Here is a 226035-nt window from a genome sequence, read left to right as displayed (position 1 = left end):
TACGAAGTGCTGGAACCCGGCACGCCGACGGGCTTCAATCCTCTTCAGCTCACCAATACCCCCGGCAATCGCGAATTCCTGCTTCGATTGCTGAAGGTCATGCTGGAGCCTGGTGACGGGGGCGGCTTTTCCCAGGAGGACGAGGACACGCTCGAGCGCGCCATCGGCCGCATCTGCCAGGAGCCGGTCGAGCAACGTACGCTCGCCAATCTCTGCGGCCTTCTCATGGGACGCTCCCGCTCCAACGCCAATGACTTGCAGGCGCGACTTCGGCCCTGGTTCGAGGGCGAGAAGGCTTGGCTCTTCAATGCTCCGCGCGACGCGCTGTCATTTTCCAATCGGCGTCTTTTCGGCTTCGACATGACCCACATCCTCGACAATGCCGAGGTGCGCACCCCGGCGCTGATGTACCTCTATCACCGGCTCGACGAACTGCTGACCGGCGACCCTGTCCTGATCTTCATGGATGAGGGCTGGAAGCTCCTGCAGGATCCAACTTTTTCCAGCTACATCGTCGACAAGATGAAGACGATCCGCAAGTTGAACGGGATCGTCGGCTTCGGCACGCAGTCGGCTGCCGACATCGCCCAATCCCCTCAGTCCCACACCCTGATCGAGCAGTCGTCGACCAACTTGCATTTCCCCAATCCGCGAGCCGACGAGGCGAGCTACATCCATCGTTTCGGCTTGAGCGCCAAGGAGTTCGGCTTCATCCGCAACACACCGCCGGAAAGACGAACATTCCTCATCAAGCACGGCAACGATTCCGTCATTGCAAGGCTGGATCTCTCGGCGATGCCTGACATCGTCAAGGTGCTTTCGGGCCGCAAGGAAACGGTCGAGGTGTGCGCCGCGTTGCGATCCCGTGTCGGCAATGATCCGGCAAAGTGGCTGCCTCTTTTTTGCGATTGGGAGGCTGAGACATGATCAGACGCATTCCGCTGCTCTTGGGCCTGCTTGCATCGCCCGCCTACGCCGACATTCCCACGATCGACGCAACCGTGCTTGATCAGCGTGAGCGGCGCTCCGACGACACTTCCCAGATCGATGCGGTGGATCGCGACCGCTACACCAGCGACCAAAGTGTCACCTGTGCGCTCTATCGGGCCGGTCGCAAGGATGATCCCGTCGCTGCTGCCAATGCCAACCCCGCGATCGCCGGCATGGTGCGCCGGATCGCCGCTGAGGAGGGGGTCGACGAAAACCAGTTTCTCGCCCTGGTCTACCAGGAGAGCCGGTTCAACCCCTGCGCCAGGTCAGGTGCCGGCGCCATGGGCCTGGCGCAACTCATGCCGGGCACTGCCGCCGAGCTCGGCGTCAATCCACACAACATCGAAGAAAACCTTCGCGGTGGCGCGCGCTACTTCAAGCAGCAGCTTCGCCAGTTCAACGGCAACGTCTCGCTGGCTTTGGCTGCCTATAACGCCGGGCCTGGCGCAGTACAGAATTATGGCGGCATCCCGCCGTTTCGCGAGACGCAAGGCTATGTCGCGATCATCACCCAGAAGTGGCTGCCGGCTTTTGGCGGGTCCGACAAATCGGGCATGCCGCTCGGTTTTGGTGGCGGCAGCGCCGGATTCGAGAGTGCTCGCGACAGCGCGCTTAACGCAATGGGCCTTACCGCCGCGATCAGCGATGGATCTGGCGACGTCGCCTCATGGTTCCAGCAACTGGGTGATGCGACGGCTGGAACCGTCCAGGACAGCTGGGACCAGAATGCCGGGGCGCGCAACGCCAACCTCGAGATGCTCAACCGCATGATCCAGCTGGCGACGGCATTCGCCGACCTGACGAATGCCCGCGACACGCTCTCGCTTGGCGACATATCCGGCGCCAATCGCTCCGGCCGTTACGAACCCCCGGACGCTCCTGACGGCGGACCGGTTCCCGATCCCTGCAATGCCCGCGCCGGTCTCGCCCGGAGCGCACAGGCGAATGCCTGCGGACAGAAACCGGACCAGGATGCCGAATTGCTGCTGAACCCACAATGAAGGAGATCGCCATGCGCCGCGCATTTGCCGCCCTTGTCACCACCGCGACCTTGACCACCGTCGCCAGTGCAGACGTACCGGTCATCGACAAGACCAACTATCGGGTCGCCAGGGAGACGGCAGACAAGACCGCCAAGATCCTCGACACCAACAAGGACATTCTGGGCACCGTAGAGAAAACGCTGCGGGCAGTCACCGGTGATCGGGGCAGCGAGGCAGGCCCGTTGAAGGACCTCGCCATCGGCAACGGCTTCAGCGTCTCCAAGGTGCCCAGCTTCGACAAGCTGCTCGAAAGCAGCACGCCGGATTTCGGCGCGCTCGGGCCTGAGGTCGCCAAGGCGGCAACCACATTCATCAACGGCTTGCAGTTGGTCAGGTCGCTTTCGGGCAGGCAGGACAGCTCGCTCGCAAGCGACAAATCCTATGAGGAACTGGTCAAGACCGTGCTTGGCGTGTCGGCGCTGATCACTGGCTCCCAGCAAGCTGTCGAGACAAGGCGGGCGGCGCTTGAAACGGCAGGGAAGGGGATCGGACAGGCCAAGGACGTCAAGGGTTCGATCGATCAGAACACACAGCTCCAGGTCCAGACCGGACTGACGCTCAACGAGATGATCGGCGTCATGAATGGCGCGGTGCAGGCGCTGCAGGCCGACAATCAGCGCAAGCTCACGGACATCTCGAACACCAGAAAAGCGCTTACCTATGATTAGGAGCATTTGCAGCGGGCCGACGCTGTGGGCCGAACTTCGACGCGTCGTGCTGATCTTGTCCATCGCGTCGTCGTTGGGCGGCTGCGGCGCGGCGGCGAAGGAAAAGACAGCGCCTTGCAGGCGGCCGGCCAACCTGGCGGGCTACGCCGCCGATCCGCGCGTCGACTGTGGGCCTATGCTGCTGGTGAACCCAGACGGCCAGGCCGCGCTGAAAGCGATCGGCGAAATTCCAGATCATCCGCAATAGGGCAGGGGACGTGGGCGATTTCATTGGCGAATTGTTGCAGCGCATCGACGCTTCGGGCGAGAATTTTTCCCAGCGCGCCTTCGAGGCGCTCAGTGGCGCGATCGAGCCGCTGCTTCGGCTGCTCTTCATCCTGGCGATCCTCTTCTACGGCGCGCAGCTGATGCTCGGCATGTCACGGCTCAGCACCGCCGAGATAATCGGCAGGCTTGCCCGGGTCGTCGTGATCCTGCTTCTGGTAGGCACTTGGTCGAACTTCAATGAGCTCTTCTATGCTTGGCTGACCAAGGTTCCCGAAGCCGCCGGGCGCGCGGTCCTGAGTGCTTCCGCGACCGGGGTGGGCGAGCCGACCAACGGTCTCTCCCAGATCTGGAAGACGGCCAATGTGGCGGCATCCACCTTTTCCGAGCAGGCTGGCTATTTCTCCGTCCTTCCGGCCTTGATCGGGATGGTCATCATGGTGTTCGCGGGCCTGTTCGTGGCGATCGCCCTTGGCATCCTGGTGCTCGCCAAGGTGATGCTTTGGGTGCTGCTTGGCACGGCACCGATCTTCATCACGTGCGGGTTTTTCAACCCAACGAGAAACTACGCGCTCGGCTGGCTGAACCAGTCCTTGATCTATGCGCTGATACCGCTGTTCGTCTACGTCATCGCGGCTTTCCTGATCGCGGCAATGGCGCCTGAACTCACAAAGATCAACGAGATCTCCGGCAATCGCGAACTCAAGCTCAGCGACTTCACCGCGTTCATCATGTTGTGCATGGCCGGAAGCTTCGTGCTGATCCAGATCCAATCGCTCGCGCAAGGCATAGTCGGCGGCCTGGCAACACCGGTGGGACAACAAGCCAGGCGACTTGCCGGACAAGGAATAGCTCTTGGGCGCTCCACGATCGGAGGCTCCGCCCACCACATGCAGGCCGCCGTTCAGCGCGTGCAGGCCAGGCTTGGCACTTCACCCTCGTCGGCGCGGAGCGCCATGCAGCGCGCGATCGCGGCGAACGGAAGCCCAGGATAGCCAGCGCACCACGGATTGCGAAAGAAGCGAGAGACATGAATGAACGAACCGACGACAGATTGCGCTCCTATTTCCAGGATTGCGAAATCTGGGAGCAGGAGATCTTCAAGCAGGCGCGGCGCTCCACAAGGATCGCCTGGTTCATCTCGACAGTCTTTGGCATTCTCGCGCTCGCCAGCATCTTTGCGGTGCTGCTGATGCTGCCGCTGAAAAGCTTCGAACCCTATGTGATCGAGGTGGACAGGAACACCGGCTATATTGAGGTGAAGTCGGGGCTCACGCGTCCGACAAATCTGACCGAACAGGAAGCCGTCACGCAAGCCAATGTGGTGCGCTACATCCGCAACCGTGAGGGCTACGACCCCTACGCTATCGAAGAGTATTTCGGCATAGCGGCCTTGTTGTCGACCGGGACCGCCGCGCAGGAACTGCAAGCCCAGTTCAGTGCCGCAAATCCAGCCAACCCCGCAAAGGTGTACGGGCGCCTGAAGCGCGTTCTCGTCGATATCAAATCCGTATCGTTCCCGAACGCCAGCACGGCGATCGTGCGTTTCTCGACCACCGAAAAAAGCGACACCGAGTCCGTCGACAGACATTGGATATCCGTGGTGCGCTTTCGCTACACCGAGACGCCCATCAAGAACGAATGGCGCTTCGAGAACCCGCTCGGTTTCCAGGTCTACAGCTATCGTCGCGATCAGGAGACCGTGACTCCGGGTGCGCAATAATGGCGCGCGGCGTCTGCTTGGTTGTCGCGTGCTTCATCAGCGCGATCGTTTCGTCAGCTCAAGCGGCGCAGACGCCGAAGGCGGGGCGTCTCGACAAGCGCGTCGCCAGCGTCACGTACCAGGAAGACAACGTCGTGCAGGTGTTCGCGGCCTACGGCATCTCGACCATGATCATCTTCGACGAGGACGAGAAGTTCCAGACCATTTCACTGGGGGATAGCGAAAGCTGGCAGGTGATCCCGGCGGACAACGGCAACATCGTCTTCGTCAAGCCGATCGCGCGCAACGTGACCACCAACATGAACGTCGTCACCGATAAGCGCATCTATTTCCTTGAGCTTCACGATTTCGAGCCCGGCTCCGACAGGCAGGTCTACGGCATCCGCTTCCTCCACCCGGAGAAGAACCTGAATGCGGCCTTGCGAAAGGAGGCCGAACAGCGGGCCGCATGGCCCAACATCACCGGCATCGACAAGGCCAATGTGAACATCGACTACTCGTTCTCGGGCGACGTCCGATTGAAGCCGTCGATGGTTTTCGATGACGGCCGCAAGACCTTTTTTCGCTTCGGGACCCGCGTTCCGGCGATCTTCGCGGTCAACGCCGACTTCTCGGAGACCCTGAGGAATTTCCGCAAGGAAGGAGAGTTCATCGTTGTCGATGGCGTCTCAGCACAATTCACACTGCGCGATGGCGATCAGTGGATCTGCATCTTCAATCTGCGCAAGCCCGATTTTGGCGCACCCGACCCGGGGATCCTGGGCCCGGTCGAGGACGACACGGCCATGAAACGCCGACGGAGCGGCAACGCATGATGCGTTCTCCTGAACTAGAGGCGCTCGGCAGGTTCGACGAGGCCATGGTCGCGGATCGATCGGTTCGGCGGACCCAGTTGCTCGGCGGCGGCGCGCTCGTTGTCCTGGGAGCGGTGGCCGGCTACTTCGTCCTCGCCAATCCCCGGGCGCCGGCGCCAGACATGCTGCAAGGCGAGGAACAGTTCAGCACCACGACCTTTCGGCCGCCCTCCTTTGTCCGTGAGGGAACGCCTAAGGCAAAACCGGCGACGCCCGAATTGCTCGAGCTTCCACCTCCGCCACCGGCGCCGCCGCCGGCCAAATCGGACACCACGGAATTCAACGTGGCGTCGCCTCCCGTTCCCGGAGGTGACCCCCTACCCAAAGCGGCTGAGCAAGCTGCTATTGAGGAATTCCCGGCACGCTATCGCTCAAAGATGGTTGTCTTCGACAACGACGGCGCCGATGGAAACGCCGGGCAAGCAGGCGGGCAGGATCAAGGCTCCCGGGTGGCGGGACAGGATCGCAACTCCAAGTTCCTCGCTTCGGCCGCGGCGATCGGCGATCGCTCGGCGACAGCGCGCAAGATCGATCGCATCGATGCGCTCGTTCCGGAGGGAACGCTGCTGCCCGGTATCCTGGAGACGGCGATCGTCAGCGATCTCCCTGGGCAGATCCGCGCGATCGTTTCAGAGGATGTCTACTCACTCGACGGTCGCCGCGTGATAATTCCGACCGGCACACGGCTGATTGGCGAGTATCAGTCCGAGATCGTCCGCGGCCAGAAACGCATTTTCGTCATCTGGACCCGCATGCTGCGCGACGACGGCGTCAGCGTCCGGTTGAATTCCATCGGGGCCGACAGTCTCGGTCGCTCCGGCCTCACGGGAGAGGTCGACAACAAGTTCGCCGAACGCTTCAGCGCTGCGATCCTGCTTTCGATCGTCGGCGGCGGCGCAAGCTATCTCACGGGCTATGGAAGCCAGGCCGCCAGTGACGGCAGTGACGATGCGCGCGGTGGCGAGGACATTGCGCGAAGCACGATCGCCAAGACCTTTTCCGACATGGCCAACCAGGTGCTCGGCGACAGTCTCAACATCCCGCCCACGATCAGCGTTCCTCAGGGAGAGCGTATTTTCGTCTATGTGCGCCAGGACCTCGATTTCTCCGCGTTGTACGAGGAACCCGTGGCCGAGCAGTTGAAGGAGATCCGCCATGAACGTGGTCTGGACTGAGTTCGCACGCGAGGAGCGATATTACTTTCTCTACCGCGCGCTCGAGCCGCTGAAGGCATTCCTCGACGATCCACGCGTGGTGGAGATTTCGGTCAATCGGCCGGGGAAGGTCTATACCGAGCGCCTCGGCGCGACGCATATGGATTTTCATGAGATCCCTGACCTCACCGGCGCGGAGATCGTCAACCTAGGAGAACGGGTGGCTGCCGCCACCCACCAGTTCGTCAGCGCCGCCAATCCGGTGTTGAGCGCGGCGCTGCCAACCGGAGAACGCATCCAGATTGTGCTGCCGCCGGCAGCACCTGACGGCGGCGCGATCTCGATCCGCAAGCAGGTCGTGAGCGATTTCACGCTTGAGGACTACCGCGACAAAGGCGCTCTTGATCATGTCGCGGTGGTAATCGACGGCCTCAGCGATTTGGACCGGGCTTTGATAAAATTCCTCCAGCAGGAAGACATCTATGGGTTCATCCGCGCGGCGATTCTGAACCGCGTTTCCATCCTGATCAGCGGCGGCACCTCCAGCGGCAAGACGACGTTCCTCAACGCCTGCCTCAAGTCAGTCGGGGAGAACGACCGCATCATCACCCTGGAAGATACCCGGGAGCTTTTCCCCACGCAGCCGAACGCGGTCCATCTGGTGGCATCGAAAGGCGACCAGGGTACGGCAAATGTGACGATACAGGGCCTTCTCGAAGCATCCCTGCGCATGCGTCCCGATCGATTGTTCGTGGGCGAGGTGAGGGGGGCCGAGGCATTCGCCTTCCTGCGCGCCATCAACACCGGCCATCCTGGGTCGATGTCGACTGTACATGCCGACACGCCGCTTGGCGCCTATGAGCAGCTTGCAATGATGGTGATGCAATCTGGCCTGTCGGCGGCCTACCCCAAGGCCGACCTCATTTCCTACATCAAGAACGTGATCCCGGTCGTCATCCAGCTCCGCCGCGAAGGCGGCCGGCGCGGCGTGTCGGAAATCTATTACACACGCATGGAGCGTGAATGACCGGGTCGATGCGTTTGGCCTATCTGTCCTTTTGCCTGGTAATCGCTGTCGTCGTGTGGCTGCTGACCTATGGCGCAATCTTGGCGCTTGTTTACGGCGATGCCCGCATCCTGAAGCTGACAATAGAGGCCAGTCCGTTGGCTCCCCTACAGCAGCTTGAACACTACAGCGAGGATCCCACTCTGCAGCGGGTCGCCTTTGGCGCGTTGGGGCCTGCTTTGGTGGTCGGCGGCTTACTCGCAATCATCGGTCTGCGTTCTCGCCCGAGCCCATTGGGGGACGCAAGGTTTCAGAATGCGGCGATGCTCGGACGCGGCAAATGGTTCCGAGGGCGGGGGCACATCCTTGGGCGGTTCGGCCGTCGGCTGCTGCGCGTCAACGACGAGCGTCATCATCTGATCATCGGGCCGACGCGTTCGGGCAAAGGTGTCAGCTATGTCATTCCCAATGCGCTGACGCATGAAGGCTCGATGATCGTCACCGACTTGAAGGGCGAAATATTCTCCAACACCGCCGGCTACCGCAAAATCATGGGTAACCAGGTCTTTCTTTTCGCGCCCGGGTCAGAGCGGACACATCGTTACAACCCGCTGGACTTTATCCGGCCGGATCGCGGCGACCGAACCACCGACATCCAGAATATTGCCAGCATTCTCGTCCCCGAAGAAACCGAGTCGGAAAACGCGATCTGGCAGGCGACAGCCCAGCAGGTGATGGCGGGTGCCATCAGCTACGTCCACGAAAGCAGGTTCTATAAGGGCCGGCGCAATCTCGCCGAGGTCACCGCCTTCTTCAACAGCGGCGTCAATCTGCAGGCGATGATGACACGCATCAAGGATCAGGAACCGTATCTGTCGCGTTTCACGCAGGAAAGCTTCAATGCCTATATCGCCTTGTCCGAGCGCGCCGCCGGTTCAGCTTTGCTCGACATACAGAAGGCCTTGCGTCCGTTCCGAAACGAACGGGTCATCGCGGCGACGAGCGTGACGGACATGGATCTGCGTGCGCTTAAGCATCGGCCGATTTCAATCTATCTTGCGCCCAACATCACCGACATCACGCTCTTGAAGCCGCTGCTTGCGCTTTTTGTCCAACAGACGCTGGACACTTTGCTGCTCGACCACGACTCTGGCTCGTTGCCCGTCTACTTCCTGCTCGACGAGTTCCGGCAGCTGAAGAAGATGAACGAGATCACCAGCAAGCTCCCTTACGTTGCCGGCTACAACATCAAGATGGCTTTCGTCATTCAGGACCTGAAGAACCTGGATGAGATCTATGGCGAGACGGCCCGTCACTCCCTGATGGGTAATTGCGGTTATCAACTCATTCTCGGGGCCAACGACCAGATAACCGCCGAAACCGTTTCCAAGGCGCTTGGCAAGCGCACCGTCCGCTACAAGACGGAATCGCGCTCGATCGCCTTGATGGGGCTACATCGGCGCACGAAGGTCGAGCAATTGCGCGAGCGCGATTTGATGATGCCCCAGGAGGTTCGGCAGCTTCCGACTGACAAGATGCTGGTGCTTGCCGAGGGCCAAAGCCCGATCCTTGCCGACAAGCTGCGCTATTTCGCGATCGGATTCTTACGAACCATGCAGGAGTTCTCGGCATCTCATCGGCCAGAAATCCCTGCCAGCGAATTCTTGCCGCAGCTGCCGGTTCCGGTCCTGGTCGAGGCCTACGCCAACACGCAGGCCGGAAGAGAAGTCGCTGAGCCGCTAGTCATCGGCAAAGTGCCACGCCCCTATACGCCCGCGGGTCGGGCTCACCGGACCGAGCCGGAGCGCGATTTCACGCGTAGCGAGACCATCTCTCGTTCAGGTTCCTTGCCGCCGCATACAGGATCACCGAACGAAATGGATTGGACATCCAGCGATACAGAGGTGGCGGAAAGGCATTTGAGCCCTGCGGCGGTCGAAGCAAGGCTTGCGCCGGCCGCCCGGAAGCTGAAATCATTGATTTCCGACAAGGAACGTGTCGCAGGAAACCACCGCAGGGATTGGTCCCGCATCTTTGATGAAACCGTTCCCGATGCCGACTCTGACGAGATCGGGGAGGCGATCTTCTAAGGCCAGGGTTGCCGCGATTGCCGACGTCCGGGGGCTCGGGATCATGCCATTACGGGGGCGATAAGATCGAGCCTCCACACCCCGCTGATTGATCCGCTCCAGCGCTCCAGGAAAATTGGAAGCTTCGTGCTACATATCTTACCGATCTGTAGTGCGAAGCTGCCAAAATGCCTCCTCCACACAACCTTCGGTGCGGTGTGCGCTGCGCAAGCTCGGGGCGGACATCCATGACGCCCGTCGACGCCGACGGCTGCCGATGGCGGTCGTCGGCGTTTGACGCTTTCGCTCCTCCCCTCCCGCCGGACGGGTGACATTCGGCTCCATCGGCGACTCGGCCGGACACCTGGGGCCACCGGCTTCGTCGGTCATCGACCAACTTGGTCGCCACTCCATCGCGAAATTCCCCGAAGGAAACCGACGAGTACAGCATGGAGTCGAACACGAACTGATCAACGTCGCCGGTAAGGCGGTCATGCTGTCGCGACGCTTCGACCGTGAGAGCGCCATCCGCATCCCGTTCTTGTCTGCGATGGCGATGGGCGCCAAGGACGGCCAGCGCGGCAGCTATCCGGAGATCGTCGACCATTAGATGGGGCTTGGCGCTGGAACCGGAAGGGCGCGCGGAGAGCGTAATCAGGCACCGGAATTATCGGTCACGTTCATCATGCTGGTTGTGTTCGGATTCGCGGGTCGAGGGCCGCGATCTTTCCAAATGACCTTGCTCGGAATCGGAGCGCTGCACTTTCTTGGTCCCCTCAACCCCTTCCTTACCTGAGCGCGTCGGCGCGCCGTGTTGTGACGTATGTGTATCTGATAGATGGCCCGGCACGAGCGCCCGTTCTTGCCGCAACATTGGTCCTTCAGCCTCGGTGTTGCCACCAGCATCCCGACCCTCTTCGCGATCATATCGTCCGGAATTGCGAGAACCTGCCTGCTGCTCGACCAGTTGGAGATATTCGCGACGAATGTTGACCACCTCTCGTGCAGCTGCGGCAATTTCGCTGAGGTCTTGCCGGTCCTCGGGACGCACCGATGATTCAAAATCGGCCAGGACAGCCTCGACGCGTTTCTCATAGATCTCAAATTCAGCCCGAGACATGTTCCGCATCGGCATCTCTTCTCCTTCGACGAGCTCGACAACAGCTCTCAAGATGGATTTGTAATTGCCTTTATCTGCGGAAATCGGCCGATTTTCAAAGTCTTTCTTATATTGGCGCGAAACCTCCGCGAGCCGTTCAAGCTGGCGTGCGGCGAAATCCGCCACGGCGCTTCGATCAGCGTCTGCAAGGTCGCGCCAGACCTGCGCGGCTCGCGTGGCATAGACCCTGGTTTTGTCGGAGTTCGCTAGCCGAGCCAGGTTCGAGCGCTTGGCGTCGTAGCGTGCCTGCGCGGCCTGGCTGGTGCCGACATGTTCTGTCCTGCCGGCGTAACCGACCGGGCGGACCTGCTTGCGCGTGTAGGCGGGCGCGGAGGCGGACTCGCGACGATCCGTAAGCTCCATGTCCAATCCCTGGTCTCTTGCGCTCGCGGCCATACGCGAGCGCCAGTCTCTGAAAACTTGCGGGCTGGTCACGATCCGCTCTCCAGCCTCCGAGCGCATGGTCACAATCGCATGCGCATGAATATGCGGACGCTTGCCGCCCTGTCCTGTCTCTCTTGGATCTCGCCCCGGATCATGTAGAGCGAAGATGTAGCGGTAACCCGCGAACTGGGTCCCCAGGAAATCCCGCACCGCGTTTTCGAACGCCGTCGCATCGGTGCCTCGGCGCGCGGAGATCACGAGGTGCATCACGTCCCTGCTCTTGCGGCTATGCAGATCGCGCCGCCATTCCTTCTGGACATGGTCTCCGGCCTGTTGGTGGCTGAGGATCGATAGGCCCCTTTCATCCTTTACCCCTCCCTGGAAGCGCCTGGCCAGGTCCCGAACCCGAGCCGTTCCAAACTCCGCGCCATTGCCATAGCCATGAAAGCGGAAACTCATAGGGAAGCCGCTGGCGACCTCGCTCTCGACTATCCGCTTTTCCACGATCGATGCCGCTTTCGCATCGCCGCTCAGGCGGCTGCCGTCGCGCTGGCGAAGCATCGCCACACCGTGGACGACCGCTTTACCCGCTGACGCCTGGTCAACCGCATAAACGAACCGACGCTCGCCAAGACCCGCACGCAAGATCGCGCGCACTTGGGCGTCATTGAACCGATCGGCCCCGATCGCCTCCATGTCCATGGTTGCCTGAAACACCGCGACATCGCGGCTGGCCGCGCGGTTGGCGAACAGATGTTCCCATTGCGCGATTTCGACGGCGACCGCCGACTTGCCAAGGATGGATTGGCCTCTTTCATTCTCAACGGCAATGGCGCCCTCCCGTGAGACATACCGGCCCATCGCCGCGGTGCGGCGACCGCCACCATACGAGGCGAGTTTCACAACAGCCGGCTGGCTCCCCCGAGCCAAAGCGGTGAAGCGCAAGTGCATCGTCCGATCCGCTGATCGGCCCAGTCTGGCGTTGTGAGACGAGTCCGTTCTGGTGCCCACCCGCCGCGCTTTGCCTGCCCCGCCATTCTCGAGAGCCGCAGAGCCTCGCATTCGCCGAAGCAGCCAGTCAGCGTCGACGTTCCGACCCACTTCCAGGTCGTGCAACAACGCGGCGCGCCGCCGCTCCCAGTCCTGCTCGAACGCTCCGAGGAAGAATTCCATCACATTGCCTCGCCACGACGCCTGGCGGCTTGGCGCTTCAGCATGGCGGCGAGCTCGGCGGCAACCGTGATCACCGCCGCCTGAGCATCCATGACAAGCCTGGCGACGTCTCCGACGTTCGGGCGGCGTCCGGCGTTGATTGCGCGGGCCACAGAATTGAGATCGCTGGACATGGTGGAGATATCATCGCTGAGCAGACGGAAAATGGCGCCGTCGACTTCGCTTAGGAAGGGATCGACGCCCGCACCCTCGAGTGAGAGCAGCCGCAGGAAGCCAGACACGGTGCAGCCTGCCCGATCCGCCGCATCCTTGACCGCCATGAACTCACCCGGCGAGTACCGGATATGCGCCACCTTCACCTTGCGACTCGAGCGACTGGATTCAATTGGTCGCGTTGCTCTCATCGGACCCTTTGCCTCGACGTCCGGCGATGGTTGGCTGATCGAGGGCCTGTCCCTCGATCGTCAGGAAAAATGTATCACATTTTTCCGTATCCTGCCAACCGATATAGCTCAGATTTTCGAACATGAACCGGACATTCACAATTTTTCACAGCCAATATGACTATTCTTCTCTACAGAGCTGTGGTTTCATATTCCTGCAGATGTACGTTCGAAGAGACCAGGATTTCTGTGTCAGTAGAAACCCATTTTCATGGAGGCGGCGCATGCCCACGGTCATTTCCGCGATCAATGGCAAGGGCGGTGCGGGAAAGACCACCACGCTCATGAACATCGCTGGCGAATACGCGCTTCTAGGCAGGCGAGTGGGGATGATCGACATGGATCCGCGCAACAACCTCTTGAAGTGGTGGTCGGACTGCCACGACAAACAGGCGCAGGCCGAGCACATCGACGTCTTCAGCCACAAGACGGCAAGGACGCTCGCGGCCTTCCATGAACAGCATGCAAGCCGGTTCGACGTCCTGCTGGTGGACACTCCCGGGGAGGACACATCCATAATCGACACGGTGATCGAGCGATCCGACTTGGTGATATCGCCGGTTCAACCTTCAAAGCGCGAGGTGCTTGGCGCCATCGACAGTTTCGGGGCCGTCAGGCGCGTCAACACCAATACCGGCCGCAACTGTCGCCACGGCGTGCTGCGCACTCGCATTTCTATCACGGTGCGGCACACCGAGCTGTACCGGAAGATCCGCCCGATCATTGAAGAAAAGGTGGGCACCTATCTGTTCAGGACCGAGGTGTTTGAGCGAAACGTCTACAAGGACATTCACAATGGCGTCGGCACCCTGCAGATGCAGGACGTGACAGAGGCGATCGCCAAGGCACGCCGGGAAACGCGTGCCCTTGTTCAGGAGATCGAAGGATTGGTGGGAGGAGGGGAGCCTGGAGGAGACGCCGCATGACCCGACCGGATCAACTGTCGCTCGACGATTTCGTCACCGCGCCACGAAAGCCCTCGCTCGTCAGCGAGCCGGTGGCTACGATCCCATCGGCAACTCCTGAACCGGAGCAGGCCGGCTCGGCAGGTGGAACCGGAGATGATGGCTGGACGATCGCCGAGACCCGCCGGCAGAAGGCGAGAAAGGCGCTGCGTCAGATGACGCGCGAGCGGAGCAGGGGAGAGAGCCAGTTCGTCAACGTGAAGCTGGATCGAGCCACCAAGCGGCGGCTCAAACTTGCCGCCTTCAACGCCGACACCTCCATGCAGATGATAATGGAAGTGGCAATTCGAACTTACCTCGACGATCACAAGCTGTGATGCAAGCGCCTAGTGCTTGGCTGCCTATATGAATTTGCCTTCGAGAGCGTGATTTAATAAGACTCCGATTTCTTGCGAGCCGCGTCTTTCGGCACGGATATCCGGCTCATTTTGATGCGGATTTTGTGAATACGAACATCAGGACTTAGCCACGCCAATGGCCATCAAGGATGTGCGCGCCTACATCGAGAAGCACGGGCTTGTCGAAACCACCGACGACGAAATTGAAAAGCCCTTCTATCGCAAGCCCGGGTTTGACGGCATTCGAAGCTTTGCGGAGATGGAGCAGATCTTCAGCCAGCTGATCCGCGAAAAGCGCGACAACCATAATCTCAACAGAGCGCAGGCAGCGATGATGGTCGGGCTTCACGAGCAGATCTTTGCTCGCTACGAGCGCGCTTTCTCGAAATTGACGGTCACGCGCTTGATCCATCTGGCGGAGATCCTGGAATTTTCGCCAATCGAACTGATCTATGCCGCGGCACCACATTTGTTCGGTGACACCAAAGAGGAAGCCCGCGACAAGAAGGAACTGGTTTTGCGGATCCTCGACATGCCTGCCTCAACGACGCATTCGCTTCTGCAGTTGATCGTCGGGCTTTCTCCAGCAGAAGATAACAAGCTGTAGTTGCGCCCGCGTGCTTTGAGGATCGACGATGAGCGCAGCGCGAAAGGTGCAACACGCGCGCACTTAACCAGTTCCCGCGCCATCGGAGGCCGCGGCGAGTACCGGATGACTTGTGACTTGTAGGGGCGGCTGAAGCCTTTCCCTGCCTCGCCCGCCTAGGATTCTTCCTGGCGCAAAAGCAGACGCCGCAGCATTGGCTCGATGCGCGAAAGACTGGCGGCGCCATCGGCTCGCTGATCGCGCAGATGCTGCCGGTCAGCGACAATGAGCGCAAGACGCTGCTGGTGGCGGGCGCGGCTGCCGGCATGACGACGGTTTTCGGCACGCCGATCGCCGCAATCATGCTCGCCGTCGAGCTGCTTTTGTTCGAATGGACGCCGCGCAGCTTCATCCCGGTCGCGGTCGCCGCGATCGCCGCGGAAGTCGAGCGCAGCCTGCTGCACATGCCGAGCCCGATCTTTCCGTTCTCAGGCACCATGGAGGCATCGATCGCCGGGCTCGGCGGCTGGGTGCTGGTCGGCATCGCCGCCGGGCTGCTTTCAGGACTGCTGACGCAATTGGTCTATGCCTGCGAGGACGCCTTCCTCAAGCTGCCGATACACTGGATGTGGTGGCCGATGATCGGCGGCCTGGTGGTCGGCATCGGCGGGCTGATCGAACCGCACGCGCTTGGTGTCGGCTACGACAACATCGCCAACATGCTCGACGGCCGTACAGTCGCGGCGGCCGCGCTGCTGCTTCTGGTGGTGAAGGCCGTCATCTGGGCCGTGGCGCTTGGATCCGGAACGTCGGGCGGCGTGCTGGCGCCGCTGCTCATCATGGGCGGTGCGATGGGCGCGGTGCTTTCGGGCATCCTGCCCGAGGCAAGCCCCGGCTTCTGGCCGCTGCTGGCGATGGCGGCTACCATGGGCGGCACCATGCGCGCGCCGCTGACGGCGACCTTCTTCGCCACCGAGCTCACCGGCAACACGCATGTGATGGTGCCGCTGATCGCGGCCTGCGCCACCGCCCATGCGGTCACCGTGCTGTTGATGAAGCGCTCGATCCTGACCGAGAAGGTGGCGCGGCGCGGGCACCATCTGGTTCGCGAATACCGCGTCGATCCGTTCGCCTTGACCAGGGTCAAGGAAGTGATGACGACCAAGGTCGAGAGCGTGCCGGCGACGATGACGCTGCATGGCGCGGCCGCCTTCCTGACCGCGCCGGGCACGCGGCATCCGAGCTTCCCGGTGGTCGATGAAGCGGGGCATGTTCTCGGCCTCATCGATCCGCCGGCGATCCTGCGCTGGCGTCGCAACGGCAAGCACCGCAAGGCGACCCTCGGCGAGTTGCTCGCCGGCAGCAAGATCACGCTCGCTTATCCGGACGAGTATCTGGAGGCGCTGTCCGATAAGCTGCTCACCGCCAATGTCTCGCATCTGCCGGTCGTCTCGCGCGAAGATGCTCATCGGCTATATCGGCTGGAAAGACATGATGCGGGTCAGGTCGAAAAAGCAGGCGGAGGAGCGCGACCGCACCGCCTTGCTCAGTTTCGGCGCGAAGCGCAAGGCGCAGCAAATGGCCAGCGATAGCGCGGCCTAGTGTAGGATAGTGATCAGCGAGTTATGTCTCGGGCGACTCGCTGTCACTGGCTCCGCTGATCGGGTTGGCTTCCGGCCGAAGGAGGACCCTGCCCCAAGTTTTGGGGAAGGGTCCCGTCGCGCTCAGTCCACGCCGCGACGCCCGTTGGGCCGTGACCAGATAAGGCTGAAGCCTTCGCCTTCCTCGTCGTCAAAAAGGTTGGCGTAGATTGGAGCCGTGAAGCTCGGGTCGTCCAGCTTGAGGCCAAGATAGTCCCGGCCTTCTCCGGAGCGCTTGGACCATGCGGCGCCGATCTCGACGCGGCCGACCAGGACCCGGTGGCTGGGGGCGTTCTCGCCGGCGGCGCGCTGGTCTGGCACGATGCGCACGTTCCTGGCCTGGACGCTGAGGGTGACGATTTCACCGGTGAACTCGTTCGTGCCGGTCTTCTTGAAGGTGCCTATGGTCGCCATTTTAAGTCTCCGTTTCTTCGTTCACGAGCCCGCACCATTGCGGCCTCGATGGCGATCGTTTGGCCTGAGGCGATCGACGGCGCACCCCGAAGGGGCTCGACAGCCAAGGAGGGCTTTCTTGTTTCGCGAGGAATGACGGCTTTAGCCGTCAGGGGAAGAAAGTTTGACGCGGCTGTTGCGTCATAGGCGATCGAGGCGCAGCCGGCCTCAGGCCAGATCAGGCCATTGAAGAGGCCCTTTGGAGCGGTCGCATGAAGGTCAGACCCGAGACATGGCCACGCCTCGGCTCCCGCGAGACGACATCGGCACGGAGTTCGCGCCGATGACAGGAAGCCGTTGTCGAGCCGATCACGGCATGCTTGCCCGTCATTCCGCCGGAGACGACCCTGCATTGAGCGGACCGCGGCGATTGCGGGATCCCTGACTCTGCTGCCGCGCCGGAGTTGTTCATTGCTCGCGCTTTGATCGAGCGACCTGCGTTACGGTTTTCGGCAAAAGCCATTTTCCTCATGAGGTGCTCATCCGGGGTGGACTGCGCGTCCTTATGGGCATGTGAGCATGACTGAAGCGTCGAGGGCTCCGTTTCTCCGCCCTGGGTGCTTCAAACGCTCAGGGCTAACAGCCACACAAGAGCGAATTTCAGCGTTCGCGCATCAAACACGGAACCCGGAAAGATGGACAAATCTGCCCCCTGCCAAACGAGAGCCCGATCAACACTCAATGGACAGGCCGCAAGAGGCGGCAGCAAGCCCATCGGGGGCCTCCACTGGGTCTCAGTGTTGATCCTCAGTTGCTCGATTGGAGCGCTCGGAAATGAAAAGGCCCCGACACTGTGTAGTTGCCGAGGCCCTTAGGCATGTACGCAGTACCGGCATGACCGAACATCACATTGCGCTAATGTGGTGAACGAATAGTGAAGCAGCCCCTGGTCACTTGATAAATGCCGTGCCGCATCAACTGCCGCTGCCCTGAAGGCACGCTGGTGCCCAGTAAAGCGGACGACAGGACAGCCCCGCCTCCGAATTTGGAACGCCTAACAAGGCGCGTGATCTGGGTGAGTAGGTTTGTTCGGCAGTCCGATGACAGACCAACGCTGCTGAGCTTCCGTGGTACATTCCCGCCGCGATGTGGACAGCTCCAGAGCACAGTCAGGGGAGCGAGCGCGGAACGACTGGGTCCTTGCGCGGCAGAGATGGACTTTGGCGGCGCCTTATGCGCCGCCAAATCGCCAGACAGGAATGCCAAGCCTCCTGGCTTTGTCGGCGAGATTATCGTGGATGCCAGTGCCTGGGAAGTGCATCACGCCTTTCGGCACGATCTCCAGAATCTCGTCGTTGCGCTTGAAGGGTGCCGCGCGCCCGTGCTTCATCCAATCGGGCGCAAAGCCGATCTGCGGGACATTGCGGTTCTTCGCCCAGAGCGAGGCGATCTTCTCGGCGCCCTTCGGCGATTTGCCATGGATCAGCACCATTTCGGGGTGCTTCTCGTGGACCTGGTCGAGCTTCGCCCAGATCAGTCCATGGTCGTCATAGTCGAGCCCTCCGGTGACGACGATCTTTGGACCCGGCGGCAGGAATACCTCCTGGTCGGCGCGTTTTTTCGCCATCAGGAAGTCGCGGCTGTCGATCATCGCCGAGGTCAGGTTGCGATGATTGACCTTCGATCCGCTGCGCGGCAGCCAAGGCTTGCCGACATGGCGTTCGTAGTGCTCGGCCGCCTGGTCGCGCATCAGCTCGAAGGCGTTCTGCCGCTCAATCAGTGTCATGCCCTCGGCGATCAGGCGCTCCAGTTCGACGGATTTTACCTCGCTGCCGTCCTGTTCGCGCTGCGCGCGTTTCTGGGCCTGCTCGTTGTCGTCCAGCTCCCGGCCGATCCGGTCGGTGGCGCGGTGGAAGAGGTTGACCGTCGACCAGAGGAGATCGTCAAGGTCGGGTTCGAGGCGCGTGTCCTCAAGAGTGCCGATCAGGGCGTCGAAGATGTCGGCGACGGCGCCCGCGACCCGGTTGCCGTCTGGCAGCAGCCGCTGGTCGGGTTCATCGGCGAAGGGTCGGTAGCCGTGGAGCTGGAGTTCATTGAGGACATGGTCGGCGGGTGAGGATTCAGGGGTAGCGTCGTAGTCGTCGTGATCGCGCATGGGATGCTCCGTCGGTTGGACCGCGACCGTCGCGGCCTTCATGGCGACGAAGCCCACGGGCCGGACGGTCGGGCACCCGCAGCGCAAGCGCAGGGCTCGATGGCTAAGGCCGGCTATTTTGCCTCGCGATGGAAAGCGGCCCTTAGGCCGCGCCGGAAAATGGTCGGCCGCCGCCATTGCCCGGCTGGCCGGCTTGTGGGCCGATCGCCCTCTCGAAGGCCGAAGCGCGGCCCCCTCCGATGGATAGGCCCATCCCGCCGAGCACAGGGGACACCCCGCTGGCCTGTTCTCCTGCCGGCTATGCCGCCAAACCCATGAAGCGTGCGGCGTCCTGCGGCGCGACCTGCAGCCGGGCTTGCACGCGCAGTGCGTCCAGGCCGAGGCTGCGCAGATCCTCGTTGAAGTCGCTTAAGCTCGGCGAGATGGCGATCGCCTCGATCCCGGCCGCGTTCGCCCTTTCGGTCAAGCCGTCGCGCGCGCTGTCACCAGCCGGATCGTTGTCGCGCACGATGTAGAGACGCCGCAGCGGGTCGGGGAACAGGATGGCGGCGAGATGGGCGGCGGATAACGCCGCCATCATCGGCATGCCGGGAAGGACCTGCCGAAGCGAGAGGACCGTCTCGATGCCTTCGCCGGCTGCCATCACACCGCCTGCGGTTCCGAAGCGCACGGCGTTGCCGAGAAGAACACCCATTGCCCGCCTGGGCGTGTCGATAGGCGCCTTGTCGTGCCGGCGGGGATCGAGCCAAGTGCGATGCGCCCCAGTGATCCTGCCCTGGAGATCGGTAACGGCGGCAATCATCGCCGGCCAGGTCTCGGTCGGCGAATGCTCGTCAGGACGATAATAGCAGCGCGGATGGAAATGCAGGCTACCGGTTTCGCCGGTGCCTTGTCGATGACGGTCAGGCGCGTATCGATGGTCGTTCCGTGTTTGGCATAGACCGACCCCGCGATCGCCGCGGTGAACACGACGTGGCCGCGCTCTTGCAGCCGGAGGAAGCTGTCCAGCCAGGCCGGCAGCTTGGGCGAGAAATTCGCGCCGGTGATCGTCACCAGCCGACCGCCCGGCGCAAGCCACGCCAGCGCCGAGGCGATGTGGCGATAGGCGGCGTCGGCGACGCGACCGGAGACGTTCGTCATGACGGAGAACGGCGGGTTCATGATGACGACGCTGGGGATGGTGGCGTGATCGAGATGATCGTCGATCTGGGCGGCGTCGAAGCGCGTGACGGGGACGCCCGGAAAGAGAGATGCGAGAAGATCGGCGCGGGTCTCGGCCAGCTCGTTCAGGATGAGATCGGATCGTCGATGTTCACCTTGAGTTCGGAGGCGAAGAGGTCCGCGAAACTGGTGTCGGAAAAATCCAGCACGAAGCCTGGGCCCCGGACGAAGTCGACGAGGTCGTCAATTAGACGCAGGTCAATGGATCGAACCGAATTGATAGATCTTCCTCCCCAAAGCGGACAGCCTTAAGTTAGCTGTTGATCGTTTCTTCAAGCGCGGCAATTCTCGCAAGGATGTCGTCGAACGATGGCGGTGTTTGGTCAAACATCATCGGCGCCATCGCCCGATAATCTGCTTTTAGGTCTTTGACGCGCGCGTCGTCCGGCGTCAGCCGGAGCGTGCCTGGCCGAGCCGTATCGTAGCTCGCCCATCTCGAACGGAAGAAGGTGGCTTTGTGATGCGCGACCTGAGCCAACAAATCGACGTCGGCAACGGCGGCTCGGCCCTCATCCGTGTCGAGGAGCATGGCGAGGTCGTAGTAGTGCCGAGAGAAATACTGCGGCGTCGGCGACTCCGCAGGGCGATGAGCCTCCGCATGGAGCGCGGTCGCCTTTTCCCAGAAGGTACGCCGCGCTGAGAGCACGGTCACGCTGGTGTCGGGATCGGCGAAGAAGTCCGGATAGTCGTCGGCTGCGTAGGGACGGATGACCTTCTCTTCGGTCGGCCAGGGATCGCCGCGCGCGCCGAGTTCGAATTTCACTCGCGGGGTGATGTAGGCCATGCCCTCGTATGTGGCGGCAGGTAGTGTGGTCGGATAGTGGAAGTTGACCGTTTGGGCGTCGCCATCGTCTATCTCCAGCGACCACTCGCCGTTGGTCGGCTCGCCGAGTTGGTCGACGATCGCGGCGCGGAGCGCCGGGAGAAGTTTTTCGGCGATGTGTCGCTCGACGTCGCTGACCAGGTCGTCGATAAGCCGGGCCGCGTGCTTCCGGCTGATCCCTTCCCTTTCGGGATCGCGCTCGCCGGTATATCCGAGTTCGGCTCGATCGAACGATAGGTCGATGTCCTCGGAGAACCGGCGGATGGCATTGAACGCCTTGGACAACGACGTGCCGCCCTTGAAGACGAGGGTGGCCGTGGTGCCCTTTGGGAGACCGAACAGGCGTTTTAGGCTCCAGCAGACCCAAAAGTCCTTTTCGATGATCGTGTCGGCGACGCCCCGGCCGGCGCCGGTCTCCCCGAAGAGAGCTGCGCGTTCGTCGGCGGGGAGACGTGCGACATCATCCATCGATATCGGCCACCGCTGCGTTGGCAATCGAAACGAGCGTGGGCCGCATCCAGGCAGGCGCTTGAAGGGCGGTTGAGGCTAGCGTCTTCTTGTCGTTGGCCAAAAGCTGGCGCGCTGCGATCTGCGCAACGTCAGCCGCCCGAACGGGGCCGACGTGGCGAAGCGCCTGAACCACCGTTCCGGCGGGGCTGCCCGGCGCGATTAGATGCTTGGGCGAAGCATGGCGAAGATCCACGACGCGCTTTCCCAGCACGACGCGCCGTGAGGGGCCATCGGTCAGATAAATGCTTTGGGCCGGGACCTGCGCCGAAAGGCCGAGCGCGTTCGCTGCCCGCGCGCCGGCGATCTGCACCTGGGAGCCGGTCTCCCGCGCAAGAGCATGGGCGACATCGTCCGGCGCAGGCGACAGTGCCCCGAGCTTCGGGTGCAGCTTGGGAAAGTCGTAGAGCCCGCGCGCAAGCCGGCGGAGCTGTCCGCCCTTCACCAGGCGGGAAAGGGCCTGATCGACAGACGGGCGAGCGGCAACGGTGAGGAAGTCGCTGGGCGTGAAGACGCTACCGCGGCCGCTGGCACGGACGCGCTTCATGACACGGTCGGGAACAGAGGCGGTTATCGTTTTCATGCGTCAGAAAATAAGGCATCTTTTTCTGACATTCAAGGGCATCCGATCGGTAAAGGCGCAGGGACGAGGGACCGGGCTCGGACTCAGCCAGGTCTTCGGGTTCGTCAAGCAGTCGAAAGGGCACGTCAAGCTCTACTCCGAGGTCGGGGAGGGCACGACCGCCAAAATATACCTTCCGCGGCTCCTCTCGGAGGCAGCGATTGACGATGCCCAAGAGCTTCTGCCTGTGCCGGAAGCCGCCACGGGCGAAACTATCCTCGTGGTGGAGGATGACTTCGATGTGCGCACCTCCACGGTTGAACCATTGAAGGAGCTCGGCTACCTCGTTCTGGAAGCCCGTGACGGACCGTCCGCTCTGGCGGGGCGTCGAAGATGTCGGCGACGGCGCCCGCGACCCGGTTGCCGTCTGGCAGCAGCCGCTGGTCGGGTTCATCGGCGAAGGGTCGGTAGCCGTGGAGCTGGAGTTCATTGAGGACATGGTCGGCGGGTGAGGATTCAGGGGTAGCGTCGTAGTCGTCGTGATCGCGCATGGGATGCTCCGTCGGTTGGACCGCGACCGTCGCGGCCTTCATGGCGACGAAGCCCACGGGCCGGACGGTCGGGCACCCGCAGCGCAAGCGCAGGGCTCGATGGCTAAGGCCGGCTATTTTGCCTCGCGATGGAAAGCGGCCCTTAGGCCGCGCCGGAAAATGGTCGGCCGCCGCCATTGCCCGGCTGGCCGGCTTGTGGGCCGATCGCCCTCTCGAAGGCCGAAGCGCGGCCCCCTCCGATGGATAGGCCCATCCCGCCGAGCACAGGGGACACCCCGCTGGCCTGTTCTCCTGCCGGCTATGCCGCCAAACCCATGAAGCGTGCGGCGTCCTGCGGCGCGACCTGCAGCCGGGCTTGCACGCGCAGTGCGTCCAGGCCGAGGCTGCGCAGATCCTCGTTGAAGTCGCTTAAGCTCGGCGAGATGGCGATCGCCTCGATCCCGGCCGCGTTCGCCCTTTCGGTCAAGCCGTCGCGCGCGCTGTCACCAGCCGGATCGTTGTCGCGCACGATGTAGAGACGCCGCAGCGGGTCGGGGAACAGGATGGCGGCGAGATGGGCGGCGGATAACGCCGCCATCATCGGCATGCCGGGAAGGACCTGCCGAAGCGAGAGGACCGTCTCGATGCCTTCGCCGGCTGCCATCACACCGCCTGCGGTTCCGAAGCGCACGGCGTTGCCGAGAAGAACACCCATTGCCCGCCTGGGCGTGTCGATAGGCGCCTTGTCGTGCCGGCGGGGATCGAGCCAAGTGCGATGCGCCCCAGTGATCCTGCCCTGGAGATCGGTAACGGCGGCAATCATCGCCGGCCAGGTCTCGGTCGGCGAATGCTCGTCAGGACGATAATAGCAGCGCGGATGGAAATGCAGGCTACCGGTTTCGCGTAGATCCGTAATGCCGCGCCCCCGCAAATACGCCTGTACGAGGGTGCCGAAGATCGGCTGCGAAATGCGAACCAGTCGGCGGGCCGCTTCGAGCGAGCCCTGCGGCGCCAAGCCCTGCTGCTGTGGTTTATGAGGCCTCGGCTCCGGTGGCGGCATGCTAAGGAAGGTGCGGGCTTCCCCAGTGACGTCCTTGAAGTCGATCAGGCTGCAGCTTTCGCGGATCACGTCGAGGAGATCGCCATGCTCGCCGGTGGCGGCGTCGGTCCATTTGCCGGCTGGACCTGTTGGCGTGTCCTCGAGCCGGACATACATCGAGCGGCCCGGCGTGTTGCGCACGTCGCCCACCACCCAGTAGCCGCCCTTGCGGCGGCCGCTGGAGAGATAATGCCGGCACACCGCCTCGGCCTGCCGGCCGAGACGATGCGCGAGGTCGGATGCGTCCTGGCGGGCCATCACGCGGCCTCCCGCTCGCCCTCCAGCGGGACGAATCCAAGCAGCCAATCAGCCGCCTTGCTCGCCTGTGACGCCGCCCGGACGATTGCGCGATTGTCTTCGCGGAGCACCTCCAGCCAAGAACCGATATAGTCGGCATGTCGCACTGTCGGCACTATGCCAAGCGAGGCACAGCAGAAGGCGGCGTTCATCTCGGCCACCAGTTCCTCGAACGCATACTTCTTGGAGCCGAAGCTGCCGGCCATATCCCGCCCAAGGCGCGACCGATGGCCCGTGGCGTGGCCAAGCTCGTGCAGCGCCGTGCGGTGCCAGTTGATCGGCTCGAAGTAGGCATGGGGCGGCGGGACCTGCACGTAGTCGAGCGCCGGGACATAGAAGGCCCGGCTGCCGCCAATGCGGAAGTCGATGCCGGTAGCGCGGATCAGCGCTTCGACCTTGGGCTCGATCAGGCACGCCGGCGATGGCGGCGCGACGATGGCGATGTCGTCGGGCAGGTTTTCGCACTGTGCGGCATTGAACACCGTGAAGCGCTTCAGGAACGGGATCGCCTGGGCCTCGTCTCCTGTCTCACGAGCCCGGCGCCTCTCGTCATCCGGCACGAAGCGGTCGGCGTAGATGACGGTCGTACCGCGTTCGCCCTTGCGGACGTTGCCGCCGAGCGCGAGCGCCTGGCGGAAGGTGAGCCAGCTCTGACCGAGGAAACCGTGTTCGACGACGGCGCCCCACAGGATTAGGACATTGATCCCCGAATAATGGCGGCCGGTAGCGGCGTTGCGCGGCATGGCGAGCGGCGCCTTCGCCGCCGCCGTCCCCCACGGCTGGACCCACGGCACGCGGCCAGCCTCCAGCTCGGCGACGATCTTGTCGGTGATTTCGTCATAGAGGCTCGCCCGGTCCTGGCCGGCGCGAGCGGGTGCGGTTCTTCTGGACATCGCGGATCTCCGCGACGGGCGCCGGAAGCCTCTCTTCCAGCCCTCGACCCGTCATGGCAACCCCGGTCCGCACTCTCACTCTAAGGGGCGGGATCTCCCCACAGGACGGCTGAAATCGATTGGGCTCAGCCGCGGGGGAGGGCTTTCCCACTTTCATTTTTCGGGCGTACGCGCCTACCTTCCCGTCACCGAGATCCAGTCCGCTCTCTCACTTTGGGCGTTCAGGGGAGCCCCCGAGACGTAAGGCTCGGACGCAGGGGAGGGCTTTTTTCCTCCTTTGCCTCAGATCTCGAATCGGGACGCTCACGGGGTTCAGAATTCTTGACTAAGGGTATCAATTAGTCATATATGACTAGTTGTTGGTCATATTCTGTCAAATATGGATGATTGAGATGAGTTCTCCCAAGACGAAACCAGCACTGGAACGACTGGGCCACGATATCCGCAACGCGCGTCTGCGGCGTGGCATCGCGGTGGCTGATCTCGCCGTGCGTGCAGGAACCTCGCCGAGTTCGATCGCCCGTCTTGAACGGGGTGATCCTGGCGTTGCCATCGGAACGCTCGCGAACGTTCTCGTCGTGCTGGGCCTTCTGGAGCGTCTCGCTGACTTGATCGATGTCCGCAAGGACGATCTGGGGTTGGCGCTGGCCGTGGAGCAGGGACCGCGCCGGGGCCGATCCTTCGCAGCAAGGCTGAGAAGGCAGAAGGCTCAGACGGAGGAACAGCAGGATCGGGGGGACGTTGTTGACCCCGACGGGGCTTCTTTCTGATGGCCGATTTCGTCGCCCACGTCGCGCTTGGCGAAGGCCGAACATCGGTGGCCAACTGCGTTTCACCCATGCCGGCCCGCGGCAATTCTCGACCTTCGCCTATGGCGCCGAATGGATCGAAAACCCGCGCGCCTTCGCCATACAGCCCGATTTCCCTCTTGAGGCCGGCCCATTTCATACTTCGGGACAGCCCGGCAACATGCGCGACGCATTGGCCGGCGTTTTCGCCGATGCGGCTCCGGACAGTTGGGGTCGAACGCCACATATGGCAACGGCCTCAACGAATTCGAATATCTTACGCTTTCCGACGATGCCTGCCGCCAAGGCGCGCTGCGGTTTCTTGATGACAAGGGAGAGGTTATTCGCGGCAAGGCAACGGACGCCGTACCGCGTCTCGTCGATCTCGAAACCATCACGGCGATCGCGCGAGCTTATGAGCAAGGCAAGGAATCTCGCCTGAGGATCTGCAGGCCCTGGCTGGCGCCGGAGGCTGCGTAGACACGAGTTCCATAACATATGTTATGCAACTTTTGCGTGTAGGGACTATATAGAGATGCGATACGGCGACATGTCCGCGCCAGTTGTCCCACAGCCCCGCTCCAAACCAATAGTCAAAATGGCGTAACCATCGCTGCTTAAAAGACGGTCCACCGGGCTCGAAGATTAACGAACTAGCTATGTTCCGCGACGAGGGGTTGCCAATCTCGATTGTCGCCGAGAGCCATTGGGTCGGTTTTCTCTAACTTCGTCCGTTGGTTTGGCAGCGTCTCAGCCGAAGCTGAAGCAGTCGCTGAAAAGCGTCCCCGCCGGGCTGGCCATCGCGCTCGTCCTGTTCGTCGGCAGCTATTGGGGTCTTCACCGCGCCTTCTATGGCCCTGAAGGCGCGCCTCGGCACACCGCCGAACGGGCAACGCATTCCTACAACCCCGGACAGCCCGCACGGGCCTGTTGCTCCGGGCGGCATCGGCGCGCCGACCGCCTCCGGCGAACACGCCGGGCACGCCGCCATGCCTGCCGCAACCGACCAGTCCGGAGGGCCTGCCACCCCAGCATCATACGAGGCAACTATGGCGACCATGCATGAACCCATAATGCAGGGCATGCGCCATCCCGATCCGGATGTCGGCAATCAGCGCACGCCGCGCCGCTCCAGCCATTGCCGCATCTGACGGATCTCGGCTTCCTGTTCGGCGATGACATGCTCGGCGAAGGACTTGGTCTCCGGCCCCGTACTGAAGCTGGACCCTGGCCATGTCGATCGCGCCCTGATGGTGGGGGATCATTCCCAGCATGAAGGCGACGCAAAATGCGGCAGCGCGGGTGTCAAACGCCCCCGCTATTGGGTAGTGGGTCAGTCGTCTAATCGCGGACCGAAATGCAAGCGCAAATTTGTATTGAGATGTCGTTTGCCGGGAGCACGGTCGTCTTCGCGGTCGACATGAAGCCGCCGCATGATGGGCTTCGCGGGATGGAGCCTTCCAAGGTTTGAAACGCAATCGCGAGCGTTGTGATGCCAACGATGCAACTGACACAGCGGAATGGCTCGGCCCACGTCCTGGCAGGGACGTCTCGTTACGCCTCGGGTAGGCGCATTCGAACTTCCTTTTGGTCAGGCCACGATGGCTTCTTCCCGGTTGAACAACTCACCGGATTTTAGCATCGCATGCATGATGACAGCGAGCTTGCGGGCGACAGCGACAGCTGCCCGCTTGAAGCCGATCTTCTCACGCAGCTTCAGCCCCCATGTGCGCAGGCTGCTGTCAGCCCGGCTGCGCGTCAGGATCACGACTGCGGCCTCATAGAGAAGCCCTCTCAGATGAGGATCCCCACGCCGCGAGATATGACCATCATAATCGACTTCGCCGGATTGATAGCGTCGGGTTGTCAAACCCAGCCACGCGCCGACGGCGCGCGATGTCTTGAAGTTCGATGGATCCTCGATGGCGCCGATGAATGAAGTCGCAGTGATGGTGCCGACGCCGGGGATCGACATCAACAGCTGGCATGCGTCATTGTGCCGGGCGTTGGCGACGAGTTGCTGTCCAAGTTCAGCAGCGCGGGCGCGTATGCTGAGCCAGGCCTCGAGAAGGGGCAGGACAATCCGGGCAAGCTCTTCCTGACCGGCCAGCAGGCGCCGGACGTCGGCTTCGAACTTGCCGCCCTTGCTTCGCGGAATGATAAGCCCGAACGTCTTCATGAGCCCGCGGATCTGGTTGGAGAGCTCGGTCGTGATCTTGACCAGCCGGCTCCGCGCGGCCACCAACGTGCGGCTCAGCATGCTGTCATAGCCCTTCACCCGCACCTCGCGGTAGAAGCCGACCTCGGCCAGATGCGCCAAGCCGTCGGCATCGTTTGCGTCCGTTTTGTTCGGCGCCATGTCCAGCGCGGCCTTGGCATGCCGGGCGTCGATGCAGATCGCCGGAAGTCCTTCGGCGCTCAAGGCATGATAGAACCACACCGACAAGGGTCCGGTCTCGAACACCACCCGCTTGGCCGCTGGCGCCCGCTTGCGGAGAACGTCCGCGACCAAGCTCGGATCAGACGGACATTTGCCGCGCCAGATCCTTTTGCCGCCACGCCGCACAGAAATCGCCGTCTCTTTCAACGACACGTCAAGACCGATATATTCGCTCATGGTTGTTCTCCGTTCGATGCTTGGGCCCGGCGTCCAGTCGTGAGCCCGTACTTCCATCCTATCGGGGAACAACCACCCGCTCTTCAATATGTGACCGCTTCCGGCTTCAGGGGCGACTCGCTCCGCGATTACCCCATGTTTGAAAATTTAGGGATCACAGACAGCGCATGGCTTCATATCTGTAAGTTCTAGCGCCTTCGCAGCCTTAAACCCTTCTTCCCGCGTTTTGAAAGGCGGGAGCCATCGTCCATTGCGCCCCGAATCGGTGGCGTGCTGACCTAAGCCGTTTTTGCAATGTCCGCATTCTGCTCGATGGATACGTCCGCGGTTCCTAGTCCAGTTTTGATATACGTAAAACACATTGGGCCTCTGATGTTCGGAAGCCCCTATACAATACCGGTCTTTGCAGCCGTCAATGTTAGAAATGTAGTTAGTTTGCGAGATTCTGACGCTTTTTGTATGGGCCACGAACCGCCGGCTTTTCGGCCTCTTTGGCTTCGATCAGCGCAACGATGTCCGCGATCTCCCAGAGCTTGTCAGTCACGCCAGCGGCCATGGCCGGCGTAACCCGGAGCGTCTTATGGATGCGCACGAAGTTGTAATACATGAAGTGCAGGGCCACCGCGTTGGCGTGGGCTTCTACCTTCTTTGAGAAGCCATTGGTCAAGCGGGTGAAGCGGCGCATATGCATCCGCATCGTGAGGTTCTGGCGCTCTGGCCTCGATCTCCCTGCCCGGGTTTCGTGTCGTTCTTCGCCTTCCGCTTCTGGTCCTGGGCGAGGCTTCGCCGACATCCTCGACTTCCTTGAAACGGGCTTCGTCGTCGCGGCGGACATATCGCTTGTCGCCGGGTGTCGCTTCGATCAGTTCGCGCTTGGCTGCCATCGGGTGTCTCCTTCGCTGGTTCCATGTCCAACGGACTTGGATTCCTACTTGTTGCAGATCGCGAAGGCGGACGCTCGTTGAGGCGCGGACCAAGCGCCTAGGTGGCTGGGTTACGACCCGTCGATGATCATCCTGTCGAGCGGGATGTCGTGCCATTGCGGATAGATGGTCGGCAGTTTTGCAAGCGCGTATCCGACACCGAACGTCAGCGGTCTGCTCGGCTTCGCGGCGAGCGTCCGGTCGTAGAACCCGCCGCCGTAGCCGAGCCTGAACCCGGCCTCGTCATAGCCCACCACCGGAGCCACGACGATGTCTGGAAGGGTCGCAACCCCGCCAGTCGGCACCAGGATGTTCCAGACGCCCTTCTCCAGCTTCTCGCCGTGTGACCAAGTCCGGAATTCCAGCGGTTTCCCCTTCTCCAGAACGACAGGAAGAGCAAGTTGTCCCCCGCGTGCCGTCACGCTCGAAGCCCATTCGCGAAGGTCCGGCTCGCCGCGGAACGGCCAGTAGATTCCCACGACGCTGCCCTCGACGGTTCCGATCTCCGCATCGAGCCGGCTGGCGATCCTTTGAGCAGCCTGCGCCCGGACATCGGCCGGGAGGGCCAGGCGTTCCGCCAGCAGTCTTGTTCTCTGGGCTTTCCGCCAGCGCGCGACATCGACGGCGGCCTGGCGTCCGTCTGTTCTGCAGAGAAAGCGGGGTCAAGTTCGTGCATGAAGCACGGCGGGGAAGCGTAGCCGGGATTGTCCTCGTCTCCTGGATGCATGGCAGTCTCCTTTCATTCGTCAGTTTCGTTGCAGCAGGCTGGCTCGGTGACGCAGAACGAAGTGCGTCGCAGACCTACGGCTGTCGTGTGCGTCCATCGTCGGGACAGCCGATACCCCGAGGAAGCATAGGGGATCGGAGGCGCTTTGATCCTGAAAATGCGTCGTCGGCCTGCCGCGTTATGGCAAGTCGCCGCGGACTGGATCGTCAGCTTGACTTTCCTCCCGCAAAGGCCCACGTCTGTGGCATGTGCATGAACGACCGCCACCTTCTGACGTTTTACAGGGTGTGCCCCATCGCGGGCATCTGACCCCCGGCCAGGTCGCGTCGCGCCCCGGCCGCGGGGCATAGGCTGATTTCCGGTTTGCCGGAGCTGCCTTCACTAAAAGCGGCAGACAATTCCAGATCACCGAAGACAAGCGTCACGCCGTGGGTGCGTGCGCGTGTCGCTTACATGAGAGGGCCCGGTGATGGCTCAACCGACCAAGAAGAACCGCAAGCCGGCGATCGCCGTGACGCGCACCGACAGCGAGCGCCTGTGGCGGCTCGCCGAATCCTTTGCCGACCGCAACCCCGCCGTGGCGGAGGAACTGCTCGCGGAGCTCGACCGCGCCAAGGTGGTAGAGGACGGACGGCTCGCGCCGGACGTGGTTCGCATGCGATCGTCCCTGCGCTTCACCAGCGATCTCGGCGAGGACAGGAACGTCACGCTGGTGTTCCCGGGCGAGGCCGACATCGCAGAAGGCAAGGTCTCGGTCCTGACCCCGATCGGCGTCGCGCTTATCGGCCTGTCCGCCGGACAGTCGATCGACTGGACTGCGCGTGACGGTCGCGTTCACCGCCTGACGGTGGAAACCGTCCAGCCTCCGATGTCCGCTGCGCCTTTGGCAAGCGCCTCGCCGGAGCTGCGGACCGCGTCATGACTGAAATCCGGCCGCCGTGCCGCCTCTCGCTCTTCGGAGGCTGCCTCATCGCAGGATAGCTGCCCCTGAGCCGCGCCACGCGGCCAGGGGATTCTCCAATGCGCCAAAACGTAACCGCTCCCAGCAGAGCGATGGAGAACTGCTATGACGAGAGAGACCTGCTTCCTGACGACCAAGGACTTCACGATACTGGAGGTCATGCGCGACCGATGCCTGGGCCGCGACGATCCTCTTGCGCCGATCCTCAAGCGAAAGATCGAGTCCGCGACCGTGATGTTCCGGGACGACATTCCGGTAAACGTGGCCACGCTCAGCAGCCGTGTGACGTTCAGCGTCAACGGCCGCGAGCCGGACAGCCGCATCATTTCGCACGACCGGATGACGTCTCCCATCGGCATGTTTCTCCCGATCACGACAGCGCGCGGGCTTGCGCTTCTCGGTCTCTCCGAGGGCCAGGAGTTCACGGTCGCCAATGCCGACGGCAAGGAAGAGCGGATCCTGCTCCATCAGGTGCTCTACCAGCCAGAGGCGGCAAGGCGGGAGAAGGAAGCGTCGGAGCGGACGTTAGCCCCGACGTCGAGGAAGCCCAACTTGCGGATGATCAGAGGGGCATTCTACGACGAGCCTCGTCTCGTTCCGGTATCCCATGACGGCTTCGACGATCCCGGCCCTTCCGCGGCCTGAGCCAGCGCCGCGGTGCAGGAGTAATGATGTTCGACCATACGATCCTCGCCGCGGCGGCGTTCTTCGCCGGAATGCTGAACACGGTGGCAGGGGGCGGCACGTTCCTGACCTTCCCGGCGCTCGTCTACACGGGCGTGCCGCCGGTCGCCGCGAACGCCACCAGCGCTGTCGCCGTGTTTCCCGGATATCTCGGAGGGGCGCTGGGCTTCCGCCAGGAGATTGCCGCCTTCGACAGGATGCGGCTCGTGAAGATCGTCGCCTTCACCGCCATCGGAGGTCTCGGCGGCTCGCTGCTGCTACTCGTCTTTTCCAACGAGGCCTTCTCCGTCGTCGTCCCCTTCCTTCTCGCGGCGGCCACCCTTGCCTTCGCCTTCGGTCCTCGCATCCAGACATGGGCGTGCCGCCGAAGCGTCGGCAAGCCGGAGGGCGCCCTGGGAACGCTGCTCGTCTCCGTCTACGGCGGCTATTTCAACGGTGGTCTCGGCATCGTGCTGCTGGCGCTGTTCTCGCTGTGGGGCATGCGCGACCTCAACGCGATGAACGGTCTCAAGAACGCGCTGTCCTTCGTGCTGTCCGGGATTTCAGTGGCGACCTTCGCGGCGGCCGGGATAGTTGCGTGGCCTCAGGCTATCCTCATGATGGTCGCTGCCACTGTCGGCGGATATGCGGGCGCACCCGTCGCCAAGGCGCTGCCTGCCTCCCTGGTGCGGACGATCGTCATCGCCGTCGGGGCCTCGATGAGCGTCCTCTTCTTCTGGCGGGCCTTCTCATGAGCCGCCCGCTTCACTCCCGGTCAGGAGCGTTGCTGATCCGGCATTGACCCCGGGGACCAGCTATCCGGCGGTCTCCGGGGTAGCCGGATCAACGCAGGCAGCGTGCGTCGCGTCCGCTCGATGGCGGAGTTTCCGCGCGCCTGACTTACAGCTTTCGGGTAGGCCGCCGACCGCGGCTCAAAGCCCGGCCATTTTCGGAGACTGACATGTCTGATCACAACAATCGTCGTCCCCGGTCGGCTATCGCAACGATGCTCCTACGCGGGCTGGGACGCTGGCAGAGGCGCAAGGCGATGGACCAGCTTCAGGCCCTGGACGACAGGCAACTTAGGGACATTGGCCTCTCACGCAACGACATCCCGCGGGCGGTGGAAGGTCTCTTCCGGGACAAGTAGCCGTGCCTATTCCCCGCAGTCATTGCGCTTATATGGAGCTTGTCAGTTGGACACGACCACCAAGGTCATCATCGCGTGCGGCACTCTTGGGCTGATGCTCATCGCGTTCGCGATTCTCTGACTCTTCAAAAAGGCCTGCACGCGGAGTTGGCAGCCGCGTGCAGGCCTTGCGTTATCGCCGTTTGCCCGGCATCGAAGCTCGCGCCATCAGTTCCGACACGGAACCGATTTCGGTCTTCTTTTCCTTCTGCTGCTTGGGCTTGCGGGCTTCCTTGTTGCCCTTCCGTTTCGCCATGACGGCTTCCTTCCTGACGGCGCCGCGCACGGCTGCATGGCAGTTCGCGGCGCGGTTGATCCACGGTGTGAAAGGAATGTCCCTGGCCCGCCGCCCGAGGCTGCACGAGCCAGGGCTAGATGCCGTTTTTCGGACGCTTCCGGAAAGGAAGCCGCATTTTGGAAAAAGTAATCACGGTCGCATCTTGGCCAGGCCTCGGGCGATGTCAAACCGTGTTTGCTGCGAAGCGCCGCCGGACGGGCGACATAAGGTCGCCTCGCAAAGAGGGTGTTGAACGGCTATATTGGCAAAATGTGCATGGAGACTTTCATCAAGGTTTCGAGGCTTGCCGGGAACGGACGCGTCCGCCCCCGGAGCAGGCTTCCTCACCCTGATTTCCGCACCTGATCCTGCTCCGGGAAATCTCTACGAAACCTGCGGTCTACTCCTGCGGCGCCGAGCGCCGCATCGATGGAGCGTACGATGAGAACTCCCCGTTCACGGCTGGCCTGCCGTCCCTGCAACCGCCATCTCCCCCTTTCCGCCAGCCGATGCCCCTGGTGCCTGACTCCGCCTGCTCGCTCCCCGGGCCCGTTCCGGAGGCCTGCGCTTTCGTTCGCCATGTCGTCGGAGACGGGGGCGCGGCCATGATGCAGTCCAACGGCATCATTGCAGCTCCCGGGGACGTGCTAAAGGAACACGCGGCGCTCCCGTGGCGCATGAACTGCGACGGGAACCTTGAAGTCATGCTCCTTCGGCCGCGGAGGGGCGGAAGCTGGCGCGTTCCGGCCGCCCGCTGTTCCGGCACGAGAACAGGGCTCCAGCCGGCCGACCACGTGGCGTTCCAGGAGGCTGGCATCACGGGAAGGGTCGGTTCCGAGCCGCTCGGCCGATACGTGGCACTGAGGCTTCAGCCATGCGGCAGCCGCAAGGCCGTCGAGGTGACGGTCCATGGGCTTCATGTCCGGGGCAGCCTGGCCAGCTGGCCGAACGACGTAAAGGTACTGCGTCGCTGGATGCCTCCGGCCGAGGCGGCGGTCTCGGTCGAGGAACCCGGCCTCCGCGAGCTGATCGCGTCCCTCGTTTCGGGTTCAGCGCCCCTCCGGTCGCAACTGGCGACACGCAGCCGCGCGGTCGCAGTCCGGTACGTGCCCGTTTCAGGACTTGAATCCCCGGCGACAACAGGTAGGTTCGCCCCATGCTGAAAATGCCAGCCTTCGTGCGCCTCGACGGCGCGCGCCTGCTGAAAGCGGGCAACTAACCCGGACGCGATCTGACCCCCTGGCTCAGCGTCCGGGTCCGCCAGGCTCAAGCAACCTCATTCGATTTTCGCGCCCGCGCTCGCGGGCGGTCGCCTGCGGCGTTCGGCCGTGGCGGGGAGTCTTTCATGGAAATTCTCGGTCTCCTGAATCCGCGGGACATCCTGATGCGCGCATCCGCGCAGGCGAAGCGTCCGCTTCTGGAGGTCTTGGCCCGCGAACTCGCTTCACGGAGCGGACAATCCTTCGTTTCCGTGCTGGCGGCGCTGCTGGACCGGGAGAAGGTGGGGGCGACCTGCATCGGGCAAGGAATCGGCATGCCTCACGCGATGTTGGGGGGACTGCGGGAGCCGGCCGCGGTCCTTGCGGTCCTCGAACATCCGATACCTTACCACACGCCGGACGAGCAGTCGGTGGATGTCGTGCTGGCGATAATCTGGCCCCGGGACGGCTCCTCGGACTTCCTGAACGCGCTGGCGCGCTTCTGCCGACACCTTTCACATCCGCAGGTCTTGAAGAGAGTCAGAGGCGCGACCTCGTCCGAAGAGGTCCTGCAGCATCTCGGCGAGCCGAAAGATGTCGGGTGTCCATCGATCTCCGGGCAGTCGACCTTGGCAACGCCTCGGAACCATGCAGCAGCAAGGGGAGCTTGGCGATGACCGTGATCGCGATGGATCGGCCGTCAACTTGGCCGGCTGGACGGATGTCCGACCTGGACATGGCGGATGCGCTCGGATGCGAAGTCGCGTTCATCAAAGGTGTCACGGGGTCTTGGTCTCGACAGTCCCTTTCGACGGCCACTGCTGAGCGGACGCAGGGCGTGCAGACCTGCATAAGGCTGGCGATAGCCCACGCATTGCACACGACCGGCGCGCTGACGCTGTCCGACGCGGCCGCCGTGGCGGCTGGAAGCTGGCAGGTTTCGGCATCCCTGCTGAAGCTTCTGGAGTTCCGTCCGCGTGGCTGTCGACCCGACGAAGGTGATGCCGAAGCAGACCCGCTGATGCAGTTCGTCCCGCGTGCAGCGGAGGCCATCCCGATCGCTGCTGCCGACGAGTATTTGGATGTGGCAGACGGCAGGCGGGTCTATTGGCGGAAGCCACGGCGCGACGCATACCTGCTCGCCTGCGATCTACACCGCCTGTCACGCGCAAGCCGACGCGAAGACACGCCCGCGCTCCAGGAAGAGTACCTCGAATTGCTCGCCCGGCTGCGGGAGCCCGAGGACCATGTCTGCGAATGGATCGGAACGGTCGCCGACGGCCGCTTCCGTCCCCCTCCCGACAGGTTCGCCGAGCGCTCGCCCGCAATGCGGCAGGGAATTGCCGACGGAAGGGGCCGTTCGTTCGCCGATTCCTACGCGACTAAGGTTTCTGTCAACGTGTCGCTGGCGGCGCGCTCCATGAAGCGGCGCGCGCTTGGCCTCGCCGTGATCGATCCGCTGCGGACGGCGGCTAGCCGGAAAGGCGATGGCAAAGCATGATGAAGACCCCGCACTACCTGATCGACAAGTCGAAGCTGCTCCGCAATCTCGAGCGGATCGAACACCTGCGCGAGAAGTCCGGAGCCAAGGCGCTGCTGGCGCTGAAGTGCTTTGCGGCCTGGAGCGTGTTCGACTTCATGCGTCCCTATATGGACGGCACGACGTCGTCCTCCCTCAACGAGGTCAGGCTGGGAAGCACCCGGTTCGGCGGGGAGACCCACGCCTACAGCGTCGCCTGGGCAGATCACGAAATCGACGAAGCGGCCGGGCTTGCCGACAAGATCATCTTCAATTCGATCGGCCAGCTGGATCGTTTTGGGGCGCGCGCAGGCGGCCTTGCCTGTGGGCTGCGCCTCAACCCGGGCATCAGCGCCTCGCACTTCGACCTCGCCGATCCGGCGCGGCCGTTCAGCCGTCTCGGCGAGACTGACCCAGGCAGGATCGAGTCCGTCCTCGACCGGATCAACGGCTTCATGATCCACAACAACTGCGAGAACGGCGACTTCGCGCTGTTCTCAGGCATGCTTGACCGGATCGAGGAAAAGTACGGCGAGCTTCTCCGCTACGCCGACTGGATCAGCCTGGGAGGCGGCATCCACTTCACGGCCGACAGCTATCCCATCGACGCTCTGTCCGAACGCCTGAGGCGGTTCTCCGAAAAATTCGGCGCGCAGGTCTATCTGGAACCCGGCGAGGCGGCGATCACGGACTGCACGACGCTCGAGGTGACGGTCCTCGACACGCTCGACAACGGGCGGAAGCTGGCGATCGTCGACGCCTCGGTCGAAGCGCACATGCTGGATCTCCTGATCTACAGGCAGGAAGCGAAGATCGCGCCCGACATCGGCTCTTTCGACTACATGGTCTGCGGCAAGTCCTGCCTGGCCGGCGACATCTTCGGCAGCTTCCGCTTCCAGGCCCCGCTCGAAGTCGGCGACTGCATCTCGATCCAGGACGCGGCCGGCTACACGATGGTTAAGAAAAACTGGTTCAACGGCGTGGCCATGCCCGCCATCGCCGTGCGCGAACTCGACGGCTCCGTCCGCACGGTCCGCGAGTTCAGCTACGCCGACTACGAATCCAGCCTCTCTTGAGATTCCCACCCAGCCAGGAAGGAGAAACCTCCCCGAAATGAAGAAGCACGTCCTGATCATCGGCGCTGGAGGCGTCGCGAAGGTCGTCGCGCACAAATGCGCGCAGAACAACGACATCCTCGGCGACATCCACATCGCCTCCCGGACCCTCGAAAAGTGCGAGGCGATCGTTGCGTCGATCCGCGAGAGGAATGCGCTGAACACTGAGGGGCGGCTTGAGGCCCACCAGTTGGACGCGCTCGATATCGCAGCCACCGAAGACCTGATCCAACGGACAGGCGCGCAGATTGTCATCAATGTCAGTTCGGCATTCGTGAATATGTCCGTACTCTCGGCCTGCATCGCTACAGGCGCCGCCTACATCGACACCGCGATCCACGAAGATCCCGCGAAGGTGTGCGAGGCCCCGCCCTGGTACGCCAACTACGAGTGGAAGCGCCGCGAGGAATGCATCGCAGCCAACGTGACAGTCATCCTCGGTGCAGGTTTCGATCCAGGCGTCGTGAACGCCTACGCCCGGCTGGCCAAGGATGACTACTTCGACCGGATCGACTCGCTCGACATCATCGACATCAACGCGGGAAGCCACGGCAGGTACTTCGCCACGAACTTCGACCCGGAGATCAACTTTCGGGAGTTCACCGGGCAGGTCTGGTCGTGGCAGGACGGAATGTGGATTTCCAACCGAATGTTCGAGGTAGGGCAGGAATGGGAGCTTCCGGTTGTCGGGCGGCAGAAGGCATACCTGACGGGGCATGACGAGGTGCATTCCCTTTCGCAGATTCTCGGCATCCCGAACGTCCGCTTCTGGATGGGTTTCGGCGACCACTACATCAACGTCTTCAACGTCCTGAAGAACCTGGGCCTCCTGTCCGAGCAGCCCGTCACCACTGCCGAGGGTTTGGATGTCGTCCCGCTCAAGGTGGTCAAGGCAGTGCTTCCGGACCCGTCGTCACTGGCTGACGGCTACACGGGCAAGACCTGCATCGGCATCCTCGCCAAAGGCGTGACGGATGGACGCGAGCGCGAGATCTTCATCTACAACGTCGCCGATCACGAGGAGGCCTGCGAAGAGGTCGGCAGCCAGGGGATCTCCTATACGGCTGGAGTGCCGGCCGCCGCCGCTGCAATCTTGGTGGCTACCGGGCGATGGGATGTGGGCAGGATGGCCAACGTGGAAGAGCTGCCGCCGCGGCCGTTCCTCGGGCTGCTGGGCAAGCTCGGACTGTCCACTCATCTCAGCGAAGGATGCGACGACCGGATCTTGCTGTACCCTTGATTCCGCAGGCGGGCGCCTCGCCCGACGGCGCGCCCGCCTGTTCCGACATCAGATCGCTCTCTGCCGGGGGCTTCCGGCATGACGGCGGGCCTCCAGCTCGTCGACCATGCGGAGGATGCCGTCCCTGGTCGGCGACCCGGCCGAAAGGGACTGGATCCACGGCAGATGCCCGAGCCGCCTAGCGATCTTGGCGGACAGGGACAGGGACCGCGCAGTCCTGCAGCACTCGGAAATCTCCGCTGACGCGACCAGTCCTGCGAATGCATCCGCTGTTCGAACCGACATGAAAAGCACCGCATCGATCTGTCCTCGTCGCAGCAGGCCGACCGTCTCCTCCGTCAACTGTCGAGCCCGGCTGGTCGCGTAGACTTCCACCCGCCTGCAGCTATAGCCCTTCAACGCCAGCGCCCTGGCAACATCCATCGAGACGTGTCGGCCGCTGGCGTATGCGAGCGGGCCGTCTTCCGCCCGCCATCGATCGCTGATCATCTCCAGAAGTCCGGAAGCCGTGCCCGAGGCTGCCGCGACGTTGAAGAAGCCTGCCGCCTTCGCAGCCGATGCCGTGTCGGGGCCTACCGCGAAAATCCGGACAGCCGGATCCAGACTCTCGAGTGCAGACGCCGCATTGCCGGAGGTGATGATGATCGCCGAGGCCGTTTGAAGGATCCTGTCGTCAAACTGCAGGCGATCCACTCGGAGCAGCGGCGCAAGATGGATGCGATGTCCTCGGCTTCTCAGCGCTTCGGCCATCGCATCGGCCTGAGCCTTCGGGCGAGTAAGCAGCAGGTTCACTCGGCTCTCCGGCGCGGGTACTTCAATCGTCAGCTGGTGAAGAAGCTCTGCGTGCCGTGTGCCTCGATCGCCTCGGCAAGTCGGCCGAGCGCATGGACATAGGCTGCGGTCCGCATGGTCACCTGTTTCTCCCGGCTGACATTCCAGATTTCACGTCCCTCTCGTTCCATGATGGTTTGGAGCCGCTCGTGGATGTCCTCGACGGGCCAGTAGAAACCCTGTCGGTTCTGGACCCACTCGAAGTAGGAAACGGTGACGCCGCCGGCGTTCGCCAGGATGTCCGGAAGGACGACCGCCCCCTGCCCCGCAAGGATTTCGTCCGCCTCCGGAGTGACCGGACCGTTCGCCAGTTCCAGCACGAGCTTCGCTTTGACCGACGCGGCATTGCCTTCGTGGATCATGTTTTCCAGCGCTGCGGGGACGAGCAGGTCACAGTCCACGGCAACGAGGTTATCCGGGCCGATTTTCTCGTGACCGCCCGTCCCTACGGTGCTGCTGACAGGCTTTCCGTTCGCCTTGGCGCCGAGCAGAAGGTCGACATGCAGGCCTGCAGCCGAAAAGACCGCGCCTTCCGAATCCGAGACGGCGACGATCTTGTGGCCGTCCGCGGCGAGAAGGCGCCCGATGTGCTGCCCGGCATTCCCGAAGCCCTGGATCGCCACCCGCATCGTCTGCCCGAAGTTCAGGTCGGATGCGAGATGCCGCACGAGATAATAGCCGCCCCGCGCGGTGGCGTCGCCGCGGCCGAGAGACCCGCCAAGCGAGATCGGCTTGCCCGTAATCACGGCCGGCTCGTGCTGGCCGACGATCTGCGCGTACTCGTCAGCCATCCAGCCCATGATCATGGAGTTCGTGTAGACATCCGGCGCAGGGATGTCCCGGTCCGGGCCGATGATGCGCGCGAACGCCTGGATGTAGGCGCGGGACAGCCTTTCCAGCTCAGCCTTGGAGAGCGTGCGCGGATCCACTTGGACGGCTCCCTATCCCGCCTTTGGTTGGCCCGCGCGTGTCGTCGTACCGACAGCGCCAGGCAAGGAACGACTTCCGCGATCCATCGTCCATGCGGATCATGACTCTGACCTTTGTGGTCTCGCGGGCGTATTTCAGCTTCTCGATGACGTCGGGGTCGATGCTCAGGTGAGCGGCGGCTTCGTCGAGGCGGATCAGGGCGTCGTCAAGCAGGGTATGTTCAGCCATATGTCTCTTTCGTTGGTGGTGCTGGGTTCTGTGGGTTGAGGCGTTGCGCGATCAGGCCGCGAGCGCCGACTGGCGGCGGTAATCCCGGCTGAAGCGGCGGCCGAGCCGCGTCATGATCTCGTAGCCGATGGTGCCCGCGGCGCGGGCAATGTCGTCCACCGTCTGGCGCGCGCAGATTATGTCGACGAACTCGCCTTCGCGTGAAAGGTCAGCACAGTCGGTCGCGTCGACGACGATGCTGTCCATGGACACCCGCCCTGCGAACGGCAGCTCCTGCCCCTTGTAGAAGGCCGAAAGACTGGCCCCTCGCGGCCAGCCGTCGGCATAGCCGATCGACAGCGTCGCGAGCCGAGATCGCCGCTGGACCGTCAGCGCATGGGCGTAGCCGACGCGGGTATGGACGGGAACCTCGCGCAGCTGCAGCACGCGTGCCGACACCGTCACCGCTTGCCGCACCGCGCTCGGCTGTCCGGCGACGGGATTGATCCCGTAGAGAGCGGCTCCGGGTCGCACCAGGTCGAAGTGGTATTCCTTACCCAGCAGGATGCCTGCCGAGTTGGCGAGCGAGGAAGCGGCACGCTTCGGAAGCACCGTCCGCAGCTTGCTGAATTCCCGCAGCTGCGCGCGGTTGGCAGGATGGGGAGCCGCGTCGGCACAGGCCAGATGGCTCATGACCAGCTCGACCGACAGACCGCCGAGGAGCGCCCGATCTGTCGCCAGCATGGCCACGTCGCCGGGCGAAAGGCCGAGGCGCGACATGCCCGTGTCGATTTGGAGCGCGACAGGCATGCTGCGCCCCTTCTCGCTGGCATGCCTGCGCCAGCCGGCGATCTCGCCCATTGTGTTCACGACAGGCATCAGGACCGAACTGAGGAAGTCCCCTTCGGTACCGGGCGGCGTGCCGTTCAGGACGAAGACGCGCGAGCTGAACCCGATCGCTTTCCGCAGTTCGAGGCCTTCCTCGAGGTGGGCGACGAAGAAGGTCCGGCATCCGGCCGCCTGGAGTGCGAAGCCGACCTCGGCCGCGCCAAGTCCGTAGGCATCCGCTTTCACCACGGCTGCGCACTCCGCTTTGCCCGCCAGCTTGGACAGCATTCGCCAGTTGGAGACTACCGCGTCCAGGTCCACCGTCAGGATCGCTCCTGCGCGCTGCATCGCGGCGCTCATGATTGATACCGCCCCGGGCCGAGATCGGTCACGTCGATCTCGGGAGCCTTTCCGGACATGATGTCTGCCAGGACGCGGCCAGAGCCGCAGGCCATCGTCCATCCCAGCGTGCCGTGCCCGGTGTTGACGAGGAGGCCCGGCACGGCGGTTGAGCCCACGATCGGCGGGCCGTCCGGGGTCATGGGACGGAGACCGCACCAGAAGGAAGCCTCGCTGGCGCGGCCTGCTCCCGGGAACAGGTCCGCGACCGAATGCTCGAGCGGCGCGCGGCGCGAGCGTGGCAGGGCGAGGTCGAAGCCGGAGATCTCGGCCGTGCCGCCCACCCGGATCCGGTCGCCGAGCCGCGTGATGGCGATCTTGTATGTCTCGTCCATCACCGTCGAGACGGGCGCGGCAGCCTCGTCCGTCATCGGCATCGTCAGGGAGTAGCCCTTCACGGGGTAGACGGGGACGTGGATCCCGAGAGGTCCCAGCAGGCGCGGCGAGTAGCTCCCGGCAGCAACGACGACGGCATCGGCAGGCAGAAGCCCCTCAGCCGTGCGAACGGCCGAGACCCTGCCACCATCCAGCACGACAGCGTCGACCGACACGCCGTAGCGGAAGTCGACGGCGCCTGATGCGAGAGCCGCGAGCTTCTCGGTGAATACGCGGCAATCGCCTGTCTCGTCACCGGGAAGCCTCAAGCCCCCGACGATCTTGTGGCTCACTCGGGCCAGGGCAGGTTCGGCAGCGACGCAACCCGAAGGCGCGAGGACTGCGAATTCGACGCCGAACTGCTTGAGGACTTCGATGTCGCCGACAACCCCGTCGAGCTGCTTCTGCGTCCGGAACAGCTGTAGCGTGCCTTGGCACCGCTCGTCATATTCGATGCGGGTGGTCGTTCTCAGTTCGCGCAGGCAGTCGCGGCTGTACTCAGCGATCGGAACCATGCGCGCCTTGTTCACCGCATAGCGCGACGACGTGCAGTTCGAGAGCATCTTCAGAAGCCATGACCACATAGCGGGATCGAACCGGGGACGGACGGCGAGCGGCCCGTGCTTCATCAGCAGCCATTTGATCGCCTTGAGCGGTACGCCTGGTCCGGCCCATGGGGAAGCGTATCCCGGGGACACCTCTCCGGCGTTGGCATAGGAGGTTTCAAGCGCGGGGCCGGCCTGGCGGTCCAGCACTGTGACCTCGTGTCCGGCCCGCGCCAGATGCCAGGCCGAGGTCACGCCGATGACCCCGCTGCCTACCACGATGATTCTCATTGCAGTCTCCCCCAGACGAGGGAGATGCTTACCGCGCAGGAGCGGCGACGGATTTCCATTGTCATGATGCGTCTCCACCGGGCCAGCGGTGGCGGACCCGGAAATCAGGACCGAATTTCAGGCTTGGTTGGATTTCCGGCCCCCGGTCGACGGCCTCGCGGCCGCGCCAGGGCTAAATGCACGCGATGAGGCTTCCCGCATGGTTCATGAACCGGATGCGGGTCCTCGAGTTCTTCCGGTCTGTCTGCGGCTTACGGCGCAATCGGTGGCTCGCGGCTTGTTGGCGCGACCACCATAGCACCGTGCCCGGATTGTTCAACTTCAGCGCGGACCAATCAGTTTGGCATGCTCAGCGGCCTCAGCGCCGCCCTATAGATTGGGTCATATGGGTCGAATTGACGCGCGGGAGAGAGCCGGGGGACCGGCTGCCGAAGAAGCAACCGCCCCGGAAATCAGGCGGACTGCCCTTCCAAGCTTGACGCTATATCTTTGAAGATATATCTATCGGTGGATAATGACGTATGAGGTGAAATTCCATCCCGATTTCGTTCCTGAGTGGAAGGAGTTGGAAATGGGGTTGAAGGAGTTGGTCGGCGAGGTTCTGGACCACCTGGAAGACGATGGCCCGTTCTTGGGCCGTCCAGAGGTGGACACGCTCTCGGGTTCCAGCCACGCCAACATGAAAGAGATCAGAGTTTCGTTTGCCAAGAAGGTGTGGCGTTTCGCCTTTGCCTTCGACCCTGCCCAGGCCGCGATCATTCTCTGTGGCGGAGAAAAGCAGGGTAAGAGCCAAAAGCTCTTCTACAAGCAGTTGATAAGCAAAGCCGACGCGCGCTTCGCTTCGTGGGCAAAGGAGCAAAAAAATGAGCAATGACTGGAAAACGCTGCGTTCCGAGCTTCCAGAAGACGTTCGTTTGCGCCTGGACGGGAAACGCGAAGCGCGCCGCTTGGGCAAGGCTCTGGCTGAGTTGCGTAAAGCCATGAATGCGACGCAGCGCGAGGTCGCCGCACGAGCCGCAATGACACAGAATACGGTCTCGAAGATCGAGAGCGCAGACGATGTCCTTCTTTCCTCGATAGTGCGGTACATGCACTCCATCGGAGGCGGTGTCGAACTTGTGTTGAAGACATCCGATGGCAAGGCGAAGCGCGTAGATTTCGACCCTGAGATTAACGTGAAGCAGTACGGGTGAATCCTCGGCCATATCGAGCGGCCCTGATCTCCTTCGCCTTACGGCCCATCGAGCCCAGGGGCTAGGCCGCTGGCTTAGTCCGATGCATTTCAACGAGGGTCGGAACGATGTCCTTGAACGCCTCGACGACGATCGCTCCGGCCTTTCGGAAGGCATCGACCTTGCTTGCGTAGCCGCCGATTCCGTCCCGGATGATCGCGCCGGCGTGGCCGACACTCTGGTCGCCGTTCGCGTATTTGCCGGAGGTGTAGGCGAGCACAGGCTTCGTCATCTGCGAGGCGATCACCGCCGCCGCGTCTTCCTCGTCACGACCGCCAATTTCGCCGAGCAGGACGACGATCCGGGTCTGAGGATCCCTTTCGAAGAGCGGCAGCACATCCGCGTAGCCCACGCCTTTCACCGGGTCGGGCCCCACGGAGACGATCGTGCTCAGCCCAAGGCCTGCGATTTTCATTTCAGACAGGACGCCATAGGCGATCGAGCCGCCCTTCGTGACGATCCCGACTGATCCCGGCATGCATATCTCGTCGGAGAAATAGCCAGCTTTCGATTCGAGCGCGGACAGAACTCCGCTCGAGTTGGGGCCGATCAGGACTGTGCCGGCTCGCAAGGCAGCCTCGCGGATCTCCAACGCATCATGAACGGGTACGAACTCCGTTAGGCAGATAACTGTTTTGATCCCGGCGGCGATCGCTTCCAGAACGGGCTTCTTGACGTCGAGCGGGTCATCGAAAAACAGGGCTACCTCTGCCCCGCCGGAGATCGCAGAACCGAACTCGGGGTAGACCTCTACGTCGCCCCAGGCGCCAACCTGCCTACCGCCGACGACGCCGACAAGTTTTGTGCCGGAGGCCTTCATCTCCAGGCACTGGCGCACGGCCATGGCGCTACCGACGCCGCTAACGACAATGCCCGTTGTTCGCTCGATCAGAATGCTCATGTCAATTACTTCAGATAGCTGAGGGTTGCGCTAATCGCCTCTTTGAGGCTCGTACAGTTGTCGATGCCGGCGTCGCGCAGGAGAGCAGTCGCCCGCGCGCCGCCATTGCCCTGGAGGTGGACGACCATTGGCTTCGAGGAGCTGGCACGCTTTGCACGGAGGGCGGGAAGGAGTTCTTCCGCAATGCGGTCTATGCGGTTGCCGCTCGAGATCATGTTGACGAGAACGACGCGTACGCCCTCGACTGACCCGAAATCGTCGAGCACCGACGCAAGCGTTTCGCAGGCAATCCCGGACGACAGCGATGAGTCCATGTCGATTGCGCCAGCAAGCGACTGGTTCTCGGACGCTATCCAATCCGATACCGTCAAGGCCATGCCGCCGCCCAGCCCCACAAGACCGACAGCCCCGTTTCGGTCGGACCGCCGCAGCATGGAGACCTTCTGAGGTTCGATCCATTCGCGTGTGCCGTGCCGGAGATCCAGCAACTTGCGAATAGCCGGCTGCCGCGAGATGGCAGCATCGTCAATGTCGATCCTGGCATCCAGCGCCAGCAGAGACCCGTCGGACGTTTCGGCCAGCGGATTGATCTCTGCCATGATTGCATCCGTCCCGCGGAGCAGGGCCTCAAGACGGCCGCAGACATCGAAATAGGCGTCCCTGCCCGGCTCCGGAAAGCCAAGGGACTCGAATGCCATCTCTATAGCGTCACGCGTGTCTGCCACGGTTCGGCGCAGCGGTATCCTGGCGACTGAGCTGGGATCCGACAGGGCATGATCCTCAACATCCACCCCACCGTCGCGACCGATCATCAGCCAGACCTCGTTCATGGTGACCGTGAGCGCCACATAGCGCTCCCGGCGTATGGCGGCCTTTCGTTCGACGCGAACGCTGGCGACGGGGTGGCCGCTGACGTGGCTGCCGATCATTGAGGCAACGATAGAGCGCGCCTTGGAGGGCGTGTCCGCGAACATGATCCCGCCGTTCTTGCCGCGCTTGCCGGCAGGTATCTGCGCCTTCAACGCTATCGGAAACTGCAGTTTCGCAAGTGTGACATCCAGTTCGGCTGCGTCCCTCACCGCCGCGCCTTTCGGTGTGACGATGCCGAATTGCCCAAGCAGGAACTTGCCTTCGTCCTCGAGCAGAAGCATGGCTCAGTTCCGGCGAAGTGTCGGCCAGCGGGCACGCATGGGGAACCGTCCGCACGCTGAGCGGCGCGCGTATCTGCGAGGAAACATTTTCTGGCCTGTCTGCTAGTTTTATTGCCCGGTCGCGACGTTGCGTCGGCCTTTGATTATTCCTTGCTTTCTAACAGTTTCGAGAGCCAACTACGATTCAGAAAGATGGCCTTGAGAGTGTAGAAAAACTATGGTGCAGACGGTGCGGCGACTTCCTTCCCTGAATGCGTTGCGGGCGTTCGAGGTCGCAGGCCGCAGCTTGAATTTCAGGACCGCTGCCGAAGAACTGAACGTGACCCATGGGGCTATTGCCCAGCACATCCGGGCGCTTGAGGCTGACATCGGACATCAACTGTTCGAGCGCTTGCCGCGCTCGCTGGCTCTGACGGACGTTGGTCGCTCGTATCTCGTGGAAGTCACCCGGGCGTTCGAACTGCTCACGGAGGCGACCGGGTTGGCGCGCGGCGATCCGCAGCACGTTACGATCAACGTAACGCCTAGCTTCGCCGCACGCTGGCTCATTCCCCACCTCCAGGCGTTTAGGTTCGCCCACCCCGAGATCGAGGTGAACATCCTGGCCACAGGGCATATGCCCGATTTCCGCGCGGCCAACGTTGACTTAGCCATCAGGGACGGCTCCCCGCCCTTCGGAGCGGGCATCAGGTCGGAGTTGCTTTTCGAGCGACGTCTGGTCGCGGTCGCGAGCCCGGCCATGGTTGGTGAATTGGGACTGCCGAGAACTGCCGAGGACTTAAGACGATTTGTGCTTCTGCACGATATGGAAAACGAGTGGCCGGAATTCCTGCTCAAGGTTTTCGGAAAGAAACAGGTGCCCGTCGCCCACAATATTTCCTTCAATCTGGCCACCCTGGCGATTGATGCGGCACTCGGCGGCCAGGGAATCGCAGTCGCAAGCCGCCTTTATGTGCAGCATGATCTCGATACAGGACGGCTGGTGCAGGTGATCGACGTTTCGCTCGCGTCCGGCAGGGACTATCACGTGTTGATGCCTGCCCGCTCCAAGAACCACAAGGCCGCACGGACAGTCTGGGATTGGCTGATCCAGGCGCGCGATGGCGTCCTGGAAGATGGCCGCTCAGTGAGTTAGCATGCTGGCGGCTGCTGAACCTCGCCTCGCCAGTCAATGGCTTGAGCCCGGGACTGTGTCAGCCGATCAAGAATGCCGGCCATATAGCCGGCCTCATGCGGCCGACGCTCGCTGTCAAGCAGCCGGGTTCGTCTGGAACATCACCTTCCAATCGCCATCCTGGCAGACCGTGCCAGCCTGATTTCGAACTTCGACCCAGAAGGTGACTATACCACGATTTGGATTGGAGGTGAGCCGAACCGCTTCGACCCGCTGATAGACGTGGATCGTATCGCCCATCTTGACGGGCGCCTTCAGGTTCCAGGTCATGCCGAGAAACGCTATGGCCGTTCCTTCCTTCAGGCCTAGCCGGAATTCCAGCCCTGTCGCGATCGCAAAAACGGCGGGGCCGTGCAGGATTCGGGTTCCGAAGGGAGTCTGCTTCGCAAACTCTTCGTCCGTATGTACGGGATTGTAGTCGCCGGTAAGCCCGGCGAACATGACGATGTCGGCTTCCGAGATCGTTCGGCGTGGTGTCAGCCAGCTCTGCCCGACTTTGAAATCGTCGAAAAACAATGCGTTCGGCCCAACCGTTATCTTAGGGCCTTCCTGCTTCGTGCGGGCATCCATGGGTCTCTCCTGATTTCGGGTATTTACGTCAACCTAGCGAATGGGCAGGGATTGCCAGACGAAACGCAGGGGCAACTTCCTCGTACTTATATGACTTAATTTTCGACTATTGAGTCAGTTTTGTCAAGCTTGGTTGACATAAAGGCGTTGGTGCTTGGCTACGGCAAGGGAGCTCTGGTTGGGGCTATCGCAGCGAACCGTTGTTGAACTCCATGATCCAGATTTTCGACTTGATCGTCAAATATAAAATCTCGATGGTCAGATGGAGGCTTGAGGCCTTCGGCTGCCGTCGAATCTGCAGTGTTTCAAGAACCGGATGGACTTTTAATTTGACTTGAAAGTATGCGATGGTGGCACGAGCTTGAGCTGATCGCCTTCGCGGAGAGGAGTCTCAGGCAGTGGCAGCGTTCCGGCACCAGACCCTCCCGCAATTTGACAAGAGGCAGTTCCATGCGGACCTATTCCGGGGTCGTCTATCCCGCGCAGACCGATGCGATGGGCCACATGACGGTCCAGTACTATGTCGCTGCGTTCGACCAGGCGATGTGGCACCTGGTTCACGCACTCGGGTATCGACCTGAATGGCAAACGGAGCGCAGGGAGGGCTGGGCCGACGTGCGCCATGACGTGACATTTTCGAAGGAACTTCGCCTCGGAAGCCTCTTTTGGGTCGAGAGCTCCGTCATGGCGGTTGGGACGACATCCCTTTCGACGCGACATCGGCTGTTCGACGCCAACGGCGACCTCTCGTCTACCGACGATATCAAGTCAGTCTACTTCGACCTGCGCGAGAGGAAGGCGCTTCCCCTCCCCGAGCCGATCCGTAACGCTGCAGGCGACCGCATGGAAACGGCTGCCGAACGCTAGTTCGAGGCCGACCGCTCAAACAGGAACATGGCGGTGGCGAGGTCCTCGTGCCCGCCGCCGCCCGATTTGAAGACGGTGATTTCATGGTCAGACCGCCTGCCCGGCTTTCGTCCCTGGGCTAGCTCGAAGAGGTCGGTGATTTCGCCCGGTTCAACCAGGCCCTTCCTCACTGGCTCGATGACATCGCCGGAAACACCGACCGTTGAAGATCTTTCGTCGACAAACAGGCGGCCAGCCTTGCGCATGACGTCGTCGTCAGATTCCCGCAGGTCTGGCCTGTAGCTGCCCACGAGGTCGACGTGAGCGCCTTGCTTCAGCCATTCGCCTTTGAGAATCGGCTCTGTCGAATAGGTGGCGCAACTGACGAGATCGGCTTCCGCCGCAGCTTCAGCAGGGTCCGTTACGGCTTCCACCCTAAAGCCTTGCTTGCTCAGCCTTTCCGCCAGCGCCTTTGCTTTCTCCGTGGTCCGGTTCCAGATCATGACGCGCCGGATCGGGCGAATGGAGGCATGGGCTGCGATAAGATAGGGAGCCAGTGCGCCCGCCCCCATCATCAGCATGGTCGACGCGTCAGGCCGCGCCAGAAAGCGGCTTGCCACCGCGGAGTTGCACGCGGTCTTTACATTGGTTTCTGCAGGCCCGTCGATGCAGCCGAGCAACTCGCCCGTGTTGCCATCGAACAAGACGTAAGCCCCCAGAATGCTCGGAAGCCCGCGCCTGTGGTTGCCGGGGAAGACATTGGCGATCTTGATTCCGAAGGCGCGACCGCGCCGCCAAGCGGGCTGCATGAGGAAGTCGCCTTGGTCGCCGTCCCCTGTCGGCTGCGTCATCATCATCCGATCCACGGCGTCGCAACCAGTGGCGTATATCGCCGCGATGGCATCGATCGCCAAGGGGTAGTCCGCCAGACGATGCACTGCTTCCCGGTCCAGGAACTTCATGGATGGGCACCCCGGTAACTGCACGGACCTACGGGTCGAAACCCGGCAACGGCTGTCAGGTGTTGTACTGGCCAGCGTGCCAGCGGCGCCTCTCGCGCCAGTCTGGCGTGATGTGGCGGAAGCGGTCGAGAGACAGGTGTTCGATCGGCAAGCTGGTAGTCCCCTTCAACGCAAGGTCCGCCATGGCGACACCGACCGCCGGAGCCATGCCGAACCCGTGCCCTGAAGCGGCGACTGTCAGCAATCCCTCGGGGCTGTCGAACAGATGGATGGTCGTCATCTGGTCTGGCGACATGTCGACGATGCCTGCCCACGACCGGAGGAACTGCGCGCCCTTGAGGAGCGGGATCGTCTCGATGGCGCGACGCAGAATGTTGCGCACGATCGGCGTCGTCGGTTTGGGCGATTCCCTTGCGATGTCCAGGTCGATCCACTCGTACGGACCGCCATTCATGTGCAGGTTGCCGCGTTTGGTCTGCCGGATCGAGAGGCCGTTCCCGATGAAGCACTGCTCGAAGAGCGGAGGCATCGGCGTCGTGACGAGCGCTTCGAGTCGCACCGGAGCAAGTGGAAACAGGATGTCAAAAGGACTAAGCAACAGAGTGTTGTGCGCCGCCGCGCATAGCGCCGCGCGAGGTGCGTGGATTTCGCCATATGGCGTCTTGACGCCCTTCACACGGCCACCCGTCGTCAGGACCTCGAGCACGGGGGTGTATTCGCGGATCTCGCCACCGAGGTCCATGAAGGCCCAGGCAAACGCCTGCGACGTCCGCTGCGGGTTGGCGTGTCCGGACCGGGAAGTGTAGATGCCGCCGAGGCAACTTTCCGTGAGGCCCGGTATCATCTTCCGGAGCGCCTGCCCGTCAACGAACTCGAACCCGATATTTGTCTTTTCGAACGACCGGTAGAGTTCTTTCAGTTCGGCGAGCTCCCGCTCGTTGACCGCAGCCCAAATGCGTCCTTTCTGGGTCCACTCGGTCGGGTAACCGAGTTCCTCGTCCAACCCCTCCCACAGCTTCTCCGCGACCTGCGCGAGGGGGCTCTCCTCCGGCGTCTCGCCGCGAAGGCTCAAGTACCCGGTCGCCCGCGAGGATGCCTCGTAGGCTGTCGCGCCTTTGTCGAGGACGACCACGCTGGCACCGGCTTTGCGGGCCTGATAGGCGGTCGCCAGTCCGAGGATGCCGGCTCCGACAACAATGAGATCATAGTTCTGCATGATTTCCACCCAATACGGCTCAATTGGACGTCAGGCGTTGCGGGTTTCGTATGGCCACATCTGCCAGTTCAGCCGGATGTCGTCCGTCTCGTCATCGTCGGCGATGAGGGAAAGGTCGATGGGGCGGAGCGGGAAGCGATAGCTCCCCGGCCGGATATCTTCGGCGCCGACGCCGAAGCGCTGCATCAGCGTGAAAGCGGCTTCATCGCGGCAGCGTTTGCCTTGGCAGTGTCCCATGCCTACCCGCGTCATGCGCTTGACGAGGTCCTGGTTGAGCCGCGGCGCGTCTGGGTTGTCAGTCCTGGAGGTCGGCACCTGGGGAGAGCGCATGCCCTGGCCGAGATACTTGGGCGGCTCGAGATGACAGAATTCGCGCCGCGTCACGCTCTCGCACTGGCACATGACAACGTCCAGGCCGCCTGTCTGGTGGAGCGAAGCGATCCACTGCCGGATATACGCGCTCGCGTCTGTCGAGGCCGATTTGGGTTCCTGCCGCCTGTCGCCCGCGGCGCCCGATATGCTCGCGAGCATGGCTTCGACCAGAGCCTCGTCAGCATTGGAGCCCAGATAGAACACGCCCTCGAGGTTTGTCTCCCCGTGGACTGAAACCTCCGGTACCCAGGACGCGAGGTCTGCCGAGAACCGCATCCGGCATCCCATTGCGGCTGGGAGCTCGACGTTGGGGAGCGTTGCGATCGCCACCGCGATGGAATCGCATACGACCTCCTCGCTTTTCTCGCCGTCGAGCGTAACGAGCCGGGCGCCATCTACGGCGACCTTGCCTTTGGCGGCAGCGATGACCTTGCCGAAATGGACCGGAATGCCTTCGCTCTCGAGCCACGCCGCGGCCTCGGGACCGGCAGCAACGCTGTCGCCGGGTTCGACGACGCCGGCGACGGTGATCTGCTTGGACCTGAGCGATCGCACCAGGCGCATGGCGATATCGGAGGTCCCAAGGATCAGGACGCGCTCGCCTTCGAAAACGCCATAGGAATCGAGAAGGGCAAGGCCCGCCTTCGCGCCAAAAACGCCTGGCAGCTCCCACCCGAGGAACGAGGGCACGAAATCGCGTACGCCGGAGGCAATGACGAGGATGTCGTGATCAAGCAGTTCGTTGCCATCCCGGGAAACGAGCCCCACCTTCGGCGTTCCGATGTGGATCGAATTTTCGTCATTGCGGAAGGCTCCCCAGAGGATAGTCGACAAGCGGACATCAATTCCGCTTTCGAGGCACTTCATCAGTTCGGGGTTCGCCTCCAGAAACGTCTGCCCGATGGCATTGGCGTTGTTGAGGGCCGCGGGCAGCCCGGCACCGTAAAAGTACGGCGCGTCGATGGACATGTCCTTGAGTGCTTGTGGATGCTCGTCGACCAGGATCACCCGATGACCTGCTGCGTTCGCGGCAAGGGCGAAGCGACACCCGATCCCGCTGGCTCCGACGACAGCTATGGTACTTGGAGACATGCTCTCCCCTTCCTTATTTTTCAGTCTTCGTTGAGCTGGGAGAGGCGGCCCATCGCTTCGGCATATTCCAGGATCATGTCGTAGATCACGGTTTTGACCGAGACGGGCTCGTTGACCAGTTCCACGATCTGGCCGGCGGCGTAGGTCATCCAGTCCTTACGGTGAGCCCTCTCCGCGCGGCGGAACGGCTCGCCCGACAGAATCGACTGCATCGGGACTGCCTTCAGCGGCTGCGGGGCATCGGGACGCTTCCAGGCTTCCGTGTACTTGGACCGGATGGCTCGGCAGGGCTTGCCTGTGTAGCCATAAGTGATGACCGCGTCGTCCGCCTTTGCCGCGTAGAGCACGTCCCGCATGTCGGGTCCGAGCTCGCTTTCGACAGTGCCGAGCCAAATCGTCCCGCACCAAACGCCTTCCGCGCCGAGGGCGATAGCGGCGGCCATCTGGCGGCCGCGTCCGATCCCGCCCGCGGCAAGCACAGGCACCGGAGCGACGGCGTCGATGATTTGCGGCCATAGCACGAGCGAAGATATCTCGCCCGTATGCCCGCCCGCCTCGGACCCTTGCGCCACGATGACGTCGACGCCGGCGGCCACCTGCTTCTGTGCCTGCCTTACGCTGCCGACGAGCGCCCCGAACTTTGCGCCGTGGTCGTGGACGCGCTTGATCACGTGGTCGGGCGCGACGCCTAGCGCGCTGACGACAAGCTTTACCGGGTGGCGGAGCGCGACTTCGAGCAATGCTTCGCTCGTCTCGGGGCTGAAAGCCAGGTTTCGGGCGTATTCCGCATACCAGCCCTTCGCGTCCTCTTCCGAGAGCGGCGGCACCCCGTCTTGGTCCATCAGATCGTTGATAAAGCGGCGGTTGTCCACCGGAACCAATTCGCGCGGCGTCTCGCTGAAGTCGATCGCGGTCGCCTTCGAGGAGAAGACCATATCGACGCCGTAGGGCCGGCCCTCGACGTGGTCGTCGATCCATTTCAATTCCTGCTCAAGGTGCTCGGGCGTCATCCAGGCCGCGCCAAGAACGCCGAAGCCGCCAGCTTTCGAAGTCGCGGCCACGACATCGCGACAATGGCTGAAGGCGAATATTGGAGCCTCGATACCGAGGAGTTCCGTCGCGGCCGTTTTCATCGAAGCACACTGACCCTATGCGAAAGAAATCTAGGCTTGGAGCCTCGCCTTAAGGGCTTTCTTATCGAACTTGCCCGTCAAGCCGAGAGGTAGTTCAGCCTCAAAATGGATCGTCCGCGGGACCTTGAAGTCGGACATGATCCGCTCGGCGTAGGAGATCAGTTCTTCCTGCGTGATGCTCGCGCCGTGCCGAACGACCACGAAGGCGACGGGGACCTCGCCGAAGATCCTGTCCGGGCCTCCCACCACGGCGATGTCCTGGACAGCCGGATGGGATGACAGAACCTCCTCGACTTCCGAAGGCGAGATGTTCGCTCCCCCTCGGATGATAATGTCCTTGATGCGTCCGGTGAGGTAGAAATAACCATCGCCGTCGCGGCGGCCGAGGTCCCCCGTGCGGAACAACCCTTCCCGAAACGCGGCATCGGTCTGCTCTGGACTTTTCAGGTAGCGTTTCATCGTCGCGGCGGCGCGGACGAGGACTTCGCCGTCCTCGTCGTTTTCGCAGTCCGTTCCATCGGGACGTATGATGCGAACCTGAAGCCCAGGCGCCGCCCGTCCGACCGCGCCCCTCGGAATTGGCTTCGGATCGTTGGCGAAGGTCCCGAACACGGGCGTGGCCTCGGTCGTGGCGTAGTAGTTTTGGATCGCCTTGCCGAAACGATCGGCGAACCGTTGCTGCATCTCCTCGGGCAGAGGAGCGCCGGCGCAGATGAGCGCGCGCACGCCCGAAAGGTCATATCTCAGGCCGCGCTGCTCGCAATACTCGAGCATCATCGAGTACATCGTTGGCACGCCGTGATAGACGGTCGCGTCGTGTGAGATCAGTCCCTCGAGCACGTCCCTGGGGTGGAAGCGCCGGAGTATGGCCACGGTGCCGCCTGACTGCAGGCCGACGGCCGCGCCTGTCGAAAGCCCATAGAGGTAGCCAAGCGGCAATGCCACCAGCGTCACGTCGCCCTTGGTCAGCCCCCACATCGACGCAAGCGCCGTCGCCGCTCCGACCTGCGCCGCATGGTCGAGCAGGATCGCCTTCGGCACGCCAGTGCTTCCCGATGTGTAGATAATCAGGAAGTCGTCTTCGGCCGTCACGGTTGCCTCTTCAAGCGCCGGAAGGCCGTCCGCTGGCGCCCTCAGGCGCTTCAGGGGATACAGCGAGCCGGCGGGAACGGCCGCCCGGGCGACGTCGCCCACGAAGCCGTCATGGAAAAGTATGGTCGCGCCGGAGTGCTTGAACGCGTATTCGACTTCCGGCGCGGTCAGGTTTGGATTGAGTGGCACGAACACGGCCCCAAGCCGCGCAGCCGCGTAGTACGCGATCATCAGCTCGGTGCAGTTCTGGGCGTAGGCCGAGAACACCGTGTCTTTGGCGACCTGAAGCGCCTGCAAGTTCCGCGCGGCAAGCTCCACGGCCTCTCCGAGCGCGCGATAGGTAAGCGTTTCGGCTTCGAAGCGAAGCGCCACTTTGTCGGCGTCCGCCTCGATCATTGCGGCCAAATGAGCGTATACGGTCTTGGACATGTCTTCGTCTTGGCTGTTGGAGAAGCGAAACGGGCGGTGTCCGTTCCCCTAAGAAGCGCTACAACCGCTTGGCTGCCGGGAAAGACTTGCCCAGGTCGGCGAGGATCTCCCGAGCGGCGTTGTGGCCCGCCACCCCGTTGACGCCGCCTCCGGGATGGCAGGCGGCGCCGCACATGTACATTGCTTTTACGGGTGTCCGATAATCGGCGTAGTGCGCGATGGGCCGGCGGAAGAATACCTGGTCGAGGCTCATCTCGCCGTGATGAACATGGCCGTCGGCCATCGCGAACATCTCCTCAATGTCCTTGGGCGTCAGGATCTGAGCGTGCAGCACTTCCTTGTCGAACCCCGGCGCGTATCGGTTGATCTGCGCCAGGACGATGTCGAGGAGTTCCTTCTTGGTGTCCTCGTTCCACTCTCGGCCGTTGAGCTTGTAAGGCACGTGCCCGCCCATGATTTGGACGATGTGCTTCCCGTCCGGAGCGACGGTGTCGTCGAAGGCGCTCGGGGTCGTGATCCAGAGATAGGGATGCCGCGACATCTCGCCGTTCTGCGCCGACTGGAAAGCGTCCTCGAGCTCGTCGGTGTTCTCGGCGATTGTCACGGAGCCAGGTATCGGTTGGTTGAGCCGTCGCGCTCTGTAGGCGGTCCAATCAGGCAGGGCGTTGCATGCGAGATTTATCTTGAACGCGATCGACTTTGTGCGATGCCGCTCGACCTGGGAAATGACCTCGCCATTCAGGTTCTCGCGACCGATGAGGTCGAAGTATGTCATCTTCGCGCCGGCATTGGAGATGACGACCCGGGATCGGAGCTCGCGCCCGTCATCGAGAACCACTCCCTGCGCCTGGCCGTCTGCGATGGAGACTTTCGTCACCTTGTGTCCGGTGATGATCTCGACGCCGTGCTCAAGGCCGACCTTCTTGAGAGCCTCCGAAATGCTGCCCATGCCGCCGCGGATCAGCCCTCCGGGACCCATGGGGGTCGTGTTGTCGCGCAAATACGGACGGAGGAGCACATAAGCCGACCCCGAGGTCTTCGGACTGAGGAAGCCCGCCGAGCCTGAGGCATAGCTGCCGAAGGCCGTGAGCATCTGGTCGCTCTCGAACCAGCGCTTCAGGTAATCGTAGGCGCTGAGTGTCAGCACGTCCCAGATGTCGAAGAGATGGGGCGCCGCGTCACGCAAACGCCAGGCAAGCCCCATTGCCTTCGCCAGATCCTTGACCTTGCCCGTCGACGGATCGACGGGTGTCTCGAACATGATCCGCCGGATGAAAGGAACGAGCTTCTGCATATGGGCGGAGAACTTGGGGTAGTTGTCAGCGTCATTCTGGGAGAACTTCGCGATCTCCTCGACCATGCGCTTGTCTTCAGGCCAGAAGACCAGGCTTTCGCCGCTCTCGAATGGCTGGAAGGACGGCGGCACCGGGATGACTTCGACCCCGTTCTTCGGCAGATCGAGGTCCATCATGATCTTGGGCTGCAGCATGCTCATCCAGTAGGACGCGACGGAGACCTTGAACCCTGGCCAGACTTCACGCGAGATGGCCGCGCCCCCGACGAACGGCTGCCGCTCGACGACGACGACCTTGAGGCCGGCCTTTGCGAGATAGCAAGCGCATACCAGGCCGTTGTGCCCCGCACCGATTATGACGGCGTCATAGGATTGCATCGAGATCTATCCTGTTCATGGAATGACGGCGATGAGCTCTGCCTCGATGAGCAGCCTGTCATCGTAGAGGCCTGCCTGCACGGCCACGCTTGTCGGCGGACAGGATTGGTTGAGGTAGCGCGCGCGAACGGACCGATACGTGGACATGAAATCGGGGTCGAACGATTTGAGATAGGCTTTGATCTGGACGACGTCTTCGAAGCCGAGGCCTGCGGCTGCCAGCGTCGCCTTGAGGTTCTCGAAAAGCGCGACGACCTGACCTTCTACCGAAGTCGTGACGGGATCGCCTTGAGCGTCAGTTCCAGTATGGCCTGTCGTCAGGAAGAGACCCTTCCCGGTCACGGCCATGCCCATCGATACGCCCGGCCATGCGGCCCCCTCTGGATTTGCTGGAACGAGCGGCATGCACTTCTCCCCTATGGAATTCCTGGTTCCCGCCAGCCGCACGAAGGGATCCGTTCATGCGATGCGGGTCAGCTGTCGGAACATACGAACGAACATACTTGCAAGTCAAATAAATTGTTCAGTCAGTATTTTCGACAGTTGCGTGCGCGATCGTAGCGCTTGGAGTCCGTGACGGCCGGGCCACTTTTGCGGTGGTCCGCCGATCAACGCAAACGGGCGGCGCCTGGCTATGCCGACGCCGCCCGCTGAGCAGCCCGGGTGCTGCCACCCGAGTTTTCAGGCCCAGCCGCAATCCTTCATGTCGCGAGCGAGGTCGCGGTGGTCTTGAGCGCAGTCGGCATTCGTGTCTGGGATGATGCGGTTGACGACGCCCGACTGCAGCTCCTCAGAGATATGGGCGATCAGTCCAGGGAACGTCGACAGTAGCGCGAGGCCTGTCATCTCGGGCGGAGTGAAGCCCATCTGGGTCATGATCGCCGCCAGCATGCCCACATCGTTCAGGACCAGATCCGGCTTGTTCGCCGCGCGCTGGAAAGCGCGATGGACCGCTTCGTAGAATTCCGTCGCCTCCCCCCAAACCCGCTGCCGGATCGCGATCGCCTTCAGCTTTTCCGCGCGCGGATCGATGCCCCGGAAGACCTGATGGCCGAAGCCAGGAATCCGCCGCTTCGTTGCCCGGTAGTCGGCGACGATCCGTTCGGCGGCCGCCTCCATGGGCTCGTCCGACGCCTTCCATCCCTTGATGGCCTCAGCGATGAATCGGCCCGTATCCTCCGGAGAAACGGCGTATTCGCCCGCGCCGAGCATGCCGGCGGCAAGACCTGCGGTCATGCGAGGATTGACCGAGACGATCGACCGGGCAGCGATCGTGCCGGACTTGTGCAGGGCGTAGTCGAGAATGGACGAAAGGATAACGTCCATCATCTTCGCCTGGCCGGGCGTCGGGAGGCTGCCGCGGACCAGGAGGAAGCTGATTGCGGAGAATGGGAGCTCGCCGACCAGCGAACGCATCGGGTAGCCCCGGATGAAAATATCCTCCGAGGTGATTTCGCTGACCCTGGAGACCCAGTGCGATGGGGTGTTCTTCGTCATGGTCGTCCTCTGGTTCGACGGATCGTTGGGCTGCCGAAAATGGCGAAGTCCGCGGTTAGTCTGCGGAACCGGGCTGAAAGGCCTTCTGGAGCGTCGGCCGTGCGGAATGCCAAGCCTCTCGGGTCTTCTGGCTGACCCCGCTGAAGTGCCCATTGTGCGGCTGCATGTAATAGCCGAGGCGAGAGATCCCATAGGCGCCCTTCTGGCGGAGATGGGCTAGCGATTCAGCCATCGTAAGCGCCACCAGGTTCGGATTCAGGATCGGAAACGGCGCTGGTTTCCCGCCGTCCATCAGGTATTTTTGGTAGGAAGCCGCGATAATCGTGCAATTGAGGATAACGGCCTCCGCGCCCGTGCTTGCGATCGACTTGGCAGTGACATCGATAACGTCGCGCGCGACGGCCGCGGTGTCGTTGACCATGTCACGGACGTACCAATTGATAACGTCCAGGCCGAGTACCCGGTCCGAAGCCCCGTACAGCTTGACGTTGTCCTTCATCTGCGAGCCGGCCTTGACGTGATCGGTGACGATAACGGCGGTCCGGCCGTAATATGACAGAAGGTTGAGGCAAGCCTCGAACGGCCCGACGACCGGGATGTCTACGAGTTCGCGCGCGACCATAACCGCGGGGTCATAGCAGCACCCGCTGATGACGGCGTCGTATCCCTCTTCCTCGGCCTGCTTGATGGCGTCCAGCAGCGAGGCTTCGACGATGTGCTTCGGGTAGAAGTAATCCATGTCGGCCGGACACGCATCGAGGTGGGTGACGTCGAGCTTGGTCCCCTCCATTGCGTAGTGCGACAGGGTTTCCTGGATAAGGGCGTCGTACGCGGTGGTGCCGAACGGGTTGATGAAATTGATCCTGCGGACCATTCCGGCGTCCTTCCATAGAACGTAGACGGTGAACGAACGGCCATGCCCGGCGATCTTCCGGTCGGCCAAATTTGTCGAATGAGTAGTCTAAAAAGTCTACTGCGTCAACGACAAGGCACCTGGTCCACTCCTCTGAAGCCGAGGCAAATTTCCCTCCCGCCGGGTCTTGCGTCCTCCCGATATCTGATTAATTATACCCGCTGTTCATTTTTGCGTACCTTTTGGTACAAGCGAGCAGCGAATTGAAGGAGCGGAGCAAATGTCCGGACTCAGCGGCCAGTCTATCGTAATTACAGGCGGAGAGACTGGCATTGGCCGTGCGACCGTGCGGCAACTCGCTTCCGAAGGCGCTCATGTGCTCATCGGCGGTATCCTCGACGAAGAGGCGGACGCCACCCTGAGCGCTGCAGCAGGGCTTCCCGGATCGGTAGGCTTTCAAAGGACGGATGTCCGCGATGTGGCACAGGTCGATGCGCTGATCGATGCGGCGGTCGAGAAGCAAGGCCGCATTGACGGACTGGTTTGCAACGCGGGCATTTTCGATGGCTTCGCGAGCGGAATCGACACCTCTGACCGTCTCTGGGACCAGATAATGGACGTGAACGCGCGCGGGACGTTTTTCGCGTGCCGGGCGGCTTTGCGCCACATGGTGCCAGCTGGGCGCGGCAAGATCGTCAACATCGCCTCGATCGGCGGCCTCGTAGGCATGGCGGACGGCGCGTCCTACACGGCCTCGAAGCACGCTGTGATCGGCCTGACCAGGCACCTCGGCTGCAGCTACGCCAAGGACGGAATCGCCGTCAACGCGGTCTGCCCCGGCGCGATCGACACGCCGATCCGCAGCAACTCGCTCAAGATCCTTGGCGACGACGCCCCTCCGATGGGCGGAGTCGGGGCCGATCCGGACTGGCTGAAGCGGGCCGTGCCGCAGCAGCGCAAGGGAACAGTCGACGAGATCGCGAACATGATCCTGTTCCTGCTCTCCGACAAGGCGACCTATTCGACAGGGCATGAGTTTGTAGTGGACGGCGGGTGGACCGCCAAATGACGGACGACCAATTCACGCCGGAAGAGAGCGAGATCGTCGGGACGGTCGCTCGCTTCGTGAACGAGCGGGTCAGGCCTCTCGTCCAGCAGCTGGAACGCGAGGGCAAATACCCCCAGCATCTCGTCCAGGAGATGATGGAGCTCGGGCTGTTTGGGCTGGCGGTCCCCGAGAGCTATGGCGGACTTGGCGCGCGCGTTCCGGTGACCGCAGCCATCCTGGAAGCGCTCGGCAGCGGATGGGCGACGCTGGCCGCCTATGTGAACAGCCACAGCACGGTGGCCTACGCGATCGCCACGCATGGCACCGAAGAGCAAAGGAAGCGCTACCTTGCGGGACTGGCCAGCGGCGAGCACCGCGGCGCCCTTTGCCTGACTGAGCCCGGTTGCGGATCCGACCTCCAGGCGATCAAGGCGCTGGCGAGGGACGCCGGAGACAACTATGACCTCACCGCAAGCAAGACCTATGTCACGAACGGGGCAAAGGCCACATTGCTTCTGACGTTGGTCAAGCATCCTCCCCTGGCGGGGGAGACGAAACCCAAGATCAGCCTTGTGATCGTTGAGAAGGCATATCCGAAGGTTTCGGTGACCTCCACGTTTGAGAAGACGGCGTTTCATCTCGTGGACACGGTTCAGATCGAGATGGACGGCGTTGCGGTTCCGAAGTCGCAACTGCTGGGTTCTGTCGAAGGGATTGGGTTTCGCCAACTCATGGACTCGCTTGAGATCGGCCGGGTCGCGATCGCGGCCAGCGCCGTGGGGGTTGCGGCGAACGCGCTTTCCGAAGCGAAGCGGTATGCCTCCGAGCGCGTCACGTTCGGGGTCACGATCGACCAGCACCAGGCCATTCAAATAAAGCTTGCCGATATGGCGACAAAGCTCGTCGCGGCGCGGCTGATGACGATGGAGGCGGCAGCGGCGAAAGAGCGCGGCGGACGCTGCGACATGATCACCGCAATGGCCAAGACGTTCGCGAGCGACTGCGCCCTCGAGATCGCCCATCAGGCCGTCGTCGTCCATGGCGGCGCAGGCTACATCCGCGACAGCGTGGTCGAACGGCTGCACCGCGAGGCGCTGCTCTACACAATCGGCGAAGGCACGAACGACATCAACCGGATCGTCATCTCCCGGCGCATGAAGGGCGAGGAAGAGATGCAGTATCTTGGCCTTCTGCCATGACCAGCGTTTGCCTGACGTTCGATTTCGACGCCGTTTCGCTCTGGGTGAGCACCTTCAAGCAAACGACCGCTACGCCCATTTCGCGCGGCGAATTCGGTGCGAACGGCGGGGTCGGTCGCGTCCTCGGCCTCTTGCGCGAAAAGGACGTCAAAGCGACCTTCTTCGTGCCGGCGCATACCGCCGTGTCATTCCCGTTGCAGACTGGCCGCATCATCGAGGAAGGCCACGAGATCGGCGTGCACGGCTACTGCCACGAGACGCCGATCGGCTACACGCGAGAGGCCGAGGCGGACCTTCTTGATCGGTCGGTCGCCAAGCTGCGTACGGTGCTTGGCAACGATTTCACGCCTGCCGGCTACCGTTCGCCCGCGTGGGACCTTTCCCCCCACAGCGTCGAATTGCTCGTCGAGCGAGGCTTCCTTTACGACAGCAGCATGATGGCGGACGACTTCACGCCCTATCGAGCCCGCCGCGGTGACAGTGTCGACGAAGAGGCGTTCGTCCCGGGAGAGATGACGAGGCTGGTCGAGATGCCTGTCGCCTGGGAGCTGGACGATTTCCCCTATTTCACCTTCGTCAACAAACCCCTCTTCGGCGCCCTGCGCACGCCCCAGGACGTCTATGACTGCTGGCGCGGCGAATTCGACTATTGCCACAGCGCGATCGACGACGGCGTCTTCACCTTGACGATGCATCCCCAGATCATCGGACGTGGCCCTCGCATCGAGATGCTGCGACGGTTGATCGACCATATGCAGTCGCGGTCGAACGTGAGATTTGCCACGCTTCGGGAGGAGGCAACGCGTCGCGACGGGCTATTGCCGGGTGTCGCCTGAAAAACTGCGGACAGGCCGCCGTTCACCGAAGCTGACCGCCTACAGGACTTGGAAAGGCGAAATCGAGTGCGGACCACGGAATACGAAAAGCTTGATGGCCTGTCGCTGGCGAAGCTGGCGCACGCGGGGCAAGTCGGCCCGGCTGAACTGATGGACTGCGCAATCTCCCTGGCCGAGGATCGGGGCCAGGCGATCAACGCCCTCTGCAACCAGGACTACGATCTAGGACGCAAGCTGGCAGCCGAAGCCGAACTCAAGGGCACGTTCGGGGCCCTTCCCTTTCTCCTGAAGGATTCGGGGTTGGCATCGACACAGCTTGCCTCCGGCGTAGGATCGCGCGTGTTCGCTGGCCTCAAGGCGAAGGTCGATTCAACTCTGAACACGCGGTTCGTGGCGGACGGCTTCCTCTCATTCGCGCGGACGACAGTGCCTGAGTTCTGCATGGCGCCGACTACGGAAGCCGTGCAGAATGGCGGCCCTACCCTCAATCCCTGGGACCGGGCCCGTTCGTCCGGCGGATCCAGCGGCGGCGCGGCCGCAGCTGTCGCCCTGGGGATTGTTCCCATCGCGCACGGAAGCGACGGCGGCGGCTCCATCCGAATTCCCGCGTCCTGTTGCGGCGTCTTCGGGCTGAAGCCGTCTCGTGGCCTCGTGCCGCACGGCCCGGCGCGGGGCGAAGGATGGGGCGGCCTGGCTGTCGACGGTGTTCTGTCCCGCACGGTTCGCGACACCGCAGCGGCGCTCGACGGAATCGCCGGGATGGAGCTCGGTCAGCCTTACGCGGCGCCGGCGCGCCCCAAATCCTACCTGGAATACATAGAGGGCAAATTCGATCGGCCGCTCAGAATCGCGAAGTGGACGCAGGCGTGGAACGACATCGATGTCGCGCCTGAATGCCTGGAGGCCGTGGCCGCTGCTGAGCGCCACCTGACTGCGCTCGGCCACGAGGTGACTTCGGCACCGCTTCCCCCACTGAAGTACGACGCGTTCGTGGACGCAATCATCGACGTGATGGCGACAAGCGTGACCATGACCGTCAACGCGTATATTCGGCAGGTAGGCGCGAAGGACCTGCCGTCTCTCCTCGAGCCGGCAATTCTTGATGCCTACCGCCTCGGCGAGGCAATGCACGCCGAGACATATGCGCTTGCAATCAATCGCTTCCACTCGGTCGCCCGGCTGATGGAGACGTATCTTGTCGACTACGACCTAGTCCTGACCCCGACGCTTACGAAGCCGCCGGTGAAGCTCGGAGAGATTTCGATGGACGATGACTTCAGGTCGTTCCGCAAGAAGGCCGGCCGCTACACGACGTTCCTCGCCGTCATCAACGCGTCCGGCCAACCAGCGGCAAGCGTGCCGCTTCACTGGAGTCAGAGCAATCTGCCGATCGGGATTCAGCTGGTCGGTCGGTTCGGCGCGGAGGCGACGCTGCTGCGGCTGTCCGCCCAGCTCGAGGGCGTCGCGCCCTGGCGGGATCGACGGCCGCCCGCGTTCGAGAAAGCGGGCTAGCAGCGCTCAATCACGCGCGACAACCTTCCAGCACCAGGTTCGCGTAGTAGTCGGCGATACTGTCCGGAGTCAGCGGGCCGCCCGGTTTGTACCAAGCGTGTGTGGAGTTGCAGATCCCAATGATGCTGTTCACGACGAGCGTCGTTGGGATGTCCTGGAAAATGCCTTCCTCGACACCCCTCTGGTAGACTTGCTTGAACAGCTGGTCATATTCCTTCTTGCGCTTGGTGATGACCTTCTGCTGCGCGTCAGTCAATTCGCCTTGGTCCCGGAAATAGATCGCCGACCATGCCGCGCGATCCAAAACGTTGAGAGCGTGCTTCCGGATCATGGACGCGAGCACCTTATCCGGCGGATTGTCGGTCTTGACCAAGGATTCCATGTCCGCCCACCAGGCATCATGGATCTTGGTGAAGATTTCCCACAGCACCTGGTTCTTGTTCTTGAAATAATAATAGACGACCGACTTGGTGTAGCCGAGGCTTGAGGCGATGTCGTCCATTGTAACGCCTCGAATGCCTCCATCAGAAAAAAGCTTCGCCGCGGTGGCAAGGATTTCGTCCTGTACGTAGGCCTGCTTTTTCGCTTTTAGCTCTTCCCGAAGCGTCATGTTCATAAAGCTCACCATTCCATTCATCGCGCCGGCCCATCGCTCGCTTGAGCGGCGCCGCGTGACGCACATTCAAGACTTATAGAAATTTCGACCAACGCGTCAATAGATTCCTGCCAACAGTCGAAAAAACCGGAAGCTCGATGAGATCCGTCGGCACGTCGGGTGGCAGGCGCTCGCGAGTGTCAAACTCCTCCGGGTGCCGGGACTGCGATGACAGCCGCGGGAACGCCAAATGCAGGGCTTTGCTTGGCCTACCCCGGGATGTGGGCCTCGCGCGGCCCTCGGGTGACGACGGCGGAGCGGTGCCGGAACGGGTCTCTCCCCCGACGATTGCAGCCGCACATGATTCAACAATGAGACTGTTGACTGACGGGAATTTTTTACATACTCTCCGGTCAAATAAGATGTCCGAAGGATATCAAGTCTCCCATGATGAACCTCGACCCAGACACCCTTAAGCTGCCGCAAAGGGAGCTGATCGGACAACCCGACAAGCCCATCCTGCGGCTTGAGGGGATTGGCAAAGAGTATGGAAAACACGTTGTCCTCGACGACGTGAACCTCACCCTCAAGTCGGGAGAGGTGGTCGCTATCATCGGGCCGAGCGGTTCCGGCAAGAGCACCCTTCTCCGCTGCATCAACATGCTCGGCCCCGCCACCCGTGGTCGCGTCATCGTTGGCGATCTCGCGATCGACGAGTCAGTGCCACCGACCGCCCAGCAGCTGACCTTGCTGCGGCGCTCGGTCGGCATGGTCTTTCAGTCCTTCAACCTCTTCCCTCACATGTCGGTTCTGCGGAACGTGAGCCTCCCCCAGGAGCGTGTCCTCCGCCGTTCCCGCAAGGAAGCCAACAAACGATCCCTGGAACTGCTGGCCCGCGTCGGATTGGAGGGAAAGGCGGATCAGTATCCCGCCAAGTGCTCCGGTGGTCAGCAGCAGCGCATTGCGATCGCTCGCGCTCTCGCCCTTGAGCCGCAGATCATGCTTTTCGACGAGCCAACCTCGGCGCTCGACCCGGAGCTGGGCCTGGAAGTGCTCGCCGTGATGCAGGAACTGGCCCGCTCGGGCATGACCATGCTCGTCGTCACCCATGAGATGAATTTCGCGGAAACGGTTTCCGACCGCGTGATCATCATGGCCGACGGCAAGATCCTCGAGGAAGGTCCCAGCAAGGAGGTCATGCGGAACCCGCAGACGGAGCGGGCGAAGCGCTTCCTGAAAGCGGTAAAAGACAGATGACCGCGGACATGTTCTTCGGCGTGGCAATGGGCGTCCCCTGGACCCTTGCCGTCACTGCGGCTGCCTTCGTCCTGGGCGCCGCGCTCGGAATGCCACTGTGCGCGATGCGCCTGTCCAAGTTCGGCCTTTTGCGCGCGATAGCGCTGCTCTACATCATCCTCTTCAGGTCCGTCCCGCCGCTCCTCTGGGTCTTCGTCTTCTTCTTCGGACTGGGATCGGGCTACCTGCCCATGTCGGCCTTCGAGGGCGTGGTCCTCGGGCTGGGTCTGATCACAGCCGCGAACATGGCGGAAATATACCGGGGCGCCCTCAGCGCAATTCATGGCGGGCAGTGGGAGGCGTCCCAGGCCCTGGCCTTGCCATCCTACAGCACGTACCTGGATATCGTCGCGCCCCAGCTGCTGAGGGTTTCCCTCCCGTCCTCCGCAAGCTACGCCGTCGGTTTGCTCAAGGACTCTGCGATCGCTTCGACGATCGGCGTGACCGACATATCGTTCAACGCAAACTACATCGCGAAAGCGACCTATCAGGGGCTCCCTGTATTCGCGATCGCAGCTCTGTTCTACATAATGATCAGCTTGCCCGTGGCCGCTCTGGCTCGCGCCGCCGATCAAAGGCTTCGAGCGAGGGTCGCGCTATGAACGACCTTCTCGGTTTCTGGCTCGACAGCCTCCCCGATCTGCTCGACGGTCTCATCGTCAGCCTGCAGGTCACCGGCGCCGCGCTGGCCATAGGTTTTCCGCTCGGGCTGCTCCTCGCGCTCGGCGTGCAGTCAAAGCCCCGCCTGATCAATCTGGCATCCCTCTGCGTCGTCGAGATCGGCCGCGGCGCGCCCGCCCTCGTCGTGCTGCAGTTCGCCTATTTCGGCCTTCCTCAAGGCGGGTTGACACTCTCGTCTTTCGCGGCGGCGGTGGTAGCCCTGGCCTGGAACACCGGCGCCTACACCAGCGAAATCATCCGGGCTGGTCTGGAGTCAGTGCCCTTTGGCGAAATCGAGGCCTCGTCGGCGATGGGCATGATGCGGGTAGACACCTTGCGATTTGTGATCATCCCGCAGGGACTCAGGGTCGCGGCACCTGCCCTTCTCGGCTTCGCAGCGGCCATGCTGCAGGCCTCGTCGCTATGCTTCGCGATCGCGCTGCCCGAACTCGCAAGCAACGCGTACGTCATCGGAACGAATACTTTCCGCTACATGGAAATCTTGTCTCTCGCAGGAATTCTCTATGCCGCCATCTGCGTGCCAGCAACGATCGCGGTTGGAGTACTTGAGCAACGGCTCGGGCAACACACCCGATGACCGGGCAATACCAAAAAGAACCACAACACAAAGCCAAAGAGGAGAATTGGCAATGTCTACACTCAAGGAAATTGTTGGGGGCGTCGCGATCCTGGTGGCCGCATCGACGGCATCATACGCCGACACTTGCAAGCCTGCGCACGAAGTCAAAACCGTGACGCCTGGCAAGCTGACGGTTGCAATTTATAACTACCCCCCCTTCTCGATGGTGACGAGCGACAACAAGATCTCGGGCATCGACACGAAAATGGTTGAGGAGACCGCCAAGGCGAACTGCCTGGAAGTGGTTCCGCTCAATCTCGCTCCGGCAGCAGTGGTCCAGTCGGTCGTCTCAGGAAAGGCCGACGTGGCTGTGGGAGCGTGGTACCGCTCGGAGGCTCGCACGAAGGTCGTCGGCCTCACGGAGCCGACCTACATCGATCCGATGACCTCGATCTCGAAGGACGGCGTGGACACGGTCGACGGCATGATGGGTAAGACGATCGGCACGGTCACAGGCTATACTTGGAATGCTACGCTTCAGAAGGTCTTCGGCGCGAAGCTGAAGCAGTATCCAGACGGTCTCGCCATGTACACTGACCTCGAGGCCGGCCGCGTGGACGTAGCCCTCGACGGGTCCGTGGCTCCTGTCGAAGCTCAGAAGGGCGGTCGCCTCAAGGGCTTCAAAACGGCATTGGTGAAATCGGATCCGCGCATCCCGGACACCATGCAGCCGCCGCAGAGCGGGCTTCTCTATACGCTCGGCAACAAGAGCCTGGGCGAGGCGCTCGACGATACTGTCATCAAGATCCACAAGGACGGCACGCTCGCCAAGTGGCTGACCGATGCCGGCTACAAACCTGCGATGGGCGACGTGGGTGAGCCGCGGCTCGTGAAGTGAGGTTCGATGGGCGCGGTGCGCAAGAAACCCGCGCCCATCACCCGCTTGGCGCCGACGAGCGCTACGGCGTTCCGGCAGCCATTGAAGCGCCGGAGCGGCCTAGCACTGCAAGTCGCAAACGACCGGGCCTTTCAAACTGAAGGCGAGTTCCGATTTGGGAGGAAATGCCATGAATGAGATGACGAGGATCGAGCAGGCTCTGCCACCGGATGCGACTGCCAATGCAAGCATCGGTGCCCTTTTGGCCAAACATCGCAAGAACTACAGCCTTCAGCCGGAATTCTATCTGTCCGAAGAGATCTACCGCCTCGACGTCGACAAGGTGCTGATGCCGCACTGGCAGTGCGTCAACCACGTGAGCGCGATCCCGAATGCCGGCGACTACCTTGTGTTCGAATACGATCGTGAGTCCGTGATCGTGGTGCGCGGCGCTGACAACGAGATCCGCTCCTTCGCCAACGTGTGCCGTCATCGGGGATCGCGTATCTGCGACACTTCGGGCCACGCACGGGGCGGGATGCTGATCTGTCCCTATCACGCTTGGTCGTACGGGCTCGACGGGTCACTCGCCCATGCCCGCATGATGCCCCGCGATTTCGACAAGCGGGGTTTCGGCTTGAAGCCGCTGCCGACGAAGGTGGTGCAGGGCCTCATCTTCGTTAGCCTCTCGGACAATCCCCTGGCGTTCGACGACAGCGAAGAGAACATCAACGCCACTCTCGGCGTCTACGGTTGGGCAAACGCCAGGGTCGCCCACCAGTCGAGCGTCGTTTTCTCGGCCAACTGGAAGCTCGCGCTGGAGAACCAGGTCGAGTGCTACCACTGCGCGCCTTCACATCCGGAGTTCTCCGTCGTCCATGGGCAGTCGACGGCGAGCGAGAAGAAGCTCATCGCCGAGATGGAGGCGAAGGCCGCGGCACAGGGCATCCACGTCGCAACGCGCGATCACTGGGCGCTCGCAGCGCTCGAGGGGCAGGAGCAGGCCTATTCCAATCGCTATCCCATGACGGCGAACGCCTGCACCGCGAGCAAGGACGGTTCCCCCCTTGCTCCGATGATGGGAGACTTCAAGAGTTACGACAATGGTATGGTGGTTTGCTACATCGGTCCGATGAACCACTGCCTTAGTTACGGCGACTACGGCGCGATCTTCCGGTACACCCCGAAATCCCTTTTTGAAACGGAACTTGCCGTGATCTGGCTCGTGCGCGGCGAGGCTGTCGAGGGCAAGGATTACGATCGCGACGAGCTCACCTGGATGTGGAGAGTGACCGCCGGCGCTGACAAGAAGATCGTCGAGGATAACCAGCGCGGCGTTTCCTCCCGCTTCTATACGCCTGGTCCCTATGCGCTCCCGATCGAGGAAAAGACCGTGCGGTTCACCGAGTGGTACATGTCCGCGCTTGCCGCCGCACTTTGACCTGCGCCGGCTTCCTTTGCCGGCGACGGAAATCCCGAAGGCTGGCTGCCGAGACGATAGCTATCGCCAGGCGTGGGCCCGAACCCGCTGTGGCAACCCCAAAGAATGAGAGAAATGGAAAAGACTGATACGACATGGATCGACGTGTGCAGCGTCGACGATATTGACCAAGGCGGCATGTACGAGTTCCAGCGTGGCGAGCGACGGATCCTCATCTATCGCCTGGAGGACGGTGTATTCGCCACCGACAACGTCTGCACCCATGAATTCGCGCTTATGTCGGAAGGCTGGCTCGAAAACGGAACGATCGAATGCCCGCTGCATGGCGCGCTGTTCGACGTTAAGACGGGCCGGGTCGAGCGCGGTCCTGCCGATTGCGCGCTGAGGACGTACTCCGTCAGGACCGAGGGGACGAGAGTCCTTTGCTCGATCTGAGCCGCCTCCCCTCGGACCAGCAATCGCACGACTGAACTGCGAGACAGCGATCAAAGCTCCAAGGAAGACCAACCATGTCGCGACGCATTAACTTCATCAACCCCTTCGGGTCGTCGGATTATGACGAGGTGATCAAGAAGACGCTTGGCCATTTCTGCGCCGCGGATACGACGATGGATGTAACCCATCTCGATGCCTGCCCGCCCGATATCGACTTTTTCTACTCCAAGCACATGATCGAGCAGGCTCTCTACGAGAGCGTCATGCTATCCGAGGAGGAAGGTTATGACGCGGTGATCGTCGGATGCCTCTACGACCCCGGGGTCCGCGTCGCCCGGGAACTCGTCGACATTCCCGTCGTGGGGCCTCTCGAGGCTTCGTTTCAGATGGCCGCCTACTATGGCCACTCGACCATGGTGCTGACCGACCACCGGAAGGCGGTGCCCTACATTTACGATGAGGCGCAGCGCAACGGCCAGGGCAACACCGTGCGCGGGGTCGATGCCATCGACTGGTTCGTCAAGGATATGATCAACGATCGCAGCGCCGTTGCGCGAGACGTCGTCAACCTGTCCAAGGAGGCGGCGAAACGGTTCGGCGCGGAAACCGTCATCATGGGATGCACGATCATTGCGGCGATCTACCAGGAATACCTTATGGAAGGCGGCGAGCCGTCCGAAGTCCCGATCATCAACCCCAACCTTATGGCTCTGAAGATGGCGGAAGGCCTGGCCGATCTCCGGCAGAAGGGCGGCTACTTCATCGCGCGGCAAGGCTATTATATGAAACCGACGGGACATTTCGCCGACGAGTTCGCACGCGCCCGCAGGGTCTGGAACTCGACGAAGCCGGACTTCGCACGGTGACCGAACTCTTTCGACCTAGTGACGCGCCCGTCGAGACGCTCGTCGTTGTCGGTACAGGCCACGCGGCAAGTGCCCTTGTGGCCAGCCTGAACCAACACCGCTACCAAGGGCGCGTGGTTTTGGTCGGCGACGAAAAGCATCCCCCATACAATCGACCTCCCCTTTCCAAGAAGTTCCTGAGCGAGGATGTCCAGCCCCAGGAACTGTACTTCCGCAGCGAAGACCAGTTGGCCAAGAACGGTGTCGAGGTCCGGCTCGGCGTCGCGGCGGTCGAGTTGAATCCGCTCGCGCACACGCTCAAGCTGGGTTCGGGCGATGTCCTATCCTATGACAAGCTCGTCCTCGCGACGGGCGCGGGGCCGCGTGGCTTGCCGAGAAGTGTCGATGAGACCGAGGGGAACCTCAATGTCCTTCGAAACATCGCCGACGCCGTCCGGCTGAAGGCCGAGCTGGGCCGAGCTCAGAGCATCGCGATCATAGGTGCGGGCTACGTGGGCCTGGAAGTGGCCGCGTCCTCCGCGCTCCTGGGCAAGAGGGTGACGGTGATCGAGGCTGCCCCTCGCGTGCTGGCTCGTGTGGCGGGTCCTGAACTGGCCGGCATCGTGCAAGCCGCGCACGAGGCCCACGGCGTATCGTTCCGTCTCGAGAGCATGGTGACGCGCGTCGCGCAAGCCGCCTCCGGCATCGATGTCTTCTTGGCCGACGGCGAGCGCGTAAACGCCGGCGTCGTCCTTTGCGCGATTGGCGCGGTGCCGAATGTAGCGCTGGCGGAAGGTGCCGGCCTTGCCGTAAATCGCGGGATCGTCACCGACACGCGATGTGCGACGTCGGATGAGAGGATCTTCGCGATCGGCGATTGCGCGACGTTTCCTCGCGATGGTGATCTGGTTCAGCTCGAGTCGGTACAGAACGCTTCAGACCAAGCCGACGTTGTCGCGCGCCAGCTGTGTGGACTGGAAGCCGAGTATGCGCCTGTACCCTGGTTCTGGAGCGACCAGTATGATCTGCGGTTGCAGTCGGTGGGTTTTCGCAAAGGTTCGGATGGCTCGCTCCTGCGCTCCAAGGAGAACAGCCACGCGATCTGGCATCACCGCGACGGGCGTGTCGTCGCGCTCGATACGATCAACGCTTCGCGCGATCACATGATGGCGCGCAAGTTGATGGCTCGCGGAGAGCTGCATCTCAATTCGCTTCACGAAGTCGAGTTTGACCTGTCGCGGCTCTGGGCGCCGTCAGGCCAACGGCTAAACGCTTCCGAAAGGGTCGCACCATGAACAGCATCGAGAGGCCGAAGCGCGCTCCTGTCCCGCACGCCACCGACACGACGCTCCCGCGAGACTACTACGTGTCGCCGGAGATTTTCGATCGCGAGATCGAGAACGTCTTCTTCAAGCAGTGGACCTTCGCGGGACACGTGTCACAGATTCCGAACGTCGGTGACTACTTCCTCCACACGTTCGCAGGCGAAAGCCTGATCATCGTCCGCGAGAGCGCCGATACCGTCCGAGCCCATTTCAACGTCTGCCGTCATCGCGGGTCGCAGTTGACCAAGGCCGACAGCGGCAACGTCAAACTCTTCGTGTGCCCCTACCATCAGTGGACCTATGAGCTGGACGGCAGCCTGCGACGCGCGCCGATGATGCCGGACGTCGAGTGCATCGATTACGGGAAGCTGGCGCTCAACTCGGCAGCGGCCGAGGTTTGGGCTGGGATGATTTTCATCAACCTGTCGCCCAACCCCGAACAGACGCTCATCGAAGCGCTGGGCGAACCGCCGGCGGGTTTCCTTAAGCTGGAGCCGGAAAACATCAAGGAGATCCGCCGCGACCAGCTCGTCGTGCGCGGCAATTGGAAGACGCTCCTCGAAAACTACCTGGAGTGCTACCACTGTGCCGGCTCGCATCCTGAGCTGGGCATCGCCTTCGACATCCAGTCGTCATACGACCAGACCGCGACCTGGGGTGGCGCCTGCTTCCTTGGCGGCGAGCCGGTGAGGAAAGGGCTCGTGACCGTCTCGATGACGGGCGATCTCGTCAGTAAACCGCTGGGGCGCCACGCCGAGGATGCGACCCTCCAGCTCGAAGTGGCGGAAGGTCTTGGACTGTTGCCCGTGCTGACGCGCGTTCTCTTCCATGTCGACCATGCGATCATCCACGTCATGAACCCGCTCTCCGTGGACGAGGTGGAATGGACCACGATCTGGTACGTCCGCGAGGATGCCGTCGAGGGCGTGGACTACGAGACCGATCGCGTGGTGGAGGTCTGGCGAGCAACGAACTTGGAAGACAAGGAGCTTTGCGAGCGCAACTACAAAGGGGTCCTGTCGCGAATGTTCGTGCCTGGCCCCCTCAATCCACGGGCGGAAGGCGCCGTGCGGCCAGTACTCGACCACTATCTGCAGATGATGGAATGACGCCCAGCTGCGGGGTGACCACAGGGTGACCTGCACGCTCGCACGCTGCGTCACAAGGTTTGATCAGAAGCACTAGCAAGGAGCCATCCGTGACAAATCCAGATGCACTCGTTCTCAACGACGATTGGAGCGATTTGTCCCGCATCCGGCCACTTCCCGAAATCGACCATGCGCGTCTCTACGCCTATCGTACCGAGCGGATGCGTGCGTCCCTGCGGCACCACGGGGCGGCGATGGTCATGCTCGTCAATCCGATCAGCCTGCGATATGCGCTCGACTATCGCACTTACCCTCTCTGGCAGTCGCATGCGCACACGACCTACGCGTTCGTGCCGGTCGAAGGGCCGATCGTGGCCTATAACGTCTATGGCAATCCGCCTGGAGCGGACCACGTCCGCGTGGGACGGCAGAATACATATTTTGATGGCGGCCCGGAGCTTCCCGAGAACGCTCGATTGATCGCCCAGGATATCTGCGACTACCTCTCCGAGATAGGTTCCGACAACAGGCGTATCGCGGTCGAATACGTGAACCCAAGCCTGACGCGGGCCCTCCTGCAGCGCGGCCTGGAGGTGATAGACGGGGCCGCTGTCGCCGAGGAGGCGCGCACCATCAAGTCATCCGACGAGATCAAGTGCATCAAATGGGCGGTCGAGGTCGCCGAACATGGAATCGCACAGGTGAAGGCGGCGCTGCGCCCCGGCGTTTCGGAGGTCCAGCTCTGGGGCCTTTTGAATTACACGAACCTGGCCAACAACGGCGACTGGCACAACGGCCGCATGCTCGCCTCCGGACCTCGCATCAATCCATGGCTCCAGGAGGCGACCGACAGGAAGGTCGAAGCAGGCGACCTGGTGGGCTTCGACACAGACATGGTGGGTCCGTTCGGCTATTTCGCCGACATCTCGAGAACACTCTTTTGCGGTCCCGGGCGCCCAACTGCCCGACAGAAGGAACTCTATCGGCTGGCGCTGGAGGAGGTCGAGTACAATTCCAAACTGGTCCGACCTGGTGTCACCCTTCCCGAAATCCAGGAACGCGCCTGGAACACGCCTGAGGAGTACAGGGAAAACGCCTACTGTTGCGTGCTGCACGGCGTCGGCATGACTGACGAGTTCCCCCGCGTGAACCCGATCTATCGCGGACCGAACCCTTATTCCGGAGTCATCGAGGAGGGCATGGTCGTCTGCATTGAGAGCTACATGGGCGCGGTTGGCGAGCGCGATGGTGTCAAGCTGGAGCAACAGGTGCTGGTGACCGCAGATGGTGTCGAGCCCATTTCGACGTATCCTTGGGAGTCAGAGTTCCTGGAGTAGCAACGTGATCTGGGGGGAAATCGACACCGTCCGCACGCTCGGCTGCTTATGAGGAAGCGATCATATGAAGGGCTACTGGCTGATCATCGGAACCGAGATTTGGGACGACGGCGCTCAAAGACAATACGTCAGGCTGTGGAAGCCGATCGCCGAAAAATACCAGGCGCGCGTCAACCCTCTGAAGGCGCCGCCATTGCTTAAGGAAGTCAGGGATGCACGCCGCGTGACAATCGTGGAATTTCCCTCATACGAGTTTGCCCAGGCGTGCTACGAAGACCCGGACTACGAGGAAGCTCGGCGGTTCGCGCTCCAGGCTTCAAATCGCGAGCTTCTAATTCTGCAGGGTGAGTTGGCATAGTGGGCATCCCTATCCGCCACTCCAAGGCGCAGTTCAGGGAGCGGAATAAGGGAGCCCGCTCGGGTACGCCTAGCAGGCGTGCCTATGAGGTGGCGATCCTGCTCCTTCCCAACTTTTCCCAGGTCTGTCTTTCGACAATAGTCGAGCCTTTGCGATTGGCGAACGCACTGTCCCGGCGCGAGTTGTTCAGATGGCGCTTGATAGGACTTTCGGGCGACGGGGTTGATTGCGCCGGCGGGATAACGGTCGGTGTGAGGAGTGATGTCGAGGCTGAATTCGCAGCAGTTCGTTCCGGCATCGCGCCAGATGCCGCGATCGTTTGCGCCGGCGAGGCAGTCGAGCGGTTTTGCACTTCCTCCGCCGTTTCGCTTTTCAGGCTCTATGCAAAGCGAGGTGTCACACTCTTTGGGAGCCACACCGGGACCTGGCTGCTTGCAAAAGGCGGGCTGTTAGCCGGCAGAAGGTGCACGATTCACTGGAAGAAGGCAGTCGCCTTGTCCGAAAAGTTCGACGATCTCACGATCGAAACCGCAAGCTTCGTTCGAGACGGCGCCTTCGTCACGTGTTCCGGAGGCTTTGCAGCATTCGACATGACGATCGACCTGATCGAACAGGAATGCGGGCGTGAGCTGGCGCGAACCGTCTGTCGGTACATGAGCGCGGAAGACACAAGCGATGGGGCCGCCTCGGCTGCCAGTCTGCGCCTGGCGGGAACAAGCGCTAAGTTGATCAGCGCGACACGGCTGATGGAGGGCAATCTCGAGGAGCCCATCCCATTGAATACGATCGCCGGCAAGATCGGGACTTCCCGACGTCAGCTGGAGCGCCTGTTTCACAGCTTTCTGTCAAGCAGCCCTAGTCGCCACTATTTGCACCTTCGACTTAGTCGCGCAAGACAACTGCTTGATTCAACTGACCTTCGGGTACTTGAGATTGCCATTGCTTGCGGCTTCGAATCGCCCTCACACTTTCAGATCGCGGCATCTGCCGCGATCCAATGCTCCAGCTACCGCGCCACCGCGATGTGGCCCTTCATGTTGGGGTGGAAGCGGCAGAAATAGTCGACCGCTCCCGCAGCCTTCAATGTCAGGCTTGCGGACTTCTTCGGTGGGATCATCACCTCCCAGCCGCCCTTGACTGTGGCCGTATGGGCGAACATGTCCTTGTTCACCCACTCGATCGTGTCGCCAACCTTCGCCTCGACCGTCGCTGGCGAGAACACCAGCTTGTCAATGGTGACCTGGATGGTTTCGGCCTTCACCGGCGCGGCAATCAACGTCAGCGCCAGTGCAATCCAAAGATGACGCTTCGGTACCATCAGCGCCGGCCTCATTTCAGCATACTGGCGACATGTTCGGCATGCTGCTCATGGCCCTGGAATATCTTCAGGCCAGTCTCCAGCAGGCTTTTCAACTCGGCATTGCTGGCCGACGGGATGAGCAGCGTTTCGAGAGCACTGTCGACCTGTTTGTGATAGGCAACCTCATTGTCGACGTAAGCCCTGTCGAAGGCCGCGCCTTTGAGCTTGGCGAGTTTGGCCCGCTCCTCCGTGGCAGCTTTGGTCAGCGCCTTGCTGGTCGCGTTGTCTTCCGGCGTCACCTTGAGTTTCTTGACCAGATCGAGCGCCTGCACATTCACTGCCTCATGGTCACGCACCATGTCCTTGGCGAAGGCGAGCACCTCCTTGTTCTTCGATTTCTTCAGCGCTTGCTTGGCCGCCTCGACATCGATCACGCCTGCTGTGTAGGCGATGTGGGCGATCTGCGGGTCGGTCGGTTTGTCGGCAGCTTGTGCGAGCGGGGCAGTGCCGAGCAGAAGCAGCGCGGCCAGGGTGGCTGTGTGACGAATAAGCATGAAATCTCCTTCTCCGGACGCGGGAAGCGCGCCGGCCAGTTTTTTGGGTTGACGGTCATTGGATGCGGGGCGGCGGCAAACGTTCCCGCTAAAATTGGCTGAATCTGACGAGGGTCAGCCTTCCAGGGCGAGCCGCTTCATCACGGCAGCTGTCAGCCGTTCGCAGCGCCGACCGGCGAAGGGAAAGGCCTCGAGCAGCACTGGCCCGATCTGGTCATCCAGCGCCTTGCGCAGCAACGCGCGGGCGCGGTGCAGTCTTGTCTTCACGGTTTGTGGCCGTACGCCGAGCAGTTCTGAAGTCTCTTCAATGCTCAGGCCCTCGATCACCCGGGCCACGAACGCCATCCGGTAGACATCGGGAAGGCTGTCGGTTGCCCGTTCCACGAGTTGGAGGATCTGCCGTTGCGCCATGGTCCGCTCCGGATCGTCGCTGGGGTTGAGAGGGAACTGGATGATCTCGGCCTGCGAATTCTCGGGCATCGCCACCGTTCGCCGTCTTTTGCGCAGGCGGCCGAGCGCTTCGTTGATGACGATGCGCGACAGCCATGTGCCGAGCGAGGCATCGCCGCGAAAACTCTCGAGGTGGGCGAAGGCCCTGACATAGGCCTCCTGGACGATGTCCTCGGCCTCGGCATCGTCGCGCACCACGCCGCGCGCGATGCGGTAAAGCCGCTGGTTGTGCGTCTTGATGACGGCGCGAAAGGCGGCGCCGTCGCGCGCCATGGCGCGCCGTGCCAATTCCAGGTCGCCAGAGGCAGCGATGATTTCGGTCGCGTCTCGTCGAACGTACAACATGAGCAGTCTCCTTGCCCTTCAATAGATGTGTCTTGACAACAAGGGTTCCCGGAAATTCGTCATACCGGAATCGACGACAGGAATTCACGCCTGAGATCCACGTTGGTGTCGAAAACGCCAAGCATGCGCTTGGTGACCATGCGCGTGCCGTGCGCGTGGACGCCGCGCGATGTCATGCAGCCATGCTCGGCGACAAGCACGACAGCCACTCCACCCGGCTGCAGGGCACTCTCGATGGCGCGAGCGATGTCATCCGTAAGTCGCTCCTGTATCTGCAGGCGGCGGGCGCAGGCTTCGACAACCCTTGACAATTTGGAGATACCCACCACGCGGTTGATGGGCATGTAGGCGATGTACGCCTTTCCGCGGATTGCTGCCATGTGGTGTTCGCAAAAAGAGTGAAAAGCGATGTCGTGCAGTTCGACCGCCTGGTCATAACCGCCGATCTCATCGAACGTCCGTTCGAGCAGCCCCGCAGGATCTTGTCGATAGCCGGCAAACCACTCTTCATAGGCACGCACGACACGCGCAGGAGTATCGACAAGCCCGGGTCGGGCCGGATCGTCGCCGGCCCATGAGATCAGTGTCTTAACCGCCGCCTCTGCATCGAAGCGCGTCGGACGAGCGCGTCCGACTGTCCTGGGCATGCCGTTTCCTGCTGAGTCTCCCTGGGCGGCGGCCGGCACGCCGTCTTCGGTGCCGTCCAGAATTTGCGAATGCAGGTCCATCGGTCTCTCCAGTTCCAGGTTCGAACCATTGGATGCACCTTGCGAGGATTGGTTCCCGACGGGCACGACACGGCACCAACTTTTCCAACCATGACGAACCATGGGAACTTTTCGAAAGGCACTGCGTCCAATTTCATGTCCGGCGCATGATCAACGTACGCCGTCAGGGCCGTGAAGGAGAACCGAGATGGCATCGCAACAGCCCATGGAAACCGACCTCGACCTCGCTGTTGGTGTGTTCATCCTGCAATCGCTTAGAATGCCCACGCCGCCGGTTAGCTGGTGGTCCTGGTACGTGTCGGCGACTATATGCTGGCGGTCGACGGCACACGTAACCACTACGGCGGACCGCCGACGTGCCGAGTCGTGATCGGCAGCATGGTTGCGCTGTTGCATGGTTGCGCTGTTTCCGGCACCAGGTCTGCATCGGTCTCAGTACCGGCGAAGCTTTCCGACATGCGTGACGTGCGGGCCATGGCCGCAGCGCGGCCCTAATCTGCGTCACGACGCGATGCGTGGTCGCCCCGTGGCAGTCGCCACGACCCGGCATAGTGGAGCGATGCGGAGGCGCCCAGGCCGATCACCGGCCGGTCGAGCATGATCGATAGCCGCGCCATCGCATTGCGAAAGACGCGGACACATTTTCCGAGATGGTTCTCGCCTGCGTCACCCGGCGTTCGGCCGAAGCCATTCTGGAAACAGTCTTTGCCGAGGATGGGCTGGATGGCGGCGTCTCTGTTGCCAATCCGCTGGTCCAGAGGGCGGTTCGCCAGCGACGCGGAATATCGCGCCCAACACTTCAGACGTCCCCGATTTAAACCGTGGGCGCTTACCGCCGAATGTAGGGAAAACTTCCTCTTTTAGTTTATGCATCTCAAACGAAATTTATTGCCGCTTTAATGCAACTTTCTTGCATCAAAATTTTCTTTCCCGAGGATTGGCATCGACCCTTCCCTTTTGCAGGCTCGATATCCATTCTGAGGAGGTTGAGCCGCAGCGTGAGGACATGGTGGTTTTCAGCGACGGCTCCTGAAGTGTCTGGAACGGGGTATCTTACGATGATCACTGGTGCCCAATGCCGCGCCGCTCGCGCCCTAGTCGAATGGACGCGTGAAAAGCTCGCCAGCAATTCGGGTGTGGATGGGTTGGTCATCGAAGAGTTCGAGCGGCGTATCAGTCTTCCGGACCAGGAAATCTGTGACACGCTCCAGACCACGCTCGAACAGGCCGGCGCTGTTTTCATTGACGAGAACGGTGGCGGCATCGGTGTTCGCCTGAAACTCAACCGCTCGGAGGTCAAAAGGATCGGCGTCCTGGAGAATGAGGGCGGTATCGTCGGAACGGACGCCGTTCCGTAGGCTCCGGCTTTGGAGGAGCGACCAATTCACGACTCCCTCCTAGATCACAATTTCAGGGGCGACCGGATAGCCATGGAGAACGTCATGAAGATTATGTGAGGTGATCTCACCGAAGAGGCGCAAACTGCGCTTAAGCGCATTAATCGCGGACCTTACCCGCTCTCTGAACGCCTGCGAAAGCCTGCACGCGGAGTTGGCAGCCGCGTGCAGGCCTTGCGTTATCGCCGTTCCGGCATCGAAGCTCGCGCCATCAGTTCCGACACCGAACCACTCTCGGCTTTCGGTTCCTTGATCTGCTTGGGCTTGCGGGCTTCCTTGTTGCCCTTCCTTTTCGCCATGACGGTTTCCTTTCCATAGCGCCGCGCACGCTGAGTGGCACTCCGCGGCGCGGATGAAACAAGTTGTGAAAGGAAAATCCCTGGCCCGTCGCCCTTGGCTGCACGAGCCAGGGCTAGCAGCCGTTTTTCGGCCGCTTCCTGAAAGGAAGCCGGATATGAAGTAGCGCGGTCACGCCACCATCTTGGCCAGGGCAGCGGCGAAGTCAAACCGTCTTTCCCAGTAAACTGCGGTTGCCCGGGCGACATAAGGTCGCCTCGGCAAACGTGCTGTGAATAGCTATGTAAGCGGCATGTGCATGGTGACTTTCATCAAGGTTTCGAGGCTTGCCGGGAACGGACGAATCCCCTCCCGGGGCAGGCTTTCTCACCCTGATTTCCGCACCTGATCCTGCCTCGGGAAATCTCTACGACATTTGCGGTCTACCCCTGCGGCCTTACGCGTCGCATCGATGGAGCGTGTTATGAGAGCCTCCCTTTCACGGCTGATCTGCCGTCCTTGCAACCGTCATCTCCCCAAGTCGGCGAGCCGATGTCCCTGGTGTCTTTCGCCGATGATCGAATCCTCGGGAGACCTGTTCCAGTCCCCTCTTCGCCCGTCCGGGCTCTCATCGACCACGGGGGCGCGGCCATGAAGTACAGCACCGACTACAACACCGTCGCCGCGGCCGCCTCCAGGGCCGAGTATGCAGCGCTCCCCTGGCGCATGAACTGCGATGGAAGAATGGAGGTGCTCCTCCTGCGCCCGCGCCTAGGCGGGCGGTGGGCCTCCCGACTGGCAGGTATTCAGCAACAAGGACCGGACTTCAGTCTGCCGAACGAGCGGCATTCCACGACGCAGGCGTCACCGGACGGCTCGGTTCTCAATCCCTTGGCCGCTACTGGACGATTCGGGTTCTGGCGCAAGGGCGCGAGGAGTTATGCGACGTCACCGTGTTCGGGCTCCACGTCTGGGGCACGCTGGTGAGTTGGCCCGGTGACACGAACGTTCTGAGACGATGGATGCCGTTGGCCGAAGCGACGACCTTGGTTGACGAAGCCGGGCTGACCACCGTGCTTGGCTCTATCATGTCCGGCGCGACGGTTTTGAGAACGAACCGTCAGGCCGTCTCGAAGTACGATGCAGCCCCTTACCGACGGGCGTCAGGGGTTGCTTCGCCAGCCGGAACGGCTAGTTTCGACGCATGTTGACGGTGCCTTGCTTCGTCCTCCTAAAGGGAGCGCGCCTGCTCAAAGCGGGAATCTGACCCGGACGCGATGTGACCCCTGGCTCAGCGTCCGGGTCCGCCAGGCTCGATAACACGACATCTCATCCGCGCGATCTCACCCGCGTTCGCCTCCGCACCCTTGCGGAGGAGAGGAGGCTATCATGGATACCCCCAATCTCCTGCGTCCTCAGGACGTCCTACCGCGCGTTGAATCACAGGGCAGGCGCACGCTCCTCCGGTACGTTGCCTGCCGCCTTTCCACCCGACCAGGGCTGCCGGAGGATGCCGTTCATGCCGTCCTCGCCAGCCGGGAGTCGCTAGGCTCGACTGCGCTCGGGCACGGCATCGCGATCCCACATGCCCTCATGGCCGAACTCCTGCATCCAGCTGCAGTTCTGGCGATCCTGCAGCGTCCCATATGCTTCGAGGCGCTTGATGACCAGCTTGTCGACGTCGCGCTGGCAGTGATCTGGCCGCGGAAACACGCTGCCGAGTTCACGGTCGTTCTCTCGCGTTTTTGCAGAAGTCTGATGCGCGGCGCAGTCCTGGAAGGGATACGCAATGCCACGTCAGCCGACGGAGTCCTGGAAAGTCTGCGCTCTTCCGACGGCTTCGTCGATCGTCGAGGTTCCGCGATCCTCGGCCTCCCCAAGCGACCACCAGCCGAAACTAGGAAATGTCCGCGATGACCCAAGTTTACGTCAGCCCACAGCCACCATGGCGCACAGGAACTATGACCGACGAAAATATCGCGGATGCCTATGCAGTTCCAAGATGATAAGGGAGGCCCTCGATGCCTGGGACCGCCAGAGCCTGACCGCTCCGGTGGCTGAGCGGCATCACGGTGCGCACACCTGCGTCAGGCTGGCGATCGCGCACGCGCTGCATGTCGTGGTGGGTCTCCCGATGGCGGATTCGGCCGCGATCGCGTCCGGTAGCTGGCAGGTAGTCGCGTCACTGCTCAAGATCGTTGAATTCCACCCTCTTCGGGTGAATGGGGGAGCGCGACAGGATGGCGTGGGCATGGACCCGCTAATGCTGTTCGCCCCCCATGCGGCTGAAGCGATCCCGGTCGCCGCAGTGGATGAATATCTCGATGTCGTCGACGGCAGGCGCGTCTACTGGCGAAAGCCGCGACGCGATTCATACGCGCTCGCCTGTGAGTTGCACCGTCTGTCCTGCGTCACCAGCCTTGAGGATGAGCCTGCGCTCCTAGAGGAATACCTCGAACTGCTGGCTAGCCTGCGCGCGCCTGCTGACCATGTCTGCGAGTGGATAGGAACGGTGGCCGAAGGCCGCTTCCGGCCTGCCCCCGACCGGTGCGCGGAGGGCTCCCAGGCGATGCGGCAGGGTCCCGCCTCTACGCTGCGCGCCGGAGACTTCGTCGACAATTACGCAAGCACGGTGTCGGTTAACGTGTCGCTGGCGGCACGTTTGATGAAGCGCCGCGCGCTGGGCCTTCCGGTGACGGAACCGCTGCCTGGGAAGAATTCGACAGGCGTGGAACGGAGAACGATGCGATGAACACGCCCCACTACCTGATCGACAAGTCGAAGCTGCTCCACAATCTCGAGCGGATCGAACACCTGCGCGAGAAGTCCGGAGCCAAGGCGCTGCTCGCGTTGAAGTGCTTCGCGGCCTGGTCGGTATTCGACTTCATGCGGCCTTACATGGATGGCACCACTTCCTCGTCCCTTAACGAGGTCAGGCTGGGAAGCACCCGGTTCGGCGGCGAAACCCATGCCTACAGCGTTGCCTGGGCTGATCAAGAGATCGACGAAGCGGCCGGGCTTGCAGACAAGATCATCTTCAACTCGATCGGCTAGCTCGACCGGTTCGGCAGGCATGTCGGCGGCCTCTCCTGCGGCCTACGACTCAACCCGGGTGTCAGCGCTTCAACCTTCGACCTTGCAGATCCAGCGCGGCAGTTCAGTCGCCTCGGCGAGTCCGATCCCGGCAGGATCGCGGCGGTGCTGGACCGCATCAACGGCTTCATGACCCACAACAACTGCGAGAATGGCGACTTCGCGCTGTTCTCAGGCATGCTTGACCGGATCGAGGAAAAGTACGGCGAGCTTCTCCGCTACGCCGACTGGATCAGCCTGGGAGGCGGCATCCACTTCACGGCCGACAGCTATCCCATCGACGCTCTGTCCGAACGCCTGAGGCGGTTCTCCGAAAAATTCGGCGCGCAGGTCTATCTGGAACCCGGCGAGGCGGCGATCACGGACTGCACGACGCTCGAGGTGACGGTCCTCGACACGCTCGACAACGGGCGGAAGCTGGCGATCGTCGACGCCTCGGTCGAAGCGCACATGCTGGATCTCCTGATCTACAGGCAGGAAGCGAAGATCGCGCCCGACATCGGCTCTTTCGACTACATGGTCTGCGGCAAGTCCTGCCTGGCCGGCGACATCTTCGGCAGCTTCCGCTTCCAGGCCCCGCTCGAAGTCGGCGACTGCATCTCGATCCAGGACGCGGCCGGCTACACGATGGTTAAGAAAAACTGGTTCAACGGCGTGGCCATGCCCGCCATCGCCGTGCGCGAACTCGACGGCTCCGTCCGCACGGTCCGCGAGTTCAGCTACGCCGACTACGAATCCAGCCTCTCTTGAGATTCCCACCCAGCCAGGAAGGAGAAACCTCCCCGAAATGAAGAAGCACGTCCTGATCATCGGCGCTGGAGGCGTCGCGAAGGTCGTCGCGCACAAATGCGCGCAGAACAACGACATCCTCGGCGACATCCACATCGCCTCCCGGACCCTCGAAAAGTGCGAGGCGATCGTTGCGTCGATCCGCGAGAGGAATGCGCTGAACACTGAGGGGCGGCTTGAGGCCCACCAGTTGGACGCGCTCGATATCGCAGCCACCGAAGACCTGATCCAACGGACAGGCGCGCAGATTGTCATCAATGTCAGTTCGGCATTCGTGAATATGTCCGTACTCTCGGCCTGCATCGCTACAGGCGCCGCCTACATCGACACCGCGATCCACGAAGATCCCGCGAAGGTGTGCGAGGCCCCGCCCTGGTACGCCAACTACGAGTGGAAGCGCCGCGAGGAATGCATCGCAGCCAACGTGACAGTCATCCTCGGTGCAGGTTTCGATCCAGGCGTCGTGAACGCCTACGCCCGGCTGGCCAAGGATGACTACTTCGACCGGATCGACTCGCTCGACATCATCGACATCAACGCGGGAAGCCACGGCAGGTACTTCGCCACGAACTTCGACCCGGAGATCAACTTTCGGGAGTTCACCGGGCAGGTCTGGTCGTGGCAGGACGGAATGTGGATTTCCAACCGAATGTTCGAGGTAGGGCAGGAATGGGAGCTTCCGGTTGTCGGGCGGCAGAAGGCATACCTGACGGGGCATGACGAGGTGCATTCCCTTTCGCAGATTCTCGGCATCCCGAACGTCCGCTTCTGGATGGGTTTCGGCGACCACTACATCAACGTCTTCAACGTCCTGAAGAACCTGGGCCTCCTGTCCGAGCAGCCCGTCACCACTGCCGAGGGTTTGGATGTCGTCCCGCTCAAGGTGGTCAAGGCAGTGCTTCCGGACCCGTCGTCACTGGCTGACGGCTACACGGGCAAGACCTGCATCGGCATCCTCGCCAAAGGCGTGAAGGATGGACGCAAGCGCGAGATCTTCATCTACAACGTCGCCGATCACGAGGAGGCCTGTGAGGAGGTCGGCAGCCAGGGGATCTCCTATACGGCTGGAGTGCCGGCCGCCGCCGCTGCAATCTTGGTGGCTACCGGACGATGGGATGTCGGCAGGATGGCGAACGTAGAAGAACTGCCGCCGCGGCCGTTCCTCGGGCTGCTGGGGCAGCTTGGCCTGTCCACCCACCTCAGCGAGGCGGGCGACGACCGAGTACTTTTGTTTCCCTGACGGCTTCGTGAAGGACGGGTCCTGATGAAACGATGCGTCCTTAGTTTATCGAAAGCGCCGCCTGTACCCCTGCTACGAACTCCAACGCGCAAGGACTCCTGCCCTGGTGGGTGAGACAGCTGAAAGAGAAATCCTCTCGGGACAGGTGTCGGAGGTAGTCTGTGATTTTCCGCGTTCGGCAGATCTCGACAGCGGCCGCGCCCTTCCCGACAAGGTCGGAGAAGACGCCGCTCGCATAGACACGCAGTCGATCGTTCGGCCGCCGCCGCATCTGATGAGCTCCAGTAGGCAGGCAACCTTTGGAGGCGGCGGGACTTTTGCCAATCCTGCATCCCTCTTGGCCGAGGGTCTGTCGGCTCGAAATCGGCCTAAGTCACCTGATCGCATGATGACAGCACGAACGCTAGGCGGTGAAGCATCGAAGCCGTTCATGCAAAATTGATGTGAGCACGACCGGGAACTATAGGCGCTGGACCCTATTACGGGTGTGGAGCGAATTGATCGGCTGCCCCGTAGGCTTGCACTTCCGAACGGCCAAGCCGCTCGATGATTCAGCGCGGTTTGTCGTCATCAGAGGGGACGACCCCCGCGCGGCCGCGAGCTGAGAGGTGCGCGACAGGCAGACGCCAGCCGTATCTGATGGCCATGAAGCGAAGACAGAAGCACAAAACCCCTCCAGTCAGAGCCGAGATGCCGTAGGCGACACCGATCATGTCGCCGCCGACGACGATCGCGGCGCCGGCCAGTGCTGCGACGGCATAGAGATCAGAACGCAGCACCTGTGGGATTTCCACGAGAAGGACGTCCCGCGTCATGCCGCCGCCTATTCCGGTCAACATACCCAGAAGCGCCGCCATCACCGGGCTCAGTCCGAACTCGATCGCCTTTTGCGCACCGGCGACCGCGAAGAACGAAAGACCCACCGCATCGAACAGCAGTACGGGACTCCGCAGCCTGTCGACGCCCGCATACCAGAAGAAGCTGACGATACCGGCCACAACTGAAACCAGTAGATACCGGCCATCGATCAATGCGGCCGGAGGAACCGCACCGATCAGCACGTCGCGGGTGATCCCGCCCAGATTTCCCGTCACAAAAGACAGAACGAGGATGCCAAAAATGTCGAGCCGGCGATTGATCGCGGCAACGGCCCCGCTGATAGCAAAAACGAAGGTTCCGCCCAGGTCGAGAATATGCACAAAGGTTTGAATGGTGATCATAGCGGCTCCGCCGCGAAGGATCCCGAAGCGCCGATAGACGGCCGAGCGGCCGGACACACAATGTTGCCGGGACTACACAGACGCACTCGCTTCAAAGGATTCAGTTCCCCTTCGCGCCGAGCCATGCCAGCGCGCCGACAACCAGCGCCTCGATGCCTGTTTCCAGGGTGGGGTGCAGGATCGGCGCGAATTTCGGGCTGTGATTGACGGGCAATTCGTTCAGCCTGCCCTGCGCCTTGGCCTTGGCATAGGCCTTGGGATCGTTGCCGCCCACGAACCAGAACACCGACGGCACCTGCCATGCAGTGCCGAAGCAGCCGAAATCCTCGCTCGCCGGAGCTGGTCCGGTGTGCTTTACCCGCTCAGGCGAAAAATAGTCGCGAAACGCCTCAGCGATGCGGTTGCTGGCGGTTTCGTCGTTCATATTGAGCGGGTAGCGGTCGAGCGGCGTGATCTCCGGCTTTCGCGGGGCGCCGGAGGCTTCGGCCTCGGCGTTGACGATCCGCTCGATCGCGGCAAGGACATGCTTGCGCACGCTCGCGTCGAAGGTCCTAACGTTGAGCTTGATGAGGGCGTCGTCAGGGATGACATTCTCCTTCGTGCCGGCCTGCAGCACGCCGACCGTGATCACCGCGGCGTCGGTTGCGGCTACCTCACGGGAGACGATCGTCTGAAGCCGCAGTACGACGGATGCCGCCATGACCACGGGATCGACGCTGGCCTGGGGCATCGAGCCATGCGCGCCGCGACCGAACAGCCGGATTTGCAGGCTGTCGGCCGCGGAAGTGATCGGTCCCGCGCTGCCAGCTACGGTCCCTGCAGGACCAACCATGACATGCTGGCCGAGCACGACGTCAGGCATCGGGAACCGCTTCAGGAGGCCGTCGTCAATCATGGCCTGGGCTCCCTGCGCGGTTTCCTCCCCCGGCTGGAACACGACCATCAACGTGCCATTCCAGGCATCGCGCGCCTGCGACAGAAGCGTCGCGGCACCCACCAGCCAAGCGACATGCATGTCGTGGCCGCACATATGCCCTACCGGAACGGTGTTGCCTTCAGCGTCCGTTGCCGTGACCTTGCTGGCGTACGGCAGACCTGTGCTCTCGGCGATCGGCAATGCATCCATGTCAGCGCGCAGCATGACCGTCGGCCCCTCGCCATTGCGAAGCAGTCCCACCACACCCGTCTTGCCCACCCCGGTGGTCACCTCGTAGCGGGCTTTCTTCAGCCGGTCGGCTGCGATGGCCGCCGTGCGCGTCTCCTGCATCGACAGTTCGGGATGGGCGTGGATGTCCTTGTAGAGTGCATCGATTTCGGGCAACAGCCCGGTCAGGCCCCGCATCAGCGCGGACGCACCTGTTGCATCGGTTTGCGCCATGACCATCTCCCCTGTCTCTCGTCTAAGACAGTGGCTGGGAACACTGGACGGCCGTGCCCCCAGCAACATCCGGACCCTTTGGTCTGATTGACAGGCAACAGGCACACTAATTGTTCACTGTCCGCTGCAGCAAGGGCCATTCAAGCGATCAACTGATCGTGACCCCGGGAACATTGTCTTGCGATCAGCCATCGGTCGAAACGGCAGCAGGCGCCGGCGACCGGCGTTCTCCCGCGCCCGTCCATGGCGAGTGCCGGTCATTGGCGGACAATCAACGATAGCGTAGAACGGCAGCATGCCGCACGATCGTACCGCCTCGACGCAAGATGGAACTTTATTCGCTGCCGCTGATCATCGCTCTCCCGTTCGTGGCAGGCCTCGCGGCCACCTTGCTTCCGTCGGACTCGCGCGCACCCGCGAGTTGGTTGGCAGGCGCAACGACGCTGGCCTGTCTGGCGTTGACGCTCGCGCTCTACCCTTCCGTCCAGAGCGGGGGGATTGTCCGGCAAAGCTTCGAATGGATTCCCTCACTAGGGCTCGACTTTGCCCTGCGCATGGACGGGTTCGCGTGGATCTTCGCAACGCTTGTCAGCGGGATCGGGCTTCTCGTCGTCGTCTATACGCGCTACTACATCTCGCCGGAGGATCCCGTCCGCCGCTTCCATCTTTTCTTCCTTGCCTTCATGGGGTCAATGTTGGGCGTTGTTCTGGCCGGCAACCTGATCCTGCTGGTCGTATTCTGGGAACTCACCAGCATCTTCTCCTTCCTGCTGATCGGCTACTGGCATCATAACCAGGCCGCGCGCGACGGCGCCCGTATGGCGCTGACGATCACGGCGGTCGGCGGGCTTGCGCTGCTGGCCGGAGTTCTCGTAGTCGGTCATATCGTCGGCAGCTACGATCTCGACGCTCTGCTGGCGTCAGGGAACGCTATCCGGAATCACGATCTGTATGTCCCGGCGCTTTTGCTCATCCTGCTAGGCACGCTCACCAAGAGCGCGCAGTTCCCGTTCCAGTTCTGGCTGCCCAACGCCATGGCCGCGCCCACGCCCGTCTCGGCGTTCCTGCATTCGGCAACCATGGTCAAGGCGGGCGTCTTCCTCATGGCCCGGTTTTGGCCAGTGCTTTCAGGTACGCCTGAATGGTTCCTCATCGTTGGTCTGGCGGGAATGATCTCGCTGGTGCTCGGCGCCTATCTCGCGATGTTCCAGCAGGACCTCAAAGGACTGCTGGCCTATTCCACGATCAGCCATCTGGGGTTGATCACGCTGTTGCTCAGTCTCGGCAGTCCGCTCGCCGCAGTCGCCGCCATCTTCCACATGCTCAATCACGCCACTTTCAAGGCATCTCTATTCATGGCCGCCGGGATCATCGACCATGAGACCGGCACGCGCGACCTGCGGCGACTCTCAGGCTTGTTCCGCTACATGCCGATTACCGGCACCCTGGCCATGGTCGCTAGCGCCGCCATGGCCGGCGTGCCGCTGCTGAACGGCTTCCTGTCGAAGGAGATGTTCTTCGCGGAAGCGGTCGAGACCCATGCCGACTCCTGGCTGGACGCGGCGGCGCCTTACGCGGCCGTTCTCGGCAGCGCGCTCGCCGTCACGTATTCCATCCGGCTCATCCACTCGATCTTCCTCGGCGCGCCCCCCGAGAGCTTTCCGCGCGAGCCGCACGAACCACCCTTCTGGATGCGCTTTCCCGTCATGTTCCTTGTGGTGGCCTGCCTCGTCGTCGGCATCATCCCGGGGCTGACAATCGGACCGTTCCTGCAGGTCGCGGTGTCCTCGGTGCTTGGCGCCGCGACGCCCCAATACAGCCTCGCGGTATGGCACGGCTTCACCCTGCCGCTGGCGATGAGCGCGATCGCGCTCGTGGCCGGCGCGCTGCTCTACTTATTCGCTGGCGACTACCTCGAACGGGCCGAAAGCCCCCTCCTTTTCGGCCGGATACAGGGACAACGCATTTTCGAGCGGGTCATGGTCGCGATCTCGTGGCGAGGCGCGCGCCTTGTCGAGCAGGTCTTCGGCACGAGGCGCTTGCAGTCGCAGATGCGCCTGATCGTCGCCGCCGCGGTCGCGGGCGCCGCTATCCCTCTTTTCGCCTCCGGGCTTGGTTTCGGAAGCTATCGCGACGGGCAGGATGATATCGCGTTCACCGGTCTGTGGGCCATTGGCATGGTCTGCGCGGTCGCGGCCGCGCAGCGGGCCAAGTTCCACCGTCTCGCGGCTCTGGTGCTGCTCGGGGGAACAGGGCTCGTCACCTGCTTGTCTTTCGTCTGGCTGTCGGCGCCGGACCTTGCGGCAACACAGCTCCTCGTCGAGATCGTGACGACTGTGCTCATATTGCTCGGCCTCCGCTGGCTGCCGAAACGCTCCGAAGCGCTGGGCGAGCCGAGTGGCGGCCCTCTCGCCCGGGCGCGCCATTTCCGCGATCTCACGATCGCCGTCGTGGCGGGCGCGGGGATGACGGCGCTATCCTACGCTGTCATGACGCGCAAGCCGCCCGACACCATTGCGCACTTCTTCATTGAAAAGGCCTACAGCGAAGGCGGGGGACGCAACATCGTCAACGTGATCCTCGTCGACTTCCGGGGCTTCGACACGCTGGGCGAGATCACCGTGCTTGGCATCGTCGCGCTGACCGTGTTTGCCCTGCTGCGGCGCTTCCGCCCTGCGCCGGACAGCATCGAGAGACCGGAGCAGCAGCGCTTGCAATTGTCTTATGACGAGGCCGAGCCGGACCGGGTGGCCGGCGCGACATCCGCGGAATACCTCTACGTGCCCTCGGTGATCATGCAATGGATGTTCCCGGTGGTGATTGTGCTGGCGGCCTATCTCTTCCTGCGCGGCCATGACGCCCCGGGAGGAGGCTTCGCCGCGGGCGTGGCGATGGCTGCGGGCTTCATCCTGCAGTACATGGCAGGGGGAACGGTCCGGGTGGAAGACCGGCTGCGCATTCTGCCGGTCAGATGGATTGGCGGCGGCCTTCTGCTGGCGGCCCTGACGGGCGCCGCCTCCATGCTGCTCGGCGACGCCTTCCTCACTTCATATTTTCGCTACGTGGACCTGCCGCTCCTCGGAAAACTCCCGCTGGCAAGCGCGACCTTGTTCGATCTCGGCGTGTTCAGTCTGGTCGTCGGCGCCACGGTGCTGATGCTGATCGCGATCGCCCACCAGTCGATCCGTCGCCTGCGGGCTGCTCGCCTCGAGGAGGAACGCCAAGTGGTAGAGGAGCGCCGGGAGTGGAACTAACGCTTGCACTCGCCATCGGCGTTCTTACCGGATCAGGCGTCTGGTTGGTCCTGCGACCGCGCACCTACCAGCTCGTCATCGGCCTTTCGTTGCTTTCCTACGCGGTGAACCTCTTCATCTTCAGCATGGGTCGCCTGCGCGTAGAGGCAGCTCCCGTGCTGGGTGCGGACGGCTCGGGAAATCCAGCCGACTTGGCGGACCCGGTGCCGCAGGCGCTGGTGCTAACTGCAATCGTGATAGGCTTCGCGACGACCGCTCTCCTGCTGGTGGTCCTGATCGCCGCGCGCGGCCTCACCGGCAGCGATCACGTGGACGGGCGGGAGTCGCGCTGATGGAGTGGACGCGACACCTTCTGGTCGTTCCGATCCTGCTCCCGCTGATGGCCGGGGCGTTGCTGCTTCTGATCGAGGAGTCGCGCCACACATTGAAGGCGCTGGTCAGCCTCGCTTCAACGATGCTCCTCCTCGTGACGACCGTGATTCTGACGCGCATGGCGAATAGCATTCCGGTCGAAAGCGGTATCGTTTCCTTGTCCTACGCGGTCGCGAGTTGGCCCGCGCCGTTCGCCATCGTGCTCGTGCTCGACCGGCTGTCGGCCCTCATGCTCGCCCTCGTCGCCGTCATCGGATTGGCGTCGCTGGTGTTTTCGCTGGCTCGCTGGCACAGGGCCGGACCGCACTTCCATACCCTCTTCCAGTTCCTGCTGATGGGCCTTGCAGGCGCGTTCCTGACGGGCGACCTCTTCAATCTATTCGTCTTCTTCGAGGTAACGCTGGCGGCGTCCTATGGCCTGCTGCTGCACGGCTCCGGAGCATTCCGCGTCCGATCGGTACTGCATTACATCGCGATCAACCTGGCGGCGTCGCTTCTTTTCCTCATCGGTGTCAGCCTGATCTACGGAGTCGCCGGCACCCTCAACATGGCCGACCTGGCGGTTCGCCTGCATGCCCTTCCGGCTGGGGACCGGGTTCTGCTGCAGGCGGGAGCGGCGATCCTGGGAATCGCCTTCCTGGTCAAGGCTGGCGCGTGGCCGCTGTGCTTCTGGCTTCCTTCCGCTTACATGGCCGCTGCCGCCCCAGTCTCTGCCATCTTCGTCGTTCTCACCAAAGTCGGCGTGTACGTGCTCCTGCGCCTGAGCCTGCTGCTCTTCGGCAGCCAGGCGGGCGAACTGACAGGGTTCGGCGGTACGATCATGCTTTGGAGCGGCATGGCGACCGTCGCCTTCGCGACATCCGGCGTGCTCCCCTCGCAGGCGATGGGCAGGCTTGCCGGCTACAGCGTGCTTGTTTCTTCGGGAACCTTGCTGGCCGCTGTCGGCATGGGAGACGCGGCGGTCGTGTCAGGAGCGTTATTCTATCTGGTCAGCTCGACCTTGACGACAGCGGCCTTCTTCATGCTGATTGAACTGGTGGAGCGCGCGCGTGAACCTGGCGCCGACCTGCTTGCCGTCACCAGGGAAGCCTATGGCGAAGACGGCGAAGAGGACGAGGAACGCGACGACGAGGAGGTTGGCGTCGTCATGCCAGGCGCGCTCGCTATCCTCAGCGTGTGCTTCGGATGCGTCCCCCTTTTGCTCGCGGGCCTGCCGCCGCTTTCAGGCTTCATCGCCAAGTTCGCCATGCTGACGGGCATGTTGAATCTGGACGGGTTGGGAACCCCCGCCAGCATCCCGCCGAGAACGTGGCTGCTGGTCGCACTCGTCATTCTGTCCGGCCTGGCGGCGCTGCTCGCCATGATGCGCAGCGGCATCGGCACGTTTTGGGCGCCGATTGAAGCCGTTGTTCCGCGCGTGCTGGTGGTGGAGATTGCGCCGGTCGTCGGGCTTCTGGCTCTCTGTCTGTTCCTGACGGTGAAGGGAGGCGCGATCATCGAGTACACCGAAGCGGCGTCCCTCTCGCTGCACGATCCTTCGAGCTACATCCAGGGCGTGTTAGGCCCGCAGCAAGCGAAGCCCGTCGCCAGATGACCCGTGCGCTCCCCTACCCCATTCTGACCGCGGCGTTGCTGCTGACCTGGATGCTGCTCACATCATTCTCGCCCGGGCAGTTCATCCTCGGAGGGCTGATCGCTGTCGCGGCTTCCCATGCGATGGCGGCGCTGCAACCGTCTAAGCCAAGGCTTAGACGTTGGCAGTTGATCCCCCGCCTTGCCGGGATCGTGGCACTGGACATCCTGCGCTCGAACATCGCCGTAGCGCGCATTGTGCTCCAAGGCCGCAGCCGCAAACGCAAATCCGGTTTCGTCGCCATACCGCTCGACCTTAGCGATAGGACGGGGCTCGCCCTGCTCGCATGCATCGTCACCAGCACGCCTGGCACTGCATGGATCGAGCACGCCCAGGATTCGAACATCCTTCTGATCCATGTTCTCGACCTCGTCGACGAACAGGGATGGATCACTTTGATCAAGAGCCGCTACGAAAGTCTTCTCATGGAGATATTCGAATGACCGCCACCATACTCCTTTGGTCCGTCACGGCCGCACAGGCCATGCTGGTGGCCGCCATGGGCTGCTACACCTACCGCTTGATCCGTGGCCCTCGCGCGCAGGACCGGGTCCTCTGCCTCGATGCCATCTATGTGAGCGCCATGCTTCTGGTACTCACGGTCGGCATTCGCGCCGGAAGCCCTATCTATTTCGAGGCGGCCCTCATCATCGCAGTGCTGGGCTTCGCCTCGAGCGTGGCTTTGGCGAAGTTTCTCATGCGCGGCGAGGTAATAGAATGACACACGCTGGAGCACTACCCGCCTGGGCGGCGCTGCTGACAGCTTTCCTCGTTCTGCTGGGCGCGGGACTGACCCTACTCGGCGCAATCGGGACCCTGAGGTTCGGCAGCTTCTTCGAGCGCGTGCACGCTCCGACGCTGGGTACAAGCTGGGGTACAGGCGCCATCGTGCTCGCGTCGATCGTCTGCTTCTCGGCGCTGGGTTCGCGCCCTGTCGCTAATGAACTCCTGATCGGCGTCTTCATCACCGTCACAACCCCCGTCACGCTGATGCTGCTCGCACGCGCAGCCCTTTATCGTGACCGGGCGGAGGGAAAACCGGGCGTGCCTGCCCGGTCGGTCTTGCGACCGCCGCGTGCCCGAGACCAGGGGGAAAACGGCGGCGGCCAATGAACCCGCCGGACGGCATTAGCGCCGTAGTCCGGGTCCGACTGTCTTGGCTCTAAGTTCCGATACCTGGCCTTATTTTGAGTTTTCCTGCCCTTTATACTGCTTCGGCTTGCGGGCCAGGCTGCGCTCGAAGTCAAGTTCGCAGTATGCTGACGCTCGCTTGCGTTGCACCCGAGCATCGCCAGCGCGCGGGACTGCCAGCCTCCGAAGGCCGGATCCAGTGCGGACCCGTGGAATAGGCGGCTTTCAAGCCACCCAGAGTACTCATCGAGCAGCGTTCGACACCGGGCTTCTGCGCTTCAGCAACCGCCAGCCGCCTTCGCAGCTATTCAGGCAGCGATGGCGTCTGGCCGTTAGAGCGTTTCACCGTTTCACGGAAACGGCGAGCCGCTCTATCTCTTTGTTTTGACGCAACTCCGGACGGAAACCCGCTCAGACTTTTCCTGGAATTGCTCTAGAGGCATACCGAGTAGGACAGAACAACAACGACGATCCTCTGACACAATTTCAGTTTCGGATAGGCGGCACCGCAAAAACATCCACGTCGACCGATCGCAGAATGCTTTCTGTGACACTTCCTAGAAGTATCTTCATGAGGCCCGAACGGCCATGCGTCCCGATCACCAGAAGGTCGGGCGCCACCTCGTTGATCGCTTCTTTAATCGCTTCGACGGGGCCTCCTTCCTTGATACGCAGCGACCAGTTGTCCACGCGAAAGTCGTTCGCTTCCAGAAACGCGACGAGTTCCCTGCCGACCTGCAACCGCTCCGTCGCTACGTAGCGCGCTATCTCGTCCTTGCCTATTCCAGCATTTGACATTTTCCCCTTGGCGAACGCGTCGAACCCATGGACCAGCGAAAGACTGGCGTTGCCTATCAGTCCAGTTTCCTTCGCCTTCTTGATGCGCGCGCGGACGGCATGGACATGTCGACGGCGGCCATCACCTGGTTGTATGAATGTTCTACCTCCGCATTCACCATGAGCACCGGGTATGATCCCGTACGGATCACACGCTCAATGGTCGTTCCGACAAAAATATCGCGTAGCAGCTGTTTGCGGTGAGCCCCCATGACAATGAGATCGATCGAACGCGCCTCGGCCGCCTTCAAAATGCCGTCGAAAGGATCGCCGGCAACAACCGCTGAATCACATTTAAGCCCTTGCAACTCGGCGATCGAGACCATTTGTTCTTCAAGATATTTGAGCGCCTCCCGTTTTTCGAGATCGACCAAGGCTGAGGGCTGGTCGTCATCGACGACGTGGAGGAGGGTAATTTCCGCGGCAATGTCCCTGGCCAAGACGCCGGCCCGCCGCAATGCCCGTTGCGAACGGGTGGAAAAATCTGTCGTTGCAAGGATCTTCATTGTCAGCTCCCTGTTCTTCGTTCAGCACGGTTGATGATGCTCGCGCTTGGCATCCTGGTCGCTCCACCATGCTGCACCCGTCCGTCAATATCCCTCCGGAAATTATCGAGCGTCAGCATCAGGGTTCCGGCGGTCGTCGGTCGCCTTGACTTCGAGAATTACTTCACCAACTATACATATATGAACACCGCAGCCAAAATCCGTCGTGATTTTCTTTTCCGGGTTTGCCCCATCGCGGGATCGTAACCCCCGGCCCGGCTGCCAATGCGCCCCGAGCCGAGGGGCAAACCTAAGTCGACATGTGATGGTCAGCAGGCTCCAAGGCTTTGGAGCAGCTGCGATCAATTTCCGAAATCGCCTGTCCCGCCATCTTTGATGGCGGCTGAGCCAACATAAACAAGGGCATTAGAATGCAGAACAACTTGAAAATCCGGCGTAAGCCAAATATCCGGATCTCCCAGTCCGACCATGCGCGTTTGTCAGCGCTGGCGAGCACGTTCGCCGCACGAAACCCGGAAGCGTCTGACGAGCTCCTGGCGGAACTCGAGCGTGCGCGCGTCGTCGCCGATGGCTGGGTCTCTTCCGGCACTGTCCGGATGGGCTCGACTGTGACGTTCAAGCCCGACTCCGGCGATCGCAAAACGGTCACGCTGGTTTATCCAGGTGAAGCCGACATTTCTGCAGGCAAGGTTTCAATCCTGACACCGATCGGCACCGCCCTGATCGGCCTCTCGGCTGGACAGTCGATCATGTGGACCGCCCGAGACGGGCGCAGGCACGAACTGTTGGTGCTTGGCGTGAGCCATCCCGCCCCGCAAGACAAATAGCTCCGGCCGCCTGACGCCTGCCACTCCAGCGGTCGCGGCGAGCCTCTAGACATGGGCGTCTCCGTCCGTCTCCTCAATCACGCAGGCAGTCTGATCGCGGGAGTCTGACCCCTGGGCCGGGCCGGTCCGGCGCAGGGGATCTTTCCATACCACCCGATCAACTCTTATTGCCGGATCGCCTTTCACTGGCCCGGCTGGAGACTTTTCATGTCCACTACCGATAGCTGCCAACTGACCACCAAAGACTTCACCATTCTTGAGGTGCTAAGAGACCGCCACCCAATGCGCGATGAAGCCTTCTGGGCTATTCTCCAACGAAAGATTTCGAGCGCTGTCGTAATGTTTAGGGATGACATCCCGGCAAACGTCGTGACCCTCAACAGCCGCGTGGCCTATCGGGTGAACGACGGCCCTGCCGAAACCCGCATCATCGCACATGACCAGATGCGCGGCCTGGTTGGCATGCTGTTGCCCATAACCAATCTGCGCGGCTTGGCGTTGCTCGGTCTGGCCGAGGGGCAGTCGATCTCCATTCCGACTGCGGGCGGTCACCTGGAGATACTGACCGTGCATGAAGTGGTCTATCAACCGGAAGCGGCAAGGCGTGAGAGGCTGAAGCTCGCGGGAGCGTCGGAACCGCGGCGGCCGAGCGAGCCGGGTCTGCGCGTCGTCCATCGTTCCGATGACCCGCGCGACAAACCTGGCAACGGGGTTGCGGCGGGCTTCGACACCGGGTTCGACGACCCGGGTCCGTCGGCTGCCTGAGAACCCGACTATCCCGAAGGCTGTGAAGGCGGGTAGACAAGCGTCCCGTCGACCCTTGCCGTCACGCCGTCGGTGAGTTTTGCCGACTCCACGTTATCATGGCCCATCAGATGAAAAACGGTTTCGCCGTGGCTGATCAGATAGTCAGCCACGATTCTCCGGTGACAGCGCCACCAGAGTGTTTCCGAGCACATGATGGCACACCGCCGTTGCCTGCCGAGGGCCATAAGCCGGTTCAAGCCGCCATGAAACTCCGCGGAGAGCGCGTAGTCGGCGTAGTTGTGAAAACTCTGGTTGATCCAGAATGCGTTGAGCGTTGGCGGAATGTCGTGTGCCTTGCCGCGCAGGCCGCCAAGCTCGGCAATGTGTTCATAACCGATGCCGAACGCCGCCAGGCTTTCCGGAAGCACTTCGCTGTTGAATTGCGGATTGGCCCGCGATCGTCTGACGGTCCTGATGTCGACCACCAGGGCGACTTCTCCAACTTGCAGCAGTGCAACGAATTCGGCAATCGACCGGGTCGAGTGGCCGATGGTGTAAAATGGATAAGGCATGTTCGGTCAATCCGTGGCGATGCGTCCTTCCAGCCACGTTGCTTCGCGCCTGGGAGGAACGATCATTTCACAACTTGCTTCAGGCCGCGTAGCGCCGCCTGCACGTCGGCTCGCGCCTCGTTTGCTTCAGCATAGACGGCATAGGCCGGGTAGGTGAATTCCGGCGCGCCCTCCAGCACTTCCAGCTGCCCCGCCTCGATATGCGGAGCCGCGGCGCCCCTGCGGAAATATCCCATACCACCGGCGCGCAGGATGTAGCTCAGACCGAGTGGACCGAGGCCGACCATAAGGCCCGGCTCGCCAAAGGCGGAGGAACTGGCATCGTGCTGGGCCGCAAACAGTGGCCCCCAGTCGACATAGACATAGTGCTTGGAGTCCGCAGGTTCTCCGTCTGTGTCTGTCGTCCGGACCAGGATGAGTTGCTCCTCGAGGAGAAGCTCTACCCTGAAGCCCGGGAGCAGCTTGGGCGCGTAAAGCACCGCGATATCAAGGACCCCGGTCCTGAGCTGCTCGATGAGTTGGTCCGGCACCCCGACCTGTGCTTGGATGGCGATTTCCGGCCTCGCCTTCCTCATCCAGACCAGCCAGTCCAGCAGAAGCGGGTTCCAGAGGCTCAGCTCGCCGCCCAGCGCCACGACGCTCGTCCGTCCCGAGGGGATCGCGAGTTGATGGCGAGCCCGCTCCCAGATCTGCACGAACGACTGCGCGTACCGCTCGAACTCGCGGCCCGCCGGGGTCAATTGCGCGCCGTTACGGTTGCGGATGAAGAGCTGACGTCCAAGCTCTTCCTCCAGCGTGCGTATGCGCGCGCTCACGGTGGTCTGGGTCACGTGAAGGCGATCCGCAGCCTTCAGGAAACTGCCCGAATGGACGATTTCAAGGAAAGTGCGCGCTCGATCGATGTCCACCGACTCCTCCTATGAATGCAATAATTTTGCACTGCTACAGCATTTAATTCCGTTTGCCTTCCTGTTTTCTGCAGAGCACGCTCCGGGAAACGTGTGGGGCGCACGGATACGGAGCTGGCGATGGCCGAGAAGAGATACCCCGACCCTGAAATCCACGAATACGCATCCCCGCCCTGCTATGCGCACGAGCTTTCACCCGAGTATGGCGGGCGTTCGGAGCCAGCAGAATCCTGGAGCGAAATCCTGCGCTGGCGCAAGGCGGAGCGGCAGAGGCTGATCGAGGAGCGCCTGGCCCTCGACGTCGAGGAGAGGAAGGCCAAGTCGGACCGCATCGCTTCGCGTCTGGACCTTGCCACCGGCAAGGTCAGCGGGCGCATCGTCAGCGGGTATTGGCCCTTCCGCGGCGAACCCGATCTTCGCAACTGGGCGATCAAGATCATCGAACGCGGCGGCCGGATCGCGCTTCCTGTCGTCATCAGGAAGGGCTGGCCCCTGGAATTCCGCGTCTGGAGGCCGGGCGACCCGCTTGAGCGTGGCGTGTGGAACATCCTGGTTCCGTCACGCGGCCCCTCGGTCTTGCCGGACGTCGTGATCGCGCCGGTGGTCGGCTTCGACGCAGCAAACTACCGCCTGGGATATGGCGGCGGCTTCTTCGACAGGACGCTTGCCGCGATGCACCGGCGGCCGCTGGTCGTCGGTGTGGGTTACGCAGGAAGCCGGCTGCGAACGATCCATCCGCAGCCTCACGACATTCCGATGGACGTGATCGTCACGGACGACTGAAACACGAACAAGACAGCGCCTGGTTCCCCGATCGCGACCGCGGCTGAACGCCGTCCATCGTCGCAACTATCCCGCATGCCTGATTGAAAGGCAGGAGAGCACCATGTCGAATCCAGCAACAACGTTCGACGATCACAAGCCCCGGTTTCTCGTCAGGTGGCTGTGGTCGACCAACCACAAGGATATCGGGACGCTTTACCTTCTGTTCTCGATCATGACCGGGGTCTTCGGCACCGCACTTTCGGTGCTGATCCGGATGGAACTTCAGGAGCCCGGCCTGCAGATATTCAGCAATCCGATGGCCTACAATGTCGTCGTCAGTTCCCACGGCCTGGTCATGATCTTCTTCGTCCTCATGCCGGCGCTGATCGGCGGCTTCGGCAACTGGATGGTGCCGATCATGATCGGCGCGCCGGACATGGCGTTTCCGCGCATGAACAACATCTCGTTCTGGCTGCTGGTGGCGTCGTTCATTCTCTTCATCACCTCAATGTTCGTGCCGGGAGCGCCCGGCACGCTCGGCCACGGCGGCGGCTGGACGCTTTATCCACCGCTCTCGACCTCCGGCCAGCCGGGCCCCGCGGTCGACCTCGTCATTCTGTCGATACACCTTGCAGGAGCATCATCTATCCTCGGTGCGATCAATTTCATCACGACGATCTTCAACATGCGCGCGCCGGGAATGACGATGCACAAGATGCCTCTGTTCGCCTGGTCGATGCTGGTCACGGCCTTCATGCTTCTCATGTCGCTGCCGGTGCTTGCCGGCGCGATCACGATGCTGCTCACGGATCGCAACTTCGGCACGACTTTCTTCGTCCCGGACGGCGGCGGCGATCCGATCCTCTACCAGCACCTGTTCTGGTTCTTCGGTCATCCCGAAGTCTACATCATGATCCTGCCCGGCTTCGGCATCATCAGTCACGTCATCTCGACCTTCGCCAAGAAGCCGATCTTCGGCTATATCGGCATGGCCTATGCGATGGTGGCCATCGGCATGATCGGTTTCGTTGTCTGGGCGCATCACATGTATACGACCGGCATCTCCGTCGACAGCCAGCGCTACTTCGCCTTCGCCTCGATGGTGATCGCCGTTCCGACGGGAGTGAAGGTGTTCTCGTGGCTGGCCACGATGTGGGGCGGGTCGATCGAGTTCAAGACGCCGATGCTGTGGGCGACAGGCTTCATCCTGCTCTTCACCATCGGCGGCGTCACCGGGATCATGGTCGCCAGCCCCGGCATCGACCGCTCGTTGCACGACACCTATTTCGTGATCGCCCACTTCCACTATGTGCTGTCCCTGGGAGCCGTCTTCGCCATTTTCGCAGGCTTCTACTACTGGTTTCCGAAGATGACCGGCTACATGTACAATGAAAGGATGGGCAAGCTGCATTTCTGGCTAATGTTCATCGGCGTGAACCTTGTCTTCTTCCCGCAGCATTTTCTCGGCATGGCCGGCATGCCGCGCCGCACCGCCGACTACCCCGACGCTTTCGCCGGCTGGAATTTCGTCGCGTCGATCGGGTCCTACATCTCGACGGCCGGACTGATCGTCTTCTTCATAATGGTCGCCGAGGCCTTTGCCCGCAAACGTCAAGCTGCCGCCAATCCATGGGGCGTTGGGGCGACCACGCTTGAATGGCAGCTGCCCTCGCCGCCGCCTTTCCATCAGTGGGAAAAGCTGCCCCGCATCAACTGAACACATCAAGGGGCTGCACGCTTCGACAAGCCGTCGGAGGGAATGTTCATGAACGAGACCACAGATCCGAACGGCCAAATCCTGCTCGTCGTGATGATCGCGTTTTATTGGGCAATGCTGAGCGGTTGGAGCCAACTCCTGTCGCGCTGGAACGACAGCAGGACCAATCGGGCGGCTGCGCCGACACGGGGCGACGGCGATATCAAACACCCCGGGGACGGCCCCCTGGATGCTCTTCGAGAGATCGACACGCAGTTCGATCTCACTGAATTTCTGCACGGCGCCAAGATGGCCTATGAAGCCGTTCTGCGGGCCTATGCGGAAGGTGACATCCAGACGTTAAAGTGCCTTGTCGGGCCTGAAGTGTTTCACGTGTTCGAGCAAGAAGTCGCTGGTCGCCGGGATCGGGAGGAGATGCTGCAACTCACCATCATCGGCACGCGCGAGGCAAAGGTCGTTGACGCTGTCGTGGAGGATGGCACCGCAAAGATCGTTGTGCGGTACGTCTCCGAAGTGGTCTGTGTCACACGCTCGGCCGACAGTGCGATCATCGCCGGCGATCCGCTGCAGCTCGTCGAGGTGATCGATAGCTGGACGTTTGCCTGTCATATCCCGTCAATGAGGCGGAATTGGATGTTGATCGCCACGGAGGGCGAATAGCAGATCGGTGCTCTTTGGATATGTTGCCCGACAGCCGCTTCAACGCTGGGTCGGTGTCCGATCACTCAAGCGCATGACGACACGATCGAATTTGTCAGCCTTTGACAAGGCGCACCCACTAGTTGTGCGTCATGATCAATTCGACATGATCCGATTCAGTCGATCATTTTGCAGCAGCGAACGGGTAGCCCCGCCGAAGATCCACTCCCTGAAACTGCTGTGGCCGTACGCGCCGGATATGACCAGATTCGCATGCATTGCCTCGGCCACATCGGCGATCGTCCTGCCGTCGGATTTTTCCGGGAACACCTCAGCCTTGGCCTTTACGCCGTGAAAGGAAAGCGAGGCAACGACATCGTCCAGGCTGTTCCAGGTTTCGTCGGTCGCGTCATTGTCGATCGTAACGACACGCACCTCCTGGGCCAATTGCAGAAAAGGCATGGCATCGGTAACCGCGCGCCTGGCTTCCCGAGTGTCCTTCCATCCGACTAGAACCTTGTCGATGCGGAAATTGTCCTGGTTGGCCGACGCGACAAGTACAGGCCGTCCGGCTTGGAGAATCACGTTGCCGATATCGGTGGAACGATGGGCATCGCCACGAGAGCCGCCATCGGGCGGCGTTGTGACGATGAGGTCGCCGACGCGCGACGCGCCAATCAGCAAGCGGGTCGGATTGCCCACAGCCCCGCGCCATTCGGTATCGATCGCTGCGCCGGCAAGGCCTTCGAACTCCGCGCGAAGGCTCTCAAGCCGTCGCTCGATGTTCTTGCGCTGACGCATCATGCTCTCTCCTTCGAAGGCCACGCCTCCTTCCATCACCACGGGCGGCGGGACATCGGCAGCCGAGAGACCGATCAGTCGCGCGTCGAAGCGCCGAGCCAGATCGACTGCGAGCTTGACAACCGGAGCGGCGGCGCGGTCGATATCGAGATTGAGAACGATTGACTTGTAGCTCATGGATTTTCCTTCCAGGATTGGAGACGATGCCGCGCCGGCGGCGAGAGTGCCAGGCATCCTGCCGCCAGGCGTGGCTTCGCAACGTGGCGGCCCTTCAGGTCCGGCCACGGCTTTTCGAAATTCGATAGCCAAGGATCAGATCAGATGGTGCGTCGACCGGCGCGATCGTGAGGTTCGCGCTTAATCGAACATGATCCGAGCGGTTCCCCTTTTTGCGATCAACATTCTCCGAGCCTCTTGGACGCGCTCGGCCTGTTGCTTGGTATAGGGCCCCATCGGCCGGGTCGTTTGATCGCCCCGGCGAACCCGGCAGTACCAGCGGCCACTGTCCGAGAAGATTTCAACCGAGGTCGGCGGCTCATTCGCCGACTGTTTGGCGACCTCGTCGACGAACATCACGATCTTCGAATGATGTTGGGCCAGCGAAGCAGTGCGCAAAGCGATGGTGGCGTTAAGTTCCTGCTGCACTGTGGACATAGTCGAGCTCCTTTCATCACAACAAAAATTCGCTTCGCCGTCTCTGACCGCGCCCTGCTCGGATTGGAGTGGCAAAGGGCATGTCAGGTAGCTATCTGGCGCTCCATCTCGACCTCCGCCTTCAGGCTCTCGATGTCGCGGAAGATCGAAGCGACGGCAAACGTGCGCCCCTTGCGCTTGAAGCGCAGCAGGCAGTCCTTGGCAGCAATGTCGCCTTCGGCCGCGATCTCGTCCCATTGCCCGGCATGGCCGACATAGTTGATGGGAACATCGTAGTGCTGGCTCCAGAAGAAGGGCACCGCGACGAATTTCTCGCCATGTCCGAGCATGTTGAGCGCGGCCGTCTGCCCCTGTCTCTCAGCAACCGCCCAATGCTCGACGCGAATGTTCTCGCCGCTGTGAGGATCTGGCCATCGCGCAATGTCGCCGGCGGCGAATATCCGCGGCTCGCTCGTTTCCAGGAAGGCATCCACGACGATGCCGTGGTCGACGACCAACCCAGCAGTTTCGGCAAGTGCGGTGCGCGGCCGCACCCCGATGCCGACGACCACGAAGTCTGCCGACAAGGCGCCGCCGCTGCTGAGATTTACCATCTTGGCTTCGATGCTGCTCGCCGTATCCTCGAGATGGAATACGACGCCATGTTCTTCATGGAGGGCGCGGATGAAGTCGCCCATCTGCGAACCCAGCACCCGCTCCATAGGCCGTTTCTCCGGCGCGACGACATGCACTTCGATGTCGCGCGCGCGTAAAGCCGCGGCAACCTCGAGCCCGATGAAACTGGCCCCGAGCACGATCGCGCGGCTTGCCGTGGCGGCCTGCTTGATGATCGCCTCGCAATCTGCAAACGAGCGCAACGTGTGAACGTGCGGCAGGTCGGCGCCGGGGATGGTCAGGCGGACGGGTTGGGCTCCCGTTGCAATCAGCAGCCTGTCATAGGGGACCCTTCCTCCATCCGCGAGGACCACCTCGTGGGAACGCAGGTCGATGTCAACGGCCTTTGTATTGAGACGCAGGTCAATGTTGTTCTTGAAATAGAATTTCTCCCCGCGGAGCGGGATCCATTCCTCCGGGGCCTTTCCGGCAAGGTAGTCCTTGGAGAGGTTCGGGCGGTCGACGGGCGGCGATCGGTCGTCGCTGAGCATGACGATGCTGCCCTGGAACTGCTCCCGCCGTAGCCTTTCCGCCGCCGCGAAGCCCGCCGCGCCGCCGCCTATGATAACGATTTTCTCGGGGACCTTGCCGGAGCTTCCAGGGCGTGGCTTCGGACCGCTCCGTTCCAATTTCTCGCCGACGAATATACGGCCGTCCCTCTGCTCGACTGCCCAGCAAGCGAGTGGGTTGAAGGCGGGCGCGCGCAGGGCCTCGCCCGTGCGCAAATCGAAGCACGCATGATGCCAAGGACAGCGGACGGTGTCCTCCACCACAAGGCCGTCGACGAGCGGCCCGCCGTAGTGTGTGCAGGACGCCGCCACGGCGAGCACCTCGGTTCCGCGACGCACCAGCAGCACCTGGTCGTCGCCGCATCTGCCGACCAGCTTGCCGCCGTCGGGAAGATCGGCATGCGCGATACCTTGCTTCAAATCCGGTCCAGTCGGAGTACTTTGGTCTTGAGCCATTGCCCTCTCCTTGTCGCTCAGGAATCGGAGACGCCTTTTGCGGTCGAGAAGCCGGAATTCCTTAGTCACAGCGTCAGAATTCAGCGACAGTTTCTCGCTACTTCAGCCATCACGCAAACGAATTTAATCGGCAATTGCGAGCAATTTTTATGATATTCGCCGACGGGGGCCGCGCGTGCTTACAGGATCGCTTGTCCCGTCTTGCTCCAGTCGGCAAGAAAGGACGTCAGTCCCTTGTCGGTGAGCGGATGTTTGGCGAGATTTCTGAGCACTGCTGGCGGAATGGTCGCGATATCGGCGCCTGCCATCGCTGCCTGTTTGACATGGAGAGGGGAACGAATTGAAGACGCGAGGATCTGTGTCGTGAACGACTTGTCGTTGTCGTAGATCGTGCGGATTTCCCGGATCGCTTCCATGCCATCCAGACCAAGATCGTCCAGCCTTCCGACGAACGGCGAAATGAAAGTGGCACCCGCTTTGGCTGCGAGCAGCGCCTGGTTGGCGGAAAAGCACAGCGTGACGTTGACCTTGTGTCCGAGCTGACTGAGCGCCCGGCATGCCCTGAACCCGTCCCACGTGGACGGTACCTTTACGGCTACGTTGGCCGCAATGCTGGCCAAACGCTTTCCCTCGGCGATCATGCCGTCGAAGTCGGTCGCTGTGACTTCCGCTGAAACGGGGCCGTCGATTGTCTGGCAAATCTCTTTTATCACATCCGTGATCGGACGCCCGGCCTTTGCAATAAGGGACGGATTCGTAGTCACCCCGTCGAGAAACCCAGCGGCGGCAAGGTCGCGAATTTCAGATATGTCTGCGGTATCGACAAAGAATTTCATTGCTATTCTCCTCAACCGGACCCACCCAACGATTGGATGAATTTCCCTTGGTGTGGTTCCCGGGGAACATGAGTTGTTGCCGCTTTCGTGATCGCACGCCCTATGTCCTTGGAGGCAGTCGCATGTGCAGGCGCCAGCGTGGCGTCTCTATCGATGTCTCAGCAAAATCTCCCTAAGGACGACGGCATCGTTGTGGGCCTCGTCATGAGCTGAGTAGACAAGCGTGACGGCATCATTCCGCATCAGGTTGCGCAATTGGTCGAGCTCATCGCGATGCTCATGGACTTCCGCCGCATATCGCCGGCGGAATTCATCCCAGCGGGCTGGATCGTGCCCGAACCATTTCCGAAGCTCGGTGCTTGGCGCTAGCTCCTTCATCCAATAGTCGATAGCGGCTTCTGTCTTCTTGACCCCGCGCGGCCAAAGCCGGTCGACCAACACCCGCTTGCCGTCGCCGGCCGCCGGGCTCTCATATGCCCGTCTCAATTTTACTCTCTCGCTTAAGATTCTTTCGCTCATCGACGTCGTATCCCGTTCGTTGGCGTGTCGTTGACAGCATCCAGTAGGCCCGGGAACTCCTTTTTCAAGATCGCCTCGTCTGCCTGATCCGATACGAACACGAAGATGTCGCCGCGGTATCGCTCGATCCAGTGACGACCCGTGCCATGGCAGCGCAGGTAGTCGCCAATCTGATGGACTGTCGAAGAGCCCAGACCCTTGTGCAGGAGAAACTTCGTCAAGATTGTGCTTTCGCAGAGGGCGGGTTGGCCGACTGTTTCATGGGCCGACCTTCTGGCCTTGGGCATTGAACTGTTTCAGATATGCGATCACGTCGGCGATATCCTGGTCCTTGCTGAGGCCGGCAAATGTCATCTTGGTGCCGGGCACAAGTTTGCGCGGCGCGTGCAGATAGGTTGCCAGCGTCGGTTCATCCCAGGTCAGACCGGAATTCTTGTTTGCCGTGGAATAGTCGTAGCCCGGATAAGTACCGGCTGCACGACCGACGACACCATTCAATACAGGCCCCACCCCGTTCTTGGCATCGGGGCCAACCGCGTGGCAGGCCATGCACCTCTTGAAGACGGTTGCGCCGGCTGCGGCGTTGCCGGGGGATGCGTCCTGCGCATGGGCCGAGCCTACTGCGGCGAGCAGCGCGGTCGCCAATCCAAGCATCGTCGAGTTCATGTTCGCTTCTTCCAATGAGCGTTGGCCGTCGGGTCGAAAACCCTGTCACGCCTGCCGGACCCGAATCTCGGATCCGGATCCGGCAGCGTGGTCTCAGGAGGGAACCAGCGGGCCGGGGTTTTTCAGATACTGGTTCTTGATCGCGTCCGCCGCCCAGTAGGCAAGAGCGCCTACCGGTCCCGTCGGATTCTTGCCTGCGTTCTGGGGAAACACGCAGGCGCCGGTGACGAACACGTTCGGGACATCCCAGACCTGAAGGTACTTGTTCAGCACGCTGGTGCTTGGATCGGCTCCGAAGACTGCGCCGCCTGTGTTATGCGTGCTCTGATACGGCACGATGGAATACGGGACGGGGGGAATGCTCCGATCGACCTTGGTCGCCCCCATCTCCTTGGCAATCTTCACGCAGATGTCGGCCTGACCGTTCATCTGCTTTACCTCGTTGTCTTGGAAATCGAACGTCATCCTCATGAGAGGACGTCCGAAGACGTCGGTATAGGTCGGATCGAGGCTCAGATAGTTCTGCCGATAGGCCATCACAGCGCCTTGATTGCCCACGCTGGCAGCGTGGTCATAATTGTCGACCACCGCCTTCTTCCACTCGGATCCCCAACGCTGCGTGCCGTGTGGTGTCGGATGTGACTGGATGGGCCGGGCGCCCGAGTTGCTGCAACTGATGCCGCCGCCGCCGATGTAGCCAGCTTTCACGAAATCATAGTTGTCGCCGTTGAAATCATCCATGCAGGTGCCGAGCGCGCCGGCACCCATGAAGCGGTTCAGGATAGTCTTCCTGTCGAAGAAGGCCGTAGCCCCGCCGCCGCACTGATAGGCATAGTTGCGGCCGACCACTCCCTTCCCCGTCGCAGGGTCGTAGGGCACGCCAATCCCCGACTGCAGCAGCAGGTTGACGTTGCCGAGCGCATAGGCCGACAAAATGATGAGGTCGGCAGGCTGTTCAAATTCGCGCCCTCGTGCGTCGAGATAGGTGACGCTGACCGCCTTCTTGCGGGTCGAGTCTAGATTGACCTTCAGCACGATCGAATTGGTGCGCAGTTCGAAATTCGGGTTCTTGAGCGCTAGCGAGATGACGGTGAAATGCGGGCTGGCCTTGGCATTCGCCTCACAGCCGAAGCGCTCGCAAAAGCCACAATAATGGCATTGGCCGAAGGCTACGCCATCAGGATTGACATAGTCGCGCGACGCGTTGGAGGAGGGATTGGGAAAGGGATGATAGCCGAGATTGCGGGCCGCCTTCTCGAACATCACCATGCTCTGCGCGGCAGTCATCGGCGGATTGGGGTATTCTTCCTTTCGCGAGCCCTCGAAGATATTGCCGCCATCGATTTTCTTGCCGTTGAGATTGCCTGCCTTGCCGGAGGTGCCGCAGGTCTTTTCGAACTTGTCGTAATAGGGTTCGAGAACGTCATAGGTGATCGGCCAGTCCTGCAGGTGCATGTCCGAGGGGATGATCTTCTCGCCGTACTTGTCGACGGTCCGGGTGCGCGCCTGGTGATCCCATTCGAGCCAGCGCCAGGTCACGCCATTCCAATGCACGCCGGCGCCGCCAACCCCCTGGCCGGGCAGGAATGAGCCTAGCTGGCGCATAGGCAGCGCCGTTTGCGATTCACGGTTGCGGAACGTGATGGTTTCCCGCCGCACGTTCTGCATGAGGTCGTGGCGGGCGGCGTAGCGCAGCTCGTCATGGATTTCAGGGTCGATGAAGTCCGGATTGGTGTCACGCGGGCCTCCCCGCTCCAGGGCGACGATCTTCAGCTTGGTAGACGCAAGCTCCTTGGCAATGATGCCGCCGGTCCACCCGAGACCGACAATCAGGATATCGACAGAGTTGAGTTTGGTGGCCATGTCATAGTCTCCTTCTTCTTCCGTCGATTAGATGAGGTCCTGTATTCCCTTCGGTTCGGCCTTGTATGGCTTGTTCCGGAACGGTTCGATCTTGTCCGCGTACATGGCGTCCGCACCGGGGAAGCCAATCATCTTCCAGGCAGCCGCGTCCTTGTTCCCGCCGTACATCGGATCCGCGAAATAGCCCTCGATCGTGAGCTGCAAAAGGAGCCCGAAGAAGATCGTGGTCGGCACTGTCGGAAGCTCAATCTTCTTGCCGTCGAGGTCGGCCATCACCGCCGCGCGGTCCTTTGCCGAAAGGACGGCGAAGCTGCTCTTGTGGTTTTTCTGCACGAGGGCGTTGACGTCGGCGATGCCCGCCCGGATCAGCTCCGAGGGCGTCATCGCCAATTGATAGCCCTGCTCGGGTGAACCCTCGCCAAACGGTCCTTCCAGATAGAGGCGGTCGCCCTTGCCGTATCCGCTGGCCATCTGCCGGTCGATGTAGGTTGCCACGCCTAGCTCCTTCGCACCGGGGCCGGTTGAATCGCTGGGAATGAGCGTGTCGACCGCCGCCTCGACGAAGGCGGATTCGTCGACGTTGAAGAATTCGTAGCCGCCGTCTCGGGCATGAGGCTCGGCCGCGCGATGGTGCTTCGTGTCCGTGGCGGCAGCTGCCACGATCTCGTCCGCCGATGCGGTTCCGCCAAACGGCAGGGTGCCCGCTGCCGCGCCAGCCGCGCCGAACAGTTTTAGAAAGTCACGACGTCCGACATCGCCTTGGGGGTTCTTCTCGCTCTTCGTCATGATCGCTCCTGTGACGCTGCGGGCAAACGAGGGGTGAGGATGGAGAGGCCCATGCCCGCCCCATCCCGGCGCTGCGCCGCGTTCAGCACAAATCCGGTGAGTATTTGAAGAGCCTAATATTCCAACTTGCTATGTGGCAAACGAAATTCATTGACATTTAAGCGCAATTTTTATGCTATTAGCGGCCATGGATATTGAACTCGCCCGCACTTTTATCGAGATCGTTTCGACAGGGAGCTTCATTCGGGCTTCGGAGCGCTTGAACGTTGCCCAGACGACCGTAAGCGCGCGAATCCGCAACCTCGAGCAGCAGTTGGGCCGTCCGCTTTTTGTCCGCCACAAGGGTGGAGCTTCCCTCACGCCTGCCGGCGAGCAGTTTCTGCGCCACGCCCCGATGTTCGTGCAGCTTTGGCAACGCACCCTTCACCAGGTTGCCGTGCCCCCGGGACGCCGGGCCGTTCTTACAGTCGGCAGCGAGGTCAGCCTTGCACAACCCTTCCTGCTCGATTGGGTCCGATGGATGCGCCGTTCCCTTCAGGATATTGCGCTTCGCGTACACGTCGATGTGCCGCAGGATTTGATCAATCAGGTCGCCTCAGGAATGGTCGACTTGGCTATCATGTACGCGCCCCCCCACAGGCCGGGTTTGAAGATCGATCTCCTTCTGGAGGAAAAACTAGTACTCGTGACGACCAACTCCGAAGTGCGGCCCCTCGACGAATCCGATTATATTTATATGGATTGGGGTCCGGATTTTGGACTTCATCACGGGATGAATTTCCCAAGCGTTGCGCCGGACCTTTCTTTCGATCTCGGTCCGCTCGCGCTGAACTATGTTCTGGCAGCCGGCGGTTCCGGGTACTTCAGAATGAGCTCAGTGCAGCCTCACATAGAAGCCGGCCGACTGCACCTCGTGCCCGAAATGCCGCAGTTCTCATATCCTGTCTATGCGGTGCAATCCGCGACTGCGGACGAGACGGTAATGGGCCCTGCCCTGGCAGGGCTGCATTCCGTTGCAAGCGACATCAAAGCGCAGGATTCCTTGTCGACGCCTAAGTAGCCTGTTGGATTGATGGGAACAGGAGGTCGACCGTCGTTCCTACGCCTTGCTCGCTGGCGATGCGGATCTGGCCGCCAACCATCTGCGCCAATGCCTGCACGTGCGACAGTCCTATTCCCGTGCCCTTCTCGCCCTTTGTCGTGAAGAAGGGATCGAATGCCCTTTTCAGAACCTCCGAAGGCATGCCGCAACCATTGTCCTTGACGCGAACGTATGCGTAGGTTCCCGGCCCGTGCGGATCAGGTGACGCGGTCGCCTGAACCCATCGCCCGGTGATGACCCGTATCTCGCCACCATTTGGCATGGCGTCGCGCGCATTGATGACTAGATTGAGCACGGCTGCGTCTAAAAACGCGGGATCGATCAGGCAGCGCGGGATATCGGAACCAAGTTCGAGCTTGACGCTGGCGTCTGGTCCCGCGCCATACCGGAGGAAAGGCTCGAAAGACCTGAGGAACTCATTCAAGTCGCCGGCGTGGGCATCGAGCTCCTGATGCTTTGCGAAGGCGAGCAGCTGCGAGGTCAGCTCGATCCCTCGAGCGATTCCTTCCCGCGCCGCTGCAATATAGGCCCGCACTCTCTCGGGCTCGTCGGTTCGTTTCTCGGCAAGCCTCAAGCCGGATTCGATTACTGCCAGAAGGTTTCTGAAATCATGGGCAATGCCGCCAGTCATCTCACCCATGGCGGCAAGCCGGCGTGTCGCACGCTCACGTTGCTGGGCAGCGGTTCGGGCATCGGGAGGCATCGCCGATGTGTGGGCGTTCTCTACGTGCTCCATCTCCAACCGTGGCTGAGTCCCGGGCTGAAAAACATTGCCTGTCATGAAGGGTCACCCTCAATCGACCGATAACTGACGCGGCCAGAAACTCGCGCTCCTACCCGCATCGTCGCAATCAGTTCTCCCGTTGCTGATGGTTGTATCTCTTATCCATGGCCTAAGCGCGCCGAACGACCCCCTTCGCCATGATGTCTTCGACCGCTGGAAACGCCTTGAGAGCCTCCTCTGGAAGATCGCCATCCGCCCTGGCGAGCTCAGTCCAGCCATGCGTCTTGGGTTCGCCGACAATAATCCGGCCGACCATTCCGGCATGCTCATGCGGGATACAATAATAGTCATAGACCCCTTGCTCAGTGAAGGTGACCGAGAAGCTTTCATCGGGCAGAAGGTAGTCGGAATCCCACGACTTGGCTGCCTTGGGCATGCGAAGCGGTCGGTCGAAGTTTGCGGGATTATATGCTGTCGTCGTGTGCGAATTGCCAGGATTGAGATTGGTCCAGCGGATCGTCTGGCCAGGCTTGATCAGAATGCCGATCGGATCGAACCAGACGTGCGAGCCGTCGTCGCGCCCTTGCATCTTGATTTCGACCATCTCGCCGCCCCACGCGGCCGCAGAGGAGAGCGAAAAGGCGGCGACAAGGCCGCCGCCCGCGCCCAGTATCTCACGGCGCGTGAGTGTCATTTGGCGACCCTCGCTTCGTCGGCGCCCGAGACATGCCACAGTACGACGTGGACATGCGGTTCTGGCACCCCAGGGTGGCCAGCATTGTAGTAGACGTCGACATGATCGACATTGCCTCCGGGGGCCGCGAGGTTGTCAAAACGCTTGTTCGGATTGAGTTCCTTGATCGGCAGCATGTAGATGGTGCTGGCGAGCTTGCCATCGTGGTCGTAGGCAAGGAACGGACCTGCCGGCAATGTAGTCGGGTCAACGAAGAGCTGGCCCATGCCCGGGAGGAAGTCGGGCAATTTCACAAGCTTGCTGACCTGATCGTAAGGAGCAGCTGGTGGAGATTTGGTGACATCATTCGCTGCCAAAGCGCAAAACGAACTGGCCATCGTCACGACAACTGCGAGGGCAATCTTTTTCACCACGGTGACTCCTTGTTGAACCAGAACCGCGATGGCCGAAATCAGGAAGACCGTCAAAAAAGCGATTTAGTTGCTGGCACGGCCTGTTCGCGCTCAGCCAGCAAGCAGGAGACAATCCTGTTCGTCAAACGAAATTAAATGGGATTTCAGTGCATTATTTCTGCTAGCTACAGACCTGCTCTTGACTTGATTTCGGGGGATCTCTCACTACGTTTGAATCGTCATGATTATTGTACGCCTCGATTTCCGGCGAGAGCCGCGACGCCTCAAAATGGGTTGTTAGCCCGGACGCGAGAAGGCTTGGCAACGCGTCCGGGACGGCCAGCATTCTGACATCGTTCCGCTTGGTTCCACGTGCGGATCCGACAGGCGACTGAAGCCGATTTGCGACAGCGTTTCGACACTGAGGTTGACCCTGGTGATCTCTCCCATCCTGGAAGAAGAAGACATTTTGCTTGACCTTGTGACAAAGGGAAGACAGTCCGCCTTGTCAAAAATCGGGATCAGGATTGCGCGGAGAAGCGGGCTTGACGAGCAGGTGGTTCTGCAGGGCCTTTTCGACCGCGAGCGTCTTGGTTCGACGGGGATCGGTCGCGGCGTCGCTATCCCTCACGCCCTGCTCGACACGATCGCTTCGCCCCTCGCATCTTTGACGCGCTTGGCCCAGCCCGTCGATTTCGATGGTCCCGACGATGATCCTGTCGATATCATCTACGCTGTGCCGTGGCCGCGCTTCGCGACTTCCGCCTTCCTCCCTGCCCTCTCGCGAACGTGCCGTCTATTTCGGGCATCTGAGGTTCGGGAGCGCATCCGCCGGGCGGCATCAGCCGATGAGGTGCTGGCTATTCTCGAAACCGAGCCTGTCGCGGGATATTCCATCAATTCGCAGACTTCCGCTGTCGGCCTCGGCACTATCGAGCCCAAGAAATACAGCGATGCCTAGTTCCCGCATACGAAACGCGAACGCGCGGCCCGCACCAGCGCTACGGCTTCGGATTCTGCTTCATGGATCATGTCCCATGATAACATAGATTGACGATATATCTTTTATGTGGAATCCGTCGACGAGCGAGCGCGCATGGGTCGCTCGCACCGGAATTCTAGGAGACGCAGATGAGCGAGGATAGTCGAAGCAGGCGAACGGTCGTCGTCGACGGTGTTCCCCTGCCGGACATGCTCGACGAACCAATGATCCGCAGCGTGGTCCACGGTTTCTATGACGAAATTCGCCGCGACGACCTTCTAGGCCCAATTTTCCAGGACCGGATCGATCCCGACGATTGGCCGCGGCATCTGGCGAAGATGTGTGACTTCTGGTCCTCGACGCTGCTGCGGACGCACCGATACGAAGGCCGGCCACTGCCGCCTCACCTGGCTATCGTCGGTCTCGGGGAGGCACATTTCAGGCGTTGGCTGAAGTTGTTTCGATCAACTGTGCGCCGCATTTGCCCGCCTGAGGTTGCGAACCTTTTCATGGATCGCGCGCTGCGCATCGCTCACAGTTTTCGTCTGGCGGTCGCCTTCAGCCGTGGCGAAACCGCGATTGGCATCGACCCTATCGTCGAGCGAGACTTGTGATCCGGCATTCGCTCGTGAGCGGCTCCGACTCCACAGCGATGGACAGGAGGAGGCATTCATGCGGCTGACGAACGTTTCCGATTATGCCTCGCGTATGCTGATGTACACAGCCTCAGCCGGAGGGCGCCTGATCACGATCGAGGAAGCTCCGCGCGCCTTCAATGTATCGAAGACACATCTCAAAGAGGTCGCCAACACCATGACCCGCGGCGGCTATCGGAAGGCAATCCGCGGCCGCTCCGGCGGACTTGTTCTCGGGCGTCGACCCGAGATGATCCGGATCGGCGACGTCGTGCCGCTAACCGAGCCGAATTTCGCGCTGGTTGAATGTTTCGCCACCGGAAACCAGAGCGTGCTAACCGCCTCCTGCAAGCTTTCACGCATGTTTGGCGATGCGATAGTCTCCTTCCAGAGCACCCTTGACCGCTACACGCTGGCCGACATCACGCCGATCCCCGAAGATTTCCTCGGCGCCCCCGACACCACCGCCTCCCATCAGGGCGGCAGGCAACGCCGGATAATATAGCGCCGTTTCGATGCCCGCTGCTTTCCCTCTGAATGGAGACGATCCATGGCTAAACCAACGAAGACCGACAAACAGGTAACAAAGGAGATCGGGTCGGGCATCGACCCTGACAACAGCCTGCTGCCGATGCTGATCGGCGGACTTGTCCTGATAGTCATCGGTGCGATTGTCGTCATGATGTTTGTCTAGCTTTCGTAAAGACGGCCCGAGGATTTGGAGCGGTGCCCCACATGATTGGAGAAGATCATGACGAAATATTCCGTTGGCGACCATGTCAGCTGGAATTCGGAGGCCGGCCGGGTAAGCGGCAAGATCATCAAGGTCCATCACCAGGACTTCGACTACAAGGGGCATCGTCACCATGCGTCGAAGAATGACCCGCAATATGAAATCCTGAGCGACGAGACCGACCACGTCGCCGCGCACAAGGAAAGCGCACTGACAAAGATCGGCTGATGGCTGCGCGATTCACAACCATCGGCCACTCCGCTCGCGACTCAAGGAATTTCTCGACATGCTGCGCGCGGCGCAGGTCGACCTGCTGATTGACGTCCGATTCTTCCCCGGTCTCGCGCGCCAATCCCACCTCCAACATCGACCGACTGCCTGGCGCAACAGATTGGCCATCTATTGCGCCGCTCCGGGCGGACGGCGGCTGAAACGTCGATGAAATTTTCAACGGCTTCTGGCGCGTGCGGAGTTCTGGGCACGGAATTTACCATCGCCTTTAAAGAACTGATCCATTTCGGCGGCGCCCGTCGCCTGACCTTGATATGCTTGGAGACAGTCTGGTGGCGGTGCCAACTCCCCATCATAACCGACTATCTGCTCCAGAGCGGCCACGCCATCGACCATCTGATCGGCCTGGGTCACACCGAACACGCCAAGCACTCCCGCCACTATCCGCTCCCGCCACCCGCTCGGAAATGTCCCCAAGAACATGGATTGCGGCCCAGCGAAACAGAAAGAAGATAGATCGTGCTAGCCGTGTTGAAGCGGATGAAAGCGAAAAGCCAGCTACGCTTACGATCTGTCGCTCAAATATTAGGAGACATGCGATGAATCGGCGTAATCTTTCACAGCACTCGTCTCCACCCCACCCACAGCGAAAGATGCAAGTAAAGAACCACTTCCTCAGCCCCAATGAGATAGCGGACGAGCCGGAACCGTTCTCGACTCTTGTGAGCACCATTCGCGCCTGCAGGATCTGCCGTGACCAGCCTTGTTATGGCTTGCCGCTAGACCACGAGCCACGACCTATCCTTCAAGCATCAGAGACGGCACGCATTTGCATAGCAAGCCAGGCCCCAGGAATCCGGGCGCATGAAAGCGGGCGACCGTTCGACGATCCTTCGGGAGTGAGGCTTAGGCAATGGCTCGGAATGAATGAGGAGGAATTCTACGACCCCTCCATGGTTGCGATTGTTCCCATGAGCTTCTGCTTTCCTGGCCTGAGCCCCAGTGGAGGCGATTTGCCACCCCGCCGGGAGTGCGCGGAGGTTTGGCGGAGAAGGCTGTTTGCACGCCTGCCAACCCTAGCATTGCTGCTAGTTGTCGGCGGATATGCGCATCGATGGCACTTTGGGTCACCATTTGCCGGAAAAGGCGTTAACGAGACAGTACGAGCCTGGCGCCAGATTTATCGAGCCGATCCTTCACTACTCCGGTTACCACTGCCGCACCCATCGTGGCACAACAATAGATGGCTGAAACAGAATCCTTGGTTTGAGAGCGAACTTCTTCCCACGCTAAGGGCCAATATACGTGCCCTGTTCCCCTGATTTCACTTCGTCAGTCAAAGTACCCCCGCGGCGACCTAAAGTAAGAAAACGAACGGGTTTGAGGCTTTGCCTATTGCTAATTCTATGTCGCCGGCACCATGGTCTTCTTGCAATAAGAGGCCGGCGAAACGTCGCGGACCTGTCTATCGCACTGTTTTCAATGGCTCCACAGCCACCACCGTGGCACAAGCTAACATCGATCAGGCGTGTAGATCCTTCGTCGGTTTTGCTCGCATAATGAGGCCCCTCACCGTTAAAGAACCTATGCAATAGATCTCCCGGCATGATGTAAAGGCATAGAGCATATATGCGCCGCTGAATAACAGAATGTCCTCGATCGTTACACGTTGGCCGACATCGCAACGATGCCTCAAGATTTCGTTGGAGGGCCGTCGCTATCCCGAGCTTCGGGCATGGCACGAGGCGGCAGATGAGATCGGCATCTCTGTGCGGTCGGGAACAGAGTCTTTCGCCGCAGACGACCATGGCTAAGCCAGAGAAGAACCATACGCAGATAGCGAGGCTGTTTGGGTCTCATATCGACCCGGACAACGGTCTGTTGCCATTGCTGATCGGCGGCCTCGTCCTGATCGTCATCGGCAACAGACTGTCAAAGCATTTCGGGGAAGTCCAACCCGAGACCTCGCCCTTATTTTCGCGGTAGCGATTAGCAACGGTAATTGGCTGATATCGACTTCTAATTTCCCGTGCCCGAGCCGACTCCCCTATTGTCCGAAGCGACGCTTGATCATCCCTTTTCGAGGTACGGAGGACATAATGAACGTCTATGCCAAGGGCATGCCCAACGAACTGTTGCGGCTGCAGAACATGCACAATGGCCAGAAGGTTGTCCCGACCTTCAGCGCCGCCGAAATGGCGCGCCGCCAGGACGGCTTGCGCAAGATCCTGGCTGAGCTGAGGCTCGACGGCGCCATCCTCACCTCCTACCACAACATCTGCTATTTCTCGGATTTCCTGTATTGCTACTTTGGCCGCCGCTACGCCTTCGTGGTGACGGACAAGAAAGCGGTTTCCATTTCCGCAGGCATCGATGCGGGCCAGCCCTGGCGCCGGACATTCGGCGACAACATCACCTACACCGACTGGCAGCGTGACAATTACTTCCATGCTCTCCAGCAGCAACTACCGGGCGCGAAGCGCCTCGGCATCGAGTTCGATCATGTCAATCTCGACCTCCGCAATTTGCTGCAGGATGCCTTCCCGGGTGTTGAATTCGTCGATATCGGCGCACCGTCCATGTGGCTGCGCACCATCAAATCGACGGAAGAAATCGCGCTGATCAAGGAAGGCGCCCGCACCGCCGATATCGGCGGCGAAGCCATCCGCAACGCCATCCGCGAGGGCGTTCCCGAATATGAGGTGGCGCTGGCGGGCACCCAAACCATGGTTCGTCACATCGCCAAGACCTTCCCCCATGCAGAGTTGATGGACACCTGGGTCTGGTTCCAGTCCGGCGTGAACACGGACGGCGCCCACAATCCGGTGACGTCCCGCAAGGTGGAGAAGGGCGATATTCTTTCGCTGAACTGCTTTCCGATGATCTCCGGCTATTACACCGCGCTGGAACGCACGCTGTTCCTCGATCATGCCAGCGACGAGCACCTGCGCATCTGGGAAATCAACTGCAAGGTGCACCGGCGCGGGCTGGAGCTACTGCGGCCGGGCGCGCGCTGCGGCGACGTGGCGACGGAGCTGAACGACATCTACCGCAGCCATGACCTACTCGGCTACCGATCGTTCGGCTACGGGCACTCCTTCGGCGTGCTGTCGCACTATTACGGTCGCGAGGCCGGCGTCGAGTTGCGCGAGGACATCAATACCGTACTCCAACCCGGCATGGTGGTTTCGATGGAGCCGATGGTGACCCTGCCCGAAGGCATGCCGGGCGCCGGCGGCTATCGCGAGCACGATATCCTGGTCATCACCGAAGACGGCGCCGAGAACATCACGAAATTCCCGTTCGGCCCCGAACACAACATCGTCAAGGCCTGAGGGCGATTCATAGTTCAAGCGGGCCTTGGCGCAAGCCGAGGCCCGCTTGCATTTGTCCGCAAACGGGTGATTCTATGGCGCAACATGCGCTCATAGTTGCGTCAGGGACCATCGATGCGCAGCATTCCCACCGATCTGCTTCGAGCTTTCGTGACCATCATCGACCTGCGCGGCTACACGCGGGCCGGCGAGCAGCTTGGCCGCACGCAACCTGCGATCAGCCTGCAGATGAAGAAACTGCAGGACCTTCTTGGTGTCTCGCTGTTTGCGAAGGAAGGCGGCACGCAGCTGACCGAGCAGGGTGAGCTGGTGGCCGGCTATGCCCGCCAGATCCTCGCGCTCAACGACGAAATGATGCTCAAGCTGTCCAGCCGCGAGAGTGCCGGAAAGCTGAGGCTCGGCATTCCCAACGATTATGCCGACCATTTCCTGCCCAGGCTGATGGCAAGCTTGGCGCGAGACGGCGCCGATCTCACCTTCGATGTGGTCTGCGATATTTCGCACAACCTTCTGGAGGGCATGCGCAAGGGCCAGTACGACATCGTCGTGGCGATGACGCCGGATGGTCCCTCCGAGGGTGCCTTCATGACCTGGAAGGAGCAGTTAACCTGGGTCGATGCGACTGGGCGTGGCGACGGGCTCGCAGGCAGCCAGGAAAAAGGTCCGCTGCGCATCGTCTGCTATCCGGAGGGCTGCCTCTATCGCCGCAACATGCTGACGGCATTGCAGAGGGACGGGCGCAGTTTCGAGATCGTCTACACAAGCCCCAGTCTGTCGGGACTTGAGGCGGCGGTAGGGGCAGGTTTCGGCATGACCGTCCTGGCCCGCCGTATCGTGCCGTCCGCGCTGCGCGTCGTCGAACCGGCGGCGCATCTGCCTCGGTTGGCCGATGTCGTAGTGGGTATTTATGTCAGCGCCGACCGAAAGCGATCGGCCGTCGCGCGGAGCTTCGCGGCGCGCTTTGCCGACATGTTCGTCGCAAGCGATTCCGGCGTGCTCGCCGGCTAAGCCAAGACTTCAAAAGCGCAGTCGGCGCGGTCGCGAACGACCTGGCTCGGCAAGAAAATAGAGCGGCAGTTCAAAGGGCCTCCGGGCCGTCACCCGATCGCGCGAGCCGGTCAGCACAAAGGCAAGGGTGACTACCCTGCGCGGCGACGCGTCAGGACTGCCAAGGCGAAAAACAGGACGATTGACAGCGCCAGAAGCAGCGTGGCGGCAGCCATTATGGTCGGATTGATCTGGTCGCGTATGCCGGAGAACATCTGCACCGGCAGCGTGCGTTGCTCGGCTGCGGTCATGAACAGCGCCACGACCACTTCGTCGAAGGAGGTCGCGAAGGCGAAGATCGCTCCCGATACTACCCCCGGCATGATGTTCGGCAAGGTCACGCGGAAGAACGCCGAAGTCGGCGGCGCGCCGAGGCTCAAAGCGGCTCGCGTCAGGTTTGTGTCGTAGGTCGACAGCGTCGCCGTCACCGTGATGACCACAAAGGGCGTGGCCAGCGCCGTGTGGGCCAGCACCAATCCGGTTCGCGTGTTGGTCAGGCCGAACTGGCCGAAGAACAGGTAGCTGCCGACGGCAACGATCACGATCGGCACGATCATCGGCGAGATCAGCAGCGCCATGACGAGCCGCCGCGCCGGAAAATCGGGGCGTGAAATGCCGAGCGCCGCCAGGGTGCCGAGGGTCGTTGCCAGGATTGTCGTCGCAACGGCCGCCACGGCGCTGTTGAAGATGGCCGTCATCCAGCGCGCGTTGCCGAAGAAGTCCTCGTACCAGCGCAGCGAATATTCCCGCACGGGCAAGGTGAAGAACGGGTCCTTGGAAAATGACAGCGGCACAATGATGAAAAGCGGAGCAACCAGGAACAGGAGGACCGCGACCGTCAGCACGACGACAAGAGTTCGCAATAGGCGCTCGGAAGGAGTTGCGTAGGAAGGCAGCCACATGGCGTCACCCGAGCTTGATCTTGTCGGCGCCGACGAGGCGCAGGAACAACAGGTAGATGGCGAGCGTCACGATCAGCAGGACGACACCGAGGCTGGCGGCCAGGCCCCAGTTGAGGTCGCGGTTGATGTAGACGGAGATGAAGTTCGACACCATCTGGTCGCGCGGGCCGCCGACAAGAGCCGGGGTGATGTAGTAACCAAGCGACAGGATGAACGTCATGAGGCAGCCGGCCACGACGCCTGGCAGCGTCTGCGGAGCATAGACCCGCCAGAAGGCTGACGACGGCCCGGCGCCAAGCGAGCGAGCGGCCCGTAACTGCGTGGTGGGGATCGCGCGCATGACGCTATAGATCGGCAGGATTGTGAAGGGCAGCTGGATGTGCGTCATCGCGGTGACCGTGCCGACCCGGGTGAAGATGAGCTGAAGCTTTTCGCTGGTCAGGTGCAGGCCGAGCAGCATGTCGTTGATGATGCCGTCCGACTGCAGCAGCACCACCCATGCGGTGGTGCGCACCAGCAGCGACGTCCACAGCGGCAGGAGCACCATCAGCATCATGACGCCGGCGATTCTCCGGGGCGCGATGGTCAGCATATAGGCGACGGGATAGCCGAGAAGCAGCGTGAACAACGTCACCAGCCCCGCCACGAACAGCGTGCGCCCCAGCACGTCGAGGAAAACCGCCTGGTCGCCAGGGACACGCGCGATGGAGCCGTCCGGGGCCTGCCTCAGATCGAGCGCAGTCAACAGGTAATACGGCGTAACGGGAGCGCCGTCACGCTTGATGACGGCCCATGTTTCCGGCGAGGCCCACTCCTGTCCAAGCTGGATGAATTTTTCCCTGTACGGTCCGCCATCTGACTTCTCCACCATCCTGGCGGCCGCCAGGACGCGGCTGCGCATGCCGGAAATCTCGTAGTTCAATGTTTTGCCCAGCAGGGCCGCGGTGCTGTTGCCTTTGGCGACCTTCAGATCCTCGGCCAGCGCGGCGTAGACGGGCTCGTCCGGCGCGGATTTGCCGTCCCAGTCCTGCAGCGCTACCAGCGTGCGCGGCAGCACCTCGCGCGTTTCTGGGTTCGCGACCGCCGTGACCAGCAGGTAGAGGATTGGGGCGACGAAGGCCACCGCGAGGAAGACGAGCAGCGGCAGCGCGAGCGAGAGCGCCGATCGCCGCGCCGGCCTGGCCGCCCGGCGCACGGCCATGAAGATGTTGATGCGATCGATGTCCACGTCGGTCATGACTCATGCCTCCAGCAGACGGCAGTCCCAGACGTTGCACTCGAGCGTCACGGCATCGCCCGGCACGAACGGCCCGGCGCGCCGTGCCGGAATGCGCGCGGTTACGAGCTGCCCGCCGAACGCTTCCACCGATAGGCGCATGTGATCGCCAAGGAAGAAGACGTCGCGGACGGTGCCTGTCATGCGGTTGAGGCCGGCATCGGCACCCTTGCCTGCGAGCGCGATGTTTTCCGGGCGGACGGATAGGCTGAATTCCGCGTCGGCTCCGGCGGCTGCGGAGCCGACGGCCCTGAACGTCGAGCCGTCGGCCATGCGCACGATGCCGAGGTTCGCTTCACGCGCCAGCAGGGTGCAGGGTAACGTGTTGTTCTCGCCGATGAAGGACGCGACGAAACGGTTGGCCGGCTCGTTGTACAGCGTTTTTGGATCGGCCAGCTGCTGGATGCGCCCGTCGTGGAAGACGGCGATGCGATCCGACATCGTCAGGGCTTCGGACTGGTCGTGCGTGACATAGACCATGGTGATGCCGAGCGAGCTCTGCAACTGCTTTATCTCGATCTGCATGCGTTCGCGCAGCTGCTTGTCGAGCGCGCCCAGCGGCTCGTCCATCAGCACAAGCGAGGGTTCGAAAACCAGTGCCCGCGCAAGCGCCACACGCTGCTGTTGACCGCCCGATAGTTGCGCCGGGCGACGGTCTCCCAGCGTCTCGAGACTAACGCGCCCAAGCGCCTCGCGGACTTTTGCGGCCGCCGCGGCTCCGGTGATGCCGCGATAGCGCAATGGAAAGGCGACGTTCTCCGCCACGGTCATGTGCGGGAACAAGGCATAGTTCTGGAAGACGAAGCCGATGTTGCGCTTCTCCGGCGGCAGCCGCTCGACCGGCTTGCCGCCGAGCAGGATGCGGCCGAGCGTCGGCCGTTCGAAGCCGCCGAGCATCATCAGCGTGGTGGTTTTGCCGGAGCCCGAAGGCCCCAGCATTGTGAGGAACTCGCCTCGAGCGACGCTCAGATTGAGGTCCTTCACGACGAAGTTGATGCCGTCGTAGGATTTCTTTACTTCCTCGAACCGGACGAGCGCATCGACGGGCCTGTCCTTTGCTAGGGACATCGGCTGGGAAAAGTTCATCGATACTCTCCCGCTCATGCCCGCGTCACTGGGCAAGCCAAGTCGTGAACCGCTTGCGGATTTCGTCGCCGTTATCGGCCCAGAAGGCATTGTCCAGCGTCAGCGACACCGTCAGGTTCTGCGGGCTGGTGGGCAGGTTCTTGGCATCCGCGGGAGCCACGAACTCGGCGGACGATTTCCGCACCGGACCGTAGGGGATGTATTTGGTGATGCCGGCTAGCACCTTCGGCTCGACCGCATACTTGATGAAGGCCAGCGAGGCGTCCGGGTTTTTGGCGCCTTTTGGGATCACCCAGTAGTTGGAATCGAGGATCTGGTTGTCCCATACGATGCGGAAGTCCTTGCCTTCCTTGTTGGCGTTGTAGATGCGGCCGTTCCAGGCGGTGGTCATGACGACTTCGCCCGATGCGAGCAACTGCGGCGCCTGGGCGCCGGCTTCCCACCAGACGATGCTGTCCTTGATCGTGCCGAGCTTGGCGAAGGCGCGGTCTACCCCCTCCGGCGTGGAAAGCGTCGCGTAGACCTTGTCGGCGGGCACGCCGTCGGCAAGGAGGGCGAACTCCAGGTTGGTCGCGGGATTCTTCCACAGGCCGCGCTTGCCGGGGAATTTCTTGGTGTCGAAGAGGTCCTTGATTGTCGAGGGACCATTCGGCAGCTTGGCGCCGTCATAGGCAAGCGTCGTGGCGTAGACGATGGTGCCGACGCCGCATTCGGACGTGGTGCCTGCGATCCAGTCTTCCTTCGGACCGATGGCCGACCAGTCGATCTTTTCGAAGATGCCCTCATCGCAGCCCTGCAGCAGCGTTGGCGCGTCGACATCTACGACATCCACCGTGGTGTTGCCGGACTCGATCATCGCCTTGATCTTGGCGATCTCGCCGCCGTATTCCTGCTCGTCGATCTTGGTGCCCGTGCTCGCCGCATAGGTCTCGAAGACCGCCTTGCGTTGCGCTTCCTGATAGGCGCCGCCGAAGCTCATGACCGAGAGCGCGCCCTGCGCCAATGCCGGCCTGGCGCATAGCGGCGCGAGCGCCAGCAATGACAGTGCAAATATACGTCCTGTTGAATGATGTCCCATCTCCGCCACTCCCATTGCCGGTTGGAGAATGCGGTCTTGTTCGTTTTCCACTGACCTCGACCGCTTCAGGACCGTAATTTGCGGTTCATATGGCGGCAAATAAGTACATCGCATGGTTTCATGAGGAACCGTTATCGGTTGGCTTGAGGACGCGAGAGGGCCGCAGCTCACCGAATACATCTTATTGCATCTTCTGATGCTCGCCATGCAGGCTGTATACCGACGCTAGCTGCAGCAGGCCCAGCGCAACGGCTATCGCGAGCGCGACTGGCAAACGCGAGTCGGCACGGTGGAGCTGCGCATCCCAGGTGGACGAACCCTCCTGAAGCCCGCCGCCGCACGCGGGAAAAGGGTGCAGCCCCCGTCGTAGCGAGCGTATGTGAGTTTCAACCAAGCCAGAAAATGCTCGTATTGGCAAAGAGGATCGACATCGGACCCGTAACAACACGAGCAGATAATCGATGAAGCCGTAAGCCGCACACAATCCGATTGACCCGTGTTCGCCCATGTGAGCGGCGATCTCGATAGGTATTTGAGCCAGATCAAGGGCTAGGTGAAAATTTTGAATACGATACATGGTTCGGGCGAGTCAGAAGGAGAAACATCATGCCTCCTCATTGCAAGACTATGGACGGCCCTGTGGTCACCGCGGCGCGCCAGGCCCTGGAGAAAGAAGACGTAGCGCTCATCCTGCCTTTCGTAAAAGAACAGGCGAGTGCGGTTCTGAACTCAGCATTCGAAAAGACGCTGCGAGATCGCAAAGTTGGGTCGGCGGCGCGCGAAGTGGCAGATCTTTATTTCTTCGAAACCGCGGTGCGCCTGCATCGGGTCGGCGAAGGTGCACCATATACCGGGCTCAAACCTGCCGGCCTCGACGAGGGGCCAGTGATCCCCGTGGCGGAAAAAGCGATCAAGACCGGCTCGCCAGACGAGTTAGTCTGGATGTTGACGGACACACTTGAGCGGGAGGTCCGACATCGTTTTGACCACATGCAGCGTGCCCAAAACTACCGTCCCGAAGATGTCGCAAAGGCGTGCTCGCCTCGAAGTCGGGTATCAGGCCATGAAGTCGGACCCTCACGACGCCGGGCATGAGCACCACCATGGCTGACCAATGTCATTCAGAGAGCGGCGTCAAACAGCAGCGTCCCAGCACGAAGATCTTGATCCGCACGATCGACACGTTGTGCCGAGGCGGAGCGCGGGGATCGTCGACAGTACCTTCGTGCAGAAGGGTTTCACCACCGCATGTGCCGCCCGATGCGCACCCCTTTCAAGACGAGCGACGCCTTGGCGGCCGTCCGGGTGAGAAGGCCCAGGGCCGCCTCCGTAACCTGACGACTATGCGGGAGCGAGCCTGCTGATGAACGATTCCTCTGCAGACGTCGTTGCGGAGAAGGCCTCTGCCTCCGACAAGAGACCAACCAGAGACGCTCGATTTGCTGTGAGGAGCCGATGGCCTGCCGTCAGATTTGCGCTGGTTGCGGCCAGCTTCATTGCGGCGGTCGTTTTGGCCATCTTTCTCTACTCTGACCGTCCAATCACGGTGCAGGTTGCATCGATCGAGAACAACGTGCCGGTTCGCGTTTTCGGCCTCGGGACGGTTGAGGCTCGGATTCGTTCGGAAATCGGATTCGAGGTGGGCGCCACTCTCGATCAGCTCGATGCCGACCAGGGCGATCGCGTGACTGCCGGACAGGTCCTGGCGCGGCTGAGTGCCGGCGAGCAGGAGGCGAAGGTCGAGAAGGCACGGGCGGCGCTTCTGATTGCCGGAGTCAACATCAAGCGGGCGGAAGCCAGCCGCGAAAAGGCGCAAGCGGTTTTTGAACAGAAGGAAGCGACCAACCGGCGCATGCAATCGCTCATGGGCCGCGATGTGGCTTCAAAAGGCACAGCGGAGGAAGCTGCCCGGGACGAGGCGGTGGCAAAGGCTGATGTCACCGTCGCCGAAAGTGAGATCGACAGCGCCAACGCGCAGTTGGTCGACGCGAAAGCCCAGCTCCAGTTTGAGGAGACGATGTTGCGCCATCGCACGCTGGTCGCACCCTATGACGCCGTGATCGTGGAGCGCCACAAGGAGGCCGGCACCGTGGTCAAGCCAGGCGAGCCGGTTTTCACCCTTATCGCGGTCGGCTCCTATTGGGGCTTGGCTTACGTGGACGAAGCACGCGCCGGGTTTGTCCAGGAAGGTGAGCGCGTCGATGCCCGCCTCCGCTCGCGCCCCCAAGATGCCTTTACTGGCAAGGTTGTTCGCATCGGACTCGAGAGCGATCGCGTCACCGAGGAACGCCGCGTCTTCATCAAAGGCGACAACCCGCCGCCGCGCGTCTATCTCGGCGAACAGGCGGAATTCTGGATCACGGTCGCGCAACTGGACGATGCATTGCTTGTCCCCGAGGCTGCGGTGCAGGGCTATGACGGCCGCCAGGGCTGGGTCTGGACTGTCGAGGCCGATCGCCTGCAGCGCCGACTTGTGAAGTTCAGGCACCGCACGGAGGATGCAAGGCTGGAAATTGTCGAAGGCGTGCCTCAGGACGCCCGCGTTGTCGTGCACATCGAGAGCGGGTTCCGGGCGGATCGGCGAGTGCGCGTGACTGAGGCGGACACCAGATGAACCTTGCCGCTCGCGATATCAGGCACAACCTCGGCCGGTTCCTGCTCACCTGTGTCGGCCTCGGCCTCCTCTTGGGGGTCGTCCTAGCAATGATCGGCATTTATCGGGGTCTGATCCTTGAAGCCCTGACAATCACCCGCGCGCCGGCCATCGATCTCTGGGTGGTCGAGGCGAGCACGCGAGGACCGTTTGCGGAGGCCTCCTCCGTTCCCGGCGACACAAGAGAGGCGATCGCCCGCATCGCCGGCGTAGCCGCCGCAGGCAGCGTCACCTACCAGATGGTCGAAACGGAATATCTGGGCAGTAAGCTGCGGCTCTACATCATCGGCTACGAGCCGACACGGCCTGGCGGGCCGCCGGAGATTGTAGAGGGCCGCAGCATCGCGCGCAGTCACTTCGAAATGGTCGCCGACAATTCGACGGGACTCGCGCTCGGAGACCGTATTGCGCTTGGGCGCAGTACATTCACCGTTGTCGGCCTCACCCAACAGCAGGTCAGCTCCGGCGGGGATCCGGCCGTCTATGTTACATTGCCGGACGCGCAGAAACTGCAATTCGATCTTGCGCCGTCCGCTGCCCGGATTCAGCTCGCGCGCGGGAGCGGCGGATCAGGCCGCGATACCGTCAACGCCGTGATCGCGCGACTTCAGCCGAACGCCTCGCCCGACGATGTAGCCAATACTGTACGGCGGTGGAAGCATCTCGCCGCAATCACCCAACAGGAGCAGGAGGACATCCTGACGCATTCGCTCGTCGATCGGGCGCGCCGCCAGATCGGCCTGTTCACGTCCATCCTCCTGATCGTCTCCGCAGTCATCATCGCGCTCATCATCTACACAATGACGATGGAGAAGCTGAAACAGATCGCTACATTGAAGCTTATCGGAGCTCCCGACCGCACCATCATCGGCATGATCGTTCAACAATCGCTGCTGCTTGGAGCCACGGGCTTTGTGATCGGCGCCGTGCTCATCTTCAACGTCAAGGACTATTTCCCACGACGGGTTGTGTTGGAGCCTTTTGGCGTAACGCTGTTGGGCTTGATCGTGTTGGTTGTGTGCGTGCTGTCGAGCGGACTGGGCGTACGCGCCGCACTCAGGGTCGATCCCGCGACTGCGCTGGGCGGATGAGATGGCGGAGTCGGCGCACCGCAGCCCGCTCGTTCGGCTCGAACGCATCTCCAAGCATTTCGGCGAGGGCGAAACGCGGGTCGACGCGCTGCGGGAGGTCTCGCTCGAGGTGTTCCCCCGACAGGTCGTGGGGTTGCTCGGCCCGTCCGGCTCCGGCAAGACCACCCTTCTCAACGTAATCGGCTGTATTCTCGATCCGTCCTCCGGGTCCATGGAACTCGAAGGCGAATTGGTTCTTCGCGACGGCCAATGGCAGCGCCGTAACCTCAGGCGCCTGAGGCTCGACAAGATCGGCTTCATCTTCCAGTTCCACAATCTGCTGCCGTTTCTCGATGCGACGGACAACGTCGCCCTCGTTCCCAAACTCGCCGGCGCCGACATGGCGAGCGCGCGAAAGCGGGCTCTGGAGCTTCTCGACTATCTTGAGATAGGCCATCGCAAGGACGCCATGCCTGCCAAGCTTTCCGGCGGCGAGGCGCAGCGCGTCGCAATCGCCCGCGCCCTGGCCAACAGCCCTCGCATTATTCTCGCGGATGAGCCGACCGCTGCTCTCGATTCCAAGCGCGCCGGGATTGTGATGGACCTGTTGAGAAAGCTCGCCGTAGAGCATGATGCCGCAATCATTGCCGTCACTCACGACGAAAAGATATTCAATCGCTTCGATCATATGTTCGAACTGCGCGACGGCATGTTGAATAGCGAAGCGTTCGGAAGCGCATAGGAATAGAAAAGCGAGGCGGCGGCGACGCAGGCGAATGGCCGCAGCCTTGAATTTACCAGACATCGAAGCGCCGCAGTCATCTGTGTGGTGTTCCGAACGACGGAGAGCCAGATACCCGGTTTTGATGTGCATCAAGGCCGATCAACGCGAGGCTGACACAGCTAACGCGAGAACAGTATTGGCCGCGCTTTCTGCGTAGAAGGAGACCTGACAATGCAACTCCTGGCATCTGTCCTTTTGCCGACCTATCCGGATCCGCCCGGACCAAAAATTGCGTCGAATGCCGTCGCAGTAGCAAGGTGGCTGCGCGCCACCCTTGATGTCGCGATGGTCAATGTGGACATTCCGGATGTCTCGAACGCGTTATCCCGCTTTTCGCTCAATCTCCCCGCCAAGATTCAGGAGGTGGAGGCGGCCAGCCGACAAAAAGGCAAGACCTTGCTGGATGCGGTCGCGGCCGAAGCGTCGCGATGCAATGTCACTTTGACGAGCCAAGAGTTGAAAGCCCAGCCAGCCCTGATGGGAGAGGAGGCCGCCAAAGAAGGCCGTTACTTTGACTTGTGCGTGGTAGGTTGGACACCGAACAACGAAGCCTCCCAGATGACTGCTGAAGAGGTCGTGTTCAGCTCTGGCAGGCCGACTTTGATTGTTCCGGGCGACGAAGATGTCGGCACGCTCGACCATGTAGTGATCGCTTGGGACGGCAGCCGAGTAGCCGCGAGGGCCGTGGCTGATGCCGCGCCGTTCCTGGAGCGGGCATCGGTGATATCGATCATCACCGTGACGGACGAAAAGGTCCTGCCGCGCGAAGATGTTGGCGATCGTCTGGCACGTAGCCTACGGGCACGGGGCCTCACGACCAACGTCGAGTCAATTCACGTCGGCGACCATCCGATCGGCGCTGCACTTCAGGAGCACGCCCTTAGGATCGGCGGCAACCTGCTGGTTATGGGTGGCTGGGGCCATTCCCGACTTCGAGACATTGTGCTCGGCGGGGCGACCGAAGGAATACTGTCGGACCTCCGCCTGCCTGTCTTGATGTCCCACTAAATTTCGCCACGCCGCTTTGCTAAATTTGAGGCCACGCTATAGCGGCCGCTGGCGTTTCGCATCGTACAGGCGACCAGTCGGCACTGCGGCCCCTTGTTGCAAGCCTGGCGTGAGCGAAGCGAGGCTCGGATCAGGTTAACGGACCGACATTGTGCTGGCCTTCCCGCCTGGAAATAGTCGTTGAAAGATCGCCTGGCACCATACGAAGTCCTGTCGGCGGCGAACCGTTCGCCGCCGCATTTGCCCTTAGAGATCGCCTAGCCCAAGTAAGGGGAAGACGACCTGATCCGAGCGGCAGCATCGGCCGGGAATCAGCTCGGCAGTTGAACGATGCGCAGGTAAGGCCGCAACTCTTTCCAGCCTTGCGGGAAACGCTCCCTCGCCTGCTCGTCGCTGAGGCTCGGCGAGATGATCACCGGGTGGCCCGGCTGCCAGTTCACCGGCGTCGAGACCTTTTGATTGTCGGTGAGCTGCAGGCTGTCGATGGCCCGCAGGATCTCGGAGAAATTGCGGCCGGCGCTCGGCGGGTAGGTCAGGCTGAGGCGGATCTTCTTGTTCGGATCGATGACGTAAACTGCACGCACCGTCACATTGGGGTCGGTCGCGGCATGGATCATGCCGTAGAGATTGGCGACCTTCTTGTCGGTGTCGGCAAGCATCGGGAAATTGAGAGCGTGGCCCTGCGTCTCCTCGATGTCCTTTTCCCAAAGATTGTGCGCCTTCACGTCGTCCACGGACAGGCCGAGCGGCTTGATGCCGCGCTTGTCCCATTCAGGCTTGAGGCGGGCGACCTCGGCCAGCTCGGTGGTGCAAACCGGCGTGAAATTCTTCGGATGGCTGAAGAAGATGCCCCAGGAATCGCCGAGCCAATCGTGGAAGCGGATGTTGCCTTGCGTGCTTTGCTGCTCGAAATCGGGAGCAATCTGGCCGAGTTGCAGTGACATGATGTCGTCCTTTTCTTTCCTGGATAAGATCGTCAGTCGTTGAAGTGCCGGCCTTCCTTGACCTCCGCGACAAATCCGGCGCGGATGGCGAAGTCGCCGAAGCGCTCATCCGGCAGCCGGTCTTTCGCGAATTGCCCGATGACCTTGCTCAGCAGGTCCAGGATGGCGGCCTCGCCGACGTTCTCGAGAACCATCTTGTTCAGTCTCTGGCCGTGGAATCCGCCGCCGAGATAGAGGTTGTATTTGCCTGGCGCGCGGCCGGTCAGCGCGATTTCGCCGATATAGGGCCGCGCGCAGCCGTTCGGACAGCCGGTCATGCGGATGGTGATCGGCTCGTCCTCGAGATGAGGCGCGGTCAGAATCTTTTCAATCTTGCCGACGAGATCCGGCAGATAGCGTTCGCTCTCGGCCATGGCGAGACCGCAGGTCGGCAGCGCCACGCATGCCATCGAATTCAGGCGCAACCCGCTTGCCTTGTTGAGGCGGTCGAGCCCGAATTCCTTCATCACCCTCTCGATGTCGGGGCGCTCCTCGGGCGCGATATCGGCAATGATCAGGTTCTGGTTGGCCGTGACCCGGAAGGTGCCCCTGTGGATATTGGCGATCGCCCGCAGGCCGTCCATGACGGTGCCGATCACACGGCCGTTTTCGATGAACAGCGTGCAGTGCTCTTTCCCGTCTTCGCCGCGCGTCCAGCCGACCGGATCGCCATTCGTCGTGAACTCATACGGCTGCGCGGGCGCCAGTGAAAAGCCCAGCCTTGCCTCGATCTCCGCCTTGATCCAGTTGAGGCCCTTGTCGTCGATCGTATATTTGAAGCGCGCGCGGCCACGGTCGAGCCGGTCGCCATAATCGCGCTGCACCTGCATGACCGCGTCGCAGACTTCCAGCACCTTGTCGGCCGCGACGAAGCCGATCACGTCGGCCAGCCTCGGATAGGTTTTCGGCACCTGGTCGGTGCGGCCCATGCCGCCGCCGATGGCTATGTTGAAACCCTCGAGCCTGCCGCCCGGGGCGATGGCGATGAAGCCCAGGTCCTGCGCGAAGACATCGATGTCGTTGGACGGCGGGATGACGAAGCCGATCTTGAATTTACGCGGCATATAGGTCCGGCCGTAAAGCGGCTCCTCCGGACCTGAAAGCTCGGTACGCTCCTCCCCATACCAGATTTCGCGATAGGCGCCGGTCTTCGGGATGGCATGGTCGCTGGCTGCCTTGGCGAGCGCGTAGACCTCGGCGTGCAGCTTCGAAAGCCGCGGATTGACCGAGCACATGACGCCACGCGCGTCGTCGCCGCACGCGGCCTTGGTGTCGAGCAACACCTCGCGCAGGCCTTGCATTGTCGCACGCAGGTTCTGCTTGTGCACACGGTGCAGCTGGAATGTCTGGCGCGTGGTGAGACGCAACGTGCCCCCGGCATAGGCGCGGCCCAGTTCATCGAGCTTCAGCCACTGGCTCGGGCTGCAGACGCCGCCCGGCAGGCGCACGCGCGCCATGAAGGTATAGGCCGGCTCGAGCTTCTGCCGCCGGCGCTCGTCGCGGATGTCGCGATCGTCCTGCTGATAGAGCCCGTGGAACTTCATCAACTTGATGTCGTTGCCGGGAACGGCGGCGGTCAGCTCTTCGGCAAGGCCGGTCGCTATGGTGCCGCGCAACTGGTCGCTGTTCGCCTTCAGCGTTTCGTCGGGGCCAAGCTTGTCCAGCGGCTGCGACAGGTCGCGGCTACGGTCGACTTTCTGCTGAACGGATGTCATGTGAACCTCAGTAGACATCGATTTGATAGCGATGGTCGCGCTGCAGAGCGCCGAGATAGTCGTCGGCGGCTGCCTTGCCGCGCCCGCCCTGCTGCTGAACGATGGCGCGCAGCGCCGCGTGGACATCGGGGGCGAGCTTGGCGCCGTCGCCGCAGACGTAGACATGCGCGCCTTCCTCGAGCCACGCGAACACGTCGCGCGCATGCTCGACGAGGCGGTGCTGGACATAGGTCTTCGCCGCGCCGTCGCGGGAAAAGGCGACATTCATGCGGCTGAGCACGCCGTCCTTCAGGAGCTCCTGCCACTCGGTCTGGTAGAGGAAGTCGCTGTGGAAGTTACGCTCGCCGAAAATCAGCCAGGACCTGCCCGTCGCGCCCCTCGCCTCACGCTCCTGCAGGAAGGCACGGTACGGCGCCACTCCGGTGCCGGCGCCGATCATCAGGATCGGCACATCGTCGCCCGGCAGGCGGAAATGACGGTTCTCCTGTACATAGACAGATACAGACGTGTCGGGATCGGCACGTTCCGAGAAATGGCCCGAGGCGACGCCGCAGCGGGGTTCGCCCTGCAGCTCGTAACGCACCGTGCTCACCGTCAGATGCGCTTCGTCGGGCATCGCCGCGAGGCTGGATGCGATCGAATAGAGTCGCGGCTGCAGCGGACGCAGGCCCGCGACGAAGGTCTGCGGATCGATGCCCTGAACCGGGAAACGCCTGACGATGTCGATTACGTGATGGCTTCTGAGAAAGGCGGCGCGTGCTTCGGTCTGCTCCTCGCCGCGCAACTCGTGGAGTTCCCGGGCGCCGCTCGCTTCCGCCCAATGGTCGATGAAGCGCGGTGTCGCCGCGGTGATCTCCAGCGCCTCGCCAAGCGCGCCGCCGAGCGTCGTTTTGCGTTCCTTGAGCGAGAGGGGCGCGTCGGCCGAAAGCAGCAGCGTGTCGAGCAAGGACTCGACGAGGCGCGGATCGTTGCGCGGTAGCACACCAAGCGCGTCACCCGGTTCGAATGCCAGACCCCAGCCTGCCAGCGACAATTCAATGTGCCGGGTTTCCTTGCTCGACCCGCGCCCCGTCAGGACGAGATTGTCGATGACCGTGGCGGGAAATGGCGTCCGCTTGTCGAAGGCGGGCGCCGGCGTCGCTGAAGCGGAACCCGGGCCGACGGCCCTGGCGGTCGCGCCGCCATTTTCCGCCTGCGCGGGCGACGCGAGCTTGGCCACCACCGCCTTGATCCAGCCCGCAGCATCCTCGTCATAATCCACGTCGCAATCGACACGTGCTGCGAGGCGCGCAGCGCCAAGTTCCTCCAGGCGGCGGTCGAGGCGTTTTCCCGCTCCGCAATAATGCTCATAGGTGGAATCGCCGAGCGCCAGGACCGCGTACCGCAGATCGGGCAGGCGCGGCGCCTTGCGGCTTTCGACGAACTCGAAGAAACCCTTGGCGGAAAGCGGCGGATCGCCCTCGCCATGCGTGCTGGTGACGATCAGCAAGTCTTGCTCGTCCTTCAGGCGGCGCAGCTTGTAGTCGGCCATGTCGACGACCGTGCGCTCGATACCCAGCCGGCCAGCGGCCTCGCCAAGCGCCCTCGCCAGGCCGACGCCATTGCCGGTCTCGCTACCGAACAGGATGGTCAGGGAGCGCGCCGATGGCGCGGATGCCGGCAAGGGCACCAATGGATCGAGCGTTGCCAGCGGCAGGCTGGCGCCGGTGTGCAGCGTCCGCGCATTGTGATCCAGGCCGGCGAAGTAGCCGCTTAGCCATAGCCCCTGCCCCGGCCTCAGAGAGGTGGCGAGCGCATTGATCTGATTCCACTGCTCCGCCGTGAAACCTGGTCCCGGAAACTCGAACGCCGTCATCTGGTCGCTTCCTTCAGCATGGTCTCGCCACCCCTGGCTCGGCCGCGCGAGGCTCGCTCAGGATGCAGATTTCCGGGGGCTGACGCGACCATTGCATCGCGTTTTCGACCCAGACAAACGAATGATATTGCTGGTTGACCGCAAGAATTTTGCACTGAACGGCGATTGAAATAGCCGTTCTAATATTCGCCCGGACGGCGAAGCGTTCTTTCCAAAAACGAGTTGTTCCGTGGTCGAAAAGCCTGATCGGCGCGGCTGGTTTTCTTGCCCCTGGGGCACAGAAACGCTTAAACAGCAGCAGGCTTTCGTGACCCGGCGCTGGCTTTTCGTCCAGATCGGCGGCTGAATCCGGCCCGGAAGCGTTACGATGCGATACGTGGCCGCCCGGTGGCGGTCGCAACCACGATGGCTTCGACGAAACTGCGCTCGCCCTCGATCGTCGCCACCTTGATCTGCCGCGCGGTCTCGATCCGGGCCTGATCGGTGCCGGCACGCTCTGCAAGACTTGCCGCCAGGACGCGAACATGAGCCTCGGCGGCGGCCATCGCTTCGTCCTCGGTGTCGAAGTCGTCCAGCCGCTCGCCTGAATTCAGACGGAAAAGCCCGATCTCCGGCTGGCTGACGCGTGCTTCCGCCGACATGCGCACCTGCCCGACGACCGCACCCAGCGCATTTGCCACGTCGGCGTGCTCGGCGATATGGCAGTCATTGCCTATCAGCGGCGGCAGGCCGGCATAGTGGAGCGATGCGGAGGCGCCCAGGCCTATCACCGGCCGGTCGAGCACGATCGACAGCCGCGCCATTCCGCGTCGCTGGCGAACCGCCCTCTGGACAAGAGGATTGGCAACGGAGACATCGCCGTCCAACCCATCCTCGGCAAAGACCGTTTCCAGGATGGCTTCGGCCGAACGCCGGGTGACGCAGCCAAGAACCATCTTGGAAAATGTGTCCGCGTCTTTCGCGATTTGACGCCCCTGGCCATCGCGCCTGCGCGCAAACAGCTCCGCGCCCAATCGGGCGGCGGCAGGGTCCCAGTTGGCTTGCCGGTCGAGCACGTGAGCCGCGTCGGACGGCGTAAAGCCCACGATATGCACCAGACCGCGCGCGACCAGGCGGTTGAGCGTCGCTACCTGCGACGTCGACATCAGCAGTTCGTCGAGCGCGGCGGGAATAGCCGAGATACCGGCGTAAAGCCGCGCCTCCGTGGTCGTCAGGCCAGCGGCGAAGCGGTCTGGAACCCCCGTGCGCGAGGCAAAGCGACCATCCATCCGCCCGGTGGTGGGCTTGAGCAACTGGCGCTGCAGATTCTTGGCGATCGCATCGCCATGTTCCACAGCGGCCAGCGCCAACGGCACCAGCCGTCGCGGGCCGAGCACGATCGTCGAGGTCAGCGACCGCTCCTGAAGTGAAACTTCCGAGTCCCCCCCGAGGCCGAAGGTGCGCATCGCGACAGCCTCGACCATCGTGCGCTGGCCGCCAACCGTAGCACCTTCGGGATCGAGGCGCAGGCGACCGCCTTCCAGCACGGCGATATCCGTGGTCGTGCCGCCGATATCGGAAATCACCGCGTCGTCGAGGTCCGTCAGATAGCGGGCCCCGACGAGGCTGGCCGCCGGGCCGGAAAGAATGGTCTCGATCGGCCGGGCCCGGGCAAACCTGGTGGTGACCAAAGTGCCGTCGCCGCGCACCATCATCAGCGGCGCCGCGATGCCGCGCTTTTCCAGGAAGCCTTCGGTGGCATCGATAAGGCGGGCGATCATGGAGATAAGGCGCGCGTTGAGAAGCGTCGTCAGCGCGCGGCGCGGTCCGCCGAGCTTGGACGACAGCTCATGCGAGCAGGTCACCGGAAGTCCGGTATGTTCGCGGATGAGCTCGCGCGCCGCGGTCTCGTGTTCGGGATTGCGAACCGCGAAATAGGAAGCCACGGCGATGCCGGAAACCGTATCGGCAAGAACGGGCAACGCCTCCGCCAGAGCATCCAGCGCAAGCGGACGCGGATCGCCGTGAACGTCATGCCCGCCTGGGCAAAAAATGACAGGATCGGAGCCCAGCGCCTTTGCCAACCCGCTTCGGCCAAGATCGTCTTCGGCGAAGCCGATCATCACCAGCGCGACCCGGCCGCCCTGCCCTTCGATCAGCGCGTTGGTGGCGAGCGTGGTCGACATCGACACCAGCTTGATCGCCGCGGGAGAAACGGCTGCCTCGCCGAGGACCGCGTCGACGGCACCGGCGATACCCTGGGCGAGATCGTGCCGGGTCGTCAGCGACTTGGCCTTGGCGACAATGCCCGCGGCTTCGGACCACAGGACGGCATCGGTGTAGGTGCCGCCCGTATCGATGCCGAGATACAGCGGCAATGCCTGTCCAATGCCCGCGTTCATCCGCCCCCCTGCCCTGGATTGCGAGAGAAATAGACCACGAACGTCATGCGGCGCCCATCGGCCAAGGCTGGTCCGGACGATAGAACATAGCAAGCTTGAGGCTTTCGGCGATGCGTACCGCCTTGCGCCAGAACAGGCCCGCTGTTTCGCCGTCCAGCAATTCGGCGCAACTCTCGCCGAACAGGGCGAGCCAGCGGTCGAAAAGGCCGATCTCCAGCCCCTCGATGCGTTGGTGGATCATGACGGGTTCGCCCTTGTAGCGGCCCGTGGTCAGCATCACCGACGACCAGAAGTCGTACATCTTCTGCAGATGCGGTCCCCATTCATCCTGGATGACGCGCTCGAAAATCGGGCCGAGGTCTGGATCGGCGCGAACCTTGTCATAGAATAGGTCCACGAGCCGGCGAATCTCCTGCTCGGAAACCAGAGCCCTGTCCTTCACGCTGGTGCTCACCGTTCGACACCCGTCCCGCCTTCAAACCATCGCGTAGGCGATATCGAGCGGAACGCGGTGGTCATCGACCGCCCGAACGCCGGCGGTGTTCTCGGCCAGAACAAGCGATGCCTTCCGTTCCTGTTCCGACATGTAGCCGCCCCAGAGGGCGACCACCCCATTGGTCACGACCACGCCGATTTCCCCGATCGACGGCCATGGTTCGTGCCGCAGTGCACCCACAATTTCCTGCCTGATACTGGCGTCGTCGTGCATCGAGACGGGGCGAGGCAGGCTCCTCCTGGCGCGAGCAAGGGCACGCACCATGTCCGCCCGGCCGACGATCCCCACGACCTGTCCACCAACAACGACGAAGACGCGCCGGGCGCGATCGACTTCAAGCCGTGCGGCGATTTCGTCGATCGGTGTGCTCAACGAAACTGTGACCACCTCCCTGGTCATGATGTCAGTCACATGGACGGAGTGCGATTTCAGATAGTCCGCCGCGAGCGCCCTGTTGTTGCCGAAGAGCCAAACCCACCAGGAACGCCGCGGCGCGACTGTCCCGATCTCGGCCCTGTGGATCAGGTCCTCCTCGCTCACGACCCCGAGCAGCGCGCCCTGATCGATTACCGCAACCGCGCTCAAATCGCGCGTGACAAGGAGGTCGCACACTTCGTCCAATGTGCTGTCCGGCCCAACCGCGACCACCGGTGACGTCATGATATCCAATGCGATCAGCGTCCGTGCTCTGTCGGGAGACCGAATGCCTGGCAACGGAAGCACTTTGCGGTCATCGCTCTTGGACCTTCCCATCGTCTGCCCGCCTCACCGCGTCCTTCCCAGGTCGACACCCCAACGGGCGGGCCTGCGACGAACCAACGCCGTCAGTTCGGACTGGAGATTCAGCCTCTTTTGTCATGCAGGGCAAACGAAATTTATTGCCGATTTAGCGCAAATAAATTGTACTAAATGAGTCTTTTCTTTTGGGAGGCCGCATGCGTTTCTAAGTGGACAATGTCGTTGGGTGCGCTTGCCGAGGCATTGTCATTCAACCCCTCCAGAGGTGGAAGGGAAATGCCGTTATGACGACCAACTGGAGCGATCTCAGTACACAGGAGCAAACCGCTCTGAAGCGCATGAATCGCGGACCGTACCCAGGCCTGGACGAGACCCTGGCCAAGCGCCTCATCGCTCTCGGGCTGGCGCAGGAGAGGCCGAGCGGGATCGGCATAAGCAGGGCGGGGCGGGAATTGGTGATCGACATCCTGCTCCGCGGTCGACCTGACCGGCGCGACACCTGATCAATCAGCCGCCGCGCTGTTGCCGCGTCGGCTCATGCCTTGGGGACGGACGGCCGATCTCCCACCATTCAGCTGGAACAGCGATGTCCCGCTCTCGTGGCTATCATTTGACGACCTCCTTCAGGCCGCGAAGCGCCTCCTGGACATCGGCTCTCGCCTCGCCCGCTTCCGGATAGACCGCATAAGCCGGATAGGTGAATTCCGGCGCGCCCTCCACGACCTCCAGCTCTCCCGCCTCGATATGGGGAGCCGCGGCACCTCTGCGGAAATAGCCCATTCCGCCGGCGCGCAGGATATAGCTCAAGCCCAGCGGGCCGAGCCCGACCAGCACTCCCGGCTCGCCGAATGTCGCGGAACTGGCACCATGCAGGGCCGCAAACAGCGGGCCCCAGTCGACATAGACATAGTCGCTGGCCCGGTCTCCATCCTTGTCTACGGTCTTGACCAGTACGAGTTGCTCCTCGACAAGCAGCTCCACCCGACATCCCGGCAACATCTTGGGCGCGTAGAGCACCGCGATGTCGAGGACTCCGGTCCTGAGCTGCTCGAGGAGCTGATCGGGCACCCCTACCTGGGCATGGATAGCGATTTCCGGCTTCTCCTTCCGCATCCAGACCAGCCAGTCCAGCAATAGCGGATTCCAGAGGCTCAGCTCGCCGCCTAGCGCCACCACACTCGTCCGTCCCGACGGAATTGCGAGTTGGTGCCGGGCCCGTTCCCAGATCTGCACGAACGACTGAGCGTATCGCTCGAACACGCGCCCCGCCGGTGTCAGCTGCGCGCCGTTCCGGTTACGGATGAAGAGCTGACGACCGAGCTCTTCCTCCAGCGTGCGGATGCGCGCGCTCACGGTGGTTTGCGTGACATGAAGACGATCGGCGGCTCTCAGGAAACTGCCTGAATGGACGATTTCAAGGAACGTGCGCGCACGATCGATGTCCACTAGCTCCTCCTTTTAATACAATAATTTTGCATTCATACAGCATTTAATTCCGTTTGCCTTCCTGTTTCCTGCGGAGCACTTTCCAGCAAAAGTGCACTGGCGCAAGGCGGAACGGCAGAGGCTAATCGAGGAGCGCATGGCCATCGACGCCGAGCAAACGAAGGTCACGTCGGACCGCATCGTGGAATCCGACCAGACCGACGACGTGGAGATGGAAATGAATCAAGCCGCCGACGCTGGGAGCCAATGGTTTGCGATACTGCTTTTCGTGTCGTGGTGGGCGCTTCTGGGATTGCTCGACCTGATGTTTCCGAGAGCCGGTTCGGAGATCCTAAAGCCGCCCGTCGGTGAAGTCCGCAATTCATCAGGGGAAGGCGCGGCTTCCACCGTGAGGACTTGCGGCATAGTCAGCCGGGCCTATCCATCTTTCGATGAGCAGCATTTCTTGCACGGCGCGGCCAGCGCCTACGAAACGATTCTGCACGCTTACGCCAAGGGAGACATAAGAACGTTGCGTGTGTTGCTGTCGCCGGAAGTGACGGCGGCCTTCGAGACCGCAATTGACGAACGACACCGACGCGGGGTCGAGATGGATATAACCTTCGTCTGCTTGAAGGAAGCGCTAGTGACCAATGCCGATGTGGCGGGAACAATGGCCGAGATCAGTGTCCGCTTCGTGGCCCAGCTTATCAGTGCGAGCCATTCGGCCAGCGGCGCGCTCGTCGACGGCGATCCGTATCGCATCATCGAAACAGGCGATGTATGGACGTTCTCGCGCGACCTTTCGCAAAGAAACCCGCAATGGCGGCTTGTGGCCACAGATGAGGACGACCGGCTCAAAGCAGCTTCTTGACCTGTGCTGTTCGTTATCCGGTTCCGATGCCGTGTCCGACGAGTTCTTGCATTGCCAAGGCGTGCCCCTTAGCAACGCTCAATCTTGCCTACCTCTCACGGGGAGCGCCGACAACAGCATGTCGTCCGGCGCGATGGTCGTTTAGATCAAGCCCGACCGACTATATCTTCCGGCGCATTAGAAGTTCGCCGACCGCCGAGCCTGTTGACAGAAAAACTCTGTTGGAGTTGGAACCAATGCGCAGCCCGTTCCAGCAGTCCGTCTTCATCTGCTGCGAAGCTCCTGCGGCCTCGGCTAGCCTCGCTCTGCCAGTTTGAGCTTCAGGTAGCGGCCGACGAGGATGGATGCCGGATAGATAACCTCCTCTTCCGTCCGTGCGTGAAGCTCAAGCTTTTCCGCGAACTTAACGATCTCAGGCCTGTTTTCCGCCTTCGCTGCCTCGGCGAGCCGCTTCAGCTCGCCAACAATGATCTGGTGGTCGGCGAGCATGGCATCGAGATCCGCCTCGAGCCGGTCGGTCATCTTGGTCGCCTCGGCCATCTCGGGCGCGATCCTCCCTTCCGATAGCGCCCTCAACAGCCCGAGAGGTGGCATTGCATACTGTTCTTCCTTGACGAAATGGTCGTGCAGGACTTGGGCAACGGCCTTGGCTACCTCTCCAGTCTTCCCGCCGACCTTCGTCGCCTTGACGAGATCGGCATGCAGTTCCTCGTGCTCGATCTTCAGCGGAGCAGGGATAACGAACTTCATCTTACTCTCCATCTATGAAGAGCCGGCACTCCCTTCTCGAGTGCCGGCCTCTGTGCTACTCGCGGTGATCCAGCGCGCCCTGCGCGGCTTGGCGAAGTCCTTCCACATAAGCGATGAAGCCGAACTCCGCGTCTACACGCTCGCGCGCACCTGCAACTTCTGCCCGGGTTTGCGGCTCGTCAGGAGCATCCCGCGTATGAAGAACATGGCCGAACCGGGCATCGAGCCCATGTTTGACCTCGTTGTCGAGCAGTGCCTTGACCTTGCTCAAGTCAGCGTTCGCGATCGCCTGCTCGGCGGCGGGTATTGCCGGACCAAAATCCATTCCGGCCGGCTTTAGCCCCGTATAGGGCGCGCCTTCGCCAGCCCTGTGCAGCCTGACAACTGTCTCCAGGAAGAAGCGCTCCGCAAGATCCTTGGCATCGCCGCCCCCCGCGCGAACTGCACGCGACTGGTTGAAGGCAGCTCCGATCTCCGCCTCCGCTGCCTCGGGCACGTAAGGCAACACGACGTTGACGTTCCCGGATTTGAGGGCGCTCATTGCGGCCGTAGCCACCGGACCGTCGGCGGAATCGCAGTGTGCATACGCCTGCGACGTTGCAAGCAAGAGCGATCCGAAAAGAGTGGAAATTAGAATTGGCGTTCTCATGGCGATTCTCCTTGTGGCTAGCGGACATCTGTCCGACCTGGGAGCAAACATGAGATATATCCTCCTTCCGTTCTGCGACTTGAGTCGCTTTGCCGAATTCTTTTTCTCATGCTGCTGTCCCGAAGGTTGCTTCCGGCGTACGCAGTAGCACCACCGTGATCCTGTTCCCCTTCTGACAGCGTCGTTTGATCCAGCACAATGCAGACGGGGTTCTCTTCGCTTAGCCTGATATTGACGTGATGCGGAGGAGCACCGTTGGAACAGCAACAGCGATCCGTGGGCGATGTGCTTCGACGGATTCCCTTCTTCGCCGAACTTGGCGAGGCCTCGCTGGCCGCGCTAGCTCGCCAGGTCCGAACGCGGCGCTATTCAGCGGGCAAAACCGTGGTCGCAGACGGCTGGCCGTGCGAGGGGTTGTCCTTTGTCGTCCGTGGCCACGTTCGGGTTTATCGCTCGACCTCCGATGGTCGGGAGCAGGTGCTCCGGGTGGTGGGTCCGGGCCGCACCTTCAACGAGGCCGCCGCGTTCGACGAAGGCCTGAATGCCGAAGGTGCCGTCGCGGTCGACGAAGTCGTCACTGGATTAGTGCCGAGTCTTGTCCTTCGCGCCGAGATTGACCGGCATCCCGAGATCGCCAAAGCGGCCACGCGGCTGCTTGCCAATCGTCAGCGCGCGCTTGGCCAGATGGTCGAGGACTTGGGAACCCGTGACGTGACGGCTAGGGTAGCCAAGGTGCTGCTCGGCTGCGCTGGCCGTTACGATCACGTGGTCGACGGCGCGCCCGGCGCCTGCTCGCGCATCACGCACCAGGAAATCGCCAGCATGGTCGGATCGGTGCGCGAGGTAGTCCAGCGCTCGCTGAAGGAGCTCGAGCGCGAAGGCGCAATCAAACTGGAGCGTGCGCATATCAAGATTGTCAGCATCGGCACCCTGGAACGGTTCAGCGAAGGATCAGGCGATTAGGATTTGATCCCGCAATTTGGGAGCACCGTGCATTCGAACCGCGCAAGCAGCTACGTCGCCGCACATTCCCTGGTTCAATGTCCATGTCGTATTTGTTTCCGGCAGTGGGATGGACGGTCGTCTGTCTATTGTCGCCTTTGGCGGTTGCCGGCGATTTAACCTCCATGCCTGTCCTGCCGGATGGGTTCTATCTTTCCAATTTGAAGGTCTGCTTGCCTGCTCTCACGCCGACATAAAGGTTGCCTGATCTGACCAATTTCACGCACCGCTCAGGCAGCAGTGCCCCGGGCTTGAGACACAAGCCATCCGGTGTCGGCCGCCATTTCGGGGACAGTTCCAACAGGCCGCTATTCATTTTCCCTGTGCCATTCTGAAAAAGCACGAGAGTACCAGCGCGGCCATCGTCCATCGTCATTTTCCAGGGCCGTCCGTCTGCGATATCACGAGCTGGAGACACCCCCGCTGCCTTACCTGGATTCGTCGAGATGCCCGTCACGATGATGAGCGCAAAAAAAAGCAACAGCCAGAGTCTCTTTTCGTGCCTGCCCCAATGACTGCATCTTTCCGGATTTTCCAATAGCCTGCTCCTGAAGCTAGAAATGCGAAGGGATACGCCCCGCGCAGCAACTCCTGTTCGTGAAGAGCCGCTCGCCGCTGAGGCTCGTAGAGGCATATCCCCCGAGGAAGACGAAAGCCTAACCGCATTTTCGGTTAGACGTCCGACATGATTTTCGGTGCACCTGGAAGGTGGATCTAGCATTGATGACGACAAGCCAATGCTCATGCATCCTGGATGCAGAGACGAATAAGTGACGGCGATCACGCTCGGCCGGGTTGTCAATCAAAGCTGCGCCCCTCTCCTGCCTCTTCATGGGTGATGCCGTCCCTGATGTGGTAGATGCGCTTGAACGTCGGGATGATCTTCTCGTCATGCGTGACGACGATGATGGCCGTTCCGAACCTGGCGGCCATTTGATTGAGAATGCGGATCACCGTCAGCGCCCGCACGCTGTCGAGCGGCGCGGTCGGCTCATCGGCAAGGATGACAGGCGGCCGATTGACCAGACCGCGCGCGATCGCCACCCGTTGCTGTTCTCCGCCGGAAAGCTGCGAGGGCATCGCGATGGCGCGATGCTCGACATCAAGGGCTTTCAGGAGATCACGGGCACGCTGTCGCGATTCGTTGTTCGCAACACCGGCCAGCATAGGCAGCAAGGCCACATTGTCGGTGACGTCCAGAAAAGGAATGAGGTACGGCGCCTGGAAGACGAAACCGATCTTGTCGCGCCTTAACGCGCGAAGATCTCGGATTTTCCACCCGTCGTCATAGATCACCTCGGCGCCGAGGGTCATCCGTCCCTGGCTCGGATCAATAACTGCGCCCAGAGCCTTGAGCAGCGTGCTCTTGCCCGAGCCCGACGGGCCGATCAGACCGACCACTTCGCCAGGCGCAACCTGCATGTTGACGTTCTTGAGGGCGTCGACCGCGGTATCGCCGCTGCCATAACGCTTCCCGAGGCCTTCAATGAGAATTCCTCCGCTGCCCATCTCAACCCCCGATCGCTTCGGCAGGGTCGACCTCGAGAGCCATGCGGATGGCAACGACGCTGGCAATCGCGCATATGATTACAACTGCGACAAGCCCGACAGCCGTATCCTCGGAAAGAAGCAGAACGAACTTCGGAAACAGAGGAGCCGCGAAAGTCGCCGTGATCTTGCCCACGACGAAGCTGATCAGCCCGAGCACGATCGCCTGCTGCAGGATCATGGAAGCGATGGTGCGATTGCGCGTGCCGATCAGCTTCAGCACAGCGATCTCGCGTATCTTGTCCATCGTGAGCGTGTAGATGATGAAGGCGACGATAGCGGCGCTGACGACGGCCAGGATGGCCAGGAACATGCCGATCTGCCTGGCGGAAGTTGCTATCAGCTTGCCGACCAGAATACCTTCCATCTGCGGGCGCGTATAGACCGTCAGCCGCTTCCACCTTGCGATGTCGGCCGCGATCCGTTCCGGATCGTAACCAGGCTTGATGCGCACCAGAACGGCGTTCACGTAAGGGTTGCTGTTTTGCGAGGCGATGACGGCATCCAGCAGGCCAGGCACTCCGGGCCGGTTGAACTCGGGATTCTCGCCAGTGCGCCGGCGCTGGCGGACAATGGAATCGTTGTCCTTGACGAATTGCGCTTCTTGCGCGTCCTTCAGAGGGATGAAGATCATCGGATCGCCGCCGGACGACACCGCGCGCCGGGTGAGCCCGACCACGGTAAAGCGGTTCCGTCGGACAGTGAGGATATCGCCGACAGAGAAGCCAGTCGCGGCATCCGCCACTGCTTCATAATGGCCGCGCGTGACCTGGCGCCCGGCGATGAGAAATCCCGGCCAGCCAGGTGTCGCCATGTCCCCCGGCGCGATGCCGACCACCATCGCCCGCACGTCCGCGGTCCCCTCTCGGACCTGCATCGTCAGGTAGGTGACGTTCGCAACCCGCTCGACACCGGGGGTCGTCAGGATCACCCGATAGATGTCGTCATTGATGCTCGAGGATTCGGCGTAGGGGCCGAGCGTATTCTGCTGGACGACCCACATATCGGCGCCGCTGTTGTCGAGCAGGACTTTGCCGTCGTCGACCATGCCTCGATAGACGCCGGCCATGGTGAAGGTGACACCGATAAGCAGGCCGAGCCCGACCCCGGTGAAGACGAACTTACCCCATGAGTGCAGGATGTCACGACCGGCGAGGCTGATCATTTGAGAAGCTCCGTACGATTGTCGGTCACGTGGATACGACTCGTGCCGGTCAGCCTCGAGGCGCTGTAAACGACGACCTTGTCGCCGGCTTGCAGGCCTTTGGTGACCTGAACGGTCCCGCCTAGGTCCGAAGCGCCGAGTTGAACCGCGGTGAAACGGGCTTTTCCATCCTCGATCTTCCAGACACCGGTCTTGCCATCGACATTCTGGATTGCTGCATTCGGGATTGCCAACGCTGCGGGAAGCTTGGGCAGGGCAACTGTCACTTCGGCCAGTTCCCCGATCGGAGGGAAGGGGTCGGGAAGCGCATCGAATTCCACCTTGGCCAGATTTGCTTCGGTCACCGAGTCTGCGACCACTTCCACACGAGAAACCCGTCCGGGTAGGCCCATTCCGCCGTGCGAGCGCAATGTGACCTGAGCCGAAAGCCCTTTGCGCAGACCGGTTGCCGCAATTTGATCGAACCGGGCATCGATCCAGAGATTGCCGGGGTCGATCATTTCTATGACCGCCTGGCCGGCGACCATGGTTGTTCCCGGTTCGGCGTTGCGGGCTGCGATCACCCCATCGACTGGTGCGCGCAGAATCAGATTTTCCCGCTGCTTGATCAGGCCGTCGCGATCGGAGCGATTGCGTTCCAGGTCCTGCTGTGCGGCAAGAAGATTTGACTGGGCGGCTGAGAAGGCGGCGAGCGCCACCTGGCTGTCCTGCCGCTTGGTTTCGACCGCGACTTCGCTGACGGTGCGGCTGCTCCAAAGCTCGTCATAGCGTTTTGCCTGGATGCGGGCATAATCCTTGCGCGCCAAGGCATCATCCACCTGCGCTTCGGCTGCCTTTATTGACGCTTCGGCGCGGCGGATCGCTGCATTGAGTGCCGCAATGCGATCATCGAGATCCACCGGGTCCATCTCCGCCAGGACCTGACCGGCGCGCACCTGATCGCCCACATCGACGTGCATCTTGCCGATGCGGCCGGCGATGGTGGGACCGATCTTGTAAGAGAAACGGGCTTCGACCGTGCCAATTCCAAACAGTGCTGGTGATACAGTTCGGCTTTCGACGTCTGCAATCATGACGGCGACTGGCGCCAGCGGCCCCGATCTAAGCACCACGTAGCCGAACAAGGCGGCGATTGGAGCCGCGACAGCCAGAAGCATGAAGGTGCGGCGCTGCAACAAGGGAAGTTTCACCGGACTGCCCCCACACATGCTCGATAAGATTTGAAAGCATCGGGAGCCGCCTTCTGGATTCCGCTGATCTCATTGGCGACCAGGGCCCTGAAGACCAAATGCTGGATCGCGGCAATGAACAGACGGGCGGCAGTTTCTGTGTCCAGCGTGCCTCGTATTTCGCCGCATTGCCGGGCTTCCGCTATCACACAGGAAAGCCGCTGCTCGTACCGCCGGATGAATGTCGCCACCATCAGCGTCAGCGGGGACTTGGCCGTACGCCCCAGCGCGCGCGGAGCAACAACCGCAGGATGTCCGGATGGTCTGCAATAAAATTGACCTCGGCCATGAACATGGCCTCAAGGGATTGCATCGGGATTCACGGACCGTGGAAGAATGGATCATTTCACTGCCTCGACAGCGCGCCGATACAGCGCAAAAACTCCTGGCGCGGTCGCGCGGATGCGTTTGACATCGCCGGCAAGCAGAGACTGCATGACAAGGCCCTGGATCGTGCCGATGAAGAGTGTGACGGCAGCCCTGTCATCCAGCGTGGCGGCCAGTTCGCCGCGTTCCTTTCCTTCGGCGACAACTCGGCCGAGGCGCTCGCCGTAGCGCTGGATCAGGGTCTGCGCCATGCGCTTGGCCATTGTCTGCTCGGCGCGCTGCAACTCCCCGAACAGCATCCGTGGCACGCCGGGGTGGTCCGAGATGAAGTCGATATGCGTCATGAACGCGGCCTCGAGCGCCTCGAGCGGAGAGGCGGCGGTTCCAATCGCCTTGTCGATACGGGAAAGCAGACGCTCCGAGACCCATTCCATGACCGCATGAAGAATGGCGTCCTTGGAGGGAAAGTGCCGGAACAGGGCGCCCTGGGTCACTCCCATCCGCTTGGCGATCGCCCCGGTGGTTATGTCTGCTGGATTCTGTTCCGCGGCGAGATCGATGACGGTTTCGACCGTCACTTCACGCCGCTCTTCCGCAGGAAGGTAAGCTTGCCGAGAGATCATCGGTTCACCCCAAAAGATAGTAAGCGATTACTATCTATGAAGTGACATGCCTATTTGCAAGGGGGCCGGCACCTGTGCCCAATTCGAGCGTGGGACGATCAGTATTTTTCGAGAAGAACCTGCCCGGTAACGTAGGTCGCGTCGTTCGGAGCAGAGGAAGTGAGAACGGCAGCACCAGCATCAGGAGTGCATTGATCTCGGGTGTGAAGCCGACCCGCATCATGGCTCACAGCCACAGCGGTGGCATTGTCGGGTCGTCGGTCAGGAACACCTTTATCCCGTTTCGTCAAGCAACCACCTGACGTTCCTTTTCAAAAACACCTAGACCTACTCGGCGGGCCCGTTCTCAAGCCTGTTCAGGGCGATGGTCGCGTGCGCGTATGCCGCGCCTGCGCGCATCTCTGCGGCCACCCAGATCGCTTCCATGATCTCCTCCGGCGTCGCGCCTTCTCTTGTCGCCGCCTTAGTGTGTCCCTCAATGCAGTAAGGGCATTGCGTGACATGAGCGACGGCTACTGCGATCAGCTGTTTCATTTTTCGTGGCAGCGCGCCTTCCTGAAAAACGGTCTGGCTAAAGTGACGGAAAGCCGATTCGGCTTCGGGCGCGAGGCTGCGGCGTTTCTCCGCCAACGCCTTTGTCGGCCTGGGATAAAGCTCTTCACTCATAACGTCTTCTCCGTGTTGCCTATGAACTCTGGCGGGCCGCCTGCCAGCCGGGCAAGAACCCTGCCCGGGGCTGGAGACGAGCCAGCTGGCTCCCAACGAGATATTCGCTCAGGCGGCTTTATGATCCTCGAATCTCGGGAACAGCACGTTGTTCTCGAGATGGATGTGCTCCATCACGTCGTCAACCAGCTTGGCCGTCCCGACATAGAGAGCCTCCCACGACCGACAAGCGCCGTCAGGCAGGACGAAGCTGTTGGCGATCGCCTCCAGGCGGCGCAGGTGCTCGCCATGCCGATCATGGTCGTGACGCATCTGCTTGATCGGGCGAATGCTTCCAGCATCATCCCGGTGCCGCATGGATGGGAAGAGCGCTGTCTCCTCAGTCTGCATATGCTCCTCAAGTTCGCCCTGTATCGCCTTGAGCGTGTCGGCAAGGCCCCGCGGCGCCTCCGGATGACCGGCATGGACTGCTTCGACCTTCCGCGCCAGACGAATGAGTTCGGGCAGCTCGCGCCGATGCGTCGCGTGATAGCGGCTCACGATGTAGTCGATCAGCGCGCCGGTTGCTTCCGGAGCAGGAATGGATTTGCTCTGGTCGAGCGCGACAAGCGCCGCCTCTACGGCGGCGATGTCCACGCCGCGCTTGCGAACCGCTTCGGCCAGCATCGCGTCGCCGCCGCAGCAGAAGTCGAGCTTGAATCTGCGGAAGACAGCGGTCGCGCCGGGCAACGTCGCGGCGATTTCGCCGATGGCGCGGTCTCTAAGCAGATTTTCAGTAGCCATTGTTGTCATCCTTCGTAACGTGGGAATCTGAGGTTCGGGTGAAAGTACCGTTGGTTGCTGAGAAGGACGCCTTGTTGGCTGGCAATCTCGAGCTCCAGGCTCTCGACGACGCGCTTGGCCGTTCCATGGAGTGATCGGCTGCAGGCGGCGGCCGTTCGCCGAGTTCGACGATCGAGCGGCGCTCGATCGTTCCTGCTTCGTCGACATTCAAGCGCGCGCGACGGCCCTTGTAGGAGAATGTGAGTCGGAATTTCCCTCCATGCTCCCCCTCGCCGCGCTCACAAAGGCTGGTGATTTCGTTGCGGCGCATCAGGGCCTGAATGTCGGATGACTGCACGTCCAGAAGCTCGCTGAGCAGCGAAGCCCCGATCATGAAAATCCCCTCCTGCCGCTCCAGCTTCATCGGTCGCCTCTTCGCGCGTCCTACCAACTCAGTTTCGGGGTCAGTCGATGCAGCAATACGTCGAAGCGACGCGCAGCCTTCGGATCGCTTGCTCTCAAGGCCACGCAGGCCTGTCCGGCAAGTCGGCAGGCGGTCTCCACCTCGCCTGCTCCCGCGAGCGCGGTAACGCTTTCCGAGAGGATCGTGGAAAGTCGTTCTTCCGCCGCGGAACAATCGGTCGCGACAGCTTCCGCCAAGTCACTTGCACCCCGCATCACTATCTTTCCCCGTCCCGTATCCCGAAATGCGCTTTGGCTTCGGGGCTCATCATCTCCGGCACCCAGCGCGGCTCATAGGTGAGCTTCACATCGACGAACTCGATTCCCGGCACATCGCCTGCCGCGTCGCCTGCTCCCTGCTTCAGGTAGTTCGTGGCCGGGCAACCGGGCGTTGTCGTGGTCATGATGATGTGGACGACGCCGCCCTCTGCCACGGCGATCTCGTAGACGAGGCCGAGGTCGACGATGTTCCAGCCGAGCTCCGGATCGATCACCCGGCGCAGCGCTTCCCTGACAGGCTCGACAGCATCGGCCTTTCCGTCGGGCGGCAATGTTGCGCGAGGCTGCCTCCCTGCTGCAAGGCTTTGGCGCAGAACCGGCGCGCCCGACATGAGATGCTCCATGATCGTGCCGAGGATCGCCGGCTTGAGATGCTGCCAGTCGCCGTTCGCCTTGGCGACGATGATCGAGTCCCTCGCGAAGGACACGCCCGAGACGCCCGCTATTGCGAAGAGCCGCTCGGCGAGCGGCGAGATAGCCGCCTCCGCCTTGTCGCGCAGATCAAGCGTGCCTTCCGCCAAGACCTCGCAGCCCGGCAGAAATTTCAGTCGAGCTGGATCCGCTGTCGCCTCGGTCTGAATGAACATGGCTCGCGCGCTCCTTAGGAATGCTGGGCGGGACGCTGCCGCAGGCTCCGAGATGGCAGGCGCACGGCGATCATGCCGCTGCCTGCCGGGACGCGCCGACCCGCACCAGGATCTTGTAGCTCTGGCCGTCAGGCTCGAAGCCGCCGCGCCAGCCGTGTCCGCGTTTAGCGAGTTCGGGAAGGAGGAAGGTCGGTTCGCGGCACAACAGCGCCGAGAGGACCTCGCCCTCCTCCATGGTTTCCGTCGCAGCCAGGACCCGCACCATCGGCTCCGGAGGGTCGAGCTCACGGTTGTCGAGATGCTGCACGGGCTCCGGCCAGGCCGCAGTATCGGGAGTTGGCGCGGCGGATGGCTCCGTTTCGGCGGCGGAGGCGGATCGCGTCGGCCGGAACAGAACCTCCCAGTCACCGTCCTCGAGCTCCCTCTCTTCATGGCTGAAGCCCTTCGAGCCGAGCACGCCGAAGAGCGGAACCGGCTTGAACGTCGCAAGCAGCCGAAGCCCCTGTCCGGGGGCGAGCGTGGCCACGGCCTCCATGATCTGCTGAAACGGCTCGCCGCCTGCCCGCAGGACCGGTCGAAGGTCGAGATCCAGAAAAGCCGCTTGCATGGCACTTGCCTCCTTTTTCAGTCAGGTTTGATGGGAAAGTGAGAACAGAAGTCTCGGTCTACGCACCCCCAGTGGAAGCCGCAGTGCGGTTTCGATATCGACGAGACGCCGTGTCCGCACCAGGTGCGCGACAATTCCGGCCGTCGCGATCAGCAAGGCCGCGGCGCAGGCCTGGAATGCCGGAGGATAGTCGACGATGAGCGCCGCGGTGCCAGCCCAGACCGAGAGGAAATAAAGCCAGAACCACTTGATCGCACGCGGCTCGACGACGAGGTCCTGGACGCGCGGCGTCCGAACCTTGCCTAGCACCGGCCCGTAGCACTCGAGCCAGGTCAGAAACGCGACGATCTTGTAGAGCTGGGAGAGTCCAAGACCGGAGAGCCAGCCGAAGGCGACCAGGAAAACGACGGCGCCGACGTGGTCTCCCAGTCCCCCTAGCGCAAGCAGGGCGCAGATTAGTACGGCGGATGCCGCGAGGGAGGCGAGCGCGAACGCCGCCATCCGACCGTTGAGCTCGATATGCGCCCGCTTGCGTCGCCTGTAGAGATGAATCACATCGGCCCCATAGAGGGCGAGAGCCAAGATGCCCAGGATGCCGGCGGCCGCCAAAACGAGGGCGAGGTTCCCGCGAACCAGGATCGCCAGCACGCCGCCCGCGACCGCAACAGCCAGCGCCGCAGTTCCGAGATAGAGCGCGGTCTTCGTGCTTCGGCGCTCGAGTTCCGGAGCCAGCATGAACATCGCAAGCAGTCGGTAGCTGACGCCCAAGGCGGCGAACGTGAGCCAGCCGCCGAGCCCTGCGATCACGTGAAGAGGCAGGCCGGTCGCGGTCAGAGCGACGAACGGCTCATAGGCCGTCAATCCGCCGAGCACCAGCGCGAAGATGATCCCCAATGTCGCTGTCGCTGCGACACTCGCGAGGCCGACGGTGACGAACAGCGCCGGCAAGGGTCGCATCTGCGCGGCCCAGAGCGTGCGCGCGAGGTTCCACAAGACGAGTGCGAAACCTGAACCTAGCAGCGCGCCGGCAAACGCGAAGAAGGGTGGCTGAAGACTAACTCGGCCTGCAAGCTGCAAAAAACCGAGGACCAATGCTGCGAGGCCTGCGACAAGCGAAGCGAGCGCCGGCAGCGGCAGCATGTCGTTGTGGAGCGGCTGCGCAACGAGAACGGGGACGAACTGGAACAGCGCTCCGCACATCAGAAGACTGAGCCAGCCGATCGCCACAAGATGGACGAGGATCAGCGTTTCAGGCGCCTGCAGTTCGGCACGGGGAAAGCCGTACCCGAGCATCATCAGGACTTCCGCTGCGATAAGGAAAAGGAGTGCCGCGGCAAAATAGGACATCGTCCATCTGGAGAGCGAAACACCAATCATAGTCACCTCTTTCCGGAGCCTGGCGCCAGCATATTGAGCCGATGCCAGGCTCCAGGGCCGAACTCATGCGGCCTTTGCGAGCTTGCCGATCTCGACCCGCCACACCGCTGGTCCGCGTTCGAGATACGTCCAGGAAAACTGCTTCGGATATTCCGCTTCGAGCTGATAGTAGAGCGGCTTCGGATCGTGATCGTTGACGAGGACGAATGAGCCGCCAGGCGCCAGCTGGTTGACCAGTTGGAAGATCTTAGCGTGCCGCTGAGCGGGCACGAGGGTGCGCACGTCGACCACGTTGGGGTTCGATGCTGCGGTGGGGTTCGTCATGAAAAGCTCCTTGGTCGCTGGATCGATCTGAGCGGCCTGACGATGGCGACATCTTTCGTCGGCCGTTTCGAGGTCAGGCCGGCACCGATATTCTGGCCTTTGCAGTAGGTCCCGGCGGCTGGTGGAAACGTCTTGCGCATTGCCATCGCGTTCCAGTGACCGGGGCGTGTTGCAATGTTTCGCCAAAAACATACATTGTCAATATATCTTTTGGATGGCACCTATATCGGTGCCCCATCGCCGACGTCTCTGCTCGCGAGATGAGGTGGCGTGGCCAGCATCGCGTCAACGTCCACCTTCTTGACGGCTTAAAGATATATTCTATATGTATGTTTAACCGGAGCGATGGGAAGGAGAACACGCCATGCTGCTTCAGCCAGGCGAACCTGCGGCCGCGCTGGCACGTGCTTTCGAAGCCGGCAGCTCGCCGCACATGGCGGATCGCGACGACATCCCCGAATTCGACCGCCGGATAAAGAGTCCCGACAAGCGGGAGAGTGCCTCGGCGCATGCGGTTGCAGTAATAGTGGGCCACAAGACGGAGGGCGCAAGTTGCCGTGCCACTACGTCAGCCGTAGACCATCCACCTGAATTCGATTTGGACGACCTTGTGGAATGGTTGGTCGCGGCTTTCCGCGGGCACCCGCACGTCTGCAACGTAATGACCCATATCAGCGGCGCCCGCTGGGAGCGGATCGCCCAGGCTCTCCGGGCCATCCTCTGTCCGGCCGCCATACGGGACGATCTTTCGCCGCTCGCTCAAAACATTGTCGAACTGATGTGGGCCGAGCGCGGTGTCACCGGTCGGATCCTCAAGCCTTATCTGCACGAACAGTTTGTCAGGATTCTGCCGGGGCCCGTTGCCGATCACCTGTTGAACCACATCGCTGGCCTCTGTAGAGCGCCACAAGCCGACAGTGCGCACCAGTCGCCCGGCGCCATCGAACGCAGTGCCCATACACTCCCATTGCTGGGACGCAAGTGATGGAAACGACGAGCCTGATCAGGGCCGAGCGCGTGATCGACGTGCGCGAGATCAGTCCTCGCCTCCAACATACGGTGATTTTGCAGCTGTTTGAGCACCTCGACGACACGCGTTCGCTTCAGGTCATCGCCGACCATGATCCGCGACCGCTACGCCTTCAGCTTGAAGCGATGCATGGCGAGCGCTGCCTGTGGACCTATCTCGAACAAGGTCCCGACGTGTGGCGGGTCCGGCTGCACCGTGGTCACCTACGCTGCTGTATTCGCACATCTTGCCGCGCGGTTTGATCGCTGATTCCGGGCCTAGGCTCCGTCGGTTAGCGCGCTCGAGCCAATCAGCGATGAGGCGCGCCCCAGAGGCACCGGCGGATGGCTTGCATCACGAGAAAGGCCTCATCGCCGTCGAGGACTCCTCCATGAAGCCGGCTTGCCTTCGTTGGACAACGACTAAAGATTCATCTACAATTCATTATATCGCGGAAATGCGACATTTGCTGGGTCACCAGCCTGCTCGCGGCAGGCTCCGAACATCATAGCCATCGCGCCGTCAGGAAGCAGAACCGGCGACAACGGATCATCGAATGCGATTGACGACCTTCTCGGATTACGCTCTGCGGGTGTTGATGTATGCCGCTGCCGCGGGTGACCGTCTCATCACGATCGAAGAGACAGCGAAGACCTACAACATTTCGCGCGGGCATCTGATGAAGGTGGTCAACATCCTGACGCGTACTGGATACCTCAAGGGCGTGCGCGGACGTTCCGGCGGATTCACGCTAGCAGAGCCGCCCGCGGCCATCAATCTCGGCGCCGTCGTGCGCGCGACCGAGCCGGACTTTGCCCTGGTCGAATGCTTTGCCACCGGCAATCAGTGCATCATCACCAAACGCTGCCAGCTGCCTGGGGTGCTGAACGAGGCGCTCAACGCCTTCATCCACACACTCGACCGCTATACCCTGGCCGACATTCTGCTCACCAGACGCGACTTCCTCCCCCAAAAGGGGCCAATCAAGGAGACACGTGGTCCCCGTTTCACGGCGGCGGGAATGAAGCGATAGCTGCGGCTTGTTGCCTCGCTTTCAGTCAGTCCAGCGGACGATCTTTCTCGTCGAGAAGAATCCGTTCGGCCGCGCCATCCAAGTCCTCGTACTGGCCGCTCTTCAATGACCAGAGGAACGCAGCTAAGCCGATGGCGCCGAGCGCCAGCGAAATCGGTATAAGATCGCCGAGGCCACCCATCACTCAACTGCCCGCGTGGCAAGCGCGATGGTCTCGCAATCACTAGCAAATCCTCTGGGAGTGCAACAGCTCATCACGGCTCTCCACCCACATCGACACGAAGCTCCTCGCGCCCTGCATGGACCTTCCACCGCATCGCCGAATAGGCATGCCATGTCGCATGGCCGAGCACCGGAAAGGTGATGATCAGCCCGATCATGCCGGTCGCAATGCTTAGCACGGACAGGCCGGTCACGACGGCGCCCCAGGTCAGCATCACCGGCCGATTGTTCCACACAAGTGCCATGCTCCGCCCCATCGCGGTTAACGCATCGGTGCGTTCGGCCAGAAGCATCGGAATCCCGAAAACGCTGATCGCGAAGGAAAATGCAGCGAACAAACCGCCAACCAGACTGCCGACGGCGATAAGCGCCCAGCCCCTCGGAGTGCCGATGAGTATCCCGACGATCTCATTCAGACCGGGAAAGGGCTGAAGCCCGAAAAAGATCGCATAGAGCAGGACCGCCGCCCGCATCCAGAGGACCGCCAACATGCTCAAAAGGACGCCCACAAACAGGATCTGCCCGCCGGATCGGGCCGTCACGAACATCATGCCGGCAAGCGTGACGGGCAAGCCTTCCGCAAGACGCTGGCTCTTCTCATAGAGACCGGCTGCAATGAGCGGACCCACCACGAGGAAGCCGGATAGCGCGGGGAAGAGGATGTAGTCATAGCCGAAACGGAACAGGCCCCCCACGATCAAGATTGAGATCGCAAAGACGAGCACGCCATAGGCCAAGCTGAGGCCAGGCCGCGTGGCGAAATCCCTCCAGCCGGCCTTTAGCCAGGAGAATGCGGCTGCGAGTCGCGTGTCGCGGCGCCAGTCGGTGCTCGTGGCGCCAATGGGTGGAACGACGGGGGGAAGCCTGTCGATGTCGTGCGTCGCTTCCATTGGTCATCACTTCCTTTCAGCAGGACGATTGCGCCGCGCGGAATTGGCCGTTCTTTCCTGGGGTCTTCAGATGCGGCACGCAGTCGGGTTGCGAGACAAACGAGGTCCGCACGAGATGCACGTTGGCAGCCGCAAATATCCCGAGTCCGACGACAACGGCGAAGCCGACCATCACGCGTCTTTGCATGAGCAGGGTCATGGCGCGCCCTGCTTGAGATCGAGAACGTACAAAGTGAGGATTTTGCGGTCAGTCTCTGTCAGGCGCTTTTCCCAGGTCGGCATGTGGCCCTGCCGGCCGTCCCAGACCGTGCGATAGATCGATTCCTCGTCCCCACCATAAAGCCAAAAACTGTCGGTCAAATCTGGAGCGCCGGTGTCCTTGCTGCCCTTGGCGTCCTCGCCGTGACAGGCGCTGCAATTGGTCGCGAAGACCTTCTGTCCCGCCACGACTTTCTGTGCATCCGGACCGCTTGCGATTTCCGGATGAGAAAGCGAACGCAAGTACGCGACCACATTGAGGATCGCCTCGCGGTCCAGCATCTGGTCCCGCCCCCAGGCTGGCATGTGCGAGGAACGGCTGTCGGGATGGTCCGAATTGACGCCGACCCGGATGGTCTCGAAAACCGCCTCGGGGGTCTCGCCCCACAGCCAGGCGTTGTCGACGAGGTCAGGAAAGCCAGGACCACCGGTGGCGTTTTTGCCATGACAGACGGCACAGTCATTGCCGATCAGCGCGTGCCCGGTCTCACGCACGTATTTCATGAGTTCCTTGTCTGCCTGGATGGCGGCGAAATCCTCCCTCTCGAGGCGAGTCGTCCAGGCTGAACGCTGGGCGGCCGCATCACGCAGGCTCGCTGCCACGTCCCGGTGCACATCGGCGCCAAGCAGACCCTTGGAGTAGGTCCTACCCAATGGCCAAGCCGGCATCAGCACCCAATAGATGACGGCAAAAAGGAATGTCGCCACCAGGAACAGCCAGACGGGCTTGGGCACCCGCGTGTTGAGCTCCTTGATATCGTTCCATTCGTGCCCTGTGGTGACGTGGCCGGTGTAGGCGTCGCGTTCGTTCACACGCATGGCCCGTTCTCGTCATCCATGATGCTGTTGGCGGCGTGATCGAACCGCTTCCCGTTTCCGGGCCAGAACGTGTAGGCGAGCACACCGATCGCCATCGCGATCAAGTAGAAGAGCCCCCACGACTTCGCGAAGGCGACGAGGGTTTCGTGGTCGAGTCCGGTCATTGTGTCGCCGCCGTTTCCTGATCCGGCCTATAGGCGGCATCGGTCAGACGTCCGAGGATCTGAAGATAGGCGACGAGGGCATCCATTTCGGTAACGACACCGGGATCGGCGTCGAAGGCTCGAATGTCGGTTGCCGCGCCATAGCGTGCCTTGACGCCTTGGGCTTGCGTGCTATCGGGCGTTGCCTGGCCATAGGCGTCGCTCGCCGCATTTTTGATCATCTCGTCCGTATAGGGCACGCCAAGTTCCTTGAGCGCCGCAAGATGCTCGGGCAGATCGTCCATTCGGAGTTCCGTCTGCTTGAGGAAACGATAGGCCGGCATCACCGACTCCGGCACCACGTCGCGCGGGTTGTTGAGGTGCATGGAGTGCCATTCGTCCGAATACTTGCCGCCGACGCGCGCGAGATCCGGACCGGTCCGCTTCGAGCCCCACAGCATGGGATGGTCGTATTGCGACTCGACGGCCAGCGAATAAGGGCCGTAACGCTCTACCTCGTCGCGCAGCGTGCGGATCATTTGCGAGTGACAGGCATAGCAGCCTTCACGGATGTAAATATTGCGTCCCGCAAGCTCGAGCGGCGTGTAGACGCGCATGTCGGGCGCCTTTTCCACGGTCTCGTCAATGGTGAAAAGCGGGGCGATCTCGACCGTGCCTCCGATGCTGGCCACGACGATGATGGCGAGCATCAGGCCGATCGTGTAGCGCTCAAGTTTATAGTGGGTCTGGAACATGGCGGTTCACTCCCCGGCCTGCAGCGCACCATGGGACGCCGGCACGGCGGCCGGCTGAGCCCCCACTGCCTCTTGCGCGGCGGCCGGCGCAGTGCGGATCGTCATCAATATGTTGTAAAGCCCAACAGCTGCCCCTGCGAGGAACAGCAAGCCTCCCACCGCCCGGGCGATGTAGTAGGGATGCATAGCGACGACGGAGTCGACGAAGGAATAGGCGAGCGTGCCGCTCTCGTTATAGGTGCGCCACATCAGGCCCTGGATGATGCCCGAGTTCCACATCGCGAACACGTAGACGAGCGCTCCAGCGAGCGCGAGCCAGAAATGGAGCTCGACCAACCTCGGCGAGTACATCTGTGTGCGCTTCCAGAGCTGCGGCACCAGGTAGTAGATCGCGCCAAAGGTGATCATTGAATTCCAGCCGAGGGTGCCGGCATGGACATGCGCTATTGTCCAATCCGTGTAATGCGACAGCGAATTGACTGGCCGCATGGCGAGGAAGGATCCCTCGAACGTCGCAAGGCCGTACAAGACGGCTGCTACCATCATGAAGCGCAGCGTCGCGTCATCGCGAACCTTGTGCCATGCGCCGTTGAGCGTAAGCAGCGCATTCGCCGCCGCGATCCAGGAGGGCACCAGGAGCATGGCGGAAAAGCTCATGCCGAGCGTCTGCACCCATTGCGGAAGGGCAGTGTAGTGAAGATGGTGCGAGCCGACCCACATATAGAAGAATGTGATGCCCCAGAAGCCGACGATCGACATGCGGTAGGAGAAGATCGGGCGGCCGGCGCGCTTCGGCAGGTAGTAATACATCATGCCGAGAAAGCCGGCGGTGAGGAAGAAGGCGACGGCGTTGTGCCCGTACCACCACTGCACCATCGCGTCCTGGACACCGGAGAAGAGAGAATAGCTCTTGGCGCTGGCGAAGGAGATCGGAAGCGCGAGGTTGTTGACGATGTGGAGCGCCGCCACAACGAGCATGAAGGCCATGTAGTACCAGTTGGCGACGTAGATGTGCGGCTCGCGCCGGCGCGCAAGCGTGCGCAGATAGAGCACCAGATAGGTGACCCAGACGATCACCAGCCATATATCGGCGTACCACTCGGGCTCGGCATACTCCTTCGACTGCGTAATGCCCATCAGGTAGCCGGTGACGGCGAGCAGACAGAAGAGATTGTAGCCGATCAGCACGAACCACGGGCTGAACTGATCCGGCAGCCGCGTGCGGGAGGTTCGCTGCACGACATGGAATGAGGTCGCGATCAGCCCATTGCCGCCGAAGCCGAAGATGACGCCGGTCGTATGGACTGGCCGCAGCCGTCCGAAACTGGCCCAGGCCGCGTCGAAGGTCATGTCCGGATAGGCCAGAAGCCAGGCCACCCAATCGCCGACGAACATGGCGAGGACGGCCCAAATCATTGCCAGAACGATGCCGGCCTTCACAGGATCATCGTAATAATGCGCGCGCCGGTCTTCGACCGGCTCCGGCAAGTAGTAGCCGGAGATGACCACGAAAACCATCACGATGCCGAAGACGAGCACCACGAACCCATGTCCGCCCAATGGATCATGGCGCCCTGCTGCCGCCATCGCCAATCCGATGAAGGCCACGACTGCGCTGCTGACGAGCGCGAGTTGCCGTTCGGTCCTGGTGAGCTGCGAGATCATCTTTGAGTTACCGCTCCAGGTTGCGGCCGGTGCTGCCGGCGCTGCGCGGTTGGCCAGAAGCGCAGCTTGCTGGACCTATCACGCAGGCGAATATTTTCAGCACGAGACCGACGCAATCGAGATCCGACCAGATGAAATTAGCTTCAGCGTGCGCCGTCGATGCAGGCATGGTCGCTCTCGTCGATTCTTTCCATATGATGTATTTGACCTATATGTTTTAGCAGCGACGGTGGCAACAGATTGAAGTGAATTAGGCTGGGGCGCTTTGTCTCACATCATGATGGATCGTCGCTTGATCGGCACGCTGTAACGTCTAAAAGATATAACTTATATGTCTCTTTTAATTGCCGTGGGTGTAGCAAATTCCTTCCCTATGGCTGTGCCGACCGCGAGCGAGGGATTGAGGTGTGACATTGAGCAACCTCGCGGCCGGCAACTGGAACTACCCGCTCAACTTGGCCGCTGGGGGAGTTTCCGTTTGCACGATCCGGAGCGACAGATGAAACGCATGGCGCCCGCATTTCGCTACGTCTGCGCTTACCAGGCGATAAAGAACATCGCCTTGGCGAGAAAGACGATCATCACCACTTGGCAGAACACGCTCAGGTGGATCAGCTTGAAGTGCCGTGACTTGAGTTTGCCGCGGGCGCCGAGCGTCACCGCAGTGATGAAGTGCGCGAGGACGCTGAGGGTAAGCACGATCTTGATCGAAAGCAGCGTCGCGAAGCTGCTGGAAAAAGGATGCGCAAGGTCTTCGCGGTATTGCCAGGCCATGGCGATGCCTGCGGCGTACAGGTTCGCCATGACGAACGGCATCAAGCGACGCGCGCGCCGGCCGATCGCGGTTTCCACCGTGCGCATCACGTCGCGCCCGACGGGCCTGCGGATGCCCTCGAGGATGAGTACCTCGAAAAAGACGGTGCCGACGAAGGTGATGGCGGCAAAGAAATGTAGTGTGACGAGAACGAAATGACTCATGATCGGCATCCGTGCGCTTTTACCCGGAAACGGCGCCCTCGTTTGCCGGACGCGCGAGCGCGGCGAACTTGGCCAGCACGCCGCGCCTGTAGCGCGGCCCGGGTTGTTTCCAGGCTTTTCGACGGCGCGCGATCTCGGTTTCGTCCACCTCCAATTGGAGGAGCAGCCGGCGCGCGTCGATGGTGATGCGGTCGCCTTCTTCCACCAGCGCGATGGTGCCGCCGACATAGGCTTCCGGCGCGACATGGCCGACCACCATGCCCCATGTGCCGCCGGAAAAGCGGCCGTCCGTGATCAGGCCGACGCTTTCGCCGAGGCCCCGTCCGACCAGCGCCGATGTGGGCGCCAGCATTTCCGGCATGCCCGGCCCGCCTTGCGGACCGAGATAGCGTAGCACCACCACGTCGCCCGGCCGGATGCGGTCGGCAAGGATCGCCTCCATGGCCGACTGCTCGTCGTCGAACACGCGAGCCGGACCAGTGATCGCCGGGCTCTTCAGCCCGGTGATCTTGGCGACGGCGCCGTCCTCGGCGAGGTTGCCTTTCAGGATAGCGAGGTGCCCCTCGCGGTAGAGCGCCCTCGAAATCGACATGATGACGCGCTGGTCGGCGCGCGGTTCACCCACGGCAGCCAGTTTGTCGGCCAGCGTCCGCCCGGTGATGGTAAGGCAATCGCCATGCAGCAGGCCAGCATCGAGCAGGATCTTCAGCACCTGCGGAATGCCGCCGGCTTGATGCAGGTCGACGGCCAGGTATTTGCCTGACGGCTTCAGGTCGCAGATCACCGGCACCTTGCGCCGGACGCGCTCGAAATCGTCGAGGGTCCAGTCGATCCCGGCGGCATGGGCGATGGCGAGATAGTGAAGCACGGCGTTTGTGGAGCCGCCGATGGCCATGATCAGCGCCACCGCGTTCTCGATCGATCTGGCCGTGACGATGTCGAGCGGGCGGATATTCTTCTTCACGGCCTCGACCAGCACGCGGCCGGATTCGGACGCGCTTTCGATCTTCTCGGGGCCGGGGCTGGCCATGGTCGAGGAATAGAGCAGCGACATGCCCAGCGCCTCGAATGAGGAACTCATGGTGTTGGCCGTATACATGCCGCCGCAGGAGCCTGTGGATGGGCAGGCATGGCGCTCGATGCCCTCGAAGTCCTCCTCATTCATCGTGCCGGCCATGAAGGCGCCGACCGCCTCGAAGGCGGAGACAATGGACAAGTCTTGCCCCTTCCATCGGCCAGGCCTGATAGTTCCGCCATAGACGTAGATCGCCGGCGCGTTGGCGCGCAGGATCCCGATCATGCCGCCCGGCATGTTCTTGTCGCAGCCGCCCAGCACCAGCACACCGTCCATCCATTGGCCCTGAACCGACATCTCCACGCAATCGGCGATCACCTCGCGCGAGACCAGCGAATACTTCATGCCTTCCGTACCCATCGACATGCCGTCGGAGATGGTGGGCGTGCCGAACATCTGCGGGTTGGCTCCGGCGGCCTTGATGGCGACGGCAGCGGCATCGGCCAGCGGCTGAAGGCCGGCGTTGCAGGGCGTGATGGTGGAATGGCCGTTGGCGATCCCGATCATCGGCTTGTCGAAATCACTCTTCTCGTAACCCAGCGCGTAGTACATGGCTCGGTTGGGGGAGCGGGCGACCCCTTGCGTGATGTGTCTGGAGCGTTCGTTGAAGGGCATGGCAGAAACCTCGATAGCAAATGGCCAAAGACGGTTGTGACGACGGGCCACGCGTCGAAGCACAAGCGCTTCAAAAAAAGATATTTCCGATGTATCTTATGGCCGTTGAAGCTGCAATCGTTTTGCCAGGAAACGGCGATGAGGTCATTCCTGCCGATGAATTGGGGAGTCGCGCCCGGCTCGAAGGCCGCGCGAGGGCGCAGGTGGCCTACGGCCGGAGCGCGAGCCAGGACACGCTTCGAGATCTATCGGTACGATCCAGAATCGGGAAGCGGTCCGCGAATCGACATCTACGAAGTCGACCGCGATGACTGCGGCCCGATGGTCCTGGACGCGCTGGTCAAGATCAAGAACGAGGTCGACCCCACCTTGACGTTCCGCCGCTCCTGCCGTGAAGGCGTCTGCGGATCGTGCAGCATGAACATCGACGGCAGAAACTGGCTTGCCTGCACGCAGGCGATCGATGACATCGAGGGGCCTGTCCGCGTGTTTCCGCTCAGCCACATGCGCGTCATCAAGGATCTGGTAGTCGACCAGGCCCACCTCTTCGACCAGCACAAGCTCATTCAGCCGTGGTTGCGCGCGGACGGACCACCGCCCGAACGCGAACGTCTGCAATCGCCAGAGGAACGCGCCAAGCTCGATGGCTATTACGAATGCATCCTGTGTTTTTCCTGCACCGGCGGATGTCCGAGCTATTGGTGGAACGGCGACCGCTATCTGGGGCCTGCCGTCCTTTGCAGGCGTATCGCTGGCTGATCGACAGCCGCGACGAGGCGACCGGGGAGCGGCTTGACGAGCTTGAGGACCCATTCCGGCTCTATCGCTGCCATACCATCATGAACTGCACGAAGACGTGCCCGAAAGGCCTCGAGCCAGCCAAGGCGATCGCCGAAATCAAGGCGATGCTGGTCAAACGCCGACAGTGAGTGACGGGACATGAAGCAAAGCAACGTCTCACGCCGGGAGAGACCGCTAGCGCCCGATTTGCAGACCTACAGGCCGACGCTGACCATGGTCATGTCGATCGTGCACCGGGCCACGGGCGCGGCCCTGTACGTCGGCTTTATCGCGATGGCCGGATGGCTCTTGGCTCTGGCCAGCGGCCCGGAAGCCTATGCACTGGTCAGAAACGCGCTTGGATCGCCGGTCGGTTTGGTGGTCCTGTTCGGCTTCACCTGGGCGCTTCTTCACCATGCGTTCGGCGGCATCCGATATCTTTTGTGGGACCTCAGCGTTGCGCACACCTACCCTTGGCGCGAATATCTGACCAGGGCCACCCTGTTTGCCTCGCTGGCCTGCACGGTTCTGTTCTGGCTCAGCTTGGCGCTGTTTCATACAGGTTCGCCATGACGCCGATGCGTTCAGGACTGGCCCGTACGCGGGGCTTGGGCTCGGCCAAGGGAGGAACCGAAGAATTCTGGCGGCAGCGCGTCACCTCCGCGCTCGGCCTTCCGCTTGTTATCGGCCTGATGGCGGCCTTCTGGCTCCTGGCGGGCGCCGACTATTCGTCCGCGCGCCGTTTGGTCGCAAACCCGATCGTGGCGGCCATCGTCGCATTGGCTCTGGTCAACTTTGCCGTCCATATGCGGTTGGGTGCGCAGGTCATCATCGAGGACTACATCCACAGGCCCGTCCTCAAGCCGTTCCTGCTGATGGCAAACATTGGAATTGCCTACGGCACCGCGACCGTCGCCATCCTGGCACTGGTCAAACTCTCCGTTTTCGGCTGAAACGGCTGCCGCTTAGCGGTAGCCGACGCACATGACGTAGTCCCTGAGAAGCTCTTCCTCATGTTCGACTTCTGACAGGAGTATCTCCAAGGCGTCCCTGGCGGACAGCAAACCGATCGGCTTGCGCTCCGCGTCAACGACCGGGACGCTGTGCAGGCCTCTTTCCTTCATGGTCGACCAGACCTCGTGCAACCAGTCTTTCGGTTCGCAGGAGACCACGTTCCTGGTCATGACGGCCGTGCAGGCCGTCGTGCAGGCGCATCCCTGACAATAACGTATCTGGCGCACGATATCCGTTCGGGTGATGATGCCAACCATCGCGCCAGACCTGTCGCAAACGACGACCATATGCCTGGTATCGTCGGACAGGAGCGAGGCGGCTTCCGTAAGCTGCCGGTCTTCGCCGATGAGAAGCAGGCGATTGCGAACCTTCGCCAGCAAGTTGTCGATCCGTATCATGTCATTGCCGTCAAGTTAGCATCCAAGCAAGCACCGCATCCCGTCGGTCACAGTGACAGCCGCCTCCGGTCGCGCGGTCATTTGACCCGGCGGGCTATCCGCCTGCGCGATGCAAGCGGCGCGGCAAGGCTGCTGGCCAAAGTCGATCACCGAGCGCCGTATGACGTTTCCACGTCATCGATATTCAGACGCACCCGTCGGTTGCCATAGAAGAAGCTCAATCGATATTCGCCCTCGTGCTCGCCGACCCCGCGCTCGCAGAAGGATGTGATCTCTTGAGCCCTCAAAAGGGAGTGCACGGCCGCCGGATCAAGGCGCGGCAGTTCGGCAACCAACCCCGCCTCGATGAGGATTTCGTCCGTGCCGATCTCGACTTGCATAGCATCCGCGCCGAACCAGAGAGCTTTCGATGGAGCGGGGCCGGAGCCGCACCCGATCCAAGCCGGGGGATCGCTGGCAGGAAAAGATTCCCATGAAGCCTGTGCCACCTCATCCCACTCGATTTCAGCATCGCCGCAGGCTGACGAGGGTGCTAGCGGCTCGAGCCGCCTGTCTTCCGGTAGAGCCTTATGATCATACGGCATCGCCATTCTCCCGGTCGCTCATCAAAGATACATATTATGTATATCTTATTGTCGCGACTGCAAGGGATCCTCGACTTGGCGGAGACCAGACGAGGAACGTCGCCGAGCACGCGTGCATTTTCGTCTTAGGCTCGTTCCGCCTCGGCGGCACGAGACCTCGGAATAGCTATGTCGTCACCACCCATCGCAAGATCGTTTGCACAGCCGAGAGGCCGGGATCTTCCGATTTCCGGATAAGCGTCAGAAGCTGGAACCAGAGATCGTCGTCAGCCTCGTCGAGAAACGCCCGCACGGCACCAGCTGAAAAGTCACCCACGGACATCGAGGCCTGCGCCGCGCGTTCAGCGACCTTTGCGGCGAGCTCGGGATGGAGGCTCGACAGGACCGCGGCAACCACCTCTGGCCGCTCCAACGCGGCGATCAAATCCCCGAGCATCTTGCGCCTCTGCCAGTCGAGTTCGTGGTCCCACCAACAATTTCGAGAATGCAGCGATGTTTGACTGGCTTCAAGGCCAAGATGATCGGCGCCACGCAAAAGACCCGAGGCTTGGAAGTGGCTTCGATCGTCCGCTCCAGGTCGACGTTCGTCAAGCTGCGATCGTTGCCTCAGTCGTCCTCCCTCGTGTCAGCGCTCGCGAGCCCGGAAGGCAGATGTCTGTCGTCACCGTATGGTCAGGTTCAGCCGTCCAACGTCGAGACAACCGACATGTTTGCTCAGACCAGCCAGGCGACCAAAAGCATCCCTACCACAATGAGCACAAGGCCGCCGATAAGCATGGGCAGCAACGAGCCTTCGTGCTGGACATCCCGATTGCTGTCCTGATCGAAGCCGCTCATATCAATTCTCCGGTGTTCGTCGTTACGTCGGCCCTGCTGCACCTGCCTGCTCAGCCGATGCAGCAGCGCGTTGAACTGGCGCAACACCGCACACGCCTTGCTGCTGCGCGGCAGGCGGCATCGGCTTGTCCGGCCTTCGCCAGGATCTCGAGACAGGCGACCAGAAGGGCGGCCAGTGCAGCGACCCGATTGTCGTCGTCGCGATGCGCAACGTCGGGCTCGGTTGTCCCGGTCGGGCCGGCACCCATCTCACCACTCCTCGCTGTCTGCAATGCCGAGATGCTCTTTGGCGGCAGCGCTCATCTTGTGCGGCGACCAGGACGGTTCGTAGGTCAGGGTTACATCGACGAATTCGATGCCCGGAACAGCCCGGGCGGCATCGCGGGCACCCTCCTTCAGGTAACTGGTTGCGGGACAGCCGCGCGTCGTGGTGGCCATCACGGTGTTGACGGTGCCGCCGTCATTGACAAGGACAGCGTAGACGGGGCCCAAGTCGAGGATGTTATAGCCGAGCTCCTGATCGATCACGAGGCGAAGCGCCTCCCTGACCATCTCGTCGTCCAGCCGCGTTTCCGCTCCAACGCTCATGTCGCTGCCTTTGCCGCGTCACCGCCCGCCCAAACCTGCGGGCGGCTCTTTGCCTCGCGATGCTCGGCTCACGCCGCCTTCAAGAGACGGCCGATCTCGACGCGCCAGACCTGCGGCCCCCTTTCGAGGTAGGTCCAGGAGAATTGCTGGGGATGTTCCGCCTCGAGCTGGTAGTAGAGAGGCTTGGGATCATGGTCGTTGACGAGAACGAACTTCCCGCCAGGGGCAAGCTCATCTACGAGCTGGAAGATCTTCTGGTGCCTCTGCATCGGCACCAGGCTGCGGACGTCTATCTCGTTTGGGACGGTCGTTTGCGTCATCGGGTCATCCCTTCGATTGCGTTGACAAGCGTGCAATCCGGCCGCTCGCCGCCCGCGCGGCATTGCGCTCGTCGCGTTTCGCTTCGGTTCGGGATAGTCGGCGTTAAAACATACATTACATGTTTTGTCGGACGGCTGCGTGGCCTTGCAAAACATACATCTGCTGTACATCTTTCCTGTGGGTGAGCCACCATGCTTTTGTGGCAGCAAAGGAACTTGGATGAGACTGACGGATTTCTCCGACTATTCGCTTCGCGTGCTCATGTACGCGGCGGCCAGGGACGGCCAGTTGATCACCATCGAGGAAACCGCTCAGGTTTACGGGATTTCGCGGGCGCACTTGATGAAGGTGGCCAACCAACTGACCCGCGCCGGGTTTTTGAAGGCGGTGCGCGGGCGCTCCGGCGGCCTGACGCTTGCCAAGACGCCAGGACAGATCCGGCTGGGAGACGTCCTGCGGACGACGGAGCCCGACTTTGCGCTGGTCGAATGCTTCAGGAGTGGCAATAGCTGCTTGATCACCCCCCGCTGCCGCCTCCGCGGAATGCTGAAGGAGGCGCTCGCAGCCTTCGCGGGGACGCTTGACCGCTACACCTTGGCCGACCTGCTGCTCTCGCCGGAAGATTTCGGCATCCAGCCGGCAGCGTAAGCGTCCACAGATCCGGCCGCTTCACCTGGTCGCATCACAACCCCTTGCCGGGGCACCTGCTAAAAGATACATTACAAATGTATCTTTTGATCTGATGGTGATCGCCTTGCTGCCCCTGTTCCTCGATCTCGCATTGCGCGCCTTCCGCGGTTTGCTGTCGGCCTTCACGCCACGGGAACCGGCATTCGCCCTGTCACGCCAGGAGCGGCTCGGCCTGATCTTCTCGGCCATCGATCGTTGCGGCGCCGATTGCCCCGCTTGCGCCATCTGGGCCTTGGAACAGGACAGATGGCAGGCGGCATTGGATTGAAAACCGACCGAATGGAAACAAACCATGCCGAGCAATTCGCACGATTTCATCCGGCCCGCGGATGCATCCGAGCGCGCGTACCTCGAATCCTTGGTTCGCGCGGATTACGACAAGAGCCATCCCGGCGAAACCTTACACGACATGAAGCGTCGCATGTCCTTTTCCAGGGAGGACCAGGGCCTCTATCGCGACTGGATCGCCCTCGCCGCGGCGCGTGCGGATGCCGCGCAGGCTGCGGCGCCAAGGCCGATTGCCGCTTGAGGTACTCGCAATCTAGCGATTCCATTAGTCGAGGCCGCCAGAGGAAGGTCCCCGAGCGCGGTCATCCGGCACGGCGGTGCTTCGAAGAGGCAGACAGAATGACCTACGTCGTTACCGACAATTGCATCAAATGCAAGTACATGGACTGCGTCGAAGTATGTCCCGTGGACTGCTTCTACGAGGGCGAGAACATGCTCGTCATCCATCCCGACGAGTGCATCGACTGCGGCGTTTGCGAGCCCGAATGTCCGGCTGAAGCGATCTTCCCCGATACGGATTCGTCGGTCGCGCAGGCATGGCTCGCGCTCAATCATCAATACGCGTCGTCCTGGCCCAATATAACGCGCAGGAAGACACCGCCCGCCGACGCTGACGCCTGGAACGGGGTGCCGGAAAAGTTCGATGCCCATTTCAGCGGCAAACCCGGCGAGGGCGAATGATCTGGTGGCCTTGCCACGGCTCCGATCGAGACAAATCGCACCGTCCAATCGCGCGACGGCATCAGGAACGGGCTGCCGCGCCGATTACGGCACCCGCGCCGAGTGGATTCCGCCGCTCCGGTATACGCAACCGCCTCGCGGCATCGCCTTCCGGCCGCAAGCAATTTGGTCTTCCGCAAAGAAGCCGAGCGGAGACTCGACCATATTCGGCGCTGCATCGGAGGCGAAAAGGACCATGCAACCATCCGTTCTGCAAAAATATGGCGAGGCGCGTCTGCCCCGCTACACTAGCTACCCACCCTCGCCGGAGTTTTCGCCTACGGTCGGCTCCGACACCTATGCCGCATGGCTATCAAGCCTACCGTCGGCTGCCTCCGCCTCGCTCTATCTACACGTCCCGTTCTGCCGCTCGATGTGCTGGTATTGCGGTTGCCACACCACGATCACCGCCAAGGATCAGCCCGTCATCGAGTATCTGGATTTGCTGCGCAAGGAGATCGACATGGTCGCCACGCGGGCGCCCGAGCCGCTTCAGGTCGACCAGGTGCATTTCGGCGGCGGTACGCCCACCATCGTCGCGCCGGTGGATTTCGTCGCGCTGACGGATCTCCTTCGTGATCGCTTCGGGTTCGCCGACGCAGCGGAAATCGCCGTCGAGGTCGATCCGCGCACGTTGACGATCGAGATGGCGGGCGCCCTGGGCGGTGCCGGGGTCGGCCGCGCCAGCCTGGGCGTCCAGAGTTTCGACCCTGTCGTCCAGAGAGCGGTAAACCGCGTCCAGAGCGAGGAAACCACGATCGAGGCAGTCGACCGCCTGCGCCTGTCGGGCGTAAGCGGCATCAATTTCGACCTGATCTACGGCCTTCCGCATCAGACCGTCCGTTCCTGTATCGACACGGCTAACGCCACGGCAGCCATGCGACCCGACCGAGTCGCAGTGTTCGGCTACGCGCATGTGCCGTCCTTCAAAAAACACCAGCGCATGATCGATGAAACGGCCCTGCCCGACGGCATCGCTCGCATGGAGCAAGCACGGGCTATAGCCGATGCGCTCGTCGCCGCGGGCTACGTCCAGATCGGACTGGACCATTTTGCGCTCCCCGACGACGATCTCGCGCAGGCAGAAGTGGCGGGAAAGCTGCGGCGCAACTTCCAAGGCTATACCACCGACAATTGCGAAACGCTGATCGGATTCGGCGCTTCTGCCATAGGCCGCACCCACCACGGCTACGTCCAGAACCAAGTCGGCCTCGGCTTCTATGCCGGCTCGATCGCTTCCGGGCGATTGGCGACGGCCAGGGGCTACCGGCTGACTGCCGAGGACCGCCTGCGTGCGGAGGTCATCGAGCGCCTGATGTGCGACTTCAAGGCCGATGTGCCGGCGATCTGCCATCGACACGGGTGCGACCCGGCTGGACTGCTCGCCGGCAACAGGAGACTTTCCGAACTTGCCGCGGATGGCGTTGTCGACCTGGCCGGAGGCACGATCCATGTTCGGCGTGACCATCGGTTCCTGGTTCGCGCGGCGGCGGCGGCCTTCGACGCCTACCTGCATCGGTCAGTCCGCAGCCACAGCCAAGCCGCCTAACCCAAGGTGCGAACAAGTTTGCCTGCGCCGGCGCAAACTCGCGGGGTGGAATGAGCCAATGTGTTCGTTTTTCCATGGCGACGGCGCCGACCGCGCCAAAATAGATTGCGTCGAATTTCTCGAGCCGTTCCAGCCCATCCTCCGGCATCATGACGCCATTGCGCTTGTAATAGTCTGATCCCCAGTCGAAGTGGCTGAATTCCAGCTTGAGGTCGCCGCGCCGATCGGCCAGCACCTGGAGCACAGTGATGCCGGCATTAATAACTTCTGGGCCAATTCCGTCTGCAGGAATTGCGGCAATCGAATATTCGCGCACTGTCAATCTCCCTGGGACGCAAAGGCAATCCCCCCACCCGATTTTTCGTCCGGCTAAAGGCACACATAACCGCCATCGATCACCAGTGCCGCGCCAGTCATATAGCGGGCGGCATCGCTGGCCAGATATACCGCCAGCGCGCCGAGGTCCTCGGGATCTCCCAACTTGCCCATCGGAATGGTCTGCACATAGGCCTCGATGATTTCCGGATTGTTCTGTGCCCAAAGCCTGTTCGGCTGGGTTGCGAAGATGCCAGGACAGATCGCGTTGACGGTTATTGCGTGCCGCGCCCAATCCACTGCGAGGCTTCGGGTCAGCATCAGCACTCCCGCTTTGGCCGTCTCGTAATGCCGGCCGTGGATGTTACGACCCGCTACCATGGCGTTTATCGAGGCAAGGTTGATCACGCGGCCGCCCCGGCCCCGGCGGATCATCGCGCCGATGTGCTTACAGCACAGAAAGGTCGAGGTCAGATTCAGGTCAACCAACGCCTTCCACTGGTCCAAGGGCATATCCTCGACAGGTACGTTTATCCGCCGCCCGCCGATATTGTTGACGAGGATGTCAAAGCCACCCTCCACGGACACCGCCTCGAGGCAGGCTGCTTCGCATGCCGAAGGATCGCTCATATCCGCAACGATAGTCGCGACCTTGCGGCCCAGCGCGCGGATGTCGGCTGCGGTCTCCTCCAGAGTTTCCACCGTGCGGCCGACCATCGTAATGTCGGCGCCAGCTTCGGCGAGCCCGAGGGCCATCTCCCGCCCGAGCCCCCGACTGCCGCCCGTGATGAACGCGCGCTTGCCACCAAGGCGAAGCCGATCAAATACGCCCATTGCTGTTGCACCTCACGCGCAGCCATCGAAATAGGATCGCTGCGCCTTGCTTACGCGACCTCGCACACGATGTTGAATGCCAAGCTCGGATATTCCCATGCATCTGCGGCATGGCTGGCGGCGCTCAGGAATTAAGCCATTCCTTGAAGGCATCGGCAAAGTCAGGATGCCAGCGCGACAGGGGTGGACGGTTTTCGGCTATGTCGCCTGCCGCCCAGCGGACGCGCTTTTCGTCGGTGGCGCGGTCCACCTCGTTGTCGGGGCACAAGATGTAGAAATCGCCGCGTACGACTGACTGAAACAGGAAATCGACGGTTTGTTCCGGCGTCCATGCCCCTGCAGGCTTTTCGGTGCGGCCATGTGCGGTCAGGGATGTGAAGACGAAGCCGGGGATGAACAGCCGCGCCTCTACCTGATGGCCGGGGCTGTTGCGCAGGGCGTGCTGCAACGCCTCGGTAAATACTTTCACGCCGGCTTTCGAGATGTTGTAGGCAGGATCGCCTGGGGGCGTGGTGATGCCCTGCTTGGACCCGGTGTTGATGATCAGGCCAGGCTGGCCCGACGCGATCATTCGCGGGGCAAAAATCTGGACGCCCCGGATCACGCCGAGCATGTTCACGTCAAGTATGCGGTCCCAGTTGTTTGCCGCATCGAAAATGTCACTGCCAGGCTGTATGCCGGCGTTGTTCATCAGCACGTTCACCGCGCCGAAAGCGGCAAAGGCCTGATCGGCTAGCGCGCTCAGTTGTGTCTTGTCGGCCACATCGGTCGGCACCCCAATTACGTCGCCCGGGGCGGCACCGTCTGCAATCATGGTCTGGCGTGCCATCGCGATCCGGCCTGCGTTGCAATCGGCAATGCAGACCCGAAGCCCCGCACGCGCCAGATACCGTGCCGCCGTAAGACCGATGCCCGATGCCCCGCCGGTGACGACGGCAGTCGAGCCTTTGACAAGTGCGGCATGCATGGTCGGGTTCCTTGGCTATCGCTGCCGGTCAGGCCGTAGCCCCGGCGAAGATCTCAAATCCGGTGTCGATGATTGACGGTGTCTCGGGGCGTTCAGGGGCCAGAAGGATTGCCTCAATCGCTTTTTGCCCGATCAGGAAACGGTTCGAACGCATCGTGGACAGGGGCTGCGGCAATTCCAGCCCGATATCCAGACCGTTGAAGCCGAAGATCGCCAGTTTATCCGGCACCTTGATGCCCGCTCCAAGGCAGTGAAATATGCCGCCCACCGCCATGTCGTCGTTGGAATAGACTGCGACGTCGACCGATGAGGTGGCGCAGAGCTGCGCCGTCTGTTTCCGTCCCGCAGCGACGGAACTTTGGCCATCAGCGATGGCATGGGCAACGAACGACAGCCCCGCCTGACCAAGGGCTTCGCACAGGCCGTCATAGCGCAGGCGCGCACGACGGTCGGCGGTCCAGTCATGTCCGACATAGCCAAACCGCCGGTATCCGCGCGCGATCAGGTGCTGACCCACCGCATAGCCCGCACGCCGGTGCGACATGCCGACGGCAATGTCGATGGGGGCGCTGTCTATATCCATCATCTCGACCACGCGCACGCCGCTCTGGTCCAGCATGCGACGGGTAGCCATGGTATGATCGAAGCCTGCGATCAGGATCGCCGCAGGTTGCCACGCAAGCAACCCGCGCACCAGCGTTTCCTCGCGGTCCATGTCATAGTCGCTGATGCTGATGACTGCCTGGTAGCTCGACGATTTCAGCCCGGCGCTGACGCCCTGCAACACCTCGGGAAAGACAATGTTTGACAGCGACGGCACCACGACGCCGACCAACTGCGAATCCAGCGATGCCAGCGATCCAGCAATGCGGTTGGGCACGTAACCAAGGCTGCGGACGGTTTCCATCACCTTGGCGCGGGTCGCTTCCGCAACCAGTCCCTGATTGCGCATGATCCGCGACACGGTCGATTCACTGACGCCGGCCAGACGCGCCACCTCGTGGACCGTCACCTTGCTTTTCTTTTCCTGAAGGCGTTGCCTGGTCTTCGTCAACGGAATCCCCTTGTGCGGAGGCAGCATTCAGACCGCGGTTGAACGCTGGTGATGCCACGATGCAAGCGGGGTTGTACATGCATTTTGTGCCCGAAGGTACAAGGGGCGAAACCCAGCCGCCCCTTGCTTGTAAAGGTCAGCGCTTGACATAGTTGCGCCACGGGTGCGCTTCCTTGAAATTCAGAACCTCGCGGATTTTGCGGTTGGACAGCGGCGCCTCGTCCCGGCCCATCGGGCGGGTGACTGGAGTGTTCGGGCAGTATTTCGCAAGGAATTCCGCCGTGGGCAGATCGGCGGTGATGGTATCGTTCACTGCGTTGAATACTTGAAAGCCAAGCCCGTCCTTTTCCAGGCAGAGATGCACGATCTCGCCTAGGTCGCGGGCGTCGATATAGCTCCAGGCGTTGCGCTTGCGGCACATCGGATCGTCGAGGTAGCCTGGAAAGTTCACGTATTCATGCGGCTCGATCACGTTGCCGATGCGCAGCGCATAGATGTCGGCGCCGTATCGCATCGCAAAGGCGCGGGCGGTCTTTTCGTTAACCAGCTTGGACAGGCCGTAGCTGTCCATCGGATCGTTGTCGTAATCTTCTTCCAGCGGGAAAGAATGGTAGTCCTTGTCACCTTCGGCAAAACAGACGCCGTAGGTCGTTTCGGAGCTGGCGATGATGACCTTGCGCACGCCCAGCTTCATCGCCGCTTCGATCACGTTGTAGGTGCCAACGGTGTTGGCGGAGAAGGTCGTGTTGTCGGGGTTGATCATCACGCGCGGCACGGCGGCGAAATGCACAACCGCGTCGGGAGCCTTGGGCGGAGCACCGTCATTATACCCGTCAAAGCCGAAATGCGTGGTCAGCGCGTTGAACACCTGACTGCCGTCCGTGATGTCGGTGATCAGGGTGTTAACGCCAGGATGATCGAACGGCTTCAGATCGACATTGAGGACCGAATAGCCCTCGGCAAGAAGATGCGGCACGGCATGGCGACCGGCCTTGCCGGTGCCGCCGGTGAAAACGATGCGTTTCGTCATGCTCAGTCTCCGTCGATTTGATAACTGGTCAGGCAGTTCGTAGTCTGTCACTTGGTGCATGTCGCCCAAAAGTGTGCAGCGGCTTTGGAAAAACGACATTCATAAAAACAAAGGCTTAAAGCGCGTTTCTCGAATCCGTTTCGACGTGGCGCGCTTTAGTGGGATCAGCCCGTGGCCGCCAGCATGACCCGCTCCTGCGTCGCGTCTCCGCGGTCAAGAACGCCGGTGATACGCCCTTCTTTCAGCACCACCACCCGGTCGCTGATGGCAAGCACCTCGGGCAGGTCGGAAGAGACGACGATAATCGACATCCCATCCTCGGCCAGCCGGTTGAGCAGGGCGTGCACCTCGGCTTTGGCTCCGATGTCGATGCCGCGCGTTGGCTCGTCGACGATCAGTATGCGTGGCTTGCGCGCCACCCACTTGGCGATCACGACCTTCTGCTGGTTGCCGCCCGAGAGAGTCATCAGCTTTTGTTCGGGCGACGGTGTCTTGATCCCCAGTGCGCGGATATAGGCAAGGCAGGCGTTTGTCTCGCGCCTGCCTTGCACCACGCCCATCGTGCAGTAATTCGACAGGTGCGTCAGGCTGAAATTCTCGCGTACCGACATGCCCAGGACCAGGCCCATTTCCTTGCGGTCTTCGGTCACGAAACCGATGCCGAGGTCGATGGCTTGCGAAGGCTCGCGAATGGAGACCTTCTGCCCATCGACCCGGATTTCGCCGACGCTGGGGCGGCTCCCGAACACCATTTCCATGATCTCGGTCCGGCCGGAGCCGACCAGCCCGAAGAAGCCCAGTACCTCGCCCTTGTGCAGATCGAAACTGACATCCGCCACCCGCGCCCCGCGCGAGGTGGGCCTCTTCAGCCCGAGGCCGCGTACGGATAGCAGCACGTCCCTGGTGGCATGCGAGTTGTGTTTGCCGAAAAGCTGCGACATGTCGCGGTCGACCATCTTGCGCACGAGGATGTCGCGCGTCATGTCGCCAATCAGGCGGCTGTCGACGGTTTCGCCGTCGCGCAACACGGTCACGCGATCGCCGATTTCGAAAATCTCGTCCAGTCGGTGCGAGATATAGACCACACCGACGTTCTGCGACGCCAGCTTGCGCACCATCCGCATTAGCGTCGATGCCTCGTGATGGCTGAGCGAGGCAGTCGGTTCGTCCATGATGATCAGCTTTGAGCGATAGGAAATCGCGCGCGCGATCTCCACCATCTGCTTTTGTCCGATGCTGAGGGTGCCGACCTTTGCCGTCGGCTCGATGTTCACGTCCAGTTCGGCGAGCACGGCTTTGGCATCGGCGTTCATCTTGCGGCTGTCGATCAGCCCGCCCGCGCCGAGCGGTTCGCGTGCAAGGTAGATGTTTTCGGCCACGGTCAGGTTGTTCACCACCGCCAGCTCTTGATAGATGATGCTGATCCCCAGCGCGCTGGCGTGAACGGGGTCCCTGATCACCACGTCTTGGCCATCGACACGGATTACCCCTCCCGGATCGGCGCGATAAACGCCGGTCATGATCTTCATCAAGGTACTCTTTCCGGCCCCATTCTCGCCGGCAAGCACATGCACCTCGCCACGCGCCAGCTGGAGATCGACCCTGTTCAGCGCCTTGACGCCGGGAAAGGTCTTGGCGATGCCGCGCATTTCAAGGAAGTGGGACATGGTCGCCTCGGCTTTCGTAAAAAGGGGCGAAGCAGGGAGAAGCTTCGCCCCTCTCGACAGCTCATTTATTTCGTATAGCTGCCGAGGTTATCAGCGTTCACCACGGTCACGCCGGTATCGATGTCCTTGCTTTCGGTCTCTTTGCCCTTGACCTGGGCAACGAGATGTTCGACGGCCAGTTTGCCCATGGTGACGGGGCGCTGCACCATGATGCCGTTGATGTAGCCATCCTTCACACCCTTGATGGTGTCCGGCAGGTCATCGAAAGCGAAGACAGCCACCTTGCCCTTGCGATCCGCAAATTCCTGCTCGGCAAGAACCTTGGCCACAGCCGGACCACCGACTTGGCTCATGCCAAAGATGCCGGCCAGGTCCGGGTGACCGCGCAGCAGCGCTTCGGTCACGGAGACGGCCTTGGCGAGGTCGTCCTCAGTGCCTTCGACGGCAACGATCTTGATTCCCGGGTAGGCAGCCAGCGCTTCTTTCACGCCGTCGATACGCTCGTTTAGATTGGATGCGCCTAGCTGCCCGGTCACGATGGCGATCTTGCCCTTGCCACCCAGCGCCTTGGCCATCGAGTTGCCCATCGTCACGCCGGCCTGCTTGTTGATCGTGCCGATATACATGCTGCGGCCGCTTTTGGCGCTGTCGCTGTCAAAGGTCACGATCTTGATGCCGGCTTGCATTGCCTGCTTGATGACGCCTTCGACCGACTTCGGCTCGTTCACCGAAATGGCGATGCCGTTAACCTGGCGGGCGATCAGATCTTCGATGATCTTGACTTGGGTCGCGCCCTGCGTGTTTTGCGGAACCACCCACTGGTAGCTGACACCAAGAGCATTGGCAGCGGTCTTCGCGCCGGTGTTGCAGTCGTCGAAGAACGGCACGGCCACTTTCGGCACCACGGCGATCGTGATGTCCTGGGCGAACGCCGCAGTGCCCGCCAGAATTGCGATGGAAGCTATCGCCGCACGAGCTGCTTTCATGAAGATACGCATTGTCTTTCCTCCTGCCCGCTCGTTCCTGAGACGGGCCTTTGTTTGTTCTTGGTCGTAACTTTTCGTCCTGGTGTTGATCAGAAAGCTATTCCTTTCAGTCATTTCCTCCCGTCAGTTTGTTGCGCAGCACATCCAGGCTGACGGCGATCAGAATGACCCCGCCGGTGATTGCCTGTTGGGCATAGGTGTTGATATTCAGCAGCACGACGCCGTTGGCGATGACGCCCACCAGCGCGGCCCCGATCACGGCGCCTGTAACGCTGCCGACGCCGCCTGCAAGGCTGGCCCCGCCGATTGCCGCCGCAGCGATCACGTCCAGTTCAGAGCCGAAGCCAGACGCCGGCTCTGCCGTCAGATAACGCGAGAACCCGATGATCCCGGCCAACGAGGCGATGGTCGACGACAGCATGTAGACCGCCAGCTTGACCCGGTTTGTCTTGACCCCGCTGAGCCGAGCCGCCTGCTCGTTGCCGCCGGTGGCATAGACGTGACGGCCAAAGCGCGTTCGCTTCATGATCAGCGCGAACAGCACCATCAAAATCAGCATGATCACGACGGGAACGGGGACAGGCCCGACATAGCCCTGCCCCAGCAGGGAAAATGCATCTGGCGTTTCGGGCGTGACGGGGACGCCGTGCGTCACCATGTACATCATGCCGCGCCCGATGCTGAGGGTGCCCAACGTGGCGATGAAGGGCGGCAGGCCGATGGCAGTGATCAAGAGGCCGTTGGTTAGGCCGAAGGCAATCCCCACCGCGACGCCCGCGCCGATGCTGGTGCCTGTCGAATAGCCCGCATCGAAGCACAGCGCCGTGATAAGCGAGGCAAGCCCCATCGCCGATCCGACTGACAGGTCGATGCCGCCCGTGACGATTACCATGACCATGCCGATGCTCATGATCGCTGTGAGCGAAAAAGCACGGAAGACACCCATGAGGTTGTTGGTGGTCAGGAAGTAGGGCGTCCAAAGGCTGATGAGCGCGCCCACGATCAGCATGGCGACCAGCACGTTCACCTCGCGCACATGCCGCAGTTGGTAAAGGTCGCGCCAGATGCGAGCGGGCGGCTTTTCCAGCGTCGCCTTATCATCGGATACGGACATGCACGTTCCCTCCGCTCGTGTTCACCAGAGCGCATTCTCTTATTGTGCCGGCAGGCACATCCGCACGCCTGACCCCGGCAACATCGCCGACCGTCAGATGTTTTATGCGTACGAATGATAGCGCTGCCATTTCTCGCCAAGCGATTGACGTCTGTCAACCGTCATTTTGTGAATAACGGAATGCATTTTTCGTCATGGAACGAGACTTGCAGCGAAATTTCTCTTGAAATGAGGCAAGGTATCAATTCTCAGTGGCGAAGCGGGACCTGTTCGTCGATGACAGCGCTGCTATTTTGAAGCGCTGGCCACGACGAGTGCGCAACCGCGCCGCCTGAATCAGGGAAAGAGCACCAAATGTCACGGGCAAAGGGGTCCTCTATGGGCACACTTGCAATGATACACACGGTTCCGGGGCTGATCCCGGTGCTCGAACCACTGGCGCAGCAAAACCTACCCGGCTGGGCGACGTTCAACATGCTGGACGAAAGCCTGCTACGCATCACGATCCGCGAAGGCAGCCTGTCGGCGTCGACGATGCGTCGCCTGACCTGCATGGTCTGGTCGGCGGTGGACGCGGGCGCGGATGCGGTCATCGTCACCTGTTCGTCGCTTGGTCCCGCGGTCGAGGCTGCACGCCCGCTGTGCCCGGTGCCGCTGTTTCGCATCGATGAAGGCATGGCGATCGAGGCAGTCGGAACCGGCCGGCGCATCGGGGTGCTGGCCACGCTGCGCACCACGCTTGACCCGACAACCGATCTGATCAGGTGCACCGCTGCCCGGCTTGGGCACGATTGCGTCATCGCCAGCGTCTTGTCCGAAGGCGCCTTTGAACGGTTGTCACAGGGCGACGCTGAAGGACATGACCGCATGGTGGCGCAAAGCTTACGCGACCTTGCCCCGCGGGTGGACGTGATCCTGCTGGCCCAAGCCTCCATGGCACGGGTGCTGCCATCAGTGCAGGAGGCGATGGGCGCCCTGCCCGTTCTGACCAGCCCCGAAACCGGCATGCGTCACCTGCGCAAGGCCTTGACTGCTTAATCAACCGGAAATGGAAGAAAAGATGGAATACAGAACACTTGGCCACTCTGGCCTAAAGGTGTCCGTCCTGACGATGGGGACCTTCACATTTGGCGGCACAGGCCCCTTTGCGATGGTGGGTCAGCAGGGCGTACAAGACGCGCGCCGCCTCGTTGACCTGTGCATCGACGCAGGCATCAATCTGTTCGACACCTCGAACATGTACTCGAATGGACTGTCAGAGGAAATTCTGGGCGAGGTGCTCGACGGGCGTCGCGACCAGGTGCTGATTTCATCCAAGGCACGGATGCGTATCGGTAGAGGCCCCAACGACGAAGGCGCATCGCGCTTTCACCTGATCCGTGAATGCGAACGCAGCCTGAAACGCCTACGCACCGACCACATCGACATCTACTATATCCACGAATGGGACGGCACGACCCCAGTCGAGGAAAAGATGGCCGCGCTGGACACACTCGTTCAGCAGGGCAAGGTGCGTTACGTCGGCTGCTCGAACTATTCCGGCTGGCACATCATGAAATCGCTTGCCGTCAGCGACCGCGACCGCCGCCCCCGCTTTGTCACCCAACAGATCCACTACACGCTAGAGGCGCGCGAGGCGGAATACGAATTGCTGCCGATTTCCGTCGATCAAGGGCTTGGCGTTCTAGTCTGGAGCCCGCTTGCCGCAGGCCTGCTGTCGGGAAAGCACCGGCGCGGTGTGGCCACGCCCGAAGGTTCGCGCCAGGCCGCGGGTTGGACGGAGCCGCCGATCCGCGACTTGGAAAGGCTGTGGAACATCGTGGACGCGCTGGTGGAAATCGGCGATGCGCGCGGCGTTTCGGCGGCACAGGTGGTCCTGGCCTGGCTGCTGCAACGTCCCGGCGTGTCTTCGCTGGTGATCGGGGGCCGGAACGAGGCCCAGTTCCGCGACAACTTTGCCGCCGTCAGCTTGCGCCTGTCAGATGAGGAGCGCGCCCGCCTGACAGCGGTCAGCACCATTCCGCTGATCTACCCCTATTGGCACCAGCGCAACTTTGCCAAGGATCGCTTCTGCGAAGCCGACCTGGCACTGCACCGAGACTTTGCCCAAGACTGAAAAGGTTGCGCCCGGTTGCACACCGGGCGCATTCACCTTAGTGCAAAGCTGCCAGCCAGCTCAGGCCGGCCACGGTTTCGCCGGCAGGGCGATACTCCAAGCCCACGAAACCGTCATACTTCAATGCATCCAGTTCGCGCAGAATGCGGGCATCGTCCAATTCTCCGGTGCCCGGTTCGTTGCGCAGCGGCACGGCAGCGATCTGCACATGGCCAATAATCGGCATCAGTTCGCGCAGGCCGGTCAGTACATCGCCGTGGATGATCTGGCGGTGATAGATGTCGAATTGCAGCTTGAGGTTCGGCACAGCCATCTCGGCGATCAGATCGGCCGCCTGATTGAAATCGTTTAGGAAATATCCCGGCATATCGCGCGGGTTGATCGGTTCGATCAAGACGTCAAGCCCCCTCGCGCCCGCCGCGTCGCACAGATAGGCGAGCGACGCGCGATAGGTTTTATGCGCGACAGCGTCCGAACTGTCGGCAAGCCCGCTCATGACATGGACGCGCCCCACGCCGGTTGCCGACGCATAGGCCAGCGCCGTCCGGACCGAAGCGCGAAAGTCGTCCTGCCGATCCGGCAGTGCCGCAAGCCCACGCTCGCCGGCCTCCCAGTTTCCCGGCGGCAGGTTGAACAGCGCCTGCGTCAGGCCGTTCCGCTGCAAGGCATCAGCGATGCGATGCGCGTCGAACGCGTAAGGGAACAGATATTCGACCGCCTCAAAGCCTGCTCCGGCGGCAGCAGCGAAGCGATCCATGAACCCGACCTCGTTGAACATCATGGTCAAGTTTGCGGCAAAACGCGACACGGTCAATCCTCCATTCCAGGCAATTGCAGCCCGGCGATGCCCGCGATCATCCGCGCGACCGACGCGTCGTCGTCCCGGCCCATTCCGGCGGCAGCCGTCATCACGAACATCTGCAAGGCCATCGAGGCGATCGGCGTCGGGAATTTCATCTCTCGTCCGATATCGGCCACGATTCCCAGGTCCTTGGTAAAGATATCGACCGCGCTTCGCGGCGCGTAGTCGCCATCAAGGATGTGCGGAACACGGTTTTCAAACATCCAGGAACTGCCCGCCGATGCGGTTATCACCTCGTAGACCCTGTCGATGTCCAGATCCATTGCCTTGGCGAAGGTGATCGCCTCGCAGGCGGCGGCGATATGGACACCGGCAAGAAGCTGGTTCACGATCTTGAACGCCGCACCTGTTCCGGCCTTTTCTCCCAACTCGTAGACCTTGGCAGCGATGCAATCCAGGACCGGTCGGGCATGCGCAATGGCGGCGGGCGCGCCCGATGCCATGATGGTCAGTTCGCCAGAGGCGGCGCGCGTCGCCCCGCCGCTGACTGGCGCGTCGACGTAGTTCAGGCCCAGCGCTTCGGCACGGACCGCGAAATCGCGGGCCGAACCGGGGGACATGGTTGCGCAGGATAATATCGTGCCGCCGGTAGCCATCGCGGCGGCCGTGCCTCCTGCGCCGTAAAGCACCGTTTCGGTCTGGGCTGCGTTCACCACCAGGCAGATGGCGACATCTGCGTCTCTTGCTGCCGCACTCGGGCTATCGGCGGTCTTGCCGCCAAGGGCTGAAAACCGCGCCATCGCATCGGCGCTCACATCAAACCCCGTGACATCAAAATCATCACGCAGCAGCGAGGCGGCCACCCCGAATCCCATCGACCCCAAGCCGATCACACAGATTTTGAGACCGGACTTGCTGTTCATGTCAGAACCTCGATTTTCAGGACGTTTGGCATAAGTGCGGTTGTGTCTTGATCTTGTGTTGACAACACGCGAATGATAGCGTTGCCATTGCTTGGTTAACCTAGGACCGGAACGAAAAGCAAGACCCTCGTTTCGCATAGCAGTCAGACGCCGCAGGCCTGACGATCGCCCGGAGCAGCGACCGGCAAGGTGTTGCCCGTCCACAGAGGAAAAGGACCAGAATCTTGTTGATTGGCGCAGTTGCAGACGACATCACGGGCGCCACCGATCTTTGCCTGATGCTGTCACGCGAAGGTTTGCGGACGGTTCAGGTGATGGGTGTTCCTTCGCCGGGTGCCGTTCTGCCAGATGCCGACGCGGTTGTCATCGCATTGAAATCACGATCAATTCCCGCAGATGATGCCGTGGCGATGTCGGTTTCCGCCGTCCGTGCGCTCCAGGGACAGGGGGCTCGGCAGATCCTGTTCAAATACTGTTCGACCTTCGATTCTACCGATGACGGAAATATCGGCCCGGTGGCCGAGGCGCTGATGGAAGAGATGGGGGTGGAGTTGACCATCGCCTGCCCATCCTTTCCCGCGGCAGGGCGCACAACCTACCAGGGGCATCTTTTTGTCGGCAGCCAGCTGCTGTCGGACAGCCCAATGAAGGATCATCCGCTGAACCCGATGCACGACTCCAATCTCGTGCGCGTGCTGTCGCGACAGACAGCGCTGTCAGTCGGGCTGGTGAACATCGGGACCATCAGGCAGGGTGCTGATGCCGTGCGCGCGGCCTTCACCCGGCAACACGCAGCGGGAAAGCGCATCCTGATCGTCGATACACTTGCCGATGCGGATCTGCGCACGATCGGTGCCGCCTGCGCCGATATGAAACTGGTTACCGGCGGATCGGGGATTGCTCTTGGCCTTGCCGCGAATTTCGTGCAGGCGGGCAAGGTGTCCCCTCGCCCCGCAACGACCCGAATGCCCGCGCCTGCGGGCCGCGCCGTCATACTGGCAGGTTCCTGTTCGGCGGCGACCCGTGACCAGATCGCGGCCGCACAGGCTGCTGGTCTGCCGACGCTACCGTTGAATATCGCAGCCCTCGCCGATGGTTGCCAGACCGCAGCGCAGGTGGCGGAATGGGCGATCAGGCAGCAAAAAACCACTACGCCCGTGATCTACTCCAGCACCACCCCGGAGGCGCTGCAAGCCATCCAACGGTGCATGGGCCAGCATGAGTCCGGTGCACTGGTTGAAGAATCGCTGGCCCGCGTTGCTGCCCTGTTGCGGGATGCAGGCTTCAGCCGGTTTCTGATCGCAGGCGGGGAAACGTCCGGCGCAGTCGTCGCCGCGCTGGGGGTGACGATGCTGGAAATCGGCCCTGAGATCGACCCCGGCGTGCCGTGGACCCGCAGCATCGGGTCGCCGAGCTTGGCGCTTGCGCTGAAATCCGGCAACTTCGGCGCTCCCGATTTCTTTCTGAAGGCCTGGGGCCTGCTTGAGGTGGATCCTGCACATGTCTGATGAAACCCGCGCCCGGGATGAAATTTGTCGCGTCGGTGCCTCGCTCTTCGACCGCGGGCTGACAGCAGGATCAAGCGGCAACATCTCGGTCAGGCTGCCCGATGGCGGCTGGCTGATGACGCCGACAAACGTGTCTATGGGGTCGCTCGACCCCGCGCGTCTGTCGCGGTTCGATGCGCAGGGGCGACTGTTATCGGGCGACGCGCCGACGAAAGAAGCGTTTCTGCATTTTTCGATGTATGACGAACGCGCCGACGCGGGGGCCGTGGTGCATCTGCACTCCAGCCACGCCACGGCCGTCAGCATCCTGCGCGACGTCGATCCGCAGGATGTATTGCCCGCCCTGACCGCCTATTATGTGATGCGGATCGGACGCCTGCCTCTGGTGCCCTATTTCGCGCCTGGCGACCCGGATCTGGCCGATGCAGTCAAGGCTCTGGCCAGCCGCCACCATGCGGTTCTGCTGGCCAATCACGGCCCCGTGGTGGCGGGCACCACACTGGCCAATGCCCAATATGCGACCGAAGAGCTGGAAGAGACGGCCAAGCTTTTCCTGATGCTGCAGAACCACGTCCTGCGCACGCTTACCCCTGAACAGGTGGCTGACCTTCGCGGGCGCTTCAACCTTCCATGACTTGCCAACATCGGACACACAATGACACAGAATGAGAAGATCGGCTTCATCGGCATCGGACTGATGGGCCAGGGTATGGCGAAGAACATCGTCGAAAAAGGGTTTCCATTGACAGTGATCGCGCACCGCAACCGCGCGCCGGTCGAAGATCTTGTTTCACGGGGCGCGGTCGAGGCGACGTCGATGGAGGAGATGGCCCGCGATTGTACCATCATCTTCCTGTGCCTGACTGGATCTCCCGAAGTGGCTGCGGCAATTGCGGCACTGAAGCCCGGACTTCGGGCAGGCAGCGTGATCGTTGATTGTTCCACCAGTGATCCGACGGTGACCCAGCGCGTCGCTGGGGAACTGGCCGCGATCGGCGTGCATTTCGCCGACGCCCCCCTTAGCCGCACCCCGAAAGAAGCGTGGGCGGGAACGCTCGATTGCATGGTTGGGGCCGAGGCTGACATCTTCGCCCGGGTCCAGCCGGTTATCGCGACATGGGCCGCCAAGATCGTGCATATCGGCGGGATCGGTAATGGCCACCGGATGAAGCTTTTGAATAACTTCCTGTCACTTGGCTATGCCGCGCTTTATTCCGAGGCGCTCGCGCTGTCGCGCAAGGTCGGCATCCCGGTGGCCGAGTTCGACAAGGTGATCCGCGGCGGGCGTATGGATTGCGGTTTCTACCAGACCTTCATGGGCTATGCGCTGGAACGCAACCGCGAGGCGCATAAGTTCAGCCTTAGCAACGCCTACAAGGACATGCGTTATGTCGAATCGATGGCGAATGCCGCCACGGTGACAACGACAATGGCCAGCGCCGTGAAGAACACTTTCGCGGTGGCGATGGCGAATGGCGGGAACGGGGCCACTGATTGCGTACCCCACTTGTCCGATTTCATCGCGCGGGCAAACGGGATCGAATAGCCGCATGGCCGCGCTGTGGATCTGCGGTGCGGCAGGGGGCGACTACCGGCACAATTGGTCGTCTGGAGGTCTATTGACCAATCTGAAGTGCGGCAGCGATCAAGCCGCTCAACAAAAGAGTACCTCTCGCGAGCACAGTTTCATCAAAGTCGAAATGGCACGTGTGATGGCCATCCGCAATATCCGAGCCCAGAACGAAGATGCCGGCGCCCCCTCCCCGTCTGGCAACAGTGCAAGCCAGAAGAGTCGCGTCTTCGCTCGCACCGAAGGCATGCGCATCTAGGACGGTTGGAAAAGCGCTCAACTCGCTGTTTGCCGATCTGGCCCACTCGACGATCTTCGGCGGGTTGCGCCAGTCCGACGCTTCGCCGCGAAGCTCCGTGCTCGTGGTGACTTCGTAAGCGGCTGCGCTGGCCTCGATCATGCGCCGGCAGCGCATGTCGAGCATTTGCAGTGCGGACATTTCGACGGCGCGGATCTCGAATTCCAGCACCGCCTCGTCAGGGACCACATTTAGGGCCTTTCCCGCGCGCAATGTTCCCACATTGACCCGGATGCCAGGTTCGCCCGACTGGGCGAGGCTGTGAAGGCCGAGGGTGGCCTGACATGCCGCAAGTAGCGCGTTTCGGCCCTTGTCCGGCGATTTCCCGGCATGCGCTGCCAGTCCGGAAAACCGGGTCTTGAACTTCCGCGTAGCCAGGAACCCGTCGACATCGAGCGCAAGGCTGCCCGAGGGAACGCCAAGGCCAATATGGATGGCGAGGAACAGATCGACATCGGCCATCCAACCGGCCTCGACCACGGCGCGCGCGCCGCGTCCGCCCTCCTCTGCGGGCTGGAAAAGAATGAGAAGCTTGCCGGCCGCTTCCGCCAGAAGCGGGCGGAGGATTCGAGCCACGCCCAGTCCTATCGCGATATGTCCGTCGTGACCGCATGCATGCATCACGGAGGGGACGGCGGATGCCCATCCTTCCGACGCCGGCCGATGACCGGACCTCGCCTCGTCAATGGGCAGCGCATCAATGTCGACGCGGAGGCAAATCGTGAGACCAGCGCGCCCACTGTCGAAGATGCCCATACAGCCAGTGTCGCCTTCGCCCTGGATCGGTCGGCTGCTCATGCCCAGTCTCGGCGCGCCGCGCAGCATGTCGCTGCCGGCGATGACCTTGTAGCCAAGGCTGGTGAGTTCCTCATCGAGGCGTCGGGTGGTTTCGATCTCACGCCAGCCCAGTTCGGGATGAGCGTGAAATTCACGCCGGGTCCGCGTAAGCCAAGGTGAGAGGGCACCGACATCGGATTGCAGGCGGTCGACCAGCGCAGGGCTCGGCAACCCTAGAAATTCCTTGGTCATGACTGGTTACTCTTCATGCCCACGGGCTTCGCCAGGCATTCTCCTGCATCCACACGCTTTTGATCTTCATATGCTGCTGGATGGCTTCCAGGCCCATCTCCAGGCCAACGCCGCTTTGCTTGTAACCACCATAGGGCGAACCGGGATGGAGACTGTGGGCCGTGTTGATCCAGATCAGCCCTGACCGGGCCTCGCGCGAAACGCGGCGTGCGCGTTGAAAACTGTTTGTCCACACCGTTGTCGCCAGACCGTAGCGGGTGGCGTTGGCGATCGCGATGGCTTCGTCATCGCTGGCGAACGAGGTCACCGTTATCATGGGCCCAAACACCTCCTCCTGTGCAATCGCCGCAGCCGGGCTCACATCAAGCAAGATCGAGGGCTCTATGTAGAATCCGGCCTTGGGCAGTGACCTGGGCCGAAGCTCGAACCGCTTTATGCCCGAACTCGAAGCCGCCGCAAGATGGGCAAGGACCATGTCACGATGGCGAGCCGATATGACCGGCCCGATCCGGGTGGCGGGCTCAAGCGGATCGCCGATGACAATGTCGTTGAGACGGTCAGCGATCTTGGCAACGAATTCCCCGGCGACCGACGCCTCGACAAGCAGCCGCGAGCCGGCAGTGCAGGTCTGCCCGGCATTGTTGAAAGCCGAAAAGACAAGGGCATCGGCTGCACGGTCGAGATCGGCATCGGCGAAAACTATGAAGCCGGTCTTGCCACCAAGCTCGAGAGTAACTGATTTGAGCAGTTCCCCGGTGATCGCTCCGATCCGGCGGCCGACGGCGGTGGAACCGGTGAAAGTGATCTTGCCGATGTCCGGATGATAGACGATAGCCTCGCCTGTCGAAGGGCCACTGCCATTGAGCACGTTCAGCAATCCGGCTGGCAGTCCCGCCCTGTGCGCGATCCAGGCCAGAAGCAAAGCCGACAGGGGGGATTCCTCGGCTGGCTTCAGAATAACGGCGTTGCCGGTGGCCAATGCCGGCGCGATCTTGCCTGCGGCGTTAGTCAGGGGATAATTCCATGGCGTTATCGCGCCTACGATGCCCATCGGCTCATATTCGACGAGATTGGTGCGGCCGGGCTGGACCGGAACGACGGCGCCCCGCAAACGGTCGGTGGTTCCAGCAAAGAATTCGAAGATCCGGGCGGCGCGTTCGACATCGCGCGTTGCGGTATCGCGGATGGGACGCCCCGAATCCAGTGTGTCCAGCATCCCGAGCGCCTTCGCATGCAGCCTGATCTCGTCCGCGATCCTGTGCAGTATCCGAGCCCGGTCCTGACCGTCTGACTGCCACCAGGCGACCTGCGCGCGCTGTGCAGCTTCCACGGCTGCTTGCAGGTCTTCAGTCGAAGCAACCGCCACATCAATCAAGGTCTCGCCGACGGTCGGGTCGACGCATGGCATCGTGGTGCCAGCCGAGTGCACATGCCAGGCACCATTGATCCATAGAGGCGCAACAGATCCGAAGTCCTCCGGCCAGCAGGCCGAAAGGTGCTCCTTTCGCAAGGTAAGTGGGATAGCTGGGCTGGCTGGCTTCATGCTTTTGGGCATTTCAGGTTTATCCTTACCAAGCTGATTGAAGCCAGGCGACAATCTCGGTCTGTGTCGCCGGGCGGGGGTTCCAATATGTCTGTGGGTCGGCCAGCACATCCTGAGCGATCTGCGCGAACTGCCCTGCCGGCAGACCGATCGCGGACAGGGTTTTTGGCGTTCCAAGAGTGTCAGCCAAATGTTCGATCTCGAAGACCAGCGTTCGCGTCGGATCGGCATTGGCTTCGGCCGCAACACCGGTCGCGCGTGCGATCTCTGCGAGGCGGTCGTGGGCGGCCTCAAAATTGAACCGAAGACTGTGCAGCACCATCACGGAATTGGCGGCCCCATGAGAGAGGCCATAACGGCCTCCGAGGCTATGGCAAACCGAATGGCCAATTCCCAGCCATGAGTTGGCATAGGTGAGGCCGGACATCGACGCCGCGTCGATTGCCTTCTGACAGGTTTCGACGGACGCTGCGGGACTTAATGGCGCAAAGGCCGGTAGGACGTGTAGGAGGCTTCGAAGGGCCGAGACCGCGAAAGCATCCGTGATCGGTTGAGCGCCTTTGGAGTAAAACGCCTCGAGGCAATGATGGACCGCGTTCATGCCGCTTGCGGCAAGGATTGCGCGGGGCGTGGTTGCGATGACCTCGCCGTCGAGAAACACGGCAACGGGCGTCAGTTTCGGATGCACGAAAATCAGTTTCTCACCGCGTTCGGTGTCGGTCACCGCTCCCCCACCAACCACGTCCGCCGCGGAAAAGGTGCTTGGAACGGTGAAGACCGGAAGCGGCTCGACATCGACATCGACGCCGTGGAACGTCGATGGCGGCTCGAAGCGACTGACGAAATCGACGACGCTGCGTCCGCTTGGGACCATGACGGCAATGGCCTTAGCGACATCGTGCGCGACCCCGCCGCCGATCGACACAACAGCGTCCGGCGAGAATGGGGCGACCCGATCGGCCATGCGTTTGATCGACGCGACCGGGGCGTTTGCTTCCAGACGATCGAACAGCCCGACAAGCTTCGGGCCGAGCGCAGCAGTCAATTCGTCAATGAAGGGTGAGTTTGCCTTTAGGCTCGCGCCGCAGACCACCACGACACGGCCCGCACCGATCCGCTCGAGTTCAACCGGTATTTGAGACCGGCACCCCGGTCCGCTGATAATGGTTTTGGGGATTGCCATCCCGTTGAAGCGGTGAAGGGTCATGTCTTGTTTCCAACCGAATGGACGGCGGCGGCCTTGCAGCCACCGCCGTGATTTTCAATTATTTCCAATCCGCCGGCACAGTCTGGCCGGAGAGATCGACACCGTCCGCAGTTGCCTTGGTGATCATGGTCGCCTGGGTCAGGGTTTCCTTGGGGATGGTCTTGCCCTCGGCGGCCTCGACGGCGCGCTGGACGGCAAGGCGCGCCATCGTTACCGGCTGGCTGACGATGGTCGCCTGGATCCACCCTTCGTTGATCAGGCGCTTGGTCTCATCCTCCATGTCGGTGGTCAGGACCAGGACATCGCCAGGGTTCTTCCCGGCGGCGCGCAGTGCCTGCACAGCACCGATCGCGATCGGACCGTTGAAGGCATAGACGGCCTTCAGATCGGGCTGCGACTGCAGAAAATCCTGCATAGTGGTCAACGCGTCGGCTGAGGACGTCGAGGTGAACTTTTCGGCGACCACCTTTATGCCCGGAAATTTTGACAGGTAGTCCTTAAAGCCGTTGACGCGGAAAAGCGTCAGATCGAGCCCGCTCGGACCGGACAGCATGGCGACATCGCCCTTGCCTCCGAGCTTGTCCGCGGCATAGGCGGCAAGCAGTTCGGTCATGACATAGGATGGTTCGCCGACAAAGCCGGTTACCTTTTCGGATTTTGTCGCGATGCCATCGTTGATGACGGGAATGCCGGCCGCAACGGCCTTCTCTACGACGGGAGCGGTGCCCTCGGAGCTCGAAGGAACCAGAACGATGCCGGAAACCTTGCGCGTGATCACGTCTTCGATCTGCGAGACCTGCTTTTGCAAATTGCCGTAGCCGCCGGCATCGTAGACCGTGACCTTGTAACCCAGCTTCTTGCCCTCGTCGGTGTAGCCGAAAGCCTTCAGCTTGAAATAGGGGTCGCCTGCCGCTGGCAGCATGACCGCGATTTCCTTGTCCTGGGCGGCAGCCGAAGCGATTGCGCCGCCAATTGCGACTGCGGCGGTCAGACCGAGCAAGGCCCCTTGGATTAGAGATCTATAACTCATTTTGCTGTTCCTTTTCTCTGGAAGTTCCCATCAAACACCCCGCTCCGGTTCAGCCGGATTCGGAGATTCCGGATAGCCGTCAGCCCGTTTCACGCCGGAAAGCATTCGCCCAGGCCGACAGAATGATGATGGCGCCAACGATCACCTGCTGGGTGAAGGTGGAGATGGCGAGGAGGTTTAGGCCGTTCACCATGAAGGCGATGACCAGGACACCGAGCACGGTGCGAAGCACGCCGCCCCGGCCGCCGAAAATGCTGGTGCCGCCGATGATCACGGCACCGATCGATTGAAGCAGCAGATCGCCGGAGCCGAGCAGCGGCTGGCCCGAGATGACGCGGCCGCTGAGCAGGAAGCCGCCTATGGCCGCAAAGGTCCCACTTATGACGTAGATGAAGATCTTCGTGCGCGCGACATTGATCCCCGACATCACGGCGACCTGCTCGGAGCCGCCTATCGCGTAGATGTGGCGCCCGATGGGCATCCGCGTCAGGACAAAATAGGCGATTGCCACCAGGATGAAGGCAATGATCAACGGCACCGGAAATGGGCCGATGAACCCGCCGCCGAACCAGAAGAAGATGTCAACATCGGGCTGCGGCAAGCCAAAGACGGTCGAACCGCCCGAGACGACAAGGGCAGCACCGGCGATCATATAGAGCATGCCGAGGGTGACGATGAACGGCTGGATTCTGGCGCGGCCGATCAGTAGGCCGTTGGCGAGCCCGACGAGAATTCCCGAGGCGAGCCCGATCACCGCAGCCGGCACGATGCCGTGGTTCATCATGATCGTGGCGGTGACGACACTGACCAGGCTGATGATCGAGCCTTGGGAAAGATCGAGGCCGCCCATCAGAAGCGCGAAGGTCTGTCCGCTGGCCAGGATGAGCAGCGGCGCGCTCTGCACGAGCACGTTGGTGATGTTGCCGGCCGTCAAGAAATGCGGGCTTGCCACCGAATAGATGGCGAACATGAGCACGAGCGCCAGGGTTGGGCCGAAGAGCGCGGGATCGAAACTCGGCTTGCGTGTCCGGCGATCGATGGCGGGACTATTGGTAACGGTCATTGTTGGTGTCCAAGTGTTACCGCCTCAACGATACGGCTTGCTGAAATGGCCTCGGCCTGGAATTCGGCGACGATCCGCCCCGCGCGCATGGCCAGCACCCGGTCACCGATTGCCAGCACCTCTTCCAGGTCGGACGACACGACTAGGACGGCGCGGCCCTGCGCCGCCAACTGGTCGATGAGGCCGTAGATCTCGTCCTTGGCGCCGACATCGACGCCTTGCGTCGGCTCGTCGAACAGGAAAATGGTCGCATTTGTCGACAGCCACTTTGCCAGGACGACCTTCTGCTGGTTGCCGCCCGACAGCGCCCCGGCGACGGCGCGCGGGTCCGGAGGACGGATGGCGAGGCGGCCGATCAGCGTTTCGGCGTGCGCGATCTGCCGGCGGATGGAAAGCCCGAAGCGCGCGACGAACCGGCTCAGGATCGGCAACGCCATGTTTTCGTAGACCGGCATCACTACCGACATGCCCTGGCCACGCCGATCCTCGGGTATCAGCGCCAGTCCGGCGGCGATTGCCTGCATCGGTGTCTTGGGTGGGAAGACCCGGCCGTCGATCCTGATTTCACCTCGCTCGGCCTGGCGCAGGCCGAACAGCGTTTCGAGCAACTCGGTGCGCCCGGAACCGACCAATCCGGTCAGGACGACGACCTCCCCCTTGCGCAGCGTGAGGGTGATGTCCTGGAACTCGCCACTGCGCGTCAGTCTCGATGTTTCGAGGGCGGGCCCACCTTCCGTGGAGACGCGCTCCCCGGAAACGTGACGGTCCCGCTTGGCAGCACCACGCTCGTGGCCGGTGATCAACTGGATTATCTTTGAACGGTCGATATGCGCGATCGGGAACGTACCTGCGGAAACGCCGTCGCGCAGCACCGTAACGCGCTGGACCAGCGGCGCGATCTCTTCGAGGCGATGGCTGACGTAGACAATGCCGACACCGTCTGTCGCCAGTTTGCGGATAAGCCCGAACAGCCGCTCGGATTCGGCATGGCTCAACGAAGCCGTCGGTTCGTCGAGGATCAGGATTCTGGCATTGCCGCGCAACGCCTTGGCGATCTCAACCATCTGTCTCTGCCCGGACCCCAATTCCGACACCAGGACGGTGACCGGAAACGAAGCGCCAACCAGATCGAGCAGGCGGCGGGCCTGGGCATGCATGGCGCGGCGATCGAGAACGCCCGAGGTCTTCGTCGTTTCGCTACCGAGAAAGATATTGTCGGCGACGCTCAGATGCGGGACCAGCGCAAAATCCTGGTAGATGACGCTGATGCCGGCCCGCATCGCCGCGGCTGTATCCCCAAAAGCCACAGGCGAGCCGTTCAGCAGGATACTGCCGCTGTCGCGCTGGTAGAGTCCGGCCACGATCTTGATCAGCGTGCTCTTGCCCGCACCGTTGGCGCCAAGAAGCGCATGCACCTCGCCTTTGCGGACATCGAAATCGACGCCGGCGAGCGCCACGACGCCGGGAAACGATTTGCGCAGCCCCCTGATCGACAGGATATCGCCGGCTTCCACGCGGTCGTCTATGGGCAAGGTCGCGCCGATCATCACGCGGTCCGCTGCCTCGCCGGATTGGGCGAGTCGCTGAAGAACCGTGTCTGGACGATCGCGTCCAACTCCACGATGTGGCACGCGCACTCACGCATATGGCGGGTCATGGCCGTGTGCACGCGATCCTTGTCGCGCGCCCGGTAGGCTTCGAGTAGTTCGCTGTGGGCGGTGTGGTTCTCGCGGTCGATCTTCAGTTGCCGCTGCTGGTACATGCGCTTGAACACGACCTGGTCGGCCAGCACCTTGTTGATGAAGCGGCAGGTGAAGGAATAAAGCGAGTTCGGCGAGCGAACAGCGAGAACGTTGTGGAACTCGAGCTCGTCGAGCCGCTGCTGACGGCGGAATTCAGGCGTATCCTCGATCTCGGCACAGGCTTCGATGAGTTCCTGCAACCGGTCGAAATCGTCTTCGGTCAACAAATCGACCACCGACACGGCCATCTCTGGCTCGACGAGCTGGCGCAGGTCGTAGATCTGGCCCGCCTGCAGGTTCTGGAAGTAAAAGTAATTGCCCAGAAGCCCGGCTGCTGTTTCGTAGCCGACCTCCGCGATGATGGCTCCGCCCGAGCGGCCGGCAACGATGCTGATCAGCCCTTGGACTTCCAGCGCTTTCAGCGCTTCGCGCATCGTGCTGCGGGCGACACCAAAAATCTCGACGAGTTCCTTCTCCTGCGGCAGGCGATCACCCGGCTTGATGTTCTTGGCCATCAGCCAGTGCTTGATCCGATCAACCACCTGGTCGGAGAGCTTTCGCCGCGAAAGGGGTGCAACGTCCATATATGCCTATTCCATCTATTATTATAATTATGATCATAATTAAGTCGAATGGTAGGTCAATCCGAAAAATCACGTTGTGGTGCTCGTGGTTCGATGATCACCGGGCGAAAACGCAAAGCCGAACCAGCCGACACTGCCAAAAGGCTCTTGACGCCAGCGCGTAGCCAAAGTGCCGGACGACCAACGATCACTACCCCTTGCCGATGGGCTGCGGCTCCCTGCCTTGCAGCAGCACGATCCTCGATACCCCGCCGCCGTCGCGGCTCGACCATCAGGCGGGCATCCGCGTTTTCCAACTCGGTCTGGCAAGCCGGTTGACCTCGCGAAATCAGCCCCCTGCAATTGGGCATGTCAGCCTTTCGGCCGAGGAACAGCGCGTCATGAAGCGTCGTGGAGCTGAAAATCTCGTTCAATGATGACGGTGCTGTAGGGCGTCGCCTAGAGCATACCGCCCCACAACCACATCGACAGGGCCATCAGGTTGAGCTTGAGCCGATAGGGCTGGTCCGTACGTACCGCTAGCAGCGCACTGGTTACCGACAGCGCCTAAGTGGCTACCACAGCCAGCAGCCAGCCGTCGTTAATACCCTTGTCAAGGTCGGCTTCTCGCGCCGAACGGTGAAGGCATTGAAGATCCTGTAGGTCAGGCATACCCAAGCAGGATGGCCAGCATCCGCAGAAACTTGCCAACGACGATGTTCTCGTCCAGCACCATGAACTGGCTGGCGAGGATGCCAGTGCCGGCCACCGTGGTGAAGTAACCCGGCCCGGTCAGGTGAGCGACCATATCGCCGAAGAAGCGGCGCGGATAGCGCCAGGCCCGCAAGGCGTACAATAGCACGGCATATTGCCCGATATTGAGATAGAACAGGCCGAGAGCAATGGCGTAGTGCTCCATCATCAAGGCCGCCAGCGAGACGATGCCTGTGGCCATTACCAGTCCGAAATAAGCGGGCGACATTTCGGCAAGACCAGAAGAATATTCCGCCGTCGGCCGGGTTCGGCTGTCGGTTGTCATGGCTTCCTCGCCCGTTGTGGCGCTGCCGCGACCGGCATCACCCTCCCCGCTGGAGCATGTCGGAATGAGTTGCAAGCGCCCGTTTGGACAACGCGTGTCGCCTCCATGAACTAAATGATGAGCATGGGCAGACTGGAAAACCCGCTTGCAGGATAGATGGCGATCGTTGGCTGCGTGCCCGACGCCAATGCTATACTGCGGGTCCGCCCCAGCAATTCCTCCATAACGACGCGCAGCTCCAGCCGCGCCAGTTGCGCGCCCGGGCAGACATGGATGCCACGGCCATAAAGGAGGTTCTGCGCGGGGTCGCGATCGAGGCGGAATTCGTCAGCATCGCCAAAGACCGCCTCGTCGCGGTTCGCCGATGCCCACATAAGCGTGACCCGCTCGCCTGCGGCGATCTCACGCCCTCCGATTTCCACCGACCTTGTCGTCACCCGCCGGTTGGCGATGAGCGGTGCATGCATCCGCAATATCTCGTCGATGGCTGCGGGCAGCAGATGCGGACCTTCCCGAAGCCGCTGCTGGACCTGAGGGTTCTCTGCAAGATGGTGGCTCAGGATCCCGACGCAGGCAGTGATGGTGCCCAACTCACCAACGGTCCAGTTGCGCAAGATGCTGACGATCTCCTCGTGGTTCAGGGGCCTGTCGCCCACTTTTTCCCGCAGCAGATCCGACGTAATGTCTTCCGGCGCGGTTGCGCCAGCCTCGCGCCGCGCTTCCAGCAACTGGCTGATATAGCCGTCGAACTCGTGCGCTACGGCCGCCATCGAGTTCATGTCCCTCGCCAAGGTGGCCTCATGGTTCTTCTGAACCCATTGAAGCAGCGGCTGATGCAGACTGTCCGGCCAGCCGAGAAAGGCGCACTGAATCCGCACCGCGAAGCACCGGGCAAGCTGCGTGACCAGATCGACCTCCACGCCTCTTTCCAGGCTGGACACGAGATCGGACGAGATCATCCGGCATGACGGCTCGAAGCCTGCGACGCGCTCTGGCTCGAAATGGCGCTCGATCAATCGCCGGTATGCCGTGTGCCGCGGCGGATCCATGCCGCTCGGCACCGACAGATGGCTGGAGACGACGCTGCTGAACGTCTGGTGATCGTCCAGCGCCTGCACCACGTCCTCGTGCCGGAACAGCGACCAACCCAGATAGTCGCTATATGCCACGGGGCAGCGGCCTCGCATCGCGTCGTATGCCTTGATCTGGTCGGAAAGAACCGCATCGGACCGGGGGGTCCAGTCTGGTCGCGGTTTATCTGGCATCATCATCGTGCCTCCCAGCAACGTCGCGAGACCGACGTCTGCGTGCGTGCAACTTTTCGCGCATTCCAGCACCCGCGGCCATCATGCGCTGACATGGCGCGATGCCACGGCATCGGTCCTGTGCACGGACGTATGTACCGTCATGCTCCCTTCGGTCGCTTCAGGACGGACATATCAGTGGTCTTGCGGGATGTTTCTTTGATGAAACGCAAACAAGCGCTTCAAGAGAACCGATATGGTCGACCGTCACATTGGAGAAGGCCATGTCCCGCCTGATATCGGAACCGAAGGAGTCGATCCGGTCAATGGGCGAGCTTCTCGCCGTCGCGCGGGCGATGGAGAAGGAGTCTGCGGACAGATATGCGGATCTGGCCGGGCGCATGCGCGCAGTCGACCGACCGGAGCTGGCCGAGGTCTTCGACCGCCTGGTCGACGAGGAGTTGGGCCATGTGGACATGGTCACCAGCTGGTCGCTCCAGATTCACCATCGGATGCCGGAAGCGCTGCCGGCCGATGCCTTGCCACAGGACGTTTTCGACGAGGAAAGCATCGGGTTTGTCTCGCCCGAATTGGTTGACGCCTATCGCTCCCTGGCCATCGCCGTCCGCAACGAGGAGCGCGCCTTCGCCTTCTGGTCCTATGTAGCAGCCCACGGAGTGTCTCCGGAAATCCGGGAAGCCGCAGAACGGATGGCACGCGAGGAACTGGAACACGCAAAAACGTTGCGACGCGAGCGCCGCAAAGCCTTTTTCAAGGATCGGCATCCGCAGCCAGCAATCCAGGAGCCCTACGATCTGTCCAGAATGGAAATGGAGGTGTGCACGCGCCTCGAGGAATATGCCGACATGAAAGAGAACACCGAAATGAAAGGGAACAAGAATACATACCGGGATCTTGCCCTCGAAGCCCGCAAGCTCTCCCTCGATCTCGCATCGGATCCTCTTCGGACCTCCGTGCCTGTCGGGTCTCCGCCGCCGCGATCGTTGGATGCGCTCTGCGAGTGGCTGGCCGACTACTACATCGACGCGGGCGAACGCCTGCTTTCGCAGGCCGCGCGCGACAGAGCGCAGGCGCTGGCCACCATCGCTGTCAAGCGCCTTGCCATCGTCCGCGATCTTTTAACGAGATAAGTAGAACCTTGCCCAGCCGCTGGCACAATTGCCCCTCTGAAGAGCGATCCACCACCAACCCGTCATTGATCGGCCGATGAAGGCGATAACGGCTTCAGAGGCGGCGAAGTCGCGCTAGCGCTTTGCGATTGGCTGTTTGCCGAGCAGTTGGAAAACCCTCGTCGCGATCGTGCCCTCGATTGTGCTTCAGATGGCCAGGGCTCCTGGCGGACGAGTAGGGCGCGCCAAGCGAATTCGAGCGCCGCACCGGCTGCGGTGCCTAACCGGAATTCCGGTTAGTTTATCGTCTGCTTCCAGGGAAATATGCCGCTTGAGGTGCAGGTGGGGCACCCTCTCACGAACCAGGCGGTCGGGCTCGATATGCCGCAGGCTCACAAAGGTTGAGCTAACGCAGCCCGTGACCCTGCGGCGGCAAGACCACGCTCCAGATCGGCAAGGAGATCGGCCTCGGCCTCAAGTCCGACTGAGAGGCGCAGCAAGCCGTCAGATATACCGGCCGACCGACGCGCTTCCGCTCCCATGCTGGCATGGGTCATGGTTGCTGGATGCGCGACGAGGCTTTCGACGCCGCCGAGCGACTCGGCGAGCGTGAATATCCTCACGCTCTCCACAAAGCGGCGCACCGCCTCCAAGCCATCGGCGAGCTCGAAACTCAGCATCGCGCCAAAGCCGTCTTGCTGGGCCTTCGCCAGGGCATGTCCGGGATGAGAAGCGAGCCCCGGATAATGCACCGCGCTCACTGCCTCGTGCTTCTCGAGGAAGTGAGCAACCGCGGCAGCGTTCGCCTGCTGGCGGTCGATGCGCGGAAACAGCGTCCGAAGGCCGCGCAGCGTCAGATAGGCATCGAACGGCGAGCCGGTCACTCCGATGAGGTTGGCCCATGCGCGAAGCTGCTCTGCATCATTGGCGGCGCCGCAGACGACTGCGCCGCCTACGATGTCGGAGTGACCATTCAGGTATTTCGTGGTGGAGTGGATGACGAACTCCGCGCCGAGATGGAGCGGCCGCTGTAGTGCCGGCGAGAGAAAGGTGTTGTCGACGGCCACTTTCGCGCCGACAGCCTTCGCCACTCGCGCGATCTCGCGAATGTCGACGACGCGCATCAACGGGTTGGACGGTGTCTCCACAAGGACCAGAGAGGGCCTGCGGGAGAGAGCCGCGGCCAGCGCAGCAGCGTCGGACTGATTGACGAACACGACATCGAAATGTCCCTTGTCGCGTCGCGCGGAAAGCAGTCTGTACGTGCCGCCATAGCAATCATGCGGCGCGACCACCAGATCGTCACGACCGACGAGCGACAGAACGAGATCGACCGCCGCCATGCCGGAAGACGTGATGACCGCGCCGGCACCGCCTTCGAGCTTGGCCAGCGTGTCGGCGAGGACGTCCCGGCCAGGATTGGCCGTACGGCTGTACTCGTAGCCGCGGTGCTTGTCGAAGCCGGAAAAGGCAAAGGTGCTGCTGAGATAGAGCGGCGGTGTCACCGCTCCATAGTTCGCGTCCGAAGCGATGCCGTTAGCTGCCGCAACGGTCCGGCGATCTCGCTCTCGCATCCTTCTGTCTGTCCGCCCCCTTCTAGCATCCCTTGGTGCTCCCCTTGGCCAGCGGCCATTTTTGGCGGTTATGTTGGACGATGACAAACGAATAATATTGCTCGCTTAGCACAAAAATTTTGTACTTAATGGGACAGAAGATAACTGTTCCCGGGTAGTGACAAAGAGCATCTGAAAGATTTCGTCACGGCGCCTGCCCGTCTCGCAGGGCGCAACCAAAGATGTTGGGTTGCGTTTCGTCATTCACTCGTCAATATGAGCGGAAGGCGTGGGAAGCAATTGTCGCGTGAGGGAGGCAGCCTTGCTCCGATCTGCGATCGTGTCGTTTCTGGTTGCTGAATTTTCATCCTCGGCGGCGAGATTCCGAGGAGTGTCCGACCTAGGCGCGCCTCTGTGGCACCCAATTCGCCCAACATCCTCCAGCCGCAACTGCGATGCCTTTCAGGAGGCGCAGCTTTGCTGGAGGCTCGTCAAACGCGGCCGACCCCTCCTGCCTGCAATCGGTATTGCGGGGGGGCTCCTGTCATTTCCGTTCGAGCCACCAACGCACGGCCATCGGTCGATCGCAGCAGCGGAGCACGTCTTCAATGGCCGATCTTGGGTGCGTCACCTCGCAATGTCCAGGAAGGGTTCGGTGATCGACCGGACCGTCCGAGGCAAGACGGTGGCCGAGGGCTAGCATGCCGGAAGCACCACGAAGCCTCGCCGTATTGCTGGTCAGCACGTGGGCCTTCACGGTCTGCTTCGCCGTCTGGATGATGTTCGGCGTGACCGGAATCCCGATTCGCGAGGAACTCGGGCTCGACGCCACGCAGTTTGGGCTTCTTACGGCGACTCCGGTCCTGACCGGCGCGCTCTTCCGCCTGCCGCTCGGCATCTGGACCGACCGCTTCGGCGGGCGGATCATCATGCTGCTGCTGCTGATCGGCTGCGCCGTTCCGTTATGGCTCTCCTCCTACGCGACCGCGCTCTGGCAGCTTCTTCTGCTCGGCCTTGCCCTTGGTCTCGTCGGCGCGTCCTTTTCCGTGGGCACCCCCTATGTGGCACGTTTCTTCCCGAAGGAGCGCCGCGGCTTCGCCATGGGCTTCTTCGGCGCCGGCACCATCGGAGCGGCGCTCAACATGTTCGTGGCGCCCGTCTTGATCGATAGCTATGGGTGGCAGGCGGTACCAAAGACCTATGCCCTTTGCCTCCTCGCGACCGCAGCGGTTTTCTGGATTTTCTCAGCACCCGATCCCGGAGCCGGCAAGGCTGCCCCCCCGATATCGCAACAGCTGGCGGTGCTGCGCGATCCTCGCGTCTGGAAATACTGCCAGTATTATTCGATCGTGTTCGGAGGCTTCACGGCGCTCTCGGTGTGGATGCCGCAATATTTCCGGAGCGAGTACGGCTTCTCCATCGCGCAAGCCTCGCTGCTTGCCGCGAGCTTCTCGCTGCCAGGCGGAGCTTTCAGGGCGCTGGGTGGCTGGCTATCCGATCGCTTCGGGGCCCATGCCGTCACCTGGTGGGTTCTATGGTTTGCTTGGATTTGCCTGTTTTTGCTGTCTTATCCGAGGACCCAACTGACCGTGTATACAGTCAACGGGCCCGTGAGCTTCGCCATATGGCTTGTACCATGGCTGTTCACGCCGATCCTGTTCGGGCTTGGCATCGCTTTCGCATGCGGCATGGCCTCGACCTTCAAATACATAGGTGACGATTTTTCCGACTCGATAGGTGTCGTGTCAGGCATCGTCGGCATGGTGGGTGGTCTCGGTGGCTTCCTGCTTCCGATCATGTTCGGTGCTATCCTCGACCTGCTTGGGGTCAACTCAAGCTGCTTCATGCTGCTCTACGGAATCGTTTGGGTGTCGTTGATCCTGAACTATCTGACCGAGGTGCGGCGTGCCCCGGTCATGGGCGAGGACACTACTCAACCAGCTCTGCGCAAGGCCGACACTCCAGCATAAGGAACAGCCATATGAGCCACTTCCTGGAACGCCTCACCTACCTCAGCCGACGCCGTGAATCCTTCGCGGACGGCCATGGCGAGTTGCGCGACGAAGACAGGATGTGGGAGGAAGGCTACCGGCAGCGCTGGCAGCACGATAAGATCGTGCGCTCCACACACGGCGTGAACTGCACTGGCTCCTGCTCATGGAAGATCTACGTCAAGAGCGGCGTGGTCACCTGGGAGACGCAGCAGACGGACTACCCGCGCACACGCCCAGGCATGCCCAACCACGAGCCGCGCGGCTGCTCGCGCGGCGCCTCCTACAGCTGGTATCTCTACAGCGCGAGCCGCATCAAATATCCGATGGTGCGCGGCCGCCTCGTGAGCGCCTGGCGCGAGGCGCGCAAGACGCTGGGACCCGTCGAGGCGTGGGCCTCGATCGTCGGCGATGACAGGGTCGCAAAGTCCTACAAGGCGATGCGCGGGCGCGGCGGCTTCGTGCGCTCGACCTGGGCTGAAGCCACGGAGATCATCGCCGCCGCCAATGTCCACACGATCAAGGCATGGGGACCGGATCGCGTCGTCGGCTTCTCGCCGATCCCGGCCATGTCCATGGTCTCCTATGCCTCCGGCGCGCGCTATCTGAGTCTGATTGGCGGCACGCTGCTTTCCTTCTACGACTGGTACTGCGATCTGCCGCCCTCCTCCCCGCAGACCTGGGGCGAGCAGACCGACGTGCCGGAATCGGCGGACTGGTACAATTCCGGCTACATCATCGCCTGGGGCTCCAACGTCCCCCAGACGCGCACGCCCGACGCGCATTTCTTCGTCGAGGCGCGCTACAACGGCACCAAGGTTGTGGCCGTCACGCCCGACTATTCCGAAGTGGCAAAGCTGTCGGACCTCTGGCTGCATCCCAAGCAGGGCACGGACGCTGCGCTCGCCATGGCGATGGGGCATGTCGTCCTCAAGGAGTTCTTCCTCGATCGCAAGACGCCGTATTTTGAAGACTATTGCCGCCGCTTTACCGATATGCCGATGCTGGTGCGGTTGAGGAAGGACGGCGACCGCTTCGTGCCAGACCGCTATGTGCGCCAAAGCGACCTTCCCAGCGCCCCGAAGTCGGGCCGCAAGGCGCCGAAATCCAACCGCGCCGCATGGAAGACGGTGGCATTTGCGGAGGAAAGCGACGATCTCGTCGCGCCGCAGGGGTCGATCGGCTATCGCTGGCCGGCGGACGGCGAGGAAAAGGGCCGCTGGAACCTCGAGGAAAAGGATGGCGAGACGAGCAAGGAGGTGCGGCTGGGGCTCAGCCTCGTAGAGCGGCGCGACGACGTGTTGCCAGTCGCCTTTCCGTACTTCGGCGGCACGCCGCATCCGCATTTTTCCGGAAACGACCAGGGCGGCGATATCCTCGTCCGCAACGTGCCGGTGCGGCGCGTCAGCCTTGCGGATGGCGAAACCTACGTCGCCACCGTCTTCGACCTGCTCTGCGCAAACTACGGGCTGGATCGCGGCCTGAGCGGCGATTGCGCGAAAAGCTTCGACGACAATGTGCCCTACACGCCCGCCTGGCAGGAAAAGATCACCGGCGTTTCCGCCGCGCATGCCATCGACGTGGCGCGCGGCTTCGCGACGAACGCAGAGAAGACGAAGGGCCGCTCGATGGTCATCATCGGCGCCGGCATGAACCACTGGTACCACCAGGACATGGGCTACCGTTCCATCATCAACATGCTGATGATGTGCGGCACCGTTGGCGTCTCCGGCGGCGGCTGGGCGCACTATGTCGGGCAGGAGAAGCTGAGGCCGCAGACTGGCTGGACCATGCTCGCCTTCGCGCTCGACTGGGTGCGGCCGCCGCGCCACATGAACGGCACCTCCTTCTTCTACGCGCATTCCGATCAGTGGCGTTACGAAAAGCTCGACGTGGCCGAGTTGCTGTCGCCGCTAGCCGATCCCGCGCCCTATCGCGGCTCAATGATCGACCTCAACGTCAAGGCGGAACGCATGGGCTGGCTGCCTTCGGCGCCGCAGCTCAACGTGAACCCGTTGACGCTCGCGGCGGAAGCCGAGAAGCAAGGCGTCGACGTGAAGGACCGTGTGGTCGCCGGCCTGAAATCCGGCAGCATTTCCATGGCCTGCGAGGACCCCGACAATCCGATCAATTTCCCGCGCAACCTGTTCATCTGGCGCTCAAACCTGTTCGGCTCGTCGGGCAAGGGACACGAATATTTCCTGCGCCATTTCCTCGGCACGCGGCACGGCCTGCAAGGCAAGGATCTCGGCGAGGAAGGCCGCGAGAAACCGAATGAGGTCGAGTGGCACGATCCGGCCCCGGAAGGCAAGCTCGACCTGGTCGTGACGCTCGACTTCCGCATGTCGACGAGTTGCCTCTATTCCGATGTCGTGCTGCCGACCGCCACCTGGTACGAGAAGAACGACCTCAACACCTCCGACATGCACCCATTCATCCACCCGCTCTCCGCCGCGGTGGATCCGGTGTGGGAGGCGAAGAGCGACTGGGAGACCTACAAGGCGATCGCCAGGCGCTTTTCCGAACTGGCCGAGGGCCATCTTGGCGTCGAGCGCGACGTGGTGCTCACTCCGATCCAGCACGACACGCCGGCTGAGCTTGCCCAGCCCTTCGAGGTTCAGGACTGGAAGAAGGGCGAATGCGAGCTGGTGCCCGGCGTTACCGCGCCGCAGATCGCCGTGGTCGAGCGGGACTATCCCAACACGTACCGCCGCTTCACCGCGCTTGGGCCCCTCGCCGACAAGCTCGGCAACGGCGGCAAGGGTATTTCGTGGAATACCGAAGCCGAGGTGAAGGGGCTCGGCGCGCTCAACTATCGCGTCAGCGACGGCGGGCCGACCGATGGGCGGCCGCGCATCGACACCGACATAGATGCGGCCGAAACCGTGATGTATCTGGCGCCCGAGACCAACGGCGAGGTGGCGGTGAAGGCCTGGGAGGCGCTGGGCAAGATCACCGGGCGCGACCACGCCCACCTTGCCGAGACGCGCGAGGACGAGAAGATCCGCTTCCGCGATATCCAGGCGCAACCGCGCAAGATCATCTCCTCGCCGACCTGGTCGGGCATCGAGAGCGAACATGTCTCCTACACGGCCGGCTATACCAACGTGAACGAGCTGATCCCGTGGCGCACCATCAGCGGCCGCCAGCAATTTTACCAGGACCATCGCTGGTTCCGCGATTTCGGAGAGGGTTTCGCCATCTACCGCCCGCCGATCGACACGCGAACGGCCGCCGCCATGCTCGGCAAGAAGGCGAACGGCGAGAAGGAGATCGTGCTCAACTTCATCACACCTCACCAGAAATGGGGCATCCACTCAACCTATACCGACAACCTGATCATGCTGACGCTGTCGCGGGGCGGGCCGATAGTGTGGCTGTCGGAGACGGATGCGCAGAGGGCAGGCATCGTCGACAACGATTGGATCGAACTGTTCAACCTGAACGGTGCCATCGCCGCGCGCGCCGTGGTCAGCCAGCGCGTCCAGGAAGGCATGTGCATGATGTATCATGCGCAGGAGAAGATCGTGAACGTGCCTGGTTCCCAGATTACCGGCCAGCGCGGCGGCATCCACAATTCGGTGACGCGCACGGTGCTGAAGCCGACCCACATGGTCGGCGGCTACGCACAGCTTTCCTACGGCTTCAACTACTACGGCACGGTCGGTTCCAACCGCGACGAGTTCGTGGTCGTGCGGAAGCTCGTCAAGGTCGAATGGCTCGACCATTCCAATCCCGTCGATCCGGTTGCCGAGGAGGCCGCGTCATGAAGATCCGTGCGCAGATAGCGATGGTGCTGAACCTCGACAAATGCATCGGGTGCCACACCTGCTCCGTCACCTGCAAGCAGGTGTGGACCTCACGCCAGGGCATGGAATACGCCTGGTTCAACAATGTCGAGACAAAGCCCGGCATCGGCTATCCCAAGGACTGGGAGAACCAGGAGCGCTGGAACGGCGGCTGGAAGCGGAAGAAGAACGGGAAGATCGTGCCGAAGCAGGGCGGCAGGCTGGCCGTGTTGGCGAAAATCTTCGCCAATCCGAACATGCCGGAGATCGACGACTATTACGAGCCTTTCACCTTCGACTACGAGCATCTGCAGAAGGCGCCCGAGCTCCCGACGGCGCCGGTCGCCCGGCCATTGTCGCTGATCACCGGCCGGCCGATGGAGAAGATCGAATGGGGGCCAAATTGGGAGGAAATCCTCGGCGGCGAGTTCGACAAGCGCTCGCAGGACTACAATTTCGAGGCGGTGCAGAAGGACATCTACGGCCAGTTCGAGAACACCTTCATGATGTACCTGCCGCGTCTGTGCGAGCATTGCCTCAACCCGAGCTGCGTCGCGTCCTGTCCCTCCGGCTCGATCTACAAGCGCGAGGAGGACGGCATCGTCCTCATCGACCAGGACAAGTGCCGCGGCTGGCGCATGTGCGTGTCGGGCTGTCCCTATAAGAAGATCTACTACAACTGGACCTCGGGAAAGGCGGAGAAGTGCATCTTCTGCTATCCGCGCATCGAGGCCGGACAGCCGACCGTCTGCTCGGAAACCTGCGTCGGCCGCATCCGCTATCTCGGCGTGCTCCTCTACGACGCCGACGGCATCGAGCGCGCGGCCTCCGTGGAGGATGAGCAGGATCTCTACGAGGCCCAGCTCAAGCTCTTCCTCGATCCGAACGACCCGGCGGTCGTGGAGCAGGCCCGCGCGGACGGCATTGCCGACAATTGGATCGAGGCGGCGAGGCGCTCCCCCGCTTACAAGATGGCGGTGGACTGGAAGATCGCCTTTCCGCTGCATCCCGAATACCGCACCTTGCCGATGGTGTGGTACGTGCCGCCGCTTTCGCCCATCCAGTCGCACGCCAATGCTGGCGCGATCGAGACGGTGGGCGAGATTCCGGATGTGCGCTCGCTGCGCATACCAGTGCGCTACCTTGCCAACCTGCTCACCGCCGGCGCCGAGGCGCCGGTCGTCGCGGCGCTGGAACGGATGCTCGCCATGCGCATCTACTTCCGCCAGCGCCAGCTCGGCGAGGGCGATGGAGCCGCGGTACTGGCACAGGCAGGGCTTTCGGTCGCGCAAGTCGAGGACATGCACCGCTATCTCGCCATCGCCAACTACGAGGACCGCTTCGTCATCCCGACCAGCCACCGCGAGGACGCCGAGGACGCCTACGGGCTGAAGGGCTCCTGCGGCTTCACCTTTGGCAATGGCTGCGATTTCGGACCACCGCATTCGACGCTTTTCGGTGGCAAGATGGGTCGCCGCAAGCTCAATCCCGTGCGGCCGCTCGATACGTGAGGATGATACCCATGTTGATCTTCAAGGCCTTCAGCGCGCTTTTGTCCTATCCAAGCGAAGAGATGCGCCAGGCGCTGCCCGAGATCGCCAAAGTCGTGTGCGCCGCGCCGATAGTGGCCGCGCGCGAGCGGAATGCCCTCCTCGCCCTGATCGACGAGATCGGACAAGGCAGCCTGCTCGCCGCCGAGGAGCGCTATGTCGACCTGTTCGACCGCGGCCGTGCTTTATCCCTGCATCTGTTCGAGCACCTGCACGGCGACGGCCGCGACCGGGGCGCCGCCATGGTCGAGTTGAAGGCCCTCTACGGCGCCGCCGGCTTCGAGCTCGCCGCCTCCGAGCTGCCCGATTACCTGCCGGTTGTGCTGGAGTATCTGAGCCAGCGCGACATGGCCGAAGCGCGCGAGCTGCTGGCCGACTGCGCGGCCATCCTCGCTTCGATCAGCCGTTCGTTGCTCGCCCGGCAAAGCCGATATGCCGCCGTCCTCCAGGCGCTGCTGGTCATCGCCGGCGAGAAGCCGATCGAAGCGGCCAAGGTGAAGCCGGTCCGCGAGCGGACGGAAAGGCTTGACAGCGACTGGGCCGAGCGCCCGGCCTTTGCTGATGTCGCCCCGCCCGGCGGCGGCTCCACGATTTGAGAACGAAGGAGGCTCTTCATGCTTGCCAATTCCTACGTGAACACGCTGCTCTTCGGCGTCTATCCCTATATCTGTCTCGTAGTGCTCCTGATCGGCAGCCTGATCCGCTTCGACCGCGAGCCCTTCACCTGGAAGAGCGATTCCTCGCAGGTGCTGCGCAAACGCGAACTGCAGTTGGGCTCCACCTTCTTCCATTACGGCGTCATCGTCGTCATCCTTGGCCATTTCGCCGGCTTCCTGGCGCCGCACTGGGCGGTCGACTGGGCGCTGTCGCCGGTCGCGCACCAGTTGCTTGCGATGGTGGTGGGCGGCATCGCCGGCTTCGTCGCCATCGTCGGGCTGACGATCTTGATTCACAGGCGGCTTGCCGATCCGCGCATCCGGCTGAACAGCCGCAAATGGGACATCGCGATCACCTTCATGCTGTGGCTGCAGCTTGCGCTCGGCCTGCTCACGGTGCCGCTATCGGCCTTTCATATGGACGGAGGCCTGTTCGAGACGCTGACAAGCTACGTGAAAGGCATCGTGACGCTGGACGGCGGAGCGGCCGCGCTCATGGTTGACGTGCCGCTCACCTACAAGCTGCACATACTGCTCGGCTTCACGCTGTTCCTGGTTTCGCCGTTCACCCGCATGATTCATATCTGGAGCGGGGCTGGGGCGCTTTCCTATCTGTTCAGGCCCTACCAGATCGTGCGCACGCCCAAGACCCGCGCCCAGGAGCCGACCAGGCCATGATCCTGTCGGTGAATGGCATAGCCGTGGCGGTCGAAGCTGACCGCCTCGCCGAGTTGGCCGCCGCGCAGGAGCTTCTGCGCCAGCGCGCGGTTGCGGTCGGTCTGCTCGATCCGTCGGTTGAAGACGAGGCGGCTGTCAAGTCGGCGATCGAGGCGCTGCTGGAAAAGGAGGTGGTCACGCCGGCTCCCACCGGGGCCGAGTGTCGTCGCTACTACGAGCAGAACCCGGCCGAATTCGAGAGCGGCGACCTCGTCCACGCGCGGCACATCCTGTTCCAGGTGACGCCGCAGGTGAACGTGCCGCAGATGCGGGCCCGCGCCGAGCAGGCCCTGAACACATTGCTTGCCGAGCCGGACCGCTTCGCCGCGATGGCGGCAGAGCTTTCCAACTGTCCTTCGGGCCAGCATGGTGGCAGTCTCGGCCAGGTCGGGCGCGGCGATATGGTGCCGGAATTCGAAAAGGCTCTCTTCAAGTTGGGAACCTCAGGCATCCTGCGTGAACTCGTCAAGACGCGCTACGGCTTCCACATCGTCGCCATCGACCAGCGCATCCCGGGTCGCAGGCTTCCGTTCGACATCGCTCAGGAGCAGATCGTCGCGCGACTTCGATCGAGAGTGGAGGAAAAGGCGCTGCGCCAGTATATAAGCGTCCTTGCCGGGCAGGCCGAGATCGAGGGCATCCATTTGGAGGCGAGCGAGTCGCCGCTGGTCCAGTAGGTTTGCCCCCGTTCGGTAGCCTCAAAGATGCCTGTTGCCTTTGACGGAAGGAAATAGCCGCTGCCTCGCGCTTCGTTTTATGGGACGAAAATACACGCTGACGGCCGATTTGAAGAGAAACCGAATTCGACGAATGCCTGGCGTGGGAAAACGCCGCAGCATGCTTGCGCCCGAGCTCCTCGAGGAACCAGGAACCCTGCTGCGTCTCCTCGGTCAGCACATGACAGCCGTCGGCCGTGGGCGTAATCACCCAGCCGTGGTAGGCGCTCGAACCTGTCTCGTCGCCGTCCACGGTCGTCGCCCAGGCGAGCCTGCGGCCAGGCACGCATTCCGTCACGACAAGGCTCATCGGAAAGCCGACCGTCACCGGGCTGTACCGCGTCTGCGCCTGGGTGACCGCGGTCGAGAGTGCGAGCATTCCTGCAAGGGCGAACCCTCTCATTGCTAACTCCTTTCCCTTAGTGTTCAGACGATCGTCGCCGGAGGTCGACATCGTGGCGACCATCGCTGGGGTGCCAGTTCGAACGAAATGGCTTTCGCGCACTTACGTTCCATTGCCAGCTTTCAATTGAGACGTTGCCGCGCCGCGCTATCGGAATGTGGGACCTGTGGTCGCGATCCAGGGCCTTGAGACTGCCCTCGCAACGCTGACCTGCTCGGCAAGCCTCGATCGCCGCTGTCGGTCCGGAATTTCGCCGACAGCAATCGACGAGACATTAAAAAAAGATGACGCTTTTCGTTGGACGCACCATTGCGATATGCCGCGAGATTCCTGTCCCCGGACCGTTCCAAGTCGGACCTATGTTGGTAAACCTGCGCTGATTGCAAGACCGACATTTGCCGCCACCAGGCACAACCGATGTGCTGGAACCCGATCGAGTTCAAGCGCGTCGATGTTGGTGAGCGGTTGGGACCCGGCGACACGCGGGACGCGGGCCTGCGTTCCGACCAGAAAGGGGTTGTCGCAGTTGAGCATCCGCATGCGATCTTGTCCATCGCGACCCCGGCCCTCCTGGATGCGGCGAGCCGCGCGAAACCATCATCAGTGCGTCGCTGCTTCGCCTTGCAGCGATCGAGATGGAAGGGGGACGAAACTGTCCACAAGCTTCCGAAGGTCGCATCCCGTCCCCAACCCGTTGAATAGACTGCTTCCAATAACTATATCGGGAGCATGGTTATTCTGGGCACCCATAAGAAATACTTGGTCGTCTCGGCGTCCCTCCTGACGCGTTCGTAGCCCGAGCGGCTCGAACGCTTCCGTTCGCCGTCTCGGGACCCTTCACCCACAATCAGACGATCTGGCACGGCGCTGCTCCTGGCGATGCGGCGAGCGTTGAAGAAGCTCGTCCTGTGCCTTCCCGCAGCTGTTCACTGATGTCCGTATGGAGCGTCGTGGAACGGGCTGAGCAAACGTTAAAAGAGGACGACATGTCCATATCCAAGTATTCATCGAGCACGGCCCGACGGCAGGCTCCTGCGCTTCGGCAACCGCGCACCACCGTCGCGCAAATATTCTTAAAGGCGGTTCAACGCTGGCAACGGAACCGCGCAATGGCCGCGCTTGAAGGCCTGGACGACAGGACCCTTGAAGACATCGGGATAGCGCGGAACGAAATCCCGCAGCTGGCGGAAAGTTTCTTCAGGCCGACGGAACATGGAAGATGGAGCCCCCTCGCAACGCACCCGCCAATCGATCGGCAATTTCAGCGACGCGTTTAGGAAGGGCAGTAGCAATGGACACGACAACACGAACAATCGTCGGGGTGGGCATTTTCGCCTGGATGGTCGTCGCTTTCCTGGCGATCTGAACCTCGCGTTCCGGACCCATGGGACTGCGTCGTCCGCGAGAACAAGGGTAGGCAGGCACCATGTACATGGAGAGTTTCGTCAGAATTTCGAGGCTTGCCGGGCAAGGACGGATCCTTTCCCGGGGCAGACCCTCCATCCCTCGATCCCGCACGTAATCCTGCTCCGGGACATTGCCCAAATAAATGCGGTTCATTCTGCGGCCCTTTGCGGGGCCGCATCGGTGGAGCGTGACATGAGAATTTCCCGTTCGAGACGCATTTGCCTTTCCTGCGGTCGGTCTTTGCCAAGAGCAGCCGCCCGCTGCCCTTGGTGCATCACCTCCATAGTGGTGCCGGCTACGTCGGCGGATCACTTGCCGCCGCAGCGCCCGTGACGTGCCTCCGGTTTTTCGGAACGTTCTGAGCTGAGATTTTCCAATTATGATCCCGATGACGGGACAGGGAGAATTCCATGAAGAGGTCAAAGTTTTCCGAGGCGCAGATCGCATTCATTTTGCGCCAGGCGGATGAAGGAACGCCGGTCGCGGAAGTGTGCCGCAAGGCCGGCATCTCAGACGCGACGTTCTATAATTGGAAGAAGCGCTATGGCGGGCTGACGCCGTCGGAGGTCAAGCGCATGCGCCAGCTCGAGGACGAGAACAACCGGCTGAAGAAGATCGTCGCCGACCTGACGCTCGACAAGGCCATGTTGCAGGACGTTCTGTCAAAAAAGCTCTGAAGCCTGTTCGCCGCCGGCGGCTCGTGATCAGCATGTAGTTGCGCTGTCCCGAGGGCGGCAAGGTTTCCGCCGGGGAGACCATCGCGGTCGTAAGCGGGCCGGCGCGCAGCCTGCTGACGGCTGAGCGGACGGCGCTCAATTTCCTATGCAAGCTGAGTGGCATCGCAACGGCGACGGCCTCGCTTGTAAACGCGGTACGCGGCCATAACGCGAAGATCGTATGCACGCGAAAAACAACACCAGGCCTGCGTGTCCTGGAAAAATATGCCGTGCGCGCGGGCGGCGGCGCCAATCACCGCTTCGCGCTCGACGATGCCGTGCTCATCAAAGACAACCATATCGCCATTGCCGGCGACATTCGCACCGCAATCGAGCGAGCGCGTCGTGCGGTAGGCCACATGTCGCTCGAGGACCTTGGCCAAGCCGTGGGCAATGGTCGGGGGCAGAGCTCTCACCGAGGCGTCGGGTCGGGTGACACCGAAAACGGCTCCGGCAATTGCGGCTACCGGCGTTGAACTTATCTCGGCCGGTTGGCTCACCCACAGCGCTCCATCCTCAACATTGGCCTGGATATGCCCGCGGACCGGAATTGCCGCAGGCATCTGAAGGAGGGGACATGAACCGAGAACGCACCAACTCCTTTGGCCGCAGACTAACCTGCGACAGTTCGGCTCCGTTGCACCCACCGACTGCCGACGAAGGTCTGCCGAATGAACGGCAATGCGGCTCAATGGCTGGGCAGGGGAAGCCGACGGAGAAGGGACAAGCAAAAGACCGCGTCGAAGCACTTGGCTTTATCGTCTGCCGGTTCGACGAACTGCGCCAGACGGTTGCCTCTCACGGGTTGGTGCGAATCTCTGTGCAAAATTGACCCACACCCCCAAATGGACCGATGAAGGACTGGCTTGTCGCGCCACAGGCTGAATCGCTGGCCCATCGGTCGGCGAGCCGAAGCCAGCGACACGAGACTAGGCCTTCGGCGATGTCTGCTTGTGGCTAACGAGAATGTCCTCGGCTGCCTGAGCGAAGATCTGTCCGCCAAGCTTGATATCCTCGTCGGCAGTGTTTTCGGTGTAATGGTGGCTGATGCCGCCGATGCTGGGCACGAACAACATGCTCGCCGGCATTATTTTGGCGAACACCTGAGCATCGTGCATCGCGCCGCTCGGCATCCGGACATACTTGCCAGGAGCCAGATCCCGCGCCGCCTTCTCAAGGTGAGCCTGCATCGACGCGTCCATTCGCTTGGGGGTAGCCTTGTCGACAATATCGATCTTGCACTGACATGGTCCCGTTTGGTTTGCTTCTTCGACCAGTGCGAAGAGTTCACGTTCGAACTTCTCCAACTGCTCCACGTATTCGTCCCGGAACTGGAAGACCAGTTCCGCGCCCCCTGGAATGATCGACGGCGCACCGGGATCGAGAGTGATCCGTCCAACGGTCCAAACTGAGCGCTCCGCCGTAACCTCGCGGAATCGCTTCTCGATTGCAGCGGTGAGCTTGACGAGCGCTGCACCTGCATCCTTGCGTGCCGCCATGCGGGTGGCGCCGGCGTGGTTCTGCTCGCCAATGAAGGTCAGACGATACTGCCAGAGCCCTACAAGGCTGGTAACTATGCCGACCTTGAGCCCGTGCTTATCGAGATAGTCTCCTTGCTCGATGTGCGCCTCCAGGTAACCCACGTAGCGCGATACATCTATGTGTTCGCGCTTCCGTCTCGATAGATCGACGCGCTCGAGTGCAGCCCGTACTGTCTCGCCGGTGTCCTTGTTTTTCCCGGTATCGATCTCGCTCTCGTTCAGATCGCCGCAGAATGACCTGCTTCCGAGGAACTGGATGTAGTGACATTCCTCGTCGACCCAGGCACCGACATCCACCGCCAGCGGGAGATCTTGATCATGGATGCTTTGTGCGAGTTCCAGGCCGAACATTACCCCCAGGATGCCGTCGAGCCAGCCGGCGTAATTCTGCGATTCCGAATGGGAGCCCGTAAGGAGCGCGCGGCCAGGGCGCTGACTCTTGCCGATCACATTGCCGATGCCGTCGATCGTGGCCTTCAGCCCTGCGTTCTCCATCCGTTGCTTCAGCCACTGGCGGGCCTGCATGTCCTGAGGAGAAAAGGTTGGCCGATGTACACCCGTTTTGTATGCACCGAATTGCGCTACTTCTCTCAAAGAGGCCAGAAGCCGCTCTTCGTTAATCTTCACCATTGTCAATTACCTCGTACTTGGGTGTTCGCACGCTTCAACCGGAGCGCGCGTTTCTGAGCCGTAGTGAGGCGAAAATGCTACGGAGACAGCAGGTGGACAAACGGAATGTTTTGAAAGGCATCCTTCAAGGAATTTGACGGAGCCACCCCCATTCATCTTCAAAACCGACAGGCAGTTTGATATGGTACATCGCTTCCGGTTCTGTAACTTGCCGTAGGGAAGGACGATGACATGCGCCTGCGCCAGGTTGAGACTTTCTATTGGGCTGCACGGCTTGGCAGTTTTGCTAAGGCCGCCCAGAAGCTGAATGCAACCCACTCCGCGATTTCGATGCGTATTCAAGAGTTGGAGGTGAGCCTCGGAATCAAGCTGTTCGACCGCTCTCAAAGAGCGGCGAAACTCACTTCGGACGGCATCCATCTCCTACCCGCGGCGGAGCAGATGCTCGAAGCGGCTGAGCAGATATCGAGCTTCAAGACATCGAAGATGTCGCTCAACGGCTACGTTCGGCTAGGCGTGGTCGAGACCATCGCGATGACTTGGCTGTCGCTATTGATCGATAAGCTCCGAGACGACTTCCCCGGTATCCAGATCGAGGTCGAAGTTGCACTTTCTCACGTGCTCGAGGACAAGCTTTACGCGGGACAGATCGATGCCATCCTAGCGCCGTGCTCGATGTCGAAGTCTCGCTTCACGCACACCACGGTCGGCGAGATTCCTTTCCGGTGGATGTGCAGTCCATCGCTCGATATACCTCACAGCGTTAGCGTTCGTGACCTGGGCGACATGCCGCTGATCGTCACGTCAAGGGAACAGAATTTTCGCGGCACGCTCTTGGACTGGGCCACCAAATATCACTTGCGGATAAAGAAGCCCTACATTTGCAACACCTTTGTCATCGCCGAAAAGCTTGTCTCGGCCAAGCTGGGGGTCGCCTTCCTGCCCGTCCCGATCTACGAGGGAAAACTTGCGGACGGGCAACTTCTGGTAGTCGCGTGTGATCCAGAGCCCGCTCCAATGGAGCACTTCTTCATCCGAGCCACTTTGTCCGACAGTCTCGTGCTTAGGGCCATAGAGACCGTGGCAGCCGAGGTATCGACTTTTGCCAGAACAAGGAAGGAAGAGGCCGCTCAGCTTGCCTGAATGGCTTCAGGCCGCCGTGTAGGCCGTCTTCACCGAAGTGTAGAACTCGACTGCGTAGCGTCCCTGCTCTCGTGGCCCACATGAGGACTTCTTTCGGCCGCCGAACGGGACGTGGAAGTCCACGCCTGCAGTCGGGAGATTGACCATCACCATCCCGGCTTCGGAGTTTCGCTTGAAATGCGTTGCGAGCTTGAGGCTCGTAGTCGCAATTCCAGACGAGAGTCCGAACGGTGTGTCGTTGGCAGTCTCGAGCGCCTCGTCGTAGTTCTTGACACGGATCAATGCGACCACAGGGCCGAATATTTCCTCGCGAGAAATGCGCATCTCCTTGGTGGCATTGGTGAACAATGTCGGCTGGAGATAGAAGCCGGGCGTGTCGCGCGATATCGTCTCTCCGCCGAACGCCAGCTGCGCCCCTTCGCGCTTGCCGATTTCGATATAATCCAGATCGGTTGTCAGCTGGCGGTCGTCAACGACCGGACCGATGTGCGTGCCCGACTTCAGGGCATGGTCTACGACGAGCTTGCCCATTCGTTCCTTCATCGCCGCCACGAACCGATCATGGATGCCTTCGGTAACGATTAGGCGTGACGATGCCGTACAACGCTGCCCGGTCGAGAAGAAGCCTGAGTTTACCGCGGCATCCACCGCGACTGAAATATCGGCGTCATCGACGACGACCATGGGGTTTTTGCCGCCCATTTCGAGCTGGAACTTGCGGTTATGTTCGACGGAAGATGCGGCGATGCGTTTTCCAGTCGAGGTCGATCCCGTGAATGAGATTCCGGCTAAGTCCGGACTGTCCAGCATCGCCTCCCCGACAACCGAGCCGCGTCCCATCACGAGATTGAGGACGCCGGCTGGAAGGCCCGCACGCTGGAGGATGTCGACGATTGCCCAAGAACTGGCTGGGACCAAGTCCGCCGGCTTCAGGACGACCGTGTTGCCGAAGCAAAGAGCAGGCGCGATCTTCCAGGCCGGAATGGCGATCGGAAAGTTCCAGGGGGTGATTATGCCGATCACTCCCAAGGGTTCTCGTGTTAACTCAACACCGATATTCGGTCGGGTCGACGGAATCGTTTCGCCGGATAGACGCAGGGCCTCACCCGCGAAAAAGTCGAAGATTTGTGCGGCACGGACCGTCTCGCCGATGCCTTCCGGGAGAGTCTTGCCCTCCTCGCGGGAGAGCACAGAACCGAGCTCATCCTTGCGAGCCATGATCTCTTCGCCCGCTTTCTTCAGGATCGCATGGCGCTTCATGATGCCCGAACGTGACCAGGCGGGGAATGCCGCCCTGGCAGCGCTTATGGCCTGCTGCACTTCGTCGGCGGTTGCGCGCGCATACTCGCCTACGAGATCGTTCGTGTCCGATGGGCTCACGTTGCGCGAGATTTCGTGCGGGACGATCCATTCGCCGTTGATCAGGTTTCTGAAGATTGTCATTTCCATCTCGCACGTTCTGCCTAGATAAGGCCACGGCTGGCCAAGTTTCGCATCAGGTGTGAAGAACCGAATATCCACGGGTCGCACTGGATGGAGAGGCGCACCCTGTTCGTGAGAAATCCAAGCTTCTCGTTCGAGATCGTAACGAGGTCGCCGATCTTGTGAGTGAAGCCTTGTCCGGTCTCATCGCGGTCCTTCGTAGGTGCGAAGAGCGTGCCCATGAAAAGCATAAAGCCGTCGGGGTATTGATGATGTGTCCCGATCGTCTGGGAAACCAGATCGAGCGGGTCGCGGCTGATCTCGCTCATGCTGCTTCGACTCGTGAGTTCGAATCCATCTTCGCCTTTCACGGTCAGCGTGAGCTCTGCGGAGCGAATATCGTCGAGAGTGTAGGTGTCATCGAACAACCGGATGAAGGGACCGATCGAACACGACGCGTTGTTGTCCTTGGCCTTTCCCAATAGGAGAGCTGACCGACCTTCGACATCCCGCAGGTTCACGTCATTTCCCAAGCTGGCACCCTGGACAATGCCAGCGGAATTCACGGCGAGAACTACTTCCGGCTCTGGATTCGACCACTTTGAGATGGGATGGAGTCCGACATCGTCTCCATGCCCAACAGACGACATCACCTGGGACTTCGTGAACACCTCCGCGTCGGGGCCGATGCCCACCTCGAGATATTGAGACCAAAGGCCTTCCTTGATCAGGATCTCCTTAACCTTGGCGGCCTCTTCCGAACCAGCCTTCAGGTTCCGCAAGCTCTCCCCGATCAAGTCTCCCACTTTCGCGCGGATCGATTCTGCAAGCGCTGGGTTTCCAGCGGCGCGCTCCTCGATGACCCGTTCCACCATCGAGCGCGCAAACGTGACGCCGCAGGCCTTGATCGCCTGGAGATCGCAAGGCGCCAGGAGACGTAGTCCGTCCTTCGAGTGATCAACGTCCAAGGCAAGGGCATCAGTTACCGAAGCAATCCGACGGCCCTCGGCAGTTCTCACGGCGGATGCGGGATCCCGCAGCTCCAAGAGGTCGCGGACTGTAGGCAGAACCTTTGAAGTGATATCGACGACGACGCCATTCCTTACGGTGACGACACTTGGACCTTGGGCCTGCGGCATCCACATGCGGCCGACGAAAGTCCCCGTAGAGAAAGCAGAGTGATTCATCCTGAACCTCGATTGTAGTTTTCGGCGAAGCCTTAGCGCTCCCCAGCAACAGTCTGCGGGCGTAGGGAACCTAATTGGCGGTCGTGAGCCGGCTATGTATCGGTCACCACATGACGTCGCCGCCGTTGGGAGAGATGCTCTGCCCGATCATGAAGCTAGCACCTTCGCTTGCCAGATAGATGTAGGCTGACGCAATCTCGTCAGGGGTGCCCACGCGCTTGATTGGTAGCTGGGAAACCTTCCAAGCTTTCCAGGCTTCGCCACTGCCCCGCCACATGGGCGTATCGGTCGGACCCGGGCACACGCAGTTCACCGTGACTCCGGTGGAGGCTACCTCTTGCGCGACGGATGCTGAGAGCGCAACGACGGCTGCCTTTGAAGCGCAATACGCGGCGTTGTCAGGGGCGGGCTTGTGGGCGAGCTGTGAGGCGGTGTTGATGATTCTTCCGTATCCGCGCTCGATCATGTGTGGCAAGGCATGCCTCATGCCGTATGCGACGCCATTCAAGTTGATCTGCAGCGTTTGGTCCCATTCCTCCCAGCCCATCTCCAGGAATGGCATTCCGTTAGCCACGGCCGCGTTGTTCACGAGGATGTCTAGCTTGCCGAATTGCTCGATGGTTGCATCGATGGCCTTGGAGACGCTGGTCTCGTACCTCACGTCGCACTCATGGAAGGTCATTGCAAAACGGTGCGGCAGGACGTTTGGCGGAATGTCGGCGACAGCGACGCGCGCGCCAGCCCTGGTCATCTGCCGGGCCACCGCCGCACCGATACCGCTTTTCCCGCCGATTATCAGCGCCGAGCGTCCCGCGAGGAGATTGCTCGTCATCGGGAAGCCCTCGCGCTGCCGTCATGCCGGCACCGGGCGATATGCGAGGCGTAGCGGCGGATTCCTTCGCGAATGGCGGTCGGCGCTTGGAAGTTCAGGTCTCGATACGCGGCTTGGCAAGTAAGCGTAGGTATTTGTCCCACGGAGACAGAGGCGTCGCAGGCGAACTGGATGTTGGCCGAAGGCAGCTCGTCTCTTAGCATTTCCACGATTTCGTCGAGACTGGGATCTTCGGGACTTACGATGTTGTAGGCCGGATTGAACTCTGCATTGGCTGACATGGCGCGCTCGATCGCCATGACGACGTCATCGATGTAGATGTAGTGGTGTAGGTAGCTGGGAGGCGCCGTCAACAAAGTCGCACGTCCATCAAGGGCATCCGAGATCAGTGTTCTCATCTCGCATGCAGTCGTCCGCCCAGGGCCAAACACCTTGCCTATCCTCAGGCTGGTCGCTGATAGCCCGAACGAGGCGGCGTAACCTGTGACGAGAGCTTCTGCTGCCACCTTCGTGGCCGCGTATACCGTCGTTGGGAGCAGGGGGACGTTCTCGGGAACAGGATTGACCGTGTACTCACCGCCGTAGACCGCGATGGACGAACAAAAAATAAAGCGGTCGGCTCCGGTTTTCCTCGCTATTTCGAGAAGGTTCACGGTGCCCTTGACGTTGATGTCACTTATCAAGGACGGTTGATCCACTAGAAGCATAGGGCCTGAGACCCCGCCGCAGTGGACAATCCGCGGGGCTCCAAACTCCTCGGCCAACCCTTGCAGCTTCGGGCTGTCCAGCAGATCGCAGACGACGGTTAGGCGGTCGTCATCGCGTTTCATGGCATCGAGCGCAAGAACGTCGTGTCCCTGCTCGACGAGGGAACGGCATAGGGCCTGGCCTACGAACCCCGATGAACCTGTCACCAAAGCTTTCATGAAGATCCCCTTGGTACCTTACATCGTGGCGCCGAGTTGCCACGGAACGTATTCCGCTTCGCCGTACCCAAGCGCCTCGGACTTGGTCCTCTTGCCCGAAGCTACGGCCAGGATTTCGTCGAATATCTGCTGTCCCTTCTCCTCGATACTGACACCGTCTAGGACATCGCCGCAGTTGATGTCCATGTCCTCGACCATATGGCGGTACATTTCGGAGTTGGTCGCCAGCTTGATCGAAGGAGTGGGCTTGCACCTATAGGCCGAGCCTCTGCCTGTCGTGAAGCAGAGGACATTCGCGCCACCGGCTACCTGTCCGGTCGCGGCCACGGGATCGTATCCCGGGGTGTCCACGAACACGAAGCCCTTCTGGGTTACCTGCTCGGCATAGAGATAAACCGCCTCCAGCGGTTGGGAGCCACCCTTCGCCACAGCTCCTAACGACTTCTCCAGGATCGTCGTGAGGCCCCCTAACTTGTTACCTGGCGACGGATTGTTATCCATAGTTCCGCCGTTCTTCCCGGTGTAGCCCTCCCACCAGGAGATGATTCCCTTAAGCTTCTTTGCGACGTCAGCATTTGCCACTCTTTTGTAGAGAAGGTGCTCGGCACCGTAGATTTCGGGTGTCTCCGAGAGAATGGCGGTCCCGCCGCACTGGACCAGCAGGTCGGCCGCAGTTCCGAGCGCGGGATTCGCGGTGATTCCAGAATAGCCATCGGATCCGCCGCACTGCAGCGCGAGGACCAGTTTCGATGCCGGAGCAGGTTCGCGCTGTGCCTGGTTCAAGGTCGGCAGGATTTCGCGCACGGCTGCCAGTCCTGCTTCGATCGCCTTCCTGGTACCACCCATCTCCTGGATGGCGAGCGACCGGAAGGCATCGCCCTCGACAACGTGATATTCCTGTTTCCAGCGCCCAATTTGGAAGACCTCGCGTCCCAAACCGATCATCAGGGCCGCGCCGACGTTTGGGTTCGTCGCGTACCCCCACTGCGTGCGCTTGAGGAACTCATAGCCTTCGCCTTGGCTGTTCATCGCGCATCCGGTTCCATGAACTAGCGGAATTATGCCGTCCACATTCGGATAGTCTTCGAGGATCCCTAACTTGTTCACTTCCTGAGCAATCAGCCTGGCAACGGTGGCCGAGCAGTTCACCGATGTCAGGATGGCCAAGTAGTTGCGTGTCCCGATGTCTCCGTTCGCTCTGCGGAAGCCGTCGAAGGTCGGGATATTCGCCGCGTCGCGCACGATCTTCGGCTTTGTCGAAATATCCTTTTCGGCCGGTCGGTCGAACTCGTGATACGTCACATTGTGGCTATGGAGCCAGTCGCCAGCTGCCGCCTGCTTTCCTGCGAAACCGATGACCTGGCCGAACTTGATGATAGGATCGCCGATTTGTAGGGATCGGATCGACATCTTATGGCCACGGGGTATATCCACTTGGGTGGTTACCTGCCCGATCGCGGTTCCCTGAGCTATTCGGTCGATGGCGATGATCAAATTGTCTTCGGCGTTCAGGCGAAGGGTGCGAGGGTACTGGGCCTTGGACTGGGTCATGTTGATCCATAACCGGCCGCACGTTCCGAACGTGCGGCCCTGTTCCTGAAATTTCGGAAGTTTTCGCTTTAGATGGTGTTGCTGCCCCGGAACGCCTTGCGCTTCAGGAACTGGCCAGAGCCGATCTGTCCCACGTACTGACGGTCGGAAACGATCTCTTCGCCACGCAGAAGAACCGTGCGGGGCGCGCCCTGGATATCGACACCCTCGTACGGGGTGTAGTCGACATTGTGATGAAGTTCGGCTGAAGTCATTTTGAACTTCGCCTCTGGATCCCAGATCACCACGTCGGCATCGCTTCCAATCGCGATGGTACCCTTCCGTGGAAAGAGGCCGAATGTGCGGGCAGGTCTCGTGGAGACCATATCCACGAACTGCGTCATGCTCATGCGGCCCTGACGAACGCCCTGGTAGACCATCATGAGTCGCTCCTCGATGCCGGGGGCGCCGTTTGGGATCTTGGTGAAGTCGTCCTTTCCCATGTCCTTCTGACCCTTCCAGTTCCAGGTCGAATGGTCAGAAGACACGGTTTGGAGGGTTCCTTGGGCTAGCGCGCGCCACAGCAGCTCTTGATCCTTCTGCGATCGTGCGGGTGGGGTGAAGACGTACTTTGCCCCCTCGAAATTGGGGCGCGCGAGGTCTTCCTTGGTGGTGTAAAGGTATTGGGTGCACGTCTCCGCCAGAGCGTCCACGCCCCGAAGGCGCCCGTTGAAAAGCTCCTCCAGCGCTTCTTCGCATGTGAGATGCACGATGTAGATCGAAGTACCTACGATCTCGGCCAGAGCGATCGCGCGAGCGGTCGCTTCCGCTTCCACGCGCGGCGGCCTCGTTTCGGCATGGAACTTCGGCTCGACATCGCCTCTGGCTAGAGCGTTCTTCCGCAGGTAGTCGGCAGCGTCGCCGTTCTCGGCATGCACCATCACGACTGCGCCCGCGTCCTTGGCGACGTCCAGCGCTCTGACGAGAGCGCCGTCGTCGATGCCCAACATCCCCTTGTAGGCCATGAACAGCTTGAAGCTGGAAACTCCGTTTGCCGGAAGTTTCCGCATTTCCGCCTCCACGTCGTCCGTGAGGTCCACCACGATCACATGGAAGCCATAGTCGATGCATGCCTTGTCCTTCGCCTTTCCATGCCAAGTGGCGAGGGCGTCGGCCAAAGATTGACCAATCTCCTGCTGGCAGAAATCGACGATTGAAGTGGTTCCGCCGCAGGCGGCTGCGATCGTGCCAGTCCTGAAGTCGTCTGCAGTCACCGAATTGAAAACAGGCGTATCCAAATGCGTGTGGACGTCGACGCCGCCCGGGATGACGTAGCAGCCCTTGGCGTCTACGACCCGCTTTGCGAGAGACGGGTCCAGGTTGGCGGCAATGGCGACGATCTTGCCACCTTCGATCCCTACGTCTGCGGCCGACTCCATACCAGCGGTCACGACCGTGCCATTCTTGATAATCGTATCCATCGTTTTCTCTTTCAGCTTTGATCGGTCAGCTCAATCGGTCCTTCGGCTTGCGGCATTTGAACCCCGAGTTTCGTTGCCCAGGTTTTCAATGCAGGCATGATCGAGGCATGAAGCTCCAAGCCGGCCTGCAACTGTCTGGCTTTGAGGGCGAGCCCGCGCTCGCCTGGCAGGCGGACCTTATCGTTTCCGGGAACGGGCGGATTCTGGCGAACCCGGTCGGCTAAAGTGTCGAGTTGGCGGTTGAAGCTGTCCAATCCGCCGAATGCCGCTGGATCGAAGAGCTGAATAAACACCGACGCTCCCCATCCCTCTGCAGGGTCGGCGCGCCCATGGCCGCCGAGTCCCGAGGTGAGAGCTTCGATCAGCAAGCCGAGTCCGAAACCCTTGTAGCCCAATTCGGTGCCGCCGAGCGGGAGAATGCTTCCTGGCGGATCGGTGAAGAAAGCTCCAGGGTCCGACGTCGGATTGCCATTTGCGTCCAGCAGCCAGCCGTGTGGCAGAGGCGCCCCTTGGTTGCGGGCTCGCGTCACCATGGCATTTGTTGTCGTCGACATGCTGATATCGATGAGTATGGGTTCCCCGCTTGTCGGAATGCCTGCCGCCAACGGATTCGGCGTAATCATACGACGAGTGCCGCCGAAAGGCGCAACGCTCTCTATCGCCGGATCCGAGCTTGCAACCAAGACGACGAGACCCTGGTCAGTCGCCTTTTGCAGGTAAGCCGCCAGGCACCCGATATGATGGCTTCGGCGGATCGCAAGGATAAATGACCCATACTTTTTCGCGCGCGCGACGCCAAGCTCGATGCCCGTGCTGACCAACCAGGGACCAGGCAGGCGTCTCCCGTCCCAAGTCGCCGTGGCGCCGCTGTCGGCTACGACGAGGTGGTCGCCGTCCTTCGACATCGATCCATCCTGCAACGCGCCAAGGTATCCAGGAAGAAGAGCCAAGCCGTGGGTCGTGTGGCCAAGCATGTCGCCTTCCACAAGGATCTCAGCGGTTCGGCTTGCCTTTTCCTGCGGCAAACCCACTCCTGTCAGCAGCTCCGTCGCATAGCCGATCAGATCCGCGGCCCGAAAGCCGCCGGCCGTTGAAGCATTGTTCACAACTGCACCCTTGCTCTATTTTACGGCCATGACCTGGATCTCGACGAGGAGTTCCTCGAATGCCAGGTTGGACTCCACGCAGGCCCTCGCAGGAGCGTGGCCAGGAGCCACCCAGGCATCCCAGTGCGCGTTCATCTTGTCGAAATCCTTGATGTCTTTCAGCCAGATCCACGCGGAGACGACCTGTTCCTTGGAAGCTTCCGCCTGTTTTAGTAGAGCGTTGATCTTTGATAGGACTTCCTTTGTCTGGCCTTCGACATCTAGGCTCCTGGTGTCGGCCACCTGGCCGGCCAACATCACGCCCGTGCCAGACAGCGGGAAGGTCACAATCTGGCTCATGCGATGATTTGAGTTCTGGCGTTCGATCATGGAAATCTCCTCGTAGATTTGTCGCTTCAGCGCGATTTATGTCAGGGACTCTTGGCGCCCGCGAACCAGTTGCGACAGCGCAACGGCAACCACGAGCGCTCCGCCGTAGAAGAGGTCCTGTACGTATGTGTCGATACCCATTAGGGAGAGGCCGGAAATGCCTGTGACCAGGGCATAGACGGCGATGAAGGTGCCGATTGGATTGAAACGGCCGGGGCTAATCGTCGTCGCTCCGAGATAGGCTGCAGCGAATGCTGGCAGCAGCAGCGACGTTCCGGAGTTTGGATCTGCTGCGCCCGAGGTTCCGACGAACACTATTCCGGCAAGCGATGCGATTATTGCCGAAGCCACGAGGCAGCCAAGGCGGACACGATCCACGGCAATGCCGCTCAGGCGGGCCACCTCACGGCCCTTTCCGACAAAAAGGATCTTTCGACCCACTGAGGTGAAGCCCAGCAGATAGGTCAGGAGCAGGCAGATGGCGACTGCATAGTAAAAGCTCAACGAGATGCCGAAGAGCCTTACCGTCAGCACGGCGTCGACCACTCTCTGATCGATCCCGCTGATCGTGCGGGAGTCGCTGATCCAAAGAGTAATGCCGTGAAGGAAAGTTCCCGTTCCCAGTGTCACGATCAACGAATGGATGCGGAAATAGAGGATGAAGAAGGCATTCACCAAGCCCACCGCAATGCCCACCCCGACGGCGGCCAGCAAAGAGGGGAAGACTCCCCACATGTGGTCGACATTGAGGACCGCGAACATCATCGACGTCAGCACCAAGACCTGGGCCACCGATACGTCCATGTCGCCCGCGGTCAGCGGAATTATCAGGCCAAGCGTGAGGATCACCAGGACCGCCTGCGAGCCGAACATGCTGGAGAAATTCGGCCAAGTCAGGAAGATGTCCGGAAGAAGGAAGGCGAAAAGCGCGATGATCGCCATCCAGACCAATAGGAGGCCGAACCGCTCAAGTTCCACAAGGATTTCACGACGGTCGCTTTGGTTCATTTTCTGACCCTGGATTGTGACATCGGCCATGTTCAACTCCTGCCGCTGGTCAATTCGAGAATTCCGGTTCGAGACTCGTGAAACAGCTCTCTGTAATCTGTTCCTTCGTAACCTGATCCAATGAGAGTTCGGCAACTACCCGACCCCGCGCGAAAACGAGCACGCGGTCGCAAATGGCGGCCAGTTGCTCGTGATCGGAACTCGCGCATAGAACGCACGCTCCGGCGCGCGCCGCCTGCGAGATCATCCTGAAAATCTGGTCTCGGGCGCCAATGTCGACGCCCTGCGTAGGCTCATCCAGCAGGATTAGTTCAGGGTTTGTCTGCAACCACTTCGCGAGAACGACCTTCTGCTGATTGCCGCCACTGAGGGCCTTCAAGGGAAGCGAGCTATTGGCAGGTCTGATGTCATAGTCGCGCACCAGAGGCAGGGCGTTCTTCTCGATGCCGCTGCGGCGCACGAACCAGCTGGAAGTGTTTTTGCCCAGGACAGGGAGCGCGAGGTTCTCGGCGATCGAGAAATCCGAAACGATACCTTCCTTCTGGCGATCGGCCGGAATCAGTACGATCCGCTGCTTGATGGCATTCGCAGTGGTCTGCGATGCCAACGGGACCCTCCGACCGTGGAGTGTCAGGACACCCCCTTTGGCAGTATGAGCCCCATATAGCAGATATGGAACCTTGTCATAGCCAGAACCCAGCAGGCCAGTAAGGCCTATGACCTCGCCACGCATCGCGGTGAGATCAAACGGCGCCAGTCCCTGCGAGGTCATGCCCTCGATCTTGACCGCAGCGGTGCCCGAATGCTGGATCGAAACACGCTGCTCAAACTCGACGTCTCTTCCGACGATCGCTTTGATGAATTCCCTTCGGGAACTGGTGGCCGTCTCCAGAGTAGCGGCCACCTTGCCGTTTCTGAGCACGGTCGCGCGGTGAGTGAGCTCCTTGACCTCGTCGATATCGTGCGAGACGAAAATGACGCTCACTCCGCGTTCCGCCACCGTGCGCACTAGACTGAATAGCCGTTTGACGTCGGCAGCCGACAGGAATGGAGTCGGCTCGTCGAGGATGAGAAGCTTGCCTTCAGACTTGTCTATGTCACCTAGTTCATGGAACGCTCGAACTATCGACAGCAGGGCGCGTTCGACTGGGGGGATATCCGAAACGCGAGCGTCCGGATGAATATCCAGCTGATATTTGCGAAGCAGGTTTCTGGCATCTTGGCGAGCCTTCGACCATCCGATCGACCAGTTGGATTTCCTGACGAGGCGATCGACGAACAGGTTCTCTGTCACCGACAGGCTCTGCACCAGCCCAAGGGACTGGTGGACGATCGAGATGCCATGAGCCGCGGATTCGTTTGGCAGAATGGGAAGCTTGAGCTGGCGGCCCCCAAGCTCGACAGATCCTTCGCCGTCCGGCTCGTGGAATCCGCTCAAGATTTTGATCAACGTCGACTTGCCGGAGCCGTTCTGGCCGAGAAGACCATGTATCTCGCCGTGATTTACGGTCAGGTCGATATTCGAAAGCGCCTGAACGCCACCGAATGACTTGGACATCCCTTTGATGACGAGGTTAGGGCGAGGAATATCCTCGCCCTTTTCCACAGCGCGCAGCATTACTTCAGCATCCAGAGCTTTTTGTAACCTTCGACATACGCGTCGCCCATACCAGCCGATGCCTTGGCGGGAACACCAGCGGCCTCGACGTTGGACTTGTCGAAGATGTAGAGCGGGATCTTGGGATCCTTGATGTGCGGAAGCCCGCAGACGATGCGCATCTCGGCGTCGATTACGCCGTGACCGATCCAATCCAGGTTTTCGCCGATGTCCATGTCGATCTTGCCTTGACGCACGAGATCGAGGATGGCGGGGGTGCCATTGAACGTCGCGATTTTCACCCGATCGCTGGATTGCGTCAGTTCCACCGCCGGAACGACGTAGCGCGCCATGTCGTCGTAGGTCGGGATGATGAAGTTCATTTTTGGATTCCTCAGCAGCGCTGCCTGCACGAGAGGCTGGATGCGCGAGGACCAGTCGCCGACTGCAACGTTCACGTATTCGACCTTGCAGTCCCCGCACTTCTCCAAAGTGATCTTCACACCCTTCACGATCGCATCAGATGAGAAAGAGTCGAGAGCCGTGATAACGAGGACGTTGGCCTTGCCTTCGGTCTTCGTTATCGCCCACATAGCTTCGAGTTCACCAGCCTTCTGGTAATCGATCGGCACGGACAGGAAGGCATCAGGGCGCTTCTGGTCGAACCCGCCATCGTGCGAAGCCACCACAGGTATGCCTGCCTTCTTGGCCTCCTGTGCCTGGGGAACGAGTGACAGAAGGTCCGGAGCGAAGAGATCGATCAGATCGTATTTCTGATTGATGCCATGCTGGATGCCTTGGATCCACTGAGAATGCTGGCCGCTGTTTTTGTACTGGTCGAACTGGAAACCGACCTTCTTTGCAGCCGTCGTCATCGCTTCCATGACAGTGTTCACGAATGCGATGCTGTTTGAGAACGGCACTGACAAGATCTTCTTTCCCTTCATGCAATTCGCGGCGTCGAACGCTTCGCCCGCGGCGACGAATTCCGGGACCTGTTGATGCTGTGCGATCTCGGCCTTCATCGCTCCCAGATCAGTCGCATTCGCCGACATGGTGGCTGCGAAGAAGGATCCGGAAATGGCGCCGGAAATGGCCGAAGCCATGAGTAGTCTCTTCATTTCGTTCACCTCTTATAAGAGCGTTTAGTTGGTCTGTGCTCGGGGCAAAGATTGGTGCCGAAAATTTCATAGGACAAGCGGAATAAATTGAAGCCGAAAGGTCAGCAGAAATGAAGGATGAGGGGGCAACATAACGAAATTCTTGAGCTTCGCGGCGCATAATCACACGCGCCTCCATTGATTTGCTCGCGGACCACTGCGACCAGGGAGGGCAGAGCTGGCTTCGCTTGTTTGGACAGCGTGAGCTGCGCCCCGCGGAATTTAGGTAGCATCCTGCCGGGTTACGGTGAGGCGGGGCTTTGCGATTTTGCTGCGGCGTCGGGAGGGCGTAGCCCGACCAGAGCTGCAGCAAAATCACGCCGCGACGATCATGCGGCCGTCGCCATCGCTTGCGCGAAATAAGCCTCGTCGGGCGTGCGCCCGTCAAGGCTCGAATGCTGGCGCCCCCCCATTATAGAAGGCCGGATACCGGGCGACCGACGCGCGGGCCTCGGACACGCTGTCGTAGGCGTCCGGCGTTTGCGAAGTAGTTCTTGCATTCGGCTGCCTCGATGGTTCCGATTTGGCGTCAGGTGTCCTCGACGGTGCGTTTCTGCGCCTGGCGCATCCAGTGCTTGATTTTGGCGAAGGCCTGCTCGATCGGATTGAGGTCTGGCGAATAGGGCGGCAGATACCAAAGCCTGGCGCCGGCCGCCTTGATCATCTGCCTGAAGGCCGCCGACTTATGGCTGCCCAGGTTGATGGGGTGGTGGAGGGCCGTCCCCCATCACTCACGCAGCTTTACGCTACGGTCTTAGTTCATGTTGAACTCCTTCCGCTGCGCTGCAGCACACTCTCGTCGATGAAGACCAGGCATTGGGGATCGAGGCCGGCCTGCCAGGATCGCCATCGCTGGCGCCTGCGAGCAATATCGGCGCGCGCCTGCTCAAGGGCGAACAGCGTTTTTTTTGAAGCTCAGCCCCTCTCGGCGCAGGAACTGCCACACCGCATTGTGCGAGACCTTGACCCCGCGTGCGGCCAACTCGTCCTTCAGCCGATGCAGCGACAGATCAGAGGTCTTGTTGATCCGCTCCATGATGAAGGCCCGGTGCGGTTCCAGAACCCGCTTACGGTGGCCACCCATCTTGCCCGGCGCCACCGAGCCGGTTGCCTGATGGCGCTGCAACAACTTCACGGCTGTCGAATTTGCAATACCGAACCGTTTGGCGGCCGACCGGCGGCTCTCGCCACTCAAAACCGCCGCAACAACCCGCTCGCGTAAATCATCGGAAAGAGGTCGAACCATCAGATGCTGGCCTCCTATCCAGCCAGCATCTTGAATCACAAATCAGACCAAGCCGGAATCTGGAGGCTTCTGTGAGGTCCGTCGGCGCAACGGAGCGAGCCGACGGATTGTCGGACCTCATTGCAAGCCGGATTGAGCGAAGCTGCGGGTCGGTCTGGCGCTATGGGGATTGTAGCCCTGAGAAGCGGTG

At 61.6% G+C, this 226035-nt stretch carries 227 protein-coding genes and 15 pseudogenes (1 of these 242 only partly in view); 107 read left to right on the top strand and 135 right to left on the bottom strand.

What is annotated here, in order from left to right; translation table 11 throughout:
- The 10 genes in view from P9272_RS03450 to P9272_RS03405 are tightly spaced (at most 35 nt apart) and all read left to right on the top strand, a layout consistent with a single transcriptional unit that may run on beyond the window.
- Window positions 1–927, top strand: partial view of a VirB4 family type IV secretion system protein gene (locus tag P9272_RS03450; protein ID WP_278159016.1) — the 3' portion only. 1479 nt of this gene lie to the left of the window's left edge; only the last 927 of its 2406 coding nucleotides appear in the window; its start codon lies beyond the left edge, outside the window; the stop codon is at window positions 925–927.
- On the top strand, window positions 924–1991 hold the full coding sequence (locus tag P9272_RS03445) for a lytic transglycosylase domain-containing protein (RefSeq protein ID WP_278159014.1): 1068 nt from the start codon (window positions 924–926) through the stop codon (window positions 1989–1991). The genes P9272_RS03450 and P9272_RS03445 overlap by 4 nt, the downstream gene beginning before the upstream one ends.
- Before the next feature lie 11 nt (window positions 1992–2002).
- Entirely contained in the window at window positions 2003–2701 is a 699-nt protein-coding gene (locus tag P9272_RS03440) for a type IV secretion system protein (protein WP_278159012.1), read from the top strand.
- Window positions 2694–2948 (top strand): hypothetical protein, encoded by a 255-nt coding sequence (locus P9272_RS03435; RefSeq protein WP_278159010.1) that lies wholly within the window; start codon window positions 2694–2696, stop codon window positions 2946–2948. The genes P9272_RS03440 and P9272_RS03435 overlap by 8 nt, the downstream gene beginning before the upstream one ends.
- A 10-nt stretch (window positions 2949–2958) precedes the next feature.
- Window positions 2959–3960 carry a type IV secretion system protein gene (locus tag P9272_RS03430; RefSeq protein ID WP_278159008.1) on the top strand — a complete coding sequence of 334 codons (1002 nt, stop codon included), beginning with the start codon at window positions 2959–2961 and terminating at the stop codon, window positions 3958–3960.
- A 35-nt stretch (window positions 3961–3995) separates the two neighbouring features.
- Window positions 3996–4688, top strand: coding sequence for a type IV secretion system protein (locus P9272_RS03425; RefSeq protein WP_278159006.1), 693 nt, complete (start codon window positions 3996–3998; stop codon window positions 4686–4688).
- The gene (locus P9272_RS03420) at window positions 4688–5503 is read left to right on the top strand and encodes a TrbG/VirB9 family P-type conjugative transfer protein (protein WP_278159004.1); all 816 of its coding nucleotides are present in this window, start codon (window positions 4688–4690) and stop codon (window positions 5501–5503) included. Before P9272_RS03425 ends, P9272_RS03420 begins: the two co-directional genes overlap by 1 nt.
- On the top strand, window positions 5500–6717 hold the full coding sequence (virB10, locus tag P9272_RS03415; RefSeq protein WP_278159003.1) for a type IV secretion system protein VirB10: 1218 nt from the start codon (window positions 5500–5502) through the stop codon (window positions 6715–6717). The genes P9272_RS03420 and virB10 overlap by 4 nt, the downstream gene beginning before the upstream one ends.
- Window positions 6698–7723: a P-type DNA transfer ATPase VirB11 gene (gene virB11 / locus P9272_RS03410; protein WP_278159001.1), complete on the top strand. Its 1026-nt coding sequence runs from the start codon at window positions 6698–6700 to the stop codon at window positions 7721–7723. Before virB10 ends, virB11 begins: the two co-directional genes overlap by 20 nt.
- The gene (locus P9272_RS03405; RefSeq protein ID WP_278158999.1) at window positions 7720–9792 is read left to right on the top strand and encodes a type IV secretory system conjugative DNA transfer family protein; all 2073 of its coding nucleotides are present in this window, start codon (window positions 7720–7722) and stop codon (window positions 9790–9792) included. Before virB11 ends, P9272_RS03405 begins: the two co-directional genes overlap by 4 nt.
- A 646-nt stretch (window positions 9793–10438) precedes the next feature.
- On the opposite strand, the gene P9272_RS03400 is transcribed toward P9272_RS03405, so the two are convergent.
- Genes P9272_RS03400 through P9272_RS03390 form a run of 3 tightly spaced genes read right to left on the bottom strand, consistent with a single transcriptional unit; the run spans window position 10439 to window position 13015 of the window.
- Window positions 10439–12487, bottom strand: a complete 2049-nt coding sequence (locus P9272_RS03400; protein ID WP_278158997.1) for a conjugal transfer protein TraA — start codon at window positions 12485–12487, stop codon at window positions 10439–10441.
- Window positions 12487–12846, bottom strand: coding sequence for a plasmid mobilization relaxosome protein MobC (locus P9272_RS03395; protein WP_278158995.1), 360 nt, complete (start codon window positions 12844–12846; stop codon window positions 12487–12489). Before P9272_RS03395 ends, P9272_RS03400 begins: the two co-directional genes overlap by 1 nt.
- Before the next feature lie 22 nt (window positions 12847–12868).
- Complete coding sequence (locus P9272_RS03390; protein WP_278158993.1) at window positions 12869–13015, bottom strand: hypothetical protein; 147 nt, start codon at window positions 13013–13015, stop codon at window positions 12869–12871.
- A 139-nt stretch (window positions 13016–13154) separates the two neighbouring features.
- Here P9272_RS03390 and P9272_RS03385 point away from each other — a divergent pair, with 139 nt between their 5' ends.
- From P9272_RS03385 to P9272_RS03370, 4 genes and pseudogenes are all read left to right on the top strand, one after another.
- The gene (locus tag P9272_RS03385) at window positions 13155–13856 is read left to right on the top strand and encodes a ParA family protein (protein ID WP_278158991.1); all 702 of its coding nucleotides are present in this window, start codon (window positions 13155–13157) and stop codon (window positions 13854–13856) included.
- A complete protein-coding gene (locus tag P9272_RS03380; protein WP_278158989.1) occupies window positions 13853–14212 on the top strand; it encodes a hypothetical protein in 360 nt (119 codons plus the stop codon). The genes P9272_RS03385 and P9272_RS03380 overlap by 4 nt, the downstream gene beginning before the upstream one ends.
- Before the next feature lie 157 nt (window positions 14213–14369).
- Window positions 14370–14840: a transcriptional regulator gene (locus P9272_RS03375; RefSeq protein WP_278158987.1), complete on the top strand. Its 471-nt coding sequence runs from the start codon at window positions 14370–14372 to the stop codon at window positions 14838–14840.
- A gap of 212 nt (window positions 14841–15052) precedes the next feature.
- A pseudogene (locus P9272_RS03370) lies at window positions 15053–16421 on the top strand (chloride channel protein); the annotation flags it as partial.
- Window positions 16422–16543: 122 nt separating this feature from the next.
- On the opposite strand, the gene P9272_RS03365 reads toward P9272_RS03370, so the two are convergent.
- The 6 genes and pseudogenes from P9272_RS03365 to P9272_RS03340 form a co-directional block, all read right to left on the bottom strand.
- Window positions 16544–16873 (bottom strand): DUF736 domain-containing protein, encoded by a 330-nt coding sequence (locus P9272_RS03365; RefSeq protein WP_278158984.1) that lies wholly within the window; start codon window positions 16871–16873, stop codon window positions 16544–16546.
- A gap of 1210 nt (window positions 16874–18083) precedes the next feature.
- Window positions 18084–19007 (bottom strand): DUF2493 domain-containing protein, encoded by a 924-nt coding sequence (locus P9272_RS03360; protein WP_278158982.1) that lies wholly within the window; start codon window positions 19005–19007, stop codon window positions 18084–18086.
- A gap of 298 nt (window positions 19008–19305) precedes the next feature.
- Window positions 19306–19884, bottom strand: a pseudogene (locus P9272_RS03355) (toprim domain-containing protein); the annotation flags it as partial.
- A 2-nt stretch (window positions 19885–19886) separates the two neighbouring features.
- Window positions 19887–20303 (bottom strand): annotated as a pseudogene (locus P9272_RS03350) (hypothetical protein); the annotation flags it as partial.
- Between the two features lie 178 nt (window positions 20304–20481).
- The gene (locus P9272_RS03345) at window positions 20482–21519 is read right to left on the bottom strand and encodes a nucleotidyl transferase AbiEii/AbiGii toxin family protein (protein WP_278158980.1); all 1038 of its coding nucleotides are present in this window, start codon (window positions 21517–21519) and stop codon (window positions 20482–20484) included.
- Window positions 21512–22105, bottom strand: coding sequence for a DUF6088 family protein (locus tag P9272_RS03340; RefSeq protein WP_278158978.1), 594 nt, complete (start codon window positions 22103–22105; stop codon window positions 21512–21514). The genes P9272_RS03345 and P9272_RS03340 overlap by 8 nt, the downstream gene beginning before the upstream one ends.
- Window positions 22106–22479: 374 nt before the next feature.
- Here P9272_RS03340 and P9272_RS03330 point away from each other — a divergent pair, with 374 nt between their 5' ends.
- Window positions 22480–22632: a hypothetical protein gene (locus tag P9272_RS03330; RefSeq protein WP_278159240.1), complete on the top strand. Its 153-nt coding sequence runs from the start codon at window positions 22480–22482 to the stop codon at window positions 22630–22632.
- A 337-nt stretch (window positions 22633–22969) separates the two neighbouring features.
- Here the strand turns inward: P9272_RS03330 and P9272_RS03325 are convergent, their stop codons facing one another.
- The gene (locus P9272_RS03325; RefSeq protein WP_278158976.1) at window positions 22970–24007 is read right to left on the bottom strand and encodes a toprim domain-containing protein; all 1038 of its coding nucleotides are present in this window, start codon (window positions 24005–24007) and stop codon (window positions 22970–22972) included.
- Window positions 24007–24939 carry a zincin-like metallopeptidase domain-containing protein gene (locus tag P9272_RS03320; protein ID WP_278158973.1) on the bottom strand — a complete coding sequence of 311 codons (933 nt, stop codon included), beginning with the start codon at window positions 24937–24939 and terminating at the stop codon, window positions 24007–24009. Before P9272_RS03320 ends, P9272_RS03325 begins: the two co-directional genes overlap by 1 nt.
- A 392-nt stretch (window positions 24940–25331) precedes the next feature.
- Here P9272_RS03320 and P9272_RS03315 point away from each other — a divergent pair, with 392 nt between their 5' ends.
- Both P9272_RS03315 and P9272_RS03310 read left to right on the top strand, forming a co-directional pair.
- Window positions 25332–25709 (top strand): helix-turn-helix transcriptional regulator, encoded by a 378-nt coding sequence (locus P9272_RS03315; protein WP_278158971.1) that lies wholly within the window; start codon window positions 25332–25334, stop codon window positions 25707–25709.
- 246 nt (window positions 25710–25955) lie between these two features.
- Window positions 25956–26207: a hypothetical protein gene (locus P9272_RS03310; RefSeq protein ID WP_278158969.1), complete on the top strand. Its 252-nt coding sequence runs from the start codon at window positions 25956–25958 to the stop codon at window positions 26205–26207.
- Between the two features lie 631 nt (window positions 26208–26838).
- Here the strand turns inward: P9272_RS03310 and P9272_RS03305 are convergent.
- The 5 genes and pseudogenes from P9272_RS03305 to P9272_RS03285 all read right to left on the bottom strand — a co-directional run.
- A pseudogene (locus tag P9272_RS03305) lies at window positions 26839–27010 on the bottom strand (DUF305 domain-containing protein); the annotation flags it as partial.
- 308 nt (window positions 27011–27318) lie between these two features.
- Entirely contained in the window at window positions 27319–28344 is a 1026-nt protein-coding gene (locus P9272_RS03300) for an IS110 family transposase (RefSeq protein ID WP_278158967.1), read from the bottom strand.
- 430 nt (window positions 28345–28774) lie between these two features.
- Window positions 28775–29059: pseudogene (locus tag P9272_RS03295) on the bottom strand (IS1 family transposase); the annotation flags it as partial.
- Window positions 29008–29228, bottom strand: a pseudogene (locus tag P9272_RS03290) (hypothetical protein). The pseudogenes P9272_RS03295 and P9272_RS03290, both read right to left, overlap by 52 nt.
- A gap of 110 nt (window positions 29229–29338) precedes the next feature.
- Entirely contained in the window at window positions 29339–29836 is a 498-nt protein-coding gene (locus tag P9272_RS03285; RefSeq protein ID WP_347404030.1) for a 5-formyltetrahydrofolate cyclo-ligase, read from the bottom strand.
- Window positions 29837–30463: 627 nt separating this feature from the next.
- On the opposite strand from P9272_RS03285, the gene rnk (P9272_RS03280) reads away from it, so the two are divergent.
- The 4 genes from rnk (P9272_RS03280) to P9272_RS03265 all read left to right on the top strand — a co-directional run bounded on the left by rnk (P9272_RS03280) (window position 30464) and on the right by P9272_RS03265 (window position 32768).
- Entirely contained in the window at window positions 30464–30916 is a 453-nt protein-coding gene (gene rnk / locus P9272_RS03280; RefSeq protein ID WP_278158965.1) for a nucleoside diphosphate kinase regulator, read from the top strand.
- Window positions 30917–31060: 144 nt separating this feature from the next.
- The gene (locus tag P9272_RS03275; RefSeq protein ID WP_278158963.1) at window positions 31061–31600 is read left to right on the top strand and encodes a nucleoside-diphosphate kinase; all 540 of its coding nucleotides are present in this window, start codon (window positions 31061–31063) and stop codon (window positions 31598–31600) included.
- A gap of 26 nt (window positions 31601–31626) precedes the next feature.
- Window positions 31627–32373 (top strand): sulfite exporter TauE/SafE family protein, encoded by a 747-nt coding sequence (locus P9272_RS03270; RefSeq protein ID WP_278158961.1) that lies wholly within the window; start codon window positions 31627–31629, stop codon window positions 32371–32373.
- 206 nt (window positions 32374–32579) lie between these two features.
- Complete coding sequence (locus P9272_RS03265; RefSeq protein ID WP_347404027.1) at window positions 32580–32768, top strand: DUF1127 domain-containing protein; 189 nt, start codon at window positions 32580–32582, stop codon at window positions 32766–32768.
- A 172-nt stretch (window positions 32769–32940) separates the two neighbouring features.
- Here the strand turns inward: P9272_RS03265 and P9272_RS03260 are convergent, their stop codons facing one another.
- Window positions 32941–33063 carry a hypothetical protein gene (locus tag P9272_RS03260; RefSeq protein ID WP_278158959.1) on the bottom strand — a complete coding sequence of 41 codons (123 nt, stop codon included), beginning with the start codon at window positions 33061–33063 and terminating at the stop codon, window positions 32941–32943.
- A gap of 1366 nt (window positions 33064–34429) precedes the next feature.
- On the opposite strand from P9272_RS03260, the gene P9272_RS03255 reads away from it, so the two are divergent.
- Genes P9272_RS03255 through P9272_RS03240 form a run of 4 tightly spaced genes read left to right on the top strand, consistent with a single transcriptional unit; the run spans window position 34430 to window position 38157 of the window.
- Window positions 34430–34960 carry a PTS sugar transporter subunit IIA gene (locus tag P9272_RS03255; protein WP_278158958.1) on the top strand — a complete coding sequence of 177 codons (531 nt, stop codon included), beginning with the start codon at window positions 34430–34432 and terminating at the stop codon, window positions 34958–34960.
- Entirely contained in the window at window positions 34957–35784 is an 828-nt protein-coding gene (locus P9272_RS03250) for a hypothetical protein (RefSeq protein WP_278158956.1), read from the top strand. The genes P9272_RS03255 and P9272_RS03250 overlap by 4 nt, the downstream gene beginning before the upstream one ends.
- Window positions 35781–36878 carry a carboxynorspermidine decarboxylase gene (locus P9272_RS03245; RefSeq protein WP_278158954.1) on the top strand — a complete coding sequence of 366 codons (1098 nt, stop codon included), beginning with the start codon at window positions 35781–35783 and terminating at the stop codon, window positions 36876–36878. The genes P9272_RS03250 and P9272_RS03245 overlap by 4 nt, the downstream gene beginning before the upstream one ends.
- Window positions 36879–36915: 37 nt before the next feature.
- The gene (locus tag P9272_RS03240) at window positions 36916–38157 is read left to right on the top strand and encodes a saccharopine dehydrogenase family protein (protein ID WP_278158952.1); all 1242 of its coding nucleotides are present in this window, start codon (window positions 36916–36918) and stop codon (window positions 38155–38157) included.
- A 48-nt stretch (window positions 38158–38205) separates the two neighbouring features.
- On the opposite strand, the gene P9272_RS03235 is transcribed toward P9272_RS03240, so the two are convergent.
- From P9272_RS03235 to P9272_RS03220, 4 genes and pseudogenes are all read right to left on the bottom strand, one after another.
- The gene (locus P9272_RS03235) at window positions 38206–38907 is read right to left on the bottom strand and encodes a uroporphyrinogen-III synthase (RefSeq protein ID WP_278158951.1); all 702 of its coding nucleotides are present in this window, start codon (window positions 38905–38907) and stop codon (window positions 38206–38208) included.
- Window positions 38908–38978: 71 nt separating this feature from the next.
- A pseudogene (locus P9272_RS03230) lies at window positions 38979–40146 on the bottom strand (Glu/Leu/Phe/Val dehydrogenase).
- Window positions 40147–40197: 51 nt separating this feature from the next.
- Entirely contained in the window at window positions 40198–41313 is a 1116-nt protein-coding gene (alr, locus tag P9272_RS03225) for an alanine racemase (protein WP_278158949.1), read from the bottom strand.
- The gene (locus P9272_RS03220; RefSeq protein ID WP_278158947.1) at window positions 41310–42563 is read right to left on the bottom strand and encodes a D-amino acid dehydrogenase; all 1254 of its coding nucleotides are present in this window, start codon (window positions 42561–42563) and stop codon (window positions 41310–41312) included. The genes alr and P9272_RS03220 overlap by 4 nt, the downstream gene beginning before the upstream one ends.
- A 514-nt stretch (window positions 42564–43077) precedes the next feature.
- Here P9272_RS03220 and P9272_RS03215 point away from each other — a divergent pair.
- Window positions 43078–43437, top strand: coding sequence for a type II toxin-antitoxin system RelE/ParE family toxin (locus P9272_RS03215; protein ID WP_278158945.1), 360 nt, complete (start codon window positions 43078–43080; stop codon window positions 43435–43437).
- Window positions 43427–43756, top strand: coding sequence for a helix-turn-helix transcriptional regulator (locus P9272_RS03210; protein WP_278158944.1), 330 nt, complete (start codon window positions 43427–43429; stop codon window positions 43754–43756). Before P9272_RS03215 ends, P9272_RS03210 begins: the two co-directional genes overlap by 11 nt.
- 61 nt (window positions 43757–43817) lie before the next feature.
- Here P9272_RS03210 and P9272_RS03205 read toward each other — a convergent pair whose 3' ends face one another.
- Window positions 43818–44696: a hypothetical protein gene (locus P9272_RS03205; RefSeq protein WP_278158942.1), complete on the bottom strand. Its 879-nt coding sequence runs from the start codon at window positions 44694–44696 to the stop codon at window positions 43818–43820.
- 5 nt (window positions 44697–44701) lie between these two features.
- Window positions 44702–45847, bottom strand: coding sequence for an ATP-grasp domain-containing protein (locus P9272_RS03200; protein WP_278158940.1), 1146 nt, complete (start codon window positions 45845–45847; stop codon window positions 44702–44704).
- 217 nt (window positions 45848–46064) lie between these two features.
- Between P9272_RS03200 and P9272_RS03195 the strand changes: the two genes are divergently transcribed.
- Entirely contained in the window at window positions 46065–46982 is a 918-nt protein-coding gene (locus P9272_RS03195; protein ID WP_278158938.1) for a LysR substrate-binding domain-containing protein, read from the top strand.
- 114 nt (window positions 46983–47096) lie between these two features.
- Here the strand turns inward: P9272_RS03195 and P9272_RS03190 are convergent, their stop codons facing one another.
- On the bottom strand, window positions 47097–47591 hold the full coding sequence (locus tag P9272_RS03190) for a MaoC/PaaZ C-terminal domain-containing protein (RefSeq protein ID WP_278158936.1): 495 nt from the start codon (window positions 47589–47591) through the stop codon (window positions 47097–47099).
- Window positions 47592–48041: 450 nt separating this feature from the next.
- Between P9272_RS03190 and P9272_RS03185 the strand changes: the two genes are divergently transcribed.
- Entirely contained in the window at window positions 48042–48458 is a 417-nt protein-coding gene (locus tag P9272_RS03185) for an acyl-CoA thioesterase (protein ID WP_278158934.1), read from the top strand.
- On the opposite strand, the gene P9272_RS03180 is transcribed toward P9272_RS03185, so the two are convergent.
- The 9 genes from P9272_RS03180 to P9272_RS03140 form a co-directional block, all read right to left on the bottom strand.
- Window positions 48455–49399, bottom strand: coding sequence for an ornithine cyclodeaminase family protein (locus P9272_RS03180; protein WP_278158932.1), 945 nt, complete (start codon window positions 49397–49399; stop codon window positions 48455–48457). The two genes, P9272_RS03185 and P9272_RS03180, sit on opposite strands and share 4 nt — an antisense overlap.
- 55 nt (window positions 49400–49454) lie before the next feature.
- On the bottom strand, window positions 49455–50615 hold the full coding sequence (locus tag P9272_RS03175) for an FAD-binding oxidoreductase (RefSeq protein ID WP_278159227.1): 1161 nt from the start codon (window positions 50613–50615) through the stop codon (window positions 49455–49457).
- Between the two features lie 30 nt (window positions 50616–50645).
- On the bottom strand, window positions 50646–51995 hold the full coding sequence (locus P9272_RS03170) for an FAD-dependent oxidoreductase (RefSeq protein WP_347404026.1): 1350 nt from the start codon (window positions 51993–51995) through the stop codon (window positions 50646–50648).
- Between the two features lie 104 nt (window positions 51996–52099).
- Window positions 52100–53212 carry a nitronate monooxygenase gene (locus P9272_RS03165; RefSeq protein WP_278158928.1) on the bottom strand — a complete coding sequence of 371 codons (1113 nt, stop codon included), beginning with the start codon at window positions 53210–53212 and terminating at the stop codon, window positions 52100–52102.
- Window positions 53213–53242: 30 nt separating this feature from the next.
- Window positions 53243–54733, bottom strand: coding sequence for an AMP-binding protein (locus tag P9272_RS03160; RefSeq protein ID WP_278158926.1), 1491 nt, complete (start codon window positions 54731–54733; stop codon window positions 53243–53245).
- A 58-nt stretch (window positions 54734–54791) separates the two neighbouring features.
- A complete protein-coding gene (locus P9272_RS03155) occupies window positions 54792–56405 on the bottom strand; it encodes an NAD(P)/FAD-dependent oxidoreductase (RefSeq protein WP_278158924.1) in 1614 nt (537 codons plus the stop codon).
- A 15-nt stretch (window positions 56406–56420) separates the two neighbouring features.
- A complete protein-coding gene (locus P9272_RS03150; protein WP_278158922.1) occupies window positions 56421–56810 on the bottom strand; it encodes a RidA family protein in 390 nt (129 codons plus the stop codon).
- A gap of 276 nt (window positions 56811–57086) precedes the next feature.
- The gene (locus P9272_RS03145; protein ID WP_278158921.1) at window positions 57087–57902 is read right to left on the bottom strand and encodes a citryl-CoA lyase; all 816 of its coding nucleotides are present in this window, start codon (window positions 57900–57902) and stop codon (window positions 57087–57089) included.
- A gap of 55 nt (window positions 57903–57957) precedes the next feature.
- Window positions 57958–58776: an aspartate/glutamate racemase family protein gene (locus P9272_RS03140; protein WP_278158919.1), complete on the bottom strand. Its 819-nt coding sequence runs from the start codon at window positions 58774–58776 to the stop codon at window positions 57958–57960.
- Window positions 58777–59035: 259 nt separating this feature from the next.
- Between P9272_RS03140 and P9272_RS03135 the strand changes: the two genes are divergently transcribed.
- From P9272_RS03135 to P9272_RS03120, 4 genes are all read left to right on the top strand, one after another.
- Window positions 59036–59824, top strand: coding sequence for an SDR family NAD(P)-dependent oxidoreductase (locus tag P9272_RS03135; protein ID WP_278158917.1), 789 nt, complete (start codon window positions 59036–59038; stop codon window positions 59822–59824).
- A complete protein-coding gene (locus P9272_RS03130) occupies window positions 59821–61002 on the top strand; it encodes an acyl-CoA dehydrogenase family protein (RefSeq protein WP_278158916.1) in 1182 nt (393 codons plus the stop codon). Before P9272_RS03135 ends, P9272_RS03130 begins: the two co-directional genes overlap by 4 nt.
- Window positions 60999–61838, top strand: a complete 840-nt coding sequence (locus P9272_RS03125) for a polysaccharide deacetylase (RefSeq protein ID WP_278158914.1) — start codon at window positions 60999–61001, stop codon at window positions 61836–61838. The genes P9272_RS03130 and P9272_RS03125 overlap by 4 nt, the downstream gene beginning before the upstream one ends.
- A 66-nt stretch (window positions 61839–61904) precedes the next feature.
- On the top strand, window positions 61905–63350 hold the full coding sequence (locus P9272_RS03120) for an amidase family protein (RefSeq protein ID WP_278158912.1): 1446 nt from the start codon (window positions 61905–61907) through the stop codon (window positions 63348–63350).
- 10 nt (window positions 63351–63360) lie between these two features.
- Here the strand turns inward: P9272_RS03120 and P9272_RS03115 are convergent, their stop codons facing one another.
- A complete protein-coding gene (locus P9272_RS03115) occupies window positions 63361–63966 on the bottom strand; it encodes a TetR/AcrR family transcriptional regulator (protein WP_278158910.1) in 606 nt (201 codons plus the stop codon).
- A gap of 429 nt (window positions 63967–64395) precedes the next feature.
- On the opposite strand from P9272_RS03115, the gene P9272_RS03110 reads away from it, so the two are divergent.
- The 12 genes from P9272_RS03110 to P9272_RS03055 all read left to right on the top strand — a co-directional run bounded on the left by P9272_RS03110 (window position 64396) and on the right by P9272_RS03055 (window position 75248).
- Window positions 64396–65202: an amino acid ABC transporter ATP-binding protein gene (locus P9272_RS03110; protein WP_278159225.1), complete on the top strand. Its 807-nt coding sequence runs from the start codon at window positions 64396–64398 to the stop codon at window positions 65200–65202.
- On the top strand, window positions 65199–65843 hold the full coding sequence (locus P9272_RS03105; protein ID WP_278158909.1) for an amino acid ABC transporter permease: 645 nt from the start codon (window positions 65199–65201) through the stop codon (window positions 65841–65843). Before P9272_RS03110 ends, P9272_RS03105 begins: the two co-directional genes overlap by 4 nt.
- Window positions 65840–66499, top strand: coding sequence for an amino acid ABC transporter permease (locus tag P9272_RS03100; RefSeq protein ID WP_278158908.1), 660 nt, complete (start codon window positions 65840–65842; stop codon window positions 66497–66499). Before P9272_RS03105 ends, P9272_RS03100 begins: the two co-directional genes overlap by 4 nt.
- A 52-nt stretch (window positions 66500–66551) precedes the next feature.
- Complete coding sequence (locus tag P9272_RS03095; RefSeq protein WP_278158907.1) at window positions 66552–67379, top strand: transporter substrate-binding domain-containing protein; 828 nt, start codon at window positions 66552–66554, stop codon at window positions 67377–67379.
- A gap of 169 nt (window positions 67380–67548) precedes the next feature.
- Window positions 67549–68799: an aromatic ring-hydroxylating dioxygenase subunit alpha gene (locus tag P9272_RS03090; RefSeq protein WP_278158906.1), complete on the top strand. Its 1251-nt coding sequence runs from the start codon at window positions 67549–67551 to the stop codon at window positions 68797–68799.
- Window positions 68800–68913: 114 nt separating this feature from the next.
- Window positions 68914–69234 (top strand): non-heme iron oxygenase ferredoxin subunit, encoded by a 321-nt coding sequence (locus P9272_RS03085; protein WP_278158905.1) that lies wholly within the window; start codon window positions 68914–68916, stop codon window positions 69232–69234.
- 74 nt (window positions 69235–69308) lie between these two features.
- Window positions 69309–70100: an aspartate/glutamate racemase family protein gene (locus tag P9272_RS03080; protein WP_278158904.1), complete on the top strand. Its 792-nt coding sequence runs from the start codon at window positions 69309–69311 to the stop codon at window positions 70098–70100.
- Complete coding sequence (locus tag P9272_RS03075; RefSeq protein ID WP_278158903.1) at window positions 70097–71374, top strand: FAD-dependent oxidoreductase; 1278 nt, start codon at window positions 70097–70099, stop codon at window positions 71372–71374. Before P9272_RS03080 ends, P9272_RS03075 begins: the two co-directional genes overlap by 4 nt.
- On the top strand, window positions 71371–72513 hold the full coding sequence (locus tag P9272_RS03070; protein ID WP_278158902.1) for an aromatic ring-hydroxylating dioxygenase subunit alpha: 1143 nt from the start codon (window positions 71371–71373) through the stop codon (window positions 72511–72513). The genes P9272_RS03075 and P9272_RS03070 overlap by 4 nt, the downstream gene beginning before the upstream one ends.
- Before the next feature lie 134 nt (window positions 72514–72647).
- Window positions 72648–73829: a Xaa-Pro peptidase family protein gene (locus tag P9272_RS03065; RefSeq protein ID WP_278158900.1), complete on the top strand. Its 1182-nt coding sequence runs from the start codon at window positions 72648–72650 to the stop codon at window positions 73827–73829.
- A 64-nt stretch (window positions 73830–73893) separates the two neighbouring features.
- Window positions 73894–74187 carry a DUF1330 domain-containing protein gene (locus P9272_RS03060; protein WP_278158898.1) on the top strand — a complete coding sequence of 98 codons (294 nt, stop codon included), beginning with the start codon at window positions 73894–73896 and terminating at the stop codon, window positions 74185–74187.
- Between the two features lie 89 nt (window positions 74188–74276).
- Window positions 74277–75248, top strand: a complete 972-nt coding sequence (locus P9272_RS03055) for a helix-turn-helix domain-containing protein (RefSeq protein WP_278158897.1) — start codon at window positions 74277–74279, stop codon at window positions 75246–75248.
- On the opposite strand, the gene P9272_RS03050 is transcribed toward P9272_RS03055, so the two are convergent.
- From P9272_RS03050 to folE, 4 genes are all read right to left on the bottom strand, one after another.
- The gene (locus tag P9272_RS03050; protein ID WP_278112905.1) at window positions 75194–75505 is read right to left on the bottom strand and encodes a cupredoxin family copper-binding protein; all 312 of its coding nucleotides are present in this window, start codon (window positions 75503–75505) and stop codon (window positions 75194–75196) included. The genes P9272_RS03055 and P9272_RS03050 overlap by 55 nt on opposite strands.
- A gap of 11 nt (window positions 75506–75516) precedes the next feature.
- Window positions 75517–76041: a DUF4142 domain-containing protein gene (locus P9272_RS03045; protein WP_278158895.1), complete on the bottom strand. Its 525-nt coding sequence runs from the start codon at window positions 76039–76041 to the stop codon at window positions 75517–75519.
- A gap of 114 nt (window positions 76042–76155) precedes the next feature.
- On the bottom strand, window positions 76156–76836 hold the full coding sequence (locus tag P9272_RS03040; RefSeq protein ID WP_278158893.1) for an RNA polymerase sigma factor: 681 nt from the start codon (window positions 76834–76836) through the stop codon (window positions 76156–76158).
- A gap of 59 nt (window positions 76837–76895) precedes the next feature.
- Entirely contained in the window at window positions 76896–77483 is a 588-nt protein-coding gene (gene folE, locus P9272_RS03035; RefSeq protein ID WP_278159223.1) for a GTP cyclohydrolase I, read from the bottom strand.
- A gap of 363 nt (window positions 77484–77846) precedes the next feature.
- Between folE and P9272_RS03030 the strand changes: the two genes are divergently transcribed.
- The 6 genes and pseudogenes from P9272_RS03030 (at window position 77847) to P9272_RS03005 (ending at window position 84359) form a co-directional block, all read left to right on the top strand.
- Window positions 77847–78059 (top strand): hypothetical protein, encoded by a 213-nt coding sequence (locus tag P9272_RS03030; protein WP_278158891.1) that lies wholly within the window; start codon window positions 77847–77849, stop codon window positions 78057–78059.
- 491 nt (window positions 78060–78550) lie between these two features.
- Complete coding sequence (locus tag P9272_RS03025; protein ID WP_347404025.1) at window positions 78551–78922, top strand: XRE family transcriptional regulator; 372 nt, start codon at window positions 78551–78553, stop codon at window positions 78920–78922.
- A 1704-nt stretch (window positions 78923–80626) separates the two neighbouring features.
- Window positions 80627–81154, top strand: a complete 528-nt coding sequence (locus P9272_RS03020) for a PTS sugar transporter subunit IIA (protein ID WP_278158889.1) — start codon at window positions 80627–80629, stop codon at window positions 81152–81154.
- An 85-nt stretch (window positions 81155–81239) separates the two neighbouring features.
- The gene (locus P9272_RS03015; protein WP_278158886.1) at window positions 81240–81989 is read left to right on the top strand and encodes a hypothetical protein; all 750 of its coding nucleotides are present in this window, start codon (window positions 81240–81242) and stop codon (window positions 81987–81989) included.
- Window positions 81986–83080, top strand: a pseudogene (locus P9272_RS03010) (carboxynorspermidine decarboxylase). Before P9272_RS03015 ends, P9272_RS03010 begins: the two are co-directional and overlap by 4 nt.
- A gap of 37 nt (window positions 83081–83117) precedes the next feature.
- Window positions 83118–84359, top strand: a complete 1242-nt coding sequence (locus P9272_RS03005; RefSeq protein WP_278158884.1) for a saccharopine dehydrogenase family protein — start codon at window positions 83118–83120, stop codon at window positions 84357–84359.
- Window positions 84360–84910: 551 nt separating this feature from the next.
- On the opposite strand, the gene P9272_RS03000 is transcribed toward P9272_RS03005, so the two are convergent.
- Together P9272_RS03000 and P9272_RS02995 are read right to left on the bottom strand one after the other, a co-directional pair.
- Window positions 84911–85579 (bottom strand): trimeric intracellular cation channel family protein, encoded by a 669-nt coding sequence (locus tag P9272_RS03000; protein WP_278158882.1) that lies wholly within the window; start codon window positions 85577–85579, stop codon window positions 84911–84913.
- Window positions 85580–85679: 100 nt separating this feature from the next.
- Window positions 85680–86957: a M20 family metallopeptidase gene (locus P9272_RS02995; protein WP_278158880.1), complete on the bottom strand. Its 1278-nt coding sequence runs from the start codon at window positions 86955–86957 to the stop codon at window positions 85680–85682.
- 326 nt (window positions 86958–87283) lie between these two features.
- Here P9272_RS02995 and P9272_RS02990 point away from each other — a divergent pair, with 326 nt between their 5' ends.
- From P9272_RS02990 to mnhG, 6 genes are read left to right on the top strand one after another with little or no spacing between them, the layout of a single operon-like run.
- Window positions 87284–90211: a monovalent cation/H+ antiporter subunit A gene (locus P9272_RS02990; RefSeq protein ID WP_278158878.1), complete on the top strand. Its 2928-nt coding sequence runs from the start codon at window positions 87284–87286 to the stop codon at window positions 90209–90211.
- Window positions 90202–90543: a Na+/H+ antiporter subunit C gene (locus P9272_RS02985; RefSeq protein WP_278158877.1), complete on the top strand. Its 342-nt coding sequence runs from the start codon at window positions 90202–90204 to the stop codon at window positions 90541–90543. The genes P9272_RS02990 and P9272_RS02985 overlap by 10 nt, the downstream gene beginning before the upstream one ends.
- Window positions 90543–92177, top strand: coding sequence for a monovalent cation/H+ antiporter subunit D (locus P9272_RS02980; RefSeq protein ID WP_278158875.1), 1635 nt, complete (start codon window positions 90543–90545; stop codon window positions 92175–92177). Before P9272_RS02985 ends, P9272_RS02980 begins: the two co-directional genes overlap by 1 nt.
- On the top strand, window positions 92174–92659 hold the full coding sequence (locus P9272_RS02975; protein ID WP_278158873.1) for a Na+/H+ antiporter subunit E: 486 nt from the start codon (window positions 92174–92176) through the stop codon (window positions 92657–92659). The genes P9272_RS02980 and P9272_RS02975 overlap by 4 nt, the downstream gene beginning before the upstream one ends.
- Window positions 92656–92937, top strand: coding sequence for a K+/H+ antiporter subunit F (locus tag P9272_RS02970; RefSeq protein WP_278158872.1), 282 nt, complete (start codon window positions 92656–92658; stop codon window positions 92935–92937). Before P9272_RS02975 ends, P9272_RS02970 begins: the two co-directional genes overlap by 4 nt.
- Window positions 92934–93329: a monovalent cation/H(+) antiporter subunit G gene (gene mnhG, locus P9272_RS02965; protein ID WP_278158870.1), complete on the top strand. Its 396-nt coding sequence runs from the start codon at window positions 92934–92936 to the stop codon at window positions 93327–93329. Before P9272_RS02970 ends, mnhG begins: the two co-directional genes overlap by 4 nt.
- A 504-nt stretch (window positions 93330–93833) precedes the next feature.
- On the opposite strand, the gene P9272_RS02960 is transcribed toward mnhG, so the two are convergent.
- Window positions 93834–94145: a universal stress protein gene (locus tag P9272_RS02960; RefSeq protein ID WP_278158868.1), complete on the bottom strand. Its 312-nt coding sequence runs from the start codon at window positions 94143–94145 to the stop codon at window positions 93834–93836.
- A 56-nt stretch (window positions 94146–94201) separates the two neighbouring features.
- Complete coding sequence (locus tag P9272_RS02955) at window positions 94202–94690, bottom strand: universal stress protein (protein ID WP_278158866.1); 489 nt, start codon at window positions 94688–94690, stop codon at window positions 94202–94204.
- A 410-nt stretch (window positions 94691–95100) separates the two neighbouring features.
- On the opposite strand from P9272_RS02955, the gene rnk (P9272_RS02950) reads away from it, so the two are divergent.
- Entirely contained in the window at window positions 95101–95517 is a 417-nt protein-coding gene (rnk, locus tag P9272_RS02950; protein ID WP_278158864.1) for a nucleoside diphosphate kinase regulator, read from the top strand.
- Between the two features lie 207 nt (window positions 95518–95724).
- Window positions 95725–96282 (top strand): nucleoside-diphosphate kinase, encoded by a 558-nt coding sequence (locus P9272_RS02945; RefSeq protein WP_278158862.1) that lies wholly within the window; start codon window positions 95725–95727, stop codon window positions 96280–96282.
- 8 nt (window positions 96283–96290) lie between these two features.
- Here P9272_RS02945 and P9272_RS02940 read toward each other — a convergent pair whose 3' ends face one another.
- Window positions 96291–96836, bottom strand: coding sequence for a DUF488 domain-containing protein (locus P9272_RS02940; RefSeq protein ID WP_278158860.1), 546 nt, complete (start codon window positions 96834–96836; stop codon window positions 96291–96293).
- 62 nt (window positions 96837–96898) lie between these two features.
- Window positions 96899–97744, bottom strand: coding sequence for a LysR family transcriptional regulator (locus tag P9272_RS02935; RefSeq protein WP_278158858.1), 846 nt, complete (start codon window positions 97742–97744; stop codon window positions 96899–96901).
- A 120-nt stretch (window positions 97745–97864) separates the two neighbouring features.
- On the opposite strand from P9272_RS02935, the gene P9272_RS02930 reads away from it, so the two are divergent.
- From P9272_RS02930 to P9272_RS02920, 3 genes are all read left to right on the top strand, one after another.
- Window positions 97865–98527, top strand: a complete 663-nt coding sequence (locus P9272_RS02930; protein WP_278158856.1) for a 5-formyltetrahydrofolate cyclo-ligase — start codon at window positions 97865–97867, stop codon at window positions 98525–98527.
- Window positions 98528–98630: 103 nt separating this feature from the next.
- A complete protein-coding gene (gene ctaD / locus P9272_RS02925; RefSeq protein ID WP_278158854.1) occupies window positions 98631–100226 on the top strand; it encodes a cytochrome c oxidase subunit I in 1596 nt (531 codons plus the stop codon).
- Window positions 100227–100274: 48 nt separating this feature from the next.
- On the top strand, window positions 100275–100886 hold the full coding sequence (locus tag P9272_RS02920; RefSeq protein ID WP_278158852.1) for a Tim44/TimA family putative adaptor protein: 612 nt from the start codon (window positions 100275–100277) through the stop codon (window positions 100884–100886).
- Window positions 100887–101021: 135 nt separating this feature from the next.
- Here the strand turns inward: P9272_RS02920 and P9272_RS02915 are convergent, their stop codons facing one another.
- The 9 genes from P9272_RS02915 to P9272_RS02875 all read right to left on the bottom strand — a co-directional run bounded on the left by P9272_RS02915 (window position 101022) and on the right by P9272_RS02875 (window position 108609).
- A complete protein-coding gene (locus P9272_RS02915; protein ID WP_278158850.1) occupies window positions 101022–101669 on the bottom strand; it encodes a universal stress protein in 648 nt (215 codons plus the stop codon).
- A 354-nt stretch (window positions 101670–102023) separates the two neighbouring features.
- Window positions 102024–102320, bottom strand: a complete 297-nt coding sequence (locus tag P9272_RS02910; RefSeq protein ID WP_278158848.1) for a hypothetical protein — start codon at window positions 102318–102320, stop codon at window positions 102024–102026.
- Window positions 102321–102403: 83 nt separating this feature from the next.
- Entirely contained in the window at window positions 102404–103939 is a 1536-nt protein-coding gene (locus P9272_RS02905) for an FAD-dependent oxidoreductase (protein WP_278158846.1), read from the bottom strand.
- A gap of 179 nt (window positions 103940–104118) precedes the next feature.
- A complete protein-coding gene (fsa, locus tag P9272_RS02900; RefSeq protein ID WP_278158844.1) occupies window positions 104119–104775 on the bottom strand; it encodes a fructose-6-phosphate aldolase in 657 nt (218 codons plus the stop codon).
- 147 nt (window positions 104776–104922) lie between these two features.
- A complete protein-coding gene (locus tag P9272_RS02895; RefSeq protein ID WP_278158843.1) occupies window positions 104923–105294 on the bottom strand; it encodes a DUF488 family protein in 372 nt (123 codons plus the stop codon).
- On the bottom strand, window positions 105291–105515 hold the full coding sequence (locus P9272_RS02890; protein ID WP_278158841.1) for a hypothetical protein: 225 nt from the start codon (window positions 105513–105515) through the stop codon (window positions 105291–105293). The genes P9272_RS02895 and P9272_RS02890 overlap by 4 nt, the downstream gene beginning before the upstream one ends.
- A gap of 37 nt (window positions 105516–105552) precedes the next feature.
- Window positions 105553–105960 (bottom strand): cytochrome c family protein, encoded by a 408-nt coding sequence (locus tag P9272_RS02885; protein ID WP_278158839.1) that lies wholly within the window; start codon window positions 105958–105960, stop codon window positions 105553–105555.
- Between the two features lie 93 nt (window positions 105961–106053).
- Window positions 106054–107823, bottom strand: coding sequence for a GMC family oxidoreductase (locus tag P9272_RS02880; RefSeq protein ID WP_278158838.1), 1770 nt, complete (start codon window positions 107821–107823; stop codon window positions 106054–106056).
- Between the two features lie 27 nt (window positions 107824–107850).
- On the bottom strand, window positions 107851–108609 hold the full coding sequence (locus tag P9272_RS02875) for a gluconate 2-dehydrogenase subunit 3 family protein (RefSeq protein ID WP_278158836.1): 759 nt from the start codon (window positions 108607–108609) through the stop codon (window positions 107851–107853).
- Window positions 108610–108796: 187 nt separating this feature from the next.
- Here P9272_RS02875 and P9272_RS02870 point away from each other — a divergent pair, with 187 nt between their 5' ends.
- Window positions 108797–109669, top strand: coding sequence for a LysR family transcriptional regulator (locus P9272_RS02870; RefSeq protein ID WP_278158834.1), 873 nt, complete (start codon window positions 108797–108799; stop codon window positions 109667–109669).
- Here the strand turns inward: P9272_RS02870 and P9272_RS02865 are convergent.
- The 3 genes from P9272_RS02865 to P9272_RS02855 form a co-directional block, all read right to left on the bottom strand.
- The gene (locus tag P9272_RS02865) at window positions 109662–110492 is read right to left on the bottom strand and encodes an ATP-binding protein (RefSeq protein WP_278158832.1); all 831 of its coding nucleotides are present in this window, start codon (window positions 110490–110492) and stop codon (window positions 109662–109664) included. The two genes, P9272_RS02870 and P9272_RS02865, sit on opposite strands and share 8 nt — an antisense overlap.
- Before the next feature lie 112 nt (window positions 110493–110604).
- Window positions 110605–111129, bottom strand: a complete 525-nt coding sequence (locus P9272_RS02860) for a plastocyanin/azurin family copper-binding protein (RefSeq protein ID WP_278158830.1) — start codon at window positions 111127–111129, stop codon at window positions 110605–110607.
- The gene (locus tag P9272_RS02855; protein WP_278158828.1) at window positions 111126–111539 is read right to left on the bottom strand and encodes a DUF5602 domain-containing protein; all 414 of its coding nucleotides are present in this window, start codon (window positions 111537–111539) and stop codon (window positions 111126–111128) included. The genes P9272_RS02860 and P9272_RS02855 overlap by 4 nt, the downstream gene beginning before the upstream one ends.
- Window positions 111540–111957: 418 nt before the next feature.
- On the opposite strand from P9272_RS02855, the gene P9272_RS02850 reads away from it, so the two are divergent.
- The 5 genes from P9272_RS02850 (at window position 111958) to P9272_RS02830 (ending at window position 114099) form a co-directional block, all read left to right on the top strand.
- Window positions 111958–112482: a PTS sugar transporter subunit IIA gene (locus P9272_RS02850; RefSeq protein WP_278159219.1), complete on the top strand. Its 525-nt coding sequence runs from the start codon at window positions 111958–111960 to the stop codon at window positions 112480–112482.
- 170 nt (window positions 112483–112652) lie between these two features.
- Window positions 112653–113117 carry a group III truncated hemoglobin gene (locus P9272_RS02845; protein WP_278158826.1) on the top strand — a complete coding sequence of 155 codons (465 nt, stop codon included), beginning with the start codon at window positions 112653–112655 and terminating at the stop codon, window positions 113115–113117.
- A gap of 58 nt (window positions 113118–113175) precedes the next feature.
- The gene (locus P9272_RS02840; RefSeq protein WP_278158824.1) at window positions 113176–113643 is read left to right on the top strand and encodes an Rrf2 family transcriptional regulator; all 468 of its coding nucleotides are present in this window, start codon (window positions 113176–113178) and stop codon (window positions 113641–113643) included.
- 45 nt (window positions 113644–113688) lie between these two features.
- Window positions 113689–113832, top strand: coding sequence for a hypothetical protein (locus P9272_RS02835; RefSeq protein WP_278158822.1), 144 nt, complete (start codon window positions 113689–113691; stop codon window positions 113830–113832).
- Between the two features lie 57 nt (window positions 113833–113889).
- Window positions 113890–114099 (top strand): DUF2945 domain-containing protein, encoded by a 210-nt coding sequence (locus tag P9272_RS02830; protein ID WP_278158820.1) that lies wholly within the window; start codon window positions 113890–113892, stop codon window positions 114097–114099.
- 219 nt (window positions 114100–114318) lie between these two features.
- On the opposite strand, the gene P9272_RS02825 is transcribed toward P9272_RS02830, so the two are convergent.
- Window positions 114319–114525, bottom strand: coding sequence for a hypothetical protein (locus P9272_RS02825; RefSeq protein WP_278158818.1), 207 nt, complete (start codon window positions 114523–114525; stop codon window positions 114319–114321).
- Between the two features lie 230 nt (window positions 114526–114755).
- Between P9272_RS02825 and P9272_RS02820 the strand changes: the two genes are divergently transcribed.
- The 3 genes from P9272_RS02820 (at window position 114756) to P9272_RS02810 (ending at window position 118445) form a co-directional block, all read left to right on the top strand.
- Window positions 114756–115424, top strand: a complete 669-nt coding sequence (locus P9272_RS02820) for a uracil-DNA glycosylase family protein (RefSeq protein ID WP_278159217.1) — start codon at window positions 114756–114758, stop codon at window positions 115422–115424.
- A gap of 798 nt (window positions 115425–116222) precedes the next feature.
- Window positions 116223–117437 carry a M24 family metallopeptidase gene (locus tag P9272_RS02815; protein WP_278159215.1) on the top strand — a complete coding sequence of 405 codons (1215 nt, stop codon included), beginning with the start codon at window positions 116223–116225 and terminating at the stop codon, window positions 117435–117437.
- A gap of 114 nt (window positions 117438–117551) precedes the next feature.
- Window positions 117552–118445, top strand: a complete 894-nt coding sequence (locus P9272_RS02810) for a LysR family transcriptional regulator (protein ID WP_278158817.1) — start codon at window positions 117552–117554, stop codon at window positions 118443–118445.
- Between the two features lie 131 nt (window positions 118446–118576).
- Here the strand turns inward: P9272_RS02810 and P9272_RS02805 are convergent, their stop codons facing one another.
- The 4 genes from P9272_RS02805 to P9272_RS02790 are packed head-to-tail and all read right to left on the bottom strand — an operon-like array spanning window position 118577 to window position 122826.
- Window positions 118577–119386: an ABC transporter permease gene (locus P9272_RS02805; protein WP_278158815.1), complete on the bottom strand. Its 810-nt coding sequence runs from the start codon at window positions 119384–119386 to the stop codon at window positions 118577–118579.
- A gap of 4 nt (window positions 119387–119390) precedes the next feature.
- Entirely contained in the window at window positions 119391–120623 is a 1233-nt protein-coding gene (locus P9272_RS02800; RefSeq protein ID WP_278158813.1) for an ABC transporter permease, read from the bottom strand.
- Window positions 120624–120626: 3 nt separating this feature from the next.
- Window positions 120627–121748 (bottom strand): ABC transporter ATP-binding protein, encoded by a 1122-nt coding sequence (locus tag P9272_RS02795; RefSeq protein ID WP_278158811.1) that lies wholly within the window; start codon window positions 121746–121748, stop codon window positions 120627–120629.
- Window positions 121749–121773: 25 nt separating this feature from the next.
- Window positions 121774–122826, bottom strand: a complete 1053-nt coding sequence (locus P9272_RS02790; protein WP_278158809.1) for an ABC transporter substrate-binding protein — start codon at window positions 122824–122826, stop codon at window positions 121774–121776.
- Window positions 122827–123064: 238 nt separating this feature from the next.
- On the opposite strand from P9272_RS02790, the pseudogene P9272_RS02785 reads away from it, so the two are divergent.
- The 6 genes and pseudogenes from P9272_RS02785 to P9272_RS02760 all read left to right on the top strand — a co-directional run.
- A pseudogene (locus tag P9272_RS02785) lies at window positions 123065–123145 on the top strand (transposase); the annotation flags it as partial.
- Between the two features lie 287 nt (window positions 123146–123432).
- Complete coding sequence (locus P9272_RS02780) at window positions 123433–123921, top strand: DUF6448 family protein (protein ID WP_278158807.1); 489 nt, start codon at window positions 123433–123435, stop codon at window positions 123919–123921.
- 415 nt (window positions 123922–124336) lie between these two features.
- Window positions 124337–125440, top strand: coding sequence for an efflux RND transporter periplasmic adaptor subunit (locus P9272_RS02775; protein ID WP_278158805.1), 1104 nt, complete (start codon window positions 124337–124339; stop codon window positions 125438–125440).
- Window positions 125437–126570 (top strand): ABC transporter permease, encoded by a 1134-nt coding sequence (locus tag P9272_RS02770; RefSeq protein ID WP_347404023.1) that lies wholly within the window; start codon window positions 125437–125439, stop codon window positions 126568–126570. Before P9272_RS02775 ends, P9272_RS02770 begins: the two co-directional genes overlap by 4 nt.
- A gap of 1 nt (window position 126571) precedes the next feature.
- Window positions 126572–127291, top strand: coding sequence for an ABC transporter ATP-binding protein (locus P9272_RS02765; protein ID WP_278158801.1), 720 nt, complete (start codon window positions 126572–126574; stop codon window positions 127289–127291).
- A 213-nt stretch (window positions 127292–127504) separates the two neighbouring features.
- Window positions 127505–128341 (top strand): universal stress protein, encoded by an 837-nt coding sequence (locus P9272_RS02760; RefSeq protein ID WP_278158800.1) that lies wholly within the window; start codon window positions 127505–127507, stop codon window positions 128339–128341.
- Window positions 128342–128652: 311 nt separating this feature from the next.
- On the opposite strand, the gene P9272_RS02755 is transcribed toward P9272_RS02760, so the two are convergent.
- The 6 genes from P9272_RS02755 to P9272_RS02730 form a co-directional block, all read right to left on the bottom strand.
- A complete protein-coding gene (locus tag P9272_RS02755; protein ID WP_278158798.1) occupies window positions 128653–129285 on the bottom strand; it encodes a peroxiredoxin in 633 nt (210 codons plus the stop codon).
- A gap of 32 nt (window positions 129286–129317) precedes the next feature.
- Window positions 129318–131039 carry an NADPH-dependent assimilatory sulfite reductase hemoprotein subunit gene (locus P9272_RS02750; RefSeq protein WP_278158796.1) on the bottom strand — a complete coding sequence of 574 codons (1722 nt, stop codon included), beginning with the start codon at window positions 131037–131039 and terminating at the stop codon, window positions 129318–129320.
- 7 nt (window positions 131040–131046) lie between these two features.
- Window positions 131047–132894, bottom strand: a complete 1848-nt coding sequence (locus P9272_RS02745) for an assimilatory sulfite reductase (NADPH) flavoprotein subunit (protein ID WP_278158794.1) — start codon at window positions 132892–132894, stop codon at window positions 131047–131049.
- A gap of 362 nt (window positions 132895–133256) precedes the next feature.
- Entirely contained in the window at window positions 133257–135275 is a 2019-nt protein-coding gene (locus tag P9272_RS02740) for a hydantoinase/oxoprolinase family protein (protein ID WP_278158792.1), read from the bottom strand.
- A gap of 43 nt (window positions 135276–135318) precedes the next feature.
- Complete coding sequence (locus tag P9272_RS02735) at window positions 135319–135729, bottom strand: group III truncated hemoglobin (protein ID WP_278158790.1); 411 nt, start codon at window positions 135727–135729, stop codon at window positions 135319–135321.
- A 21-nt stretch (window positions 135730–135750) separates the two neighbouring features.
- Window positions 135751–136431 carry a CBS domain-containing protein gene (locus P9272_RS02730; protein WP_278159213.1) on the bottom strand — a complete coding sequence of 227 codons (681 nt, stop codon included), beginning with the start codon at window positions 136429–136431 and terminating at the stop codon, window positions 135751–135753.
- A gap of 362 nt (window positions 136432–136793) precedes the next feature.
- Here P9272_RS02730 and P9272_RS02725 point away from each other — a divergent pair, with 362 nt between their 5' ends.
- A complete protein-coding gene (locus P9272_RS02725; RefSeq protein ID WP_278158788.1) occupies window positions 136794–137012 on the top strand; it encodes a hypothetical protein in 219 nt (72 codons plus the stop codon).
- Between the two features lie 103 nt (window positions 137013–137115).
- Here P9272_RS02725 and P9272_RS02720 read toward each other — a convergent pair whose 3' ends face one another.
- Window positions 137116–137955, bottom strand: a complete 840-nt coding sequence (locus P9272_RS02720; RefSeq protein ID WP_278158786.1) for a LysR family transcriptional regulator — start codon at window positions 137953–137955, stop codon at window positions 137116–137118.
- A gap of 136 nt (window positions 137956–138091) precedes the next feature.
- Here P9272_RS02720 and P9272_RS02715 point away from each other — a divergent pair, with 136 nt between their 5' ends.
- A complete protein-coding gene (locus tag P9272_RS02715) occupies window positions 138092–138808 on the top strand; it encodes a Tim44/TimA family putative adaptor protein (protein WP_278158784.1) in 717 nt (238 codons plus the stop codon).
- Between the two features lie 294 nt (window positions 138809–139102).
- Here the strand turns inward: P9272_RS02715 and P9272_RS02710 are convergent, their stop codons facing one another.
- Window positions 139103–139558 carry a hemerythrin domain-containing protein gene (locus P9272_RS02710; RefSeq protein ID WP_278158782.1) on the bottom strand — a complete coding sequence of 152 codons (456 nt, stop codon included), beginning with the start codon at window positions 139556–139558 and terminating at the stop codon, window positions 139103–139105.
- A gap of 55 nt (window positions 139559–139613) precedes the next feature.
- Window positions 139614–140207 (bottom strand): DUF6448 family protein, encoded by a 594-nt coding sequence (locus tag P9272_RS02705; RefSeq protein WP_278158780.1) that lies wholly within the window; start codon window positions 140205–140207, stop codon window positions 139614–139616.
- Window positions 140208–140462: 255 nt separating this feature from the next.
- On the opposite strand from P9272_RS02705, the gene P9272_RS02700 reads away from it, so the two are divergent.
- A complete protein-coding gene (locus P9272_RS02700) occupies window positions 140463–141170 on the top strand; it encodes a Crp/Fnr family transcriptional regulator (RefSeq protein ID WP_278158778.1) in 708 nt (235 codons plus the stop codon).
- A gap of 187 nt (window positions 141171–141357) precedes the next feature.
- Here the strand turns inward: P9272_RS02700 and P9272_RS02695 are convergent, their stop codons facing one another.
- The 13 genes from P9272_RS02695 to P9272_RS02635 all read right to left on the bottom strand — a co-directional run bounded on the left by P9272_RS02695 (window position 141358) and on the right by P9272_RS02635 (window position 151165).
- A complete protein-coding gene (locus P9272_RS02695) occupies window positions 141358–141747 on the bottom strand; it encodes a hypothetical protein (protein WP_278158776.1) in 390 nt (129 codons plus the stop codon).
- Between the two features lie 260 nt (window positions 141748–142007).
- A complete protein-coding gene (locus P9272_RS02690; protein ID WP_347404029.1) occupies window positions 142008–142718 on the bottom strand; it encodes an ABC transporter ATP-binding protein in 711 nt (236 codons plus the stop codon).
- 1 nt (window position 142719) lies between these two features.
- Window positions 142720–143922, bottom strand: coding sequence for an ABC transporter permease (locus P9272_RS02685; RefSeq protein ID WP_278158773.1), 1203 nt, complete (start codon window positions 143920–143922; stop codon window positions 142720–142722).
- Window positions 143919–145130, bottom strand: coding sequence for an efflux RND transporter periplasmic adaptor subunit (locus P9272_RS02680; protein WP_347404022.1), 1212 nt, complete (start codon window positions 145128–145130; stop codon window positions 143919–143921). The genes P9272_RS02685 and P9272_RS02680 overlap by 4 nt, the downstream gene beginning before the upstream one ends.
- Window positions 145131–145492: 362 nt before the next feature.
- Complete coding sequence (locus P9272_RS02675) at window positions 145493–146101, bottom strand: TetR family transcriptional regulator (protein ID WP_278158770.1); 609 nt, start codon at window positions 146099–146101, stop codon at window positions 145493–145495.
- A 327-nt stretch (window positions 146102–146428) separates the two neighbouring features.
- Complete coding sequence (locus tag P9272_RS02670; protein ID WP_278158768.1) at window positions 146429–146767, bottom strand: carboxymuconolactone decarboxylase family protein; 339 nt, start codon at window positions 146765–146767, stop codon at window positions 146429–146431.
- Window positions 146768–146875: 108 nt separating this feature from the next.
- The gene (gene ytfE / locus P9272_RS02665) at window positions 146876–147550 is read right to left on the bottom strand and encodes an iron-sulfur cluster repair protein YtfE (protein ID WP_278158766.1); all 675 of its coding nucleotides are present in this window, start codon (window positions 147548–147550) and stop codon (window positions 146876–146878) included.
- A complete protein-coding gene (locus P9272_RS02660) occupies window positions 147540–147953 on the bottom strand; it encodes a DUF6522 family protein (protein WP_278158763.1) in 414 nt (137 codons plus the stop codon). The genes ytfE and P9272_RS02660 overlap by 11 nt, the downstream gene beginning before the upstream one ends.
- Window positions 147954–147973: 20 nt before the next feature.
- On the bottom strand, window positions 147974–148189 hold the full coding sequence (locus P9272_RS02655) for a hypothetical protein (protein ID WP_278158761.1): 216 nt from the start codon (window positions 148187–148189) through the stop codon (window positions 147974–147976).
- A gap of 20 nt (window positions 148190–148209) precedes the next feature.
- Window positions 148210–148857 carry a NifU N-terminal domain-containing protein gene (locus P9272_RS02650; RefSeq protein WP_278158759.1) on the bottom strand — a complete coding sequence of 216 codons (648 nt, stop codon included), beginning with the start codon at window positions 148855–148857 and terminating at the stop codon, window positions 148210–148212.
- 70 nt (window positions 148858–148927) lie between these two features.
- Complete coding sequence (locus P9272_RS02645; RefSeq protein WP_278158757.1) at window positions 148928–149464, bottom strand: DUF2249 domain-containing protein; 537 nt, start codon at window positions 149462–149464, stop codon at window positions 148928–148930.
- Window positions 149465–149485: 21 nt separating this feature from the next.
- Window positions 149486–150841, bottom strand: coding sequence for a hypothetical protein (locus P9272_RS02640; protein WP_278158755.1), 1356 nt, complete (start codon window positions 150839–150841; stop codon window positions 149486–149488).
- A gap of 63 nt (window positions 150842–150904) precedes the next feature.
- A complete protein-coding gene (locus P9272_RS02635; RefSeq protein ID WP_278158753.1) occupies window positions 150905–151165 on the bottom strand; it encodes a DUF2249 domain-containing protein in 261 nt (86 codons plus the stop codon).
- Between the two features lie 364 nt (window positions 151166–151529).
- Here P9272_RS02635 and P9272_RS02630 point away from each other — a divergent pair, with 364 nt between their 5' ends.
- From P9272_RS02630 to P9272_RS02620, 3 genes are all read left to right on the top strand, one after another.
- Window positions 151530–152150: a hypothetical protein gene (locus P9272_RS02630; RefSeq protein WP_278158751.1), complete on the top strand. Its 621-nt coding sequence runs from the start codon at window positions 151530–151532 to the stop codon at window positions 152148–152150.
- Window positions 152150–152437 (top strand): DUF2249 domain-containing protein, encoded by a 288-nt coding sequence (locus P9272_RS02625; protein ID WP_278158739.1) that lies wholly within the window; start codon window positions 152150–152152, stop codon window positions 152435–152437. The genes P9272_RS02630 and P9272_RS02625 overlap by 1 nt, the downstream gene beginning before the upstream one ends.
- 293 nt (window positions 152438–152730) lie before the next feature.
- Window positions 152731–153207, top strand: a complete 477-nt coding sequence (locus P9272_RS02620; protein ID WP_278158737.1) for an Rrf2 family transcriptional regulator — start codon at window positions 152731–152733, stop codon at window positions 153205–153207.
- Window positions 153208–153232: 25 nt separating this feature from the next.
- Here P9272_RS02620 and ccoS read toward each other — a convergent pair whose 3' ends face one another.
- The 9 genes from ccoS to ilvD all read right to left on the bottom strand — a co-directional run bounded on the left by ccoS (window position 153233) and on the right by ilvD (window position 160627).
- On the bottom strand, window positions 153233–153388 hold the full coding sequence (ccoS, locus tag P9272_RS02615) for a cbb3-type cytochrome oxidase assembly protein CcoS (protein WP_278158736.1): 156 nt from the start codon (window positions 153386–153388) through the stop codon (window positions 153233–153235).
- A gap of 73 nt (window positions 153389–153461) precedes the next feature.
- Entirely contained in the window at window positions 153462–154166 is a 705-nt protein-coding gene (locus tag P9272_RS02610) for a DUF2189 domain-containing protein (protein WP_347404021.1), read from the bottom strand.
- Between the two features lie 169 nt (window positions 154167–154335).
- Window positions 154336–154518, bottom strand: a complete 183-nt coding sequence (locus tag P9272_RS02605; protein WP_278158733.1) for a hypothetical protein — start codon at window positions 154516–154518, stop codon at window positions 154336–154338.
- On the bottom strand, window positions 154515–155396 hold the full coding sequence (gene ccoP, locus P9272_RS02600; RefSeq protein ID WP_278158731.1) for a cytochrome-c oxidase, cbb3-type subunit III: 882 nt from the start codon (window positions 155394–155396) through the stop codon (window positions 154515–154517). Before ccoP ends, P9272_RS02605 begins: the two co-directional genes overlap by 4 nt.
- Window positions 155387–155560 carry a cbb3-type cytochrome c oxidase subunit 3 gene (locus P9272_RS02595; protein WP_127236144.1) on the bottom strand — a complete coding sequence of 58 codons (174 nt, stop codon included), beginning with the start codon at window positions 155558–155560 and terminating at the stop codon, window positions 155387–155389. Before P9272_RS02595 ends, ccoP begins: the two co-directional genes overlap by 10 nt.
- A complete protein-coding gene (gene ccoO, locus P9272_RS02590) occupies window positions 155557–156294 on the bottom strand; it encodes a cytochrome-c oxidase, cbb3-type subunit II (RefSeq protein ID WP_278158728.1) in 738 nt (245 codons plus the stop codon). Before ccoO ends, P9272_RS02595 begins: the two co-directional genes overlap by 4 nt.
- Before the next feature lie 6 nt (window positions 156295–156300).
- Window positions 156301–157959, bottom strand: a complete 1659-nt coding sequence (gene ccoN / locus P9272_RS02585) for a cytochrome-c oxidase, cbb3-type subunit I (protein ID WP_278158726.1) — start codon at window positions 157957–157959, stop codon at window positions 156301–156303.
- Window positions 157960–158496: 537 nt separating this feature from the next.
- A complete protein-coding gene (locus tag P9272_RS02580; RefSeq protein WP_278158724.1) occupies window positions 158497–158937 on the bottom strand; it encodes a hypothetical protein in 441 nt (146 codons plus the stop codon).
- Window positions 158938–158956: 19 nt separating this feature from the next.
- Window positions 158957–160627, bottom strand: a complete 1671-nt coding sequence (gene ilvD, locus P9272_RS02575) for a dihydroxy-acid dehydratase (protein WP_278158722.1) — start codon at window positions 160625–160627, stop codon at window positions 158957–158959.
- A 156-nt stretch (window positions 160628–160783) separates the two neighbouring features.
- Here ilvD and P9272_RS02570 point away from each other — a divergent pair.
- From P9272_RS02570 to sdhD, 3 genes and pseudogenes are all read left to right on the top strand, one after another.
- Window positions 160784–161556, top strand: a pseudogene (locus P9272_RS02570) (succinate dehydrogenase iron-sulfur subunit).
- A gap of 10 nt (window positions 161557–161566) precedes the next feature.
- Window positions 161567–161980, top strand: a complete 414-nt coding sequence (sdhC, locus tag P9272_RS02565; RefSeq protein WP_278158721.1) for a succinate dehydrogenase, cytochrome b556 subunit — start codon at window positions 161567–161569, stop codon at window positions 161978–161980.
- Window positions 161977–162360 (top strand): succinate dehydrogenase, hydrophobic membrane anchor protein, encoded by a 384-nt coding sequence (gene sdhD / locus P9272_RS02560; RefSeq protein WP_278158719.1) that lies wholly within the window; start codon window positions 161977–161979, stop codon window positions 162358–162360. The genes sdhC and sdhD overlap by 4 nt, the downstream gene beginning before the upstream one ends.
- 12 nt (window positions 162361–162372) lie before the next feature.
- Here the strand turns inward: sdhD and P9272_RS02555 are convergent, their stop codons facing one another.
- The 6 genes from P9272_RS02555 to P9272_RS02530 form a co-directional block, all read right to left on the bottom strand.
- The gene (locus P9272_RS02555) at window positions 162373–162819 is read right to left on the bottom strand and encodes a CBS domain-containing protein (RefSeq protein WP_278158716.1); all 447 of its coding nucleotides are present in this window, start codon (window positions 162817–162819) and stop codon (window positions 162373–162375) included.
- A 146-nt stretch (window positions 162820–162965) separates the two neighbouring features.
- Window positions 162966–163403 (bottom strand): DUF6522 family protein, encoded by a 438-nt coding sequence (locus tag P9272_RS02550; protein WP_278158714.1) that lies wholly within the window; start codon window positions 163401–163403, stop codon window positions 162966–162968.
- Window positions 163404–163569: 166 nt separating this feature from the next.
- Complete coding sequence (locus P9272_RS02545; RefSeq protein ID WP_278158712.1) at window positions 163570–163839, bottom strand: hypothetical protein; 270 nt, start codon at window positions 163837–163839, stop codon at window positions 163570–163572.
- A 278-nt stretch (window positions 163840–164117) separates the two neighbouring features.
- Window positions 164118–164327, bottom strand: a complete 210-nt coding sequence (locus P9272_RS02540; protein WP_278158711.1) for a hypothetical protein — start codon at window positions 164325–164327, stop codon at window positions 164118–164120.
- A gap of 162 nt (window positions 164328–164489) precedes the next feature.
- Complete coding sequence (locus P9272_RS02535) at window positions 164490–164828, bottom strand: metal-sulfur cluster assembly factor (RefSeq protein ID WP_278158710.1); 339 nt, start codon at window positions 164826–164828, stop codon at window positions 164490–164492.
- 68 nt (window positions 164829–164896) lie between these two features.
- On the bottom strand, window positions 164897–165148 hold the full coding sequence (locus tag P9272_RS02530) for a DUF2249 domain-containing protein (RefSeq protein ID WP_278158708.1): 252 nt from the start codon (window positions 165146–165148) through the stop codon (window positions 164897–164899).
- Window positions 165149–165368: 220 nt separating this feature from the next.
- On the opposite strand from P9272_RS02530, the gene P9272_RS02525 reads away from it, so the two are divergent.
- From P9272_RS02525 to hemN, 5 genes are all read left to right on the top strand, one after another.
- Window positions 165369–165797 (top strand): Rrf2 family transcriptional regulator, encoded by a 429-nt coding sequence (locus tag P9272_RS02525; protein ID WP_278158707.1) that lies wholly within the window; start codon window positions 165369–165371, stop codon window positions 165795–165797.
- Between the two features lie 106 nt (window positions 165798–165903).
- A complete protein-coding gene (locus tag P9272_RS02520; protein ID WP_278158706.1) occupies window positions 165904–166107 on the top strand; it encodes a hypothetical protein in 204 nt (67 codons plus the stop codon).
- A 24-nt stretch (window positions 166108–166131) separates the two neighbouring features.
- Window positions 166132–166368 (top strand): hypothetical protein, encoded by a 237-nt coding sequence (locus P9272_RS02515; protein WP_278158705.1) that lies wholly within the window; start codon window positions 166132–166134, stop codon window positions 166366–166368.
- A gap of 98 nt (window positions 166369–166466) precedes the next feature.
- A complete protein-coding gene (gene fdxA / locus P9272_RS02510; protein ID WP_278158703.1) occupies window positions 166467–166808 on the top strand; it encodes a ferredoxin FdxA in 342 nt (113 codons plus the stop codon).
- 235 nt (window positions 166809–167043) lie between these two features.
- Window positions 167044–168396, top strand: coding sequence for an oxygen-independent coproporphyrinogen III oxidase (hemN, locus tag P9272_RS02505; RefSeq protein WP_278158701.1), 1353 nt, complete (start codon window positions 167044–167046; stop codon window positions 168394–168396).
- 82 nt (window positions 168397–168478) lie between these two features.
- Here the strand turns inward: hemN and P9272_RS02500 are convergent.
- The 8 genes and pseudogenes from P9272_RS02500 to P9272_RS02465 all read right to left on the bottom strand — a co-directional run.
- Window positions 168479–168712 (bottom strand): annotated as a pseudogene (locus tag P9272_RS02500) (isocitrate/isopropylmalate family dehydrogenase); the annotation flags it as partial.
- A gap of 53 nt (window positions 168713–168765) precedes the next feature.
- Window positions 168766–169545 (bottom strand): SDR family NAD(P)-dependent oxidoreductase, encoded by a 780-nt coding sequence (locus tag P9272_RS02495; protein WP_278158699.1) that lies wholly within the window; start codon window positions 169543–169545, stop codon window positions 168766–168768.
- Window positions 169546–169669: 124 nt separating this feature from the next.
- On the bottom strand, window positions 169670–170512 hold the full coding sequence (locus P9272_RS02490; RefSeq protein WP_278158697.1) for an SDR family NAD(P)-dependent oxidoreductase: 843 nt from the start codon (window positions 170510–170512) through the stop codon (window positions 169670–169672).
- A gap of 28 nt (window positions 170513–170540) precedes the next feature.
- The gene (locus tag P9272_RS02485; protein ID WP_278158695.1) at window positions 170541–171566 is read right to left on the bottom strand and encodes a LacI family DNA-binding transcriptional regulator; all 1026 of its coding nucleotides are present in this window, start codon (window positions 171564–171566) and stop codon (window positions 170541–170543) included.
- Window positions 171567–171702: 136 nt separating this feature from the next.
- Window positions 171703–172596: an NAD(P)-dependent oxidoreductase gene (locus P9272_RS02480; RefSeq protein WP_278158693.1), complete on the bottom strand. Its 894-nt coding sequence runs from the start codon at window positions 172594–172596 to the stop codon at window positions 171703–171705.
- Window positions 172597–172760: 164 nt separating this feature from the next.
- A complete protein-coding gene (locus P9272_RS02475; RefSeq protein ID WP_278158692.1) occupies window positions 172761–174245 on the bottom strand; it encodes a sugar ABC transporter ATP-binding protein in 1485 nt (494 codons plus the stop codon).
- Between the two features lie 83 nt (window positions 174246–174328).
- Window positions 174329–175261 (bottom strand): sugar-binding protein, encoded by a 933-nt coding sequence (locus P9272_RS02470; protein WP_278158690.1) that lies wholly within the window; start codon window positions 175259–175261, stop codon window positions 174329–174331.
- Window positions 175262–175355: 94 nt separating this feature from the next.
- Entirely contained in the window at window positions 175356–176363 is a 1008-nt protein-coding gene (locus P9272_RS02465) for an ABC transporter permease (RefSeq protein WP_278158688.1), read from the bottom strand.
- 378 nt (window positions 176364–176741) lie between these two features.
- Between P9272_RS02465 and P9272_RS02460 the strand changes: the two genes are divergently transcribed.
- Together P9272_RS02460 and P9272_RS02455 are read left to right on the top strand one after the other, a co-directional pair.
- Window positions 176742–177401 carry an aspartate/glutamate racemase family protein gene (locus P9272_RS02460; RefSeq protein ID WP_278158686.1) on the top strand — a complete coding sequence of 220 codons (660 nt, stop codon included), beginning with the start codon at window positions 176742–176744 and terminating at the stop codon, window positions 177399–177401.
- A 22-nt stretch (window positions 177402–177423) separates the two neighbouring features.
- Window positions 177424–178479 carry an aldo/keto reductase gene (locus P9272_RS02455; RefSeq protein ID WP_278158684.1) on the top strand — a complete coding sequence of 352 codons (1056 nt, stop codon included), beginning with the start codon at window positions 177424–177426 and terminating at the stop codon, window positions 178477–178479.
- A 37-nt stretch (window positions 178480–178516) separates the two neighbouring features.
- Here P9272_RS02455 and otnI read toward each other — a convergent pair whose 3' ends face one another.
- The gene (gene otnI, locus P9272_RS02450) at window positions 178517–179287 is read right to left on the bottom strand and encodes a 2-oxo-tetronate isomerase (RefSeq protein WP_278158682.1); all 771 of its coding nucleotides are present in this window, start codon (window positions 179285–179287) and stop codon (window positions 178517–178519) included.
- Between the two features lie 2 nt (window positions 179288–179289).
- Complete coding sequence (ltnD, locus tag P9272_RS02445; protein ID WP_278158680.1) at window positions 179290–180204, bottom strand: L-threonate dehydrogenase; 915 nt, start codon at window positions 180202–180204, stop codon at window positions 179290–179292.
- Window positions 180205–180428: 224 nt separating this feature from the next.
- Here ltnD and otnK point away from each other — a divergent pair, with 224 nt between their 5' ends.
- Genes otnK through P9272_RS02430 form a run of 3 tightly spaced genes read left to right on the top strand, consistent with a single transcriptional unit; the run spans window position 180429 to window position 183258 of the window.
- Window positions 180429–181712 carry a 3-oxo-tetronate kinase gene (gene otnK / locus P9272_RS02440; RefSeq protein ID WP_278158678.1) on the top strand — a complete coding sequence of 428 codons (1284 nt, stop codon included), beginning with the start codon at window positions 180429–180431 and terminating at the stop codon, window positions 181710–181712.
- Window positions 181705–182346 (top strand): 3-oxo-tetronate 4-phosphate decarboxylase, encoded by a 642-nt coding sequence (gene otnC, locus P9272_RS02435; RefSeq protein WP_278158676.1) that lies wholly within the window; start codon window positions 181705–181707, stop codon window positions 182344–182346. Before otnK ends, otnC begins: the two co-directional genes overlap by 8 nt.
- 21 nt (window positions 182347–182367) lie before the next feature.
- Window positions 182368–183258 (top strand): NAD(P)-dependent oxidoreductase, encoded by an 891-nt coding sequence (locus P9272_RS02430; RefSeq protein ID WP_278158674.1) that lies wholly within the window; start codon window positions 182368–182370, stop codon window positions 183256–183258.
- 70 nt (window positions 183259–183328) lie between these two features.
- Here the strand turns inward: P9272_RS02430 and P9272_RS02425 are convergent, their stop codons facing one another.
- The 10 genes from P9272_RS02425 to P9272_RS02380 form a co-directional block, all read right to left on the bottom strand.
- Entirely contained in the window at window positions 183329–184609 is a 1281-nt protein-coding gene (locus P9272_RS02425) for an amidohydrolase (RefSeq protein ID WP_278158672.1), read from the bottom strand.
- A 13-nt stretch (window positions 184610–184622) separates the two neighbouring features.
- Window positions 184623–186206 carry an aldehyde dehydrogenase family protein gene (locus P9272_RS02420; protein WP_278158670.1) on the bottom strand — a complete coding sequence of 528 codons (1584 nt, stop codon included), beginning with the start codon at window positions 186204–186206 and terminating at the stop codon, window positions 184623–184625.
- Window positions 186178–187359, bottom strand: coding sequence for an iron-containing alcohol dehydrogenase (locus tag P9272_RS02415; protein WP_278158668.1), 1182 nt, complete (start codon window positions 187357–187359; stop codon window positions 186178–186180). The genes P9272_RS02420 and P9272_RS02415 overlap by 29 nt, the downstream gene beginning before the upstream one ends.
- A gap of 58 nt (window positions 187360–187417) precedes the next feature.
- Window positions 187418–188389 carry a sugar ABC transporter substrate-binding protein gene (locus P9272_RS02410; protein ID WP_278158666.1) on the bottom strand — a complete coding sequence of 324 codons (972 nt, stop codon included), beginning with the start codon at window positions 188387–188389 and terminating at the stop codon, window positions 187418–187420.
- A gap of 79 nt (window positions 188390–188468) precedes the next feature.
- Complete coding sequence (locus tag P9272_RS02405; RefSeq protein ID WP_278158664.1) at window positions 188469–189452, bottom strand: ABC transporter permease; 984 nt, start codon at window positions 189450–189452, stop codon at window positions 188469–188471.
- Window positions 189449–190999: a sugar ABC transporter ATP-binding protein gene (locus tag P9272_RS02400; RefSeq protein ID WP_278158662.1), complete on the bottom strand. Its 1551-nt coding sequence runs from the start codon at window positions 190997–190999 to the stop codon at window positions 189449–189451. The genes P9272_RS02405 and P9272_RS02400 overlap by 4 nt, the downstream gene beginning before the upstream one ends.
- Complete coding sequence (locus P9272_RS02395) at window positions 190999–191778, bottom strand: GntR family transcriptional regulator (protein ID WP_278158660.1); 780 nt, start codon at window positions 191776–191778, stop codon at window positions 190999–191001. The genes P9272_RS02400 and P9272_RS02395 overlap by 1 nt, the downstream gene beginning before the upstream one ends.
- Window positions 191779–191834: 56 nt before the next feature.
- Window positions 191835–192191: a hypothetical protein gene (locus P9272_RS02390; RefSeq protein ID WP_278158658.1), complete on the bottom strand. Its 357-nt coding sequence runs from the start codon at window positions 192189–192191 to the stop codon at window positions 191835–191837.
- 230 nt (window positions 192192–192421) lie between these two features.
- Window positions 192422–192796, bottom strand: a complete 375-nt coding sequence (locus P9272_RS02385) for a hypothetical protein (RefSeq protein WP_278158657.1) — start codon at window positions 192794–192796, stop codon at window positions 192422–192424.
- Between the two features lie 110 nt (window positions 192797–192906).
- Window positions 192907–194067: a cytochrome P450 gene (locus P9272_RS02380; protein ID WP_278158656.1), complete on the bottom strand. Its 1161-nt coding sequence runs from the start codon at window positions 194065–194067 to the stop codon at window positions 192907–192909.
- 257 nt (window positions 194068–194324) lie between these two features.
- Here P9272_RS02380 and P9272_RS02375 point away from each other — a divergent pair, with 257 nt between their 5' ends.
- Window positions 194325–195191, top strand: coding sequence for a ferritin family protein (locus P9272_RS02375; protein ID WP_278158655.1), 867 nt, complete (start codon window positions 194325–194327; stop codon window positions 195189–195191).
- A 371-nt stretch (window positions 195192–195562) separates the two neighbouring features.
- Here P9272_RS02375 and metB read toward each other — a convergent pair whose 3' ends face one another.
- Complete coding sequence (gene metB, locus P9272_RS02370) at window positions 195563–196744, bottom strand: cystathionine gamma-synthase (protein ID WP_278158653.1); 1182 nt, start codon at window positions 196742–196744, stop codon at window positions 195563–195565.
- 680 nt (window positions 196745–197424) lie between these two features.
- On the opposite strand from metB, the gene P9272_RS02365 reads away from it, so the two are divergent.
- The 6 genes from P9272_RS02365 to P9272_RS02340 are packed head-to-tail and all read left to right on the top strand — an operon-like array spanning window position 197425 to window position 206102.
- Window positions 197425–198693, top strand: a complete 1269-nt coding sequence (locus tag P9272_RS02365; protein WP_278158651.1) for a nitrate/nitrite transporter — start codon at window positions 197425–197427, stop codon at window positions 198691–198693.
- A gap of 11 nt (window positions 198694–198704) precedes the next feature.
- Complete coding sequence (locus tag P9272_RS02360) at window positions 198705–202484, top strand: nitrate reductase subunit alpha (RefSeq protein WP_278158649.1); 3780 nt, start codon at window positions 198705–198707, stop codon at window positions 202482–202484.
- Entirely contained in the window at window positions 202481–204013 is a 1533-nt protein-coding gene (gene narH, locus P9272_RS02355) for a nitrate reductase subunit beta (RefSeq protein WP_278158647.1), read from the top strand. Before P9272_RS02360 ends, narH begins: the two co-directional genes overlap by 4 nt.
- A gap of 2 nt (window positions 204014–204015) precedes the next feature.
- A complete protein-coding gene (gene narJ / locus P9272_RS02350) occupies window positions 204016–204648 on the top strand; it encodes a nitrate reductase molybdenum cofactor assembly chaperone (protein WP_278158645.1) in 633 nt (210 codons plus the stop codon).
- Between the two features lie 18 nt (window positions 204649–204666).
- Complete coding sequence (narI, locus tag P9272_RS02345) at window positions 204667–205386, top strand: respiratory nitrate reductase subunit gamma (RefSeq protein WP_278158644.1); 720 nt, start codon at window positions 204667–204669, stop codon at window positions 205384–205386.
- Complete coding sequence (locus tag P9272_RS02340; RefSeq protein WP_278158643.1) at window positions 205383–206102, top strand: peptidylprolyl isomerase; 720 nt, start codon at window positions 205383–205385, stop codon at window positions 206100–206102. The genes narI and P9272_RS02340 overlap by 4 nt, the downstream gene beginning before the upstream one ends.
- Window positions 206103–206901: 799 nt before the next feature.
- Here the strand turns inward: P9272_RS02340 and P9272_RS02335 are convergent.
- Window positions 206902–207084, bottom strand: a complete 183-nt coding sequence (locus tag P9272_RS02335) for a hypothetical protein (protein ID WP_278158641.1) — start codon at window positions 207082–207084, stop codon at window positions 206902–206904.
- A 657-nt stretch (window positions 207085–207741) separates the two neighbouring features.
- Window positions 207742–208104: a hypothetical protein gene (locus P9272_RS02330; RefSeq protein ID WP_278158639.1), complete on the bottom strand. Its 363-nt coding sequence runs from the start codon at window positions 208102–208104 to the stop codon at window positions 207742–207744.
- Between the two features lie 257 nt (window positions 208105–208361).
- On the opposite strand from P9272_RS02330, the pseudogene P9272_RS02325 reads away from it, so the two are divergent.
- The 3 genes and pseudogenes from P9272_RS02325 to P9272_RS02315 all read left to right on the top strand — a co-directional run.
- Window positions 208362–208654: pseudogene (locus P9272_RS02325) on the top strand (transposase); the annotation flags it as partial.
- A 21-nt stretch (window positions 208655–208675) separates the two neighbouring features.
- Window positions 208676–209248 (top strand): annotated as a pseudogene (locus P9272_RS02320) (nicotinate-nucleotide diphosphorylase); the annotation flags it as partial.
- On the top strand, window positions 209245–209499 hold the full coding sequence (locus P9272_RS02315) for a hypothetical protein (protein ID WP_278158637.1): 255 nt from the start codon (window positions 209245–209247) through the stop codon (window positions 209497–209499). The pseudogene P9272_RS02320 and the gene P9272_RS02315, both read left to right, overlap by 4 nt.
- A 97-nt stretch (window positions 209500–209596) precedes the next feature.
- On the opposite strand, the gene P9272_RS02310 is transcribed toward P9272_RS02315, so the two are convergent.
- Window positions 209597–210838 carry a Zn-dependent hydrolase gene (locus P9272_RS02310; RefSeq protein ID WP_278158636.1) on the bottom strand — a complete coding sequence of 414 codons (1242 nt, stop codon included), beginning with the start codon at window positions 210836–210838 and terminating at the stop codon, window positions 209597–209599.
- A gap of 231 nt (window positions 210839–211069) precedes the next feature.
- Between P9272_RS02310 and P9272_RS02305 the strand changes: the two genes are divergently transcribed.
- On the top strand, window positions 211070–211981 hold the full coding sequence (locus tag P9272_RS02305) for a LysR family transcriptional regulator (RefSeq protein ID WP_278158634.1): 912 nt from the start codon (window positions 211070–211072) through the stop codon (window positions 211979–211981).
- 6 nt (window positions 211982–211987) lie between these two features.
- Here the strand turns inward: P9272_RS02305 and P9272_RS02300 are convergent, their stop codons facing one another.
- From P9272_RS02300 to P9272_RS02240, 13 genes and pseudogenes are all read right to left on the bottom strand, one after another.
- Entirely contained in the window at window positions 211988–213424 is a 1437-nt protein-coding gene (locus P9272_RS02300; RefSeq protein WP_278158632.1) for an aldehyde dehydrogenase family protein, read from the bottom strand.
- A 20-nt stretch (window positions 213425–213444) separates the two neighbouring features.
- Window positions 213445–214590 (bottom strand): fumarylacetoacetate hydrolase family protein, encoded by a 1146-nt coding sequence (locus tag P9272_RS02295; protein WP_278158631.1) that lies wholly within the window; start codon window positions 214588–214590, stop codon window positions 213445–213447.
- A gap of 103 nt (window positions 214591–214693) precedes the next feature.
- A complete protein-coding gene (locus P9272_RS02290; RefSeq protein WP_278158629.1) occupies window positions 214694–215422 on the bottom strand; it encodes an SDR family oxidoreductase in 729 nt (242 codons plus the stop codon).
- A complete protein-coding gene (locus P9272_RS02285; protein ID WP_278158627.1) occupies window positions 215419–216348 on the bottom strand; it encodes an NAD(P)-dependent oxidoreductase in 930 nt (309 codons plus the stop codon). The genes P9272_RS02290 and P9272_RS02285 overlap by 4 nt, the downstream gene beginning before the upstream one ends.
- Window positions 216349–216366: 18 nt before the next feature.
- Window positions 216367–217899, bottom strand: coding sequence for an altronate dehydratase family protein (locus P9272_RS02280; protein ID WP_278158625.1), 1533 nt, complete (start codon window positions 217897–217899; stop codon window positions 216367–216369).
- 68 nt (window positions 217900–217967) lie between these two features.
- On the bottom strand, window positions 217968–219359 hold the full coding sequence (gene hydA, locus P9272_RS02275; protein ID WP_278158623.1) for a dihydropyrimidinase: 1392 nt from the start codon (window positions 219357–219359) through the stop codon (window positions 217968–217970).
- Window positions 219360–219370: 11 nt separating this feature from the next.
- Window positions 219371–220465: an Ldh family oxidoreductase gene (locus P9272_RS02270; RefSeq protein ID WP_278158621.1), complete on the bottom strand. Its 1095-nt coding sequence runs from the start codon at window positions 220463–220465 to the stop codon at window positions 219371–219373.
- Window positions 220466–220480: 15 nt separating this feature from the next.
- Window positions 220481–220834: a RidA family protein gene (locus P9272_RS02265; RefSeq protein ID WP_278158619.1), complete on the bottom strand. Its 354-nt coding sequence runs from the start codon at window positions 220832–220834 to the stop codon at window positions 220481–220483.
- Window positions 220835–220870: 36 nt separating this feature from the next.
- A complete protein-coding gene (locus P9272_RS02260) occupies window positions 220871–221872 on the bottom strand; it encodes an ABC transporter permease (protein WP_278158617.1) in 1002 nt (333 codons plus the stop codon).
- Window positions 221873–221891: 19 nt separating this feature from the next.
- Entirely contained in the window at window positions 221892–223460 is a 1569-nt protein-coding gene (locus tag P9272_RS02255; RefSeq protein WP_278158614.1) for a sugar ABC transporter ATP-binding protein, read from the bottom strand.
- Window positions 223460–224545 carry a sugar ABC transporter substrate-binding protein gene (locus P9272_RS02250; RefSeq protein WP_278158612.1) on the bottom strand — a complete coding sequence of 362 codons (1086 nt, stop codon included), beginning with the start codon at window positions 224543–224545 and terminating at the stop codon, window positions 223460–223462. The genes P9272_RS02255 and P9272_RS02250 overlap by 1 nt, the downstream gene beginning before the upstream one ends.
- 383 nt (window positions 224546–224928) lie before the next feature.
- Window positions 224929–225070, bottom strand: a pseudogene (locus P9272_RS02245) (IS3 family transposase); the annotation flags it as partial.
- 64 nt (window positions 225071–225134) lie between these two features.
- Window positions 225135–225863, bottom strand: a pseudogene (locus tag P9272_RS02240) (transposase); the annotation flags it as partial.
- Window positions 225864–226035: the final 172 nt, after the last annotated feature.

The sequence above is a fragment of the Mesorhizobium sp. WSM4976 genome, from assembly GCF_029625685.1.
Classification (GTDB): domain Bacteria; phylum Pseudomonadota; class Alphaproteobacteria; order Rhizobiales; family Rhizobiaceae; genus Mesorhizobium.
This window is presented reverse-complemented; position numbering and strand designations above follow the sequence as displayed.

Coding starts and splice junctions, on each gene's coding strand:
- P9272_RS02865 (WP_278158832.1), bottom strand. CDS start 110,492: ATGACAGGCAATGTTTTTCAGCCCGGGACTCAGCCACGGTTGGAGATG.
- P9272_RS03080 (WP_278158904.1), top strand. CDS start 69,309: ATGTCGCGACGCATTAACTTCATCAACCCCTTCGGGTCGTCGGATTAT.
- P9272_RS02920 (WP_278158852.1), top strand. CDS start 100,275: ATGAACGAGACCACAGATCCGAACGGCCAAATCCTGCTCGTCGTGATG.
- ytfE (WP_278158766.1), bottom strand. CDS start 147,550: ATGGCTACTGAAAATCTGCTTAGAGACCGCGCCATCGGCGAAATCGCC.
- P9272_RS03255 (WP_278158958.1), top strand. CDS start 34,430: ATGGAAATTCTCGGTCTCCTGAATCCGCGGGACATCCTGATGCGCGCA.
- P9272_RS03340 (WP_278158978.1), bottom strand. CDS start 22,105: ATGAAGCGCGTCCGTGCCAGCGGCCGCGGTAGCGTCTTCACGCCCAGC.
- P9272_RS03000 (WP_278158882.1), bottom strand. CDS start 85,579: ATGATCACCATTCAAACCTTTGTGCATATTCTCGACCTGGGCGGAACC.
- alr (WP_278158949.1), bottom strand. CDS start 41,313: ATGAGCGCCGCGATGCAGCGCGCAGGAGCGATCCTGACGGTGGACCTG.
- P9272_RS03425 (WP_278159006.1), top strand. CDS start 3,996: ATGAATGAACGAACCGACGACAGATTGCGCTCCTATTTCCAGGATTGC.
- P9272_RS03100 (WP_278158908.1), top strand. CDS start 65,840: ATGAACGACCTTCTCGGTTTCTGGCTCGACAGCCTCCCCGATCTGCTC.
- virB11 (WP_278159001.1), top strand. CDS start 6,698: ATGAACGTGGTCTGGACTGAGTTCGCACGCGAGGAGCGATATTACTTT.
- P9272_RS03385 (WP_278158991.1), top strand. CDS start 13,155: ATGCCCACGGTCATTTCCGCGATCAATGGCAAGGGCGGTGCGGGAAAG.
- P9272_RS03095 (WP_278158907.1), top strand. CDS start 66,552: ATGTCTACACTCAAGGAAATTGTTGGGGGCGTCGCGATCCTGGTGGCC.
- P9272_RS03440 (WP_278159012.1), top strand. CDS start 2,003: ATGCGCCGCGCATTTGCCGCCCTTGTCACCACCGCGACCTTGACCACC.
- P9272_RS02915 (WP_278158850.1), bottom strand. CDS start 101,669: ATGATGCGTCAGCGCAAGAACATCGAGCGACGGCTTGAGAGCCTTCGC.
- P9272_RS02770 (WP_347404023.1), top strand. CDS start 125,437: ATGAACCTTGCCGCTCGCGATATCAGGCACAACCTCGGCCGGTTCCTG.
- P9272_RS03345 (WP_278158980.1), bottom strand. CDS start 21,519: ATGGATGATGTCGCACGTCTCCCCGCCGACGAACGCGCAGCTCTCTTC.
- P9272_RS02810 (WP_278158817.1), top strand. CDS start 117,552: ATGCGCAGCATTCCCACCGATCTGCTTCGAGCTTTCGTGACCATCATC.
- P9272_RS02685 (WP_278158773.1), bottom strand. CDS start 143,922: ATGATCAGCCTCGCCGGTCGTGACATCCTGCACTCATGGGGTAAGTTC.
- P9272_RS02885 (WP_278158839.1), bottom strand. CDS start 105,960: ATGAACTCGACGATGCTTGGATTGGCGACCGCGCTGCTCGCCGCAGTA.
- P9272_RS03140 (WP_278158919.1), bottom strand. CDS start 58,776: ATGGTCCGCAGGATCAATTTCATCAACCCGTTCGGCACCACCGCGTAC.
- P9272_RS02800 (WP_278158813.1), bottom strand. CDS start 120,623: ATGACCGACGTGGACATCGATCGCATCAACATCTTCATGGCCGTGCGC.
- P9272_RS03165 (WP_278158928.1), bottom strand. CDS start 53,212: ATGAAAACGGCCGCGACGGAACTCCTCGGTATCGAGGCTCCAATATTC.
- P9272_RS02675 (WP_278158770.1), bottom strand. CDS start 146,101: ATGATCTCTCGGCAAGCTTACCTTCCTGCGGAAGAGCGGCGTGAAGTG.
- P9272_RS02715 (WP_278158784.1), top strand. CDS start 138,092: ATGGCCATCGACGCCGAGCAAACGAAGGTCACGTCGGACCGCATCGTG.
- P9272_RS03185 (WP_278158934.1), top strand. CDS start 48,042: ATGCGGACCTATTCCGGGGTCGTCTATCCCGCGCAGACCGATGCGATG.
- P9272_RS02680 (WP_347404022.1), bottom strand. CDS start 145,130: ATGTGTGGGGGCAGTCCGGTGAAACTTCCCTTGTTGCAGCGCCGCACC.
- P9272_RS02260 (WP_278158617.1), bottom strand. CDS start 221,872: ATGGCCGATGTCACAATCCAGGGTCAGAAAATGAACCAAAGCGACCGT.
- P9272_RS02630 (WP_278158751.1), top strand. CDS start 151,530: ATGCTGCTTCAGCCAGGCGAACCTGCGGCCGCGCTGGCACGTGCTTTC.
- P9272_RS03260 (WP_278158959.1), bottom strand. CDS start 33,063: ATGGCGAAACGGAAGGGCAACAAGGAAGCCCGCAAGCCCAAGCAGCAG.
- P9272_RS03235 (WP_278158951.1), bottom strand. CDS start 38,907: ATGGCCGAAGCGCTGAGAAGCCGAGGACATCGCATCCATCTTGCGCCG.
- P9272_RS03070 (WP_278158902.1), top strand. CDS start 71,371: ATGAACAGCATCGAGAGGCCGAAGCGCGCTCCTGTCCCGCACGCCACC.
- P9272_RS02530 (WP_278158708.1), bottom strand. CDS start 165,148: ATGACGCAAACGACCGTCCCAAACGAGATAGACGTCCGCAGCCTGGTG.
- P9272_RS03265 (WP_347404027.1), top strand. CDS start 32,580: ATGTCTGATCACAACAATCGTCGTCCCCGGTCGGCTATCGCAACGATG.
- P9272_RS03155 (WP_278158924.1), bottom strand. CDS start 56,405: ATGCAATCCTATGACGCCGTCATAATCGGTGCGGGGCACAACGGCCTG.
- folE (WP_278159223.1), bottom strand. CDS start 77,483: ATGCCCAGGACAGTCGGACGCGCTCGTCCGACGCGCTTCGATGCAGAG.
- P9272_RS02595 (WP_127236144.1), bottom strand. CDS start 155,560: ATGACCGGACTCGACCACGAAACCCTCGTCGCCTTCGCGAAGTCGTGG.
- virB10 (WP_278159003.1), top strand. CDS start 5,500: ATGATGCGTTCTCCTGAACTAGAGGCGCTCGGCAGGTTCGACGAGGCC.
- P9272_RS03045 (WP_278158895.1), bottom strand. CDS start 76,041: ATGCTTATTCGTCACACAGCCACCCTGGCCGCGCTGCTTCTGCTCGGC.
- P9272_RS02405 (WP_278158664.1), bottom strand. CDS start 189,452: ATGACCGTTACCAATAGTCCCGCCATCGATCGCCGGACACGCAAGCCG.
- P9272_RS02955 (WP_278158866.1), bottom strand. CDS start 94,690: ATGAAGATCCTTGCAACGACAGATTTTTCCACCCGTTCGCAACGGGCA.
- P9272_RS02870 (WP_278158834.1), top strand. CDS start 108,797: ATGGATATTGAACTCGCCCGCACTTTTATCGAGATCGTTTCGACAGGG.
- P9272_RS03435 (WP_278159010.1), top strand. CDS start 2,694: ATGATTAGGAGCATTTGCAGCGGGCCGACGCTGTGGGCCGAACTTCGA.
- P9272_RS03180 (WP_278158932.1), bottom strand. CDS start 49,399: ATGAAGTTCCTGGACCGGGAAGCAGTGCATCGTCTGGCGGACTACCCC.
- P9272_RS03360 (WP_278158982.1), bottom strand. CDS start 19,007: ATGCGCGATCACGACGACTACGACGCTACCCCTGAATCCTCACCCGCC.
- P9272_RS02335 (WP_278158641.1), bottom strand. CDS start 207,084: ATGCGGATGCTCAACTGCGACAACCCCTTTCTGGTCGGAACGCAGGCC.
- P9272_RS02310 (WP_278158636.1), bottom strand. CDS start 210,838: ATGGTGAAGATTAACGAAGAGCGGCTTCTGGCCTCTTTGAGAGAAGTA.
- P9272_RS02340 (WP_278158643.1), top strand. CDS start 205,383: ATGATCCTGTCGGTGAATGGCATAGCCGTGGCGGTCGAAGCTGACCGC.
- hemN (WP_278158701.1), top strand. CDS start 167,044: ATGCAACCATCCGTTCTGCAAAAATATGGCGAGGCGCGTCTGCCCCGC.
- P9272_RS02845 (WP_278158826.1), top strand. CDS start 112,653: ATGAGCGAGGATAGTCGAAGCAGGCGAACGGTCGTCGTCGACGGTGTT.
- P9272_RS03270 (WP_278158961.1), top strand. CDS start 31,627: ATGTTCGACCATACGATCCTCGCCGCGGCGGCGTTCTTCGCCGGAATG.
- P9272_RS02455 (WP_278158684.1), top strand. CDS start 177,424: ATGGAATACAGAACACTTGGCCACTCTGGCCTAAAGGTGTCCGTCCTG.
- P9272_RS02930 (WP_278158856.1), top strand. CDS start 97,865: ATGGCCGAGAAGAGATACCCCGACCCTGAAATCCACGAATACGCATCC.
- P9272_RS02515 (WP_278158705.1), top strand. CDS start 166,132: ATGCCGAGCAATTCGCACGATTTCATCCGGCCCGCGGATGCATCCGAG.
- P9272_RS02860 (WP_278158830.1), bottom strand. CDS start 111,129: ATGACACTCACGCGCCGTGAGATACTGGGCGCGGGCGGCGGCCTTGTC.
- P9272_RS02315 (WP_278158637.1), top strand. CDS start 209,245: ATGAACCGAGAACGCACCAACTCCTTTGGCCGCAGACTAACCTGCGAC.
- P9272_RS03060 (WP_278158898.1), top strand. CDS start 73,894: ATGAAGGGCTACTGGCTGATCATCGGAACCGAGATTTGGGACGACGGC.
- P9272_RS03400 (WP_278158997.1), bottom strand. CDS start 12,487: ATGGAATTCTTCCTCGGAGCGTTCGAGCAGGACTGGGAGCGGCGGCGC.
- P9272_RS02880 (WP_278158838.1), bottom strand. CDS start 107,823: ATGGCCACCAAACTCAACTCTGTCGATATCCTGATTGTCGGTCTCGGG.
- narJ (WP_278158645.1), top strand. CDS start 204,016: ATGATACCCATGTTGATCTTCAAGGCCTTCAGCGCGCTTTTGTCCTAT.
- hydA (WP_278158623.1), bottom strand. CDS start 219,359: ATGGATACGATTATCAAGAATGGCACGGTCGTGACCGCTGGTATGGAG.
- P9272_RS02535 (WP_278158710.1), bottom strand. CDS start 164,828: ATGAGCGTTGGAGCGGAAACGCGGCTGGACGACGAGATGGTCAGGGAG.
- P9272_RS02995 (WP_278158880.1), bottom strand. CDS start 86,957: ATGGCGCAAACCGATGCAACAGGTGCGTCCGCGCTGATGCGGGGCCTG.
- P9272_RS03250 (WP_278158956.1), top strand. CDS start 34,957: ATGACCGTGATCGCGATGGATCGGCCGTCAACTTGGCCGGCTGGACGG.
- P9272_RS02645 (WP_278158757.1), bottom strand. CDS start 149,464: ATGCAAGCGGCTTTTCTGGATCTCGACCTTCGACCGGTCCTGCGGGCA.
- P9272_RS02330 (WP_278158639.1), bottom strand. CDS start 208,104: ATGAACCGCATTTATTTGGGCAATGTCCCGGAGCAGGATTACGTGCGG.
- ccoS (WP_278158736.1), bottom strand. CDS start 153,388: ATGGGTGGCCTCGGCGATCTTATACCGATTTCGCTGGCGCTCGGCGCC.
- P9272_RS03005 (WP_278158884.1), top strand. CDS start 83,118: ATGAAGAAGCACGTCCTGATCATCGGCGCTGGAGGCGTCGCGAAGGTC.
- P9272_RS02375 (WP_278158655.1), top strand. CDS start 194,325: ATGTCCCGCCTGATATCGGAACCGAAGGAGTCGATCCGGTCAATGGGC.
- P9272_RS02410 (WP_278158666.1), bottom strand. CDS start 188,389: ATGAGTTATAGATCTCTAATCCAAGGGGCCTTGCTCGGTCTGACCGCC.
- P9272_RS02640 (WP_278158755.1), bottom strand. CDS start 150,841: ATGATTGGTGTTTCGCTCTCCAGATGGACGATGTCCTATTTTGCCGCG.
- P9272_RS02960 (WP_278158868.1), bottom strand. CDS start 94,145: ATGTCAAATGCTGGAATAGGCAAGGACGAGATAGCGCGCTACGTAGCG.
- P9272_RS02725 (WP_278158788.1), top strand. CDS start 136,794: ATGACGACCAACTGGAGCGATCTCAGTACACAGGAGCAAACCGCTCTG.
- P9272_RS03210 (WP_278158944.1), top strand. CDS start 43,427: ATGAGCAATGACTGGAAAACGCTGCGTTCCGAGCTTCCAGAAGACGTT.
- P9272_RS02805 (WP_278158815.1), bottom strand. CDS start 119,386: ATGTGGCTGCCTTCCTACGCAACTCCTTCCGAGCGCCTATTGCGAACT.
- P9272_RS02980 (WP_278158875.1), top strand. CDS start 90,543: ATGGAGTGGACGCGACACCTTCTGGTCGTTCCGATCCTGCTCCCGCTG.
- P9272_RS03195 (WP_278158938.1), top strand. CDS start 46,065: ATGGTGCAGACGGTGCGGCGACTTCCTTCCCTGAATGCGTTGCGGGCG.
- P9272_RS02975 (WP_278158873.1), top strand. CDS start 92,174: ATGACCCGTGCGCTCCCCTACCCCATTCTGACCGCGGCGTTGCTGCTG.
- ctaD (WP_278158854.1), top strand. CDS start 98,631: ATGTCGAATCCAGCAACAACGTTCGACGATCACAAGCCCCGGTTTCTC.
- P9272_RS03040 (WP_278158893.1), bottom strand. CDS start 76,836: ATGTTGTACGTTCGACGAGACGCGACCGAAATCATCGCTGCCTCTGGC.
- P9272_RS02380 (WP_278158656.1), bottom strand. CDS start 194,067: ATGATGATGCCAGATAAACCGCGACCAGACTGGACCCCCCGGTCCGAT.
- P9272_RS02300 (WP_278158632.1), bottom strand. CDS start 213,424: ATGACAATCTTCAGAAACCTGATCAACGGCGAATGGATCGTCCCGCAC.
- P9272_RS02790 (WP_278158809.1), bottom strand. CDS start 122,826: ATGGGACATCATTCAACAGGACGTATATTTGCACTGTCATTGCTGGCG.
- P9272_RS02875 (WP_278158836.1), bottom strand. CDS start 108,609: ATGACGAAGAGCGAGAAGAACCCCCAAGGCGATGTCGGACGTCGTGAC.
- P9272_RS03220 (WP_278158947.1), bottom strand. CDS start 42,563: ATGAGAATCATCGTGGTAGGCAGCGGGGTCATCGGCGTGACCTCGGCC.
- P9272_RS02660 (WP_278158763.1), bottom strand. CDS start 147,953: ATGAAGCTGGAGCGGCAGGAGGGGATTTTCATGATCGGGGCTTCGCTG.
- fdxA (WP_278158703.1), top strand. CDS start 166,467: ATGACCTACGTCGTTACCGACAATTGCATCAAATGCAAGTACATGGAC.
- P9272_RS03130 (WP_278158916.1), top strand. CDS start 59,821: ATGACGGACGACCAATTCACGCCGGAAGAGAGCGAGATCGTCGGGACG.
- P9272_RS02305 (WP_278158634.1), top strand. CDS start 211,070: ATGCGCCTGCGCCAGGTTGAGACTTTCTATTGGGCTGCACGGCTTGGC.
- P9272_RS02475 (WP_278158692.1), bottom strand. CDS start 174,245: ATGCGCGGCATCGCCAAGACCTTTCCCGGCGTCAAGGCGCTGAACAGG.
- P9272_RS03190 (WP_278158936.1), bottom strand. CDS start 47,591: ATGGATGCCCGCACGAAGCAGGAAGGCCCTAAGATAACGGTTGGGCCG.
- P9272_RS02295 (WP_278158631.1), bottom strand. CDS start 214,590: ATGAATCACTCTGCTTTCTCTACGGGGACTTTCGTCGGCCGCATGTGG.
- P9272_RS02625 (WP_278158739.1), top strand. CDS start 152,150: ATGGAAACGACGAGCCTGATCAGGGCCGAGCGCGTGATCGACGTGCGC.
- rnk (WP_278158965.1), top strand. CDS start 30,464: ATGGCTCAACCGACCAAGAAGAACCGCAAGCCGGCGATCGCCGTGACG.
- P9272_RS02650 (WP_278158759.1), bottom strand. CDS start 148,857: ATGTTCATTCAGACCGAGGCGACAGCGGATCCAGCTCGACTGAAATTT.
- P9272_RS03090 (WP_278158906.1), top strand. CDS start 67,549: ATGAATGAGATGACGAGGATCGAGCAGGCTCTGCCACCGGATGCGACT.
- narH (WP_278158647.1), top strand. CDS start 202,481: ATGAAGATCCGTGCGCAGATAGCGATGGTGCTGAACCTCGACAAATGC.
- P9272_RS03420 (WP_278159004.1), top strand. CDS start 4,688: ATGGCGCGCGGCGTCTGCTTGGTTGTCGCGTGCTTCATCAGCGCGATC.
- P9272_RS03240 (WP_278158952.1), top strand. CDS start 36,916: ATGAAGAAGCACGTCCTGATCATCGGCGCTGGAGGCGTCGCGAAGGTC.
- P9272_RS03205 (WP_278158942.1), bottom strand. CDS start 44,696: ATGAGCATTCTGATCGAGCGAACAACGGGCATTGTCGTTAGCGGCGTC.
- narI (WP_278158644.1), top strand. CDS start 204,667: ATGCTTGCCAATTCCTACGTGAACACGCTGCTCTTCGGCGTCTATCCC.
- P9272_RS02430 (WP_278158674.1), top strand. CDS start 182,368: ATGACACAGAATGAGAAGATCGGCTTCATCGGCATCGGACTGATGGGC.
- P9272_RS02285 (WP_278158627.1), bottom strand. CDS start 216,348: ATGAAAGCTTTGGTGACAGGTTCATCGGGGTTCGTAGGCCAGGCCCTA.
- P9272_RS03125 (WP_278158914.1), top strand. CDS start 60,999: ATGACCAGCGTTTGCCTGACGTTCGATTTCGACGCCGTTTCGCTCTGG.
- P9272_RS02840 (WP_278158824.1), top strand. CDS start 113,176: ATGCGGCTGACGAACGTTTCCGATTATGCCTCGCGTATGCTGATGTAC.
- P9272_RS03215 (WP_278158945.1), top strand. CDS start 43,078: ATGACGTATGAGGTGAAATTCCATCCCGATTTCGTTCCTGAGTGGAAG.
- P9272_RS03085 (WP_278158905.1), top strand. CDS start 68,914: ATGGAAAAGACTGATACGACATGGATCGACGTGTGCAGCGTCGACGAT.
- P9272_RS03275 (WP_278158963.1), top strand. CDS start 31,061: ATGACGAGAGAGACCTGCTTCCTGACGACCAAGGACTTCACGATACTG.
- P9272_RS02425 (WP_278158672.1), bottom strand. CDS start 184,609: ATGACCAAGGAATTTCTAGGGTTGCCGAGCCCTGCGCTGGTCGACCGC.
- P9272_RS02360 (WP_278158649.1), top strand. CDS start 198,705: ATGAGCCACTTCCTGGAACGCCTCACCTACCTCAGCCGACGCCGTGAA.
- P9272_RS02815 (WP_278159215.1), top strand. CDS start 116,223: ATGCCCAACGAACTGTTGCGGCTGCAGAACATGCACAATGGCCAGAAG.
- P9272_RS02835 (WP_278158822.1), top strand. CDS start 113,689: ATGGCTAAACCAACGAAGACCGACAAACAGGTAACAAAGGAGATCGGG.
- P9272_RS02465 (WP_278158688.1), bottom strand. CDS start 176,363: ATGTCCGTATCCGATGATAAGGCGACGCTGGAAAAGCCGCCCGCTCGC.
- P9272_RS02895 (WP_278158843.1), bottom strand. CDS start 105,294: ATGAGCGAAAGAATCTTAAGCGAGAGAGTAAAATTGAGACGGGCATAT.
- fsa (WP_278158844.1), bottom strand. CDS start 104,775: ATGAAATTCTTTGTCGATACCGCAGACATATCTGAAATTCGCGACCTT.
- sdhC (WP_278158721.1), top strand. CDS start 161,567: ATGAAGCAAAGCAACGTCTCACGCCGGGAGAGACCGCTAGCGCCCGAT.
- P9272_RS02765 (WP_278158801.1), top strand. CDS start 126,572: ATGGCGGAGTCGGCGCACCGCAGCCCGCTCGTTCGGCTCGAACGCATC.
- P9272_RS03365 (WP_278158984.1), bottom strand. CDS start 16,873: ATGGCGACCATAGGCACCTTCAAGAAGACCGGCACGAACGAGTTCACC.
- P9272_RS02280 (WP_278158625.1), bottom strand. CDS start 217,899: ATGACCCAGTCCAAGGCCCAGTACCCTCGCACCCTTCGCCTGAACGCC.
- P9272_RS02265 (WP_278158619.1), bottom strand. CDS start 220,834: ATGATCGAACGCCAGAACTCAAATCATCGCATGAGCCAGATTGTGACC.
- metB (WP_278158653.1), bottom strand. CDS start 196,744: ATGCGAGAGCGAGATCGCCGGACCGTTGCGGCAGCTAACGGCATCGCT.
- P9272_RS02940 (WP_278158860.1), bottom strand. CDS start 96,836: ATGCCTTATCCATTTTACACCATCGGCCACTCGACCCGGTCGATTGCC.
- P9272_RS02415 (WP_278158668.1), bottom strand. CDS start 187,359: ATGACCCTTCACCGCTTCAACGGGATGGCAATCCCCAAAACCATTATC.
- P9272_RS02990 (WP_278158878.1), top strand. CDS start 87,284: ATGGAACTTTATTCGCTGCCGCTGATCATCGCTCTCCCGTTCGTGGCA.
- sdhD (WP_278158719.1), top strand. CDS start 161,977: ATGACGCCGATGCGTTCAGGACTGGCCCGTACGCGGGGCTTGGGCTCG.
- P9272_RS02470 (WP_278158690.1), bottom strand. CDS start 175,261: ATGCGTATCTTCATGAAAGCAGCTCGTGCGGCGATAGCTTCCATCGCA.
- P9272_RS02760 (WP_278158800.1), top strand. CDS start 127,505: ATGCAACTCCTGGCATCTGTCCTTTTGCCGACCTATCCGGATCCGCCC.
- P9272_RS03105 (WP_278158909.1), top strand. CDS start 65,199: ATGACCGCGGACATGTTCTTCGGCGTGGCAATGGGCGTCCCCTGGACC.
- P9272_RS02365 (WP_278158651.1), top strand. CDS start 197,425: ATGCCGGAAGCACCACGAAGCCTCGCCGTATTGCTGGTCAGCACGTGG.
- P9272_RS02690 (WP_347404029.1), bottom strand. CDS start 142,718: ATGGGCAGCGGAGGAATTCTCATTGAAGGCCTCGGGAAGCGTTATGGC.
- P9272_RS03160 (WP_278158926.1), bottom strand. CDS start 54,733: ATGTCCAAGACCGTATACGCTCATTTGGCCGCAATGATCGAGGCGGAC.
- P9272_RS03050 (WP_278112905.1), bottom strand. CDS start 75,505: ATGGTACCGAAGCGTCATCTTTGGATTGCACTGGCGCTGACGTTGATT.
- P9272_RS02460 (WP_278158686.1), top strand. CDS start 176,742: ATGGGCACACTTGCAATGATACACACGGTTCCGGGGCTGATCCCGGTG.
- P9272_RS03135 (WP_278158917.1), top strand. CDS start 59,036: ATGTCCGGACTCAGCGGCCAGTCTATCGTAATTACAGGCGGAGAGACT.
- P9272_RS03020 (WP_278158889.1), top strand. CDS start 80,627: ATGGATACCCCCAATCTCCTGCGTCCTCAGGACGTCCTACCGCGCGTT.
- P9272_RS03145 (WP_278158921.1), bottom strand. CDS start 57,902: ATGACGAAGAACACCCCATCGCACTGGGTCTCCAGGGTCAGCGAAATC.
- P9272_RS02495 (WP_278158699.1), bottom strand. CDS start 169,545: ATGGGCGTATTTGATCGGCTTCGCCTTGGTGGCAAGCGCGCGTTCATC.
- otnC (WP_278158676.1), top strand. CDS start 181,705: ATGTCTGATGAAACCCGCGCCCGGGATGAAATTTGTCGCGTCGGTGCC.
- P9272_RS03320 (WP_278158973.1), bottom strand. CDS start 24,939: ATGTCCAGAAGAACCGCACCCGCTCGCGCCGGCCAGGACCGGGCGAGC.
- P9272_RS02580 (WP_278158724.1), bottom strand. CDS start 158,937: ATGAGTCATTTCGTTCTCGTCACACTACATTTCTTTGCCGCCATCACC.
- P9272_RS03200 (WP_278158940.1), bottom strand. CDS start 45,847: ATGCTTCTGCTCGAGGACGAAGGCAAGTTCCTGCTTGGGCAATTCGGC.
- mnhG (WP_278158870.1), top strand. CDS start 92,934: ATGACACACGCTGGAGCACTACCCGCCTGGGCGGCGCTGCTGACAGCT.
- P9272_RS03115 (WP_278158910.1), bottom strand. CDS start 63,966: ATGAACATGACGCTTCGGGAAGAGCTAAAAGCGAAAAAGCAGGCCTAC.
- P9272_RS02745 (WP_278158794.1), bottom strand. CDS start 132,894: ATGACGGCGTTCGAGTTTCCGGGACCAGGTTTCACGGCGGAGCAGTGG.
- P9272_RS03405 (WP_278158999.1), top strand. CDS start 7,720: ATGACCGGGTCGATGCGTTTGGCCTATCTGTCCTTTTGCCTGGTAATC.
- P9272_RS02490 (WP_278158697.1), bottom strand. CDS start 170,512: ATGCATGCCGCACTTGTCAAAGGCTCGACTGCCGTCGTCACCGGCGGG.
- P9272_RS02480 (WP_278158693.1), bottom strand. CDS start 172,596: ATGACGAAACGCATCGTTTTCACCGGCGGCACCGGCAAGGCCGGTCGC.
- P9272_RS03315 (WP_278158971.1), top strand. CDS start 25,332: ATGAGTTCTCCCAAGACGAAACCAGCACTGGAACGACTGGGCCACGAT.
- P9272_RS03150 (WP_278158922.1), bottom strand. CDS start 56,810: ATGCCGCTCGTTCCAGCAAATCCAGAGGGGGCCGCATGGCCGGGCGTA.
- ccoN (WP_278158726.1), bottom strand. CDS start 157,959: ATGATCTCGCAGCTCACCAGGACCGAACGGCAACTCGCGCTCGTCAGC.
- P9272_RS02905 (WP_278158846.1), bottom strand. CDS start 103,939: ATGGCTCAAGACCAAAGTACTCCGACTGGACCGGATTTGAAGCAAGGT.
- P9272_RS03380 (WP_278158989.1), top strand. CDS start 13,853: ATGACCCGACCGGATCAACTGTCGCTCGACGATTTCGTCACCGCGCCA.
- P9272_RS03015 (WP_278158886.1), top strand. CDS start 81,240: ATGATAAGGGAGGCCCTCGATGCCTGGGACCGCCAGAGCCTGACCGCT.
- P9272_RS02250 (WP_278158612.1), bottom strand. CDS start 224,545: ATGGCTTCGGCCATTTCCGGCGCCATTTCCGGATCCTTCTTCGCAGCC.
- P9272_RS02705 (WP_278158780.1), bottom strand. CDS start 140,207: ATGAGAACGCCAATTCTAATTTCCACTCTTTTCGGATCGCTCTTGCTT.
- P9272_RS02605 (WP_278158733.1), bottom strand. CDS start 154,518: ATGACCCTGCTCATGCAAAGACGCGTGATGGTCGGCTTCGCCGTTGTC.
- P9272_RS02545 (WP_278158712.1), bottom strand. CDS start 163,839: ATGCTCGGGGATTTGATCGCCGCGTTGGAGCGGCCAGAGGTGGTTGCC.
- P9272_RS02755 (WP_278158798.1), bottom strand. CDS start 129,285: ATGTCACTGCAACTCGGCCAGATTGCTCCCGATTTCGAGCAGCAAAGC.
- ccoO (WP_278158728.1), bottom strand. CDS start 156,294: ATGTTCCAGACCCACTATAAACTTGAGCGCTACACGATCGGCCTGATG.
- P9272_RS02525 (WP_278158707.1), top strand. CDS start 165,369: ATGAGACTGACGGATTTCTCCGACTATTCGCTTCGCGTGCTCATGTAC.
- P9272_RS02400 (WP_278158662.1), bottom strand. CDS start 190,999: ATGATCGGCGCGACCTTGCCCATAGACGACCGCGTGGAAGCCGGCGAT.
- P9272_RS03175 (WP_278159227.1), bottom strand. CDS start 50,615: ATGCAGAACTATGATCTCATTGTTGTCGGAGCCGGCATCCTCGGACTG.
- P9272_RS03445 (WP_278159014.1), top strand. CDS start 924: ATGATCAGACGCATTCCGCTGCTCTTGGGCCTGCTTGCATCGCCCGCC.
- P9272_RS02830 (WP_278158820.1), top strand. CDS start 113,890: ATGACGAAATATTCCGTTGGCGACCATGTCAGCTGGAATTCGGAGGCC.
- P9272_RS02945 (WP_278158862.1), top strand. CDS start 95,725: ATGTCCACTACCGATAGCTGCCAACTGACCACCAAAGACTTCACCATT.
- P9272_RS02550 (WP_278158714.1), bottom strand. CDS start 163,403: ATGCCGTATGATCATAAGGCTCTACCGGAAGACAGGCGGCTCGAGCCG.
- P9272_RS02385 (WP_278158657.1), bottom strand. CDS start 192,796: ATGACAACCGACAGCCGAACCCGGCCGACGGCGGAATATTCTTCTGGT.
- rnk (WP_278158864.1), top strand. CDS start 95,101: ATGCAGAACAACTTGAAAATCCGGCGTAAGCCAAATATCCGGATCTCC.
- P9272_RS02750 (WP_278158796.1), bottom strand. CDS start 131,039: ATGACATCCGTTCAGCAGAAAGTCGACCGTAGCCGCGACCTGTCGCAG.
- P9272_RS02710 (WP_278158782.1), bottom strand. CDS start 139,558: ATGAAGTTCGTTATCCCTGCTCCGCTGAAGATCGAGCACGAGGAACTG.
- P9272_RS03245 (WP_278158954.1), top strand. CDS start 35,781: ATGATGAAGACCCCGCACTACCTGATCGACAAGTCGAAGCTGCTCCGC.
- P9272_RS02780 (WP_278158807.1), top strand. CDS start 123,433: ATGCCTCCTCATTGCAAGACTATGGACGGCCCTGTGGTCACCGCGGCG.
- P9272_RS02740 (WP_278158792.1), bottom strand. CDS start 135,275: ATGAACGCGGGCATTGGACAGGCATTGCCGCTGTATCTCGGCATCGAT.
- P9272_RS02795 (WP_278158811.1), bottom strand. CDS start 121,748: ATGAACTTTTCCCAGCCGATGTCCCTAGCAAAGGACAGGCCCGTCGAT.
- ccoP (WP_278158731.1), bottom strand. CDS start 155,396: ATGCGTGTGAACGAACGCGACGCCTACACCGGCCACGTCACCACAGGG.
- P9272_RS03325 (WP_278158976.1), bottom strand. CDS start 24,007: ATGGCCCGCCAGGACGCATCCGACCTCGCGCATCGTCTCGGCCGGCAG.
- P9272_RS02620 (WP_278158737.1), top strand. CDS start 152,731: ATGCGATTGACGACCTTCTCGGATTACGCTCTGCGGGTGTTGATGTAT.
- P9272_RS02820 (WP_278159217.1), top strand. CDS start 114,756: ATGCAAGTAAAGAACCACTTCCTCAGCCCCAATGAGATAGCGGACGAG.
- P9272_RS02910 (WP_278158848.1), bottom strand. CDS start 102,320: ATGTCCACAGTGCAGCAGGAACTTAACGCCACCATCGCTTTGCGCACT.
- P9272_RS03300 (WP_278158967.1), bottom strand. CDS start 28,344: ATGAGCGAATATATCGGTCTTGACGTGTCGTTGAAAGAGACGGCGATT.
- P9272_RS02290 (WP_278158629.1), bottom strand. CDS start 215,422: ATGACGAGCAATCTCCTCGCGGGACGCTCGGCGCTGATAATCGGCGGG.
- P9272_RS03110 (WP_278159225.1), top strand. CDS start 64,396: ATGAACCTCGACCCAGACACCCTTAAGCTGCCGCAAAGGGAGCTGATC.
- P9272_RS02635 (WP_278158753.1), bottom strand. CDS start 151,165: ATGACGAACCCCACCGCAGCATCGAACCCCAACGTGGTCGACGTGCGC.
- ltnD (WP_278158680.1), bottom strand. CDS start 180,204: ATGAACAGCAAGTCCGGTCTCAAAATCTGTGTGATCGGCTTGGGGTCG.
- ilvD (WP_278158722.1), bottom strand. CDS start 160,627: ATGCCCTTCAACGAACGCTCCAGACACATCACGCAAGGGGTCGCCCGC.
- P9272_RS02670 (WP_278158768.1), bottom strand. CDS start 146,767: ATGAGTGAAGAGCTTTATCCCAGGCCGACAAAGGCGTTGGCGGAGAAA.
- P9272_RS02395 (WP_278158660.1), bottom strand. CDS start 191,778: ATGGACGTTGCACCCCTTTCGCGGCGAAAGCTCTCCGACCAGGTGGTT.
- P9272_RS02555 (WP_278158716.1), bottom strand. CDS start 162,819: ATGATACGGATCGACAACTTGCTGGCGAAGGTTCGCAATCGCCTGCTT.
- P9272_RS03375 (WP_278158987.1), top strand. CDS start 14,370: ATGGCCATCAAGGATGTGCGCGCCTACATCGAGAAGCACGGGCTTGTC.
- P9272_RS03390 (WP_278158993.1), bottom strand. CDS start 13,015: ATGTTCGAAAATCTGAGCTATATCGGTTGGCAGGATACGGAAAAATGT.
- P9272_RS02970 (WP_278158872.1), top strand. CDS start 92,656: ATGACCGCCACCATACTCCTTTGGTCCGTCACGGCCGCACAGGCCATG.
- P9272_RS02730 (WP_278159213.1), bottom strand. CDS start 136,431: ATGACGTCACCGGTGGTCGCGGTTGGGCCGGACAGCACATTGGACGAA.
- P9272_RS02255 (WP_278158614.1), bottom strand. CDS start 223,460: ATGCTGCGCGCTGTGGAAAAGGGCGAGGATATTCCTCGCCCTAACCTC.